This window comes from Veillonella sp. S13053-19, assembly GCF_002959835.1.
GTDB lineage: Bacteria > Bacillota > Negativicutes > Veillonellales > Veillonellaceae > Veillonella > Veillonella rogosae.
Map to the genome: position 1 here is coordinate 57,672 of NZ_PPDA01000009.1, position 165,893 is coordinate 223,564.

Here is a 165,893-nt window from a genome sequence, read left to right on the forward strand (position 1 = left end):
CGCGATTTCCATTGGTGCCGTGGGTCCTGCTTTGAAAGCATACCTCGAAAACCACAAAGAAGTTAGTGCTGATGAAGCTCATAAATTAGAGCATGAAATCGAAGCAAGCGTTATTATGAACACTGCATTCAAATACTTCATCGTATTCATCGTAATGCATGGTTGCATCTCCTTCTTCGGTCAACATTTCATTCATGAAATTCACCACTTCTTCTTCTAAGATTTGGTAACAAAAAAAGAACAGCTCCGAAATGAGCTGTTCTTTTTTAATATTCACTTTTAAAATCTTAGTAGTGTTTACGTTCTACTTCCCATTTAGTGAAAGTACCAGTATCTGCATCGATTTCGAAGTCATATTCATAACCATTATAATGAATTTCGCCTTCATACTCTAACCGACCATGATCATAGTCACGATTAAACTCAGTTACATTTGCAATAGTTGCGCCTGGAACACGAGCCAATGCACTTTGTACTGCTTCATCAGAGCTAATAGCCCCTACAGATGTGAATGTTGCTGTACCAACAACAGCTACTGCTACCAATACTAAAGTTTTTACAAATTTGTTCATACTAAACTCCTATATACGATAAAAGATAAACGATACATTACATTGATATTTTTAGATTTAATCTATGTCTTTATTTTAATCTATAAAATCAGATGTATCAAACCCAAAGTTTTGATATCACATTCTATAGAGATTTGCCTAATTCTATGCAACTACGTTTTCATACACAAAAAAGTTTAATATATAATTTTATAATTCTTGTAAATCACTTTATTAGGTTATACTCTAATTATTAGAAAAAACTTTTACAAAAAAATCTATAGAATTTATATATCAATCGTGTTACAATACTTCTTGTTAAATAGAAAAAATTAAATGCAGTCTGCGAAGTGCGATTCGCAGACTTTTTTATTCCCTATTTTAAGTACAGGAGGTTTCTATGACACAAGAAAGTTCTACCAAGGTTTCCTTTATCATGGTAGTTTTTCTCGGTCTATTGACGGCAATCACACCGCTCGCAACAGACCTTTATTTGCCAGCATTACCAATTATGCCTGGTGAACTCAATACAACAGCATCTAATATTCAAATGACCATAGGTGTTATGACCTTTGGCGTTGCTTTAGGTCAATTATTTGGTGGCCCTATAAGTGACACAATGGGCCGTAAAATGCCACTTGTTGTAGGTAACTTACTATGCGTTATTTCTAGTATTATTTGCGCCTATGCACCTAGCATCGAAATACTATTACTAGGCCGATTTCTACAAGGATTAACCGGATCTGTAGGCGTAGTTATATCTAAAGCTATCGCTCGAGACTTTGCATCCGGTCAAGAACTGACTAAACTATTTGCTTTACTCATGATGGTCAATGGTCTCGCACCTGTAATTGCACCTTTAGTAGGTGGCCAACTACTTCTCTTCACCACATGGCGCGTTATTTTTATCATCTTAGCCGTGTTCTCTGCTATTCTATTGCTAGGTTCTCTTCTTTTCTGTGAAAGCTTACCAAAGGAAAAACGCGTTACTGGCGGCCTTGCTACGGCTACAAAGAACTACTTTACACTGATCAAAGATAAACGTTTCCTAGGACAATCTTTAATTCAATTCTTTGCTTTCGGCGCTTTCTTTTCCTATATCTCAGGTTCATCCTTTGTATACCAAAATATTTTCCAACTTTCAGCTCAGGAATTTAGTTACCTTTTTGGTATCAATAGCTGCGGCATTATCTTGGCCAGTGCCATTAGCGGACGAGTAAGCAATGTCGTAACATCTCGCCAAATACTTACATTCAGTCTATGGCAACTGACTATCGGCTCTTTACTATTCTTAGTAGCCATGATTTTTGAATGGTCTCTCATTCCTGTAACAACAATTTTATTCTTTACTGCATGTACAGTATCCCTATTCGGTTCCGCCTCATTCTCTATGGCTATGACTAAATACGGCAAAATGGCAGGCAGCGCCTCTGCCATACTAGGCTTTGCAAGCATGTTTGCGGCAGGTATTGTATCACCAATCGTTGGGCTTGGTGGAGAACATACGGGCATACCCATGGGGATTACAATGCTAGTATGTGCAGTGCTTTCCTTATTGTGTTTATATGGTTTAGTTGATAAAGAATAGTGCCCGCCGTATTGCAATAGTTAATACAATGTTATAGCCCTTATATTTCTCAGTCGTAATGGGGCCCAATTACAATTGAATAAATTTAAGTATAAAAACAGCACCACCTTTTTCTTGCTCAGTACGTCACTACGTTCCGTAAAATCGCTGCGAAAAAGGTGGTGCTATTTTTATTAACATTTTCTATGAAGGCGTCCCATTACGACTTAAGAGCATCAACCAAAGCAATAAACTATATATATTACACATTAAAATATCGACTTGGCACTATTCTTTCCCTTCCGAAAATATAAAGCACAATAACGGAAAGCACCTACACAACTGATTGTAGGAAAAAGAGATGTACCATAGGCACATCTCCTCCCTCTACCGTCTCCATTAAGTGTATTGCTAATTTTTTATAAATAATGAGATAACAAACTCGATGGAGCTATTAGACCTATAGTAGATTGGATTACTTACATTTTATAATGGGACAGCTTCATAACCGAGTGTATATAGAAAAGAACACAACCCTCCCCCTCCCATTTCCGTTAGGTGTATTGCGAATTTTTTTATAAATAATGAGATAACAAACTCGATGGAGCTATCAGGTATATAGTAGATTGGATTACTTACATTTTATAATGGGACATCTTCATATCAGGTGTATATAGAAAAGAATACAGCCCTCTCTGCAGCGATTTTACGGAACGTAGTGACGTACTGAGCCAAGAGAGGGCTGTATTTTTTCTATACCAATAATATGCAATTGTAATCGGGCCCCATTATAAAAATGTAAGGCACCTTATAACTTATTTACAATAGCTCCATCGAGTTACGCAGCTATTAGTTTAGCAAAAATTCGCAATACACTAACTACTTATTCAAACATTGTCGATAGTAGTAGTTTCAATCTATTTGCTTGGTTTACTGCACTGGAGCCAGGATCGTAGTCGATGGCAGCAATGCGCACGTCTGGGTAGGCAGCAGATAGGGTTTTAACCATACCTTTACCTGTTACATGGTTTGGCAAGCAGCCGAATGGTTGCAAGCATACGATTTGTTTGGCCCCTTTTTCGATGAGGTCAATCATATCACCTGTGAGGAACCAGCCTTCACCACATTGGTTACCAAGACCGATGAATTGTGCTGCTTCTTTTGCTACCTCTGTCATACGTTGTAGTGGGTCAAAGTTTTTAGACGCCGCTACTGCTTTAGCGTATGGCAAGCGGTATAGTTCAAGGGCTTCACGAGCCAGTGTACCAAAGAAGCCAGATAGCCATGTACCATCAAGGTGTTTAGCACGGTATGTACTATCCATTGCGCAGTACAAGAAGAAGTCTAATAGGCCAGATGTAACAACTTCGCCACCTTCTTTTTCAATGAGTTCATTGATATGGTTATTAGCACTCGGATGGAACTTAACGTAAATTTCCCCTACGACGCCAACGCGAGGTTTTTGTATATCTTTATTAACTGGCAAGTTATCAAAGTCATGAATGATTTCTTTGATGTACTTATTGTACTGACGAAGGCTTGCAGATGTAATGTTTTGCTGTAATTTTTTAATCCAGTAATCACATAATGCATCCGTAGAGCCTGGGTTAGTTTCGTATGGACGTGTAGCCAATACACATTGCATGAGGGCATCACCGTAAACAACGGCTTGGATCATACGATGTAAGAAACCTTTTGTCAATTTGAAGCCTGGTTGACGTTCCATGTCGCTCGCATTGAGGGATAGGATTGGTACTTGCTTCATACCGGCATCGATTAAAGCCTTACGCAAGTAACCGATGTAGTTTGTAGCACGACAACCACCACCTGTTTGGGAGATGATAACAGCCGTTTTATTGATATCATATTTACCAGATAATAGAGCAGACATGAGCTGACCTACAACGATAATCGCTGGGTAACATGCATCATTATTGATGTATTTTAAGCCCACTTCAATGTCGTCACGCGTTGGAGCTGGCAACATTTCAAAGTCATAGCCTTCATTTTTGAGGACTGGATCTAAGAGACTAAAATGCAATGGTGACATTTGTGGCACCAAGATTTTATAAGTCTTACGCATTTCCTCAGTGAACACAACGCGATTATAATCGTACGTTGGTAATTGCTCTTCCACCACTTCTGGGGCTTCTGGGTTATGATGACGACGCAAGCTACGTTCCATTACGGATTGCAAGGAACGCAAACGAATCGTTACTGCCCCAAGGTTTGTACCTTCATCAATTTTGAGTAAGGTATGAATTTTATGGTTTGCTGAAAGTATATCTTTTACTTGATCCGCTACGATAGAGTCAAGGCCACAACCGAAGGAGTTAAGTTCAACGATTTGGAAGCCTTCTGTTCTGCTTACGAATTCAGCAGCACGGTATAAACGACTATGGTAGGACCATTGGTCTACAACTCGCAAATGCTTGATATCATTACCGAGAGGTGCTACACCATCTTCAGTAAGAACAGCCATCCCTAGAGATGTAATGAGCTCAGGAATACCGTGATTAATACCGGAGTCTAAATGATATGGACGACCAGCTAAAACGATGGTTGGAATTTGTTCTGCTACGAGGCGAGAAACAGTTTTCTTCGTCGTTTCACGGTAAGAGGCTTTACAATTTTCTTGCTCTTCCCAAGCGAGGTCTACTGCCTTAGCAATATCTTTCTTCTTGAGATCCAAGAAGTCCAATGCTTTCACAAGGGCAGGAACAAGAGATTTTTTATCAGCCAACGGCAAGAATGGCGCGTGGAATGGAGTATCCCCCAGAACCTCCTGCATGTTGTTTTTGATAAGTTCTGGATAGGAAATAACCATTGGACAATGGTAGTTATTGTCGCGGCTAAATTCCTTAGGACCATGTTGCACACAAGGGTACCAAACAAAGTCTACCTGTGCATTCGCAAGGTCACGAATATGACCATGTACGGCTTTTGCTGGGTAGCAAGCTGTATCAGATGGAATCGTATCAATAGCCTTATTGTATTGTTCCTTTGTAGTGTAATCGGAAAGGATTACTTCATAGCCAAGTGTATTAAAGAATGTAAACCAGAATGGGAAATCCTCATACATGTTGAGGACGCGCGGAATACCTACGCGCATTTTACCTTCGAACTCTGGAATATTTTTCTTCAAGTAATAATCAAAGTATCGGCGTAATTTTACATCCACCAAGTTAGGAACTGCTTTGCGTTCCTCTTGAATCATACCGCCCGCACCGCGGTCACAACGATTGCCCGTTACGTAAGTACGACCATCAGAGAAAGCATTGATGGTAAGCATACAGTTATTGGAGCAAAGTCCGCAATTGCGCATTGTCGTAGCAACTTGTAAGGAATTAAGCCCTTCGCTATCTAACAATGTACTATTACCCTTTTGCAACTCTTCAGCTGTTTCAGCAGCAAGAAGAGCCATACCGTATGCGCCCATCAAGCCAGATACGTCAGGACGAATTACTTCTACGCCCATCAATTTTTCGAAGGCGCGCAAAACGGATTCATTGTAGAATGTACCGCCTTGTACAACGATATGATCACCCAATTCTTTAGGATCTTTTACCTTAAGAACCTTGTAAAGGGCATTTTTAATTACAGAATAAGCAAGGCCTGCTGCAATATCTTGTACCGTAGCACCTTCTTTTTGAGCTTGCTTAACCTTAGAGTTCATGAATACGGTACAACGAGAACCCAAGTCGATTGGCAAGGATGCCAATAAACCTTCCTTCGCGAATTGATCGATTGGAATGCGTAGACCGGATGCGAATGTATCGATGAAGGAGCCGCAACCAGAGGAGCATGCTTCGTTCAATACGATATCTTCGATGTAGCCATCGCGAACCTTACAGCATTTCATATCTTGACCGCCGATGTCCAAGATAAAGGATACATCAGGGCAGAAGTAGCGAGCCGCACGATAGTGAGCCATTGTTTCTACTTCACCGATATCGATGCCGAGGGCCCGTTTAAGAAAGGCTTCGCCATAGCCAGTTACGCCAGAGTGCGCAATATACGCACCTTTAGGCAATAATGTGTAAATTTGCTCGATAATTTCACGAGATTTTTCTAATGGTTTACCATGGTTAGGACCATAGTGAGAGAAGATAATTTCCTTATTGCTGTTAATGAGTACTACTTTTAGCGTAGTAGAGCCAGCATCAATACCAAGGTAACAAGGACCTTGAGCATCCTCGATATTTGCCTTTGGCGTTACCGCCTTAGCATGACGAGCTCGGAATTCTTCTAATTCTTGTTCATTTTTAAATAGCGGATCTACACGGTCTGTAGCTTCCATAGGAATACCGATAAGAGCACCGATTTCCTTTGTCAATTGACCAACCGTAATCTCACGGCATTCATCTTTCATCAATGCCGCCCCTAAAGCGATGAATAATTCACCATTCTCAGGGATAATGCGTTGAGACTCTTCCAGCTCTAATGTGTCACAGAAGCATTGGCGTAATTCGGACAAGAATGTCAACGGGCCGCCAAGAAATGCCACATTACCTTCGATTTTGTGGCCGCATGCGAGGCCTGCAATCGTTTGGTTTACGATAGCTTGGAATACGGATTTAGCAATATTTTCATGAGATGCACCTTGATTTAACAAGGCTTGAACGTCGGTTTTTGCAAACACGCCACAACGTGCTGCAATCGGATAAATTGTATCAGAATTCATAGCCAATTGGTTGAGACCAGATGCATCAGTTTGCAACAAGGTCGCCATTTGGTCGATGAAAGCGCCTGTACCACCAGCACACGAACCATTCATACGGTGTTCTGCAGTTTGACCTAAGTAAGTAACCTTCGCATCCTCACCACCTAGTTCGATGATAACATCTGTTTCTGGATAGAGCGCTTTTACAGCTCGCGTTTCAGCGATAACCTCTTGTACGAATGGAATGCGCACTTTGTCGGCCATCGCCATACCACCAGAACCAGTGATACATACATGAACTAGATCATCTTCATGGCCCGCTTGAGCCTCTTGGAGCAAGGTATATACTGTGTCCAAAATGTTCGCATAATGGCGTACGTATTTCTTATACAAATAATTATCGTGTTCGTCTAATAGTACAACTTTAACCGTTGTAGACCCCACGTCAATACCCATGCGTAGCATGTGCTGCATAAATACCTCTCTTTTTAACAACCGTATGACCACCTAGGCGATCATACTCGTTTTTGTGAAAGTAGCACATCATAAAATACCAAATACGATGTACTAAACATCTAACTTGTAAAACTCAAAATTAGATGAGGATATTATACTTTCACGAAAATATCTAAATTTTTAAATATCCTACTTATATTATACAACAAAAGCAGTTAAAATCTAAGCTTTCCATATTCCAAAGAGTTATAGAGAATATACCTAAATTTGAATTGCAACGTCATATTTCCTATAGGATATAAAAAGTATTATAACACTTTACTATGAAAAAAGATGTATCTAGCAGTACTTAAATAAACTGATAACAGTCATATAAAAATAAGAAAAGAGCCTTCAATAAAATCATTAAAGACTCTTTTCAAAATATTATGTTACTATCGGTGTTATATGGATTTACAGCACCTTTTTATACAAGCTAACCAGATCATCATGGTTGGCTGGATATGGATTAAATCTGTAACACATATCCTCTAGTGCTCTATCTGCCATGAGATTAAGTTTCGCTTCAGATGTAGCTTTGTCTACGCCAAACTCAGTAAGTGTCATCGGGCACTCTAAGGTGCGTTGTAATTTTACAATCGCCTCTAACAGAGCTCCTAGCTTATCTCCATCGGATGCTTTATGCGATGCAAAGCCCAATTTAGCAGATAGATGAGCATATTTCTTAGCTACTTCTTGATTGCGAGAGCAATTAAATCCAATTACATACGGCAAGAGCATACTATTAGCTAGACCATGAGGCACATGGAATTGTCCTCCCAACTGATGAGCCATAGCATGAACGATACCTAAGCCAGCCTTGTTAAAGGAAAGACCTGCAAGGCATGATGCTTCGTGCATAGACATGCGGTCTTGCTCTGTTGCTGTTGGCTTATGACATCTTGGTAAGTATTCAAAGACAAGCTCAATCGCCTGTTGTGCCAATGCATCGGTAAAATTATTAGCAGCAGTCGCTACATAGGCTTCTAGAGCATGAACGAGTACATCCATACCACTAAAAGCAGTAACACTTGGTGGAGATGTTTTTACAAATAACGGTGTTAATAAAGCCTCATCTGGTAATACCGCATCATCCACAAGAGGATACTTAATTTGTGTTTCGCTGTCTGTAAGAACAGCAAAGGATGTCACTTCAGAGCCGGTTCCACTTGTAGTAGGAACGGCGATGAAGGATTTGATATCCATATGCTTTAGCTTACGACCAAAATAAGCTATACCTTTGCTCATATCGATGCAGGATCCCCCACCAATGGCAATGATAACGGTCGGTTTGATACCTTCCATAAATTCAATGCCCTTTACTACATGCGTTATGGGCGGATCAGGCACCACATCAGTGTAGATAGTTACTTTATTTTTACTATCCATTAAGCCCATCACATACGTAAGGCTTGGAGAATCTTTTAAAAATGGATCACATATGATGAGGATGGATTCATTATTAAATTCTGTAAGACGATTCAACGAATCTGGCCCTGCATAAATTTGGGTTGGAAAAGTCCATTGATTCATATGCTCACCACCTATCGAATATTGAATCCTGTTGTTAAGCAACATCTACGACGGCGTGCAAAGCAGCGCGCTGATGTAGTAGATTCCCCAGTAGGTGTAGCAATTGTAAAGGTTGTCGTACCTTCACCACTAAAACCAAGTCCAGCATAGGATGGACCATTCTTAACAAAAATAGATGTTTTCATCTTACGAGCCATCCGATTGAGGCGTTCCATATTCAAAGAATGCATGGTTGCCGTATGATGTAAGCCCGCTTCTAACATCAAGCATACATCGAGACCTTCATCAAAGCTATCTACCGTCACAACCGGTAGAATAGGCATTAACATTTCGATCACTGCAAATGGATGGTCTTTTGGAGCTCGCAAGATAATCAAGCGTGGATCACCATTATACGGAATATGAGCCGCATCAAGGATAACACTCGCATTTTTACCTACAAACTGTTTATTTGGCGTCCCATTTGGCAAGACTGTTAAGTCTACCAAGCGTTGAATATCTTGTTGATTATCAATGAGGACACATCCTGCTTTCACCATTTCTTGAACTAACTGTGGCTCAATTTGGCGCATAGCAACAACGCTCTTTTCGGCAATACAAAGGATGTTATTATCAAGGCTAGCACCGAGAACGATATCTTGGGCTGCTTTCTTAATGTCTGCCGTTTCATCTACAAAGGCTGGTGGATTACCAGCACCAGCACCGATAACCTTTTTACCACTTTGAAGTGCTTGTTTTACAACCCCAGGACCACCAGTAACAACTAATAAGCTCACATCTGGGTGTAGCATCATCTCTTGAGCAGACTCAATAGATGGCTCACGTAGTGTAACAATAAGGTTTTCAATACCAATCGATTTGACAATCACTTGGTTGAGTTCACTAACAAGCTCTCGACTCAGATGCTTGGCGCCTGGATGAACACTAAAGAATACGGCATTTCCTGCTGCTAGCATACCGATTGTATTACATATTAACGTTTCTGCTGGATTTGTACTCGGTGTAATAGCACCGATGACACCATAAGCAGACAATTCATATAATGTCATGCCGTTGTCACCAGTTTCACACTCCGTAACGAGATCTTCTACACCCGGTGTTTTATCGAGTGTAAGATTTAATTTCAATACTTTATCTGCAACACGGCCCATTCCTGTTTCTTCCACAGTTTTTTGAGCCAATTCTTGTACTCGTGGGCGCATAGCAGCACGAATATCTGCTATTACCTTTTCACGAGTTGCCAAGGTGCAATCTTCAAAGCGCGCTTGCGCTTCTTTTGCTGCTCGAATAGCCTCATCCACCGTGTCAAACACACCCGGTGCTACTTGACCTCTAGATACTTGTTTAACTGGTTGTGATGAGGCTGCTTCTTGCTTTTGCCCCTGTAATACATCTATAACCATGGAGCGGATCATTTCTTTCAACTGTGTATTGTTTTCCATCATGAACCTCCATATAGGTTGCATTGCTGATGCAATGACCATGTCAACTAACGGTGTACACAATCAAGGATACATTCATGATGTGACACAATAACTAGGTTTAACTCTGGCACCAGCTATTTCCTATACAATTATTTTTCAAAACTATCAATAATACCCACAATAGCGCAATCTACTGCGGTGCCTTTATCATCTTCGAAAATATGCCGTGCCGATGAGCCTCGAGTTAGAAGCACATATTCACCTTCACCAGCACATACTGTATCGACGGCGATTTCTATGCGCCCCGTCAACTCTTGTTCTCCATCGAGAATGTCCACCATCATCAGTTTCATTCCCTTTAGAGATTCATGCTTTTGAGTAGATACGATACTACCCACTACTTTACCGACTTGCATACTTCTCGTTCCCTTCAATTATTGTGATACCTAAGCGCTCTATCTCTTCGCGAGCGGCCATGGTAAACCGTTGTCCCCTATATATGACGATAATAGACTGACTTTCACAAGATCTAACAAAAGAGGCTGTTATCCATCCTTGTGAGGAAGCATATACAGGATGTCCAAATTTATCTAGAAATTTGATGGGCCAGTCTAGAATGACTGATGGATTCATCAACGAGGTCACCGGAACTGCTAGTCGTATTGTTACCTCGCAGTCATAGGCCAATGCACGGTGCAAACAGGCTATCCAAGGCACCAATGTATCGCTCATTAACTCTCGTATATGACCATAATCTATACCAGCAAAAGAAATGAGTTGGTTCTGCAACAATATATGTTCATCATAACTAGTGTTCTCCGTGACCATAAAGGTTGCAGTGGATGTCATGCGCTTTTCTAGGCGTTCTAGCACCAGTTTAACTAATGCATCCATATTAATGCTCACTTCCCATGGCAATCCCTAAGGGCGTTACAAATTCTGGATATAGTGGCTTATCTACAGGTAATCCTATATATTGGCTGAAAGTTTTTGTAAACTCCTCAAAATTAGAAGCACCACCTACGACAACAATAGGAGTCCCTTTTTCATAGCCACCCTCTTGCAACGCGCGCTTAGAAATAGCTGCCATTTTTTCAACTACGGGCCGTATCGTTGCATATACATCGCGTTTGTTTGCTTCATTCCGTTTATAAGCCTCTGCCTCAGGAATAGAGATACCATAAGCCCCGCTAATAACGAGGTTCATATGGGTGCCCCCTGTCGGCTCATCTACGGTATATACAACGCGGCCATCCTTCAAAATGCTTATGCCTGTAGTACCACCACCGACGTCGATAACAACGCCATCGGTAATGCCTAGCACATTAGCAGCAGCGGTAGGTTCGTCTAAAATACAAGTTACTTCAAAACCGGCGCTTTCTAGAACGTGACCTACTACATCTTTATTCTTGCCTATCGTCCCAGGTGGTACAGCTGCCGCGGCATATACAAGTTCTGTGCCTAAGGCTGCTTCTGCCTTAGCTTTTAAAGCACGCGTTATTGTAACAGCGCCTACATAGTCAACTACAAGACCGTCTCGAATGGACTCATTGTATTCAAAGGCGCCATATATGGGTTTGCCTTTATCATTTACTACGGATAGGACAATAGATGATGTGCCAAGGTCAATGCCTACACGCAAATTCTTTTGATTATGAGAGCTCACTTGTTTAGACTCTACAAGATCAGAGAACTCTTGCAAGGTATTATTTGCCTTTTTCAAACCTTTCATCATATCACCTACTTTACTGTACAATTCTCGCCATCACTGTACCTTGTACATTGGCAGCATTTGCCTCATCTGTATCAATGTGTAGTTCTAGGACAAAACCAGGTACGGCCCGAACGATGACATCACCAAACACAGTGGTGCGTTCTGGCGTTTGAAGTTCAACATTAACGCTATCGCCATCGTTTACATTAAGCCGTTTTGCATCATCAGGCGACATATGAATATGTCGTTTTGCAGCGATACAAATAGGTTTCGTGATCTCTCCGTTTTCAGTACATAGAGTAATTTCTACGGCTGATTCTAAATGACCAGATAGCACAATAGGAGGTTTTATACCCAATACACGAGCATCGGTCAGAGATACCTCCACTTGTGACTGTTTTCTAAGGGGCCCCAAAACGCGCACATTTTGAATTACCCCTTTTGGTCCCACTAAGGTAACAGTTTGTTCTGAAGCAAACTCTCCTGTTTGCTTTAAGTCACTTTTCTTAGTAATAGCCTGATTCGGAAATAATACATCCCAGTCCGCCTGACATAGATGGACATGTCTATTGCTAACACCTACGGGAATGGACGATTCGAACATGGCTTCGATCACTTCTCGTACAATAGCACGAATCTGTTCCCGATCCATAAGCTATTATCCTTTCTTAGGTAAGATTAATTCTACGTCGCTATGAGGGCGTGGAATTACATGAGTAGATACTACTTCGCCTACTTTTTGTGCTGCTGCACAGCCTGCATCAACCGCTGCTTTTACAGCGCCAACATCACCGCGAACCATTACAGTTACAAGACCGGAACCAATTTTTTCAGTACCTTCTAATGTAACGTTAGCTGCTTTTACCATTGCGTCAGCCGCTTCAATTGCGCCTACTAAACCTTTTGTTTCTACCATGCCTAATGCGTTATTCATGATAATCTCCTTTATTGCCTCTTACCTTTATATTATTTCTTTTTAGTGCTTTTTTTCGGTGTAGCTTTTTTCGTTACTGCCTTCTTGGAATCCTTCGGATCAACAATGGTAGAAACGATTTCATTCAACACCTTTACAGCTTTTTCATCGAGAGAAGACTTCTTTTCTTCATTCTCGGCTTTACCATTTTCCTTAGAACCATGTTTAACATCGTCGTTACCGTCTTTGTTAGGTTCTTCTTTAACTACTTCTTTTACTGACTCTATTTCAACAGATAGCTTAGCTGGCTGTTCTTTAAAGTCATCATTGAAAGCTTCTACAAGGCCTTCTGCTGGGCGAGGAATTACCTTATGCGCTACATATAGATTCATTCCCGTAGTGATAGCAACGCCTGTTTGAACGGCTGCATCTACAGCGGCTACATCGCCTGCTACTTTAACAGTCATCCACCCAGAGCCTTTAGCCTTTTCAATGCCTACTAGCCTTACATTGGCAGCCTTAACCATTGCATCTGATGCGGTAATAGCCCCCAATAACCCAGCCACCTCAAGCAATCCTAGCGACTCTTTCACCATGCCACCTCCCGTCTAATACTTGGATGATTCGCTCTCTGGATTCATGCATTCCTATAATGCTAGCTACGTTGCATATCTACTAACATTTGACGAATCAAATCTTTTAACTCTGGCTCTTGAGGCTCTGATTTTAGATCTGCTTTTGGTTCTTCTTTTGGTTGAACTTGAGCAGGTTCCTCTTTGAGCATTCCTACTTCATCCATTATGTCCATAATGATAGCCCGTAACATTTGTTCATTTAGTTCTGCCATTATGAATCCTCCTATTCACATTGTGAAAGTATCATCTATTGCGACGTGATAATGATATGTAATGAATGTATGACTCTTTGAACTAACATTCATTAAATAATGTAAGCATTACCTTTATTCTTAGGTCTTTCTCCCATAGTTTCTAGTAATGCTAAACCCACATCACGTGCTACTTTTACAGCTTGTTTAACAGCGCCAGAATCACCACTGATTTGTAAAATAACTTCGTTACTCATAGCTGAACTCGATGGAGAACGATAGCCTACCACATCTACATTAGCTGATTTAACAGCTGCATCGGCCATAACTACACCGATAGCGGCTGGAGCACCAACGATTAAGCCAAAAGCTTTACCTTCTGGAGTCCCGATGGCAGTTACTAAGGCATCGCCTGCACGAGCTGTATATTGAACTTCCACATGACCTGCTTCATTCATATATACTTCCCCGAAAGTACGTTCTAATTCACGTAATGCTACCTCTACAGAACGTCTTACATCGGATACGTCATCGCCACCGAATATAATGAGGGAACCAGAACCGGCGCCACCTTTCATATCTCTGGCGAATTCAATGCTAACAATCTCTGTATTCGTTGCTTTTACAGCTTCATCAGCGGCCATGATTTGCGGCCCTGCACCTGTACGTGAGCCTAAGATACCGATAGATCGATATGACTTAGTGACCTTCATAGCTTCCAATACTTGACTGTCTACATTGGCAATAACGAGACCTACTGTATCACCTGTAGTAGTGCTACCTACGTGTTCAGTAATTACAGATGTTTGTAGTTGAGCTGCATTAGAGGTACGTACAGCTGACGAGCTACTACTAGAAGATACCTTACTTGCAGCACCAGCAGTTATATTTCCTAAATTAGCGCCGTCAATACGCATCAATACGCGTTTTAAAATCTCATCTACCATACTTTTAGTATCGGTCATAGTTATTCACCCTTTGTTGGTAAAATACCTTCCACATCTCTATGTGGTCTTGGAATTACATGAGTAGAGATAACAACACCTACGCGTTCTGCAGCGGCTGCACCTGCATCTACGGCAGCTTTTACAGCACCTACATCACCGCGAACCATAACAGTAACGAGACCAGAGCCAATTTTTTCATTGCCCACTAGTTCCACATTAGCTGCTTTAAGCATTGCATCAGCTGCTTCAATAGCGCCTACTAGGCCCTTAGTTTCCACCATACCTAATGCTTCTTGTGTCATCTGTTTTCTCTCCTTTTACAAAACATAGTACAAAGATTACAAATTTATTTTTCTAATAATTCAACCATAGTCCCTATATTCATAAAGGCAAAATGTGCAGTTTTAAGTAGTTGTACCATCAGTACAGCTCCTGTACCTTCACCCAATGCCATTTGACCATGGATGGGAACCTCATCAAGACGTATATTTGCATACGCTAATGCTGCGGCCATTCCTACTTCACGAGAATAATGAGAAGGAATGCCATACAATGGCGCATCACCATTCATTTGAGTGGCACAAGCCATCGCTACCGCTGTAATATACCCATCAATAACGAATGGGATATGTAAATCTGTACAAGCTACCATCGCACCTGTAATTGCGGCTATATCAAAGCCACCAACGCGACTAATAACATCCTTTGGTGTATTGAGATGCCCTTTATGATGAGCGAGTGCAGTCCGTACAAACTCACGTTTTTGATTCATATACGCTTCGTCATCGGGACCAGATCCAGGTCCTACAGTTATGCGTGGGTCTAATTTTGTGAGCCCGCTTAACACGGCTGCTGATGTGGTAGTATTACCAACGCCCATTTCACCGAAGGAAAATAGATTAATTCCTGATTCCGCATAATACACAACGCGGTTGTAACCAGCTTGGTATGCTAAATCAAATTCTTCGCCGCTCATAGCGGCACCATGTAAAATATTTTTCGTACCTTGACTAACTTTTCGGTCTATACCGATGCCTTTAGGACACGCAATACCAACGTCTACCACTTCGTAAGGAATATGGTTAAAGATACAGTAATTGGCAACTGCACTTTTACCATCAATCATATTTTGAGATTGTTTACGAGTGATTTCATAGTTATAACCGATTAGTCCGTCTACGGAAATTCCATTATCTGCAGAAAAGATAATATGTTGTACATGAATCTCAGGCCGAATTTCTTGCCAAGCGAGACACATTTTTTTGAAATATCGCTCCCATAGACCTAAGCTTTTTGGAATGATCGCCTTATTTAAAATAAATTGGTTGAGTTGTTCTTCAAAACCTCTGTCCATGGAAAAACCTTCTTTCAACTAACTATATATGTAGTCACATAAACGGTCCAACGATGCTTGATCGTGAACGGATATTTCAAAAATCTTATTCGCTCCCGCTAGCTTGAGATTTCGGCGAGGCGCCTCCACATCTTTTCCCGTATCAACCTTTGATACAACACCGATAACCTCACGATTTAAAGAGTTTCCAAAGCTTGGTGGGAATATAGTTGTTTCATCGCCAGCAGGAATCATGAAAATCACTATATCCGCATCATAGGCGTGCAAGATAATTCCTCGATAGTAATTAGGATTTTCCATATATTCCCCTGGGGTATCAATAAAATTCCCTACTCGAGTTATGGCTTGTGTCTTGTGATACGTTGCAGAGCCATGAGTAATCGTATCTGCCAATGTGGTCTTACCACATCCGCTGCGCCCTACGAGAAGGATGCGTTTTTCTTTCTGTTCGGTACTCATAATTACCCTTTCATTAGGATCTTGTTAAATCCGTTGGGAAGAATCCTAATATGCGTTGCAATCCTTCAATAACACTTTGCAATGCTGATTCAACAGCAGATACATCACCTGTTATGAGAAGTGCCCCCGAAAATCTGTCGATGAAACCAATTTCTATATCACCAGACTTGCTTGCAATATCGGCTGCAATAATGGTCCCTTCGCCAGGTGTTATGGTAAGAATCCCAATGGCATTACGCCCTTTTTCTTCAAGCCCCATTTTTCTAAATAAATCAGGCTTAGGATTGGCAATAACATGGGCTATCGTAACCTGCTTTCCGGGTACAAATTCTTGAATGATGCGCTGTTTAGCATCAATTACCTCTTGAAAGGCCATATAATCTCCTCCTAATACAAAATGTATAGTTTATATAGTGACACGGACCATCCATAGGAGTCTCTCAATATAGATTCCCTTAAGGTGCCACCAATTTGAAGAATACTACTGCTAATCCTGCCCCAATCAATGGTCCCACAAATGGAACCCAAGCATATTGCCAGTTAGCCGTTCCCTTGTTAGGAATTGGCAAAATAGTATATGCCAAGCGAGGACCGAAGTCACGAGCTGGGTTTAACGCATACCCTGTAGTTGCACCAAAGGACATACCAATAGATGCTATGAGGATGCCTATAACCACTGGAGCTAAGCCATCTACCATCTTGCCTAAACAAAGGATGGCTAGAATGAGCATAAACGTAGCAATAATTTCAGAAATCAAATTGCAAGGTTTATGATCAATAGCTGGACCAGTTGCAAAAATACCTACGCAGTTACCTTCATCAGGACCTGTTTCCTTGAAGTGCGGATAATAGAATACAGCTGCAATAGTAGCACCTACAAAAGCGCCTGCAATTTGAGCGATAGACATTGGAATCACTTGTTCCCATGGGAAGATACCTGCTACAGCGAGAGCAAAGGTAACGGCAGGGTTCAAATGACCAGGTCCACCTAGTGTAATACCTATATACACACCAAAGGTTACAGCAAAGGCCCATCCAAAAATAATGTGTAACCAGTTAGTACCAAAAATACCAACGATGGTTTTCTTTAATAAAATCGATGCATTTGTACTGTTACCAAATGCGAGTAAAACGGCAGTACCAACAAACTCACTGATATACATTTGTGTTACGTCCATTGTTTTCACCTCATTGATTTAACAAAGATTGTAATGCATGAGATGCAATGTCCATATCTTCCGCCACAGTGCCACCGCTAATGCCGAAACCACCGACAATTTCACCGTCGATGATAATCGGATAACCTCCACCAAAGGTACAGATTTTACGATTTACCATGGATTCAATGTTGAATAGATCGCCATCAGGCTGTGCACTTTGATGTACTTCGTGAGTTGCCGCTTTTAGAGCCACTGCTGTATACGCCTTTGCCTGTGCGATATCGTTGCTGATGAGCAATGCATCTGACATACGATGGAAATACATTAATACACCTTTTGCATCCACAATGGATACAACGATAGGTACACCTATGGACTGAGCATAGTCCATGGCTGCTTGTGAAAGTTTTGTCATAATTTCTTCTAGCTTTGTTCTAGTTGCCATATAACTAACTCCATTTTCAGTATTATGCCCCATATGCCATAAGCTCCGTTTCGTTTCCGCCAGTACTTCAGCATGACTGTTCTTAACACGTTCTGCTACGCGCTCTACAATTGTTTCTACAAATTGCACATAGTCTTCCATGCGAGCCATGATATAAAGAGCATCAGATAATCGATTTATAAATTTTCGAACCTCATCGCGAATTGGTTCTACTTCACCTAAACTAATGAGTAATCGTTCCCCTCGACGACAGATAGTACGCGCCACATGAAGCTCTGCAGCAGATAAATAATTACCGCTTAATATAAAGCTATGTTGTTGTGGTAATCGCTTCGTATAGTCATCGATCATACGTTCCAAGTCGCTAATATCTTGTTGTGAAATCAAGTTGCTACTTTCACTAAGATGTTCTACATGAGGCGTTGCTACCTCCGCACATAAGCGGAATAGCTGATGTTGTAATGTGTGAAGCACATGTTTATTCTCCTGTGAGACGACTAATTTCTCACACACACTAACCTGTGCATTTAATTCATCAAAGGTTCCATATGTGTCCACACGAAGTGAATTCTTAGGTACTCTAGTGCCATCAAAGAGAGCCGTTGTACCTGCATCACCGGTTTTCGTATAAATAGCCATATGCACCACCTCTCAAGTTGTTGTATTTAAAAGGCCACTTCCAATCGTTCATCAGAAACGAAAGGATTTCCTTTTACAAGGCGAGCTGCATTGACACCTAAGGTGCGTAAGCTATCTGGATATTGACTGTAACCACTTAGTCGGTAGATAAATTGATGAGCTGGTATGTTTTTATAGGTCAATACAATAGCCTGTTCATCAACGCCTATACCTACAGATAAAGCGGAATTACGAGATGCTAGATCAGCCAATGCCATATGCGTACCACTGTGGGACTCAATGACAACTGGTAGCCCTTCCTCTTCAATACCATGTAGAACGGGTTTTAGTACATCCTCACTAATATGCTGTGTAGCATACAGCAATATGGTTGGCTTGCTGATGATACTTTGGTCCATCATAGGCCTCCCTTCTGTGCATAGGATAATACCAAGCCTGTTGCTACCGCATTACGTGCACCTTCAACGCCTCTAATATTACCTCGACCGGCTACTAATGCATATTGTGAAAGTGCATCGGTGACGAGTTGAGGAATCTCAAAGTCTAATGCAGAACCACCTACGATAACTACGAATGGTATATCTCGCACATTATGAGTAGGACTAACAGATGCTAAAGCACGGAGAGAGTTTGTTACAAACACCCGTTTCTTTGCTGTTTGACGAACACGTTTAATCGTTTCTAGTGGAATATCTCGCTCTACAGGAACGAGCCCATCAGGCGTAACGATAACAACGCGTCCAAACAATGCTGCCGGAAGTGGTTCATTAAAGAACTGCACCGTTCCGTCTTCGTGACGAATGTGATATACACTGAGTACTTGAGCCAATGGATCTCGCTTAATGGCCTCTGCAATATGCATATCCTCTAACCCAAGTTCGGAGTTGATGAGCATTGTTACCATGTTTCCCGCCCCAGCTAGATGAATAGCCTTAATTTTTCCTTCTTGATTGATGATAGATGCATCAGTAGAGCCCGCACCTAAGTCGAGTATAGCCATTGGTTTTGTAGTCCCTGGCGTTGTCAACGCGCCTAAGATAGCTGATTCAGCCTCTTCACCGCCGATTTCAACAGGAACACCCAATTCCTTTTCTACCTGCTTTGCAATGATTTCCATTTGTAGATGATCTGACTTAACCATAGAGGCAATGCCTACAGCCTGTTCCATAGAGAACTCACCTGCAAGGCCACCTTTCACATTAATAGGAACAGCCACATCTACAGCTAGTAAATCTTGAATATATACGTCTTGCGGTGATTTATTCGTCAATTGCGCCATTGTGAGGCGAACCTTTTCAAGCATGCCACCAACATTCGTACCTGCTTCCCCGCTGATATCCTCGATAGGATGAACGGATTCAAGGGTTTCCATGATTCGCTCCGCCCCTGCTGATACGTCAACAGATACAGTTCTACCGTTACCCATTACTATAATGGAACCAGCTGGTATCACCCGTTCTTTAACATCCCCTGCAGGTGTTTTGATAACTACAGCAGAACGGTTCCCGATGAGGGCTCTCGCAATAGGTACAATGTTCTTTGTTTCCTCTGGTGAAAGCTCAAATACAGTGGCAATACCATAAGGATTAGATAATTGTGATACTACTTGCCCAGGCTCTACAACCTCTACGGCGGAAAGCATCCCCATTGGGATTTTGTCGATATACGCAACCTCGTCTACGATAGGAATTTTATGATCTAATCGATTATTGACGAGTACACCATCATCGGCTTGAAGGATAGCAGCTCGAATATCATAGCCTCTTTTACAGTACGCATTGATAAGCTGTGCTACCAATTCAAAGTCGATAATCTTTGGAGCTACCACAATGTATGGTTGACCTTGCGGCTTATCGATTAATTGCTCAATAGGAACGGTATACCCTACACCAAGGCCTAACCCGCCCGGTGTTTTAGGGTTGTGCCCTATCATGGTAGATTCCGTAATGATGGTTTCCGTAATGGTCTCCATAGCTACATCACCGATAACTGGTGTAGCCTCATTAATACGAACTAAGTCAATATCTCGTAGTGTAAGATTAGCAGACCTGATTAGCGACTTGAGGGCATCCATGAGGCCTACGATATTTTCGCGAGTCCCTTTAATGCCTGTAGTACTAGCGATAGCAGAGGATAGGAACTTTACCTCACCATTGCTATGCACTTCAGCCAAGGCCGCTTCTGTTGTCGAGTTTCCAATATCGATGCCAACAATTCGTTTCATAATGACATCTCCTATAGGTTAATTATCACCTTTCAGTTTTTTACGACGTTCGTAGTTTTCTGCTGCTTCTCGTACAAAGTTTGCACAAATAGGAGCACCTAAGCCATCAAGCTCGCTAGCAATATCCAACAGTTCTTGTTTAGAAGAACGATATGGGCGAAGCGCATTGTACATTTCAAGTAAGCGTTTATCGCTAACTTTTGTCATTTCTGCAGCACGAGAGAAATTAAGTTCAATTTGATCGCGACCACCAGCCTTAGCGATTTGACCTTGGGCTTTCAAAATAGATGGAGAAATTTTCAAATCATCCATTGTAATGTGACCTGCCATAACATTTTCCATCGTAATATGGCTCAAGTCACGGCCTTGACCAAGATCAATCCATTCTGGATGTTTTTTAGCAATCGGATAATCTTCGATTGTAACTACTCTATCTACTGTGTTAGTTGTAGATGGTGTATGAGGCGTTGAATACTGTGTTGTACTGCCTTTCGCCCCTTCTATTTCAGATACGATCTGCCTAATTAAGGCTTCTAATTCGTTAGCCATAGTAAACCTCCTTATACAGTGACACGAACTTCATCAGCTGGCTTACCTTTTACTACATGCTTAGTTTCCTTGATGTGAAGTAACGCGGACAATGCTTGGTATTTTGGACGAGCCATTTGATCGTTCAATGTTGGTACTGGTGTTGGGGATTCGCCCTTAGCGTATTTAGCAGCATTTTTACCGATAGCGCGGTATGTTTCAGCTGTTAATAGCGGTGCTTGAGGGAATAATTCCAAATTTGAAAGTGGTTGTAAGTCTCGTTGGTGAATCAAGGTTGTACCTTTAGATTGAATGCCGATACATACACCGGATCCAGAAATAGAATCACCTTCAACGGCTACAGCCGCTACGTCAGAGGAACGGTATACGCGAATTACACGAGCTTTTAAACCTTCTTCTTCGATACCAGCTACTAATTGGCGAATTACCTCTTGATGCGGTACACCAACGATAGTTTGTCGTTGACTACGGCCAAAGGCAGGGCCAACAGCAATAACCACTTCATCTGCGCTTGTACCAGGTTGTGCAGGGCCACCAGTTTGGAGCCAGCTATCGTCACCAGTTGGATCTTCATGTCTAGGAGCCGCACTTGGTGTTGTGCTTTTACCAGCACTAGCCTTGAATTGTGGTGCTTCATGAACACCACCCATTTCTTGTAAAACGTCTAGGATAATAGAACGTAATACATCTCTGTTAATTTCAGCCATCATGACACCTCCTTATATATCCCGTGGATCAATGGCGTTTGGAATATCTTTAATGCGTTCCCAATCTTCACCTTCCACACGATAACCTGTGCCAACACCTTGATAGTCATTTCTATTGTTAATCGCGGAGATAACATTGAAATCACGGTCAAAGATGGCCGATGTTTGTAAGTAATCGCCGGAGATTTTTTGTTTTAATAGATTCAAAATACTTTGTGCTACATCAGGATGACCTTCTTTAGCTAAGCCTTTTACAAAGTCAATACCTGTAACACCGCGATTCAACAAATCTTGAGCCGCTTTAATATCTGCAACCTTGTCACGAGGAGGCATATCTTTAGAGCCATTTGCATAGGTAGCAGCCTCTACCTCTTGATCTGTAATTGGAGGCAAGCCCAATGCTTTGAACAAGGCTTGAAGTGCACGAGCCGCTTTATTACGAACCGCTACTACTTCTTCTTCACGAGCAGGAATAAGACCGCCATTTACTTTTAGGTCACGTTGGATAACTGTCCAGTCATCATAGTCTTCTGCATCCCAGTTAGAACCAGCAAACATATTGTCATAGTTTGGTGTAGAGCTATAACCAGAGCAAATGAAGTCAGTACCAGGTGCAAATTGCATCAATGTACGAGCTGTTCTACGCAAATCAGAATGACTGAAAGTTTGGTCATTACTAGATGCACATTCAAGGTCGAGCATAGCTGCTACAAGGTTTTCTGCTAATACAGCGCGGATACCAGAAGGTACAGCGGCTGGAATACCGATACAGCTTACAGAACCATTTTGGATACCTTGTACGCCAGCGCCTTTTGTGATGTATAGGCAACGGATTTCAAGGTATAACATAGATTTACCTTCTGCTTGGCCCATTTGTACTTCAGAACCTGTACCAGAGGTGAAGCGCATTTTAAGACCACGAGATGCATAAGCAGATGCGAGGAATCCTTTAGACCAAGGTGTATCATCACCATCGGTAAATACGTCTTCTGTACCATATACGGAAATTGTTTCTGCATATGCTGTGAAGCCACGCATGCCAAGTTCTAATTCTGTCGCTTCTTCCAAGGAGCATTGTGTCAATACACCTGGTCGACCACATTGAGAGCCTACGAGTAAGCTAATCGCATTAAGTGGTGCGTAACGAGCAACGGCTACTGTTGTTTCTTCTTCTGCAAACCCACGAAGTGCACCTTCCGCAGCATCGGCTGCGATTTGCACTGGATTATCGTTTACGTTCGTTACATGGGCTTGGTTAGCCATTGTACGACGAGCACGCATTTTTTGCATACATTGCATCATTTCAACAACGTTCATAGAAGAAACAACTTCCAACATTTTCGCTGGAGTAATAGATTTACAAATCTTAACGATTTCTTCACGAGGTACTGATGGTGTAAGCATCATATTAGCAATCTCTTTTGAGTCCATTGCCATCGCTTGTTGAGCACCATCGAGAACGATACCGTAGTTTGCAATAAATGTATCGATAAGATCAAAGTCTTCGCGGCGTTTACCATCGAGTTCAACGATGCGACCACCTTCGATTTTAAGGCTAGGCTTTGGATCTTGAGGAGATTCCATGGCTATAAAACCTTCCTCTACCCATTCCTTTACATAACCATCCTGATTGACAGGACGTTGACTTAAAACTTCGAAACGTTTTGATTTCATAGGGCATACCATCCTTTCAGATTAGATATAGGAAGGGGCTCCGTTCACTGGTTCGTCACCCATCGTAGCTAGCAATTTTTTACCTACTTCACGAGCAGAGATAACCGCTTGTCGTACAGCCCCAGAATCGCCAGAAATCTGTAAAATAACTTCGTTAGAATTGCTTGTGCCTGCAGAAGGAGATGCATAACCAATTACATCAACGTTAGCAGATTTAACAGCTACATCGGCCATCACTACACCAATAGCTGCAGGAGCACCTACAATAAGGCCAAATGCTTTACCTTCAGGAGCACCAAATGCTGCATTTACTGCATGACTAGCGCGTGCTGTATATTGCAATTCAAGATGACCAGCATCATTTGCGTAAACATCGCCAAAGGTGCGTTCCACTTCAGCCAATGCCACTTCAATAGCGCGTTTTACATCGGATACATCATCACCACCAAAGATGATAAGAGAACCGTGACCTGCGCCACCTTTAGTATCACGAGGTAATTCAATGCTAACGATTTCAGTATTTGTCGCTTTTACTGCTTCGTCAGCTGCCATAATATGAGGACCTGCACCAGTACGTGCACCTAAAATACCGATAGAACGATATTTTTTCTTCAATTGCATCGCATCTAATACTTGTTGATCTACATTAGCAATTACGAGACCTATAGTATCACCAGTTTTGCTAGTCCCTACAAATTCAGTTAATCCACATGTTGTTACCATAATACCCTCCATACGTGTAATGAAAGTATCTTTGTACAGGAATGTATGTTGCTGTATGTTATGCTATATCTCCTGATATTGTTTTAAGTCGCCTTATATCGCTTTTTATCATTTCATTTATTCTTCATATATATGCAACGATATTCCCTGTACACCATATAATTTTATAGAGCATGCATTGCTATTCAGTCACTGTCCATTGGGCTCAATCCTTTCTAAATATATGTAATATAAGGGTTTTTCTATCTTTATTATAAAAATTCTGTAATACAACTTTTTTTTGTGTATTTGTAAAATGCGATTTTTCTATTACAAAAATGCTACAATCCTGTTATACTTATACATATAAAAGCAAGTAATAACTTATTTTTATATGTATATGAAATTTATGTGGTGTATCACTTTTCTCTTTTCTTAGGTTTAGAGCCTGCCCTTTAGATTGAGAGCAAATAGATCTTATTTTGGCAGTATGCTTACTAGACCTCTTAGCACATTTGTGATTGGAGGTTTCACTATGATTTGTACTCGGGAAGATACTAAACTTATCAACGAAATCATGCGAGATTTCACAAACATAACAAAAATTGCGGCCATTTTCGTCAATAATCGCGGAAAAGTATTATCTCAAGAATACAATTTCTCCCCCTTCTGCAAGGTAGTAAGACGAAACCCAACCTACGCCAAGCGATGCAATCAATGCGACTTATATGGTGGCCTAGATGCTACAAAAGAACTATCCTCCTGTCCGTATCGCTGTCATATGGGGCTCATAGATTTCTCCGTACCCATTATGAAAGATGGTGCCATCTTAGGTTTCATCATGGCAGGACAAACAAAAACAGAGGACACAACTATTAAGCCGATTTTACCTACCCAAACTGATTGGCATTCTGACACCAAGCTTCGCGCCTTATATCGGACCTTGCCTGTTTTGACTGCAGAACAAATTTACAGTGCTACAAAGGTGTTGAGGATCTTGGTAGAACATTACTTCCCATTTAACGATGCCATCGCCGAGGAAATGCCTTATGAACAATTGCCAGACTTTGTAGAGTCGGAACGACCTATTAATCGTCCAGAAATCCGAAAAGCTATGCTATACATAGAAAAAAATTTGAGCAAACGCGTGTCGCTCAGGAGGATTTCGGAGCATATTCATTTAAGCGAGTCTTACTTCTCTAAAATCTTTAAAGATGATACAGGCCTATCGGTAGTGCAGTATATAACACTATTGCGCATACAAGAAGCTAAAAAGCTATTGGTATATTCTCAACTGACGGTTAATCAGATTAGTAAAACATTGGGCTATAACAGAACAAGCTACTTCTGTAAAATATTCAAGCTAGCTACCACCGAAACACCACATTCGTACAGAAAAAAATATGCAAAACCAATTGATGCGTAATATGCTAAATATTAGCAGTTTAACTATGCAATAAAAAATAGAGTGATGAGATCCTAGATATAGGACTTCATCACTCTATTTTTATTTAGAAATACTAAATTTGAGAGGAGGAGTTCAGACAACTATTATAAAAACACCAATGCTACATAATAGACTTATAAATACTAATTATATCTTCTAGTGTTGGATCTTTTGGATTGCCTGGTGTACAAGCATCCGCCATTGCGGACTTAGCTAAAAATTCTAAATCCTCTTCTTTAACACCAACATCCTTAAGATGTTTAGGAATATTAACATCATCAGCTAGTTGTTGAATTGCCACAATAGCAGCATTATCAGCTTCCGCTTTACTCATTTGCTCTAGATTTTGAACACCAAATGCTCTAGCAATTTCCTTATACTTATTACCGGTAGCACTAGCATTATACTTTAATACAGCAGTCAACATCATTGCACAAGCTTTGCCATGTGGAACATCATAAATTGCACTAAGTGGATGAGCCATTGAATGTACAATCCCTAATCCAACATTAGAGAACCCCATACCTGCAATATACTGTGCCAAAGACATTTCTTCTCTAGCATCATAATCACCGTCTACAGATTTACGTAAAGACTTTGCAATTAATTCGATAGCTTTGATGTGTAGCATATCGGTTAATTCCCATGCACCTTTAGTAATATACCCTTCTATTGCATGAACTAAGGCATCCATACCTGTTGATGCACAAAGACCTTTCGGCATAGACGCAGACATATCTGGATCAACAATCGCAACTACAGGAATATCATGTGGGTCAACACAAACAAATTTACGCTTTTTCTCAACATCAGTAATAACGTAGTTAATAGTAACTTCAGCAGCCGTACCCGCTGTAGTACTAACTGCAATAATAGGTAGTGACTTATTTTTAGTTTCAGCTAAACCCTCTAGACTTCTAACATCAGAGAATTCTGGATTAGTCATTATAATACCAATAGCTTTACTAGCATCAATGATACTACCTCCGCCAACAGCTACAATAGCTTGAGCACCAAATCTTTTACATACATCAACACCATTTTTAATATTTTCAATGGTTGGGTTTGGTTTAATATCTGTATATACTTCAAAATTAACGTCCGCATCACGAAGCAAATCTGTAACCTTCGTAGCAACACCAAATTCAAGAAGATCTTTATCAGTCGTAACTAAAATCTTTTGAAAATGTCGTGATTGAAGTTCATTTACAATCTCTTTAATCGCTCCTTTACCAAAATATGAAGTTTCATTGAGAATTATACGTTTACTCATATTATCATCTCCTAGGAATCATTTTCTCCAAAGTCTTTTGGCTACCATATCTAAATCAGATTTTACGGAATCTGTCAGCTTTGAAATAGGAACTCTACAATTTTCTTTAATTGAGCATCCCATCTCACTCAAAGCCCATTTCATAAGTGGGTTAAACGGAGTATACGCTTCATAGAATAAAGCATATGTGTCAATCTTTCGCTGAATTTCTACAATTTGATTAAAATTACCTTCATTCAAAGCAACAACTAAATCATGACACAATTTAGGATATACATTAGATAATGCACCAATGCATCCAGCACCACCGGAGATAACTACAGGAACACAGTTAGTATCATAACCAGTATACACAGCAAAGTTCGGATATAATGGTAAAATTTCATTAATATATTTCTGACTATGACGAGAAACTGGATGTGTATCTTTAATACCAATTAAATTTTTATGTTTTTCTAATAGTCGTAATACGGTATTAACAGATATATCATATCCTGTGCGATCTTGATAATTATAGAGATAAACATTACCAGAAATATGTCCTAAGATATCATCAAAATAGTTGAACACATCCTCTTGGCTACATGCACTATAATATGGTCCTACAATAATAACTGCATCAGCTCCCTGCTCCAGAGCAAAATTAGATAGGTTGATAGTTTCCAATCTATTCATACGCCCTGTACCAGCTATTACAATACCACGATGATTAATATATTGAACTGCATCTGATATTAATTGCTCGGCTTCATTATAATTTAAGGCATAAAATTCGCCTGCACTTCCGCCTACTAAAATTCCATCAATGCCACCTTCAAGCACATGATCATACAGTGAATGCATATCATCATAATTAATAGTGCTATCATCATTAAAAGATGTTAATATTGGACAAAAATATTTGCTCTTCATATACAATACTCCCCTCTATTTATTTAAATCATACACTAAATCCATATCTGCCCACCATTCGCTTTTTAATGCACCATCAATGCGTTTTTGGCATGGGTCAGTTTCTTTCCACCAACGATTTGTTTCTGGATCTTGTGCCATTTTTGCCATATCATACTCAAAATCATCACCACAATATTCCATTACAGAAAATAGTAAGTCATCACGATTCCAAATCTTATATTTAGTAATACCACATTCTCTAATCATTTTATTTACACTCGAGAATGGATTAGCATGCAACTTTTTATAATATTCTGCTTTTTCTGGACGTAGTTTTATAACGGATGCAAAAAGTTGTGGGCGATTAATTTTATATAATTTCTTAGCATTTTTACTAAAGATATCTAAATCATCATTGAAATACTCACGCACACAGTTTAAATGATCTTCAAATGATGAATACAAATTAACTACAGGATAGTTGGATGCATACATTAGTCTTGAATGATCAAAGGTTCCAGAAATAAAGTCTAAAAGATTTTTTACGAATACCTTATTATCAGTCGGGAATCCCGAAACCTTACAGTATACATTAGGTAGTGATGCTAATTTTGTCATTGCCTTTTTATAGCTATCATCTAAAGTACTAACATTACCACAATGATTAATTACTACTTTAGCCTCTGGAACTTGCTTAATCGAGTTATATAAGTCTTCTAATTCATCTACTCGATTACAACTTTCAAATAATAAATCTTGTTTAGCTAGTACTTCCAAACCTTGAATAAAGCTTCGTTCTAAACATCTCCCTCGAGGAGAGCTATCTATATGAAGTGGTTCTCTGACACCAACAATACCGATTGGTAATCGCATATGCTCACATAAATGACGAGCTCTCATTACACGAGCCAGAATATATGGGCTTTTCAATTTAAAGATATAGTCATCTTCTTGAATTGCGTTATCACAATCTACCTCTACGTACACACCACCTTTAAAATTGAAATCATACTGCCCATAAGCCTTTACAATATCATCCATCGAAAAGCTTCGTTTTATAATCCCTGCGCAAGAATTCAGCCAAGGAAGATTTAATATATTTAAATCCCAAATATGAAAATGACTATCTACAATTTCAAGCATCATATGTCTCCTTTAACGTAACTATCCGTCGAATAGGATAAACATTTAATTATCCCTCAAAGTAACTTAGTCTCGTTTCATTACTTTTGGGCAACTCCCAAAAAATCCATACCAAGCAACAAATAAGAAACATGGTATTAATAATAAGAACGATGTTTCAATATTATGATAATCTGCAACTAGGCCCATAAAATATGGCATGATTGCACCACCAACAATAGTCATAATTAGTACACTAGAGGCTGTCTTAACCAATGCATCTGGTATATCTGTAATAGAAAGCGCAAAAATAGTTGGGAAACTAATTGACATAAAGAAGAAAGATGCAATTAGAGTAAATACAGAAACGCTACCAGTCAAGATATTTAGTAATATCATAATGCATACATTAATAAGGGAATAAATACCTAGGACACAGCCTGGTCTAAACTTCTTTAATAAAGGAGTTGTAACAACACGACCAACCATAAATGCAACTAAAGCAATACTAAAGAAGAATGCAGCTTGAGAGTCAGTTACTTCTGACCAATGATCTACACTATAATTAATAAAGAAGGCACCTGCACCGACTTGTGCTGCAACGTACAGAAACTGAGCTAACGCACCCGATCTGAAATGACGGTAACTAAAAAGTTTCGCATAACTCACTTCATTATCTGCTAGTGAATCTGTGGAGCCAGAAACCTCAGAACCTTCTGGTAATTTGTTAAATACAAAAAGTAATAACATAACAATAATAATTGCAGCAATTCCAACATATACCATCTGTACACTACGCATATTATCGGCAACATCACCACCATGAGTGACTGATAAAAATAATGCACCACCAATAATCGGTCCTAAAAATTGACCTACACCATTAAAAATCTGTGCAATATTAATACGGAATGCAGCATCCTTGTCATCACCTAGTTTTGTGATATAAGGATTGGCATTTGTTTCTAAGCTACCTAGTCCACAAGCAAGAATGAAAAACGCACCAAGGAACATATTGAAACTATATGCATTACTAGCAGGAATTATTAATAGTGCCCCAATCGCATAGAGCGCCAGCCCCATAATAATACCGCCTTTAAATCCAAATTTTCTTGCTACTAAAGCAGCTGGTGTTGCTATTACAAAATAGCCCCCAAAATATGCAGCCTGTAATAACCCAGAGGTTGCTTTAGTAATACCTAATTGATTCTGAAAGTTTTTATTCATTACATCAATTAAGCCGTAACTAACACCCCACATGAAGAATAGAATAGTAACTAACCAAAATGCTAATTTAATATTACTAGCACTTACTTTTATAGTTTTATCTGTAGCCATAATACTACCTCCTACAGCTGAGTAATTTAGCTCAATGCTCTATCTAAATGTACATAACCACCATCAACAAAAATCCATTGACCTGTAGTATGTGAAGATAAGGAGGAAATCACAAATACTGCAGTATTTGCAATCTCTTCAATTGTTGTAAAACGTCTCTCAAATGGAATCTTATCTGTAATAACTTTTTTTCTTTCTTCTGGATTATCAAAAGTCTTGATCCAGTTCGCATATAATGGTGTCCAACATTCACTTACAACAATCGCGTTACTTCTAACACCATAAGGTAAAAAGGCCGCTGCCCATTCACGAGTCAAACCTAAAATAGCACCTTTTGCTGCAGCATAGGCACTTGTTTTACCTTGCCCAGTCAATGCTGTTTTAGAGCCTATATTCAAAACACAACCTTTTGACTCTTTTAAATATGGTAAAGCACAACGAACTAATTCATAGTAATGTGTCAAATTTCCATGTAAACTCTTTTCAAAGTCTTGCCAAGTTGTATCTTCGATAGATTTATTGTCATTAGCACCAGCATTATTAACGACAGCATAAATGCCACCATACTTTTGTGCCACGGAATCAACAATAGATTTAATCTTGTCTGCTTCATTTAAATCAATTTGGATAAAATCATATTTATCTGTAATCTTCTCCATCTTAGCTACAAACTCATTTGTCAAAGGAGATCTTGCTAAAATTACAGGTATTGCGCCCTCTGCAGCTAAGCTAAGAGAAATTCCACTACCAATACCACTGCCACCACCAGTAACCAAAACAACTTTACCTTTTAATTGCAAATCCATGATACTTACCTCCTAAAGATAATTAATTTGATAAATTTATACTGTTGTTGCTAATCGCCAAATAGAAAAATCATTTTGTTCATTTAATTCTGCTTTTGTTTCTCTTCCATTGCCTACTTCTACAATAAAATCTATTATTTCTTCACCCATTTCTTGTATTGTTTTATCTCCACTAACAACAACCCCAGCATCCAAGTCAATTGAGTCATTCATATTTACGTAGGTATCTGTATTAGAAGATACTTTTATTGTAGGAACTATTGGACTACCTGTTGGGGTACCTCGGCCAGTAGTAAAGACTACAATATTACATCCGCCAGCCGCCATACCACTTAATTGCTCAATATCATTTCCTGGTGTATTCATAAAAGTTAAGCCAGTGGCAGTAATTGGTTTTGCATAGTCAATTACGGAATTTACAGATGTATTCCCAGCCTTATAAATACAACCTAGAGATTTTTCTTCTATACTACTTAATCCACCTTCTATATTTCCTGGACTAGGATTTGCCCCCCTAATATCCGCATGTGAATCAATGACAGTTTGTTCAAAACCTTTTATAGTATCTAAAATTTGTTTTTTTACGTCAGAATTAATAGCTCGTTCTGCTAATATATGTTCAGCTCCGATTAATTCAGTAGTTTCTGCTAGGACAACCTTTCCTCCATGACCAACAACGATATCGGAAGCGGCACCTAAACTTGGATTAGCACTCAGTCCGGAAAAACTATCACTACCTCCACACTCTGTGCCTAATACAATATCTGCAAGACAACCTTCACTCCTTTCCACGAGCAAAGCTTCGTCTAACATATTTTTAACAATTGTTACACCTTTTTTTACACTCTCAGTAACACCACCACTTTCTTGTATATTAAAGTATTCAACCTTTTTATAAGGAGTATATTTTTTTATTTGTTCTGCTATAGATTTAGCTTGAACAACCTCACAACCTAACCCGACTACTAATACACTATAAACATTTGGATTTGTACCTGAACCAACTAATACATCTTGTGTTTGACTAGCATCATAACTTAGTTCACTACAACCATGTTGATGATTAAAAAAAACTACTTTTGAGTCAGGTCTCATTTCAACAGAACCATATTTAATCTCATTCGCAATTCGTTCAACTACTTTATTGGCACAATGAACGCTGGGAATAATCAAAACATGATTTCTTAAACCAAAACTACCATCAGGTCGTCTAAACCCCGATAAAACATAATTTTTTTTATTATTTAGTATTACATGATCTCTAATCCCATTTTGACTAATTTCTTTTGTTTCTGAATCTATATCACCTCTACCTCTTTCTCCATCTATATTATGAATATGTACCCATTCTCCAGGCTTAATATTTCGATTTGCAAGGCCTATATGCGCACCATATTTTATAATTGGCTGCCCTTTTAAAATCTCTTCTGTAGCAAATTTATGTCCTTTAGAAATATTTTCTTTTATAACTACCCCTAAAGCTTTATCTCCTTTATTCAGAGTAGTTAGTGCTGTTCCTACATTATCAGAGTTATTCACATGAATGGCATTCATATTAACGTCTCCTTAAAATTATTAAACTTACATAATTTATTAAGATTTTACATCCTTTATTAACCTTATAATATCCCTGTCGTTCGTAAATGTCAATATTATTCGTATATACGAACAAATAATTATAAATAAAAAAAATAACATTTCAAAAATAATCATATTTGAAATGCTATCTCGTCTATTTTAAGACCACTATTATTAAATTTTATTCTATATATAGATTCTATTATCTATTCAAATTTTAAGAAAAAAAAGATATTATAAATATTAAGAACCTGATTATTTATAAAAAGGAATCACCGATGATATGAATAAGAAACTACATAATCCAACACTACGAGTTATAGAGGTAATTGAAACTGTTGCTGAAAGTCAGTCTGGCCTTAGTTTATCTCAAATATCAAGCAAAATTAACTGCCCTAAAAGCACATTAATGCCAATTTTAAAAACATTATGTGAAAGAAATTATCTATTATTTTCTGAAGAAACACTACTTTATACTATGGGAAAAGAAATCTTATTTCTTAGTAGTATGTATGAGTCAACTAACACTAGTTTAGATCTAATACAAGAACAGATGAAACGATTATCTACAGTATGTAATGAAACCTGTCATTTAGGCATTCTAACTGGTAATGAAATAATGTATTTACTTAAAATCTCTACAAACAACCCAATACAATTAATATCTTCTGTCGGCAAAAGATTACCAGCTTACGCTACAGCTCTTGGTAAGGCATTATTATTTGATAAAAGTCTAAGCGAATTAGAAGAACTATTTCCTGAGCCATTTCAATCATTTACATCTCAGACTCTAAAGTCTCCTATAGATCTTTATAATAATATTCATAATGACAGCAATTTCGCTTCTGAAAATGAAGAGATTACTAATCATGCTTGCTGCATAGCCCTACCAATACGGGAAAACGGAAAAATAGTTGCCGCTCTTAGCGTTAGTTTTTTAACATTCACAACATCACCTGAAAAGGTACTAAAAATAAAAAAAGAATTATTAAAATCAGCGTCAATTATAGAAAGAATAATTAAAAATAAAGGTTTTTCTTATTAATCTAAGCATATATAAAAAGGCGTAACACCGATGTGTTACGCCTTTTTTCATATCTATAGAGTTTGTCATGAGAAGGTATTTTCAGATACATATGTTATTAACGATGGATTAGAACGCTGGGATGATGGCCCCTTTGTAGTGTTCTTCAATGAATTTCTTAACTTCTGGAGATTGTAATGCTTTAGCTAATTTTTGGATAGCTGGTTTGTTTTCATCACCAGGGTTAACGGAAAGAAGATTTGCATATGGAGAGTCAGCTTTTTCTACGAATAAGCCATCTTTTGTAGGGTTAAGACCTGCTGGCAATGCATAGTTAGCATTGATGACAGCTGCATCCAAGTCTTGGATGGAACGAGGAATTTGAGCTGCTTCTAACTCAGTAATTTGGATGTTTTTAGGGTTGCTAGTCACATCAAATGGAGTATTAGTCAAACCAGTTGGGTCTTTCAACGTTACAAGACCTGCACTTTGCAACAAGAGAAGTGCACGAGCACTGTTTGTTGGATCGGAAGGAATTGCTACTTTTGCGCCATTTGGCAAGTCTTTCAAATCTTTAATTTTTTGAGAGTAAATCGCCAATGGTTCAATGTGAACTGGTGCAAAGCTTACGAAGTTTGTACCATGATCTTTATTGAAGTTATTTTGGTAAGGCACATTAGCGAAGAAGTTTGCATCTACTTCTTTACTAGACAATGCCATGTTTGGTTGGATATAATCTGTAAACTCAATAACTTGAAGATCTACACCTTCTTTAGCCAATAATGGCTTAATTTGATTCAAAATTTCAGCATGAGGTACTGGGTTTGCTGCTACTTTTAATACCTCTGCTTTAGAACTACCAGCACCGCTGGAGCTTGCGTTGTTTGTGGAAGAACCACAACCACTAATTAATAAGGACGCGCCCAGTACGGCCGTCGCTGCTAATGCTAACCATTTTTTCATGTAATCCTCCTATCTACGATGAAAGCCTACATCTCTGACGTGGACTCATACGTATACAACATTCGTAGATATTTTAAAAGCTATATATTCTTATCACCTATCTACACTTGGTTATTCAATAATTTCGATGTAGTAAGTATAACAATTTAATTCCTACTCGTATAATAGATTTTATATATCAATTAATATAACCTTAATCTATAGCAAGATAAGAGTAATTACATTTAGCTATGCCAAGTACATAAAAACGGTACTAAGATGATTCCCCGTACTACTAGGTAATATACCTAATAGGTACAATCAAACTTAGTACCGTTATAAATATCGCTCTATATAATAAACAATCTAATCAAAATCAAAAGATTCAATTATAAAGTTGACGTTGTTTGCTCCACAGAAATAGTTACAGGTGCTGATAATTTAGCCTCTAACCAAGCTTTTATTCGTTCCAAATCTGCATCAGATACAGTGGACGTGGTATGGATAATCACCATATAGCGATTCGCTTTAGGCTGTTCTAAATTATCTATCAAAGGCATGCCTTCCACTCTGCTTACAAACGGGAATAACGCCTTTGCTTCAGCTTCTGTCGTTTTCATAGTATTTATAGTTTCACTTACTAATTGATAAGTCGGCTGATACAGATTACTCAAGTTTGTATATTTTTCATGATCCTCCGAGGCTTTATTCAAGCTCGTCTTATCCACAGCAGATTTTTTCTCATCTACACTATTAACAAATCGCACTGTATAAGGCTGCAAATACTCGTCTTTCTGTAATTTATCATCCAACTGGGATCGTTCCTCTGAAGTCACAGGAGCTCCTACAACTACTATATCTACTAGCTTATTCACTCGGTCCAATGAATAATCAATCACTAGTCGACGCCCATCTTGATTAATATTGTTCTTAATAAACTGCTCTATATGATTTGACTCAGAATACTTGATGGTCATATCGTAGCCTGCATAAATGCTTGGTAGAGCCATAATAAGACCAATCACAAGAAATATTAACTGATTACGACGATTAACCTCTTCTGCTTGCTTATGGGATGGCAAACTATATACACCTTTTAAAACAATAAAAGATGCAAAGAAGATGAAAAATGCATTTATAAAGAATAGATAACCAGCCCCAAAGAAATAGTCCCAATTCCCAGTAGCCAGTCCATATCCTGCCGTACACAGTGGTGGCATAAGTGCAGTCGCAATCGCTACACCTGGTATAACATTATCTAAGGCCTTACGCGTTTGACCAATAATCCCAGCTAACCCACCAAATATAGCAATGAATACATCAAAAATATTCGGTTCTGTACGCGCTAATAGTTCAGATGTAACTGTCTGAACGGGGGAAATATAAAAATATAAAGCAGATGCCAAAACAGCAATCGTAATCTGTAAGGATAATCTTAAAATAGCACTTTTCACAACTGTAAAATTAAGCGTAGCGAAGCCAAAGCCAGTTGCTAGAATCGGTCCCATCAACGGTGATATAAGCATAGCACCAATAATAACGGCTGTACTATTCATATTCAACCCAATAGAGGCAATAAATATGGAGAGGATCAGGATAACCAAAGCAGGACCCTTAACCTTAGCCCCACCTATCAACCTTTTAGCAATAGTTGCATCATCTGCTCGTTCAAAATGTATATCAAAGTATTTATTTAGTTCCATTCTTCTACCTCATAATTTCATCAAATCTGCAAAGGTCCCCACATTTACAAACATGTACTGTGTGGTTTTTAACATTTGAACCATCAAGATAGCTCCCGTTCCCTCTCCCATCGACATTTGGGCTTGAATAGGAACCATGTCTTGTGTAATACCTACCTCAGCTAAAGCCAGCTCTGTCCCTTTTTCTCGGGAGTGATGTGACGGTAATGCATAGTCTGTAATGCACTCGTTCATATGTACTGCACAAGCTGCCGCTACAGCGGTAATAAAGCCATCAATGACAAAGGGCTGCTTAAAATCAACACAAGCTAGCATAGCTCCAAGAATAGCAGCAATATCAAAGCCACCTACATGGGCTACAATTCTACGAACTCTGTCAGGTTCACTTTCAGCAACAATACAATCTTTATGTGTAACTAATACAGCACGGACAAAGTCAAGCTTACGCTTCATCAAATCTGGTTTGTCAGGCCAAGAACCGGGTCCTACTGTTTCAGTTGGATCTGCACCAGTTAATGCAGATAACACACAAGCAGAGGTTGTCGTATTCCCGAGCCCCATTTCACCAAAGGAAAAGAGATTTATCCCTTTTGCCACATAATGTTCAACTCGTTCATATCCAGCTTGAAAGGCACGATTAAATTCATCCTCAGTCATAGCAGGGTGATTCAAAATATTCTTTGTCCCTTTCGCTACTTTGCAATCCACACCGATGCCGTCATCTGAGGCAATGCCTACATCCACAACCTCATAAGGAATATTGTTAAAATTACAAAATTGTGTTGCCGATGAACGACCTAAGAGCATATTACGGGATTGTTTCTGCGTTACCTCGTAATTATACCCTACATAGCCTTCCATATTACAACCATTATCGGCGGAGAATATGATATGCTGTGGTCGGATTTCACCATCAATCTCGCCCCAAGCCGTACAAATCTTGCGGAAATAAACCTCCCACAATCCTAGACCACCAGGGATCAGGCATTTCGGTTGCAGAAATCTATTTAATTGTTCCTCTATAGGTAATACTGACTTATCTTTCATTCTAATCTCTAGTCCGCACATAATATGCGACTAGCCTTCTATTAATTCGATATTATTCTATATGAAAGTATAACACAAAATACATATCTAGTAATATGAGGTTTGTTAGCTTTCACTATAGAAATAAATTTATGGCAAACTAAAAAGGCTACCCTATACAGGATAACCTTTCATTTGAGTTATATAATTAAGTTTCTTCTTAAGTATAACTAGTTACTAAAATTAAGCACCTTGGAATTGAGGCATATCGTCGCCACTGGAGTCGTCCAATTTGCCTTGAAGGTCATGGTCAACCATAGCACATACAGATGCGTCAGACCATACGTTTTCAGCTGTTTCAATCATGTCGATAATTGTATAAATTGGCAAGATGATACCAAGCAAGCCAATTGGAGCACCGATGGAGCTCATCAAGGACAATGTTAAGAAGTAACAGCCCATTGGAACGCCTGCATTACCAATGGCAGCAAGAACAGCAATGAACAACCAAGCAATCATTGTGCCCATAGTTAATTCAATACCTGCATTTTGCATTACGAACAAGGATGTTACAAGGATGAAAGCTGCACAACCATTCATGTTGATTGTTGTACAAATTGGCAATACGAAACGAGCCACTGCAGGGTGAGCTTTCAAATTATCCTCAGCAGATGCCAATGTTACAGGCAATGTTGCAGCAGAAGATTTAGTGAACAACGCAACAGCTACAGCTGGGGACATTTTACGGAATACATCCACAGGGTTTAAGCCACGGAACAACAAGAACAATGGAATTACAATAAAGAATTGGATCAAGTTACCACCGATAACAACAGCAGTATATTTACCTAAAGCACCAACGATGACGCCCGCTTCGATTTGAGCAGATAATTGACCTGCGAAAGCAAGGATGCCGATTGGCAATACATAAAGTAATGCTTTAATCAATGTAAACAGTAATTCTTGTAAGCCGAACAATACTTTCAATACTGCTTCGCGACCTTCTGTGCGAGGCATAAATGCAAATGCTAAACCAACGGAAGCAGAGATAAACATAACAGATAATACGTTACCTTCCAAATATGGTTTCATAATATTGTTAGGAATAACGGATAAGAAGTGATCGTAATATGTTACATGACCTAGTTTTTCAGGTACTTGCGCTGCACCAGCACCAATTACATCAAGTGGTAAGTTACCTGGCGCAATCCATAGGAATAAGCCAAGACCCACAGCTGCTGCACAAATAGTAGTAAGCAATGTGTAAACTACAGCATGTCCAAAGATACGACCGGTATCTTTTTTAGCACCTAGCATAGATAATGTAGTAATTACTGCTAAGGATACTGTTGGAATCGCAATGAATTGGAATAAACGTGTAAACACAGCGGCAATAAAGTTAAAAAGCTCATTTAAAGCCGGAATATGTTGCCATCCCAAGATAGCACCAATGATAAGTGCACCCATCCAAAGAATAAACTGACGCAATTTGCCTTGACCACGGCTTTTTAAGGTAATCTCTTGCGCTAAAGCATCAACATTTTTGTTTTCTTGTTCTGCCATAAAAACACCTCTCTAAAAACTAAACTACATGAGACCATAAAAGAAATAATCCCAGCCCTAGGGCTGGGATTATAGGTACATCCTAGTCTCTTATAAAATCACATTATAAAGATATGATTTAACACTGTCAAACCAATTTATTTTGATATACAGATTAATATATTCAATTAATAAGCCACTTTAACTCATAAAATCAAAGTAGATAAATACTAATGATACATATCTATATCTACAGTAATCATTCGAGTTCGCTCTGGATTAAACATAAAGTAAATGACTCTAGGCTGGTCTTGATCAAAGTTATGATAAACAACATATACTACATATTTATCGGCCGATATCCGAGTACTATAATAATAATCTTCGTTAAGATCATCACCGATACTTTGTGTACCATCAATTAACCAGGGAAATAATTTCCAATTTTGTCGTCGAATGGTAATAATCTCATAATAATTGCTTACTTCATTAACTAATACATTTTTATCTTTTGGATATGTAAACGAATTAAGTACTTCAACTGTAGTATCTTTGTCCCTGCCATTTATAAACGAATACCAAGCATTAGATTTAACAGTTTCCTCATATCGTGAGATTGTTGTTTTATTACCATCTAATACTAAACTTCTTTGACTCCCACCCATTCCAATTACTTCAGCAGAAGAAATCACTTGCAAACTTTCCGGCAAAGACTTAGGTGTTTGTAATGGAGGCGGAATATACCCCGCCTTAGATGAAGGCCATGTGGAGTGCCATCGTTGTGTATCATAATGGGATATCCCTACAGCAGAAAATGCCAAAGTAACAGCTAATGCAGGAAGCATACATAGAAAAAAGATTACATAAAAATATGTTAAAAATCTTTTTCTTATAGTTCTCTCATCATCAATTACTCCACATTTTTCAAATAATAATACAATCGTAGCTACTAACAAAATCAGATAATATAACCCCGAATATGATATCTCATCCGAGAATAAAAATGTTAGTACCCAAAGAGTTATAAAGAACCATATACTCTTTCTATAAGGAGCGCCAAAAAATAATTTCTTTAGATACATTAAACACTGTCGCATTTATGTTCTCCACAACAATACCTATTCAAATTACTTAGATTGATAAAACACTGCCCGTGTCCCATCATTACTAATCAAAAGTTCCACAAAATGTGGTCTTTTTGTATTCCCATCATCTACAAATACATATAATCTATGATTTCGAGTAGAATTATATGTATCCTTAACTACTGTTTTTGTCTCTTTTCGAGGTGCAAAGCGCAACCACTCTATAAAGTCCCGTTGCGGCAAAATTAAAGGTTCTTCATCTATACTTTCTATAATGTTATAGCTATTTGGGTGAGATATAAAACGCTTTTTCTCCCCAGTATCTAAATCACGCAATACACCATCCGCATCAATTTGCGCTGTATAGGTAGCATTTCGCTTAGCTATCATTTCATACTGTGAGATAACTTTAGGGTCTCCCTCTAATACAGTATATCTCGTAGGATATGCATTTGCCCAAGCTAAGCTATCCCCAGATGCAGATGCTCTGAGAATCCCTTCTGGAAGCTCTTTTGGCCGCTTTAAGCCTTCCGGCAATTCCTTATCATTAGGCCAACCTCGTCTCCAATCCATAGTCCCAAACGCAAAATCATCAGTTTGATCATGAGTCGTTTGAGTATCATACTTAAACCAATCGGCTACGAGCCAAGATATACTAAGGGTTATAACAATATACAAAGCACAAGCCAATAGGCTATGTGTTTTTTCAGATATGGACTGTTTCTTAAAGCGCCTATATTGAAGTAACACACTCAACACTATGGCTATGCCAAAAACAATGTATGTAATTGGGGCTATGTTAAATAGCACTACTACAATTACAAACAACACGCATAGCAGAACTGTTAGTAGGCCATAAAATCCTTGGAACAAAACTCTCTCCTATTATGACAATGCTTAAAACATCTTTTTATACAACGCTTCTATATCTTTACGACTGATTTCAGCTACTGTATTTGCAATATTCCCTGTAGCTACAACGTATACATTATCTACAAGCCACGGAATGTCTTTTTTCGTAAAGCCTAGTTCTGTAAGGTTTGTAGTAAGGTCCAGGTCATGTACGATAAAACGTAACGCTTCACCTAATTCAGAGCCATCTCCATGGTTGAATATACGAGCCAAGGCGTCAAATTTATCAGGGTTCGCACTCCATGTATATTCCACTGCCACAGGTTCAATAACGGCAAGGCCTACGCCATGTGTAATATCTTTAAGACCACTGGCAGGGTGTTCCATACCATGTGCTAGTGTTACACCAGCTGTATTGATAACCATGCCCCCAATGGTGCTTGCTAATGTAACAGCTTCCCAAGCCTTTGTGAGTTGTTTTTCGCTTAGCACTTCAGGTTTACCGTTGGCAACGGCTTTCACATGTTTATATAGAGGCACCAGATATTGTGCTAATAATGTAACTGCATAATAGGATAATGCATCAGTAAAAGGTTGTGCCGTTTTAGATGTGTAAGCCTCAATATTATGGCATAGTGCATCAAAACCAACAGATGCCAACACATGAGGTGGCATGGTGCCCATCACACCGGGATCTACGATAGAAACCTTAGGCACGATGGCGTTACAGCGCAAGGATTTCTTATCCCCTGTTTCAGGATTAGTAAGCACGCCAAAGCCATTACCTTCAGAGCCTGTACCACATGTCGTTGGAATGACAACGAGAGGTAATGCATTGTCACTTGTTTTACGGTTGAAGATATAGTCGTTAATATCTCCTTCGTTAACCGCCATGAAGGCTATCCCCTTTGCACAGTCCATAATGGACCCACCGCCAATGGCGATAACTACGTCACAGCTTTCAGATTTAGCCAAGGTAGCACCCTCTACAGCAGTCGTCGTTAATGGATTGGCATCAACTTGATCAAATAATACATGGTCAATATGAGCCGCCTCTAATTTCGCTACCACACGGTCATACAAACCAGATTTCTTCGCACTAGTGCGACCTGTTACGATGAGGGCTTTCTTGCCATAGGGCGCAACAAAATCAGCAACGCTATCTACTTTATTCCAGCCAAATTGGATGTTTACAGGTAAAAAATAAGAGAATTCCATGTGACAACCTCGTTTCTCTGAAAACTACTTCTTAGTGCTATTGTAATGTATATTTAAGGGCATGTAAAACCTCATAGGACTTTCACTAGAAAACAGGTATACTAATAATAAGAGGGGATATTTATATTTATAGAGGGAGAGACATCTATGAAATTTGCCATTAAACATTTATGGTCTTCGCTGCGGGACCTAGCAACGCAGTCGCCAATATTACTGGCATTAATTGCCATATTTTCATGTACACCGTTGTATATTGAACAAGATAGGTTTGCCGAAATCGACATTAAGCTATACTCACTGTATTTCTTTATCGTTATATTACAAAGCTATATAACAAGAGCCCGAAAGTTTTCCATAGTATATACCTTAGTAAGTATCGGAATCAGCGTTGGCCTTTATATGATTCACGAAACGTACGGGTATGTGCGGGGCATTGAGCTGGCTACGGAAAATATATCGTACCTATGGCTATACTCCATGATTGCCTTGTATTTCACCTCGTCTGGTGAACATTACATCGGTGAAATCATTAACCGCATCAAACGGATTGGCATCACCCTTGTTACGTCTACGCTATACAACATTGTTATCATCATGAGTTTATGGTTCTTCTTCATCATCATAGACCAACCTTTCGACGTTGAAGAAACCATTTTTAAGGTGCTCGCATCCATTAATATATTCATTTGTCTATCTATGGTATGTTCTTACAAAGAAGATCCAGAGGGCCCCGCAGAACCAAGTAAATTCTTTACCGTTGTGTTCGGCATTATCTTGCCCAAGGCGTCCATTATTACAGGCATTCTAGCTAATATCTATTTAGTCTTGATTCTGTTGGGGCTTCGCGATGACACCCGGTTCTTCTACACATACTATCCGTATGTAGCTATTTTCTACCTATTCTACTTGGCTAGCTTTAGATCTAGTGAAAGTAGCAAAACGCAGCAAATCCTGTGCTTCCTGTTCATTACGCTCACAACATTGTGCTTAGCCCTTATCGGTAAGCGTGTAATTAATGAACCAATTCTCTGGCTCAATACGATTTACGTAAGTGCATTCAATCTAATTTTCTTAGCACACAATGTATATTCTCTTGTGAAGGGTTTAAAACCTTCTGTCCATACCACCGTTATGGCTCTTGCATTAGGTGCTGTTCTCTTGACGCCATTCATAGGCTATACAACGTATCGTGAATTTGTGACCTATACTAAAGTTGATGGCGAATGGCATGCAAACCTACCAATAGCAGCTACCTTTGATCCTAACTTCACAGATTACGGCACACCATATGTACCTGTGGACGATTTAAAACTGCCAGATACAAACCCAGTAAACGGCAGACGCGTCGAGTATATCAATTTTGATGCTTTGTCTGCACCAAAGGTTATTTCTATTGCAGGCTACGACAAATACATTGAAAATATCGAATTAATAGTCTATGAAAGAGACCTTAAGGAATATCAAGTAGAATCGGCTAACTTCGACTCTATTTCCTTCAAATTCCTTAACCATGGCCTTGATCTAGAAGTATCTTTACCAAATGGTGTGACAGAGGTGCATCATATTTATGATAAGTTCCTTACCGTCGATAAAACAGCTATCGATCCTGTCATTATAGAAGGCACTGGATACAAGCTATTGATTACATCGTACTTCATAAACCAATTCGATACACGTAAACTTAAATTTAATGTACTATATAATTAAAACTATAAAAGCAGTACCTCACTACGAGGTACTGCTTTTTTCTTAACTGAGTTTATCCTTAGTTCCTATTACATAAAACTCATAAGACTTTCACCTAAGAACAGGTATACTACTGATAAAAAAGATATTTATAGAGGTGGAAAATCTATGAAATTTGCAATTAAACATGTGATGGCTTCACTGCGAGATTTGGCAACGCAGCACCCTATATTACTGGCATTAATCACCATATTCTCGTGTACGCCGCTATACATTTCTCACCCTTGGTTTGCTCACATGAACCTATTAATGTATATGCAGTTTTTTTACATCGTTATATTACAAACCTATATAACACGAAACCAAAAATTATCCATTTTATATACCTTAGCAAGCATCGGCATCAGCACATGGCTCTATATTGTTCACGAAACTTTTCATGAGGTACAAGGCATTAGACTAGCCGTAGAAAATATATCTTACCTATGGTTATATACAATGATTGCATTATATTTCACATCTACAGGAAAACACTACATCGGGGAAATTATAAACCGCCTTAAACGGATTTTTATCACCTGTATTGCTTCTACGCTATATAATGTTGTCATCATCATAAGCCTATGGTTCTTCTACATCATCATCAACGAACCATTTGACTTCACCCACTTGATTTTCAAAATACTAGCATCTATAAACGCTTTTATTTGTATGACTATGGTCTGCACGTATAAAGAGGATCCTGCAGGACCACCTGAGCCTAGTTCATTTTTCACAATTGTATTTGGCGTTATTTTACCAAAAGCATCCATCATAACAGGGGTTCTTGCTACTATTTATTTATTACTAATATTATTAGGCTTCCGCTTAGACACACGTTTTCTTTACACATACTATCCGTATGTGACTCTATTCTACTTATTCTATTTGGCTAGTTTTAGATCTAGTGAAAGCAATCGAACACAACGGATATTGTGTATCTTGTTTATTACCCTCACTACCATTTGTTTAGCGCTCATAGGAAAGCGTTTAATCAATGATCCTGTATTGTGGCTCAATACAATCTATGTAGGTGCATTCAATCTAATCTTCTTGATATACAATGTGTACTCTCTTGTTAAACGATTAACACCATCTGTACACACTACCGTCATGGCTCTCGCACTAGGCGCCGTTCTATTTATGCCAGTTGTGGGCTATACAACATATAGAGATTTAGCTACCTACACTAAAGTAGATGGTCAATGGCAGGTACGACTTCCTATAGTAGAAACTTTTAACTCATATGGCCTAACTTATAGAACATCTTATGAATATCCATATATTGAAGATACAGAAAATACGGTAGATAATAAAGATACTGAAAAAACACCGGCTATCACTCCAGCAAATACAAAACAACTGGAGAGTATTCATTTTGAGGCTAAGGAGTTACCAAAGGCTATTTCGGTAACAGGTTACAATAATTATATTCCTAATATTTACTTACAAGTGACTGATACGAATATTGTGGAACATCAAAGGCCTTCTGCAAAATTCAACGACATCTCTTTCCAATTAATCAACGATGGTCTTGATTTAGAGGTATCTATGCCAAACGGAGTAACCGAGGTACACCATTTATATGATACCTTCCGTAAGGTAGGTGACAGTAAAACTATTGATCCTGTTGTCATTGATGGTACGGGATATAGACTCTTTATAGCATCCTACGTTGTAAGTGAATTCAGCTTACGCAGTGTTATATTCCATGTACTTTATATCTAATATAACATTAGTATAAGCAACATAACAAAAAACCATATCGTATTATAAGATTATAAAAGCAGTACCCCACAGAGGGTACTGCTTTTATTCATTAGCCAAGCTTTGTAAGAATATCTTTTGCAAAGTCTTGTGCCGCTTTAAAATCATCTTCATTTGGGTGTACCGCAGCTTGTTTATGACGTGCATCGCGGTCGGCGGATTGACCGTGACTATGTCCCTTAGGGAACATTTTATACATCATTTCGATGACCTTAGGGTCTACCTTGCCTTGGCAGATGAATGTTCCTACAGGTTCTACACCATCGGGCAAACACTTTGCAGCATTGACCAGACTTTCCTTTGCATGTGCCATGTGTGGTGGCACACCAGCCGTGGCAAACAAGGCTACATGAGGGTTATGTAATGTACCGAGTACATCACGAGCTTCTTTATTGGCCGTTCCTTTATCTACCCAAAATCCTGCAAATACAAGATCATAGGATGCTATATCGGAAGGCAATTCTTTCATAGATACACAGGATGTACCTACTGGTAATACGCTAGCAATAGCCTCAGCTACTAGTTTCGTATTTCCCGTAAGGGATGAATATATAACAATAGACTTCATGTCTTACCTCCTATTTATATATCTATTATAGGATATGTAAGGTAGTCTTTTAATAAAATAAATCACAATATTATATGTAAGGAGGTTATATTTACTGTCACGTACTATTTTACTATTCTTAAAAGAGATACAGCATTCAAAATCATCATATATGCATCCCATATAGTACTTTCTAGTATTTATAACTATATCGATAATTTTAAGCATACTATATTCAAAAATTCCTAAATGTCAATATTGAATGTATAGAATTTTTTCGCTATAATCGTAACATAATGTATAAGCTCAATAAGAAAACTACCATATATTGTAGTTTTCTTATTTTTCTGATTAGATTTAACTTAAAGATATTTTATACTTTTCAGTCTAATCTTATATATGCTTAGATTAACAGTTTTATTACTTTTAAGACTCAAGGGGAACAGTAATGGAGATTATGATTAAGAAACGGGATGGCCATTTCGAGCCGTTGTCCGTTGAAAAAACGAAACGTATGATTGCCTTCGCATGTTTGGGGTTAGATTCTTGTGATCCACTAGAATTGGAAATGGATGCGAAGTTACAATTCGTTGATGGCATGACTACTAAAGAGATTCAAAAAACTTTAGTACAAACAGCTATCGAAAAGGTTATCTCTAAAAAAGACGATGGCTTCGGCAACCAAGTTAACAAAATGAACCAAGATTGGCAATTCGTAGCGGCTCGTCTATTCTTGTTCGACCTCTATAAAGAAGCTGCTATCACTCGCCGCTATAAAGCATTCGGCTATGGCAACTTCCCAAATCTTGTACACATGCTTGTAGAAGAGAAAAAATACGCTGACTTCTTCGTTACAGAATATACTGCTGACGAATTACAAGAGTTAGGCGACTACATCAAACCTAAACGAGACTATCTCTTCAACTATGAAGGTCTTAAATTGTTAGCTGACCGTTACTTGGTAAAAGGTTTCAACAAAGAAATCTACGAATTACCGCAAGAACGTTTCATGGCTATCGCTATGCACTTAGCATTAGTAGAAGGCAAAAACAAAGTAGAATACGCTAAAAAATTCTACGACTTGATGAGCCAATTAAAAATGACAACTGCTACACCTACATTGGCAAATGCGGGCACACCATTCCATCAATTGTCCTCTTGCTTCATCTCTGGTGTAGATGATAATTTATGGTCCATTTACGACGTAAACAGCAAGTTCTCTCGCGTATCTAAACACGGTGGTGCTCTTGGTATCTACCTTGGCAAGGTTCGTGCATTGAACTCCGATATCCGCGGTTTCAAAAACTCCTCTGGCGGTGTTATTCCTTGGATCCGCTTGTACAATGATACTGCAGTTGCAGTAGACCAATTGGGTAAACGTAAAGGCGGCGCGACAGTAACTCTCGATATTTGGCACAAAGACTTCTACGAATTCGTAGAGCTTCGTACAAACAATGGTGACGACCGTCGTAAAGCACATGATATCTTCCCTGCTATCTCCGTTCCAAACATCTTCATGGAACGTATGATTGCTCGTGAAAACTTCACCCTTTTCGACCCTCATGAAATCTTAGCTGTAAAAGGCTATGCCTTAGAGGACTACTTCGATACAGAAGACGAAAAAGAGTTTACAAAACGCTATATCGAATGTGAACAAGATCCTAACTTACACGGCATCGAAGTTCCGGCGCTAGACATGATGAAAAAAATCATGCGCTCCGCAGTTGAAACTGGTACACCGTTCATCTTCTTCCGCGATACTGTAAACGCTGCAAACCCTAACAAACATGCAGGTATGATTTACGCATCCAACTTGTGCCACGAAATCGCGCAAAATGTTGGCTTCACTAATCTTGCTGAAGAAATCATCAACGAAGATGGTACTATCACTACTAAAACAAATACAGGCGACATGGTTACATGTAACTTGAACTCCATCAGCCTTGGTCGTATTACTGACGAAGAATTGGAAGAAAACATTGCCCTTCAAATTCGCATGTTAGACAATGTTATTTCCATTAACCAAGCACCAGTACCAGAGTCTCGTATGACGTCTGATAAATACCGTGCTATCGGTCTTGGTACTTCTGGTTACCACCACTACCTCGTAAACCACGATATCCAATGGGAATCTGATGAGCACATTGAATTAGCGGATAAATTGTTCGAAAATATCGCTTACTATGCCATCAAAGCGTCCATGGAATTGGCTAAAGAAAAAGGTGCCTACCCTGCGTTCAAAGGTTCTGAATGGGAAACTGGTGCATACTTCACACGTCGTGGCTACACATCTGATCGTTGGAAACAATTGGCTGCAGACGTTGCAAAATACGGCATCCGCAATGGTTACTTGATGGCTGTAGCGCCTACTGGTTCTACTTCCAACATTGCAAACACAACGGCTGGTATCGACCCTATCTTCAAAAAGTTCTTCATCGAAGAAAAGAAAGGTTCTTTCACACCAAAAACTGCTCCAGATTTGAACAACAAAACATTCTGGCTCTACAAAGAGGCGCATACAATCGATCAACAATGGTCCATCAAAGCTTGTGGCGTACGTCAACGTCATATTGACCAAGCACAATCTTTCAACTTGTATATTACACCTCAAATGAAAGCGAAAGAAATTCTAGACCTTTACGTTGAGGCCTACAAACAAGGGATTAAAACAATCTACTACATCCGTAACCAATCCCTTGAAATGGATGAGTGCACTAGCTGCTCCTCCTAATACTAGATGTGTATATAAATCTGATGACGACCTATAGCAGTATAGGTCTCATCGTTGTATAAAGGAGTCCTACTATGGATAAAAAACTGATCTTCAACGAACATGGTGAACGTGGCACGCAAGCTATGATTGGTGGCAATACCACAAACCTTCGCGAATGGAACCGTATCAAATACGACTGGGCTAACCAAATGTACCGTACGATGCTCAACAACTTCTGGATTCCTGAAGAGATTTCCTTGAATGAAGACGTTAAGCAATTCCCATACTTAACAGATTACGAACGCCGTGCATTTGACAAAATCATTGCATTCTTGAACTTCCTTGATTCTATTCAATCTGAAAACTTGCCTAACTTGAGCCGCTATATTACAGCATCTGAAGTGGCGTCCTTATTGAATATCCAAGCATTCCAAGAGGAAATTCACGCCCAAAGTTATTCCTATATTTTGGACACTGTAACAAACCCTATTACACGTGACAAAATCTATGACGAATGGCGTACAGATAAAACATTGCTCGCTCGTAATCGCTTCATCGCCGATGCATACCAACGTTTCAGCGACGATCCTAGCGAAGCAAACCTTATTCATACAATTATTGCTAACTATATCTTAGAAGGTATCTACTTCTACTCTGGTTTTAGCTTCTTCTACACTTTGGCACGCCAAGGTAAAATGACAGCTACATCCACTATTTTCAAATATATCAACCGCGACGAAGTAACTCACCTTGTATTGTTCCAAAACATCATCCGCGAGTTACGTCGTGAACGTACTGACTTGTTCACACCTGAACTAGAAGCGAAAATTACGGACATGATTCGCCAAGGTGCAGAGAACGAAATCGCTTGGGGTCAATACATCACTGATGATAAAATCCTCGGTCTTAACAACGTTCTTATCGAACGCTATATCAAATACCTTGCAAATATCCGCTTAGAAGCAATCGGCTTACCTCATCTATATCCTGAAATCAAGGATAATCCAATGGAATGGATCGAAAGCTTCTCCAACTTGAATAGCACAAAAACTGACTTCTTCGAAGCAAAAGTTACAAACTATACAAAAGCAGCAGCATTTGATTTTGATGACTTAGAATAATAATACAAAAGATAAAAGAAAAAGTGATTCTCACGATGTGAGAATCACTTTTTTCTTTATAAAGGTTATTCGGTTAATAACTATTAACCAGCTGTATATGGGCTGAATCGACCAGCAAATAGGTAGGAACCCATTTTGCCGAGTTTAGCAGCAAAGATAGAAGCTACAATACCTAAAATAATCATAATCCATGCATTATCTGCATTTACGCCATCAGTAATAGCAATATAGGCTTGTACACAGGACAAGATGAAGTAAATGATTGTTAAGTAAATTTTCGCTTTTGGAATCTTAGACTTTCCTGTTTTGTAACGTAATATACTACCGATATAGCCAGAGATACCACCAATAATAACGAGGAGTGGTAGAATCATTGCTACTAATGTAATAGCAGAGAATAATACATCTGCAATAGATGGAATTACCAATGCGATAACAGGTACTAAGAAAGAAGCTGCTGTTGCTGCGATTGGGAAATGTACCGCAATTGGATGTAAATGAAGATCTAGCAATTTTTCGCGTTTAGGATCAATGCGCCGTGGCTTGTAATCCATCCAAACTGTTGGAGGGAAACCACATGTTGGACAAGGTTGATCTCTGTATTTAGCTTCTTCAATATATCCGCATACACGGCAAATTATCCATTCTGTACCTGGTTCAGGTGTTGGTTTAGCTGCGGTAGAACTTGTTGCTGCCATAGCTGCTTTTTGTTCTGCTGTCATTATTAAATCTCCTTACTTAAGAAATTCTATATAATTGAATAATAATTATTATTTATCTATATTATAGCACAACTCTCTAATTAAAAGTAAAATTTATATACTTATTTATAAATTAAATATATTGCTCTACTAATGCACCTATAGTCAAAGGCAGCGGCATTTGAATTTGATAACTTAGAATAATAACAAAAAGATACCCAATCCAAAACTTTGGATTGGGTATCTTTTTATCGCTTATATTTAGGAATTTCTTGATATTGTAGTACATTACCTTCTGTAATATCTAGTACACTTCGCCATATAGAACTTCATTTGCCTTAGAGGCAACTACATATTTTACAGCACCATAAGGAGTTTTTATAAAGTCCTTTTGAACTGCCGTATTTTTCTTATCAATAGAGCCGTTTGGTAAATAGAAGGTATCAGAGATAGTACGTGTCTTCATACCTGAATTCTGTCTCTTACTATCTTCTACCAGTCTAATTACATCCTCCAAAGTAAGGTCTGTTCTATTTTTGTAAGAAAGTGTTAAGTTTCTAATAGATCGGGCAGATTCCATCACGACTTCATCTTTAAATTCACCGATTAAGCCTTGATTATGAGGTATTATGATGGATGTAACCTCCATGCGGCGCTCTTTAGGTTCTACGCTCAGCTTAATTGTTTTTGTATCTAAATATAAATACATCCCTTTTTCATCAGCTAATAGCTTATACCGTTCAGGTTGGGATTGCACCTCAGCCAAGGAAACCGCATCGGCATATGTTGTCATACCTGCTACAAAAGCGAGGGCCAATGCAGCTACTTTTACAAATTTAAACATCTCTCGTCTCTCTAAACCAAATACTATCATATAAAAATATATATGAATTTCAAAAATAATCCCCAACACCACCCTCGTTTGTACAGTTGACACGTGGTAATACATTGTAAATTGTATCAATACATTTGTGCGCAAATAGGCCTACACTGTAGATTTTCATTCGCCCCATGAATGTATTCATAATAAGCTTGGTAAAAGCAAAGTTTTTGTGTCCACCCTGTTTCAAACTACCAACTATATTAGCTTTCAATCAATTCAGTTGTCCAGTTAGCAGACTGCAATAGATTGTCTAATAAACGAACTTGTTTAGCGATGTGATCAGCTTCTTTTTGGATATCTCTAACATTAACGGTCGGTATTAATTTAATCTCAGACCCTCTTGCGCGGAAATTAATACTACCTGCGCTATTCGCCAATGTTCTATAAGCACTGAGACGCAATGTAGCACTATCTTTTTCCGCAATGATTTCAGTAATAGAACGACCTTCTACAATAGTTTTACAATTCGTTAAATTAATATCAGCAATTAATTTTTGAAGTCTAGTTACACATTGATCTAATGCTTTTAAGAGCTCTTCAGGGCTCTCATTCGGTACTTCCCCTTCTTGTACTAAACTATTGGAAGTTAAACGAAGCTCTAAATCGCTGATTTTATAATTTAAATCAGCTCGTTCTTGTAATGCTTCTGCTAGTTTCATGAATTTTCACCTCACAACAAAAAATATATTAATTTGCTTATTAAACACTATGTACAATACATATATCCGCTAATTCTTATTATACAACGCAATTCAATGGCTTATAAAACCTTCCGCATCATCACGTGTGGGCAACCTTCATCTAGGTATTCCTCCCCTTCGGCCTTATAGCCAAGGGATTCGTAGAATGGTTTTGCCTGTACTTGTGCCGACAAAGAGCAGGTTTTAAATCCATCGCGGCGAATGCCGTTTTCTGCGGCCATCATAATCTTAGTACCTAGGTGTTGTCCACGATACAACTTACGTACCGCCATGCGACCAATATGGGCATCTCCAGCTACGTCACTTGGAAAATATCGACACGTACCTGCTGCTTTTCCATCTATCGATAAGAGAACAAATTTTGCAGTCTCATCGATTTCATCAAACTCGTCTTCAAAGCCCTGTTCTTTCATAAACACATCGATACGAATTTGTTTTATTTCATCAGTTATATGATCTAAGATTTGAATAATCATATCTCCTCCACAGCTATTCATATATCGCTATTTGTGTAAAATCATTTTTGTTATACTGTACCTAAGAGAGTCAATTGACGTGAGTTAGGTTCATCACCGAAAGGTGGTGATACTATGACAAAACATGAAATTACATATGTAGTTATCATAATTTTGTTATCCGTAGTTACTATCATTGCTTTAGTTAAATAAGGTAATGAAAACGCCTAACGTAATGAGGTGGCTAGACCTCTAACACGTTAGGCGCATCATTTTTACCCAAATTTTAGATGAGCCTAACGCTACCGACACGTTGATTGGCTCTCTTTATAAACTCATTATACTACAATTTAGTGATGAATAGCAAAAATCATTTTTATGCAAAAGGCCTTATTATATCTACTTTTCTAACAACTCACTAAACAAATTATTTTTAAAACTTCCATGAAATTTAATTTTAAGTATTGCATAATTTTATCATTTGGGTTTATACTATACCCAACATTTTAGAAAGGAGCAACCAAAGATGACTAACCAAATTAGCCTCGCTACAAAACAATACTTTTATTGGTTCTTTATCCAACGTACGGGTAAGGAACTATTTGTGGTGCGCTAATTAAGATTGAGTTATTATTAGTTGCTTAGAATAGTAAAAGGGCTACCCGTATTAGATTACGGGTGGCCCTTTTTTGTTTGCTATCCCGTATGGTAAGCCCTACTATTCACTGTAGTTACAAGGAGGAATTATCATGATTATTACATTGAAACAAAACGCAGCACAAACAGAGGTATCTCGTTTACGCAGTGAATTAGAGGCTCAAGGATTTGTTATTCATCCTGTAGAAGGCACGCGCTACAATATTTTAGGTCTTATCGGTGATACTGCATCTCTTGATGCGCGTCAAATCGAATCTCTTGATTTCGTAGATAAAGTAACTCGTATTCAAGAGCCATACAAAAAAGCAAATCGTAAATTCCATCCCGATGATTCTGTAATCAATGTAGGTGGTGTATTGATCGGTGGCGGTCACTTCGCAGTAATGGCTGGCCCTTGCTCCGTTGAAACACCTGAACAAGTAATTGAAACAGCAAAAGCTTGTAAAGAAGCTGGTGCTACCATCCTTCGTGGCGGCGCTTTCAAACCTCGTACTTCTCCATACTCCTTCCAAGGCATGGGTCCAGAAGGTTTGGAATTGTTAGAGCTTGCTAAAAAAGAAACAGGTCTTCCTATCGTTTCCGAAGTTATGGATATTTCCCAATTACAATACTTCGATAACGTAGATATGCTTCAAATCGGCGCTCGTAACATGCAAAACTTCACACTGTTAAAAGAAGTAGGTAAATTAAATAAGCCAGTTCTTTTAAAACGTGGTTTATCTGCTACATACGAAGAATGGTTGATGGCTGCTGAGTACATCATGTCCGAAGGCAATGAACAAGTTGTATTATGCGAACGCGGTATCCGCACATTCGAAACTAAAACTCGCAATACCTTAGATGTAACAGCCATCCCTATGATGCACGAATTATCTCACTTACCAATCATCATGGACCCTAGCCACGCAGCAGGTATGAGCCGCATGGTTCGTCCACTTTCTCTTGCATCTGTAGGCGGCGGTGCAGACGGCCTTATGATCGAAGTTCACAACGATCCTTCCAAAGCATTATGCGATGGCCCTCAAGCATTACGTCCAGATCAATTCACTAGCCTTATGAAAGAAATTATCGCATTGCGCCAAGCATTGGTTGAATGCACTAAATAATCTTAAATACCACACAAATAAGCTAGTATCCGTTATAATAGATACTAGCTTATTCTTTTAAGAAAGGAATCGTTATGACTCGCATCCATATTAATGCGTCCACACCGTATGACGTTGTCATCGAGGAAGGCGCTTTACAACGCATCACCGATTATATTAAACCGTTAAAACCAAATTGCCGTGTTATCATCGTCAGCGACAGCAATGTAGCGCCGCACTATTTGGATTCTGTGAAAGCTAATATGGAACATGCCGGTTATACTGTTTGTGATTATGTATTTCCTGCTGGTGAAAGCTCAAAAAACGCTCATCAACTCATCGATTTAGTAGAGTACATGGCGGCTCAATCGTTAACCCGTAAAGACCTCCTCATTGCTCTTGGCGGTGGTGTTGTAGGTGATATGGCAGGCTTTGCAGCAGCTACATACCTACGTGGTATAGACTATGTACAGGTCCCTACCTCTCTATTAGCTGCCGTAGACTCCTCTGTAGGTGGTAAAACAGCGGTTAATCTCGAAGCGGGTAAAAACCTTTGGGGTGCTTTCAAACAACCTATCCTCGTCCTCTGTGATCCAACGACACTCAATACATTGCCAGACATGGAATGGAAAAATGGATGTGGCGAGATTATCAAATACGGATTCCTCGATGTACCAGGTTTATTAACCCAACTCGAACATAAACCATTAATTAAGCATCGCGGTAGCGTTAGTGGCGTAATTGCCCGTTGTGTACAAGCTAAAGCAGATATCGTTGAGCAAGATGAACGCGAATCTGGTGTTCGCGCCCTCTTAAATCTAGGTCATACCTTTGGTCACGGCATCGAAAAGGCAAGCCAATTTGAAGTACATCATGGTTACGCCGTAGCGATTGGCATGGTCCTCATGGCGCAAGGTGCGGTAAAACATGGAGAATTAGATGCCGAGGCATTAGAAAAATTAAAAGCCCTCATCGAAGCACACGATTTGCCAACTACGACGACTATAACGAAAGAAGAAATTTTAGCCGCTGCTAAGCACGATAAAAAAAGTGAAGGAGCAACCATTAAAATTGTAGTTCCTACTAGCTATGGCCACAGCGAACTCAAGGTGGTAACACACGAAGAGCTTGCAACCTATTTAGACTAAGGAGATTTATATGCATTCTGTAACGAACGCCATCCCTACAGGGACTATCGCGTCCATCCCGGCAAAGGCCCATGCACATCGTACATTGATTTGTGCAGCCCTTGCTACCTCTCCATCTACCATATTACTGAGTCGTACCTCTAAGGATATCGATGCAACGATGGACTCCTTGCGAGGCTTAGGTGCTCACGTAGTATATGAAAATAAAGTTGTTACCGTTACACCAGGCCCCGCTCCTGCAAAGGGCAATGTAGTACCTCACGAATCAGGAACTACATTACGCCTTTTATTACCTGTAGCAGCATCCATCTGTAACGATGTAGACGTAGATGCTAAAGGTCGTTTGCCAGATCGTCCTCTAGAACCTATGCTCGGCGAAATGAAAGCGCACGGCGTAACGTTTTCCCAAGATAAACCTCCATTCACTATGACAGGTCGTCTCCAAGGGGGCAATTTCTCCATGGTAGGCGATGTGAGCAGTCAATTCTTCTCTGGATTATTGTTGGCAGCCCCTCAAATCGGCTTATCTACTATTACCTCTACTACGCCACTACAATCTAGCGATTATGTAACACTAACTACTGAAACAATGCGAGATTTTGGTGTCGAAGTAGAACACACCTTACCAGACACTGATATTAATGAGGCTTTCACAGTCCCATTTGGTGCGTCCTTCATAGGTCGTGATAATTACCAAATCGAAGGCGACTGGTCTAACGCAGCAATCTGGATGGTGGCAGCCGGTATGACAGGCAAACCAATTACGATTACAGGCATGAACAAAAACTCTGTACAAGCGGACCGCCGCATCATGCAAGTTATGATTGATGCTGGTTGTGATGTTGTCTGGGATGGTATGAATGTGACGGTCACGGGTCGCGCTTCCAAACCAATTCATGCAGACCTTGAGCAAATGCCTGATATGTTGCCTGTTATGGCAGCCCTTGCTTGCTCTATTTCTGGTGAAAGCGCCTTTGTTAAGGGTGCTCGCCTACGCTTGAAAGAATCTGATCGCCTCGTAGCCGTTGCTAATCTCGTAAGAGACTTAGGTGGCACAGTTCGTGAAGAAGGCGATGACCTATACATCATCGGTAGTGGTATACTTAAAGGTGGACAAGGTGATTGCGTAAATGACCATCGCCTCGTTATGGCAGGCACATTGATGGCCCTCATCAGTGAAACCCCTGTAATACTAAAAGATAGCGAAGCTATCACAAAATCCTATCCAGACTTTTTTGAGGACTGGAACTTACTAGGTGGTAATGCACAACCGGTATAGATTTCCAATCTTATCAGATGTGCTTCAATAAATAGCAATTAGTAATACGTACTATATAGTAGGAGTTAATATAATGGCATCTAATTTCGGTAAAACCATACAAGTATCTACCTTTGGCGCCTCTCACGGCTATGCCATTGGCGGTATCGTAGAAGGCTTACCTTGTGGACATACCATCGACATCGATGAACTAAGAGCCTTCATGAAGCGCCGTGCGCCAGGTCAAAATCAATTACAAACGCAACGTAAGGAAGCCGATGTGCCTGAGTTTTTAGCTGGTATGGTGGACGGTATGCTCAGTGGTTCCCCATTGGCATTTATGATTCGCAATACATCGCAACACTCTAGCGATTACAATAACTTACGCGACATCCCTCGCCCATCTCATGCGGACTTCACGGCTCGCATGCGCTACGGTGACAAGGTAGATATGCGCGGTGGTGGCCACTTCTCAGCACGTTTGACAGCACCTCTTTGCGTAGCTGGTGGTATTGCAATCCAGTTATTACGTGAAAAAGGAATCGAAATCCACGGCCATTTAAAACAAGTGGGAACGATCCAAGATGCTCCTATCGATATGGTTCATCCAGATATGAAAGCATTAGCTAGTATCGCCACAGAACCAATCGCTATGCTCGATGCAGATAAACGGGCTGAAGTGGAAAAACTTGTAATGCAGCTTAAAAAGGACGGTGACTCTACGGGCGGTATCGTTGAAGTCGTTGCTACTGGTCTACCAATTGGATTAGGGAATCCAAACTTTGATGGCATTGAAAACCGATTAGCTCGCGTTATCTTTGGCGTACCAGCCATTAAAGGCATATCCTTCGGCGGTGGCTTTGACATGTGCTCTCGTCTAGGCTCCGAAGTAAACGATGCTTTCACCATGAACGGTGACAAGATTACAACAACTACCAATAATAGTGGTGGTATCCAAGGCGGTATTACTAATGGTTTACCGCTCGTTATGCAAGTAGGCATCAAGCCAACACCATCCATTTATAAAGAACAACAGTCTGTGTCACTTTCACAAAAAGAGGACACATTACTCACCATTAAAGGTCGTCACGACCCATGCGTAGCGCTTCGTGCAGTGCCTGTAATCGAAGCCGTTACAGCCCTCGTCATTCTTGATTTCTTAGGAGATATTGACCATGAACTTAGATGAAGTACGCGTTAAGATTAACGACATAAACGACCAAATGCTCGCCCTCTTCAAAGAGCGCATGGAACTCTCCAAGGACGTTGCGGCGGCAAAAAAAGAAATGAATAAAGCCATTTATGATGCAAAACGGGAACGGGATATTCTCGACAAAGTAACGAGAGATGCAGGCCCTGATCTCGATCTATATGCGCGCCGTTTCTTCGAAGCATTATTTAGCTTGAGCCGTACCTATCAGTCTGAACAATTATTCCAAGACAACGAATTCACTATAAAAATGAAAAAAGCCATTGAGCAATCTCCTACCTTGCCGCCTCAACGGGGCAGCGTAGCTTGTGCTGGTGTATTCGGTAGCAATGCTCAAATGGCGTGCGATAAATTATTGCCCCTCAGCCAAATTCACTACGTAACGGGCTTCCGTGCCGTATTTGATGCGGTGGAATCCGGCGAATGTCAATTTGGTGTATTACCTATCGAAAACAGCTCCAATGGTTCTGTAAAAGAAGTATATGACCTCTTAGAAGAGCGCAAATGCTATATTGTACGCGGTACACGCCTTTGGATTTCTCACGATCTACTCGTGAAGAAGGGCACGAAACTTGAAGATATTCATACTATTATCTCTCATCCTCAAGCATTGGGCCAATGTAGTCACTTCCTAGATACATTAGAGGGCGTAGAATTACGTTCCTTCGATAATACGGCTCGTGCAGCACAAATGGTAGCAGCTAGTGATGATCCAGGTGTCGCAGCTATTGCAGCACCTCAATGTGCAGACTTGTACAACTTGTCACCATTGATGCGCAATATCCAAAATAGCGATAACAACTATACGCGCTTTATCTGCATCAGCAAGGACTTCCATGTGTACCCAGGGGCCAATAAAATCTCTGTAGTAACCACAGCAAGCCATGCTCCAGGTGGTCTTGGTACATTGCTTACCAAATTTGCTAACATCGGCGTAAACCTTACAAAGCTCGAATCCCGCCCTATCGTAGGCCATAACTTTGAGTTCTTGTTCTACCTCGATTTAGAAGCATCCTTAGCGGATCCAAAGGTATTATCCGTTCTAGCAGAACTTCATACATCACAAGATAAGTTCCGCTTACTCGGCAACTACCCTGAAAACTAATATATTCATCTGTACTAGTACCTATAAGGGCATATATAGTACAATGAATATAGTTATAAAACTTCAATGGCTAATAGGTACCAGCCTATTAGCCATTCTATGTATATTGACCTAGGAGGTCCTATGAAATTTGGTTTACTTGGCCGTACGTTGGGCCATAGCTTTTCCCCTCGCATTCATAGTGCGTTAGGGAATACAAATTACGAATTATTTGAAAGAGAACCAAGCCAATTGCAAGAGTTCTTTGATGACCAAAAATTACAAGGCATCAATATTACCTTCCCTTACAAGGTAAATGCCCTTGAAGCTTGTGATGTAGTTGACCCTCGTGCGCAGCGCATCGGTTGTGTGAATACAATGGTCCGCAAAGACGGTAAATGGCATGGCTATAATACAGACTATGATGGCTTTGTATTTACACTACAACATGCTGGTATCGATGTATCTGGCAAGGAATGTATCATCCTTGGCGATGGCGCTTCCTCTGCTACCGTTCACGTAGCACTCGAGGACTTAGGGGCAAAGAGTATCACTCATTTGTCTCGTAAAACGGCTCCGTTCTATAACGATGCACCTAATTACTACGAAACAGCGCAGATTATTATCAACTGCACACCTATCGGTATGTATCCTCACAATCCGGCTAGCCTCATCGATCTAATGCAGTTCTCCAAGCTAGAAGGTGTTGTCGACCTTATCTATAATCCACGCCGCACGATTCTATTACTACAAGCTGAAATGATGGATGTTCCTCACTGTGATGGCCTGCCATTCCTTGTGGCACAAGGCGTTGAGGCGGCTAACCATTTCCAAGGTGAAAGCTTTGGCACCAAAGAAATCGAGCAAATCTTACGGGATATGCGCCGTGAAAAGGAGAATATCATTCTCATCGGCATGCCTGGTGTAGGTAAAACAACAGTTGGTAAAGCCCTTGGGGAAGAAATGGGCCGTACCTGCGTTGATGTAGATCAAGAACTAGAAAAAGAAATCGGTGACATTTCCACCTATATTACGGAACAAGGGGAACCAGCATTCCGTGAAAAAGAAGCGGAAATGATTGCAAAACTCGGTACTCAAACAGGACTTGTGATCTCCACTGGTGGTGGCTGTGTAACAGTACCTAAAAACTATGCACACCTACGCCAAAATGGTCGCATTTACCAATTAACACAACCAGTAGAAAACCTATCTACCTCTGGTCGTGTTCTCTCTAGTGGCGGTATCGAGCGCTTACGCGAACTAGAAGCAACGCGTACACCAATGTATGAAAGCTTTGCGCAATGCATCGTAGAACATAATCGCAATGCGCCAGAAACAGTAGCGGCAATCCTAGAAGACTTTGAAGCAAACTTATTGTAAGAGTTTATATATCATATTTGTAAAATACTTTACAGATACATCGGTAAGAGTATCTATATCTGAATTGGTAAAATCCTCAACAGATTTATAAGTAATTATATTTACATCTGTATTTCTAGATAAAACTAAAACTCATATCATGAAATAATGATATAAGGGTTATAGGACAAAACGTGTTGGTTTTATAGGGGATGGAGCCAGTAAATTACTGCTTCCATCGCCATTTTAAGTTCTTTTGATAAACTTAGAGGGTGGACAAAATGTGTTGGTAAAAAGTCCCAAACCCCTTGATTTTACTGGCTTCAATAAGGTTATATCTTCTTAGAAAATCGTGTTCTAAGTGGAGGGAATAATCATGCTGGTAAGATGTATAAATTGTGGATTTTCTTGTCAAAAATATGGGAAAACTAAAGCTGGATCACAACGATGGCATTGTAAGCAGTGTAACATCACCTTTACACAAACTATTGATAATACTACTAAATGTTTTCATCGATTTCTAAATTGGTTATTTAGTAAAGAAACACAACAGGACATGCCTGGGCAGGGCCGTACATTTCGTAGACAGATAGCTGATTTCTGGCAAATATGGCCTATGCCGCCCAAAATTGAAACCTCGAGAGATGTGGTATTCGTTGATGGTATTTACTTAGCTAAAAAAGCTTGTATTTTGATCTGTTATGATGGTGAATATGTATTAGGGTGGTATTTATGTAGGTCAGAACAGTCTCGCTCATGGCAAGCTCTTATGCAGCGAATAGCGACACCCATTGTGGTCGTTTCTGATGGTGGACCTGGTCTTAGAAAAGCATTAAAAAAAGTTTGGCGTACCGCCAAGCTTCAACGTTGTATTGTTCATGCCGTATGGCAAGTGCATCGCTACACTACTAGACGACCTAAGACGTTAGCAGGCATTATGTTAAAAGATTTAGCAAGCGATTTATATAGTGTAAAAACACAGGAAGATGCACAAATATGGATTCAACGATTATTTAATTGGAGAGTGACTTTTAAAGAGTTTCTAAGTGAAATGACACGTGATAGTAATGATAATTTAAGAGCTACGCATGAACGCTTATTAAAAGCCTATAACTCTCTAGTGGTGTTAATTAATACAGAGACAATGTTTCGATATTTAGATGAAACATTGGTGTTAGATAAAGAATGTCCGAGGACTAATAACCCTATTGAAGGTGGGGTAAACGCACAACTCAGACGTTTATTGCGGTACCATCGAGGGATGTCTGTAGAAAAACGCATAAAAGCGGTCTTTTGGTGGTGTTATTTACACTCACCAAGACCGCTTCCTGCAAAAGAAATACTTAAGGTAATGCCAACTGATGCGAGTATTTCTAAAATATATAGATCTATGAATGAAAGAGCCCAACTTCAAGGCATAATTCCAACTTGGGGGGATGCCATTTCTTGGGGTGATTTGCATAACTATGACAAATTATCTTTCAATGATTGGGATTAAAGTACCAACACGTTTTGTCCTATAACCCTGATATAAACTGAAAAGCAGTAGCTATCCTAAAGATAACTACTGCTTTTTTATATGTCCTATGTATTATATATATTTGTAAAATCTACCATCTGCAATTACAATGTAATTACAAATAAAATTCAAAAAAGTTACCCGCCTATTAATATAAAATCGATACAGTATTCATATCATAGCAGTCACAACCGAAAGAACGTTAGGAGAGATATTATGAAAACCGTAAACCTACAGGTCCGCATCAACGAAGAGCTAAAACAAGAAGTATCTAGCATATTAAAAGCACAAGGTCTATCATATACATCCATGCTTGACGCACTATTTCGTCAAATCATTAAAGAACGTCGCATTCCGTTTGCCATTGCATTACCGACGGCACCTACAGACGAAACACCTACACCAAGTACGCTCAACAACGGCACCTACGAACAACCCCGAACTACATTAAAAGCATCAGATACTATCAGTATATATAGATCAGCAATCTCAACAGAAGTGGAAATATCCTTCGACACAATCGATAAAACAGGTGTTCTTAACATCCGCATTAACCCAAAAGTAAAAACACTTACTACAGCAATTTTAAAAGAAATGGGATTAACTATATCTCAAACTATAACACTTGTGTCTAAGCAAATACAATTCGCTAAAGATATTCCTCCAACTATACATCGTCCCGAATGGGTTGATGCGATAAATAATAACTTATGGACTGAAGAGGATTTAAACGCTAGAGTCCAGACTGGACTTAATCAGGCTGAAAATGGGCTTGGTGAATCTGCAGAAAAAGTCTTTAATGAACTTCTTAAAGATTTATAAGTAATGAATACATTACAGGAGATACAAAACATATAAAAAAGTCGGCTTTCGCCGACTGTTTTAATGCACTTTTATGCGTTTGTGTTGTTGTTCATCGAAGACGCCATCTACGTCGAGGGTATCGAGGATGCGCTTTAGTTCATGCACATCGATTTGACCTGGTGCCGACGCTTTTCCAGCGGAGGCAAAGGTCATAGCATTACCAAATAATGCACCTGCTGCGCGTGTAACAGTCCCCAATGGCCCCATGGCCATCGTGATGATTGGATCAGACGGATACAAGGCTTTAACTTCAGCCGTTGCCTCAAGGAGGGTTAATACATCCCCTGTTGTATGAGGCATAACGGCCATCTTTGGTACATCCGCCAAGAATTTTTTCATTTGAATGAGACGATTTACAATAACCTCGTGGCTTGGTGTACCATGGAAATCATGATTACTCATAACTATCGTTACACCATGCACCTTGGCAAACTCTATCGTTTTAAGCATTCTATCTTGATCGAAGAATAACTCAATATCGATAGCATCTACTAATCCAGTCGGAATAAGACGCTCTAGCATTGTGAAATAATCTTTGGTAGAAATAGACTTCTCACCGCCCTCACCTTTTGTACGCCAAGTAAATAACAAGGCACGGCCTTTCAACTGAGGTTTGATGAGCATTAACAGTTCAATAATAGAGTCAATGGAGTGGGCCCGCTCGTAATAGTCAATGCGCAGCTCCACAACGTGACACGGCGTATTACATGCAACCGCAGTGGCATCTAAAATTTCTTTCATGGTTGTGCCCACAATAGGAACACATATCTTTGTACCCTTATCACCGAGTACAGTATGACCGATACGGACCATAATAACTCCTTTCCGTCCCACACGGTGAGACAAATGACTTACCTTAAACTTAACTATATACCAATATTTTTGTAAAAGCAATCAATCTGCCCATATTGGATTGCTATTCACTAAAAACGTATGAAAGCCTGTTATTATGCACTAAAACAGTATTCTTAGATTAACGATTAACATCACTTTTTGTTATGTCCAAAACTTTAGGACTAATAAAATATGATTATATTATATGAACCTTACAAAACTAGTTATACAAAAAAAGATACCTTGCTCAACTGCTGTAATAGTTAAGTAAGGTATCTTTTTAATTTTAATCATGTTGCACGGATATTCTTCGAGCTTGAAAGCCCATATAAACTAATAGCAAGCCTGTAATGCTAAATACATAGGATATACCAATGTAGGTGGATACTATACTTGCAAATACAGGGCCTACCATAGACCCAAATTGTTGCGCCGTCGTTGTCATACCAAACATGCGCCCTCTAAAGCTTGGATCTGTATTCAGTGTGACAGCAGCACTCAAAGATGGATTAATACCTACAATACAGGAGCCAATAAGTACTTGTAGTACGCCAAACCACCAAATACCAACAGGTAAGCTTTGCAATAAGAGGACAACACCACTGCCTAACATACAGTAGGAAATCGTTTTAAAGTAACCTCTTCGTTCTCCAATACGTACCCAAATATTGGTCGTTAAAGAACCTGCTAATCCACCGATACTGAGGATGGTACCAGAAATAATCGCAGCCCCCTCCATTGTGCCTTGCATATCCCCTACATAAAGCGCCAAAATAGGCTGTAGCATCATAATGGCACATTGCATAAAGAAGAAAATCCACAATAGCCGTACTAATACTGGCTGTTGTTGGACTGCTTTAAAGTCCTCACGCAGGGATGTAGATTTTGTAGGGTGAGTAGCTTGCTCTTTTTCATCAGCACCTACAGTATGTAATTTTGGTTCTTTTACAAAGAATAATACCGCTAAGGTAGCGATAAGTACAACAATACCAGACACATAAAATACAGGACGCATGCCTACGATACTTTCAATGGCACCACCTAAAAATGGACCAACCACATTGCCTAAAATTAGGCCTGTTTGGAAAATACCAAGAGCGCGGCCTACCTGTTTCTCATCGACGCTGAGGGACACCATGGTCATAGCCGCAGGATAAAATCCATTGGCAAAGCCCACAAAGGCACGGCCTAGCAATAGTTCATACTCATTACTAACCATGCCAATAAGAACATAGGAAACGGCAATAGCAAAGCCAGCTCGTAAGGCCATCCGTTTCTTGCCCTTATTATCCGCAATTTTACCCCATATGGGCGCCATAATGCCAGCGATGAGGAAGGTAATGCCAAAGACAAGGCCAGACCAAAGGGCTACATCATCCTTTGGTACACCTAATTCCAATAGATAGATAGGCAAGAAAGGAATAATCATGGTGTAGCATATAGCAAGCACAGTCATACTAGCCGTAATAATCCATACATTACGCATGCCACCTCGAGCATCATATTCAGTTGTACTCATATTGACCTCCTCCCCATATAATCGTATAGCTATATAACTTGTTTAGCTCATCAAAGGTATCAAGCTCATCAAGCAACCGAGCTTATTTACTCAAAAATTAATACAGATATAAAGAAGAGCCGCATACGAAACGCGACTCTTTCAATACATTACCTAACAGATAGCCATATTAATAGGTACTAACTAGTACTAATACTAGTAATACTAGTATTACTAGCACTTATACTGAAACCTCTAAATTAGGCTATCATTTATTCCGTTGGGAATTTGTGATCCATTACGTCTTGCAAGGAAACTCGTTCCATTACATGACGGAATTCTGCTTGTAAGTGTTGCCATAAAGGTGCCGTCAAGCAGTCATTAAACATCGGACATGGCTCTACATCGTCTTCTAAGCAAGATACGAGAGCAATGGAGTCCTCTGCAGCATATAAAATTTCATATACATTGTATTCAGATGGAGATTTTACCAAACGATATCCACCGTATTTGCCACGTCCACTTTTAACGAGGCCAGCGGAGGATAGACGAGATACAATCCCCTCTAAGTATTTATCGGAAAATCCTTGGCGTTCTGCAATCTCACGAATTGGTACATTTTTTTCTACCCCGTGCTCTGCAATATCCGCCAATATCCGTAAGGCATAACGCCCTTTTGTAGATATTTTCATAAGTTAACCTCTAAGTCATTCATAATATATTTATAGTATATCACAAATTCATACAAAAAATGGTGGGAAATATGATACACTATACATATATCGAAATATTTTATTTGGGTATTTTTTTAATTTCATATAGGAGGATGTTATCTAATGTTAGATAAACTATTTCAACTCAGTGAACGCGGTACAACTGTTAAAACCGAAATTTTAGCTGGTATTACTACGTTTATCACGATGGCGTACATCCTATTCTTGGCGCCAAACATTCTTAGTCTTGCAGGCATGGATAAAGATGCAGTCCTCATCGCTACCGCCTTAGGTGGCGGCCTTGTAACGATTGCTATGGGTTTATTCGTAAACTATCCGATTGCTCTCGCTCCTGGGGTTGGCCTCTTAGCCTTTTATTCCTTTACCGTAGTTCTCGGCATGGGCGTAACATGGCAAACGGCATTAGGTGCGGTATTCATTTCAGGTCTCGTATTCCTCGTATTAACACTTACATCGATACGACAAATGATTGTTGAAGGCATCCCCGCCTCTATGAAGGTTGCCATTACCGTTGGTATCGGCCTCTTCATCGCTATCATCGGCTTAAAGTTATCCGGCTTAATGGCTATCTCCATTAGTTTGTCTCCAAACTCCTTAGGTCAAGTTGTGCAAACGCACGGTAATTTAGTGCCCCCTGCGTCCGAATCGCTCTTAACGCTTGGTAATTTGCACAGTGGCGAAACATTGTTAGCACTATTCAGCCTCATCTTTACAGCTCTATTGATGGCTCGTAAAATTCAAGGTTCTCTCTTGATTGGTGTGGCAGTAACAACAATTCTTTCCTATGCTACTGGCCTTTCCACAATGCCTGAGAACTTCACTGTATTAGCAGTTCCTGATTTCTCTAAAGCAGCATTCCTTCAACTAGATATTCCTGGTGCACTCCATATGGGCTTAATCACGATTATCTTCTCCTTCACCTTCGTAGAATTGTTCGACTCCATGGGTACTTTGATTGGTACTGCTACAGAGGCGAAAATTGCAGATCCTAAATCTGGTAAATTCCCAGGTCTTGGTAAAGCGATGACTGTCGATGCTATCGGCGTTAGTGCTGGCGCATTGCTCGGTACTTCTACGATTACTGCCTTTGTTGAAAGTGCAGCAGGTGTAGGTGCTGGTGGCCGTACAGGCTTAACGGCGGTCACAACAGGCGTATTATTCTTAATTTGCTTGTTCTTGGCTCCTATCGTATCCTTGGTGCCAAACGCAGCAACATCACCTGTTCTTATCATCGTTGGTGCCCTCATGTTAGGTGCTATCAGAAATATCGACTTCGATGATTGGACAGAAGGCTTCCCCGCATACCTTGTTATCGTTTTGATGCCATTCACATATAGCATCGCTAACGGTATCTCTGCAGGTCTCGTTGCATACCCTCTACTCAAGATCATTTCTGGTCGTGCCAAAGAGGTTAACTGGATTATGTACGTATTGGCGGTACTCGTTATCATCCGTTACGTATTCTTCTAATTAACGTATACTCATAATCAAGCTATTAATGAAAGTAACATTTGATTGCTATAATCACTAATACGCTAAGAACTAAATGTATATAAATTACATATACTAAAAGAACCTATCTCCAAAGATATTAGTAATATATCTAGGAGATAGGTTCTTTTTATTATGTACTATTTTCGATAAATGCTAATGCCCTATGATATCAAAAATTGTACTATACATTCTTATTGCTATTTAGTATTAACGAATTGTTTTTACACCAATTAAGTCTGTACGACTTGGATCGATATCTTTTAACGGCACTACATGATCTCTATAAAAATCTGCTTCAGATGCTTTCACAGGCACTTGGAAGAACAAGAAATACGCCATATTATCCTTGTACCACGTAACACTGCGTACTAAGCCCTTATCTACATCCCCTGTATAGTGAACCTCCCCTATTGGAGTAGAGTCGCTCCAATGTACGTCATGATACTCCATTGGGATATATTCTTCAGGCCGTACAGTATCCATAGAGTAGCTCATGCGGAAGACCATCGTATGAGTTACCCAACGGCCACTGCGTTCTTGATACTCTTCACCTTGCTTCCAATATACAGTTTCTAATACATCATTGTCATAAAAATGTGTAGCATAGTATGTATAGCCAAACGGTAAATAACTTGGTACAGATACGTCATAGGACATCTTATGAGATGCATTAATTACACCGCTAGGTAGACCGATGGTTTTGCTAGTAAGTATAGGCCACACAGAATTCGTATGTGTACGCAATGGCAACCCAATCGTTTCATAAGGAGGCCAATCTATTTCAACCTTTTGTTTAACAGGTTCTTCAATATGTTGCTCATCATTGCGGTCACCACGTAGTCGAGTATCATCAGCGGCTACATTACTCACGGGACCTACAGAGTCTACAATTTTGCTTACAAAGCTTTGATTTCTTAAAGAAGCAAAGTAGAGCATATAAACTTTATTATCTTTTTCCCAGTAAGCAATTTTAATAGAGTCTTTACTAGGACTTAACGTATGTACAGCGGTCCCATTAGGGGTAGTAAAGCTAACTGCATCCTTAGCATTATACTTTGTCTTTTCTAATATAGGCGTTACCACTGTATCGATAGCCCAACCCATACGATATACAATATCTGTATTAGAGAAGGTTAGCTTCGGACCAAATTCTCCATCACGGCCCGTTTCTGTATAAACGATTTCTAATACGTCATGGTCCTTGGCTTTTACATCACGTACTGCATAATCTTTAGGCATATAAGACGGAACTTGTATAGGATAGCCAAATTCCTGCGCGGTACTCTCAATATTAGTTTTAACTAAATCATAATCATCAACTTGATCATACCAACGATAACGATCAGCGAGTCTTTTATTATCATCGATGAGCTCTTTATTATCTACATCTCGTTCAACAGGGACGGTATTACCATTTTTATCAATTAATGGGTATGTAGCACTAACTGGCTGTACGCCAAAGGTGCTTACTGTAGTAGCCATCGCGGCACATAAAACAGCAGATGTTATTATTTTCTTCATATTCTCTCCTCTTTAAGCGGGTTACATACGTTTCCCCTTTATTCCAAGTAAGTCACTACGTGAGCTATCTACATTTTTACAGGCTCCACATGTTCCTTATAGAATTCAGCATCAACTGATTTCACAGATTCTAAGAACAATAAGGAATATGCCATACCGTCTTTTGTCCACGTAATGCTGCGAATTAGTTGTGCTGCTGGATCCCCGGTGTATAAGACTTCGCCAGATTCACCTTGTTCAGACCATTCAAAGTCCTTATACTCAGTAGGAACATACGGTACATCTTTTACATCTTCCACTGAATAGCCCATTCTATAAACGAAAATACTACCAGAGTTTCTCTTCCCAACTCGATATGTTTGGGAATTTTTTATAAAATATACAACCTCTAATACATCATTTTTGTCTTGCCGCACTGTATAGATTTCATAACCATAAGGGATATAACTAGGTACCTCAGCCTCATATGGAAGCTTCTTTGCTGCCTCTAATAGCTTTCCGTTAAAAGTATGCGCCTTTTTTGTATTCTCTATAGGCCAATCATGAAAGTGCCACTGTAAACTATCAGTTCTAGGCTCTACATTTTTAAAGTTATGTCCGAGCTTAAGTGTTTTAGTGGATCCAGCCTGATCTATAGTATCAGGAGTATCTACCGTTTCTGCTGTGGCCATTCCTACAGATAATAACCCAGCAGCAATAACAGCTAAAAGGGACTTATACATTATTTTTCTCATATTTTTTCCTCTTTATAAGCGATTACAAATTCTACCGCTATTACACAATATATTGTTCTAGATACAATTTGTATAACATCAGTTTATCTGCTAAGGAATCATTCGTTCTTTATTATATTCATCAATTGTTTTGTTTGAAATCTTCGTAACCGGATAGTTTCCTAATAATTCATAACGTGAGCTATCTATATTTGTTACAGGTACCACATGTTCCTTATAGAATTCAGCATCAACTGCTTTCACAGGTTCTAAGAAGAATAAGGAGTACGCCATGCCACCTTCCGTCCACGTAATGCTACGGATCAATTGTACTCCTGGCTTACCTGTATAATACACCTTGCCAGATTCGCCTTGTTCAGACCACTCATAGTCCTTATACTCTGCAGGAATATACGCTGTATCTCTTACGGTATCCACGGAATAGCCCATTCGATAGGCCATAACATTAGTAATAAATTTATTCCCAGCCTGATAGATAGGTGCACCTTTTTTGTAATATACAACCTCTAGCACATCATTTCGATCAAGACGTGCTGTATAAAGCTGATATCCAAAAGGTATATAACTAGGTGCCTCAGCCTCATACGGTAATTTCTGAGTAACCTCTGCTATCCCCTTAAAGTTACGAGCACTGTCTTGAGTCATTATAGGCCAGCCTACTAATTGCATTCTTGGTATTTGTATAATTAGAGAAGCATTATTCATGTTTGGCGTAACATTGTTAGACTTAGATGCGGCCTCAGAATGATTAATCGATACAGACTGATCAACAGTATCTGCGGATACATAGCTTATAGATACTAAACCAACAGCTATAGCAGCTAAAATGGATTTACATATTAATTTTTTCATATTCTCTCCTCATTAAGCGATTATACGCTTTATATAATGATATATTTCTTTATATATATCAAAAATCCCATTATTATTCTGTTGCTCGTGCTACTTCATAAAACCTTTATAAAATCTATCCTGTAAGTAAGTTCTCCTAATAAAAGAGCTATATTATATTTTTGCAAAAAAATCCTACTGAACGCTATATCATAATAGAGTTCAATAGGATTGTTGTATCATTATTTAGTTAATGGCGGCATAATAGCATCTTGTTCAAGTTGTCTTCGTCTTTTAGCCGAATAGTCAACAACTTTAATTTGAACTACACCTACAGAGTTTACCATAGCTTCTGTAAAAGTAAACTCACGACCTGTCTGATGTTTCATCAATACTTGTAAGCCATGAGACTTTTCATCAATAGCCTCTAAATAGGTAGCCTCTCCACGACCCATCACACTAGAGTATACCGAGCTATATTTACATGGTATATCTCCACCTGAAACGAGTGCTTCATCGCTACCATCAATTTCAATAAATACATGTGGATTCGCTTGAATCAAACTAAACTTCTTTCCCTCATAATGGCCATGTACATAGATATAAAGTACCTCATCTATAAATTCATATCCAAAATGTAAGGGCACCACGTAAGGGTAATCACCATCCATCAGACCTAGATGAATGATACGAGTGCTACTTAAAATACCTTTAATTTCATCTATATTGGTAACCATGCGATCTTGTCGTCTCATAATAGCCTCCACCGTTTTACGTAAAATATACTCTATGTATCATTATAGCAAATTTTAGAAACCTTTTAAGCTAAGTATTCTCTTAAAATGAATAATTTATCTTTTATTCGTATATTAATAATACTATTTTTTCTATATGTCCACTGTGTAAATACATTTGACTTTTTACAATAGATACTGTATTATAAGAAAATAGTTTTATAGATTCTATAGATTATAGAGGCTATGGTTATCCATGGCTTTTTATATTTGTAGATAGTTTGTAGAAAAGAGGTCTTTACTATGTCTGATACGCATCAGTTAAAACGAGGTCTTAAGAACCGGCACGTACAATTGCTCGCCATTGGCGGTGCCATTGGTACAGGCTTGTTCTTAGGCTCCGGTCGAGCCATTCACTTGGCCGGTCCATCCATTATTTTCGCCTACCTTATTACAGGTATTATCTGCTTCTTCATCATGAGAGCATTAGGCGAATTGTTATTATCCAACTTGAATCACCACTCCTTTATCGATTTCGTCGAGGATTATTTAGGTGATCGAGCTGCCTTTATCACAGGATGGACATACTGGTTCTGTTGGCTTTCACTAGCCATGGCAGACTTGACGGCCGTAGGCCTCTATATGCAGTACTGGATACCGTGGCTACCCCAATGGATTCCAGCCTTGATTGTCCTTGTCGCCTTACTATTAATGAATTTAACAGCTGTAAAATATTTCGGCGAAATGGAGTTCTGGTTTGCCTTGATTAAGGTAATTGCCATTATCTCCCTCATTATTATCGGTATCATCATGATTTTCACAGGCTTTACTACTGATGCGGGTGTCGCCGCCTTTAGTAATATGTGGAACTATGGAGGATGGTTCCCGAACGGAACGATGGGCTTTATCTTATCATTCCAAATGGTTGTATTTGCTTTCACAGGCATCGAGCTCGTTGGTCTGACAGCAGGTGAAACGGAAGATCCTGAAAAGGTTATTCCTATGGCCATCAACAATATTCCATTGCGTATTATTTTATTCTATGTGGGCTCTTTGGCCATCATCATGAGCATTTACCCTTGGACGGCCGTTAACCCATCTGCTAGCCCATTTGTAGCCGTATTTACCGCTGTTGGTATCGCCGCCGCTGCAGGCATTGTAAACTTCGTGGTACTCACCTCTGCTGCATCCGCTACTAACTCGGGTATCTTTAGTACAGGCCGTATGATTTATGCCCTTGCTAAACGCGGTCACGCACCTAGCTCTATGCGTCGCTTAACGCACAGCAGCGTACCGTACCAAGCAACGATTTTCTCTGCAGCCGTATTATTGATTACGGTTGTACTTAACTACGTAATGCCTGAAGCAGTATTCGTTATGATTACATCTATCTCTACCTTCTGCTTCATCTTTATTTGGGCCATGATGGTTATTTGTCACCTCAAATATCGCAAGAAAAACCCTGAGTTAGCGGCACAATCTAAATTCAAAATGCCACTATATCCAGTAATGAATTACGTGATTCTCGGCTTCTTCGTTTTCGTTCTAGCTATTCTAGCGCTAAACGAAGATACGCGAATCGCCCTCTTGTTCACACCAATTTGGTTCGTTATCCTTTGGGCCTTCTACTCCATGCTTAACACGGACGATGAAGATGCTCTTGGAGAAGAACTGATCGAGATGGCTGGCGTAAAAGAAATTTACAAAAAACCGAAAAAAGACGACTCTGATGACTACGTAATCTAATAAAAGTCGATTACATAAGCTAATAAAAGATGTCTACGTAACACAACAAAGAGCCCGTGCATAGCACGGGCTCTTCTTTTACTTCATAGTAGGGAAGTTTTGTTGTTCATATTGTTGTTGATACGCCGGAAGATTGCTTGTATCTTCATCGTAGTTAAAGATCGTTTTGCTGCGATATCCACCTTGCGTAATGATGATATCGATAGAGGACGGTACCTCTTGACCAGTGCGCTCTAAATGGTTAACTAGTTCTTGTAAAGCTTCAGCTTGACGCAAAGAACCAGTCATGTATTTACCTTTAGATAAACCTGTGTTTCTAATCACTTGACCATTATGTACTTGGCCTCTAATATCTACATAATAGAAACGTACAGCTGCCTTATCTCCCGTAGGCACTGCTTTAACATAAATAGTTTTCCAGTTCTTTTTAACCATAGCTTTAGTAGCGTCTGCTAATTTATTAGACAAACGTTGTGTTTCTTTATTAGTGGCTTTGGATACACCATTTACCTGTTGAATTTCATCATTCATCGGCATTTCGATAGGTGCTACAATGGGTTCTTGTTGTACCTTTTTCGCATCTGCAGGTTGAACTGCCAACACACCAACGGCTGCCATTACAGCTAACGTTGTAAGAGCAAATTTCTTCATTATATCTCTCCTCAGATAGGACTCCCCAAACAAATTATATTTTACACAATACATTATACGCATTAGGCTATTTAATATCAAGCCTATCTTATTTTTCAGGACCATTATTCTTAATTATTTGATTCCAATGTTCAAATCTTGCAATATTATAACTCATATCCATATATTTAATATTAAAAGATGTAATAGATTTAAGATCGTTATAAAGCTCCATCTCATCAGTATTGGTATTCCAGAATACCATCATATTTTCATATACAGGTATACCATAATACTGTTCAGCTTTTAAAAATTCAAATGGTAAATTCATGTTAGGCTTCGCGTAGATAAGAGGACTAACAGTAAGCAAATAGGTATCTCCTACCTTACCATTCATGTATAAATCTCTAGGAATTAAAGAGTCTGATATTACTTTATCTTTTTGAATACCATGTTTACTAACATTTTTATTTTGAACAGAAATTGAGTCTGTATTCACTATTTTACTAGCAGATAAATCGGGGCTTAAGATATATTTCGTATTCCCATCAGAAGCTATAATTTTACCATCTATATAGTCTAGTGAAGCGGAGAATTTATCGAATTTATACCCGATAACATTAGTGCTTAAAGATGTATCATTAATCTTAAAAATTAAAAGTTGATATAACTTCATATCAGAAATAGCATCATTAGAACGTGCAAGGAGATATAATTCATTATTAACGATAAGAGAGTCAAAAATATAACAGTTATATGCTTTCATGATAGGCAATACATCAACTACATAAGATTCAGAGTAATTACTTGCATTTATAACGGTTAGGCTTGCATTAGGATTACGATTAAGATCAACTGTAATATCTTTCTCTAGAATTATCCCTTGTTTCGGCAAAATACGTATCTCATTTCTCGTACCACTAAAGTGCAAAGCACACAAAACAAGAATAAGAAAAATAATAAAACTTACAATATAATGTTTCTTTATCCATCGCAACATAGAACCACCTCTCTCTTACTTATAGTATAGCTAACTTTATAGTCTAATAAAAGAAAAAGACTTTTACCAATTTTTGACCAGATATTCTATCAATCATCGGTAAAAGTCTTTTATCTTATAACATAACTATATTTTTTGAACTAGTTACTAAAGTCAGTATCTACAATAGCAAATTGTGTATATTCAGGGCAGCGTTTTTGCATTTCTGCTTTAATTTTTTCTAATGTACCATGCGGATCTTCTTCGTCAAAGTCAAAGATAATATCGTAGTAAATAACTTTCTTTTCTTCTTGTACGTAGAACGCATGTACTTGTACTACATGTGTATATAGACTTACAACTTGATCGAGAGCTTGTCTTATTTCAAGCACTTCTAAACTTGGTTGGTTTTCAGCATATACGCCAACGGTCATAGCAATACCAAATTTTTTATAAAGATGAACGGCGATACTTTTTGTTAGTGGATGAATATCTGCCATAGTCATCGTATCTGGCACTGTAATATGAACAGATCCAATTGTCTCACCAGGACCATAGCTATTTAATACTAAATCATATACACCGCCCACATTTGGATGTTGAGCGATAGTTTCTTTAATTTCACGAACTAAGTTATCATCTGCACGAACGCCAAGCAAGTGATTATACATTTCTTTTAAAATGTCATAAGCAGCTTTCAAAATTAAAACAGAGATAGCGGCACCTACATAACCTTGAATATCAAAGTCAAAGAAGAATACTAAAGCTGCAGATACTAATGTAGCAAAGGTAATTACCGCATCAAAGAGGGCATCGATACCAGATGCTACAAGTGCATCGGATTTATATTTCTCACCTTGTGCCTTAATATAACGGCCCATCACTACTTTCACAACAATAGCAACGGCGATAATCGCCAAGCTCGGAATATCAAAGGTAGATACCTCAGGGTGAAGAATTTTTTCAATAGATTCCTTGAGGGATCCAATGCCTGCACCAAGAATGATGAAAGCAATGGCCATGGTAGTCATATATTCGATACGACCATGACCAAATGGATGCTCCTTATCAGCACCCTTAGCTGCTAATTTTGTACCAACAATGGTCAATACAGAGGACAAAACGTCTGTTAAATTATTTACCGCATCAAGGATGATAGCGATAGAGTTAGACGCAAGGCCTACAATCATTTTAAAAATAACGAGAACGACGTTACCTATAATACCTTTTATACTAGCAAGCGTAATCCCCCGATTACGTGCTGCACTATTTTCTTGCAAAATCATATTAAACTACACCTCTTACATTCAATTAACTAAGCTATAAATCGAAGCCTATCGATTTATTTACATTCCTATTATAGCTTATCGATTATCATTTGTCATTATATTTTTTGAAAAATTTTTATAAAATCGTTGATTTTACTGAGTTATCAATGATTCTCATTTCTCAATTAGAATATTTGATGTATTGTGACTTCACAATCTATAGTATAGATCCATTGTTAACAAACTACTATCTAATTATTAATACGTAATATATATTACGCACTTTTTGATACTTACCTAGTGATAAGTAAAAAAGTAATTAGAAGTAATTATGCGGTAACCATAATACGCTCGCCTGTGCGTATGTGTGTAAATACAACCTTTTGGGCACGCAATTGGAGCGGCTGCCCCGTTGGTTGTGCGCCATATAAGGTATCCCCTACGAGAGGGTGACCTATATTGCTGAAAGCCACACGAATTTGATGTGTTTTTCCTGTGTACAAACGAACTAAAACCTCTGTATATCCACATTCTTGGGAGTTATACACAGATTTGTCCACATTTTGACCACTTTTATCCACATCTGGTAGTTCTATATCCACATTTTTTGATGCCATATCCACAGAATTTTTGGACTTATTCACAGACTTATCCACAGGCTGTGATTGATGTCTACATAGGACGGAATAATCTGTACGAGTCTCTTTTCCATTAGGATTTACTTCGTAATGAATCCCATCAGCACTGCGTTCCATAGATAATACCAAGGAATCCTCATCAGCTTCTACAATACCTTCCACAGTAGCCATATACCACTTTTCAAAGGTATTATCATCCATTTGCTGTTGATAAAGACTTTGAGCTAAGCCACTTTTAGCAATCACAATACAGCCCGTCGTATCTCTATCTAAGCGGTTCAAGAAACGTACCTTTCGCTTAATGCCATGTTCTTTAAAGTAAAAGGCCACACTATTGGCAAGGGATACTTGGTCTTTAGAGTTTACCGTCACACCAGCCGGTTTATCCACAATGAGGAGATCATCATCTTCATATAAGATATGTAGATTCATTTCAATTGGTTCGTGATCTATTTTTTCCTTCGCCATGGCAATCCAAATCTCGTCACCTTCGGAGATAACATCCTTTGGCGTCGCCTTATGTCCGTTGATGTGGATTAGTTTTTCCTCAAATAACTTTACTAAGGATTTACGAGGATATTTTATATCTAGTACTGCACCTAATGTAATATCCTGTTTTTCACTACCTGCAGCGTCTATATCTGCGGCAGTTACGGTCCACAAAATATCATCGGGACGGTGTGTTTTTCTCGCCATTAGTATCTCCTTTCTACGAGCTCATTGTCTCGTGGCATATAGTTCAGTAGCGAGCTTGGTTGAACCGCTCGACCACGTATATTCGTTTGTTCAAAGGTAATGGTCAGCTCTTGCTTAGGGCGCGTTATGGCCACATAGAACAAGCGCTTTTCTTCGTCTTCACGGCCTTCTACAATGGCAAAAGGACTTGGGAAGGTACCTTCGTTGAGGCCTGCTAGGAATACATGGTCAAACTCGCTCCCCTTTGCTTGATGGATGGTAATGATAGGAATGCGATCTTCATTTCGTACCTGTTGAGCTGGCTCACCTGCGGTAAGGGCCGCCATCTGCAAGATTTGATTTAATCGAGCTAACCCAGCCGGGCCTTCATAGGCAGCATCTAATTTTTCCATAATGCGATACAAATCGCGTATATGCTCTACCTTCGCCGCTTCCCCATGGGATTTATAGTACTCTAGAACCCCCATTTGATTCATAATGTACGCCAATAACTTCGTTGGCAATTCCGTATAGGCCTTTCTACGTAATGTTGCCATTTGGGACGCAATATTGGTAAAAGCAGCCTTATACTTGTTAATTGCCACCATACGCCCAGTCGTTGTAGGCACGATATTTTCTTTTACTGCATAGATTAAAAGCTGTGCTGTGGCCAAGATATCGTCCATCGCATTGTGCGTAGGCTCATGATTGATAGGAAACTCTGATGCTAGGAAGCCCAGTTTATGATTTGGCAAATTAGGATAGAAGCGACGGTAAATATCGAGTGTATCGTAGATAGCCTTGAATTCTGGATTACCTAAATTATGGCGTGCCAATTCATTCGTAAAGATGGTTACGTCATAATTTACATTGTGGCCTACGATAATGGCATTCTTGGAGAATTCCTTAAAGGCTTGTAGCACTATAGCTGGCTCTTCGCCGTGTTCCTGTAAATACGCATCAGAGAAGCCGTGTACCTCTTCGGATTGTCCTACAGGTACGCCGGGGTTGATAAAGCGTTCAAAGGTTTCTAGGACCTGCCCATTTTCATCGATGCAGATGGCCGCAATTTGAATGATACGATCCTGGGACGTATCGGTACCGGTACTTTCTACGTCATACACCACAACCTCATGATGTTCTAAACCACTGACGAGCTTCGCATAAGGCTCTGCTTCAAAGATAGGCATATCCATAAAGTCCGTCAATTTTAAGCCCACTTGTCGCGTCTCAGGGCTTTCAATAGCTGCGATACGAGCGTCACCGATACCAGCAACATAGCGTTTTATAATGCGCTTAGCGCTAACGGAGTCATTCGGGTTCATAAGCAATTTAAAGTAGGCCATAACGTCTTTGATTTCTTGGCGCCTAAAGAATTTAAACTCATCAATAATCATAAAGTGACGGCGTTCGTCTTCAGGTTTTTCATTGTTGAGGCGTTCAAAGGAGTCGCTCAGCCGTTGCGCCTTTTTATTATCCCGCACTAAAACGCCAATATTAGCATCCTTTGGCAAGGCGCAGATAGCTTCATAGATATACCTGCCCTCAAGATAGCTATTTTTACAGCCTTTAATGAGAACAGGCTTCCCCTTTCTTTCACTATTGGCGCGAGGCAATTCAGTATATATAGAGCCTACCAGATCAGGGAACATATTCTGCAATGTTTTAAAAGCCATCGTAAAGAGCGTCCAGTTAGAACGGTAGTTTTCGTAAAAAATGATTTTTAAAGGCTTAAAGTCCGCATCAAACTGCTTGAGCAAACGAAATGGATCGGACCCACGCCATTCGTATATAGTTTGGAAATAATCCCCACATAATAGGACGTGATTACCTTCCCAAAGCATTTCAAGTACCTTGTACTCTAGTACGCCTGTGTCTTGCATTTCATCTACAGAGATATAGTTGTAACGGCTACGCCAACGCTCACGAACTACGGGATCTTGGAATAGACGATGAACACCACAGATGAGGTCCGTGAAATCTAGACCATGTACAGAGGCTAAACTTTCATCATAGGCGGCAATCCATTCGTGCCCATGGTTCAAGAAGTCATGAAGTTCACTATAAAGAACATTCCCAAAGCTAGAAAACTGCTGCTCAATTGCGGCACGTTGTTCCTTCTGCAAACGCTCAATAGTTCGTCTATAATCGCCTACGAGATCATCAGAATAGAACCCATATAAGGAGCGATATTCTTTCACCATACCGATGATGTTGGCAAAGGACATTTCTCGCAATTTACCTGGACGATACGGTTCAGACAATTCCTTGCAATCCTCTTCATCAAAGATAGTTACATCCGTATACAAGGTTTCATTGCGCTTCCCCTCTTGTTGGAGTACGAAAAAGCAAAAGCTGTGGAATGTACTAACCTCCACAGCCTTTGCAGGACTGCCTACGAGCGATTGAATGCGGTCTTTCATCTCGTTTGCCGCCTTGTTCGTAAAGGTCATGCACAAGATATTCTCCGCCTTCGCATAGCCGCCCTCGATGAGGTGAGCCACTCGATAAGCAAGTGTATTCGTTTTTCCCGTCCCAGCGGACGCTAACAAGAGGATATTCTGTTCAACTTCATCAATAACGCGTTGTTGTTCACGATTGATAAGCATGATAGCCTCCTATTTTAAAAAGCCGTACCATCCGGCAGCAATGAGCATTGGAATAGGGCCTAGAATTGCAGTTAAAGCCCATACGCCCAAACCAATATCCATAGGAATATTGAGGATATGAACGCATACTAAATACGTCAAAATACCAGTTACTGCATTCATAAATACTCGTTTAAGAGTAAAAAAGGCTACTTTGAAAGCAATGTAGGCTACAGCAACGGATACAACCGCCGAAATAATCGGTGATGCTAATAAAGCTTCCATATTATCCTTTCATTTCTTGGCGGTTCACTACGGCACCGCCTAACGTTAATTCATCGGCATATTCGATATCGCCACCCACAGGAACACCGCGGGCAATGCGCGTTACCTTAATACCACTTGGGCTTAATAAACGTGCCAAATAGAGAGCTGTCGCCTCCCCTTCTACGTCTGGGTCAGTAGCGAGGATAACCTCTTGTACGACACCATCCCGAAGGCGGGCAATCAATTCTTTTACGCGAATATCGTCAGCACCGATGCCCTCCATAGGAGACAAGGCACCTTCCAATACGTGATATAAACCCTTATAGTCACCACTGCGCTCGATAGCAATGACATCGCGAGATGTTTCAACAACCATAATCGTCGTTTGATCGCGGTTCGGATTGCTACAGAATTCACAAGGGTCTTGAGCTGATAAGTTAAAGCAAATAGAACAGTGACGCGTAGCCCCCTTCGCTTCTACGATGGTTTCCACGAGACGGTCTACCTCTTCCTTCGGCATTTCTACCAAATGATAGGCCAAGCGTCTAGCTGACTTGGAGCCGATACCCGGCAAGCGGCGCAACTGCTCTACGAGCCGTTCTAAAGCATTTGTCATTTAGAATAAACCTGTTGGCAAGTTAAGACCACCAGTTACTTTGCCCATTTCTTGAGCCAAGAGGTCGTCTACTTTTTTACTAGCTTCGTTTACAGCCGCCATCACTAAATCTTCTAACATTTCTACGTCTTCAGGATCAACTGCAGTTGGGTTCAATTTCAAAGACTCGATGATTTTTTCACCGTTCATCACAACTGTTACAGCACCGCCACCAACGGAAGCCTCTACTGTACGAGTTTTCAATTCTTCTTGCATTTTTTTCATATCTGCTTGCATTTTTTGAACTTTTTTCATCATGCCAGCCATATTGCCCATACCTTTACCAAACATTGTAATTCCTCCTTTTAGGACCTGTGTCCTATACTAATATTCTAATTGATTTATTCTTCGATGACCTCGACGATGATGTCGTGGTCTTCAGATAGTTTTTCTAATGTTTCTGCCAAGAGAGGATTATTTCGCTCCTCTTCCGTCATATTTGCTGGGTCCCATGCATATTCACGAGCCACCATCACACTATCGATAGGTGCGACCTCAATAGGTGCTTGTGAAAGCATAGTATTACTATCACTTTGCGGGGTTCCCTGTTGCGGTTCGCCCCCATCAGACTTTGGGACAGCTTCCACCTCAATATGTGCACCGCTATCCATAGGGCGTTCTAAGACTTCCCCATCTTCACTGATAACAGTGACGCTATCTAATGGGTGTGGTGGTATATCATCTAAAGATGATACGTAAGATTCCTCCATATCCTCTACAGGCACATCATCAAAGGAATGAACTGGAATATCATCACCAGTTGTGGCACTTACAGCAGCACCGCCCATCTTCTTTGCTAAGAAGGCTAACGCTGCGGCCTTTGCCGCATCTACCGCTCCGGAATCAGGCTTACTTGATTGCTCATCATTAGTTAAATCCATTTGTGTCGGCTGTGCCCCAGATGTTGTATGTACATCCACCATTGGCTCTTGTGGACGTTGTGGCGCTTTTACTTGACGCTGCGTCGTACTGCCAGAGGCCTTTTTATAATCTTTATAGACCTGTGTGAGGGCATCAACGATTTCTACATGTACCGGATAGCCCAGTGTATAGGTGAAAGCATCTGCTGCTTCTGCCAAGTTTACTTCGTTGGTCATTACATTGAGGTGCAATGTATTTTTAAAGGCCATAACAGCCTTGCTTTGGTCTACGTATACAAGTTGACCTTGGCCAATTACGGTAGAGGTCATATTGCGATTGCTGTCTTTCAAGTATTTAATGACATTGGACTGTACATTGCGATACTCTTGAGCCGACAAGATTTGATCACTAATAATAGCTTGCGTACTAATACCTTTTTTACCACGACCTTTAGCTTGATTTCTAGCAGGTCGTTCTGGTGCACTGCTTGTACTTGGTGGCGCCATACCAATACCGCCCATTGGAGGCGGAGCCATACCTACTCCATTCATAGGAGGCGGTGTACTACCTGGTGTACCCATAAGTGGAGGTGTCATGCCTACACTCGCAGGCGGTGGTGTCATCCCCACTCCACTTGGGAGCGGCACAGTACCAACAGTACTATTTTGAGTACTACTCATGGAAGCATTCTGTACAGCAGCATTATCTACAGGGACAAAGCTATTGGCATAACCACCTGGCGGTCCAAAGGAATTAGCAGCGTAAGCAGGTGTAGTTGCAACAGCTGGGCCTCGTTGTTCTAATTGAGCCATGCGGTTCAATAAATCGTTTCGTTCAGATCGTTCTGAAGACTCTAATGCATACACACGGTCTTCTAAGCTTTCATCAACAGAGCTTAATTTAGCACAAAGTACTAAAAGGCCCATTTCAATGATAGTTCGTGGATTATCCACCTGTTTTGCATCATTCATGATGGATTGAGCACTGCGCACATATTGATTAAGCTCATTAAAATCGATGCTTTCAGCTTGAGCAAAAAACTCATCCTTAAAGGCATCATATACCTTGAGCTCGTCCGCATCAGTTGCGACCTTACCAACTAATAAGGCCCGCACGTGCTGAATGAGGGCTTCCATAATCTGCGTCGCATCACGACCTTCTGCTAAGGCATCGTGGATATAGGACAGTAATTTAGGTCCATCCCCGTTGCGTAGCGCATCTAGGAAATGAATAATCCATTCCTTGCTGACAAGGCCGATAAGTTCTTCTACTACTTGCGGCGTAATAGACCCAGTTGCCATACCGGCACATTGGTCTAAGATACTCAACGCATCGCGCAAACCGCCGTCCGCATGAACAGCGATGAGCTGTGTTGCTGCAGGATCTAAGCCAAAGCCTTCCTTTTCCGCTACATAGGATAAACGCTGGGCAATATCATCAGACGTAATTCGTCTGAAGGTATAGCGCTGACAACGAGATACGATAGTAACAGGCAATTTTTCAATTTCTGTGGTAGCGAAGATAAACATAACGTGAGCTGGTGGCTCTTCGATAGTTTTTAAAAGCGCATTCCAAGCCTCAGTCGTAAGCATGTGGGCTTCGTCGATGATGAACACCTTTTTACGGCCTTCAACCGGCATGAATTTGACGCTTTCACGAAGGGCACGCACCTCATCGATACCACGATTGGATGCAGCGTCGATTTCAAGAACATCCATGGACTGGCCACTCAAAATCGATTTACAAGCGCTACACTCGTTACAAGGATGATCCGTTGGCCCATGCTCGCAGTTGATAGCGCGCGCGAAAATCTTGGCCATACTCGTCTTACCAGTCCCTCGCGGACCAGCAAACAAATACGCATGAGCCACCTTATCCTCGCGGATAGCACGCATCAGCGTATCCGACACCTGATGCTGACCAACCACATCGGTAAACGTCTGCGGACGGTACTTACGATATAACGCAATATATGCCATTGGAACACCCCCTTTTCCGAAAATTACAATACTTTATTATACCATATTCATGAAATTCTGACTTCCTTAATAAAGTGCCATGCATTCTAAATTAGACATAAAAAAAGCGGCCCCTCAGGCCGCCTTGCAATATTCGATCACGACAGCCCCCGGGTTCCCCGTGGCACATGAAGGTTACCGCTTAGTGCTGCTACCTCTCAGTCCTGACACGATTCACAGGCCCCCATTGCACGGGCCCGAGAACTGCCATGATCCAATATTGCAATACAAATATTATACATGAAAATGCCTCTATAGTCAAAGCTATAGAGGCATTTCATATGTCTTATCTAAAGGATATTCAGTTAGATGAGAAATTATTTTGCATATTTTTCTTTGAATGCAGCTAATTGTGCTTCTTCCAAGGATAAACCTTGTTCTTTATAGCGTTCAATAGCAGCATGCATTTCTTCATATGCTACTGGTACAACTTTTGTGAATCTATTTACAAAGTTATTCCAGTTTTCTAGGATATGACGGCCTTTAGCGGAATTCGTATGCAATACGTGTTGTTCTACTAATGCTTTAATGCGTTTAAGATCATCTTCAGTGTTAGCAGGACGTAATTCTACGAGACCTGTATTGACATAGCGTTCATCACAATCGAGGATATACGCATAGCCACCGGACATACCTGCTGCGAAGTTACGGCCGATTTTACCGAGTACAAGAACTTCGCCACCTGTCATGTATTCACAACCATGATCGCCTACACCTTCAACAACAGCAGTAATACCACTATTACGAACGGCGAAACGTTCACCAGCTACACCGTTGATGTAGGATGTACCAGAAGTAGCGCCATAGAAGGCAACGTTACCGATAAGGATATTTTCGTCAGCTTCAAAGATAGAATCTTTAGGAGGATATACAGTGATAGTACCTCCGGACAAACCTTTACCGAGGTAATCGTTCGCATCCCCTTCGAGTTCTAAAGTCATGCCTTTAGGGATGAAAGCACCGAAGGATTGGCCTGCAGAGCCTTCAAAGTTCAACTTGATTGTGTTATCTGGCAAGCCGCTTTCACCATAACGACGAGTCACCTCAGAGCCAACCAAAGTACCTACAACACGGTTAATGTTTGTAATAGCCAATTTAGCGCGAATAGGTTTTTGATCCTCAATAGCAGGACGACACATACGCAAGAGCTTGGACATATCCAATGTGCGTTCCAATTCGTGATCTTGGTCAACAGTATGCATGTGACCTACAGAGGAGTCGATGTATGGACGGAACAAAACGCGTTTAAGGTCAACGCGAGACAATTTGAAATTATCATCTTGAGATTTTTGACGAACGAGGTCGATACGGCCAACGAGTTCAGCTACAGAGCGAATACCTAAGCGAGCCATGATTTCGCGCAACTCACGAGCGATAAAAATCATCAAGTTTTCTACGTACTCAGGTTTACCTGTAAAGCGCGCACGCAGTTTTTCATCTTGTGTAGCTACGCCATAAGGACATGTGTTAAGGTTACATACACGAGCCATTTTACAGCCTACTGCAACGAGTGGCAATGTACCGAAGCCGAACAGCTCAGCACCTAGCATAGCTGCTACTGCTACGTCGAAACCGGTCATCAACTTGGAGTCTACTTCTAATTGAACGCGGTCACGCAATCTGTTGAGCATCAATGTTTGATGCGTTTCGGACAAACCTAATTCCCAAGGTACACCAGCGTGTTTTACAGACGTACGGCCTGCCGCACCTGTACCACCGTCGTAACCAGAGATCAAGATATTGTCTGCTTTTGCTTTCGCAACGCCAGCAGCGATAGTACCAACGCCCGCTTCAGATGTTAATTTAACTGAAATACGTGCATCTTTATTGACGCATTTCAAATCGTAAATCAACTCAGCCAAATCTTCGATGGAGTAAATATCGTGATGCGGTGGTGGAGATACGAGCTCAACCCCAGGAGTCGAGTGACGTGCTTTGGCAATTTCAGGGTACACCTTTTTACCTGGCAATTGACCACCTTCACCTGGTTTAGCACCTTGAGCACATTTAATTTGTAATTCTTTTGCGTGGATAAGGTAGTTCGCAGTTACACCAAAACGACCAGAAGCGATCTGTTTTACTTCGGAGTTTAGGCTGTCGCCGTTTGGCAATGGTTTGAAGCGAGCTACATCTTCGCCGCCCTCACCAGAGTTAGATGTAGAGCCAAGGCGATTCATAGCGATAGCAATCGCTTCATGCGCCTCTTTACTGATGGCACCATAACTCATAGCGCCCGCTTTAAAGCGTTTTACGATAGATTCTTCAGCTTCAACCTCTTCAATAGGAATTCCGCCGCCTACTGGGTAGTTCAATTCCATCAAGGAACGCAATGTAACATGGTAATCATTGCGAATTGCTTTAGAATACTCTTTATATTTAGCATAGTCGCCATTGATAAGGGATTCTTGTAACAAATCAATCGTCTTAGGGTTAAACAAATGCTCTTCCCCATCTTTTACAGGACCATACCAACCGCCTGGTTCGAGTACAGTTTCGTCGGATTTGAAAGCACGTTCATAACGAGCTAATGCTTCGTGTGCTACACCACCAAGACCGATACCACCGATACGTGTTGGCGTATTTACGAAGAACTTGTTGATGAAGTTAGTATTCAAGCCCAAAGCTTCAAAGATTTGTGCGCCATGGTAGGAGCGAACTGTGGAAATCCCCATTTTGGACATAACCTTCATGATGCCGCCTACAGCTGCTTTGATGTAGTTCTTTTCAGCTTCTTCAACCGTAATATCGCCAAGGCGTTTACGAGCTTGTAAATCGCGTACTGTTTCAAGTGCTAAGTATGGGTTGATAGCTGTTACACCATAACCAATTAATGTACAGAAGTGATGAACTTCGCGTGGCTCACCAGATTCGAGAATAAGACCGATTTCTGTGCGCAACACTTTATTGATCAAGTGATTATGAACAGCCGCTACAGCCAACAATGCTGGAATTGGTGCATGATTTTCATCGACGCCACGGTCGGATAAAATCAATACATTTTGTTCTGTACGTGCTGCCTCTTCTGCTTTTTCACATAATTCATTTAACGCATCACGCAAGCCTTCAGCGCCCTTAGTTGGATCGAAGAGGATTGGCAATGTAACGGATTTCATGCGACGGCAGTCAAGAGCCTTGATGGACGCCAATTCTTGATTTGTAAGAATTGGTGTACGCATAGATAACGCATAAGTACCAGCTTTATTAGGATCTGTTAAGTTACCAGAATTACCAAGCATAACGCGCGTAGATGTAACCATTTCTTCCCGAATGGAATCGATTGGAGGATTTGTTACTTGGGCGAACATTTGCTTGAAGTAGCTATATAACAATTGTGGTTTATCGGACAAGATAGCAAGTGGAGCATCGGCACCCATAGCGCCTACAGGATCTTTACCATCCTTTGCCATAGGTACAATCATACGTACAAGATCTTCTTGAGTATAACCAAAGGCTTGTTGCTTTTTGAACAAATCGTCTACTTTTGGAATGTCACTTTCATCGGCTTGCGTAATTTCAGACAAGTGAATAACGTGCTCTTTTACCCATTCATCATACGGCAATTCAGTAGCAACGCGTTGCTTGATTTCCTCGTCAGAGATAATACGTTGTTCCTCTGTATCGATGAGCAGCATTTTGCCTGGTTCTAGACGACCTTTAGCGCGAATATTTTCAGCGTTTTCGTTAACTACACCCACTTCGGAAGCCATGATAACGCGATCATCCGTTGTTACATAGTAACGAGCAGGACGCAAACCATTACGGTCAAGTACGCCACCGATAACAGTACCATCAGTGAAGCCCATAGCAGCAGGGCCATCCCATGGTTCCATCATGAAGCTATTGAACTCATAGAAGTCATGTTTTTCTTGACTCATGAGATTATTGCGTTCCCAAGGTTCAGGAATCATCATCATAATCGCATGAGGCAAGGAACGACCTGTCATGTGCAAGAATTCCAAAGTGTTGTCGAACATAGCGGAGTCAGAACCGCTGTCATCTACTACAGGGAATACCTTTTTAATATCTGGGAATAATGGAGATTCTGCTTTACCTTCACGAGCATTGATCCAGTTTACATTACCGCGGATAGTGTTGATTTCACCATTATGCACTAAGAAACGGTTAGGATGCGCCCGAGCCCAGCTTGGGAATGTATTCGTACTGAAACGGGAGTGGACCATTGCCAACGCAGATGTAAAGTCAAGGTCGCTCAAATCAAGGTAAAAGTCACGCAATTGACCAGGTGTTAACATACCTTTATATACGATTGTCTTAGAAGACAAAGATGCGATATAAAAGTCGCTAGATAATTCCTTGCTCAACGGAATAATGCGTTTTTCAGCCAATTTACGGATGATGTACAATTTACGTTCAAATTCTTTATTATTCGTTACATCTGGACCTTTACCGATGAGGATTTGAATCATCCAAGGGCGAATGGCAGCCGCCTCTTGACCAACCTTTGTACCATCAACTGGTACTTCACGCCAGCCGAGAACAACTTGGCCCTCTTCGCGAACAACCTCTTCAAAAATGCGTTTTTGCTCGTTACGGAGACTTTCATATTTATGGGCAAAGACCATACCTACGCCGTAATCACCAGCGGAAGGCAAGTTAATGCCAAGCACTTCGCATTCGCGCTTAAAGAACTCATGTGGAATTTGTACCAAAATACCGGCACCATCCCCTGTGTCCTTATCGGCGCCTGCACCACCACGGTGCTCAAGACGCTCTAAAATACGCAAACCGTCATCGATAATATCATGGGATTTTTTACCCTTAATATTAACGACAAAGCCCATGCCGCACGCATCTTTTTCAAATTGACTGCTGTACATACCATTGGCTTCGAGTCTAGCTTGATCTAGACGTTGTTGCTCAATTGTGCTCTGATTCATATCCATAACATGCACTCCTTCATATCACTTGATCATCCCAAGCGCTGCGGCATCGTTCCGTTCGGGCTTGGTGAAAGTATAACTGACAAACTATTTCATGATAAAATCATAAACTTTATAGTCTATAGAATTTTATGTCTATGCATAGTATACACCTGTCCTCTGTGAATTGAAAATATAAAAAAAACATAGTCTATGCTTTTGATGCATAGACTATGCGTTTTTATCACTATTGTTTTTTGTATACACGAATACACAATCATCAATTGAGCTTTTTTTGTTTTACGTGGCACGCTCTATGTCCACATCTAACGATTGAGCTTTCTTTATTTTACGTGGCATGCTCTATGACCACATCATCATGTAGATTATAGTTGATATACCTTATAAAAGCAATTACTATTTTTCACGACCAAAGTCGTCTCCTACTTTACAGGTTACCGTCATAGCCTCGTCCTTACCATAGGGTACAAAGGTGAGTTCTGACGCATGTAAGCATTGACGTGTATAAGGTTTGTTACGTGTGCCATACATAGCATCGCCAACGATAGGATGTCCGATGTGCTCCATGTGTACACGAATTTGATGAGTTCGGCCTGTGAGCAATTTAAATCGCAATAAAGTATAATCCCCATCATGACTAAGAACGGTATATTCCGTTTGTGCCGGTTGACCAAATTCATCGATGACACGGCGATTATCAAATACGGGATCTACACCAATAGGCGCGTCGACAACACCATCTGAGTCAATGCGACCTTCTACACGGCCAGTATAAATGCGATCGATACGACCAGCTTGTAGTTCATCTGTGTAGTACTGCTGCGCTTCCTTAGTTTTGCCAAAGAGAATGCAACCCGATGTGTCGCGGTCAAGGCGATGCACAGGGCGCACCTTATGAACTACGCCCTTTTTCGCATAATAACCTGCCACATAGTTGCTCAATGTACAAGACTTTGTTTGGCCTGCTGGATGAACGAGCATAAAAGGATCCTTATTAACCACCAAGGTATGAGCATCTTCGTAGAGAACGGTAATAGGACCCTTTTCTACATCTACGCCATAATCCTTATCCTGTGGCAGTTCCAATGTTAAGACATCACCTTTTTTGAGGGACCGCTGAGAATGGGCTACACGGCTATTTACTTTTACCCGTTTCTTACGGAACATCATTTGAATATCTCGAGAGGATAGAGAAAACCGTTCCTTTACATATTTAGAGACTGTTAATTCTGTCGGTTCTTTTACCGTATACGTTTTCCAGCTCATATTACCACCACTCGTTAATATATGTTTTTTGTTCAGGATAGAGAATATCGAAATAATCTAACCATTCTTCCCCGACTGAAAGTTTACCTTCAAAAGCAAGATCCCGTGCTGTTAATGTGCCCATCAAAAGTTGGCTCAAAGCGCCCACTTCAACAGTAAGATCTACTTCACCTTCAAGCGTATCAGATACTTTCTTAACAGTTGGCGTTAATGCACCGCCGTATTGTACTTCGTAGCGACCTTCATTCCATGCACAAAGACTATCTTTAACGCCAACGGTCAAAGTAATAGGCATCATCAATGCCTCTGGATTTACAGGAATCGCTTCAAGAGCCGCTTTCACATCAACAATACGGCTCATCATATACGGCATTGTGGCATGTCCGCTTTTACCATCTGGATAGAAGCGATAGTATGTATCGTGAAGGCCTTCATTCCAACGGATAGAAGTGCCTTGAGAGCGATGATTGTAGAAGTAATTGAGCAATGCCCGTTGTGCACGTCGTGTAGTATACACCAATTCAGAAACAGGGATTTCAGGCTGGCCTAAACGATATACAGCATACCCTTCGATAATACTTTCATCATTGCGCACAACAGCAATGTTTACACCTTCTGCAAAGAAGCTACCCAGTAAGCGTTTCCATTCCTTTTCACCGCGCTCTGCATAACCAGATAAACGCGCTGTATACGCTTTATATACCGGATCTAGCAATGTCCATTGGTCTACGCTATTAAGTAAGCCAAAGCTCAAAGATTTATCCGTCATAGGGCGCAAGTCTTCAAGAGACATAGTGTTCACCCATTGATGAGCATAGAGTTCCCAACCATATTGTTGGTAAAAAGCTGCTTTAGAGGGCATCAAAATCGTCATGGCTTGACCGCGCTTACGAAGTTCCTCTAATGTAGCAGTCAACAACGCACCACCTACACCACCACGGCGTGCCGCCGGATGTGTGGCAACACCTACCATATAACTTGTAGGTAGTACAGCACCGCGTACATTAAGATTATATTGACGCAAATGAACGGTACTTAACAACTGGTCTTGTTCTAGACCAACCATTGTATGTTCTGGTTCATAGCAATTTGTAAAATAATATTGGAAGAATGGATCTTCCTTAGGTTCAAAGCAGTATGCCCATAGATTTTCCACATGTGGCGTATCTTGAGCCGTTGCAATTCTAAATTCCATAATTATGTCCTCGTTATATCATAAAGGCCTCTATCTGTCGCATCGCCATGATGATACGCAATTTACATACAAATAGATAGGCTAACACTTCTATTATAACAAAATGAGCTATGAAGCACATCGACTTCATAGCTCAGATTTTTATTTACCGCCTGTCGCATTATCTGCTTCGTTAGCATATACTGCGTCATATTTTTCAGCAAAGTGATCTGGGTTGTAAGATTCCTTTGCTTGACGAAGGCCAGGCAATCCCATATCTTCTTCACGGTTGATGAATTCGACTTCGCTAAATTCATGACGAATGAATTCATTGTTAATCGCTTGGTACAAACCGCGAATATCTGGATTTGCTTTTTCAATATGAATCAAAGCAATTCTATCATTTAAGATTTCACCAATACTGAAAGCTTCCACACGGCCAAACAATTTAATGGCGCCGCCTTTAAGACCTAGTGCTTCCCAGTTATCGAACAACAAATTGATTGCTACTAATTCGTCTTCGATACCTTCTTCGTGGTGAGTTTCCACCCAAGATGCTGCTGTTTCGCGACATAATGGAATGATATCTTCCGTAATTGGCAAGTACTCATAGTTAGAATATTGCATGCGGAATTGGTTCAAATGGTTTTTCTTTTGACGGAATTTCTTACCGGACAAATTGATAAGATCTTCAGACTTGTAAATGTATTCGTAGTTATCGCGGTCAGGGGTGAACTCATAGCGACCAGGACAAAGGTCTTCCATACGCTCTTTAACAGCTTTGCTAACACCTTTAAAACGGAATGGCAATTTATTTTCTACGAACCATTCTTTAGCGCGCAATAAACCATCAAGGAACTTTGCATCTTTACCAGCAAACGGAGGCAATAGGAATGGTTCACGCTTACCGCCACCTTGAATGTACAACACGCCATTTTCTTCAGCCCAACGGATGCCGTACGGATCTTGCCACATGAACAATGTAGTGAAACAGTTATCAGATGCTTCATAATGATGTTGTTCAAAATACTTATCGATTAATGGTTTGTCTCTTAATTCAAAACGTTTAAATTCTAAAATAATAATCCCTCCTATCAGATTCCTCTTACGAGGTTGCTTTCACAGTGTGTGAAAGTTTTCTTGCCATCATGCATTCAACATATATTAAAACTTTAGTATAGAACCTTACGGTTCGTAATTACAATTTTACAGATTCGCCTAACACAAAGGTTCCATCAGTTGTGATAACCTTGTCACCTGCGTTTAGACCAGAAATAATAGCTACATCATTACCTTCTGTAATGCCTACCTCTACCACGCGTACGTCCACTGTATTATTTTCAGTCAAAACATAGACATATTTGCCGTCAGAATTTTCACGAACCGCCTTAGACGGTACGGTCAACATTTTTGCTTTCACATTAGATTCTATAACGAGTGTATAGAATTCGCCAGCCTTAATGAGGCCTTTGTCATTGTTGAAAGTTGCTTTCACCAATACGCTAGGCACAGTTTCAGGTTGCGTAATATCTACATAAGTTAATTCACCCGGTAATTCTTGTTCAGCCACCTTGAGGAGCACTTTCATGCCATTTTTTGCCTCCGGTGTGCCGAGTTTCATCGCCGCATCACGAGGGATGCTGAGAGATGCTACCATCGGTGTGGTTTGTTGTATCATCATAAACGGACGATCTGCAATCGCCATTTGACGGTCTTCGTTATAGATAGCCGTCACCGTACCTGCTATAGGAGCTACAATTGTGGATGCAGCCATTTGTGCCGATACTTGAGCGATTTGTGCCTCGATAGCTGCTACATTAGCGCCACCGCCACCACCGCCAGTTGTTACTGTCGTAGTTTGTGGTTGAGATCGTTCCACAATGCGATCATATTCTTTTTGTGTAATCATGCCCGCTTCACGCATTTTCTGTGCTTGTGCTAATTGAGCACTATCTACGGACGCCGCCGTCGTAGTCGTCACAGATGTCGCATATGATTGCGACTGAGCTTGCGCTAACTGACCTTGTAAGGATGCCAGCTGTTGTTGTAAAGCCGCCGTATCTACAGTTGCCAAGGTTTGGCCTTGCTGTACTTGGTCGCCTACTTTCACAGCATATACGACCTGCCCTGTTAAGGTCGGCGTTACTGTCGCCTTGTTAAGGGCTGTTACATTGGCGTCATTATGTATCTGCAACGGCATATCCTTGTATGTTACGTCAGTAACGGATACGGTTTTCGGACCGCAACCGGCAATGGCCAGCACCATTATCATAACACTAAGCATAGCAATTACAGAACATAAACGATTGATTTTCATTCTGTCACTTCCTATCATATTGATTTTTATCAATACCTTAGTATATCATAAAATCAATTAGAATTGTATGAAAGCTAATTTCTTTAATTTATGGATATAACGGAGGTTCTCATGGAAGAACGGATGGACTTTAGAATATTAAACAACGGCAGCTTTATTCCTTCTATCGGTTATGGCACTTATAAAACAGGCTCCGAAGGAGAAACGGAGCAAGCCGTTGCTAATGCGCTTGGCGTAGGTTACCGCTTGCTCGATACAGCCGCTTACTACGGCAACGAAGAAGCAGTTGGCAGAGGTATCAAAGCATCTGGCGTTAATCGTACAGATATCATTATTACTACAAAAATTTGGCACACCGATGCAGGCTATGATAATACGATGCGCGCTGTTGAAAGCTCTCTAAAAAAATTAGACACTAATTATATCGACATCATGCTCGTACATCAACCCCTTGGCGACTACTACGGTTCTTGGCGCGCCATGGAAGAGTTATACGATCAAAATGTATTGCGTGGTCTAGGTCTCTCTAACTTCTACGAAGATCGCCTCATCGACTTGCTATACCACTGTAATGTAAAACCTGTGGTGAACCAAATCGAGTGCCACCCGTTTAACCAACGTCAGTCCTTATTACAATTAATGCGTAAACATCAAGTAGTAGGCATGGCGTGGTCACCATTTACTCGTGATCGCCAACCGATTTTCGACCACCCAATCATTAAAAGTTTGGCCGAAAAATACGGTGTCACAAAACACCAAATCATCTTACGTTGGCATATCCAACGAGGCATCATTCCATTGCCAAAGGCAAATACCGTAAGCCATATGGAAGCTAACTTTGATGTATTCGACTTCAAGCTTACTAACATCGACATGGACGTTATGGAATTATTAGATCAACAAGACTTCTTGGAAGATCACCACACCGCACCAGGTCTAGAAAGATTATTACAACTAAGATAAAAAAGAAAACCACTTATATCTTCTCCCTTCTTTTAGGAATAGATATAAGTGGTTTATTTATTTTAGGGTTATAGGACAAAACGTGTTGGTTTTATAGGGGATGGAGCCAGTAAATTACTGCTTCCATCGCCATTTTAAGTTCTTTTGATAAACTTAGAGGGTGGACAAAATGTGTTGGTAAAAAGTCCCAAACCCCTTGATTTTACTGGCTTCAATAAGGTTATATCTTCTTAGAAAATCGTGTTCTAAGTGGAGGGAATAATCATGCTGGTAAGATGTATAAATTGTGGATTTTCTTGTCAAAAATATGGGAAAACTAAAGCTGGATCACAACGATGGCATTGTAAGCAGTGTAACATCACCTTTACACAAACTATTGATAATACTACTAAATGTTTTCATCGATTTCTAAATTGGTTATTTAGTAAAGAAACACAACAGGACATGCCTGGGCAGGGCCGTACATTTCGTAGACAGATAGCTGATTTCTGGCAAATATGGCCTATGCCGCCCAAAATTGAAACCTCGAGAGATGTGGTATTCGTTGATGGTATTTACTTAGCTAAAAAAGCTTGTATTTTGATCTGTTATGATGGTGAATATGTATTAGGGTGGTATTTATGTAGGTCAGAACAGTCTCGCTCATGGCAAGCTCTTATGCAGCGAATAGCGACACCCATTGTGGTCGTTTCTGATGGTGGACCTGGTCTTAGAAAAGCATTAAAAAAAGTTTGGCGTACCGCCAAGCTTCAACGTTGTATTGTTCATGCCGTATGGCAAGTGCATCGCTACACTACTAGACGACCTAAGACGTTAGCAGGCATTATGTTAAAAGATTTAGCAAGCGATTTATATAGTGTAAAAACACAGGAAGATGCACAAATATGGATTCAACGATTATTTAATTGGAGAGTGACTTTTAAAGAGTTTCTAAGTGAAATGACACGTGATAGTAATGATAATTTAAGAGCTACGCATGAACGCTTATTAAAAGCCTATAACTCTCTAGTGGTGTTAATTAATACAGAGACAATGTTTCGATATTTAGATGAAACATTGGTGTTAGATAAAGAATGTCCGAGGACTAATAACCCTATTGAAGGTGGGGTAAACGCACAACTCAGACGTTTATTGCGGTACCATCGAGGGATGTCTGTAGAAAAACGCATAAAAGCGGTCTTTTGGTGGTGTTATTTACACTCACCAAGACCGCTTCCTGCAAAAGAAATACTTAAGGTAATGCCAACTGATGCGAGTATTTCTAAAATATATAGATCTATGAATGAAAGAGCCCAACTTCAAGGCATAATTCCAACTTGGGGGGATGCCATTTCTTGGGGTGATTTGCATAACTATGACAAATTATCTTTCAATGATTGGGATTAAAGTACCAACACGTTTTGTCCTATAACCCTTATTTTATTGTACTTTATTCTATTTAGGTACATTAAATACGGCTTGTATAAGTATCATGTACACTACTGTGCCCGCCCCAATAGACATGAACATATTTCGCTTCCATAGGTGCATGCCAACGGTTACTAATAAAGCAATAAGTTCTGGAATGCCATAAGGATAAGAAAGCACAATTGTATCTTTAAAGGTATATACAACAAGCATACCCATAACAGCTGCCGGCAAGGCCTTACCTAAATACTGTACAAAATCTGGTGCCTTTTTACCAGGTGGAAAAATAAGAAAAGCGGAAAAACGTGTAAGTAATGTAGCTGCTACGACAATAGCAACGGTAATGACCATTTCAAAACTAGTCAAGATGTACACCTCCCCACTTATACGCAATATAACATACTATGAGCATACACCCCATAGAGGCAAGCATAAACAAGGATTTTCCCGTCAACAGAAGCATGGCTAGGGCTACAACGGCTCCAACAGCACCAAAACCTCGAATATTATTACTCTTAGCATTAAATAACATTTCAAGGAATATAACAATAAATAAGCCCGGTAATACAAAACCAATACCACGCAAATCTACAGATGCTAATAAATCACCAAACAATCCCCCTACAAAGGTACTCACCACCCAAAAGGTATAATTAAGCCACGATACATGGAAGTAGAACCATTTTTCATCCACATCATCGGGCAACTTCGTAGATATATTAATTGCAAAGCTTTCGTCACACATCCAGGCAACGGTAGGAAACCATTTCCACCCCATATTCACATATCTCTGTAATGCAGATAAACCATAGAAAAAATGGCGCCCATTAACAAATAAGGTCAGCATAAAAGCATTTACAGGATCAAAGCCTGCCATCAGTAGCCCAATAGTTACGAACTCCATAGAGCCTGCAAAAATTGTACTAGCCAAAACAGGGGCAGTCCACCAAGGTAATCCCTGACTGGTAGCATACAAGCCAAACCCTAATCCAAGGAAGAAGAAGCTGAGCCCCATAGGAATCATTATAGGAAGCGCAAAAGAAAAGGCACTTCGATGTTTTATTTCATTCAAGGATTTTCTCCTTTCGAAATCATACATTATATATTATGTAAACGATAGTCAAAACTAATCTTAGTCCTCCTCTAGACGATAAAACTAATCTGAACAATAATAAAAGACACCATATGGTGTCTTTTATATAAGCTATTATATTATACATTGTATATAATTAGTGTCAAATTTTGATGGCTTTAACCAAATGTATTATAAAGCGCGCGTTAAAATTTCACGAGCTACTTCTGGTGTTACATCGCCTTTTTCACCAAGTCGAGTCATACCATGATCTTCTAATTGTTTCACAATTTTATCAACTGCTTCTTCGCCTAGACCATAGTCTTTCAAATGTGTAGATACGCCAAGGGACTCGAAGAATTCACGCGTTTTAGCGATAGCCTTATCTGCTTTTTCTTCTGTTGTGCCCTCTGTAATATGCCATACACGTGTAGCATATTGTGCCAATTTTTCAAGCTTGTCTGCTTTTTTCACTTCTAACAATGCAGGCAATACGATAGCTAATGTAATCCCATGGTCAAGATGGTACGCCGCAGTTAACTCATGACCGATAAGATGTGTTGCCCAGTCTTGTGGCACACCTGCACCAATCAAGCCGTTTAATGCCAAGGTAGAAGCCCACACGTGATTAGCACGAATATCGTAGTTTTCTGGGTTCTCTACCGTTTCTTTGCCGATTTCAATCATAGTTTTCAAGATACCTTCGCTGAAACGGTCTTGAATACGGCCCTCTACAGGATATGTTAAATATTGCTCTGTAGTATGCACAAAGGTATCAATAACGCCATTCTTAACTTGTTTTTCAGGCAATGTGAAAGTCAATGTTGGATCAAGCATGGAGAACTTAGGGAATACTAAGCTACTGAATACAGGGAATTTACCGTCACCATAAGTAATAACTGCACCATTGTTCATTTCAGAACCTGTGGCAGGTAATGTCATAACTGTACCAAACGGTAATGGATTTGGTACCATTTCCACTGGAACCTCTGGCACACCAGCTTTCATAACTTCAACGACAGGACCATCATAAGTAGCGCCCATAACGATAAGTTTTGTAGCATCTACTACAGAACCGCCGCCTACAGCGAGAACGAAAGCTACACCATGTTCTTTAATGAAAGCTACCGCACGTTCACACGTTTCAAGAGATGGGTTTGGCTCAATACCTCCGAATTGTTCTACCTTGCGGTTACCAAGGGCCTTCACAATACGATCAATAAGACCACTGCGCACTGCAGAGCCACCACCGTAAGTAATGAGCACCTTTGCATCCTTTGGTACCAATGCATCTAATTCAGCTAAACGATCTTTGCCAAATACGATATGGGTTGGATTATAAAAATCAAAGTTAAACATGGTAGCCTCCTATATAGACCTAGATCCACAGTTAAATTAATTGTAATACTTATATTAAATTGTAATGCGTATATTAAACTGTAACATTTAAATTAAGTTGCATAAAATTTATTAATTATATTATACCATTTTTCGAGATTTTTAGATATGCTAAGGTATATAACTTTAATCTATAGCTAACTCATATGTATTTCTCTATATACAAAATCCAACTCACATGATAGGATATTTACATTACATATGTTGTAGAAAGGGATGTTATTATGAAATTCAAAAAATTTATTGCCCCTCTCCTCGTTGGTGTACTTGCATTCGCCATCGCTGGTTGCGGCAACAATACTAATCAAGCAGGCCAAACGCCTAAAGAAGTAAAAATCGGTGCTACTGCAGGACCTCATGCTCAAGTAGCTGAAGCAGTTGCCAAAGAGGCTAAAAAACAAGGTATCGACCTTAAAGTAGTAGAGTTCTCCGATTATGTAACACCAGATAAAGCTCTCGCTGATGGTGACATTCAATTAAATGCGTATCAACACGTACCATTCATGGAAAACTTTAACAAACAAAACGGTTCCAAATTAGTAGCTATTGGCAAAACTATTTTGATGCCAATGGGTTTATACAGTAACTCTGTACGCAGTGCGGCTGACGTTCCAGAAGGCTCCATCGTAGCGATTCCTAATGACCCAACTAATGGTGGTCGTGGTCTTGCACTACTTGCTAAAGCAGGTCTTATTACTTTGAAAGATGGCGTTGGCTTCAAAGCAACTGTAGCAGATATTACATCTAACCCTAAAAATCTTCAAATTCAAGAATTAGAAGCAGCTCAATTACCTCGTAGCCTAGATGACGTTGTAGTAGCAGCGATTCCTATGAACTACGTTCAAAGCGCTGGTCTTAACGTAGAGAAACAAGGTTTCTTCTTAGAACCTAAAGATGAGCCTTTAGCGGTTATGATCCTTGCTGTTCGTGAACAAGACAAAGACAACGAAACATACAAAAAAATTGCAGACATCTACAAATCTGATGCCATCAAACAATTCATCAATGATACTTTCAAAGGTACCATTACATCTGCAAACTAAAATAAGAACCGACCTCTATCAAACTAGAGGCCGGTTTTTTTATTTATAATGCCAAAAAGCGATACCCTAATCAATTTAGAGTATCGCTTTTATTTTATTCTTCCGTATCGAAGGTAACATCTAGGGGTTGACGTTCCACGATGTTGCGATAACGAACACGCGGATAGCCCATCAAGATGGCACCAGCGATAATCTTATCTTCTGGTACACCTAAAAGCTCCAACAATGGTTCGTATTCTGCTTCGCCTGCATGTTCAAAGAAGCCTGCCCAACAAGTACCAAGACCTAAAGTTGGTGCATAAAGCTCTGCATAAGACAAGCAAGAGTGCCCGCTATCATGAGTGCGATGAATATCTTTTTTAGAACCGATCGCCACGACGAGAGCTGGCGCATCGCGCAAGATGTATTCCTTGCCTTTATCTACTTCCGCTTGAGCAGCACGAGCATACAGACGCATGATAGGTGCTGTTTTTGCAGCTAAGTGCATCCACTCAAGAACGAGATCAGCAATGTGACGCAATTTTTGTTTGTCACGTACTACGATATACGAAATACCTTGTGTATTAGTTGCTGTTGGAGCCATTCTTGCAACGTTTAACACTTTGCGAATGAGCTCAGCAGGAACTGGTTTATTTTGATAGTTACGAATAGAGCGACGACTGCGTAAAAACAACTCAGCTTGCTCTGGCGTTAACTTAGGCTCCTGTGTAATATCGATTTGCTCCTTACGCGGTGTCAAGTCGCTGTCGAGAGCAAGTGTGGGACATACGGAAATACAATGCCCACAGGAGATACAGCCTCCCTTGCCAGTTATAGGCCCATCATCGGACATCACCAGCAACCCGGTCGGACAGTCAGCTACGCAAAGGCCGCATCGTGTACAGACTTCTGTATTGACGGTAAATAACATCTGATAAATCCTCCAAAAACTACTATAAAGGTTATTATAACACAATTAATCAAGGGTTATCTAGGCGACCTACTCTTTTGAAAATCAGCCAACCTATTTTGATGGGCCCCGTTACATTTCGACAACCTAGTAAAAAAAGTACCAATATACTTGCTTGCTCCGTTCTTCGCAAAGTCGCTGCACAAGTATATTGGTACTTTTTTATTATTATATTTTTAAAGACGTCCCATCAAAATAGGGCTACATACTTTAAGTATATAATACCTAGATAACCCGATTGATTTATATAAAAAGACTTTATAGTAGTGGCGCCACGCCCTCCATTTGGGAGAAACTAGCCTGCGGCTAGTCTTTATAGTATTAGCGTCACACCCCACAAAAGCAGATTGAGTAAATATCTGATGCAGCTTGTGATGGGGAATCAGCAATATATGCTGGGCTATTAGTCGCTTGCTATGGGACTGGTTAACAGCAGGTGTTATAATAATAAAACTAGGTATTTCTGCAGCGACTTTACGAAGGACGGAGCAAGGAGATACCTAGTTTTATTTTTAATTAAGTTGTCGTGATGAAACGGGGCCCCATAGCAAACGACTTAACTACAGCTTATATGGTGGGGCCCCATCACAAGCGGAGAACACATTTACTCAAATGCTTTTATAAGTTCCATGTATTCCCCTTTGTGTGTCAGTCTCCAGGTCCCAAAGTCAGGTTCTGGAGCTTCGTTTAGTTTATTTGCTAGTGCTTCCATAAATTCAGGGATTTTTGTAGCCACGATATGTCCGGCCATTTTGCCGAAGTTTTCGGAGCCCATGTGTTCTGATCCACCATCAACTAGCATAAAGGATGTGGTAGGCTTTTTATCTACTAGTTTAACAGAGCCGTGGAATCCAATTTCACCAATTTGGTGTGTACCACAGGAGTGCGGACAGCCAGAGATGTGTAAACGAGGGAGTTTTCTAGTGTCTACGCCCTTCGCTTCAAGGTGTGTAAAGATTGCTTTTAATAGACCATTCGAGTCTTGAATCCCGATTTGGCACACCGTAGAACCTACACAGGATACGGAACGACGGAATTCATTCATAGCACTATCGTCTGTCAAGTCTGCAATCTTACGTGCTTCATCAGCAGTGAGATTGATGAAATACAGTGATTGATCAGGTGCAATACGAGCTTCAACTTGGTCTAATGTCACTGCATAATCAAGAGCAGATAAGAGATGTTCAACGTTTGCATCGCCACCGACTGGATGGTATTCCACATAGTAAAGGCCTTCTTGTTTTTGCCGGTAAATACGATGGTTCACCACAGAGTCGTCGCGTTTACCCCTTTTTGTAATTTCATAGGCGTAATCAGCAGGATTTATCGTTAGCTGTTCTACCTCTTTTACCATAGCCAAGGTTTCTTCATAGGTTTTGATGAAAGCTTCGGCTCCCCCCATTTCAGCCGGCATGTAACGTGTACGAGCTTTGCCACGGTTCTTGAAATTACCGTGATTAGCAAATACCATAAGCATAGCTTTCACATAATACAATACATCCTCAGGTTGCACATCGTGAGCCACAGGAATACCCATGCGAGGGTTTGGTCCTAGTCCACCACAAGCATAGACATCAAAGGTATTATATTTTGTTAAATTAAACCCAAGATCTTTAAACGTAGTGTGTGGCGTACTGTCAAAACCATTGTCGATAGCCATTTTAAATTTACGTGGGAGCTTGATATAAAACATTTGCTCCATGAGGAACTCGCTAATAGCCGCCGCATAAGGTGTAATATCTAGGGTTTCTCGAGGATCAATGCCCCTTAGAATACTGGCCACTACATTAGGGTTATCACCACCAGCACCACGATTATATATACCATGTTCATGACACTCTTTAAAAAGATTTAGTATTGTATCACCATCAAGACCATGCATTTGTAAACATTGACCAGTCGTAAAGTGCACATGCTGTAAATTGTATTTACGAATTGATTCCGCCAAAAACTGCATATGCTCACGCGTCATGCGGCCTCCATTAAAACGCCAACGGCTCATACTAGAGTTAGCACCCCGTTCCGCGTAGCTACCATACGCACCAGATTCACCTTTATAATCAGCGATAGACATTGCTTTTTTATAAAACTTATGCGTCATATCTTCAAACTTTGGATAATCTGCAATTAATCGATCTTTCAACTCTTGTGTAATCATATTATTACCCTCTTGGCTTATATCTATTAAGCATAATTCATAACTTTGTAAGGGTTAGTATACCATACACGAATAGGTATGTTTATAGCTAAGCTCACAAATCTAAATACCGAATATTAATACCATAGTTTACAATCTGTAATAATTATTACTTTTAAATAAAAATCTCGGTAAAAGAAAGATCAAGTATTCCCACAAAAAATGAACTAATATCTCATATTAAGTACTTTTACCATAATCACCTACACTGAAATAATTATCCCTAGTGCATTAAAGACAAAAAAAGAACAGCCCGAAAGCTGTTCTTTTATATTAAGTTCTGAAATTATAGTAACGGTACTAGATTAACTAGTTCAGGTCATATCCTACACTTGAGGATTATACGCGACCTTCGTTAGGGTTATCATAAGCCTCTTTATCGATAGTGCCCATGATTTTATCTACTACGAGAGCATTTGTTAAGGAACCAGATACGTTCAAGCATGTACGGCCCATATCGATCAATGGATCGATAGCAAGGATCGGACTGATAGATGTGAAGTACGCACCAAGACCTGTACCACTAAGGGATACGGATGCAGCCATTGTAGCTGTACCAGGAACACCTGCGATACCAACGGAACCGATGGCGATAACGATAACACTCATGATGTACATAGTCATATCGAATGGAATATTCGCTACATTAGAAATGTACACTACAACAAGTGCTGGGAATACGCCGGCACAACCTTGCATGCCTGCAGTAGTACCGAAGGATGCTACTGTATTAGCAGTTGTTGCATTTACGCCAAGACGTTTTGTCAATGTTTCAACCGTCAACGGCAACACGCCCATAGAGGAACGGGATGTGAAAGCCAACAATAATGGAGCTTTTGCTTTCTTGAAGTATGTAATAGGGTTGTAACCGAAGCTAGCAATCAAGATAGCTTGAACAACGAACATAATCAAGATACCAACGTAAAGTAATACTACGAATAATCCCATATCAAGGATAGCTTGTAGGCCACGAGTTGCCAATGTGGAAGCTAACAATGCAACTACGCCGTATGGCATAAGGCCAATGATGAAGTCTGCGACCCAAGAGATCAATTGGTGAAGCTCATCAAACAGTTTAGTGAAAATCTCCATGGAGTTTGTGCCAGTTTGTTTTAATAGACGCGCTACGCTACCTAAGATAATAGCGAATACTACGATACCAATAACATTTGTTTCAGCAGCCGCTTGAATTGGGTTGCTTGGAATCAAAGCACGGAATGTATCAACCATCGGTTTAATTTCACGAATCTTTTTACCGGATTCAACGATATCAAAGCCTTGACCTAAACCAAAGGCATTACCTAAGATAAGGCCGACCACAGCAGCAACTGCTACCATGCCAAGGTTTGTAGAAACCATTGCCACTACTAACTTTTTAAGATTAGCACCTGCTTCCATGTGCAAAATAACGTGTACAATGGAGATAAAAACGATAGGAATAACAAGCATGCGGATTAAGTCGATGAAGCCGCCCCCTACTAGGGAGAACCACTTCGTACTTTCCTTGATGTAAACAACTTTAGATGGATCATCAGGGAAGCCTGCAATAACTTGAATTGCTACACCAAGTACGGCACCGACAATAGTACCAATAATAACGAGATTACCGAAGGATGTGCCCTTGCGTTGCAACACAAAAATACCAATTAACGCAAGTACAAACACTGCGATAATACCAATACTTAGTGGATTGCTTAACATGAGGTAATCTGTAAAGAATGGAATATTCATAATACACCTCTTTAATTCATATCACAATAATAGGTTATGAATTTAGTATAGCATATATCGAAAAAAATACAAGTACAATATTCGTGATTTTATAATAAAATATATTTTTATTTTGCAATATAATATACAGACATATAAAAGGCGACCTTCCAAGGAAGATCGCCTTTATTGTATCTAGTTATTATATTATCTATTAACTAAGATATATGTAACGCGGATAGGACCATGCGCACCATCTACAGTTACGAGCTCGATATCAGCCGTACGAGACGGACCGGAAATCAAGCAAATATTTGTAGGGAATTTGGACGGATCGTTGTGGTAACGTTCAGCTAAATGTTCCATAGTTTGTGTCATACGTGGGTTGATTGTATCAGTATATAATACAGCAACATGAGTTTCTGGCAACAAGCTGATTGCACGACCAGACTCTTCACAAGAGGCTTGTACTACAGTAGCTGTTTCAGCAATACCACAGAATGGGAATGTAATACCGATATCAGCATTAGCTGTGTTAGAAATATTTTCTTCACGACCTTTAGCTGGGTCCCATTGGAAGTACGTACGAACACCACCATTAGAAGCTGCGTCTTTTTCGAATAATTCTTTTAATTTATATTCTTCAACCTCAGAAGTGCTTGGGAAAATTACCTTACCATTACCACGTTCTTCGATAACAGCCATAATAGTTTCACCTAATTTATCAGGTGTAGTATCTACGAATTTTGTACCTACGCGTTCACATTGTTCTTTGAACATAGTGATAACTTGTTCGCGAGATAATTCTTTGAACATAGTTTCTTGAGGACCATGGCTATAATCAAAAGCCGGTACAGATGTAGGCACTTGATCACGGCCTAATGCACGAGATAAACGTGCAACAAATTGATTACGTTTAACTTCATCCATTATTTTTTCTCCTTTTTCTTGTTCTTTTCATGTTCAGCATATAAATCACGGAATTTCTTGAACTTCAATGTACCCATTTCTTTGGATTTAGTCCAGCCATTCATTACTGGAACAGCTTGAGTCCATGTAGGCATATTGCCTTCTTTGTTACTAATTAAGTTCATACCGATAGCGCCAGCTTTTGTACCAAGATCGAACAATGTGGAGTTGCCGAACATCTTAGCAGCTGCTGTGAAGATAGCTTCTTCAGCTTTTGGACGAGTTTTTTCGATGTCAGCCATAATGTGACGGTGTTCCATCAACAACTCATGCAATGGAATAGCTACTGGACAGTTTTCTGTACATGCGCCGCACAATGTAGAAGCGTATGGAAGGTCGCCTGCTACATCGTAACCTTTGAACAATGGTGTCAATACAGCACCCATTGGACCTGGATATACAGAGCCATAACCGTGACCAGAAACGTGACGGTATACAGGGCAGATATTCATACATGCACCACAACGGATACAACGAAGCATTTCTTGGAATGTACCACCCAAGATACCGGAACGACCGTTGTCGATGATGATGATATGAGTTTCTTCAGGACCATCAGCTTCACCAGCGCGAGCAGGACCAGTCATCATGGAGAAGTAGTTGGAAATTTTAGCACCTACTGCAGAGCGGTTCAACATTTCCATCATAACGTCAAGAGCTTTGAAGTTAGGAACGATACGCTCAGTACCTAAGAAGATTAATTGAGTCTTAGGAATGGAGCTTGCCATACGACCGTTACCTTCGTTGGAAACGATAGTACAAGTACCGGACTCAGCTACCGCAAAGTTACAACCGTTAACACCTACGTCAGCTTTCAAGAAGCGCTCACGTACATAACCACGTACGAAGTGAGTCATTTCTGTAGGGTTTTCAGTACCTGTGTAACCTAATTTTTCAGCGAAGATTTCGCGGATTTTGTTACGTTCAAAGTGAAGACCTGGTACTACGATGTGAGATGGTGGGCTTACTGCAGTTTGCAAAATAAATTCAGCCAAGTCAGTTTCGTTTACTTCGATACCAGCTTCTTCTAATACTTCGTTCAAACCAATTTCTTCAGTTAAGATAGTTTTGGATTTTACGATCATTTTTGCTTCGCGTTGACGAAGGATATCTAAAGCGATTTGAGTCGCTTCTTTATCGTCGAATGCAAAGTGAACTTTAGAACCAGCTTTTTCAGCGTTTTCAGCAAATTGGTTTACATAGTAATCCAAATGATTAAGTACGTGATCGCGAATTTCAGCTGCTTCAGCACGGAAATCTAACCATTCAGGAACATCCGCAACTACTGTATTACGTTTATCATAAAACACGTCTTGTGCTTTTTTGATGGCTGCTACTTTGAAATCGTCAGCCAAACATTCTTGTATACGTGTTTTATAGGGGCGATTGTCATATATAAGTGCCATGTCGTCTCCTCCTTAACGGCAGTTTAAGATTTCAGCAATATGCATTACTTTGATACGGCGATCGATTACGCCTTCTTTATGAAGACGATCAAGCATACCAGCGATGTTCATCAAGCACGCTTGGTCAGAACCGGAAATAACGTTAGCACCTGTGCTAGCAATTTCCAATGCTTTTTCGCGTGTCATAACTTCACTAATTTCAGGGTTTTTAACGGAGAAAGTACCGCCGAAACCACAGCAACGGTCTGCACGTGGTAATTCGATCAAGTTGATATCTTTAACGTTTTTAAGGAGTTTGAAAGGAGGCTCTTTAATGCCCATCAAACGAGTTACGTGGCAAGATGTGTGATATGTAACGGAGTCGTTGAAACGAGCGCCTACATCTTCTACACCTAATACGTCAGTAATGAATTGAGTGAACTCGTAAATTTTGCCGCTCAATCGTTCTGCACGTGCCAACCACTCAGGTTGATCTTTCAAGAAATGATGATATTCATCACGGATTGCAAATGCGCAAGAGCCGGACATGCTGACTACATATTCAGCGTTCTCGAAGCATTCGATTGTGTTCTTAATAGCGTCCATAGCCGCTTCATTGTAACCAGAGTTAGTGAACATTTGGCCACAACATACTTGTTTCTTAGGAACTACGAGCTCGCAGCCTAATCTTTCAAGTACTTCTACACCAGCCATGCCCACATGTGGGTAGAACATGTCAATCAAACACTGTTGGAAAAGATGAATTTTCATATTATCGTCCTCGTCTTTTCTAGTACTTAACCTAATAAAAAATTTTGATATGTATGCGTTATGGCAAGAATTCTAATGAAAGTTTTTCAATAATTTTCTGCCCGAAACATTACTTATGCCTTCAAATAAATATTCAAAAGCTTTATCGATATAATTATAAATTAATCCTATAGAAAATGTCCAAAGGATTGCTATATTCGTATGTACCCTTTTATTTCTTATATCGTTATGACTTTTTGTAATAATAAACATTGTTTTTTATCACATTCATTATTTTATTTATCAATTTTTCTTGTAAAAGCTATATAAAACCTAGATTTTGCGAATGTTTATCATTTTGCATTTTCAAAGGTCAAAAAACCTTATTTTTACCGTAATTCATCGTATTTTTACATAAATAGCAGTAGAATTTCAAATTCATGTAAATTTTATCCTTATATATTACATTTTCTTATAGTAGTGTATAAATTTAAAAAGTGTTATAATTTATTTTATATAAGTATAGTTTGAAAGGAGCCTTTTTCAATGAAACTAAATAAATTATCTTTGTCCTTGGCAATCACATTGGCCCTTGGTTCCACATTCGGCATGGCTCACGCTGAAACAACCGCGGCACATACAAAAGCAAAAACAACAACAGTAACAAATACACAAGCTAAAGCAACACCTGCGAAAGCTACAACTGCTAAAACAACTGCAAAAGCAGATACTAAGGTAGAAACTAAAGCTACAGAAGCTAAACCAGCTACAGCTGAAAAAGCTACTGAAGCAAAAGCAGAAGCTAAACCAGCAGCAAAAACAACAGAAACTAAAACAACAACTAAAGCTAAAGAAACATTGCCAGCAGGCGTGTACACAGATACTAAAGACAACTGGGCACGCGATGCGATCCAAGCGATGTCTCAAGCTGGTTACCTTTCCGGTTACTCTGACAATACTTTCAAACCTAGCGCTCAAATCACACGTGAACAAGCAGCTGCTATTTATGGTAAAGTGTTGCAACACAACTTAAACGAACAAGAATTAGCTGATATCGTAACTAAAGAATCCGCTACTTCCTACTCTGACGTAGAAGCAGATCGTTGGTCTAACTCCGCTATCAAATTGGTAAGCGCTGCAGGTGTTATGCAAGGCACATCTAAAACAGCTTTCACACCTAGCAAAACTATGAACCGTGAGGAGTTTGTTGCCTCCGCAGCTAGCTTAGCTAAAAAATTAAATATTACAACTCCTGTGAAAACAGAAAAAGTAACGTTTAAAGATGAAGATAGCATTTCTTTAGATTATGTAGCAGATATTAACTACATGGCAGAACGTGGTATCGTAGCATCTGGCGCAACAGAAAACTTTAATCCTAAACAACCTGTAACAAGAGCACAAGCGGCTACAATTTTGAACCGCATGCTTAACGGTGCTGGCCTTGCTACACCAAAACACGCTGCACCTGAAGCTAAAGCTGAAACAGCTGTAAAAGAAGATGCTAAAAAAGTAGAAAAAGCAGTTGAAAAAGATGCATCTAAAGTAAGTAAAGATGCAAAAAAAGATGTAGCTAAACTAGATAAAGACGCTAAAAAAGATGCTGCAAAAGCTGATAAAGCGGTAAAAGAAGATGCTAAGAAAGCAGAAAAAACTGCTAAAACTGATGCTAAAAAAGTAGAAAAAGACGTAAAACACAATAAAAATGAAGCAGTAGCTCAAAAAACTGAACCTACGCGCACAGTTCGCCCTGTTCGTCGCAGTACGTTAAAAGCACTTGATCAAAAACAACAATCCTCCTTGGAAGATAAAGTATTCGTAGAGTTAAATAAAACTTACAAAACTCCAGAAGCTTTCCAAGATTATGGTGTAATGTACTGGCGTGACAACCAATTACACGTAGCGTTGAAAACAGATAGCGATATTTCCACAGTAAAAGCTAACCTTGCTTCCCGTGGCGATTCCACTGTTAATAACTACGTTGTAGTTGAACCATCCCAATACAGCCAAACTGAATACGATGCAATCGATGCGAACTTCCGCAACTACTACAGCAAAAACGAAAAAGCTGGTACAATCTTAGCTACATTCCCTGATGTAGAAAACAACCAACTTTACGCTGTAGTATCCACTGCATCTAAAGATACTCAACAAGGAATCTCTAAATTATTCGGTTCCAAAGTAAAAATGACAGTAAAACGCTAATCGGCGTTACACTTAACCAGCCAAGGCAGCGTATACTCGATAGTATTACGCTGCTTTGTTGTATATCACTATGCATGTCCCTATTGACTATATTACGATGAGTATAGATTTTTATGCTGGTGAAAGTTTATATTCTACGGCTATCGAGCGTTAGCCTTTACCAAGATTAGGAAGGATTTTATGTACAAGAATACCCCTTACGCATTACATGCCCTCGTTTTAGGCACATTATTAGCTGCCACAGGCCTTGGTTTTGCCTCTGCCAATACAACAACTACGACTAATGCTCCTACAACTACAATTGAATCTACTAAAGCTGAATCTACTTTACAAGCCCCTACAGTTGGCTCCGCTAAAGCAGATACCTCTAATGTAGACGTTGATAAAGCAGAATCCTCTATAAAGGCAACACCTGTAGTTGTAAACAAATCTATTGGTACTCCGCAAGATATCCAAAAGATTCGCGCCCACATTTTTACAGATGTACCTAGCGATTTTTGGGCTGCAAACTCCATTAGTACTGTAACTAAAGCAAATCTAATGAAAGGTTACTCTGACGGCACATTCCGACCTAATCAACCTATGACACGTGAAGAAGTAGCAGCACTCTTCAACAACATTACTGATGATGGGACGGCAGCATTCTTATCTAGCAAATTTAAAGATATTACATCTGACCGTTGGTCTGCTCTTGCTATCGAGTCCGTAGCTCGCAAAAATATCATTAGCGGCTATGGTGACGAAACATATAAACCTGAAAAATATATGTCTCGTCAAGAATTTGCTGTAGTAGCAGATAACTACCTTCACTACTTAGGCTATACTACAGAGGATCCAACAGCCCTCGATAATATTGCTTACGGAGACCAAAAATTCGTAGCCCCTTGGGCTCAAGACGCAGTTCGTGAACTTGCATCTCTTGGTTTCACACTCTACACGCCAGGCACATTATTCAATCCTGAAAAATATATAACACGTGCAGAGGCTGCCGAGATTGCGTACCGCATGACACAAACGGAACAATCCCTTGCGTTCCACAACACATTGTTCAAACAACAAGTAGAAAATAAAACAGCTAAGATCATCAGCAAAGCTTTAAACTATGACAACGACTTCACAAAATTCCGTCAAGATGGTGCCCTCTTCTGGGAAGCAGGTCAATTACATGCGTCCTTAACAGATCAAAAGAAAGCTGACCTCGTTACTAACGCTATCGCACAAGCTCACGATCCACAGTTAGATAGAGCTGTAGTTGTATCCAAAGGTAAACTGACACAAGAACAACTAGAGGATTATCAATCCGATGCAATCTCCCTGTACCAAGAGAAGGAACCGCAAGGAAAAATTCTTTCCATCGCACCGAATACTGATACAAGTGCCCTTCTTATTACAGTTGATTCCATTCAAAAACCAACGCTAAAAGCATTCAAAAAGAAATTTGGTGAGAAAGTGTTCTTACAACTACCACCAGAACCACTTACAAACACAAATGGAGCAATTCAATTCCCATTGCCTCCACGGGTAAATTATTACAACGACAAACAATAATATAAGAAACCTTAAAAAGCCGTGTTTACACGGCTTTTTATTATGCTTCTAGGAATATATAAGACTAAGCTTACTAACTAATTTCTCTAAGTTTCCAATAAACTCTACTTATCAAGTAATCTATGCTAATTAGTTTAATCTAATTAGAACTTATATAAATTGTATGCAAAAAAAGAACCGCCCCAATGGGAGCGGTTCTTTTCACAATTAAACAGCTGTTACTATACACACAATCGAATTCACACGGCTCGATTATTATTTTGTTACATCATTTTGGCGGTCACGTAAGTTACCAACTGGTACATATACAGTGCCTGAACTGTGGATTGTATCCACGTCTTGTTGCAAGATCATTACAACGGAATAATCATCAGTTGTGTAGAACTCAGTCGGCATTTTGTCGATATTTACATCGCCGCCTAGTTTATCTTTCACTTCTTGATTATTATTAATAGCATTCACTAACTCTTTTTTGTTAAGACCACCGAGGTCATACAAGGATAATTGACGACCTGTTGTAGTATTAAACGTGAAGCCTTTTACATAGTTCACACCATTTGCATCGCGATCACGCATTGTGTATGTGTGAATCAATACGCTGAGAATGCCATTTTTATCTGTTTTAACATCGTAGTACATCACTACATTTGTTTTATCAGCTTCTTTAGCATTTAATTTCTCTACGTCATTTTGTACTTTAGCAACATATTTTTTAATAGTTGTATTGATTGCTTTTTCTACAGTTGGGCTAACGGATTTAACCTCTGGGAATACTAAGTCTAAATGATCTGTAGTGGATTCCACAGGAGATACTGCTACCTCTTTGCGGTCCATATAACGGTCCGCATTAGGTGATACCACCTCAACTGCATTGCGGTCAACTTTAGATACTACAGAGCGCAACACACGATTTTGCTCTGGAGTCGCAGTGCTAGAGATACGGTGTGTCAAATCATTACGGCTTACTTTATTCGTATCAGCTTGAGCCGCTTGCACTGTTGCAGTATCTTTAGTTACAGGAATTGCTTCGCTTGCTGCGAAGGATACTACTGGCAATGCAGCAGCCATCATGATGAGTACAGACTGTTTTAATTTCATTGTTTAACCTCTTATTGTTCTTGTTCGGCTTTCATAGCTAAAGCTTCTTCTTTATTGAATTTGTGTGTTACAACACGACGAACAAGGTAGAGACCAGAGAATGCAAATGCAAGCAATCCTAACCATTGTGCTGTGCTTTCAAAATCAGGACCTACTAATTCAAGTGGAGATTCACCGCCACCAGTTGTAACAGACAATACAATAATAACAGCTATGATTACACCAATCAAGCTTTCACCAACAATCAAACCAGAAGCGAAGAGAACGCCACGGCGGTTAGATTGTTCAACATCGTACTCAGCGAGTTCGCCAGCACGCATTTTAGCACGAGCTACTAGGTAACGGCCTACGAAGTAGCTAATGAAGGAACCTACGATGAGAGGCACTTCCAATGTTGGTGGTAAGTAGATACCCATACCAACTGCCAATGGAGGCAATGTTAAGGAAGCTGTTGTGCCTTTAAGAATCAAGTTAACGATGATTGCTACTACGCCAACACCAACGCCGATCAAGATGTAGTCCCATTCCATACTGGAGTTGAAGATACCTTGAGCGATTGTAGTCATCAAAGTTGCTTGAGGAGCGGATAATGCAGCATTAGGATCCATTTCAGCACGTGGTAACGCACCTGTGAAGCCATATGCTTGGTAAAGCAAGTTAAGAACTGGAGCAATTGCTACTGCACCGGCTACGGAACCAAGTAACAACGCAATTTGTTGACGCCAAGGTGTTGCACCAACGAGTTGACCAGTTTTCAAGTCTTGCAAGTTATCGTTAGAAATAGATGCAATTGCGATAACTACGGATGTCATGAAGATAGCCATAGCTGTAGCGAATTGAACACCTGCTTGTGTAGCGAACAAGTTATTTTCAGAAGCGATGAAGTACACCACTAAGGAAGAAATAATAGTCGCTAAGATACCGATACCGGAAATTGGAGATGCAGATGTACCGATAAGGCCTGCCATGTAACCACAAGCTGCAGCTACGAAGAAGCCGATTAATAAAGCTACTAAGATGCCTACTACAACAAGAGTCCACATTAAGCCAGCACTAATAGGTACTGCAGAAACGAATTCCCAGAATGTGAATACTAAACCAATAAGAATAACTGCGAACACGCCTAAAACGGATTTTGTGCTCATATCTGTATCCATGCGATGCAATTCGCGTTCAGAGGAACTGCTGTTCATGGATTGTACAGAAATTTTCATACCTTCGATAATAGGTTTGATCAAAGTAATCAAAGTCCAAATCGCTGCGATACCGATAGCACCAGCACCGATGAAACGAACTTTAGATTTCCAGATGCCCATTGCGAACTTAGCAGTAGCGCCACCATCTGGAGCAAACATGTTAGTGAAGTAAGGTACGAAGCCAGCCCACGCGATGAGTACACCAACGAGGATAGCGATACCAGACGCGATACCGATAAGGTAACCAGCACCTAACAACGCTGTAGAGAAGCCCAATGGAATTTGAGTAATACCTTTGCTACCTACAGGAAGCCAGAAGCTCATGCTATCGCCAAGCACTTTAAAGCCATTTGCACAAAGGCTGATAAGACCAGCTACAAAACCACCGGATAAGATGTCGCCCATACCAGAGCTAGATTGAGGGCCTTGATCACCATTGTGAGAGCCCACTTTCAAAATTTCTGCTGCTGCACGGCCTTCTGGATATGGTAGATCACTATTTACTACCATGGCACGACGCAATGGAATAGTGAATAACACACCTAGAGAACCACCGCATGCGCAGAGCAAGAATGTTTGCCAGAACGGGAAACCGTTCCAATACCCAAGCATGAGTAGACCTGGCAAGATAAAGATAATTGCGGACAAAGTACCGGCTGCTGAAGCCTGTGTTTGTACCATGTTGTTTTCAAGAACGTTAGAATCCTTGAAGAAACGTAAAATTGCCATTGAAATAATGGCTGCCGGAATGGATGACGAGAATGTCAAACCAACCTTCAAACCGAGGTATACGTTAGATGCTGTAAAAATTACAGTAATCAATGCACCAAGTAGCATCCCACGTATTGTCAGTTCCGGCAGATGAAGGTCATGGCTCATAAAGTCATGTTTCATAAGTACTTACCTCCTCTGTGAAACTAGAGCTTAAAACAATATAATAAGCTACTTCCATTTTAACGTGTTAAAGCGATGATTTCAATATATATGCGATATTTATAATGTATACATGTAAATAGATATAATTTATGCCCCTTATATGCATAAATCGCATATATAACTCCTTTCTATATGAAAATAGAAATCATTCTCTTTTATTCTGTACAAATATACAGGATTCTATATAATTAAATTACCGACATTAAGGTCGGCATGGCTTTTAAGGAGGTTGTAATTATGGAAACAAGAATTGAATATGATTCAATGGGACCAGTCGAAGTCGACGCTAGACGAATTTACGGACCTCAAACGCAACGCTCGTTCAATAATTTCAAGATCGGTGACCACCGCATCCCTATTGAACAAATCAAAGCGCTTGCGCTTGTCAAAAAAGCATGTGCTTTAACCAATGCAAAATGTGGCGCAGTAACTGAGGAAAAAGCGAAACTCATCGCTCAAGTAGTAGATGAGATCGTAGACGGTAAATGGGATGATGAATTCCCATTGACAGTATTCCAAACAGGTTCTGGCACACAAACTAACATGAATGTGAACGAGGTAATCGCTCACCGGGCTAAACAGTTAGATGAAAGCAACCCGCTTCATCCTAACGACGATGTAAACCGCGGCCAAAGTACAAACGATACATTCCCTACGGCAATGCATATCTGCGCGTACTTTGAAATTACAAAACGCGTAATTCCTGCATTGGACGGCCTTATCCAATCCTTTGAAAGATTGCAAGAAAAAGGAAAAGGCTTGCAAAAAGTTGGTCGTACACATCTACAAGATGCGACGTTCATCATGGTGGACCAAGAAATCAGCGCCTTTGTGGACGGCTTAAAAACTGCCAAAGCAATGCTCGTTCAAAACGCTGACCACCTACTCGACGTAGCCCTCGGTGGCACTGCTGTAGGTACTGGTGTAAACACACCTAAAGGCTATCTAGACGTTATGGAAACTGTATTGCCAGAGGTAACAGGTGCTCCATTCCGCGTGAAGAACAACAAATTCCAAGGGCTCGCCCTTAAAGATGCATTCATGATGGCTCACGGTGCACTCAATACGTTGGCGACTACATTATTCAAAATCGCTAATGACGTGCGTTTTTTAGGCTCTGGCCCTCGCTGTGGCTATGGCGAATGGCATCTTCCTGAAAACGAACCGGGCTCCTCCATCATGCCAGGCAAGGTAAATCCTACACAATGCGAAGCCTTGACCATGGTATGTGCCCAAGTATTCGGTCACAATACGACTATGACCCTCTGTGCAGGTAGCGGTGCGTTCCAATTGAACGTGTACATGCCTATCATGATCTATGATTTTGTTGAAAGCTGTCGCCTCCTCTCAGACGCTATGAACTCGTTCACAACACACTGCATCGACGGCGTAGAATTTGTACCTGAAAAACTCAACTTCTTCGTAGAACAATCCCTCATGATCGCCACATCCTTAACACCATACATCGGCTACGACAAGAGCGCTAAGGTCGTAAAAGAAGCGTACAAACGCGGTTGCTCTATCAAGGAAATTATTTTGGAAGAAAAACTTATGACTGAAGACGAATTTGCTGAAGCAGTTCGCATGAAATAAAATCTCTCTCATCTCTATGACATATATGTAACATCCTCTCATACCTCAAATGAACGGAATAAAAAACGCTACGGCAATGCCGTAGCGTTTTTTCTCTACAGGGGCTCATCCATATATAATTAATATTTGAGCGATGTAAAATGTATCAATATATTAACAAATCAAGATTAAATGTCAAAACTATTAGTACCCACATAAGCAATAAATAAATAGCTTGTCTAAAATATTGTTTCCTCACCTCAATATATTCACTGCGTTTCATCATCCCAGTAGTGTATGATCTGTATTCTAATAAATGGTTATGTATATTAAAAGCTAATAAAGCATCTAATAATATAACCCCTGACAAAACTCTTTCTATAATCGTAAACGTAGAATAAGTATCATCTAAAACAAATACGAGTAAAACAAAACCTAACGAGATCCATATATTAAAAAGACTCAACAAATTATACCAATCATAATCACGCCCCAATTCAATAGCCACAAGACCACATTTACGTAAAACTGCTAGAAAGAGTTTTAAAAAAGCATATAGAAAAAAAATCATAATTATCAAGGTTAATATGGGTTGTTTTAAAACTATATCCTCAACACTTGTTAATAAAAACATTTGTTATACAAACACCTCTCTATTAAACTCTATATTAGCTTATTAACTTTCAACAAAATTAGAGCAGACATTATGTAAGCAAAAACAAAAAGAACTACATACATCTGTTTTTTTCTAGCCCATTCATAATAGCGACTACGAGGTGGCTGTTTTAATAATACAGCTAACACAAAAACAGGCTGCAAGAACCACACTAATACAATTGGTACAGCGATGTAATCTAAGAAATAAAACATGCTAAACAACATAAACGGATATGTAATAATTGCCGACCAGGAAAGAACTTTCATAAAGCCATAATCAGAATTAGCAATTAAAGATACTAATAATGGTGAAAGCTTTTTCCTTAATAAGATTTTATAGATAAGCCAATATAAAGCAATCCACGAAAAAAGGATAGCTTCTAATACTAATGGTAAATGAATATGCACAAATGCTAACTCCTTTTACGTCTTAAATAGTTATAAATATAGTTCCATACTACATAGAACAAAAGTATTATGACATATGCGATTACAAAGAAATAAAAATCTAGTTCATCTTCAATTAACTCTGGATTTGTGACAAGACTATATGGAATACATATAAGTAACAAAAGTATCAAGCCTCGTACAAAATAATTATAGATTTTTAAAAACATATACTCACTCCAACCATAAAAGCTATATTTTCATAACATAATTAAAACTTTAGCTCTAATATCTCATAAGTTTTATAGCTATTAATACCATAAAAAATACAATTAGAAAAACATATGTCATATTGAATAGATTATTAATCTCCTTAACTCCATTTTTCTTAAATGCTTGTATTAATAGCTTTACTTGTTTACGACTTAATATATATAAAACTATGTGCAATACTATCCCCGCTAGTATTGCTGCTTTTAGATTTCCTTCGTATCCACCAGTTATCATTGCGCTAATAAGAGCTATATCCATAAGAATAATTGGAATGGTACATATAATAACTCTATAGATAAAAAATTTACTATACATTAATCTACACCTACAAAATAGCCCTACCATATCAAATGCTTCAATCTAATCAATCATTCAGTTACATATCATCCACAATAATATAGCTGTTATGAAATATAAATAATACCGAAAAACCTTTGCATTAGAATAGCTTTTTGAGGATTTAAGTTTAAATGTTGCAATGATCTCAACAATAACTAAGATACCCATATTTACATAGAGTAAACTAAGATAATCAACTAAATCGGGAATAAAAAATGTCTGCACCATAAGAAATAGACTGACTGGAATCCCTAAACCTAAGAAAAGACCATATAGATTAGGGAATTTCAACTCCATATTACTTTTTAAAATATAGAGTCTAAACAACCTATATAAATAATAAGCCAAAAGACCTACAGGTAATCCGATTTTATAAATAGACAACGGAATCATTTATTAATACACTCTCTTCTTTAAGCAACACAACTAAAAATTTTAACTCTAATATATCACAATTATTATATAAGTTCATATAATAAAAAGAGGTATTGTATTTTCATATACAATACCTCTTTTAGTTTGTACCCTATGTTTTTTCTAATATTTCACAAGGTTTATTGTCATTAACAGGATCAAAGATATGATAAAAACTAGCTGTTTCGTACTTAATAATTCATAGGTCTTGTCAAATGTATCATTCTCGAATGCTTGTATTATCAATTCTTCTTGTTTACTGAGTTCCAGGTATACATCTAAATGGCATCCAATGGCCACAAGTATTGCTATTTTAAGATATCCTTTATATATATCCGCAGTCATGGCGTGAATTAGAGAGATATCAAATAGCATAAGCACAACAATACATATAAGGATTTTATGGATAAAGGATATATTATACATGATTGTATCCCTATAATGAGCTCACCTTTTATTCTAAAGAGCTCACCTTTACTTCTAAGCTACTCCGTCAAAGAATGTAATGACTGTAATTTCTCGTGGGCAGTTAATACGGATTGGGAACCAGTGGCCTGTGCCGTTATTGACGTAGCACACGCTTTGTTCTTCAACGTAGCGGCCTTTTGTATATGGAGTGCCCGTTGGCACTACAGGAACGCCCATAAATACGATTTGACCGCCATGTGTATGACCAGAAAGGGTCAACGGGATCTTCTGTTCAATGGCTTCTTCAAAGAATTCAGGGTGATGAGCCAATAGGATAACAAAGGCGTAGTCTGGAATACCAGATAAAGCTTTAGCGATCATAGCTTCACGGCTATCTTTTTGTCGGCTGTTATCGTATGTAACACCTGCGAGATATACAGGTTGTTTGCCACCCATAATTTGAATATTACTATTCAAGAGGATATTCATTGGTGTATTTCGCTTGAAAGAATCAATCACTTTATTTACATCGTGATGGTACTCGTGATTGCCTAAGATGAAATCTACACCGTCAGGAATTTGTTTTGCGAAGGTCGTCAGTCTTTCACAGACCTCAGGCAACCATGCTAGTTTATCGATGAGATCCCCTGTGATAACGACACGATTAGGCTTTTGTAAAAGCGCCAATTTTAGGATTTCATCAAAGTCGTCTAAGTCGATGCTAGCCCCTACGTGAACGTCACTAAGTTGAACGATTTTATAGTCTTTTAGCCCTGGAGGCAAGTTCGTATAACCAAATTTTTCATTCGTAACTACTATCTCCTGTTGACCAGCAAAGGCAGCATAACTAGAGCCACCAATTGTGGCCAACGGCACTACGGTTGCAGCAGTTCTAAAGAAGGCACGGCGGCCCGTTCTGTTTTCCTCCAGCGTTTTGCTCCAAATCTTATTAACCGCCCAGTATAACAAACCGAGGACGATAAAGATGGGAATCGCCAAGAATAAGCCAAAGAGGAAACCGTAGCTTTCAGTACGGAACATATTCATCAGCGGATAGTATAACGTGCCGTATAGATCTACTTGGTGTAACAAGTAGTATCGGATGGATGCAAACCACGCGCTGATTAAGATGATATAGCCTACCCAAGCAGGCCATTTCTTTTTAGGCTTCCACAAGTTGAGGAATAGAGCCCAAAAGCCCACCAAACCTAATACTAGGATGGTGCCAAAAATTATATTAAATAGCATTCTCATTCATTGCTCCTACAAATTATTTTGCCATCTCCGTCAATTTACCATGAGGACCTGCCCAAGCATAGTCGGCGAACGCGTCGCGCTTGATGAGCATCCAGTCCTTCGGCAATTGATTTTGGATGGCTCCAATTGTTATATTTTTAGCATCTCCTACGTACGTCAAATCGCCGCGGAATGCTTTCATAAACCATTTTCTATGAGAGAAAATATGTGTTATTTCTTTTACTAATACAGGTTGTAAAGCTAGTTCAAAACCTAGGTCTTTAACTAATGATTCAAGGCCTCGTTCACCTTCGTCAAAGGCAGATACCATTTCCACCGAAGGGAATTCCCACATGGACCGTAACAACCCACGATTCGGGCGTTTGTGCAATAGATAATAGTCTTCGTATTGCAAGATACCTACGAATAGAGGTACCTCTACTACCTTCGTTTTCTTGATACGCACAGGTAATTTGTCTGTATCCTTATGTTGGTATGCTTCACACATATTTACAATAGGGCATTCTCCACAGCGCGGAGTTTTTGGAATGCACACAGCAGAGCCAAAATCCATTAAGGCTTGGTTAAAATCGCCAGGTCGATCATGAGGTAATGTTTCCTCTACAATAGTAGTTATGGCCTTCTTACCTTTAGTGCTCAAAATATCATCAAAGATGCGATATAAACGAGCGTAAATGCGCAGCACATTGCCATCTACAGCTACCTCTGGTTCGTTGTACGCCATGGATAGCACAGCTCCAGCTGTATAAGATCCTACGCCCTTCAAGGACTCCATAGTCTTGCGGTCACGGGGCACAATACCACCGTAGTTTTCCACGACGTCCTTTACGCCAAGGCGCAAGTTACGAGCACGGCTATAGTAACCAAGCCCCTGCCAAGCGTGAACCACCTCATCCTCAGAGGCCTTTGCTAGTTCCTCCAAGGTTGGAAATAAACGCATCCAATTGTCATAATAGGGCTTCATCGCCTCAATGCGCGTCTGCTGGCTCATCACCTCAGACACCCAAATCTTATAAGGGTCTCCACAATCGCGCCACGGCAATTCCCGTTTATGCACATCATACCACGCCAACAGCTGTGGCACCCACTTAGGGTTCTTTTTATCAGTCATATTACCTCAAAATATTATAAACTTAGGACTCTAGTACCACCTTCATGACTACAGGCATATTGCATACATATTGCAGCCAATACGGTGTACTTATCCGTTAATATACAGATCAATGCGCGCCAAGTGTTCGCTTTCAAGAACAGTATCCACAGTGGTTAGTTCCATCTTATCTACCGTACTGTTGTCTCGGTCAAACACGATAGGACCTTTTAACTTCTTGCCTTCTAGCAGCATTGGCAACCATTGGCGGTCACCATCCCACATGTGCTCATAGGGAATTTCATCGATCGTTAGCCAATGAGGTTCCATTTCGTCTGTTTCCTCTACATTGCCTGTGAAAGTACGCAAAAAGTACACATAACCTACATGGGTTAAGCTTTCATCAAAAGGAAATTGAAAATCAAAGGCAGCCACACATTCTAAATCTTCGGGGCAACCATGAAGGCCAGATTCCTCAAATAATTCGCGAATAGCACAGTGGCGGAAACTTTCACCAGCCTCGAGTTTACCGCCAAAGCCATTATATTTATCAGCCCCAAAACCACGTTTCTTACGACCTAGTAATATACGATTTTGTTCATCAATAGGAAATACGAGCGTAGTCGGTTTCATAGGGCCTCCTTAATCGTTAAAATAACACTATATTATTATACCATTATTTCGTGTGCGAATGCGCTAGTTGTGGTATCATTAAGAGGATAGATTTTCGTGCATGGAAGGAGGCACATAATGAACAAACCACTTAGATTTAATATTGAATTAGGGCGCACAAAACCCGTCAATATTCGCGATGAACAAGTGCGTTGCCCCTTCTGTGACCGTTCAAAGTTAACGGACATCCTCGATACATCAGGCCATATTATTTGGCTTATGAACAAATACCCTGTGCTAGAAAAAACTTGGCCTACGGTTATCATCGAAACGGAAACCGATGAAGGCGAGTTTTCTACCTTACCTGCTGACGAAGCAGCACACATTCTGCAATTCGGCCTCGATAAGTGGCGTGAAACTCGGCAGCGCAAGGAGTTTAAATCCGTACTATTCTTTAAAAACCATGGCTATATGTCTGGCGGCTCCATTCGCCATCCACACAGCCAAATCATCGGTCTAGAAAATTACGATTACCACAAGGATATTACGGCTCAAAACATGGAAGGCTGGCTCTTACACGAGGATCAGCATGTACGCATTACCTTGTCTACTCATCCCATAATTGGGTTCTTTGAGTACAACATTCGGTTCAAACCAGATACGCCAGTTCGTCCTGTAGCCATTCGATTACAACAAGTTTTGCGCTATGTGTTGCACACCCTTTCTAACCTTAGCCAGTCCTACAATTATTTCTTTTATAATCTCGAGGACGGCTATGACTACATCAAGGTGGTGGCTCGTTATGTAACGACTCCTCTCTACGTGGGCTACAAAATTCCACAAACCTGTGACGAAGAACGGGCTGCTAAAATCATGCGCGATATTGCACCTTATTTACAGGCTACTAAATAGTTATAAGCTACTAGTTAGGTCTCACATTACTATATTGTGAACATATATAATATTAATCGCATATAATTTTGAACATCTATGATTTTAACCATAGATAATTGAAAGGATTTTTATGAAAGTATTTGCCATCGGCGATCTCCATCTATCTGGCAATCCTCCGACGAAGCCGATGGATATTTTTGGTCCCCACTGGGATAATCATTGGGCCCGCATCAAAGAGCATTGGGCTAACAATGTAACAGATGATGACATCGTCTTTCTCGTAGGCGATATGAGCTGGGCACTCCGCCTCGACGAAGCAGCTTGCGATTTACAAGAAATCGCATCCATGCCCGGTAAAAAATATATGATTCGCGGTAACCACGACTATTGGTGGGCATCAGCAAACAAGATGCGCAACCTCATGGGTGACGCTATTACCTTTTTACAAGGTCATGGCACAGCAGAGCTCATTCAAACAGAAGAAGGCCCTCGCATCATCGCTTTTGGTGGAACCCGCGCCTACCTCTGCCCTGGTGATTCCCATTTCTCACCGGAAACAGACCAATCTATTTACGAAAGAGAATTGATGCGCACCGAAGCAGCATTACAAGAAATGGATGCGGCTGTGCAAACACTCCTAGAAAAACTCACTGCTGAAGCAAAGGTTAATGCAACAGTTTCTGATAAGACCTATCTATCAGCAATAGATATACACAACATAGCAGTAACAAAACTGTTATTGTTGCACTACCCTCCATTTAACGAGTCCAATGCCCCTTCCGGCTTTACAGACCTTATGGAGCAATACAAAGTAGATACTTGTATCTTTGGTCATTTACACGATCAAATTTCCTTTAAGCGTATTCCAAAGGAATTTGGCTCCACTAAACTAGAGCTAGTATCTGCAGACTATCTAGACTTTACACTAAAACAAATCATGTAAGGAGAGACTATGAGTCGCATTCATAAAGAGCATTTACAAGCGGGCTACATCTTTGGTGATACTATTAACCAAGAATATATTTACTTGCCCTCTGGTGAGGTAGGCACAGACCATCCTTTGGCGGTCCTCGAAACGCCGACAAAGCGCGAAGATATCACCTTGGACGAAGCGGTCCACATGATTGATACGCTTACGCTAAAACGCTGTAGCCACCCTACACTGGGGAAAAAATCATTTTAATAATATAATGACGGGTTATAGGACAAAACGTGTTGGTTTTATAGGGGATGGAGCCAGTAAATTACTGCTTCCATCGCCATTTTAAGTTCTTTTGATAAACTTAGAGGGTGGACAAAATGTGTTGGTAAAAAGTCCCAAACCCCTTGATTTTACTGGCTTCAATAAGGTTATATCTTCTTAGAAAATCGTGTTCTAAGTGGAGGGAATAATCATGCTGGTAAGATGTATAAATTGTGGATTTTCTTGTCAAAAATATGGGAAAACTAAAGCTGGATCACAACGATGGCATTGTAAGCAGTGTAACATCACCTTTACACAAACTATTGATAATACTACTAAATGTTTTCATCGATTTCTAAATTGGTTATTTAGTAAAGAAACACAACAGGACATGCCTGGGCAGGGCCGTACATTTCGTAGACAGATAGCTGATTTCTGGCAAATATGGCCTATGCCGCCCAAAATTGAAACCTCGAGAGATGTGGTATTCGTTGATGGTATTTACTTAGCTAAAAAAGCTTGTATTTTGATCTGTTATGATGGTGAATATGTATTAGGGTGGTATTTATGTAGGTCAGAACAGTCTCGCTCATGGCAAGCTCTTATGCAGCGAATAGCGACACCCATTGTGGTCGTTTCTGATGGTGGACCTGGTCTTAGAAAAGCATTAAAAAAAGTTTGGCGTACCGCCAAGCTTCAACGTTGTATTGTTCATGCCGTATGGCAAGTGCATCGCTACACTACTAGACGACCTAAGACGTTAGCAGGCATTATGTTAAAAGATTTAGCAAGCGATTTATATAGTGTAAAAACACAGGAAGATGCACAAATATGGATTCAACGATTATTTAATTGGAGAGTGACTTTTAAAGAGTTTCTAAGTGAAATGACACGTGATAGTAATGATAATTTAAGAGCTACGCATGAACGCTTATTAAAAGCCTATAACTCTCTAGTGGTGTTAATTAATACAGAGACAATGTTTCGATATTTAGATGAAACATTGGTGTTAGATAAAGAATGTCCGAGGACTAATAACCCTATTGAAGGTGGGGTAAACGCACAACTCAGACGTTTATTGCGGTACCATCGAGGGATGTCTGTAGAAAAACGCATAAAAGCGGTCTTTTGGTGGTGTTATTTACACTCACCAAGACCGCTTCCTGCAAAAGAAATACTTAAGGTAATGCCAACTGATGCGAGTATTTCTAAAATATATAGATCTATGAATGAAAGAGCCCAACTTCAAGGCATAATTCCAACTTGGGGGGATGCCATTTCTTGGGGTGATTTGCATAACTATGACAAATTATCTTTCAATGATTGGGATTAAAGTACCAACACGTTTTGTCCTATAACCCATAATGACACTAACAAATTAAGCGGGTAGATATCTACCCGCTTTTTGTATAGATTTATACAATTTTTAGATGTTCCATAAAAGGATTATCCTAAGAAACCACCATGGCCCATTCGAATACAATCTTCTTTTGTGATTTCATCGTCTGCAACGAGACGTGGCACGATTTCGTCAAAGGCAGTTGGTTTGCTGAACAATACGCCCCCTGGAACGCCAAGAATTGGTGTACCGTCCGCACAGTACGCAATGCAAACCATGGATCCTGGCAATACAGGCAAACCATAAGTTACTACGCGATCTGCATAGCGTTTAATGGCACCCGGTGTTAAATCGTCAGGATCAACGCTCATGCCGCCTGTACAGAAGATAATGTCGGCACCAGCTGCTTTTACCTTGTCGATAGCCGCCACGATATCGTCTGTATTGTCCGTTACGATTTCATGAGCCACTTTTGTGACCCCAAATTCTGCGCAACGTTCTTCAATAATAGGGGTGAAAGCATCTTTAATGCGACCTTCAAATACTTCGGAGCCAGTAGTAACGATGCCCATTGTTTTGCGCACGAATGGTTTTACATGAAGTAAAGGCTCCCCATTAGCAATTTTCTTAGCATCCTCTACTTGTTGTTCCTCTAATAATAAAGGAATACAACGCATGCCTGCTAATTTATCGCCTGCTTTCACAGGTGTATTATTAAATCTCGTTACAATAGTAAGCTCACCAATGCTGTTGATAGCATGTAAGCGTTCCACATCGACCTTGAATAAGCCATCTACGTCTGCAATGGCTTCGATTTTACCTTGTGCCATTGGGCCTTCGTGCATGTTTTCGCCACCTGCCATACGATACAAAGCGCGGGCTACGTCCTCTTCGTGCAAGAAGCCTTCATCTTCAGGTTCCATAACGAAGATATGCTCTTTGCCAAGGTCTAATAATTTAGGAATATCCTCTTCTGTAATAACATGACCACGGCGGAAGGGCGTATCTTTCACCTCGCCGATAACGATGCGAACTAAATCGTGTAATAATGCATGCCCTACGGCATCTTGTGTTCTAATAGATTTCATAATATGTCCCTCTATAATCTGGAATTCTATCTAAATCTCTTACTAAACAATCATATAAAAATCGATGTATTTACGCTGTAACTCAAGTCACCTTATTCGCCTAGATTAGATAGCACAGAATATACGCGCCAATAATACACCAAGCCAGCAAAGAATTAATCCGCCTACAACTTGTAGAACGCCATAGAATAAGGCTTGTACATAGGACTCAGCCATCATAAGTTGCAGCATTTCAAAGGCAAAGGTAGAAAATGTAGTGAAAGCTCCAAGGCCACCAACAACGAGCAAGAATCTGGCCCATTGTGGTAAATCTGGCTTTTGCATGTAGAGGCCTAACACGAGGCCAATGATGAGACAACCGATAAGGTTTACTACGACCGTACCATACGGAAAGGAGCTGACCTTTGTCATCACCCATTCGCCAAGAGCCATGCGGCATAAAGCTCCGATAGCTCCACCGAGGGCAACGGCTATGTATTTTTCCATAAAGCCTCCTCTATTTATAACAACATACTACCTGCTTTGGTTACAGCACTAAAGCATATAGGTAGTAAGACTTTCACAATTCGTGTAATTATCTGTAATAACCGATAATTATCTAGTTTTCTATATTAGTCAATCGCCAACAGTCTCAGTATACTATATTTAGAGAGTCGGGAAAAGGAAGGAGTCCCTATGAACCCCTCAACAGCACCATTGACCGAACTGCGGATTAATGCGTACGAAGATCCATTTTTACAACATCAATACGTATGTTTAGGCCATAAAATCGCCAATATCCGCGTATCTCTAAATATGTCTCAATATGAGTTAGCCCACCACATTGGCATCAGCCGCAGTTATTTAAGCAAACTAGAGTGTGGCACGGGTATTTCTGGCATGTCCTTAGAGATTTTATTTAAAATCGCTCAAGCTTTTCAAATCGACGTAGCACAACTAGTGCGGCTGCGCATCGTTGACTATAAAAACTGCAATGCGCACCTAACATCTCATTATAAAAGGTTAGAATTTCTAAACCATACCAAAAAACAAACCGTTAACCACTTACGCAAAAAAACTCAAGTTAATTAGTTATCTTAGATTAACTAGTTAACTAAATCAACTAAAAAAGCTCCGCTATGAGCGGAGCCTTTTATGTCATTATGCCTATGAGCACGTTAGACATTATACTTCATTAAGTTTTTTGTGTTGCACTTCAGCATTTGCTTTTTTGAAGATAAATGCATTGTTGATGTGCTGACGCATAGCCGCCTCTGCGGCTGCTTCGTCATGACGTTCGATAGCATCTACGATTTGATCATGTTCATCATCGCAATCATGTGTACGAACCGCATTGAAGGAGCTGATGTACATGTCTCGATTAACGCGTTCACGGAAGCTTGCCAAGTAGTCTACAATGCGTTCATTACCAGAGTAATGTGCGATCATTGTGTGGAAACGGCTGTTAACCTCAACGCGTTCTGTAGCATCTTCTATTTCATGCATTTCTTTACAAATATCTCGCAATTCTTTAATTTGTTCGTCTGTAGCATGACGTGCACATAGTCTTGAACCAAGACCTTCCATTACTTCGCGCACTTGATATAATGCAATGATTTCCTCTGGAGTGTCTGCTTTTACAGTAACACCTTTCCAAGGAACGATAACTACGAGGTTATCTTTAGCCAATTTACGGAATGCTTCACGTACAGGTGTAGCACTCACTTGTAACTGTTCTGCAATTTTTACTTCGTTTAGCTTTTCTTGAGGCATCAATTCGCCTGTTAAAATCGCTGTTTTTAATGTTAAATATACTTGTTCGCTAAGTGGCAATCTTTCAATAGAGTCCACTGCGGACAAATTGTATCTATCTTTAGAATCTTGTCTTCCCATAACTATCTCCCAAAACTTAATACTCGTCCTATCTTTCACACTTTCAAAGAACGGCTAAAATGAGTATAATAATATATTATACGACATATTTTTATAGAATATGTCGCACACAATATTTAATACAGTGTATACAAAATAATTATAAAACTCATATCTAAAACTGTCAATCTAGCAATCTAACAATAGATACTAGCTATATCTTATTTTTGAAAGTAAGGAAGTACACTATGAGCCGTTGTTTGGTTATCATCAATCCTGTATCAGGGGGCGGGGCGGCACGCCGGTATGCCCTCGACTTACAATGGAAATTGAGCACCTTATTCGAAACGATTGAGGTCAAATTCACCACCGGTGAAGGCGATGCAACACGTTTTGCTAAAGATGCTTGCGAACGCGGGTTCGATGCAGTATTTTGCATGGGTGGTGATGGTACTGTTAACGAAACTGTTAATGGCATTGCTCAAGGGGGATTCAAATCTACCTTTGGCTTTATCCCAGTTGGTACTGTTAACGATATGTCTCGTGCACTTGGGATTCACCAAAATCCAGCACAAGCGATCAAACGCATCGACATCAATGAAACGAGAACAATTGATATAGGCCGCTGCAACGACAAATATTTCTGTAATAATATCGCAGCAGGTGTTATCCCTAAAGTAGTAGAAGAGGTTACGCCAAAAGAGAAAAGCATACTTGGCCCTCTCGCCTACTTCTTGCGTGCAGGCCAAGCGTTATTTACTACTAAAGACTATACATACCGCATCAAAACTGAGAACGATGATTTTATCTGTAAATCTCCGCTCGTTTTAGCATTGCTTACCAATGTAGTATCTAGTTTTGAACGGTTTATGCCTGAAGCCTCGGTAGATGACGGCTACATGCGTATCATCATCTTCAAAGAATACTTTATTCTCGATATTCTCAGCGTAATACCGCTCATCATTAGTGGTGCCATTTATAACTCTCGGTATACAACTACCTTAACTGTGAGTAAAGCATCCATCGAGCTCTTATCTAATGTTGACGATTTAGCAACCAATATGGATGGCGATCCAGGTCCATCTATGCCCGTAGATATCGAAGTATTACCACGGGTACTAAAAGTATTTGCCCCATCCAAACATAAAAAGAAAAAAGCTTTGAATTTGCCTAAACTACCGCATATAGACCTGTAAGACGCAATCTTGATAATTGATTTTAGTTATATATATACAGTTAACACAAAAGTTATACATACAGTTAACACAAAAGCTCCCTATCCAAGGATAGAGGGTTATAGGACAAAACGTGTTGGTTTTATAGGGGATGGAGCCAGTAAATTACTGCTTCCATCGCCATTTTAAGTTCTTTTGATAAACTTAGAGGGTGGACAAAATGTGTTGGTAAAAAGTCCCAAACCCCTTGATTTTACTGGCTTCAATAAGGTTATATCTTCTTAGAAAATCGTGTTCTAAGTGGAGGGAATAATCATGCTGGTAAGATGTATAAATTGTGGATTTTCTTGTCAAAAATATGGGAAAACTAAAGCTGGATCACAACGATGGCATTGTAAGCAGTGTAACATCACCTTTACACAAACTATTGATAATACTACTAAATGTTTTCATCGATTTCTAAATTGGTTATTTAGTAAAGAAACACAACAGGACATGCCTGGGCAGGGCCGTACATTTCGTAGACAGATAGCTGATTTCTGGCAAATATGGCCTATGCCGCCCAAAATTGAAACCTCGAGAGATGTGGTATTCGTTGATGGTATTTACTTAGCTAAAAAAGCTTGTATTTTGATCTGTTATGATGGTGAATATGTATTAGGGTGGTATTTATGTAGGTCAGAACAGTCTCGCTCATGGCAAGCTCTTATGCAGCGAATAGCGACACCCATTGTGGTCGTTTCTGATGGTGGACCTGGTCTTAGAAAAGCATTAAAAAAAGTTTGGCGTACCGCCAAGCTTCAACGTTGTATTGTTCATGCCGTATGGCAAGTGCATCGCTACACTACTAGACGACCTAAGACGTTAGCAGGCATTATGTTAAAAGATTTAGCAAGCGATTTATATAGTGTAAAAACACAGGAAGATGCACAAATATGGATTCAACGATTATTTAATTGGAGAGTGACTTTTAAAGAGTTTCTAAGTGAAATGACACGTGATAGTAATGATAATTTAAGAGCTACGCATGAACGCTTATTAAAAGCCTATAACTCTCTAGTGGTGTTAATTAATACAGAGACAATGTTTCGATATTTAGATGAAACATTGGTGTTAGATAAAGAATGTCCGAGGACTAATAACCCTATTGAAGGTGGGGTAAACGCACAACTCAGACGTTTATTGCGGTACCATCGAGGGATGTCTGTAGAAAAACGCATAAAAGCGGTCTTTTGGTGGTGTTATTTACACTCACCAAGACCGCTTCCTGCAAAAGAAATACTTAAGGTAATGCCAACTGATGCGAGTATTTCTAAAATATATAGATCTATGAATGAAAGAGCCCAACTTCAAGGCATAATTCCAACTTGGGGGGATGCCATTTCTTGGGGTGATTTGCATAACTATGACAAATTATCTTTCAATGATTGGGATTAAAGTACCAACACGTTTTGTCCTATAACCCAGGATAGAGAGCTTTTTATATTTGATAGACCTTATATTTGCTGGACTATAGGGCTACATCTGTATAGATTTATACAGTACGCATCAGCCTGATGCCAATCTTACGATTGTTATAGACTAATCTATAATGATTGCATCGTGCAAGCGGAAGCTATAGATATAACATGCTTTCACAGGCATTCCCGTCAATCGCTGTAAGGCCTCTTTATAGAGGTCCATTTGTATTTTATAGCGCTTGATGAGGTCTTCCCCAGATTTGACGCGGTCCGTCTTGTAATCTACGAGAACCCATTCACCGTTCTCTTCAAAGGCAGTATCGATAATACCTTGGAGGAATAGATTCTCCCCATCCTCTAAGGTGTTATATACGCGTTTTCCTTCAAAAAGCATACTGAACGGCAATTCACGTTCTATGCGATTCGCATTGATAAGACGCTTCCCAAGGTCGGAACTAAAGAATTTATATAAACTTGTATCGCTTAATAAATTTCGTTCTTCCTCTGTGAAAGTCCCTTTTTTCACGAGTGCATCTAGCTCTTTCGTTAAAGAAGCTTGGGTATACTTCGCAAGCGGTAGCCACTGCATGGCCTCATGCATCAAGGTACCCCATTGAGCCCCTGTCAACACATCCTCTTCGGACTGTAATGCTTGCGGCTTGCGGCCGAATACAGAATTAGCTAAATCATCAGCGGAAACTGTAATAGTTGGTACAGCAGCATTACTTGTAGCGTCACGATCAGCATTACGAACATCTAGCTTAATAGCTTGACCTAAGATTGCATCTGAAACGGCTCGTTTAGCCCCTGTATCTACCGTTACAATCGGTTCGTTCAAGGTATCAATAGTGCCTGCTTCAATTTCACGTTCTTGGAATCGTCGTTTCAATTCACTGACGGAAATCTTAGCCGTGCGTCGCGTAGCATCGCTATACGGATAACTATAGTTGAACCGGTCTTCGATTTCCTGTGGCAATTCCACAGAGTTAACAGCTTTCAACTCACGCACCTTATTGATGGTAGTTTCATCGATATCCGCTTTATAATCGAGATCACCATAGAGAGAACCATCGTGGATTTCGACCTTGATGCGACATTTTTTATCTGGTAAGTCAAAATAGGTCGGCCCTTCGTACTCAATGGCTACACGCAATGGGTTACCACCGTCTAAATGACGGGTAAAGCCCATAATTAACCATTCTAGATACGTATTAGCTTGGGTGATAATATCCGTCGGCAACTGTTGCCCTTCTACAGCGGCAACATTGTTAATGAGCTCACCTAGGCTAGATAGTTTACCTGCAGAATTCTTGAACCCCTTCACAAAGCCCGTCATGAATAGCTTATCTCTAGCCCGTGTTAAGGCTACGTAAAGAATACGCTGTTCCTCTGCTTTGAGAGCTGCTTCTTTGACGTCTTTCACGTAGAACCACGGCATGGTTGGGAAAGACACCCGAATATCCGGGAAGTATCCCTTTAAGCCAAGACCTGTATTTTTATCGATGAGGAGCTCTGAGCGAAGGTCCATCATATTGAACCGTTTTTGAACGCCAGATAAGAACACCACAGGGAATTCAAGGCCCTTACTCTTATGGATGGTCATGAGGCGTACCACATTGTCCGCTTCACTTACCACATTAGCTAGTGGCATATCTTGGTTGCTATCGCGCAAGCTTTCAACAAATCGCAAGAATCTAAAGAGTCCACGGAAGCCAGAGGCCTCATAGTCCTTTGCTCTGTCGTATAAGGCAAGCACATTCGCACGGCGCACAAGACCATTTGGCATGGCACCTACATAGTTTACATAATCTTGGGATTCGTAAATATCCCATAACAAATCGGTTACACCGTGACGGCGGGACAAGGTGCGCCACCGATCCATATGCCCAATAAAAGCTAATAAGCGCTCATCTTGAGCTGCTTCTGCATAGGCGGGCATGAGAGACCACAAAGAGCCCTCACCAGATAGGCGCAAAGCCCCTAGTTCGTTTGCATCAAGACCTACGAGACCAGAGTGCAACACTGCTGCCATCGGCAAGTCTTGTTCCGGATTATCTATGATAGATAGCAACGCTAGTAAAAGTTGAATTTCCTGTGCTTCAAAGTAGCCATCCCGTTCGTTTACCACCGCAGGGATACCCGCTTGGCGCATGGCCTCTACTGCACGAGTCCCCCAGCCAGCCAAGGATCTACGCAAAATAGCAAAGTCTCGCCATTCGATTTGACGGAACGTACCATCTGGATTTTGCACCTTCTTCTTGGCCCCGTGGATTTCCTTAATCTTTTGGATGATGAAATCGAGCTCCCGCTCGTTATTTTCAGGGTCGTCCCCTTCGTCCTCGTCGCTTTCACTAGCACTGAGGGTGTCCTTACTCACATCGAGAAGCTGCAACTCCACGTCTCCTCCAACCCAATCTTCTGGCGCATCCTCTACAATACGGCCAGGAATGAGGGATTCAGCCTCAGTATAATTAAGCTCTGCCGCCTCTTCCGTCATGATCTGGTAGAACAAGAAGTTCGTTGCGGCCAAGATATTTTCGTGAGATCGGAAGTTCTTTGCTAGGTCGATGCGACGCTCCACCGCATCAGTGCCGCCGTAGGTATTGTATTTCTCCATAAAGAGAGAACTGTCCGCCATACGGAAGCTGTAAATGGCTTGCTTCACGTCCCCTACGTAGAACCGATTATCGACGCGAGAAATCAAGTTGATAATCGTCTCTTGCACGCCGTTCGTATCTTGGTATTCGTCGACCATGATTTCTTTGAAAGTATCTTGGAGCTCCTTCGCTACATCGGACGGCTGAGGATCATCCTCTGTGCCCGGCTCAACGAGAAGGGCCAAGCATAAATGCTCCAAATCACTAAAATCCATGATGCCTTGCTCTTGTTTCATATCTCGATACGCTTGGTGGAACGCAATGGTTAGCTCTACAAGCCCTTCGATGATTGGATATTGCGCCTTGAACTGCTCTTGCAAGGTAGCTTCAGGCACGGTAAACACAGCAGCTTGCATGGCTTTAAGATCATCTTTATTTTGGGAACCTAAAGATTTAAACTCTGCTACCAATATAGGATCAAAGGCTTGTGCCTCTTTTGAGCCCATGCGGAACTGGTCCTTAATAAAGGTATCCATATGCTTACAAGCTTCCCCCATGTCGTCCCATGTTTGAGCATTTGAAAGCATACCTAGTGCGGCTAGTTGGTTATCGTATATGTTCTGCCATTTATGAGGCCCCATTGGATCGAGCAAGATTTGTTCCATCCGCTCTAAACGCTCACGAATGTGGTCGATAACAGCTACATGTTTATCCCACATATATTGGCCCCACAGCGTATCGCTTGGGCTTATAGTCATAGCCTCTTTATAAGGCTCTAAGGCTTTACGTAACCATCCATCAGGATTGGCAAGGGACATGGCGTAGTTATATAGAGACATAATCTTTGCCGTTAAGCCTGCATCCGATTTATCATCACTGAAGAAGTCCGCCAATTCATAAATATTATAAAGGCCTTCTTCATAGGATTTAGTTAATAAATCGGCTAATACCTCTTGTTGTAAGAGCGCCATTTCTGCTTCGTTGCCAATGCGAGCCGTTGGATTAATATCTAGCTTGTAGAAATAAGAACGAATCACCCATTGGCAGAAGGAGTGCAACGTAGAAATATGAGCAGACGGCAAGAGATTGAGCTGTCGTTCCAGGCGCTCTTGCATAGCCTCGTCATCAGTAGATTCCATGGCTTTTGCCAAGGCAAGTCCAATGCGGGCACTCATCTCTTGAGCAGCCGCCTTTGTAAAGGTTACAACCATGAGCTCTTGTACGGTTAAGGGATTATCCATATCTTTAAGACGGGTAATAATGCGCTCTACGAGAACTGCCGTTTTACCTGAGCCGGCCGCAGCTGCCACAAGCAAGGTTTGATTATCTAAGGACGAGTCCTTCGGCGCTATGATGGCAGACTCCTGCTCTGGCGTCCATTTAACACCCATGGTTTTCACCTCCTTCGTTACTATTATTTCTATCGTTACTATTATTTCCGTTACTACTGTTATTTATGTCGTTTAGAGCCTCTTTCATCCGTTCTAATGCATCATCTTCAGATAAGCCGGACAGATAATTATACTTATTACGGCTAGAGTCAAAACGGCATACAGTACGATAGTCACAATATGTACATGGTCTAAAGCCATTTAATTGATATGGCTTAATAGGGAACTGGCCTTCCCCAATATTACGGCCCGTTTCAGCCATTACGTGGTTTGTATAACGGCACATTACGTCAAATTCACCAGGATTCTTAACCTTGCGCAAATCTCTACTAGAAATAGTTTGATCCTTTTTCGTAGCGATTGGTACATAAGGTCCTCGTTTAGAGCCATAGGACAAAAATTTATTATCTATATGGGTCAACAACTCGATATCATCAGAGAAGTATCCACTGTTTTGCCATGCATTGCTTTCTTTCGCAAGTGATATGGCATCCTCATAGGATATAGGCGCATCAGCAGGAATTTTAGGGTTCTTCACATAGGAATACACCACAGCCGCAGGAGCTATCGATTCGCCCTTCGTTTTACCATAAGCAGATTCTAAGGCCAATAGATAGGTCATGAGCTGCAATTTAAGGCCATAGTATACATCTTGCGCCGTTACGTGTGCGCCGCCCGATTTGTAGTCAATAACCATACCATAAGTTTGACCATCTCGGGTATATTCATCGATGCGGTCAATTTGACCAATGAGGCGCAAATAACGATCTTCTCCAAGGGGCACGCGAATCGGATCCCAGCCGCCTTGACGGCCAAAATCTTGCTCTAAGTACTTCGTATCAAAATCACTGCGCTTCGACCACTCCACGAGGCGGTCTACCGTTACATGTAATGTTCTTTGTACACGCTGCTCGATAGCTTTTTGGTAGGCATCGCTGGTTTCCTCGCCACCTTGATTCTCTTGTAAAATCTCTTCCGCTACCGTACGGCATAAGTTATGTTGGTCCTCTTCGTTAAGGTCACGCCATTGTTTATTGTTATCTAATAGATAATTACCTAAACGCTCTAAGTTAGCATGGAGGAATGTACCAATTTCAGGCGCCCCAAAGGAGCGTACACGACGCGGTTCTAGTTTCAAACCATATTGAGCATAGAACTTGAACGGACACTGCTGATATCTCTCTAGGCGCGTCACAGAACCAGACATATATCCTTTAGATAGGAACAATCCATTCACTAAATCCTTCGTAATGACAGGCACATCATTATTATCTCGAATACCACGAGATACCTCACCTAAACGAGGACGATAGGTATCGCTTTCACGAGCCCAGTTATACAGCCCCCACCACAATGGATTGACCTCATGACCACTAAAGAGGGCGCCCCAGCGCTCAGACAATAGGGACAAACTCTGTAAAGGTCGCCATACATAATCCGCCTCAGTATCAGGCGCAATAGAGAGTGGAATATCTACCGCCTTATCTACATAACCAAGGGATTCTAATCGTTTCACCACGAGGGATGGCTCAAGGCCGGTTCCATCTTCGCCAGAGCTTGCATAGGACAGCGTCAAGGAATGGGCTGCTCGCGTCATAGCTAGGTATAATAGGAAATTTTCGTTGAAAGCCTTCGGCAAAGCCCCTTCAGCCAACGTGATCCCAGCCTTCGCCAACTCTTGACGTTCCTTATCCTTAATAAGCCCTTCATCGCCCATGCTTTGTGGGAATACACCTTGGTTGAGGCCCATGACGAATACCTTAGGCCACCATTGGCTGTAACCACGTTCAATGGTGGTGATTACCACATGGTCCAAGGACGGTGGAATCATGGAATAATTTACATCGCTCAAGCCTTCTTCGAGGAGTAGCATCATCTCATCTAAAGTCAACACTTCATCCTTCATGACCATAGTGATTTCGTCTATGAAAGAAATAACAGCATTGTACATCTGTTCATGGCTAGCTTTAGACTCTTGATCGCCCACCGTTTCTGCGTCCTTCGCCCATTCATAAAGGCGCTGTGGCACTTGCAATGTTTCTAAGAGACCATAAAGCTGTTCACCCCATTCTGCCCCCCTATGTCCTTCGCTATGAGCGGCAAAGTCAAACCACGGGGATAGGATATCCATAATAGTTTGTCGTGCTTTATTAACACGTGCTCTACGAGGTGCATCAGCGTGACTTTCTTCATCTTGCCCCTCATGAAAGCCTCGTAAATACGGCCAGCTTTCACGTTCCCATTTATAATGGTCAATACCAAACTCGAGCACATAGTTCTCCAATTCATCTACGGCCTCACGGCTGAGTGGCATCAAGTCTGTTTTAAGCAAGAGAAACATACTATCTCGGCTATAACTGTGGCGCACGATATCAAAGAGAGCCGTCAACAATTCACCTAATGGATGATTTTTCATAGGCCGCTGGCGGTCTATAAAATGCGGAATACCATACCGACCGAAGACCTTTTCTAAGGTATCCCCATACGTTTCCGACTCGCGAAGCATGATACATACATCGCGGTAACGTGCCTCTGGAGAGGATTCTACGTAGGCTAAAATACGGCGAGCCACTGCATCAGCTTCCCGTTCTCGGTTGTAACCACGAATGAGCGGAACAGTAGCATCTGTAGAATTCTGCTTACTAGGACTAGTAAAGTAATTAGCTTCTAATTCTTGTACGATTTGAGGGCCCCGTTTCCCGTCAAAACCAATCCAATTAATACTAGAACCATAACGAGCCACTAAGGTGTCATAAATCTCTAAAGGACGGCTGAAAAGATGTTCCCCTCGACGAGCCATATGTAAGCTCTTCGGAGCCGTTGGCAAGTCGATGGTAATAACTGCTTCCTTAGCCAAATCAAACAAGGTATAGATCAACTCGTAGTGAGTCGGTGTAAACCAATGGAACCCATCAATAAAGACGTGGCTATTTTCCATCAGTGGAGATTGAGGCAAAGCCTCAACGATTTCCATGATAGGATCGATGTCGCGCTCCCCATGACGACTGATTTCCTCTTCATAGGCAGCCATACAAATGGAAAGTTCGCGCAATTTCTTTTGTAATACTTTATTTTTAACAGACTCCGCCCCACGTTCAAGGTCATCAGGACCGACGCGGAATGCGCGAAACTCAGAAAAGAGCTGTTGCAATACAGAAGAAAACTCAGGGCGTTTAGTAGCCTGTTCTAATAAACCTAGCTCCTTTTGTTTTCGCTTCATTACAAGGCGCAACAACATAGACCGGCCAAAGCTAGATAAGCTTGATTGACCGGCCCCTTTGGAGCCTATGGATTGATATACTTGGTACCCCAAACGACCAAAGCCTACGACACGGACCGTAGTAAAGCCTTTTTCAGGCATAAATTCAGCAAGTTCCCGCTCCACCCGATAGGTGGCTGGTTCAGGAACGAGTAAGATTATGGGTTCCCCTGGACAATCGGTCATCACTTGACGTATCCGTTCATATACGGCACGCGTCTTGCCTGATCCTGCTCGTCCATAATAGACGCTAATATTCATGAGACCTCCCTAGTGAAACTTTCACCATCTCAGTTTATATAATTTATATAATCAGCAAATTTCATCTTATTTATATATTTCTCGGTCTTAGGTCTAGCCTAAAACTATTTTTTTCGATATAATATGTTACTGTACTAAGTATTATTATATAGTAATATGACATTCTGTGCTTAATTCTGGGGTAAATTTAAGCTAATTGTACAATATTTGACTCATCTGATTATATTTGTTTATAATTAAGAAAAAAATTTATATTTTATTTACAATTAACAGAATTTCATATATAATACATGTTAGTATTTGTGTTATTTGTAAAAATCATGTATTTAGGAGTGAATTATTATGAACAAAAAACATTTAGCAGCTGCTTTCGCAGTATTCGCAGCTACAACTATGTCCTTCTCCGCTTTCGCTGCATCCATCGATGCTAATGCACGCGCTTACGAACGCGCTGCAGCAGAGCAATATACTTACGCAGCACCTCAAGCGGCTACACCAGCTTACCAATCTGGCTATGTAACAAGTGCACCACGCCCTGGTTACACACCATTGCCAGCGGTTCCTTACACAGCAGGTGACATGGCTCAACAAATGCCTGTATCTAAAGAATTGGGCGATCCAATCTTCGTAGCACCTCAAACAACTGCTGTAGGTCTTCAAATCATGGACCCTATCGCACCTAGCTACCAACCTGTATACCAAGAAACGGTAACTTCTGTAACAGCTAATGGCAACGGCAGTGCATACGTTTCCCGTTACAAAACTAACCAATTGAACGCTTTCGACTTATTGTTGAACGGCAAAACTTATACATATGACTTGCCTGCATACACTAATGGCTACCAAGTGAAAACTGCTAGCACTTACAACCGTGCTGGTGCCGGTGTTGCGAATGTATTCTCTACAAACGTAATCACTGAAGCAGTTGTAAACAACAACTCTTTGCGTATCACTGTTAACATGACGCAACCAACAGCTGTAGCAGCTGCTAAATTGCGTTCCATGCAACAAACTGGTCAAGTAGCAGGTGGTGAAGTAGCTGCATTGTTCGCTTACAATGAAAGCTATGACGGTGTTAAACAAGCTGCTCATTACGACGTATTCAACAACGGCGGCCGTTACATCATCGTTAAATCCGGCGCTGTAACTGTACCAAACGGTGCACAACACCCTTACGCAACTGCATTGTTCGCAGTAACTGAAGACACTGTAGCTGCTGTAACAGTATCTGGCAACACTGCTGATGCTTACGACTTAGTAAAAGGCACTGCATACGCAATCGCTCAATCTGCTAAGGTTGGCAACGCACGTCGCTAATTTTAATTACTAATTCGTTACGAATTTAATTATACTTGTGAAAGCTATAAGCTTTCATGAAAAAAGACTATAAATCACTAAATCCCCTAATGAGGTAGCTCATTAGGGGACTTTTTATAATCTTGTGAATACTTCTAATGCTTTATAAGCCATTAAGCGATAGCCTAGCTCGTTAGGATGTACCTCTCCAGCAAAGACGATTTGTCCAATTTGATCCGCTTCAAACAAGGTCGTATAGAAGTCTATGACCTTAATATCATGTGCCTCTGCGTATGCTTTTAGCTGTTCATTAACCTCTCGTACGACGAGGTCTAAGCCATCCATATCGCTGTCGATTTGAGTTTCTAAACCAATAATACCCTGTCCCTTTGTGCTGGCTAATTCAATGGCTTTCACCAAAGTCTTGAATACATAGGCACTATCTCGACCTTGTAAGATATCGTTGGTACCACACATTAAGAAGATATGTCTCGTTGGATCATTTACAGTGGTAAGCGCCCAATTTTCAATATTATAAATCATGGCTTGTACAGAGCACCCATCCTCCCCATAATTCATAAATTTTACGCCCTCAATGGATGCATCACAGATTTCAACCCATCCACGTCCATAAGGCACATCGTAGCCACGCGTAATGCTGTCGCCAAAACAGATGATTTCCATATTCATCCCTCCTGTAACTATGCATTAATCATATAATAAAAGAACATTATACACAATATACATATTATAGAATTTTATATGCACACTTCATGGAATTACACCTACGACTATGGTATACTATTTCCACATAAGAGAGGTCAATGATGAGAAAACTATATCCCTTTTTAGTGATTGCTCTGGCTAGTCTTCAAACAGCTAGTGCTATTTCACAATACGAATTAGAAAACAAACCTACCCAATTTCAAGTTGCTTATAATAGCCCTGTTGAGACTGTGTATATCGACTTGAGCACCATCAATCTAGTACAAGCAGGACCGACGTATAATACATTACATGCTCGCACTATTAGTCTGTATAAGCAACAAAACATTATTGCAGACTATATGACTAATTATACATACCATCGAGGTAACACATCTAAAGATATTTACCTTATGGACTGGCATGTAACGCCTGCTAAATTCTACCAAGTAAATGGTGCCCCTATCGGAATGGCAGACAATCACCGGTCCGTTTTATCTACAGGTGCTCGCGTAGCTCCGAAAGGCTCTGCCGTCGCTGAAATAGGTCAGTTTATCTTGCACAATGCCTTAGAAATGGAGCGAATCACATATACCTTCACAAACCCTTATGTGCCACCACGCCCATATAAACCGATGAACACCCCTGCTCCTACTGCGGAGAAACCATTATTTGGTGTTCAACCACCTGAAGGTGTATATAAGCCACTGAACCAACTAGAATCGCCATATGCGTATCATCAACCGCGCTTAGCGCCATCTAAGTTGGGTGTATATGGACCAGTTCCTCCTCCGCCTCCAACAGGACCACGCCCTGATTGGGCTCTTGATATACAAAATCAAGATTTACCGGATCCGAACATACCTATGAGTCAATGGGGCCCACAACCAGATTATAATGCGCCACCTAGACCATAGGGACGTAGCCCTACTCCAACTATATCCCCTAGGATATGAGTTTATACTACGATTACATCAGCTAGGCTTCCATTAACGGGAAGCTTGCTCAACAGAATACAAGACTGCAAAAAAGGACCCATACGGGTCCTTTTGTTGTTATAGTATTTATATTGTTATGTGTCTATATCCATATATATTATTATGTATCTATATCCATCCTAATCAGATACTTTTACATTATTTAAGACGAATGAAGAACAATGCACATGCACCGATTATAGGCGCAATAGCGATGGACATTAAGGACATTTGATAGCTGCCCGTCATAACGAGGACATTGCCCAAGAGTAGTGGTGCCAAGAGTGCACCGATTTGATTAAACAAGTTTACAAAGCCCGCTGTAGTGCCTCGTAAATGAGGTGCTGCCGATTGAACTACAAGAGCATTAGTCAACGCACTATGCATGAAGGCACCAATGCCGAGGATAGGACCGGTTACAAAGAGCATATTTGGATTTGCCGTGCTTGCAAATAAGATTAAAGCTGGCGCAAACAAGAACATAACGAGCGCCGCTAAATGGTTCTTCTTAATTGGCAAAATATCAGATAAAATACCGATAGTTGGTTTCGCAATTAGCGCAGCCGTACCGAACACGCTCATGACTTGGCCTGCATAGATAGCAGTTACGCCTAATTGTTTAACCATGTACAAGTTCGCCCATTGCGTTACGCCCCAAGTCGTACCTGTTGCAAAGAAGCCCGCAATGGCCAAACAACGAATGTTGCGGTTGGAAATGATGTGCTTCAAGTTTTCTACTAAAGACGTTTGGCCTACGCCAAGCTTAGCAGCCGCTGCAGAAGCCTCGGCTTCTCGTTGTGCTAGGATTTCTGCACTCGGCTTACGCACCGTGAAGTAACATAATACAAGTACTGCCAATGGCAAGATAGCTGTAGCAAGGAATGCCGTTTGCCAACCGTAATGTGTAGCTACATATGGAGCGTAAAGGTTTACCGTAGTAATACCAAAGGAAGTACAACTCATGAAGATACCTACGGCCGCACCGCGTTGGTTAGGACCGAAGTGATCGCCGATAGCGCTCAAGCAAGAAGCTTGTACAGGACCAGACATAACGCCTAACAAGAAGCGCAAGCCCCAAGCCATGTTATAGTCTGTAATGGTACTCATCAAAGCCGTTACAGCAGCCATACCAATCAAACTAAACAAGATAGTACGTCTATAACCGATTTTATCGGCTAAAATACCGCCTGGCAGTACCGTTAAAGCATAACCAAAGTAAAAGGCCGAAATATGTTGAGCCCCCATCTTGGCTGTAAAATGCAATGCCTCATTGAGGATAGGCATAACAGATGCCCAAGACAAGCGCATAACAAAGCTCAACAAGAACGTGAGCCATACACTAAGGAGAATTAAAATCTGAGTTCGTGAGAAACTAAGTCGATTCATACGAGCTCCTTTCTACAGAATAAAAACATATAAAACTATCATACTATAAATAGAAATATTTTTACAAATACAAAGCATGACGGGTAACACAAAAGAACCCTCTATCAATTTGATAAAGGGTTCTATATATTACTATTCAAGGAACGGGCTCCAATTGCCTTACCAAGTATATTAATATCTAAAATTGAAATGTCCGTCAAATATCCTATACCGCATCAATAAGCACAATACATATAAATATATATTCGCACGCACATGTATAAAAGGAAATATTATATAAATTGTGGTGAGCAGTACGGTCTTACAACTTTTTCTAGAAAACGAACCAACTCCGTTTCACGGTCGGTATATTGGTTTTGCCGGCTGAACGACCAATTCGCATCCTTGTAAACCCGCTCATCCTTTTTCAGGCGATCTCAAAGAAGGCTTTGCGCTCGTCTGAAAATATCGAATCTTACTTTTTGCTTTTTTTCTTAGGATTTAATTCTTCTTTACGTTGCTTATAAAATTGCCAATATTTTTTGTCTTCCATAGAGAAAGGTGTGTAACGTAGCTCATTATAAGTTAGGTCAAAATATTTATAGGCATTTTCCATATCACCTAGTTCGTAATAGATAATACCTGCCCATAGAAATGTACTGCCATCAGGAACTGTTTTTCGCGCCTCTAATGCAATATTTATCCATTCAAGTGCCTTAGAATAATCCTTTAACTCTTTAAATCTGCCAGAAATTTCAGAACATAGCCCACTAGTTGGGGTTACGAATTGAGTAGCAGGTTTTGGAATTAAATCCCAAGCCCTCATTAACTTATCAATCCTTTCCTGAAGAGTTTTAGCTTGTCTCGACTCACATATAATATTATTAATTTCACTATTTAACTCAGGATTAATATCAGATAAATACATGGTTTTCCTTTCATTTATAATTCTTCATTAACAACTTTTGAGTAACTTTCCATTTTTAGGCTTACGGGATTTCTTATAACGTTCTTTGCTCTTTGCCCCACGGGAATAGTTGCCTAGCCCATATTCCAATCGATAATTATTAGAATCAAGCATCCATTTCCGTACTGTATGAGATTTAGCTCCATAATAACAACCGCAACGATTCCAATAGGAAACAGCATCTTCAGGATTATGTCCCATATATGCATTCTTTAAAGAGTATTTATTACCATCTATACCTTTGAAAACTGCATCCTCAGGAATCTGTAAGGTCGTCTAAAAAATGGAAACCGCGTGCGTACAATTCCACGCACATATACCATCAGAATTGAAGGTTTGTGTGGGGCTACAGTTTGCTGGTTTTTAACTATATTTCAACAATTTTTCTTCATGTAATGCTTGAATTTGTTTCAAAATAATCTCGTTCATTTGTTTTTCTAATAAATCATTAGTAGAGTTGCAGATAATTTTAACAACAGAAGCAGCAGATAATAGTCCTAACCTCATAAAGTATTCAAGTTCAAGATCATCATCTTCAATTGATTCCTTAACATTTTCCATTCCTTCTTCAACAAAATATAGCGATAGGTGTCGTGCAAAATAATTATCTAATCCTTCTTGAGCACCTTTTTGGCTTTTATACTCGGTTACAGACTTTAGTAATTCAAAAGATTGCTTTTTCTGATCGCTAGAAATAATAGGAGACTCATTCAAAAGACCGAGTATATATTCTACATCTCCCCATATTTCAAAATCCTCTTCAAATTTTACTTGCAAAATAGCAGGAATAATGATTTTGAAAGGTTCATATATCTTATTGACAAATAAACTACTAATTAAGTCGGTAAGCGCTTCTCTACTCTTGGAATTATTAAAAGAAAATTTCTTTTGAAGAATAGCAATCTTCTTTTTTTGATTTTTTGTAACACAAAATTCAGCAATTTTATTAAAGTCTATATTCATAGTTTTAAGGTCTCCATATATTGATTAGATTATCTTAAATTTTACTCGAACACCATCACATAAATGCGATAATGCTGCTTTTATAGATGAACCCGCTCGTCCTTTTTCAGACGACCTCAAAGAAGATAGTGAGGTCGTCTGAAAAGCGGAAACTGCGTGTGTACAATTCCACGCACACATAACATCAGAATTAAAGGTTTGTGTGGGGTACGGCTTGTTTTAATTATTAAACTGGAATCATTCTGCTAAAGCAATCATATAGATTTTTACCAATTAAATAGATATTTTGGAATTTTACTTCTTCAGGCATTTGTACACCAAATTCATCAAAATAATCTTCTTCATCCCATTCATTTTCATGATCCCAATAGAAAATTTGCCCAATTCTTTCTCCTTGAGTACATAGACAAATCAAATCACCAAATTCATTACTTGATATTGGTAGAAAATTATCTGGTATTCTATTTTTGTATTTTTCAAGCCTTTCACTAATTTGGGAGTTTTTTTGATAGTTTATATTTTCACCATAAAAAAAACCTAAATCACCACCATTCCATTCGATATTACCACCCACAGGAATATCGTCATCAGGATAACAATATTCAGGTAAATCACTATATGGGGTTAACTTAAATTCTTTTATAAATCCTGTCTCTCCACCAAATAATTCAAGATAATCCAAATAATCTGAAAATTCTTCTTTAGTAATATCTAAAAATTTAGACATTGATTTTCTAGATGTAGGAATCAGTGGTTCAAATGTAAACCTTTGAACTCCACCCATTTTCTCAACTAAACTCTTAATTTTCATTTTCATTACTTCTTTCAGTTATAATTTGTCAAATAATCAACATTTCTTCTTAGGTTGTTTATTACGCATAGTACATGTATGTATTCCACATATACGTTACATTAAAAGTGAAAATTTCATGTAGACTAAGAATTGCTTAAATCAGGGAGGATAATAGGTTTGTAACTAAGTACTTTATCAGCTATTTCCTCGGAGCTCATGTTTGTCCAAAATATATAATCTGATATATTTGGATCTGTGACCAATTTTTCTAATTTTTCAAAAAATACAGCTTCATCCTCTTCTGAACCTTCAAAATTTCTTAACTGATCAATCAGTTTGATTAAATATAATCTATCCACCATAATGCTATCCTCTTCCAAAATGGTATTTCTGGTCTAGTATCTCTTTATGAAAGCTACGCTTACTATATATACACGACGCTACACCAGTTTATCAATCATCAGGATTTTCTTCTAAATAATTTAAAAACTCCTCAAATGAGTTCGCAATAATAATTGAATTTTTTTAAAATTAGCTTCTCTTGATATATTTTCACTCCATACGTCCCTTACATAATAAATAATTTGCCAACTATTTTTTTCTAAACAGAGGTAATTTCCTCCCCAATCAAAAGCAAAAGGAATCAGGTTTTTAGGTAACTCATTAAGTTTCCATTCATTTATTGCTCTTCCTTCCAATGTAAAATCTGGATCATCCTCAAACTGCTTAAAATATTTCATTGGAATGAAGTCGCGAATTTCAATATAGTCATAATCAATATTATCATTGACAAAACAAGAAAGATTGGGAGTACCACCATTCCATTTGAAGTAATGTGACTTGAATGAAGCTGGAAAAGATACTTCTAAATTCTTTTCAACCTCATTGAAATCATATTCAGATAAATTTTTCTCACAATCATAAAAACTAAGCATAACAACCTCCTTTAACAATTTAACAAGCAGCAGTTTTTCTCTTCTCCCTTCTCTTTTGGAGCAGTTTTCTTACCTCAATATTATTTTTATAAATTTTGATTAGATTTCCCCTCTCATCATGTTCATAAACAAAATCTATTACTTTATTATCATTAATAAAAAAAATAAGATTCAAAGTTCGTTATATTTTAATGGTAAGCATAAAGATTCCATAAAGCTTTTAGCTTTTTCAGAAACAAAAACTCCTAACTTATCCCCTGCACCATGATAAAAATCCGATTCATTATCAATAGCATAATCCCATTCTTGAGGAGATTTTTTATGAAAACTAATAAAATCATTAGCTTTTATCCACCACAAATTTGGCATTTTGTCTGCAATTGATTGATTGTGCCTACCTTTCTCAATTACATCATCAATGGAGTAATATTTTTCAAAATAATCTTCTGAAAGATTTTTCCAATCACACTTAATAATTTTATTTTTGACTGCAAGAATTGGAGTAAATCCAGTTAGTCCTGAAGTAAATAAAGAATCTTTAATTTTCTGGGAAACTATCAAGCTTCTATTCGATACATAGGCCTCTGGTACATCAGGACCTAGTCGATCAATATATATTTCAGGGCTAGGAACATTTCTAGTTTTTTTAGAGGCATGTCCTTCCCATAAAATATAAGCAAAATCGCCGTAAATATCAGTTTTTTCAGAAAGTGAGGAAAGATCGCTATAAACTTCAAATAATTTCATAATTATTACCTTTCACAAAAATCTTTATTTCTTACATTTCCTCTAGTTTTTCTTTCATCAAGTTTTCTAACCAGTCTTCAAATTTTTCAAATTCAGTATCCTCTTCCCATTCTTCAGGAGGAATATCAGGGAAAAAAACACCAAAATTTTCATTTTCTTTTGTTAAAAGGAAACCAGCTTGCTCGCCAGTTCTTGGAATGGAAATAGTAATTAAGATATTAGGGAATAAATTACAATCAGTTCCTTCAAAAACTTGTTGTGACCAATCATAAAGCTCGTTAGGAGATAAAAAATCGAATCCAGGTAATAACTCATCTTGAAACAAAGTACAAGATCCTACTGTTAGAAGAAATTCTCTATATATTTTAGGGAATTTGACTTTATATTTTTCTTCAAAACCATTTATCTCATCTAAAGAAACATCATATCTTTTTTTAAAAATAAAATTTGATTTTCCATAATTAATTAAGTTTCCATTACTAGATTTGATTAAATCTTGTATATCTACAAGAATTTTTTTGAAATTATCCATAAATTAATATCCTTCATTCAATTTTTATATCTATTATCTAGGAACAATATAGTTAATTATTCCTGTTGGAGTGCTATATGGCAAATGTGTTCGTAGGGCAGACCCAGTACCGTGTATAGTTCCAGTATGAGTGTGTTTCACAGGAGTTAGATTCCACCATGTATTTGAACCACCATTTTTAAGTAGAATTATATGATGAGGAGTGACCACTTATTAACATCATCCATAATGTCATCATATGGAACAATTCTTTTAGGCTTCTTATTCCGTTTTTTCTTCAAACCTAATGGAGATCAAACCAAGCATTTGTATTAGAAGTAAAACTATACAAATTGCTCCCACCTAATAGTAAGATAGAATCCTGATTCACAAACCGCCCGGCCGCGGGCCCGTAATACCGCATCAGATTGTAATGCAGTTCAGTCCAGTCGCTTCATTATAATACTGGTTCTGCAATCTGAACGGCTGATGCGCGTTCTGATAAACACGCTCGTTCTTTTTCAGACGACCTTGAGTTTTGGGGTCATCTGATTTGAAAACTGCACCCTCAGGAATCTGTAAGGCCGTCTGAAAAGCGGAAACCGCATTCGTACCGCCCACACCCTACGTTGGGATTAGAAATTTTGTGCAGGCTACGGCTTGCTTACTATCAAGAAAAGTTAATTATTCCACAGTTTCAGCAGCTTCTTTTAACCAAAATTGGATTGATTCGATAGGATTTAATTTTTTCGCACGAATAGTATTTGTATAATCGGGTGGTAATACTTCAACATTAATCATTATTTCTGAACGAGCTTGATTTAAGGAGAATATTCCCTTCATATCACACCGATGAAGTGCTTCCTCCATCACATTAATCCGGAAATTGAATTCTTTTTCATATTCCACTTCTGTTTTTAATGAGTGAATATCAATACGATCTAAGAAAGCTTGGTTTACTTGATGGAAATATTGTGAACCAAACTCTAAGTAAGGACTATCTATCGAAGACCATTTAAAATCTGCAATATCGTAAACATCCCAATTTTGAGCAATGCTTTGTTTTTTTAATGCTTCATATGACCAAGCACTCACAAAAGGAGCCAGTGCCTCACCTGTGGTACTTAACACAAAGAAGTAAAAAGTTTCATTTGTCAATTTGAATAAATCTATAGCCGCCTGACTTGTTGCCTCTTCGATTGTAGCAACTAACTTTTCAAATATATCATCAGAATAATTCATCCTGCTACCTCCTTAAGTATTACATTTTTTAATCTATCTCGTACCTTTTCATGAAATTTTCTATTATGCATTTCATTATGAGGGCGAGGATGACCAGCAGCTTGGCCTGACATAACTGGCCGACCTTCCAATACTATTTTTCTACCAAGCTGTTGTGAGTTTGCTCTAGTACTACCGAGATTACCATCGCCTAAAGGACCTTTTTTAGCAAGTCTCAAAACATCCACCCAAGTCTACACATTAGGCGCAAACTGATACAGATTGTCTCCACCCAACAACCCAATCGGATCCTGATTTACAAACCGCCCGGCCTCAGGCTCGTAATAGCCGTACCATAACAGATTGCCGTGGATATCAGTCATCACGCGCGGTATGCCGACTTGGTCGCAGTGGAAGTAGTGGGTTTGTTGGTCGCTTTTGCCCTTGGCATTGGTGTGGTTGTGTACCTATGTCAAGGGTTCGTAGCTGTCTTAATTTAGGCGTCTGGTTTTGCCTAAGGCGTCTGAAAAACAGAAACCGCGTGCGTGCGTACCGCACACACCCTATATCGGGATTGGAGGTTTTGTGCGGGCTACGGCTTGCTTATTCAAAATCTATAACATCTCCTTGTGAGAGAATTTCATCGAAATTGTCTGCTATTTTCCCGATACTTCCATCATCTAGCCAATACTCCCATATTGAGAAATCATCTTCCAAATCAAAATACACGCACGCTCCATCAGCTAAAGAGCCAAACAGCAAACCTCTTTTTACTCGTTCTGAGTCAATATATCCATTTGAGTCATGCCTTTCTACAATATTAGGCATCTGTTGTTTCTCTTTATTTATCTCTACTAGGTATTTTAAATAGCACCATTGAGGAAAGCCATTTAAGTTATCAAACAACGATTCTTCATTAAACAGATTAATTTGATAGTTGTTGAATTCAATCTCCATAAATAATTGAAATTTATTAATAGTATTTTTATACGAAATCGGAAGTACGATTTTCAACTTATTTTCTATATTTGATAACTGATTCATAGCAACTCCTTAACGTCTATTTACAATATGATGGTTTCTTACAACTTCCAACATGATCTTGTGCACGCTTTTTCCAATATGCTTCACGAAAACTGTCATATGCTTGAGCTTGGGTTTTATTTCTACGGAAACTTTCTGTAATGAAAAAATGTAATTGTTTACTAATTTTCTGATGTATTTGCTGATTTATTTCTAGTAAAGAACCGGGGTCTTTTCCAGATATATGGTGCAGTTGAATTTCTCTACCATTATGACCTCGTGGAGCCTGACCTTTCCACATTTTACAAATATTTGAGTTGGTAAAACAAAAGCTTTCGGGTCTTGATAGACAGTCCTACCTTGATAAGTAACAGGCTTTTTACTTTTTAGCATATTACGCATGAGCTTAGTCATCCAGACGGCACTCAATCCCAATGTATCTGACCAATTTTGCGTATTGAAAGCAAACAGATAAAAGTTTTTCCGCCCTCAAGTCCAATCGGATCCTGATTCACAAACCGACCAGCATCAGGCTCATAATACCTGAAGAAGTTGTAATGCAGTCCCGTTTCATGGTCGGCATATTGGTTTTGCAGCCGGAAGGCTGGTATGCGCTATCCGCTCCTCTTTCAGACGATCCCAGCCGGTGTATTCGCTGAACCGCAAGAAGTTGCCGTCCTTATCGCTCATCTCTCTTGGAATGCCAATTGGTCGCAGTGGAAGTAGTGGGGTTGTTGACAGTACGCAACAACACCCCTTTGTGGCCGGGTAGGACGGATTCGTCGCCGGTGGTGCGGTTGATCTTACTGGCTTTAAAGACGAAGGCAGACTTGCGGTTGAGGCGGACGTCAAGAAACTATTTAAATTTTTCTAATAATTTTTTTCTCAATTCCGCAAATTCATCCGATAAATTATTTTTAAGTTCAGTATAAATTTCATCATCGATTTTACTTTGAGTGAATAGTGTCTTTTCAATATAAGGGATAACTTTTTTAGAACTAATTGAAATTAAAAATGCAATAATTTCATTGTAAATATAAGATTTTTCATTAAATTGGCTTAGTTTATCTATTAGTAAATTTTCAATTGATTCTGATTTATAATGTTTTCCTTTTAATCCATACAATACCCATGAAATAATTTTGTGATGCTTGCTGTTTAAATTTTTTATAAGATATTCTTTTATATAATTTCTTTTTGGGAAATATGCGGAGCTAAATGCAGTAGAAATAATTATAGAATATCTATTCATATTCCAAATAGAACTAATATTATTTTCCACAGTACGAAATTCTTCTTCTCCTAGATTATATTTTCTAAATAGATGTCCTAAGGAAGATATTGCAGATGATTTTACTTTAATACTTTTGTCATTTTGAATAGAGTGAATTAATATGGAGAAAATCTCTTTCAATTCCGTGGTGCTAAGTTCTTCTTGCATTTGTCCCAAGATAAAATTTGCAATTTCTCTATGTTTACTATATCGACTTGTTAAGAGAATATTTCTGATTATATCAATAATCTCTTTATACTGAAAAAATTGTAGTCTTTTTGCTGCTTCATATTGAATAATAGAATTAGAATGTAGTAGTTTTTCTAATAAGTCATTGATTGATAGATCTTTACATTCTAAAAAAGCGTCAAAACTTGAAATTCTATCATTTACCATATTATTTTTTCCTGTTACACTTATCTTTCGAATGCCAAGCCTTTAGGGTCGTTCCATCTTTGTACGTTCAGTGCAAACTGATATAAATTTTTCCCCCATCAATCCAATCGGAACTTGATTCACAAACCGACCTGCCTCAGGCTCGTAATAACGCATCAGGTTGTAATGCAGCCCGGTTTCTTCATCATAATACTGGTTTTGCAGTCTAAACGGTTGATGCGCATTCTTGTAAACCCGCTCATCATTTTCAGACGACCCAAGGCGGTGCATTCTCCGTACCACAGAAGATTGCCGTGGATGTCGGTCATCTCTTTCGGAATGCCGATTTGGTCGGTGTGGAAGTAGTGAGATTGTTGTCGGTTTTCTCCGTCTTCGTTGATGTGGTTTTGATAGGCGAAACCGCATACGTACCGCACGTACCCTACGTCAAGACTGAAGATTTTGTGCGGGCTACGGCTTGCTAATAATTAAACATTCCTTTTTTTACTAATAGAAAGTCTTCTAAAGAAGATGATATTTTTTCTAAGGAGTCTTCACTCATTACTCCCATGCCGACAGCAAAAATATTTTGATTTTTATTATCCATCAGAATGGCAACCCCGCCACCATTATCTCCAATCATAAGAAAATTCGGCAAATATTCTTTTACTTCATAGTCAATATTCCTTTGTTGGATATCCTCGGCTTCCAAAAGGGTTATCTCATCTCCAAATAATCCATTACTTAGTTCTAAAAATTGAAGATATGAAGGATATAAAATATGCCACTCTGAAGGTAACATTTTTATAGCTTGGCTAGTAGCAGGATTATTTAAAGTATATAAGGCTTCTAATTCATGTCTATTCATTTTAAAGTGCTCCTAGTTCTCTGAAATACTTGTAACTTTGACTTAGTTCTCGTTTAATTTGCTTGGCATTCTTTGGAAAGGCGCCGTCCAAACGGGTCGTAGGAGTAGTCGATGGTGCAACTATCAGATTGCCGTTAATCTAATTGTTTAAGGCCCTCTGCAAAACAACTTTCAGACGGTCGTTATCCTAACTAATGTTTCACTATCACTAGCGATATTTTTTTCTTGGGTCTTTAAAAGTTCCTATAAACTTCAGATCATTGTAAAGTTTACCTGGATTTTCCTCATAAAATTTTGCATTAGAATAGTAATATAATGAATTACCTTCATTTATTCCTTTCTCTTTTGCTACTTTCACAATATCCTTTATAACTTTATTGGAGTGTGCCCCAACTTCTTCTGCTAACACTTCAACTGGCACAATTTCTCCATTATCTGTCTGGAATGCCACAAAATAATCGGAATCAATAAATGAAACTCCAAAATCTGCAAAAGCTGGACAATGAGAATCTGAGTCCTCCATTCCATCTGTATATTCATTAAACTCATCAGGTGTTTTAAAAGATGTCCCCATCCACACAGAAATCATATCTTTAGTTGTTTCAATCATATAATACCTCATAATTCAAAATGTTATATATCTTATTAATCCCAATAAAAGTCTGAATTATTTAATTCCTTCCACTCTTCCAAAGAATAAAGAAAAGGCAAAGAAAAGTTTTCCAATATTTTTTCTTTTAAATTTTCTGACACCATAAATGCTCCTGAATAATTATAATTGGAAGACAATAAAATATCCTTATCTGAATTAGTATATGCCTCCAGTGAAAAATCATCTTCATCTAATGCTAAATCTGGGTAAACAATTTCATCCTCAATTTCCCAATCAACTATTCTTACTAAATAATAGACTTCGTTCGTCAATAACTCACCTTTTGTATTGACAATAATTGCTTTACTCATTCCAAAATCATGATCAAACCCATATTTTTTTATAAATTCCAAAAAACGTGCTGACATGATAAAGAAATCATTATATGGAAGAAAATCAAAAGTAACACCTCTTGCTTTCTTTAAGCAGATATAAACCTTTTCAGGCATTGGAGGAATTTCTTGTCCCTTTACGAACCAACTCCATGGAAAGTCAAAATCAGGATGCGTTTTTTTAGGGTTGAATTCCTCTGATATACCTAGGACTCCACTACTTACTCGTGGCAACCCCATTTTTTCTGCTTTATCCATGCTTTGCAGAGCATATCCCCACACTAATAACTTTTTCATAATATCCTCCTAATCTAATCGTTTTGGTGAGTTGGTAGATGAACATCCTCCAACAGATATGGACTTGCTCAACCGTTAGTCCAACTATCTCTACCTAAACCTTTGCCTTTCATGCTGAAACTATTAAAAAATATTTTGTTTTCTTTCCAAACTGCCTGTGGAATTAAATGGTGTGTCTGCCAAGAAGAAGCTGGACGGAATATTCCCTGAGTATTATAAGTGTCGGTAACGACGATATGGTCTTTGCGGTAGTCGAACGTCCATTCTTCACCTAGGTAGTTGCTGCTTTTGAGCACTTTGCCGTCGGTATCGTAACGGTCTTATTCGTAGCAAGACACCAGTCTGTCGGGCTGGCTGTGTTCGACCATGATGTGGTTTCCCCAAAGTTATGCAGTACCGTAGATAGAAAGATGCGTCCATTACTACGATAATAAGCGTCATAGCTAATTGTTAAACACCATATTTCTCTTAGAAATTTTTTTACATTATCAGGTAACTCCTCTAAATAGTGGGGTAGAGAATCTAAAATAATTTCTCTATTCTCATACCAGCCTGAAGCAATCATTTTCTTAAAAAAATCTGAGTGTATTTCGTATGGTTTTTTCATAAATACTTCTTATTATTTTACTGTAGTATTTTAGAATGAAATATTCAGCCTTATTGACGCCTGTTTGGAGTCATAGATGAACAAAAGGGAATTCCATGCCAATTCAGGGCCTTTAAATTCGAGTACTGGAGCACTTTTTAGTACACAATATGATTTTAAAGGAGGATATAAATTAAGAAAATTTTGAATAATTTTTGATTCTAAGATGTTTTTAGTTAAATAAAAATAGTCATTAAATAAGATATCAATTTCCTTTTTGTATAGGTCGATAAATATTTTTCCTTCTTCTCCAAGGTAATAAATATTTTCTTGAAATAAATAAATACCTTCTTGTATATTTTTAAAATTTATTAATTTAGTTTTTTCTTTAATGTCTTTAATATCATTAAAGTTTAAGAAGAGATTATTGATGACAATGTTTTTTTGTTGTATAAATAATTTAATTTGATTCATATGTAATTTTACCTCCTGAAAGATCGAAGTTTGCCAGTACTTGTTAAAATTCCCAGGGGCAAAAGCCATACCTGCCGGCCCATGTGGATACAGTGTAAACAATATTGTCCCTTTTTCTAGGACAACATTTTTCCAATTATCCACACCTGGATAGTCCTTACTTCTTGCCAGCCAGCCGCTTCACCGGCAGGATCTTGTCCTGCACATGGATCATTACATGTTCCAGGCGATTTTTAGAACTTAACCCTAATGGGTCAGCCCACATTTGACTGTTTTGTAAAGCCCAATAGAGGTTACTACCACCAGCCAATCCAATCGGATCTTGGTTGATAAATCTTCCACATTCTGGCTCATAATACCTGAAAAAGTTATAGTGCAGCCCCATCTCACGGTCGGCGTACTGGTTTTGCAGGCGGAAGGGTTGGTATGCGCTATCCGTTACCTTGGTTTCCTCTTTCAGACGCCCCATGCGGTGTAGTTACCAAACCAGATTACCTTCGCTATTGGTCATCTCACGCGGGATGCCGATTTGGTAGCAGTGGAAGTAATGGATTTGTTGTCGGCTTTCGCTGTCTTCGCTGATGTGGTTTAGACAGGCGAAACCGCCTTCGTGCGTACCACAATGCTCTACGTCGGGATTGGAGGTTTCGTACGGGCTACAGCTTGCTATTTTGAATGAGTTATTTTTTCTACTCTCCCATCTTTTTTAGAAATAACTATATGGAAATTACCACCTAGTGCTTGTGGAGGGGCTCCATTAATGATCCAGACATCTTTCTCTTCAATAATACGGTATGGTTTTTGATTTATTGAAACGGTATTTCCATATACGTTTTTTATGTATATTTCAGCAAGCTCAAGAGCCATATTTTCTGAACTGACTAACATATTGCTCTCCTTTTTGTCTAAAAAATCTTTTGCAAAAGCTGAAGTAAAACAAAGAAATACTAATATAATAAAGAGACAGATTTTGTTCATCATTCTTTCCTTAATACCAAAATTTAAAAATCGATTGTGCTTGTGTAGGTAATGCATTATCTATATATTGATTAAATGAGAAATTTTTAAAAAACGAATGTTTCAGACGGCCTTGATGCTGATCAATAATCGGATTATTAAAGAACCAATATTTCAGACAGTCTCAAAGAACGGATTGAGACTGTCTGAAAAGCAAAAAACGCGTGCGTTCACACAGCACACAACCTACTTCGAGACTGAAGATTTTGTGCGGGCTACGGCTTGCTTTAATTATTAAACTGGAATCATTCTGCTAAAGCAATCATATAGATTTTTACCAATTAAATAGATATTTTGGAATTTTACTTCTTCAGGCATTTGTACCCCAAATTCATCAAAATAATCTTCTTCATCCCATTCATTTTCGTGATCCCAATAGAAAATTTGCCCAATTCTTTCTCCTTGAGTACATAGACAAATCAAATCACCAAATTCATTACTTGATATTGGTAGAAAATTATCTGGTATTCTATTTTTGTATTTTTCAAGCCTTTCACTAATTTGGGAGTTTTTTTGGTAGTTTATATTTTCACCATAAAAAAACCTAAATCACCACCACTCCATTCGATATTACCACCTACAGGAATATCGTCATCAGGATAACAATATTCAGGCAAATCACTATATGGGGTTAACTTAAATTCTTTTATAAATCCTGTCTCTCCACCAAATAATTCAAGGTAATCCAAATAATCTGAAAATTCTTCTCTAGTAATATCTAAAAATTTAGACATTGATTTTCTAGATGTAGGAAACAGTGGTTCAAATGTAAACCTTTGAACTCCACCCATTTTCTCAACTAAACTTTTAATTTTCATTTTCATTACTCCGTTCAGTTATAATTTTGTCAAATAATCAACATTTCTTCTTAGGTTGTTTATTACGCATAGTACATATATGTATTCCACATATACGTTACATTAAAAGTGAAAATTTCATGTAGACTAAGAATTGCTTAAATCAGGGAGGATAATAGGTTTGTAACTAAGTACTTTATCAGCTATTTCCTCGGAGCTCATGTCTGTCCAATATATATAATCTGATATATTTGGATCTGTGACCAAATTTACTAATTTTTCAAGGAGCACCTCTTCATCCTCTTCTGATCCTTCAAAATTTCTTAACTGATCAATCAATTTGATTAAATATAATCTATCCAACATAATGCTATCCTCTTCCATAAAGATTATCCCCACCCAACAGCCCAATCGAGTCCTGATTCACAAACCGCCTGACCGTCCTGACCATATTTGTAGACGGTTTTGGCCTAGATTGTTAAAGAACCAATATTTCAGACGACTTCGAAAAAGAATTGAGGTCGTCTGAAAAACAGAAACTGTGTGCGAACCACATACACCCTACATTAGGACTGAAGGTTTTGTGCGGGCTACGACTTGCTTAATAAATTTATTAAATATTCCAATTAAAAATACTTAAATGGATAAACATTAAACAAATTATTACTTATACTATTTACTGAATATATAAACTCAGTTTTTATATTATCCGTAAGTGTCTCTCCTTCATCTAATAGGTGCTCTAAATCTCTGTATAACAAAGCCAACTGGATAAATTGTGAGAAATCTATCCCTAAATTTGTAAATCCAGATCTGGTATACTCTCCAGCATCATGATTATAATGGAAAATGGTATTATCTATTTTATTTAAAAACCATCCATCTCCCTGTCCTGCTTGTCCAATACTCCAAAAACACCTTGATATTTCGGGATAATTACACTCTAGGTATCTATTTTCATTTAAAGCCTCTTCATAATTAAAAAGAGAAATATCAGGTATTATTTCTACTTCCTGATACTTAGCAATAAATAACAAATAGTTATTATCCAGCTTAGGAAGTTTATCTAACTTTTTAATTTCTACTTTACGCTTAATACATATATTGAAAAAATCCTCGGGCAATAATTTTAATTTGAACATAAATGTATACTCCATAAATCACAAACCATGTATCGGATTGATCGGCCGGTCGCCACCCACCGCACCTTTGAAGGCCGGGAAGTTATAAATAAAGTTGGATAGTACTTGTTATTTTTTTTTGTGTTTCGACACTAATTTCCTGGTTAAAATTTTGGATTAATTTTAAAAAATCAATAATTAATTTGATTTGAGTAGTGTTAAATATCGCACTTTGGTTTCTTAGGGCAATATATAAAAAGTCAACAACGTAACCATATAAATGAAATTTAGACAAATTAGAAAAAATATATTTTAAACAGCAAGGAGTAAAATATAATAAAGCCTTATTAGTAAAAGCTTGCCACTCTAGTGATTCAAGTATTGAGAGAAAATCATCGTATGTTATCTCAATCCAAGTTTTAGTAGATAGTTGCATTATAGAAAATATATAAGAGTTATCACTATCATCAAAACTTATGATGTTATTTTTATCAACTTTGAAAACTGGAAAAGTAGGCCCAATTTTTTCCTCCAGATAATTTCTTTCTTGTATATATTTTACCTCCGTTAGAAAGTTTTCAAATTCACAACATAGTCCTAAGTCTTTGATAAACTTGGAAATATAATCTAAAAAATCATGAATTATATTGATTTCATTTTTGGTTAAAGATTGTAGTAAATTAAATAGTTCACTTACTTCTCCTTGGGATATGTTGGAATAATAACTAAATAATTCTATGAAACAATCATTATCTATACTAGGATTTTCTATCGAGCTTAGTAAAAGTGTATTTAAATGTAAAGCAATTTCATTTTGTTGTTTATCTGACATTTGATTTTTAATTAATAAAATTAGATCGTTTTTTTTCATGTCTTACTTTCTACATTTTAAGGTATAGCACCATTTGATTGATTTATAATCTATTTTTTATTTACGTTTTCTAAAATTATTTAATAGTTTTACTATCTTCTCTTTATTTTCGCTGGATGAGTTAATTGCAATTCTAACAGCATTTTCTCCAAATTCATTTTGTATATTTTTATCAGATCCATTATCAAGGAGTACTTTCACCATTTCTATATTTCCAAACATGCATGCATAATGTAGGGGAGTATATCCTAAGTCCCCTTTAAGATCGATCAATGCCCCATTTTGAAGAAATACAAGAGCATCATTTAAAGAATTATTTCTAGCTGCAATATGTAAAACTGTATCATCCATGCCCCCTACTTGATTTATATCTTTAATAGTGTCACCCAAAAAATCAGGATGTGTCTCATATTTTTTTAAAATACATAATAATTCTTTTTCCATTAATTATACCCATATTCCTGCATCAGATACGACTGCTAAAGTAAGTGCAACTCCCCAGCCCACCCTTTTTTGAGGAGCTGCATCCGTTGGCTCCAAAACTGCGGCATCTGTACCTAATCCAGTTAATACAGCACCCGTTACGTTTAAGCCAAATAAATCAATCCAAATTTGAGTATTAAAAGCGAATTGATAAAGATTATTCCCACCCTTTAATTTGATCGGATCCTGATTCACAAACCGACCTACATCAGGCTCATAATACCTGGAGAAGTTGTAATGCAGCGACCTTATTACGGTTTTGTTGGCTCGCCAATAATATGATTCAATTACTTATAATTTCTCAATAAATTCATTATCTCTTTAGACTTTTTTTTATCATGATATTCTTCCGTTGCATAATGCTTTGCATCATATCCGAACTCATTTTTTATATTTGTTTTAGCACCATTCTCTAAAAGAATTTTAATAATATCAATATTTCCGTGAAGGCAAGCATTTTGAATAGGAGTAAAATTTAATTCGCCTTGTTGATTGATATTAGCACCATTTTCTATTAGTAAGATAACATCTTTTTTAGCTTGAGAATTAACGGCTAAATTTAATAATGTTTCTCCCATAGAACCTAAGTCATGTACTGAAGTGATTGGATTACTACTAAAAAAACTAGGGTAGTCTTGGTATTTCAAAAAAAGTTTTGTTAAAAGATTATTCATATTTACTCTCCAAACAATTCTATCTAGAACATTCAGCTTTTGCTTTTTCTTTTAAAACATTTAATCTGTTTTTCCAATCATTTATTTACTTTTTTATTTGCTTTGTTAAATATTTGTCGTAAACGAGAGTTGTAGTGCAGCCCCGTCTTACGGTCGGCATATTGGTTTTGCCGTCTGAACGACTGATTCGCATCCTTATAAACCCGCTCGTCCTTTTTCAGAAGACCCCAGCCGGTATAGTTGAAGCAAGTGAGGAGAGCATAGGGAAAAGGTCGTCTGAAAATTGATTTCAGATAACCTTGATATTAAGCGGAACTCGACCTAACCTACGACTACTGTTTGTTAAGAGGTATTTATCGTCCTTGACCAAGAATTTCTTCTCCAATTAGTGAATCTAACTCTATCCATGCATCTTCAAGTTGACTAACAATAGAAGATTTATTTTTATTTGGATCGTCTTTTAGATTGAGATACCAAATATGTGTTAATTTTGGTATTTCATATAAATAAGACGCTAGTCTTTTTTCAATTAGATTATGATTATGAGTATAATGCTTTATTTCATTCAAAATTTTTAATAATTCTTGGTAGTCCTTTACATCAAATTCAAGATCCATTCTGACCTTATCAATAAAACTATTATTTTCAAGTTTTTCTAATAATTCTTTCATGGTAACCACCTTTAAGTTATACAAAGGCAAAGGATTGCTTCTGCTGGAATAGTTTATTTATTTTTAAAGTTAAGCGTTCAGTCCGATAGAAATAGATAACACATCTTCCTCATTGTCGAGTAGAGATATATCGACAACTTTATCTATTTTATTACTAAATAATTTTAAACAATAAAAATTAGGTTTGTTTATTAATTCTAGCCAATTGCTAATATTTTTTATTTTGATAATAAACAAGGGGAATAACTCTATTGGTATTTCCGCCGAATCATGTATTCCTCCATAAAAGTATACATAAGCAATATCATTTTCCTCTGGTGCAAAAAAATTTAATATTTCATTTTTTATCGATAAACTAAAATTTTCTTTTGATAATTCTATATTTCTATAGGGGGTAAAAGTACGATTTATTATTTCACATGAGAGTGGATATGGAATAATTTTTTCAGAATCTGAAATTAAATTATTCAAAAAATGAATTTCTTTCATTTTTTTCATTAAATGATTCTGTTTTAAAGTAAAGATCTTATTTTCTAAAGTTGTCATGATACTATTTCCTATGTTGTACGGTTACATTATCTTTGTAGTACTTCCAAGAAAATGTACCATTCCCATTATTTCTTTTTGACTAAGATTTCCATCCATTTTGGCAGTAGCTACATGCCAGTGTGGAGAAGGGTATTTTGCAATCGGAAGGGTTTGTGAGCAGAAGACAATAACAGAAACAGCGTGTGTACTGCACACGCTTCTATGTTGTGATTGAAGGTTTTGTGCAGACTATGGTTTGCTTTTTAATATTCCTCCAGTATTTCTATCAATTTCTGTAATTTCATTAGAAGAATGTAGAGAAAGATAATTATTTTTTTCTACAAAGTCTATAAAATCTATAGAATCAAAGTGCCAATATATCCAAATAATATTTCCATTATGAGATAGATAAATTAGTTTAATTTCATCAGTAATGTAAATTTGATTATCAAAAAAATATAATTGAATTTCGTATTCTGCTTCATAAATTAAAGAAAAAGCTTTTTTCGAACATGAAAAAAAATATACTTTGAATTTATCTATAATAAAAAAATTACCATCTTCTAGTTGTATTAGATTGTAATTAAAGTCAATAGGTGAGTATGTAAATATACAACCTTCTATCTCCCATAATAACTTTAAATCATCTTGAATTTCAATTTTAATCTTATTAGATAATAGCTTCATGATAAGTTTCCTTTATCAACGGACTTTTGGTTATGTTTAAAATATCCTAATGTATATTCAATTTTCTTTGCAGATATTTTAAACTTGAACCAGCCTAATATATCAATCCAAATCATAACGTTTGGATTGGATGTATAAAAATACTCATCTCCAAGTAACCCAATCGGATCCTGATTCACAAACCGACCCGTATCAGGTGAATAATACCTGAATAGGTTGTAATTCAGCCCCGTCTCGCGGTCGCAATACTGGTTTTGCAATCGGAAGGGTTGGTGAGCATTTCCGGATGTGTTGGTTTCGTTCTTCAGTTTGCCCCAGCCGTAATACAGGTAGTTGATTTGTCTGCTGCCGGACAAACCGTTTCGGGCGTTCTCTTCTCTAGACGGCACTTTCCATTGGTACTGACCGTTTTCGTTGTAGTCGAAGCCGGTAAGGATGACACATAAGAAAAGATCGTCTGAAAATTTTCACACAACCTTTTTAGGCTGTTGGTTCTAGACCCAACCTACGCTTGCTAGAAACATTTACAGTTATTTGGATTTTGATTAGCTTTATATAGTTTGAAGGATTTAAAATCAGCAAATTATAAAAGAATTCAGATTTAAAATGAATGTATTTAAATCTCTCTTCCATAACTTAATGCTCTTAGAAAAGTATAATGATATAGCTGGCTCTTCAGATAAAAAACATGCATAACTTTTTTCGATTGGTAAAACTTCCAAGTCATCCATTCCTTCAAAAGCTAGAGTACAAGTTTTGTTTGGTTGGTATCTATGACGAATAGTCCAATATTCTGATATATCTAAATCATTTCCTTCTGATTCTTTCAAAACAATCCAGTTATGGTTATGTAATTGGTCTCTTAAATCTTCAATATGATATTTCATAGTATATTTTCCTCTAGTTATACTACATCCGGGTCGTAGGCGTAGCAGCGGTTAAGTACGGTACAAAAAAGATCGTCTAAAAATATCGAATCTTACTTTTTGGTTTTTTTCTTAGGATTTAATTCTTCTTTACGTTGCTTATAAAATTGCCAATATTTTTTGTCTTCCATAGAGAAAGGTGTGTAACGTAGCTCATTATAAGTTAGGTCAAAATATTTATAGGCATTTTCCATATCACCTAGTTCGTAATAGATAATACCTGCCCATAAAAATGTACTGCCATCAGGAACTGTTTTTCGCGCCTCAAGCGCAATAAGTATCCACTCAAGAGCTTTGGGATAATCACCTAATTTTTTATAGCTTCCTGAAATACCACAGGCGATTGCCGAAGTAGGCTCAACGAATTGAGTGGCTGGTTTAGGTAAAAGTTCCCATGCTTGATTCAGAATATCAATGCGTTCCTCCGGCGTAGTAGCATCATTTGAGTTACATACAAAATCATTGATTTGTTTGTTTAATTCATAGTTTACTTGATCTAAATACATAATTTCTCCTTCTTATGTGCATTCTTTAAAGAGTATTTATTACCATGTTGGTCCGGTTGTGTACCTGTGCCAAGGGTTCGTAGGAATCCGGGTCGGTGTAGAGATAGGTATATCTGCCGTCCGGGTGGACTTCCTGCAAGAGGTGGCTGCCGTCCCAAACGAATCCGATTTCCTCTTCAAGGCCGTCTGAAACTTCTTCGTTTTTCAGACGCCTTTTGCCTATCCTTCTGCCCAAGGCGTCGTAGGTGTAGGTCCAAGTCTCTTTCGTACCGTCTTTTTTGAAGATTTCCGCCATAACCAGTTGGTCGTGCAGATCGTAGAAGTAGTTCTGTACTTCGCCGTCGGCCAATTCGCGGTGGGTCAGGTTGCCTGCTTTGTCGTAGGCGTAGCTGCGGTTGACGGCATAGACCGATGTTACTGCATTTTTAGCTGTTTCGGTCTGCGTCAACTCGTTAATTGCGGCAATTTGCCTTTTCAGACGGCCTAAGGGATCGAGTTCGTAACGGCTGGCGAGTTTACCCTGTGTGCGGTAGATTTCGCGGTGCAGCTTGTCGCGTTCGATGTCGGAGATGACTTCGTCGTCGAGGCTGATTTGGTGCAGGTGGCCGCTGCCGTAATACAGGTAGTTGATCTGTCTGCCGTCGGGCAGGACGGTGGCGGTACAGTTGCCGTTGAAGTCGTAGTGGTAGCGGACGGTTTCGGTAACGGGCAGATACAGCATATCGTACTGCGCATCGCGCCAGTCGGTTTCAGACGACCTTTGGCATTTGTTGGGTCTTGACCTAGCCTACGTTTGCTGAATAAGGAACTCTTCAAACTGAGTTGGCAAAGAGGGATGAATATCATGTAAATCAATAATTATAATTGAAATTAAGTCATCAATATCTCCTCCTTCTTTTGCAATTTCTTCCTTTTCGTAATCGTACATAGTATAGATAATAAGATTTAAAAAAAATCTAAAACCTTCTGAGCTTGAATCAAATAATTTCCATGCTTGGATACGTTTACTTATTAATGAATTTAATGATATAGAGCTGTTATAATAATTTTCACTTGCTAATAAAAAACTTAATGATATATCGGTATTTTTATTGTTTAAAAATATTTTTTCTTTAATGTTAATCTGTGAATTATTATCATAAAATTTTTTTAGGAAATCTCTTAGCTTATTAATTAGAAAATTTTCATTTTTCTGGTTTTTTTCTAAAAACTCGGAAATATTATTCATAATTTCATTTATATCATACATGACTATTTTTTACCTTTCATTCTTAAGAATTTTAATACCCATGCACAACTACTACACGGTGCTTTAAGTGTACCATCAGCAAGATCATAAGCTTCTGATGTTCCGTTTTTAACGATTTTTCTTAAATCAGAAATTGTCCGAGCATCTGCATCTTCTGCAATTCTGCTAAGAGCATCAGCTTCCCCACATTTGCAATGAAAAGGAGACCTTCTTCGGGCAGGAACTTTATCATAAGCTTCTTGTACGACAGGATGTATTTTTCCTCTTTTACCTTTTACTTTTGTGCTAAATCCTTCAGCAATAATTCCAGATATTGTTTTTATAATAGCCTTAACCCCTTTTTTTGATAGTCCTAATGGATCAATCCATCCCAACGCATTCATCGCAAACTGATAAAAGTTTGTCCCTCCCATCAATCCAATCGGATCTTGGTTAATAAATCTTCCACATTCTGGCTCATAATACCTGAAGAAGTTGTAATGCAGCCCCGTCTCACGGTCAGCATACTGGTTCTGCAGGCGGAAGGGGTGGTATGCGCTATCCGTTACCTTGGTTTCCTCTTTCAGACAATCTTACTGGAACATTAGGTCTCAACTCACCCTAGGACGACTATTTGAATTTCTGTTTAATTAGAATGAATTAATATTCAAGACCTAATTAAATTTATTTATCAAAAGCGGTTGGATCAAAAACAGAGATATATTTTATATTCATTTTGATAGCTTCTTCGAACGGAGGGTCATCTTCAGAAACTTCCAGTGCAATTCCTTCAATAATTTTTGAAAAAAAAGCTTCTTCACATTCATCGTAATAGAAACCTAAATTAGAATTTAAGATATCATTAATAGGTATTCCTATTTTAATAGTTCTGAATTTGCCTTGATATCCTTCTAATGCAGAAATTTTATAAATTTCTCCTGAAGTAATATCTACGTTAATTTCAATTGGAATATCAGTAAATATATATCTGCATGAATAAACATTAGTTTGAAAAAATTTTAATTTTCCATTTAACATATTTTTATTAATAATACTGGAGTAATTTTTAATATTGTCTTTTAATCTGATTCCCCCTAAACTCTTCGCGGGGATTATTTCATCATAAATATTCATTATCAACCTTTCGTATTATTCTGAAGGAAATCTTTGTGTTCCACCTTTACCAGAAGATATTTTCCAATAAGGTGCTCCTTCATAATGCCTAGGGCTCCCTGGGTGGTATTGAATGTAACGAATAGTAAATTTATTACCTCGTGAATTTAATTCTCTTAATGTAAATCTTTTATTGCCTCCACGAGTTTTACGCATTACATCTTGCTGTATAGTTTTTTTATTTGAGGATCAAATTTGTTGTGAACCATCAAAATTTGTATCTAACCCATCTATATATTTCTCAAAATCAAGGTGATATAGTTTTTTTAAATTTCTAATCCAGATAACAAATTCAAAGAAAATATTAATATTTGTATCTGTTATTTCAAATATCCCGTTGTCTTGGTGAGATTCTTGGATAGCTGAGATAATTCTTTTAAATATTTCTTTATTTTCCCTAATTTCATCAATAGGTAATGTTTGCAATCTATCAATAAAAAATAATTCATCCTCAATACTTAAAATAGAGGGTAAGTTTTCTAGTTTTTCTAATAATTCTTTCATGGTAAACACCTTTAAGTTATACAAAGCAAAGGATAGCTTCTGCTGGAATAGTTCATTTATTTTTAAAGTTAAGCGTTCAGTCCAATAGAAACAGATAACACATCTTCCTCTTTGTCGAGTAGAGATATATCTATAACTTTATCTATTTTATTACTAAAGAATTTTAAACAATAAAAATTAGGTTTGTTTATTAATTCTAGCCAATTGCTAATATTTTTTATTTTGATAATAAACAAGGGGAATAATTCTATTGGTATTTCAGCCGAATCATGTATTCCTCCATAAAAGTATACATAAGCAATATCATTTTCCTCTGGTGCAAAAAAATTTAATATTTCATTTTTTATCGATAAACTAAAATTTTCTTTTGATAATTCTATATTTCTATAGGGGGTAAAAGTACGATTTATTATTTCACATGAGAGTGGATATGGAATAATTTTTTCAGAATCTGAAATTAA

Annotated in this window: 164 protein-coding genes, 1 other RNA gene and 2 pseudogenes (1 of these 167 only partly in view); 33 read left to right on the plus strand and 134 right to left on the minus strand. The window is 39.2% G+C overall.

The features are described 5' to 3' along the window. Nucleotides 1-220: the end of an L-lactate permease gene (locus VEHSUH06_RS05665; protein ID WP_105098096.1), read on the plus strand. Its footprint begins 1,418 nt before the window's first position; 220 of the gene's 1,638 nt are visible here — the last part of the coding sequence; the start codon falls outside the window, past its left edge; the stop codon is at nucleotides 218-220. A gap of 67 nt (nucleotides 221-287) precedes the next feature. Here VEHSUH06_RS05665 and VEHSUH06_RS05670 read toward each other — a convergent pair whose 3' ends face one another. Continuing rightward, nucleotides 288-572, minus strand: coding sequence for a PepSY domain-containing protein (locus VEHSUH06_RS05670; protein ID WP_105098097.1), 285 nt, complete (start codon nucleotides 570-572; stop codon nucleotides 288-290). Between the two features lie 379 nt (nucleotides 573-951). On the opposite strand from VEHSUH06_RS05670, the gene VEHSUH06_RS05675 reads away from it, so the two are divergent. Then, entirely contained in the window at nucleotides 952-2,139 is a 1,188-nt protein-coding gene (locus tag VEHSUH06_RS05675; RefSeq protein WP_105098098.1) for a multidrug effflux MFS transporter, read from the plus strand. An 862-nt stretch (nucleotides 2,140-3,001) separates the two neighbouring features. Here the strand turns inward: VEHSUH06_RS05675 and VEHSUH06_RS05680 are convergent. The 23 genes from VEHSUH06_RS05680 to pduB (VEHSUH06_RS05790) all read right to left on the minus strand — a co-directional run bounded on the left by VEHSUH06_RS05680 (nucleotide 3,002) and on the right by pduB (VEHSUH06_RS05790) (nucleotide 24,567). Continuing rightward, complete coding sequence (locus VEHSUH06_RS05680; RefSeq protein ID WP_105098099.1) at nucleotides 3,002-7,255, minus strand: acyl-CoA dehydratase activase-related protein; 4,254 nt, start codon at nucleotides 7,253-7,255, stop codon at nucleotides 3,002-3,004. 435 nt (nucleotides 7,256-7,690) lie between these two features. Further along, entirely contained in the window at nucleotides 7,691-8,809 is a 1,119-nt protein-coding gene (locus tag VEHSUH06_RS05685) for a 1-propanol dehydrogenase PduQ (RefSeq protein ID WP_105098100.1), read from the minus strand. Between the two features lie 11 nt (nucleotides 8,810-8,820). Next, nucleotides 8,821-10,254: an aldehyde dehydrogenase family protein gene (locus VEHSUH06_RS05690; protein ID WP_233187885.1), complete on the minus strand. Its 1,434-nt coding sequence runs from the start codon at nucleotides 10,252-10,254 to the stop codon at nucleotides 8,821-8,823. A gap of 128 nt (nucleotides 10,255-10,382) precedes the next feature. Next, the gene (locus VEHSUH06_RS05695; RefSeq protein WP_024066335.1) at nucleotides 10,383-10,649 is read right to left on the minus strand and encodes a EutN/CcmL family microcompartment protein; all 267 of its coding nucleotides are present in this window, start codon (nucleotides 10,647-10,649) and stop codon (nucleotides 10,383-10,385) included. Next, nucleotides 10,636-11,139, minus strand: a complete 504-nt coding sequence (gene pduM / locus VEHSUH06_RS05700; protein WP_233187886.1) for a PduM family microcompartment protein — start codon at nucleotides 11,137-11,139, stop codon at nucleotides 10,636-10,638. The genes VEHSUH06_RS05695 and pduM overlap by 14 nt, the downstream gene beginning before the upstream one ends. Then, nucleotides 11,129-11,968, minus strand: coding sequence for an ethanolamine utilization protein EutJ (eutJ, locus tag VEHSUH06_RS05705; RefSeq protein ID WP_233187887.1), 840 nt, complete (start codon nucleotides 11,966-11,968; stop codon nucleotides 11,129-11,131). Before eutJ ends, pduM begins: the two co-directional genes overlap by 11 nt. A gap of 10 nt (nucleotides 11,969-11,978) precedes the next feature. Beyond that, nucleotides 11,979-12,599, minus strand: coding sequence for a phosphate propanoyltransferase (gene pduL / locus VEHSUH06_RS05710; protein WP_105098104.1), 621 nt, complete (start codon nucleotides 12,597-12,599; stop codon nucleotides 11,979-11,981). A 6-nt stretch (nucleotides 12,600-12,605) separates the two neighbouring features. Then, nucleotides 12,606-12,881 (minus strand): propanediol utilization microcompartment protein PduA, encoded by a 276-nt coding sequence (pduA, locus tag VEHSUH06_RS05715; RefSeq protein ID WP_005385294.1) that lies wholly within the window; start codon nucleotides 12,879-12,881, stop codon nucleotides 12,606-12,608. A 32-nt stretch (nucleotides 12,882-12,913) separates the two neighbouring features. After that, complete coding sequence (locus VEHSUH06_RS10920) at nucleotides 12,914-13,456, minus strand: BMC domain-containing protein (protein ID WP_199179739.1); 543 nt, start codon at nucleotides 13,454-13,456, stop codon at nucleotides 12,914-12,916. Nucleotides 13,457-13,515: 59 nt separating this feature from the next. After that, nucleotides 13,516-13,707: a hypothetical protein gene (locus tag VEHSUH06_RS05725; protein ID WP_105098105.1), complete on the minus strand. Its 192-nt coding sequence runs from the start codon at nucleotides 13,705-13,707 to the stop codon at nucleotides 13,516-13,518. 92 nt (nucleotides 13,708-13,799) lie between these two features. Further along, nucleotides 13,800-14,651, minus strand: a complete 852-nt coding sequence (pduB, locus tag VEHSUH06_RS05730; RefSeq protein ID WP_105098106.1) for a propanediol utilization microcompartment protein PduB — start codon at nucleotides 14,649-14,651, stop codon at nucleotides 13,800-13,802. Between the two features lie 2 nt (nucleotides 14,652-14,653). After that, on the minus strand, nucleotides 14,654-14,935 hold the full coding sequence (gene pduA / locus VEHSUH06_RS05735) for a propanediol utilization microcompartment protein PduA (RefSeq protein WP_059364808.1): 282 nt from the start codon (nucleotides 14,933-14,935) through the stop codon (nucleotides 14,654-14,656). A gap of 44 nt (nucleotides 14,936-14,979) precedes the next feature. Next, on the minus strand, nucleotides 14,980-15,987 hold the full coding sequence (locus VEHSUH06_RS05740) for a nicotinate-nucleotide--dimethylbenzimidazole phosphoribosyltransferase (protein WP_105098107.1): 1,008 nt from the start codon (nucleotides 15,985-15,987) through the stop codon (nucleotides 14,980-14,982). A gap of 18 nt (nucleotides 15,988-16,005) precedes the next feature. Then, entirely contained in the window at nucleotides 16,006-16,446 is a 441-nt protein-coding gene (locus tag VEHSUH06_RS05745) for a EutP/PduV family microcompartment system protein (protein WP_105098108.1), read from the minus strand. A gap of 13 nt (nucleotides 16,447-16,459) precedes the next feature. After that, on the minus strand, nucleotides 16,460-16,822 hold the full coding sequence (eutS, locus tag VEHSUH06_RS05750; protein WP_008602338.1) for an ethanolamine utilization microcompartment protein EutS: 363 nt from the start codon (nucleotides 16,820-16,822) through the stop codon (nucleotides 16,460-16,462). Between the two features lie 79 nt (nucleotides 16,823-16,901). After that, nucleotides 16,902-17,624, minus strand: a complete 723-nt coding sequence (locus VEHSUH06_RS05755; protein WP_105098109.1) for an MIP/aquaporin family protein — start codon at nucleotides 17,622-17,624, stop codon at nucleotides 16,902-16,904. Nucleotides 17,625-17,634: 10 nt separating this feature from the next. Next, nucleotides 17,635-18,690 carry a cob(I)yrinic acid a,c-diamide adenosyltransferase gene (locus VEHSUH06_RS05760; protein WP_105098110.1) on the minus strand — a complete coding sequence of 352 codons (1,056 nt, stop codon included), beginning with the start codon at nucleotides 18,688-18,690 and terminating at the stop codon, nucleotides 17,635-17,637. 26 nt (nucleotides 18,691-18,716) lie between these two features. Next, a complete protein-coding gene (locus VEHSUH06_RS05765) occupies nucleotides 18,717-19,091 on the minus strand; it encodes a glycerol dehydratase reactivase beta/small subunit family protein (protein ID WP_105098111.1) in 375 nt (124 codons plus the stop codon). Beyond that, entirely contained in the window at nucleotides 19,088-20,914 is a 1,827-nt protein-coding gene (locus VEHSUH06_RS05770) for a diol dehydratase reactivase subunit alpha (RefSeq protein ID WP_105098112.1), read from the minus strand. Before VEHSUH06_RS05770 ends, VEHSUH06_RS05765 begins: the two co-directional genes overlap by 4 nt. An 18-nt stretch (nucleotides 20,915-20,932) precedes the next feature. After that, nucleotides 20,933-21,463: a diol dehydratase small subunit gene (locus VEHSUH06_RS05775; RefSeq protein WP_105098113.1), complete on the minus strand. Its 531-nt coding sequence runs from the start codon at nucleotides 21,461-21,463 to the stop codon at nucleotides 20,933-20,935. An 11-nt stretch (nucleotides 21,464-21,474) separates the two neighbouring features. Beyond that, nucleotides 21,475-22,173 (minus strand): propanediol/glycerol family dehydratase medium subunit, encoded by a 699-nt coding sequence (locus VEHSUH06_RS05780; RefSeq protein ID WP_009352508.1) that lies wholly within the window; start codon nucleotides 22,171-22,173, stop codon nucleotides 21,475-21,477. 9 nt (nucleotides 22,174-22,182) lie between these two features. After that, nucleotides 22,183-23,844 carry a propanediol/glycerol family dehydratase large subunit gene (locus VEHSUH06_RS05785; RefSeq protein ID WP_009352238.1) on the minus strand — a complete coding sequence of 554 codons (1,662 nt, stop codon included), beginning with the start codon at nucleotides 23,842-23,844 and terminating at the stop codon, nucleotides 22,183-22,185. Between the two features lie 21 nt (nucleotides 23,845-23,865). Continuing rightward, entirely contained in the window at nucleotides 23,866-24,567 is a 702-nt protein-coding gene (pduB, locus tag VEHSUH06_RS05790) for a propanediol utilization microcompartment protein PduB (RefSeq protein WP_105098114.1), read from the minus strand. A gap of 514 nt (nucleotides 24,568-25,081) precedes the next feature. On the opposite strand from pduB (VEHSUH06_RS05790), the gene VEHSUH06_RS05795 reads away from it, so the two are divergent. Next, on the plus strand, nucleotides 25,082-25,972 hold the full coding sequence (locus VEHSUH06_RS05795) for a PocR ligand-binding domain-containing protein (protein ID WP_105098115.1): 891 nt from the start codon (nucleotides 25,082-25,084) through the stop codon (nucleotides 25,970-25,972). Between the two features lie 142 nt (nucleotides 25,973-26,114). On the opposite strand, the gene fucO is transcribed toward VEHSUH06_RS05795, so the two are convergent. The 6 genes from fucO to VEHSUH06_RS05825 all read right to left on the minus strand — a co-directional run bounded on the left by fucO (nucleotide 26,115) and on the right by VEHSUH06_RS05825 (nucleotide 32,980). Then, a complete protein-coding gene (fucO, locus tag VEHSUH06_RS05800; RefSeq protein ID WP_105098116.1) occupies nucleotides 26,115-27,266 on the minus strand; it encodes a lactaldehyde reductase in 1,152 nt (383 codons plus the stop codon). An 18-nt stretch (nucleotides 27,267-27,284) separates the two neighbouring features. After that, nucleotides 27,285-28,178 carry a dihydrodipicolinate synthase family protein gene (locus VEHSUH06_RS05805; protein ID WP_105098117.1) on the minus strand — a complete coding sequence of 298 codons (894 nt, stop codon included), beginning with the start codon at nucleotides 28,176-28,178 and terminating at the stop codon, nucleotides 27,285-27,287. Nucleotides 28,179-28,193: 15 nt separating this feature from the next. After that, a complete protein-coding gene (locus VEHSUH06_RS05810) occupies nucleotides 28,194-29,201 on the minus strand; it encodes an L-rhamnose mutarotase (RefSeq protein WP_233187888.1) in 1,008 nt (335 codons plus the stop codon). A 168-nt stretch (nucleotides 29,202-29,369) separates the two neighbouring features. Next, nucleotides 29,370-30,620, minus strand: coding sequence for an L-fucose:H+ symporter permease (fucP, locus tag VEHSUH06_RS05815; RefSeq protein ID WP_105098119.1), 1,251 nt, complete (start codon nucleotides 30,618-30,620; stop codon nucleotides 29,370-29,372). 26 nt (nucleotides 30,621-30,646) lie between these two features. Further along, nucleotides 30,647-31,426 (minus strand): SDR family oxidoreductase, encoded by a 780-nt coding sequence (locus VEHSUH06_RS05820; protein ID WP_105098120.1) that lies wholly within the window; start codon nucleotides 31,424-31,426, stop codon nucleotides 30,647-30,649. A 36-nt stretch (nucleotides 31,427-31,462) separates the two neighbouring features. Next, nucleotides 31,463-32,980: a UxaA family hydrolase gene (locus VEHSUH06_RS05825; protein ID WP_105098121.1), complete on the minus strand. Its 1,518-nt coding sequence runs from the start codon at nucleotides 32,978-32,980 to the stop codon at nucleotides 31,463-31,465. Between the two features lie 307 nt (nucleotides 32,981-33,287). On the opposite strand from VEHSUH06_RS05825, the gene VEHSUH06_RS05830 reads away from it, so the two are divergent. Continuing rightward, the gene (locus VEHSUH06_RS05830) at nucleotides 33,288-34,049 is read left to right on the plus strand and encodes an IclR family transcriptional regulator (protein WP_105098122.1); all 762 of its coding nucleotides are present in this window, start codon (nucleotides 33,288-33,290) and stop codon (nucleotides 34,047-34,049) included. A 108-nt stretch (nucleotides 34,050-34,157) separates the two neighbouring features. Here the strand turns inward: VEHSUH06_RS05830 and VEHSUH06_RS05835 are convergent, their stop codons facing one another. The 7 genes from VEHSUH06_RS05835 to VEHSUH06_RS05865 form a co-directional block, all read right to left on the minus strand. Continuing rightward, nucleotides 34,158-34,991 (minus strand): MetQ/NlpA family ABC transporter substrate-binding protein, encoded by an 834-nt coding sequence (locus VEHSUH06_RS05835; protein WP_105098123.1) that lies wholly within the window; start codon nucleotides 34,989-34,991, stop codon nucleotides 34,158-34,160. A gap of 368 nt (nucleotides 34,992-35,359) precedes the next feature. Next, nucleotides 35,360-36,673 carry a DUF389 domain-containing protein gene (locus VEHSUH06_RS05840; protein ID WP_105098124.1) on the minus strand — a complete coding sequence of 438 codons (1,314 nt, stop codon included), beginning with the start codon at nucleotides 36,671-36,673 and terminating at the stop codon, nucleotides 35,360-35,362. A 9-nt stretch (nucleotides 36,674-36,682) separates the two neighbouring features. Then, a complete protein-coding gene (locus VEHSUH06_RS05845; RefSeq protein WP_105098125.1) occupies nucleotides 36,683-37,720 on the minus strand; it encodes a nicotinate-nucleotide--dimethylbenzimidazole phosphoribosyltransferase in 1,038 nt (345 codons plus the stop codon). Nucleotides 37,721-37,942: 222 nt separating this feature from the next. Beyond that, complete coding sequence (locus VEHSUH06_RS05850) at nucleotides 37,943-39,262, minus strand: dicarboxylate/amino acid:cation symporter (RefSeq protein WP_105098126.1); 1,320 nt, start codon at nucleotides 39,260-39,262, stop codon at nucleotides 37,943-37,945. 209 nt (nucleotides 39,263-39,471) lie between these two features. After that, nucleotides 39,472-40,338 (minus strand): hypothetical protein, encoded by an 867-nt coding sequence (locus tag VEHSUH06_RS05855; RefSeq protein ID WP_105098127.1) that lies wholly within the window; start codon nucleotides 40,336-40,338, stop codon nucleotides 39,472-39,474. Nucleotides 40,339-40,368: 30 nt separating this feature from the next. Then, nucleotides 40,369-41,004: a hypothetical protein gene (locus VEHSUH06_RS05860; protein WP_233187890.1), complete on the minus strand. Its 636-nt coding sequence runs from the start codon at nucleotides 41,002-41,004 to the stop codon at nucleotides 40,369-40,371. Nucleotides 41,005-41,223: 219 nt separating this feature from the next. After that, a complete protein-coding gene (locus VEHSUH06_RS05865; RefSeq protein ID WP_105098129.1) occupies nucleotides 41,224-42,396 on the minus strand; it encodes an iron-containing alcohol dehydrogenase in 1,173 nt (390 codons plus the stop codon). Between the two features lie 147 nt (nucleotides 42,397-42,543). Between VEHSUH06_RS05865 and VEHSUH06_RS05870 the strand changes: the two genes are divergently transcribed. Next, a complete protein-coding gene (locus tag VEHSUH06_RS05870; RefSeq protein WP_105098130.1) occupies nucleotides 42,544-44,103 on the plus strand; it encodes a hypothetical protein in 1,560 nt (519 codons plus the stop codon). Nucleotides 44,104-44,250: 147 nt separating this feature from the next. Then, nucleotides 44,251-45,849, plus strand: coding sequence for a hypothetical protein (locus VEHSUH06_RS05875; protein ID WP_105098131.1), 1,599 nt, complete (start codon nucleotides 44,251-44,253; stop codon nucleotides 45,847-45,849). Nucleotides 45,850-45,940: 91 nt separating this feature from the next. Here VEHSUH06_RS05875 and VEHSUH06_RS05880 read toward each other — a convergent pair whose 3' ends face one another. Further along, a complete protein-coding gene (locus VEHSUH06_RS05880; RefSeq protein ID WP_105098132.1) occupies nucleotides 45,941-46,456 on the minus strand; it encodes a flavodoxin family protein in 516 nt (171 codons plus the stop codon). Between the two features lie 427 nt (nucleotides 46,457-46,883). Here VEHSUH06_RS05880 and VEHSUH06_RS05885 point away from each other — a divergent pair, with 427 nt between their 5' ends. Both VEHSUH06_RS05885 and VEHSUH06_RS05890 read left to right on the plus strand, forming a co-directional pair. Then, nucleotides 46,884-49,166, plus strand: coding sequence for a ribonucleoside-diphosphate reductase subunit alpha (locus VEHSUH06_RS05885; protein ID WP_105098133.1), 2,283 nt, complete (start codon nucleotides 46,884-46,886; stop codon nucleotides 49,164-49,166). A gap of 74 nt (nucleotides 49,167-49,240) precedes the next feature. Beyond that, a complete protein-coding gene (locus tag VEHSUH06_RS05890) occupies nucleotides 49,241-50,269 on the plus strand; it encodes a ribonucleotide-diphosphate reductase subunit beta (RefSeq protein ID WP_105098134.1) in 1,029 nt (342 codons plus the stop codon). Nucleotides 50,270-50,352: 83 nt separating this feature from the next. On the opposite strand, the gene VEHSUH06_RS05895 is transcribed toward VEHSUH06_RS05890, so the two are convergent. The 4 genes from VEHSUH06_RS05895 to VEHSUH06_RS05915 form a co-directional block, all read right to left on the minus strand. Next, complete coding sequence (locus VEHSUH06_RS05895) at nucleotides 50,353-50,991, minus strand: hypothetical protein (RefSeq protein WP_105098135.1); 639 nt, start codon at nucleotides 50,989-50,991, stop codon at nucleotides 50,353-50,355. Between the two features lie 283 nt (nucleotides 50,992-51,274). Further along, nucleotides 51,275-51,814 carry a hypothetical protein gene (locus tag VEHSUH06_RS05900; RefSeq protein ID WP_105098136.1) on the minus strand — a complete coding sequence of 180 codons (540 nt, stop codon included), beginning with the start codon at nucleotides 51,812-51,814 and terminating at the stop codon, nucleotides 51,275-51,277. 239 nt (nucleotides 51,815-52,053) lie between these two features. After that, nucleotides 52,054-52,512 (minus strand): DIP1984 family protein, encoded by a 459-nt coding sequence (locus tag VEHSUH06_RS05910; protein ID WP_105098138.1) that lies wholly within the window; start codon nucleotides 52,510-52,512, stop codon nucleotides 52,054-52,056. Between the two features lie 101 nt (nucleotides 52,513-52,613). Then, nucleotides 52,614-53,030 carry a GNAT family N-acetyltransferase gene (locus tag VEHSUH06_RS05915; RefSeq protein ID WP_105098139.1) on the minus strand — a complete coding sequence of 139 codons (417 nt, stop codon included), beginning with the start codon at nucleotides 53,028-53,030 and terminating at the stop codon, nucleotides 52,614-52,616. A gap of 728 nt (nucleotides 53,031-53,758) precedes the next feature. Here VEHSUH06_RS05915 and aroF point away from each other — a divergent pair. The 8 genes from aroF (at nucleotide 53,759) to VEHSUH06_RS05955 (ending at nucleotide 63,151) form a co-directional block, all read left to right on the plus strand. Beyond that, nucleotides 53,759-54,772: a 3-deoxy-7-phosphoheptulonate synthase gene (gene aroF / locus VEHSUH06_RS05920; protein ID WP_009352378.1), complete on the plus strand. Its 1,014-nt coding sequence runs from the start codon at nucleotides 53,759-53,761 to the stop codon at nucleotides 54,770-54,772. Between the two features lie 74 nt (nucleotides 54,773-54,846). After that, on the plus strand, nucleotides 54,847-55,899 hold the full coding sequence (gene aroB, locus VEHSUH06_RS05925) for a 3-dehydroquinate synthase (RefSeq protein ID WP_105098140.1): 1,053 nt from the start codon (nucleotides 54,847-54,849) through the stop codon (nucleotides 55,897-55,899). Between the two features lie 10 nt (nucleotides 55,900-55,909). Next, a complete protein-coding gene (aroA, locus tag VEHSUH06_RS05930; RefSeq protein WP_105098141.1) occupies nucleotides 55,910-57,178 on the plus strand; it encodes a 3-phosphoshikimate 1-carboxyvinyltransferase in 1,269 nt (422 codons plus the stop codon). A gap of 73 nt (nucleotides 57,179-57,251) precedes the next feature. Continuing rightward, entirely contained in the window at nucleotides 57,252-58,346 is a 1,095-nt protein-coding gene (aroC, locus tag VEHSUH06_RS05935; protein ID WP_105098142.1) for a chorismate synthase, read from the plus strand. Then, nucleotides 58,333-59,472 carry a bifunctional chorismate mutase/prephenate dehydratase gene (locus VEHSUH06_RS05940; protein WP_009352476.1) on the plus strand — a complete coding sequence of 380 codons (1,140 nt, stop codon included), beginning with the start codon at nucleotides 58,333-58,335 and terminating at the stop codon, nucleotides 59,470-59,472. Before aroC ends, VEHSUH06_RS05940 begins: the two co-directional genes overlap by 14 nt. Nucleotides 59,473-59,595: 123 nt before the next feature. Next, a complete protein-coding gene (locus VEHSUH06_RS05945; RefSeq protein WP_105098143.1) occupies nucleotides 59,596-60,831 on the plus strand; it encodes a shikimate kinase in 1,236 nt (411 codons plus the stop codon). Between the two features lie 355 nt (nucleotides 60,832-61,186). Beyond that, entirely contained in the window at nucleotides 61,187-62,308 is a 1,122-nt protein-coding gene (locus VEHSUH06_RS05950) for an IS256-like element ISVat2 family transposase (RefSeq protein WP_105097717.1), read from the plus strand. A 237-nt stretch (nucleotides 62,309-62,545) separates the two neighbouring features. Continuing rightward, a complete protein-coding gene (locus tag VEHSUH06_RS05955) occupies nucleotides 62,546-63,151 on the plus strand; it encodes a type II toxin-antitoxin system RelB/DinJ family antitoxin (RefSeq protein WP_105098144.1) in 606 nt (201 codons plus the stop codon). 60 nt (nucleotides 63,152-63,211) lie between these two features. On the opposite strand, the gene aroD is transcribed toward VEHSUH06_RS05955, so the two are convergent. The 3 genes from aroD to VEHSUH06_RS05970 form a co-directional block, all read right to left on the minus strand. Next, entirely contained in the window at nucleotides 63,212-64,006 is a 795-nt protein-coding gene (aroD, locus tag VEHSUH06_RS05960; RefSeq protein ID WP_105098145.1) for a type I 3-dehydroquinate dehydratase, read from the minus strand. Nucleotides 64,007-64,313: 307 nt separating this feature from the next. After that, a complete protein-coding gene (locus tag VEHSUH06_RS05965) occupies nucleotides 64,314-65,546 on the minus strand; it encodes an MFS transporter (RefSeq protein WP_105098146.1) in 1,233 nt (410 codons plus the stop codon). A gap of 251 nt (nucleotides 65,547-65,797) precedes the next feature. Next, on the minus strand, nucleotides 65,798-66,217 hold the full coding sequence (locus VEHSUH06_RS05970; RefSeq protein ID WP_105098147.1) for an Rrf2 family transcriptional regulator: 420 nt from the start codon (nucleotides 66,215-66,217) through the stop codon (nucleotides 65,798-65,800). A gap of 144 nt (nucleotides 66,218-66,361) precedes the next feature. Here VEHSUH06_RS05970 and VEHSUH06_RS05975 point away from each other — a divergent pair, with 144 nt between their 5' ends. Continuing rightward, a complete protein-coding gene (locus VEHSUH06_RS05975; RefSeq protein ID WP_105098148.1) occupies nucleotides 66,362-67,729 on the plus strand; it encodes an NCS2 family permease in 1,368 nt (455 codons plus the stop codon). 231 nt (nucleotides 67,730-67,960) lie between these two features. On the opposite strand, the gene VEHSUH06_RS05980 is transcribed toward VEHSUH06_RS05975, so the two are convergent. The 4 genes from VEHSUH06_RS05980 to VEHSUH06_RS05995 all read right to left on the minus strand — a co-directional run bounded on the left by VEHSUH06_RS05980 (nucleotide 67,961) and on the right by VEHSUH06_RS05995 (nucleotide 71,594). After that, a complete protein-coding gene (locus tag VEHSUH06_RS05980; RefSeq protein ID WP_105098149.1) occupies nucleotides 67,961-69,274 on the minus strand; it encodes a hypothetical protein in 1,314 nt (437 codons plus the stop codon). 68 nt (nucleotides 69,275-69,342) lie between these two features. After that, a complete protein-coding gene (locus VEHSUH06_RS05985; protein WP_233187892.1) occupies nucleotides 69,343-70,008 on the minus strand; it encodes a hypothetical protein in 666 nt (221 codons plus the stop codon). 90 nt (nucleotides 70,009-70,098) lie between these two features. After that, nucleotides 70,099-70,860, minus strand: a complete 762-nt coding sequence (locus tag VEHSUH06_RS05990; RefSeq protein WP_105098150.1) for a hypothetical protein — start codon at nucleotides 70,858-70,860, stop codon at nucleotides 70,099-70,101. A gap of 221 nt (nucleotides 70,861-71,081) precedes the next feature. Next, complete coding sequence (locus VEHSUH06_RS05995; protein ID WP_105098151.1) at nucleotides 71,082-71,594, minus strand: pyridoxamine 5'-phosphate oxidase family protein; 513 nt, start codon at nucleotides 71,592-71,594, stop codon at nucleotides 71,082-71,084. 282 nt (nucleotides 71,595-71,876) lie between these two features. Between VEHSUH06_RS05995 and VEHSUH06_RS06000 the strand changes: the two genes are divergently transcribed. Next, a complete protein-coding gene (locus VEHSUH06_RS06000; RefSeq protein ID WP_105098152.1) occupies nucleotides 71,877-73,319 on the plus strand; it encodes an amino acid permease in 1,443 nt (480 codons plus the stop codon). A gap of 78 nt (nucleotides 73,320-73,397) precedes the next feature. On the opposite strand, the gene VEHSUH06_RS06005 is transcribed toward VEHSUH06_RS06000, so the two are convergent. The 15 genes from VEHSUH06_RS06005 to VEHSUH06_RS06075 form a co-directional block, all read right to left on the minus strand. After that, on the minus strand, nucleotides 73,398-73,970 hold the full coding sequence (locus VEHSUH06_RS06005; protein ID WP_105098153.1) for an immunity protein YezG family protein: 573 nt from the start codon (nucleotides 73,968-73,970) through the stop codon (nucleotides 73,398-73,400). 88 nt (nucleotides 73,971-74,058) lie between these two features. Next, nucleotides 74,059-74,949, minus strand: a complete 891-nt coding sequence (locus VEHSUH06_RS06010; protein WP_105098154.1) for a hypothetical protein — start codon at nucleotides 74,947-74,949, stop codon at nucleotides 74,059-74,061. A 140-nt stretch (nucleotides 74,950-75,089) separates the two neighbouring features. Beyond that, nucleotides 75,090-76,214 (minus strand): cation diffusion facilitator family transporter, encoded by a 1,125-nt coding sequence (locus VEHSUH06_RS06015; RefSeq protein WP_105098155.1) that lies wholly within the window; start codon nucleotides 76,212-76,214, stop codon nucleotides 75,090-75,092. Nucleotides 76,215-76,525: 311 nt separating this feature from the next. Then, nucleotides 76,526-77,530 carry an RluA family pseudouridine synthase gene (locus VEHSUH06_RS06020; RefSeq protein ID WP_105098156.1) on the minus strand — a complete coding sequence of 335 codons (1,005 nt, stop codon included), beginning with the start codon at nucleotides 77,528-77,530 and terminating at the stop codon, nucleotides 76,526-76,528. Next, nucleotides 77,530-80,118 (minus strand): 3'-5' exonuclease, encoded by a 2,589-nt coding sequence (locus VEHSUH06_RS06025; RefSeq protein ID WP_105098157.1) that lies wholly within the window; start codon nucleotides 80,116-80,118, stop codon nucleotides 77,530-77,532. Before VEHSUH06_RS06025 ends, VEHSUH06_RS06020 begins: the two co-directional genes overlap by 1 nt. Nucleotides 80,119-80,127: 9 nt before the next feature. After that, nucleotides 80,128-80,382 carry a hypothetical protein gene (locus VEHSUH06_RS06030; RefSeq protein ID WP_105081680.1) on the minus strand — a complete coding sequence of 85 codons (255 nt, stop codon included), beginning with the start codon at nucleotides 80,380-80,382 and terminating at the stop codon, nucleotides 80,128-80,130. A gap of 1 nt (nucleotide 80,383) precedes the next feature. Next, entirely contained in the window at nucleotides 80,384-80,980 is a 597-nt protein-coding gene (recR, locus tag VEHSUH06_RS06035) for a recombination mediator RecR (RefSeq protein WP_004694915.1), read from the minus strand. Beyond that, complete coding sequence (locus tag VEHSUH06_RS06040) at nucleotides 80,981-81,310, minus strand: YbaB/EbfC family nucleoid-associated protein (protein WP_008602262.1); 330 nt, start codon at nucleotides 81,308-81,310, stop codon at nucleotides 80,981-80,983. A gap of 50 nt (nucleotides 81,311-81,360) precedes the next feature. After that, nucleotides 81,361-83,859 (minus strand): DNA polymerase III subunit gamma/tau, encoded by a 2,499-nt coding sequence (gene dnaX, locus VEHSUH06_RS06045; protein WP_105098158.1) that lies wholly within the window; start codon nucleotides 83,857-83,859, stop codon nucleotides 81,361-81,363. A gap of 143 nt (nucleotides 83,860-84,002) precedes the next feature. Continuing rightward, nucleotides 84,003-84,102: signal recognition particle sRNA small type (gene ffs, locus VEHSUH06_RS06050), an RNA gene on the minus strand. A 113-nt stretch (nucleotides 84,103-84,215) separates the two neighbouring features. Then, nucleotides 84,216-88,802, minus strand: a complete 4,587-nt coding sequence (gene gltB / locus VEHSUH06_RS06055; protein ID WP_105098159.1) for a glutamate synthase large subunit — start codon at nucleotides 88,800-88,802, stop codon at nucleotides 84,216-84,218. Between the two features lie 393 nt (nucleotides 88,803-89,195). Continuing rightward, entirely contained in the window at nucleotides 89,196-90,065 is an 870-nt protein-coding gene (locus VEHSUH06_RS06060; RefSeq protein WP_105098160.1) for an RluA family pseudouridine synthase, read from the minus strand. 1 nt (nucleotide 90,066) lies between these two features. Further along, nucleotides 90,067-91,260, minus strand: a complete 1,194-nt coding sequence (gene eis / locus VEHSUH06_RS06065; protein ID WP_105098161.1) for an enhanced intracellular survival protein Eis — start codon at nucleotides 91,258-91,260, stop codon at nucleotides 90,067-90,069. A 141-nt stretch (nucleotides 91,261-91,401) separates the two neighbouring features. Then, a complete protein-coding gene (locus VEHSUH06_RS06070) occupies nucleotides 91,402-92,337 on the minus strand; it encodes a DUF2156 domain-containing protein (RefSeq protein ID WP_199179762.1) in 936 nt (311 codons plus the stop codon). 100 nt (nucleotides 92,338-92,437) lie between these two features. Then, nucleotides 92,438-93,556 carry an efflux RND transporter periplasmic adaptor subunit gene (locus VEHSUH06_RS06075; RefSeq protein WP_105098163.1) on the minus strand — a complete coding sequence of 373 codons (1,119 nt, stop codon included), beginning with the start codon at nucleotides 93,554-93,556 and terminating at the stop codon, nucleotides 92,438-92,440. A 111-nt stretch (nucleotides 93,557-93,667) separates the two neighbouring features. Here VEHSUH06_RS06075 and VEHSUH06_RS06080 point away from each other — a divergent pair, with 111 nt between their 5' ends. Further along, a complete protein-coding gene (locus tag VEHSUH06_RS06080; RefSeq protein WP_105098164.1) occupies nucleotides 93,668-94,519 on the plus strand; it encodes an aldo/keto reductase in 852 nt (283 codons plus the stop codon). 264 nt (nucleotides 94,520-94,783) lie between these two features. After that, entirely contained in the window at nucleotides 94,784-95,905 is a 1,122-nt protein-coding gene (locus tag VEHSUH06_RS06085; RefSeq protein ID WP_105097717.1) for an IS256-like element ISVat2 family transposase, read from the plus strand. 48 nt (nucleotides 95,906-95,953) lie between these two features. On the opposite strand, the gene VEHSUH06_RS06090 is transcribed toward VEHSUH06_RS06085, so the two are convergent. The 3 genes from VEHSUH06_RS06090 to VEHSUH06_RS06100 all read right to left on the minus strand — a co-directional run bounded on the left by VEHSUH06_RS06090 (nucleotide 95,954) and on the right by VEHSUH06_RS06100 (nucleotide 98,357). Then, on the minus strand, nucleotides 95,954-96,292 hold the full coding sequence (locus tag VEHSUH06_RS06090; RefSeq protein ID WP_105093651.1) for a branched-chain amino acid transporter permease: 339 nt from the start codon (nucleotides 96,290-96,292) through the stop codon (nucleotides 95,954-95,956). Next, the gene (locus VEHSUH06_RS06095; RefSeq protein ID WP_105098231.1) at nucleotides 96,285-96,950 is read right to left on the minus strand and encodes an AzlC family ABC transporter permease; all 666 of its coding nucleotides are present in this window, start codon (nucleotides 96,948-96,950) and stop codon (nucleotides 96,285-96,287) included. The genes VEHSUH06_RS06090 and VEHSUH06_RS06095 overlap by 8 nt, the downstream gene beginning before the upstream one ends. Nucleotides 96,951-97,190: 240 nt before the next feature. Next, nucleotides 97,191-98,357, minus strand: a complete 1,167-nt coding sequence (locus VEHSUH06_RS06100; RefSeq protein WP_105098165.1) for an iron-containing alcohol dehydrogenase — start codon at nucleotides 98,355-98,357, stop codon at nucleotides 97,191-97,193. Nucleotides 98,358-98,620: 263 nt separating this feature from the next. Here VEHSUH06_RS06100 and VEHSUH06_RS06105 point away from each other — a divergent pair, with 263 nt between their 5' ends. After that, complete coding sequence (locus tag VEHSUH06_RS06105) at nucleotides 98,621-99,439, plus strand: MetQ/NlpA family ABC transporter substrate-binding protein (RefSeq protein WP_009352377.1); 819 nt, start codon at nucleotides 98,621-98,623, stop codon at nucleotides 99,437-99,439. Nucleotides 99,440-99,533: 94 nt separating this feature from the next. On the opposite strand, the gene VEHSUH06_RS06110 is transcribed toward VEHSUH06_RS06105, so the two are convergent. From VEHSUH06_RS06110 to VEHSUH06_RS06135, 6 genes are all read right to left on the minus strand, one after another. After that, nucleotides 99,534-100,349, minus strand: coding sequence for a nitroreductase family protein (locus tag VEHSUH06_RS06110; protein ID WP_105098166.1), 816 nt, complete (start codon nucleotides 100,347-100,349; stop codon nucleotides 99,534-99,536). Between the two features lie 643 nt (nucleotides 100,350-100,992). Continuing rightward, nucleotides 100,993-102,546 (minus strand): nitrite/sulfite reductase, encoded by a 1,554-nt coding sequence (locus VEHSUH06_RS06115; RefSeq protein ID WP_105098167.1) that lies wholly within the window; start codon nucleotides 102,544-102,546, stop codon nucleotides 100,993-100,995. A 378-nt stretch (nucleotides 102,547-102,924) separates the two neighbouring features. Then, on the minus strand, nucleotides 102,925-104,316 hold the full coding sequence (locus tag VEHSUH06_RS06120; protein ID WP_105098168.1) for a cation:dicarboxylate symporter family transporter: 1,392 nt from the start codon (nucleotides 104,314-104,316) through the stop codon (nucleotides 102,925-102,927). 186 nt (nucleotides 104,317-104,502) lie between these two features. Beyond that, nucleotides 104,503-105,225, minus strand: coding sequence for a lactate utilization protein C (locus VEHSUH06_RS06125; RefSeq protein WP_105098169.1), 723 nt, complete (start codon nucleotides 105,223-105,225; stop codon nucleotides 104,503-104,505). Then, nucleotides 105,225-106,670, minus strand: a complete 1,446-nt coding sequence (locus VEHSUH06_RS06130) for a LutB/LldF family L-lactate oxidation iron-sulfur protein (protein ID WP_105098170.1) — start codon at nucleotides 106,668-106,670, stop codon at nucleotides 105,225-105,227. Before VEHSUH06_RS06130 ends, VEHSUH06_RS06125 begins: the two co-directional genes overlap by 1 nt. Nucleotides 106,671-106,682: 12 nt before the next feature. Beyond that, entirely contained in the window at nucleotides 106,683-107,420 is a 738-nt protein-coding gene (locus VEHSUH06_RS06135) for a (Fe-S)-binding protein (RefSeq protein ID WP_105098171.1), read from the minus strand. 525 nt (nucleotides 107,421-107,945) lie between these two features. Here VEHSUH06_RS06135 and VEHSUH06_RS06140 point away from each other — a divergent pair. Together VEHSUH06_RS06140 and VEHSUH06_RS06145 are read left to right on the plus strand one after the other, a co-directional pair. Beyond that, nucleotides 107,946-109,601, plus strand: coding sequence for an S-layer homology domain-containing protein (locus VEHSUH06_RS06140; protein WP_105098172.1), 1,656 nt, complete (start codon nucleotides 107,946-107,948; stop codon nucleotides 109,599-109,601). A gap of 180 nt (nucleotides 109,602-109,781) precedes the next feature. Beyond that, a complete protein-coding gene (locus VEHSUH06_RS06145) occupies nucleotides 109,782-111,149 on the plus strand; it encodes an S-layer homology domain-containing protein (RefSeq protein WP_105098173.1) in 1,368 nt (455 codons plus the stop codon). A gap of 255 nt (nucleotides 111,150-111,404) precedes the next feature. Here the strand turns inward: VEHSUH06_RS06145 and VEHSUH06_RS06150 are convergent, their stop codons facing one another. Together VEHSUH06_RS06150 and VEHSUH06_RS06155 are read right to left on the minus strand one after the other, a co-directional pair. Next, on the minus strand, nucleotides 111,405-112,247 hold the full coding sequence (locus VEHSUH06_RS06150; protein ID WP_105098174.1) for a hypothetical protein: 843 nt from the start codon (nucleotides 112,245-112,247) through the stop codon (nucleotides 111,405-111,407). A gap of 11 nt (nucleotides 112,248-112,258) precedes the next feature. Beyond that, nucleotides 112,259-114,337, minus strand: coding sequence for an OPT family oligopeptide transporter (locus tag VEHSUH06_RS06155; protein WP_105098175.1), 2,079 nt, complete (start codon nucleotides 114,335-114,337; stop codon nucleotides 112,259-112,261). 279 nt (nucleotides 114,338-114,616) lie between these two features. On the opposite strand from VEHSUH06_RS06155, the gene VEHSUH06_RS06160 reads away from it, so the two are divergent. Next, nucleotides 114,617-115,972 (plus strand): lyase family protein, encoded by a 1,356-nt coding sequence (locus tag VEHSUH06_RS06160; protein WP_105098176.1) that lies wholly within the window; start codon nucleotides 114,617-114,619, stop codon nucleotides 115,970-115,972. Nucleotides 115,973-116,117: 145 nt separating this feature from the next. Here VEHSUH06_RS06160 and VEHSUH06_RS06165 read toward each other — a convergent pair whose 3' ends face one another. The 5 genes from VEHSUH06_RS06165 to VEHSUH06_RS06205 all read right to left on the minus strand — a co-directional run bounded on the left by VEHSUH06_RS06165 (nucleotide 116,118) and on the right by VEHSUH06_RS06205 (nucleotide 121,409). Then, entirely contained in the window at nucleotides 116,118-116,585 is a 468-nt protein-coding gene (locus VEHSUH06_RS06165) for a hypothetical protein (protein ID WP_105098177.1), read from the minus strand. Between the two features lie 29 nt (nucleotides 116,586-116,614). Continuing rightward, a complete protein-coding gene (locus VEHSUH06_RS06170) occupies nucleotides 116,615-117,016 on the minus strand; it encodes a hypothetical protein (RefSeq protein WP_105098178.1) in 402 nt (133 codons plus the stop codon). A gap of 1,485 nt (nucleotides 117,017-118,501) precedes the next feature. Further along, on the minus strand, nucleotides 118,502-119,683 hold the full coding sequence (locus VEHSUH06_RS06195) for a metallophosphoesterase (RefSeq protein ID WP_105098183.1): 1,182 nt from the start codon (nucleotides 119,681-119,683) through the stop codon (nucleotides 118,502-118,504). Nucleotides 119,684-119,699: 16 nt separating this feature from the next. Next, nucleotides 119,700-120,797 (minus strand): A/G-specific adenine glycosylase, encoded by a 1,098-nt coding sequence (gene mutY / locus VEHSUH06_RS06200; RefSeq protein WP_105098184.1) that lies wholly within the window; start codon nucleotides 120,795-120,797, stop codon nucleotides 119,700-119,702. Between the two features lie 90 nt (nucleotides 120,798-120,887). Then, nucleotides 120,888-121,409 (minus strand): 8-oxo-dGTP diphosphatase, encoded by a 522-nt coding sequence (locus VEHSUH06_RS06205; protein WP_009352447.1) that lies wholly within the window; start codon nucleotides 121,407-121,409, stop codon nucleotides 120,888-120,890. A 117-nt stretch (nucleotides 121,410-121,526) separates the two neighbouring features. On the opposite strand from VEHSUH06_RS06205, the gene VEHSUH06_RS06210 reads away from it, so the two are divergent. From VEHSUH06_RS06210 to VEHSUH06_RS06225, 4 genes are all read left to right on the plus strand, one after another. Further along, on the plus strand, nucleotides 121,527-122,300 hold the full coding sequence (locus VEHSUH06_RS06210) for a DUF4931 domain-containing protein (RefSeq protein ID WP_105098185.1): 774 nt from the start codon (nucleotides 121,527-121,529) through the stop codon (nucleotides 122,298-122,300). A gap of 112 nt (nucleotides 122,301-122,412) precedes the next feature. Beyond that, complete coding sequence (locus VEHSUH06_RS06215) at nucleotides 122,413-123,225, plus strand: metallophosphoesterase (RefSeq protein ID WP_105098186.1); 813 nt, start codon at nucleotides 122,413-122,415, stop codon at nucleotides 123,223-123,225. 9 nt (nucleotides 123,226-123,234) lie between these two features. After that, nucleotides 123,235-123,465, plus strand: a complete 231-nt coding sequence (locus VEHSUH06_RS06220) for a hypothetical protein (RefSeq protein ID WP_005385164.1) — start codon at nucleotides 123,235-123,237, stop codon at nucleotides 123,463-123,465. Between the two features lie 211 nt (nucleotides 123,466-123,676). Beyond that, nucleotides 123,677-124,798 carry an IS256-like element ISVat2 family transposase gene (locus VEHSUH06_RS06225; protein ID WP_105097717.1) on the plus strand — a complete coding sequence of 374 codons (1,122 nt, stop codon included), beginning with the start codon at nucleotides 123,677-123,679 and terminating at the stop codon, nucleotides 124,796-124,798. 113 nt (nucleotides 124,799-124,911) lie between these two features. Here the strand turns inward: VEHSUH06_RS06225 and VEHSUH06_RS06230 are convergent, their stop codons facing one another. Next, nucleotides 124,912-125,892 carry a molybdopterin-binding protein gene (locus VEHSUH06_RS06230; protein WP_105098187.1) on the minus strand — a complete coding sequence of 327 codons (981 nt, stop codon included), beginning with the start codon at nucleotides 125,890-125,892 and terminating at the stop codon, nucleotides 124,912-124,914. A gap of 105 nt (nucleotides 125,893-125,997) precedes the next feature. After that, nucleotides 125,998-126,378: a fluoride efflux transporter CrcB gene (gene crcB / locus VEHSUH06_RS06235; protein WP_105098188.1), complete on the minus strand. Its 381-nt coding sequence runs from the start codon at nucleotides 126,376-126,378 to the stop codon at nucleotides 125,998-126,000. Between the two features lie 189 nt (nucleotides 126,379-126,567). Between crcB and VEHSUH06_RS06240 the strand changes: the two genes are divergently transcribed. Next, nucleotides 126,568-126,963, plus strand: coding sequence for a helix-turn-helix domain-containing protein (locus VEHSUH06_RS06240; protein WP_105098189.1), 396 nt, complete (start codon nucleotides 126,568-126,570; stop codon nucleotides 126,961-126,963). 93 nt (nucleotides 126,964-127,056) lie between these two features. Here the strand turns inward: VEHSUH06_RS06240 and VEHSUH06_RS06245 are convergent, their stop codons facing one another. Continuing rightward, complete coding sequence (locus tag VEHSUH06_RS06245; protein WP_105098190.1) at nucleotides 127,057-127,764, minus strand: GntR family transcriptional regulator; 708 nt, start codon at nucleotides 127,762-127,764, stop codon at nucleotides 127,057-127,059. 227 nt (nucleotides 127,765-127,991) lie between these two features. Between VEHSUH06_RS06245 and VEHSUH06_RS06250 the strand changes: the two genes are divergently transcribed. Both VEHSUH06_RS06250 and VEHSUH06_RS06255 read left to right on the plus strand, forming a co-directional pair. Further along, complete coding sequence (locus VEHSUH06_RS06250; protein ID WP_105098191.1) at nucleotides 127,992-128,939, plus strand: diacylglycerol kinase family protein; 948 nt, start codon at nucleotides 127,992-127,994, stop codon at nucleotides 128,937-128,939. 294 nt (nucleotides 128,940-129,233) lie between these two features. Next, complete coding sequence (locus VEHSUH06_RS06255; RefSeq protein WP_105097717.1) at nucleotides 129,234-130,355, plus strand: IS256-like element ISVat2 family transposase; 1,122 nt, start codon at nucleotides 129,234-129,236, stop codon at nucleotides 130,353-130,355. A gap of 144 nt (nucleotides 130,356-130,499) precedes the next feature. On the opposite strand, the gene addA is transcribed toward VEHSUH06_RS06255, so the two are convergent. Next, the gene (addA, locus tag VEHSUH06_RS06260) at nucleotides 130,500-134,366 is read right to left on the minus strand and encodes a helicase-exonuclease AddAB subunit AddA (RefSeq protein ID WP_105098192.1); all 3,867 of its coding nucleotides are present in this window, start codon (nucleotides 134,364-134,366) and stop codon (nucleotides 130,500-130,502) included. Beyond that, nucleotides 134,356-137,886, minus strand: a complete 3,531-nt coding sequence (locus VEHSUH06_RS06265) for a PD-(D/E)XK nuclease family protein (protein ID WP_105098193.1) — start codon at nucleotides 137,884-137,886, stop codon at nucleotides 134,356-134,358. Before VEHSUH06_RS06265 ends, addA begins: the two co-directional genes overlap by 11 nt. A gap of 342 nt (nucleotides 137,887-138,228) precedes the next feature. On the opposite strand from VEHSUH06_RS06265, the gene VEHSUH06_RS06270 reads away from it, so the two are divergent. Then, a complete protein-coding gene (locus VEHSUH06_RS06270; RefSeq protein WP_105098194.1) occupies nucleotides 138,229-139,203 on the plus strand; it encodes a hypothetical protein in 975 nt (324 codons plus the stop codon). Between the two features lie 114 nt (nucleotides 139,204-139,317). Here VEHSUH06_RS06270 and VEHSUH06_RS06275 read toward each other — a convergent pair whose 3' ends face one another. Then, complete coding sequence (locus VEHSUH06_RS06275; RefSeq protein WP_105098195.1) at nucleotides 139,318-139,866, minus strand: GDSL-type esterase/lipase family protein; 549 nt, start codon at nucleotides 139,864-139,866, stop codon at nucleotides 139,318-139,320. A gap of 140 nt (nucleotides 139,867-140,006) precedes the next feature. Here VEHSUH06_RS06275 and VEHSUH06_RS06280 point away from each other — a divergent pair, with 140 nt between their 5' ends. Continuing rightward, complete coding sequence (locus VEHSUH06_RS06280; RefSeq protein ID WP_233187894.1) at nucleotides 140,007-140,804, plus strand: hypothetical protein; 798 nt, start codon at nucleotides 140,007-140,009, stop codon at nucleotides 140,802-140,804. A 219-nt stretch (nucleotides 140,805-141,023) separates the two neighbouring features. Here VEHSUH06_RS06280 and VEHSUH06_RS06285 read toward each other — a convergent pair whose 3' ends face one another. The 48 genes and pseudogenes from VEHSUH06_RS06285 to VEHSUH06_RS06510 form a co-directional block, all read right to left on the minus strand. Continuing rightward, nucleotides 141,024-142,250, minus strand: a complete 1,227-nt coding sequence (locus VEHSUH06_RS06285; RefSeq protein WP_105098197.1) for an MFS transporter — start codon at nucleotides 142,248-142,250, stop codon at nucleotides 141,024-141,026. 454 nt (nucleotides 142,251-142,704) lie between these two features. Further along, nucleotides 142,705-143,157 (minus strand): hypothetical protein, encoded by a 453-nt coding sequence (locus tag VEHSUH06_RS06290; protein ID WP_105098198.1) that lies wholly within the window; start codon nucleotides 143,155-143,157, stop codon nucleotides 142,705-142,707. A gap of 27 nt (nucleotides 143,158-143,184) precedes the next feature. Beyond that, on the minus strand, nucleotides 143,185-143,460 hold the full coding sequence (locus VEHSUH06_RS06295; RefSeq protein ID WP_363302804.1) for a GH-E family nuclease: 276 nt from the start codon (nucleotides 143,458-143,460) through the stop codon (nucleotides 143,185-143,187). 99 nt (nucleotides 143,461-143,559) lie between these two features. Further along, complete coding sequence (locus tag VEHSUH06_RS06300; RefSeq protein ID WP_105098199.1) at nucleotides 143,560-144,159, minus strand: DUF6707 family protein; 600 nt, start codon at nucleotides 144,157-144,159, stop codon at nucleotides 143,560-143,562. A gap of 226 nt (nucleotides 144,160-144,385) precedes the next feature. Then, on the minus strand, nucleotides 144,386-144,970 hold the full coding sequence (locus tag VEHSUH06_RS06305) for an SMI1/KNR4 family protein (RefSeq protein WP_105098200.1): 585 nt from the start codon (nucleotides 144,968-144,970) through the stop codon (nucleotides 144,386-144,388). 125 nt (nucleotides 144,971-145,095) lie between these two features. After that, on the minus strand, nucleotides 145,096-145,314 hold the full coding sequence (locus VEHSUH06_RS06310; protein WP_105098201.1) for a hypothetical protein: 219 nt from the start codon (nucleotides 145,312-145,314) through the stop codon (nucleotides 145,096-145,098). A gap of 120 nt (nucleotides 145,315-145,434) precedes the next feature. Beyond that, nucleotides 145,435-145,887 carry an SMI1/KNR4 family protein gene (locus VEHSUH06_RS06315; protein WP_199179741.1) on the minus strand — a complete coding sequence of 151 codons (453 nt, stop codon included), beginning with the start codon at nucleotides 145,885-145,887 and terminating at the stop codon, nucleotides 145,435-145,437. 171 nt (nucleotides 145,888-146,058) lie between these two features. After that, nucleotides 146,059-146,634 carry a hypothetical protein gene (locus tag VEHSUH06_RS06320; RefSeq protein WP_105098202.1) on the minus strand — a complete coding sequence of 192 codons (576 nt, stop codon included), beginning with the start codon at nucleotides 146,632-146,634 and terminating at the stop codon, nucleotides 146,059-146,061. Nucleotides 146,635-146,665: 31 nt separating this feature from the next. Then, nucleotides 146,666-147,166 carry an SMI1/KNR4 family protein gene (locus tag VEHSUH06_RS06325; protein WP_105098203.1) on the minus strand — a complete coding sequence of 167 codons (501 nt, stop codon included), beginning with the start codon at nucleotides 147,164-147,166 and terminating at the stop codon, nucleotides 146,666-146,668. A 283-nt stretch (nucleotides 147,167-147,449) separates the two neighbouring features. Continuing rightward, a complete protein-coding gene (locus VEHSUH06_RS10935) occupies nucleotides 147,450-147,584 on the minus strand; it encodes an RHS repeat-associated core domain-containing protein (RefSeq protein ID WP_370397696.1) in 135 nt (44 codons plus the stop codon). A 245-nt stretch (nucleotides 147,585-147,829) separates the two neighbouring features. Continuing rightward, entirely contained in the window at nucleotides 147,830-148,387 is a 558-nt protein-coding gene (locus VEHSUH06_RS06335; RefSeq protein WP_105098204.1) for a DUF4303 domain-containing protein, read from the minus strand. Then, entirely contained in the window at nucleotides 148,384-148,605 is a 222-nt protein-coding gene (locus VEHSUH06_RS06340; protein WP_105098205.1) for a hypothetical protein, read from the minus strand. The genes VEHSUH06_RS06335 and VEHSUH06_RS06340 overlap by 4 nt, the downstream gene beginning before the upstream one ends. A gap of 15 nt (nucleotides 148,606-148,620) precedes the next feature. Then, a pseudogene (locus tag VEHSUH06_RS10940) lies at nucleotides 148,621-148,776 on the minus strand (RHS repeat-associated core domain-containing protein); the annotation flags it as partial. A gap of 193 nt (nucleotides 148,777-148,969) precedes the next feature. Then, nucleotides 148,970-149,410 carry an SMI1/KNR4 family protein gene (locus VEHSUH06_RS06350; RefSeq protein WP_105098206.1) on the minus strand — a complete coding sequence of 147 codons (441 nt, stop codon included), beginning with the start codon at nucleotides 149,408-149,410 and terminating at the stop codon, nucleotides 148,970-148,972. Nucleotides 149,411-149,426: 16 nt separating this feature from the next. Further along, on the minus strand, nucleotides 149,427-149,690 hold the full coding sequence (locus VEHSUH06_RS10945) for an HNH/ENDO VII family nuclease (protein WP_105098207.1): 264 nt from the start codon (nucleotides 149,688-149,690) through the stop codon (nucleotides 149,427-149,429). Nucleotides 149,691-149,814: 124 nt separating this feature from the next. Beyond that, a complete protein-coding gene (locus VEHSUH06_RS10950; RefSeq protein ID WP_199179763.1) occupies nucleotides 149,815-150,000 on the minus strand; it encodes an RHS repeat-associated core domain-containing protein in 186 nt (61 codons plus the stop codon). Nucleotides 150,001-150,245: 245 nt separating this feature from the next. Next, on the minus strand, nucleotides 150,246-151,058 hold the full coding sequence (locus VEHSUH06_RS06365; protein ID WP_105098208.1) for a hypothetical protein: 813 nt from the start codon (nucleotides 151,056-151,058) through the stop codon (nucleotides 150,246-150,248). 42 nt (nucleotides 151,059-151,100) lie between these two features. Then, complete coding sequence (locus VEHSUH06_RS10955) at nucleotides 151,101-151,328, minus strand: RHS repeat-associated core domain-containing protein (RefSeq protein ID WP_199179746.1); 228 nt, start codon at nucleotides 151,326-151,328, stop codon at nucleotides 151,101-151,103. Beyond that, nucleotides 151,328-151,474, minus strand: a pseudogene (locus VEHSUH06_RS10960) (RHS domain-containing protein); the annotation flags it as partial. The pseudogene VEHSUH06_RS10960 and the gene VEHSUH06_RS10955, both read right to left, overlap by 1 nt. 44 nt (nucleotides 151,475-151,518) lie before the next feature. Beyond that, a complete protein-coding gene (locus tag VEHSUH06_RS06375) occupies nucleotides 151,519-151,905 on the minus strand; it encodes an SMI1/KNR4 family protein (protein ID WP_105098209.1) in 387 nt (128 codons plus the stop codon). A gap of 208 nt (nucleotides 151,906-152,113) precedes the next feature. Beyond that, a complete protein-coding gene (locus VEHSUH06_RS06380; protein ID WP_105098210.1) occupies nucleotides 152,114-152,515 on the minus strand; it encodes an immunity 22 family protein in 402 nt (133 codons plus the stop codon). A 35-nt stretch (nucleotides 152,516-152,550) separates the two neighbouring features. Continuing rightward, complete coding sequence (locus VEHSUH06_RS06385; protein WP_105098211.1) at nucleotides 152,551-153,186, minus strand: Imm43 family immunity protein; 636 nt, start codon at nucleotides 153,184-153,186, stop codon at nucleotides 152,551-152,553. 271 nt (nucleotides 153,187-153,457) lie between these two features. Beyond that, nucleotides 153,458-153,793 (minus strand): hypothetical protein, encoded by a 336-nt coding sequence (locus VEHSUH06_RS10770; protein ID WP_199179748.1) that lies wholly within the window; start codon nucleotides 153,791-153,793, stop codon nucleotides 153,458-153,460. A 30-nt stretch (nucleotides 153,794-153,823) separates the two neighbouring features. After that, a complete protein-coding gene (locus VEHSUH06_RS06405) occupies nucleotides 153,824-154,246 on the minus strand; it encodes a hypothetical protein (protein WP_146251402.1) in 423 nt (140 codons plus the stop codon). 157 nt (nucleotides 154,247-154,403) lie between these two features. After that, complete coding sequence (locus tag VEHSUH06_RS06410; RefSeq protein WP_199179750.1) at nucleotides 154,404-154,715, minus strand: RHS repeat-associated core domain-containing protein; 312 nt, start codon at nucleotides 154,713-154,715, stop codon at nucleotides 154,404-154,406. Nucleotides 154,716-154,724: 9 nt separating this feature from the next. Next, complete coding sequence (locus VEHSUH06_RS10965; RefSeq protein ID WP_199179764.1) at nucleotides 154,725-154,916, minus strand: RHS domain-containing protein; 192 nt, start codon at nucleotides 154,914-154,916, stop codon at nucleotides 154,725-154,727. Beyond that, nucleotides 154,913-155,134 carry an NTF2 fold immunity protein gene (locus VEHSUH06_RS06415; RefSeq protein WP_199179752.1) on the minus strand — a complete coding sequence of 74 codons (222 nt, stop codon included), beginning with the start codon at nucleotides 155,132-155,134 and terminating at the stop codon, nucleotides 154,913-154,915. Before VEHSUH06_RS06415 ends, VEHSUH06_RS10965 begins: the two co-directional genes overlap by 4 nt. Before the next feature lie 363 nt (nucleotides 155,135-155,497). After that, nucleotides 155,498-155,788, minus strand: a complete 291-nt coding sequence (locus VEHSUH06_RS10970) for an SMI1/KNR4 family protein (protein ID WP_199179765.1) — start codon at nucleotides 155,786-155,788, stop codon at nucleotides 155,498-155,500. Beyond that, nucleotides 155,785-156,081: a hypothetical protein gene (locus tag VEHSUH06_RS10785; RefSeq protein WP_199179753.1), complete on the minus strand. Its 297-nt coding sequence runs from the start codon at nucleotides 156,079-156,081 to the stop codon at nucleotides 155,785-155,787. Before VEHSUH06_RS10785 ends, VEHSUH06_RS10970 begins: the two co-directional genes overlap by 4 nt. Nucleotides 156,082-156,207: 126 nt before the next feature. Beyond that, nucleotides 156,208-156,444: a hypothetical protein gene (locus VEHSUH06_RS06425; protein WP_233187895.1), complete on the minus strand. Its 237-nt coding sequence runs from the start codon at nucleotides 156,442-156,444 to the stop codon at nucleotides 156,208-156,210. 242 nt (nucleotides 156,445-156,686) lie between these two features. Next, entirely contained in the window at nucleotides 156,687-157,202 is a 516-nt protein-coding gene (locus tag VEHSUH06_RS06430; protein ID WP_105098215.1) for an SMI1/KNR4 family protein, read from the minus strand. Nucleotides 157,203-157,284: 82 nt separating this feature from the next. Next, nucleotides 157,285-158,052, minus strand: coding sequence for a hypothetical protein (locus VEHSUH06_RS06435; RefSeq protein ID WP_105098216.1), 768 nt, complete (start codon nucleotides 158,050-158,052; stop codon nucleotides 157,285-157,287). A 57-nt stretch (nucleotides 158,053-158,109) separates the two neighbouring features. Further along, the gene (locus VEHSUH06_RS06440; protein WP_105098217.1) at nucleotides 158,110-158,496 is read right to left on the minus strand and encodes an ankyrin repeat domain-containing protein; all 387 of its coding nucleotides are present in this window, start codon (nucleotides 158,494-158,496) and stop codon (nucleotides 158,110-158,112) included. 3 nt (nucleotides 158,497-158,499) lie between these two features. Further along, nucleotides 158,500-158,823: an RHS repeat-associated core domain-containing protein gene (locus VEHSUH06_RS06445; RefSeq protein ID WP_199179766.1), complete on the minus strand. Its 324-nt coding sequence runs from the start codon at nucleotides 158,821-158,823 to the stop codon at nucleotides 158,500-158,502. Next, complete coding sequence (locus VEHSUH06_RS06450; protein WP_054747028.1) at nucleotides 158,823-159,209, minus strand: ankyrin repeat domain-containing protein; 387 nt, start codon at nucleotides 159,207-159,209, stop codon at nucleotides 158,823-158,825. Before VEHSUH06_RS06450 ends, VEHSUH06_RS06445 begins: the two co-directional genes overlap by 1 nt. Nucleotides 159,210-159,562: 353 nt before the next feature. Further along, complete coding sequence (locus tag VEHSUH06_RS06455; RefSeq protein ID WP_105098219.1) at nucleotides 159,563-159,880, minus strand: hypothetical protein; 318 nt, start codon at nucleotides 159,878-159,880, stop codon at nucleotides 159,563-159,565. A gap of 69 nt (nucleotides 159,881-159,949) precedes the next feature. Next, nucleotides 159,950-160,426, minus strand: a complete 477-nt coding sequence (locus VEHSUH06_RS06460) for a hypothetical protein (protein ID WP_105098220.1) — start codon at nucleotides 160,424-160,426, stop codon at nucleotides 159,950-159,952. A 231-nt stretch (nucleotides 160,427-160,657) separates the two neighbouring features. Beyond that, nucleotides 160,658-161,095, minus strand: coding sequence for a hypothetical protein (locus tag VEHSUH06_RS06465; RefSeq protein ID WP_105098221.1), 438 nt, complete (start codon nucleotides 161,093-161,095; stop codon nucleotides 160,658-160,660). Then, nucleotides 161,092-161,484: an RHS repeat-associated core domain-containing protein gene (locus VEHSUH06_RS10975; RefSeq protein WP_105098222.1), complete on the minus strand. Its 393-nt coding sequence runs from the start codon at nucleotides 161,482-161,484 to the stop codon at nucleotides 161,092-161,094. Before VEHSUH06_RS10975 ends, VEHSUH06_RS06465 begins: the two co-directional genes overlap by 4 nt. 186 nt (nucleotides 161,485-161,670) lie before the next feature. Continuing rightward, nucleotides 161,671-161,982, minus strand: coding sequence for a hypothetical protein (locus tag VEHSUH06_RS06475; protein WP_050774472.1), 312 nt, complete (start codon nucleotides 161,980-161,982; stop codon nucleotides 161,671-161,673). A gap of 92 nt (nucleotides 161,983-162,074) precedes the next feature. Next, nucleotides 162,075-162,527, minus strand: a complete 453-nt coding sequence (locus tag VEHSUH06_RS06480; RefSeq protein ID WP_105098223.1) for a tetratricopeptide repeat protein — start codon at nucleotides 162,525-162,527, stop codon at nucleotides 162,075-162,077. Nucleotides 162,528-162,552: 25 nt separating this feature from the next. Continuing rightward, complete coding sequence (locus tag VEHSUH06_RS06485) at nucleotides 162,553-163,248, minus strand: RHS repeat domain-containing protein (protein WP_199179755.1); 696 nt, start codon at nucleotides 163,246-163,248, stop codon at nucleotides 162,553-162,555. A gap of 66 nt (nucleotides 163,249-163,314) precedes the next feature. Beyond that, nucleotides 163,315-163,755: a hypothetical protein gene (locus VEHSUH06_RS06490; RefSeq protein WP_146251403.1), complete on the minus strand. Its 441-nt coding sequence runs from the start codon at nucleotides 163,753-163,755 to the stop codon at nucleotides 163,315-163,317. Between the two features lie 23 nt (nucleotides 163,756-163,778). After that, nucleotides 163,779-164,342 carry an RHS repeat-associated core domain-containing protein gene (locus VEHSUH06_RS10790; protein WP_255404225.1) on the minus strand — a complete coding sequence of 188 codons (564 nt, stop codon included), beginning with the start codon at nucleotides 164,340-164,342 and terminating at the stop codon, nucleotides 163,779-163,781. Nucleotides 164,343-164,439: 97 nt separating this feature from the next. Continuing rightward, nucleotides 164,440-164,889 carry a hypothetical protein gene (locus tag VEHSUH06_RS06500; protein ID WP_105098226.1) on the minus strand — a complete coding sequence of 150 codons (450 nt, stop codon included), beginning with the start codon at nucleotides 164,887-164,889 and terminating at the stop codon, nucleotides 164,440-164,442. A gap of 15 nt (nucleotides 164,890-164,904) precedes the next feature. Then, nucleotides 164,905-165,084 (minus strand): hypothetical protein, encoded by a 180-nt coding sequence (locus VEHSUH06_RS10845; RefSeq protein WP_233187897.1) that lies wholly within the window; start codon nucleotides 165,082-165,084, stop codon nucleotides 164,905-164,907. A gap of 33 nt (nucleotides 165,085-165,117) precedes the next feature. Continuing rightward, nucleotides 165,118-165,432, minus strand: a complete 315-nt coding sequence (locus tag VEHSUH06_RS06505; RefSeq protein WP_199179759.1) for a hypothetical protein — start codon at nucleotides 165,430-165,432, stop codon at nucleotides 165,118-165,120. A 68-nt stretch (nucleotides 165,433-165,500) separates the two neighbouring features. After that, nucleotides 165,501-165,893, minus strand: a 393-nt coding sequence (locus VEHSUH06_RS06510) for a hypothetical protein (protein WP_105098227.1), incomplete at its 5' end; no start/stop codon positions are given.

What these genes read in the sequence shown, in the direction of transcription:
- VEHSUH06_RS05670 (WP_105098097.1), bottom strand. Translation starts at nt 572, where the DNA reads ATGAACAAATTTGTAAAAACTTTAGTATTGGTAGCAGTAGCTGTTGTT.
- VEHSUH06_RS05675 (WP_105098098.1), top strand. Translation starts at nt 952, where the DNA reads ATGACACAAGAAAGTTCTACCAAGGTTTCCTTTATCATGGTAGTTTTT.
- VEHSUH06_RS05680 (WP_105098099.1), bottom strand. Translation starts at nt 7,255, where the DNA reads ATGCAGCACATGCTACGCATGGGTATTGACGTGGGGTCTACAACGGTT.
- VEHSUH06_RS05685 (WP_105098100.1), bottom strand. Translation starts at nt 8,809, where the DNA reads ATGAATCAATGGACTTTTCCAACCCAAATTTATGCAGGGCCAGATTCG.
- VEHSUH06_RS05690 (WP_233187885.1), bottom strand. Translation starts at nt 10,254, where the DNA reads ATGATGGAAAACAATACACAGTTGAAAGAAATGATCCGCTCCATGGTT.
- VEHSUH06_RS05695 (WP_024066335.1), bottom strand. Translation starts at nt 10,649, where the DNA reads ATGCAAGTCGGTAAAGTAGTGGGTAGTATCGTATCTACTCAAAAGCAT.
- eutJ (WP_233187887.1), bottom strand. Translation starts at nt 11,968, where the DNA reads ATGATGAAAGGTTTGAAAAAGGCAAATAATACCTTGCAAGAGTTCTCT.
- pduL (WP_105098104.1), bottom strand. Translation starts at nt 12,599, where the DNA reads ATGGATCGGGAACAGATTCGTGCTATTGTACGAGAAGTGATCGAAGCC.
- pduA (WP_005385294.1), bottom strand. Translation starts at nt 12,881, where the DNA reads ATGAATAACGCATTAGGCATGGTAGAAACAAAAGGTTTAGTAGGCGCA.
- VEHSUH06_RS10920 (WP_199179739.1), bottom strand. Translation starts at nt 13,456, where the DNA reads ATGGTGAAAGAGTCGCTAGGATTGCTTGAGGTGGCTGGGTTATTGGGG.
- VEHSUH06_RS05725 (WP_105098105.1), bottom strand. Translation starts at nt 13,707, where the DNA reads ATGGCAGAACTAAATGAACAAATGTTACGGGCTATCATTATGGACATA.
- pduB (WP_105098106.1), bottom strand. Translation starts at nt 14,651, where the DNA reads ATGACCGATACTAAAAGTATGGTAGATGAGATTTTAAAACGCGTATTG.
- pduA (WP_059364808.1), bottom strand. Translation starts at nt 14,935, where the DNA reads ATGACACAAGAAGCATTAGGTATGGTGGAAACTAAGGGCCTAGTAGGC.
- VEHSUH06_RS05740 (WP_105098107.1), bottom strand. Translation starts at nt 15,987, where the DNA reads ATGGACAGAGGTTTTGAAGAACAACTCAACCAATTTATTTTAAATAAG.
- VEHSUH06_RS05745 (WP_105098108.1), bottom strand. Translation starts at nt 16,446, where the DNA reads ATGAGTACCGAACAGAAAGAAAAACGCATCCTTCTCGTAGGGCGCAGC.
- eutS (WP_008602338.1), bottom strand. Translation starts at nt 16,822, where the DNA reads ATGGCCTTTCAAGAGGTAATTGATGCTAAACAGCGCATCATTCAAGAA.
- VEHSUH06_RS05755 (WP_105098109.1), bottom strand. Translation starts at nt 17,624, where the DNA reads ATGGACGTAACACAAATGTATATCAGTGAGTTTGTTGGTACTGCCGTT.
- VEHSUH06_RS05760 (WP_105098110.1), bottom strand. Translation starts at nt 18,690, where the DNA reads ATGGCTATTTATACGAAAACCGGTGATGCAGGTACAACGGCTCTCTTT.
- VEHSUH06_RS05765 (WP_105098111.1), bottom strand. Translation starts at nt 19,091, where the DNA reads ATGATGGACCAAAGTATCATCAGCAAGCCAACCATATTGCTGTATGCT.
- VEHSUH06_RS05770 (WP_105098112.1), bottom strand. Translation starts at nt 20,914, where the DNA reads ATGAAACGAATTGTTGGCATCGATATTGGAAACTCGACAACAGAAGCG.
- VEHSUH06_RS05775 (WP_105098113.1), bottom strand. Translation starts at nt 21,463, where the DNA reads ATGGCTAACGAATTAGAAGCCTTAATTAGGCAGATCGTATCTGAAATA.
- VEHSUH06_RS05780 (WP_009352508.1), bottom strand. Translation starts at nt 22,173, where the DNA reads ATGATGGCTGAAATTAACAGAGATGTATTACGTTCTATTATCCTAGAC.
- VEHSUH06_RS05785 (WP_009352238.1), bottom strand. Translation starts at nt 23,844, where the DNA reads ATGAAATCAAAACGTTTCGAAGTTTTAAGTCAACGTCCTGTCAATCAG.
- pduB (WP_105098114.1), bottom strand. Translation starts at nt 24,567, where the DNA reads ATGGTAACAACATGTGGATTAACTGAATTTGTAGGGACTAGCAAAACT.
- VEHSUH06_RS05795 (WP_105098115.1), top strand. Translation starts at nt 25,082, where the DNA reads ATGATTTGTACTCGGGAAGATACTAAACTTATCAACGAAATCATGCGA.
- fucO (WP_105098116.1), bottom strand. Translation starts at nt 27,266, where the DNA reads ATGAGTAAACGTATAATTCTCAATGAAACTTCATATTTTGGTAAAGGA.
- VEHSUH06_RS05805 (WP_105098117.1), bottom strand. Translation starts at nt 28,178, where the DNA reads ATGAAGAGCAAATATTTTTGTCCAATATTAACATCTTTTAATGATGAT.
- VEHSUH06_RS05810 (WP_233187888.1), bottom strand. Translation starts at nt 29,201, where the DNA reads ATGGATGATATTGTAAAGGCTTATGGGCAGTATGATTTCAATTTTAAA.
- fucP (WP_105098119.1), bottom strand. Translation starts at nt 30,620, where the DNA reads ATGGCTACAGATAAAACTATAAAAGTAAGTGCTAGTAATATTAAATTA.
- VEHSUH06_RS05820 (WP_105098120.1), bottom strand. Translation starts at nt 31,426, where the DNA reads ATGGATTTGCAATTAAAAGGTAAAGTTGTTTTGGTTACTGGTGGTGGC.
- VEHSUH06_RS05825 (WP_105098121.1), bottom strand. Translation starts at nt 32,980, where the DNA reads ATGAATGCCATTCATGTGAATAACTCTGATAATGTAGGAACAGCACTA.
- VEHSUH06_RS05830 (WP_105098122.1), top strand. Translation starts at nt 33,288, where the DNA reads ATGAATAAGAAACTACATAATCCAACACTACGAGTTATAGAGGTAATT.
- VEHSUH06_RS05835 (WP_105098123.1), bottom strand. Translation starts at nt 34,991, where the DNA reads ATGAAAAAATGGTTAGCATTAGCAGCGACGGCCGTACTGGGCGCGTCC.
- VEHSUH06_RS05840 (WP_105098124.1), bottom strand. Translation starts at nt 36,673, where the DNA reads ATGGAACTAAATAAATACTTTGATATACATTTTGAACGAGCAGATGAT.
- VEHSUH06_RS05845 (WP_105098125.1), bottom strand. Translation starts at nt 37,720, where the DNA reads ATGAAAGATAAGTCAGTATTACCTATAGAGGAACAATTAAATAGATTT.
- VEHSUH06_RS05850 (WP_105098126.1), bottom strand. Translation starts at nt 39,262, where the DNA reads ATGGCAGAACAAGAAAACAAAAATGTTGATGCTTTAGCGCAAGAGATT.
- VEHSUH06_RS05855 (WP_105098127.1), bottom strand. Translation starts at nt 40,338, where the DNA reads ATGCGACAGTGTTTAATGTATCTAAAGAAATTATTTTTTGGCGCTCCT.
- VEHSUH06_RS05865 (WP_105098129.1), bottom strand. Translation starts at nt 42,396, where the DNA reads ATGGAATTCTCTTATTTTTTACCTGTAAACATCCAATTTGGCTGGAAT.
- VEHSUH06_RS05870 (WP_105098130.1), top strand. Translation starts at nt 42,544, where the DNA reads ATGAAATTTGCCATTAAACATTTATGGTCTTCGCTGCGGGACCTAGCA.
- VEHSUH06_RS05875 (WP_105098131.1), top strand. Translation starts at nt 44,251, where the DNA reads ATGAAATTTGCAATTAAACATGTGATGGCTTCACTGCGAGATTTGGCA.
- VEHSUH06_RS05880 (WP_105098132.1), bottom strand. Translation starts at nt 46,456, where the DNA reads ATGAAGTCTATTGTTATATATTCATCCCTTACGGGAAATACGAAACTA.
- VEHSUH06_RS05885 (WP_105098133.1), top strand. Translation starts at nt 46,884, where the DNA reads ATGGAGATTATGATTAAGAAACGGGATGGCCATTTCGAGCCGTTGTCC.
- VEHSUH06_RS05890 (WP_105098134.1), top strand. Translation starts at nt 49,241, where the DNA reads ATGGATAAAAAACTGATCTTCAACGAACATGGTGAACGTGGCACGCAA.
- VEHSUH06_RS05895 (WP_105098135.1), bottom strand. Translation starts at nt 50,991, where the DNA reads ATGACAGCAGAACAAAAAGCAGCTATGGCAGCAACAAGTTCTACCGCA.
- VEHSUH06_RS05900 (WP_105098136.1), bottom strand. Translation starts at nt 51,814, where the DNA reads ATGTTTAAATTTGTAAAAGTAGCTGCATTGGCCCTCGCTTTTGTAGCA.
- VEHSUH06_RS05910 (WP_105098138.1), bottom strand. Translation starts at nt 52,512, where the DNA reads ATGAAACTAGCAGAAGCATTACAAGAACGAGCTGATTTAAATTATAAA.
- VEHSUH06_RS05915 (WP_105098139.1), bottom strand. Translation starts at nt 53,030, where the DNA reads ATGATTATTCAAATCTTAGATCATATAACTGATGAAATAAAACAAATT.
- aroF (WP_009352378.1), top strand. Translation starts at nt 53,759, where the DNA reads ATGATTATTACATTGAAACAAAACGCAGCACAAACAGAGGTATCTCGT.
- aroB (WP_105098140.1), top strand. Translation starts at nt 54,847, where the DNA reads ATGACTCGCATCCATATTAATGCGTCCACACCGTATGACGTTGTCATC.
- aroA (WP_105098141.1), top strand. Translation starts at nt 55,910, where the DNA reads ATGCATTCTGTAACGAACGCCATCCCTACAGGGACTATCGCGTCCATC.
- aroC (WP_105098142.1), top strand. Translation starts at nt 57,252, where the DNA reads ATGGCATCTAATTTCGGTAAAACCATACAAGTATCTACCTTTGGCGCC.
- VEHSUH06_RS05940 (WP_009352476.1), top strand. Translation starts at nt 58,333, where the DNA reads ATGAACTTAGATGAAGTACGCGTTAAGATTAACGACATAAACGACCAA.
- VEHSUH06_RS05945 (WP_105098143.1), top strand. Translation starts at nt 59,596, where the DNA reads ATGAAATTTGGTTTACTTGGCCGTACGTTGGGCCATAGCTTTTCCCCT.
- VEHSUH06_RS05950 (WP_105097717.1), top strand. Translation starts at nt 61,187, where the DNA reads ATGCTGGTAAGATGTATAAATTGTGGATTTTCTTGTCAAAAATATGGG.
- VEHSUH06_RS05955 (WP_105098144.1), top strand. Translation starts at nt 62,546, where the DNA reads ATGAAAACCGTAAACCTACAGGTCCGCATCAACGAAGAGCTAAAACAA.
- aroD (WP_105098145.1), bottom strand. Translation starts at nt 64,006, where the DNA reads ATGGTCCGTATCGGTCATACTGTACTCGGTGATAAGGGTACAAAGATA.
- VEHSUH06_RS05965 (WP_105098146.1), bottom strand. Translation starts at nt 65,546, where the DNA reads ATGAGTACAACTGAATATGATGCTCGAGGTGGCATGCGTAATGTATGG.
- VEHSUH06_RS05970 (WP_105098147.1), bottom strand. Translation starts at nt 66,217, where the DNA reads ATGAAAATATCTACAAAAGGGCGTTATGCCTTACGGATATTGGCGGAT.
- VEHSUH06_RS05975 (WP_105098148.1), top strand. Translation starts at nt 66,362, where the DNA reads ATGTTAGATAAACTATTTCAACTCAGTGAACGCGGTACAACTGTTAAA.
- VEHSUH06_RS05980 (WP_105098149.1), bottom strand. Translation starts at nt 69,274, where the DNA reads ATGAAGAAAATAATAACATCTGCTGTTTTATGTGCCGCGATGGCTACT.
- VEHSUH06_RS05985 (WP_233187892.1), bottom strand. Translation starts at nt 70,008, where the DNA reads ATGAGAAAAATAATGTATAAGTCCCTTTTAGCTGTTATTGCTGCTGGG.
- VEHSUH06_RS05990 (WP_105098150.1), bottom strand. Translation starts at nt 70,860, where the DNA reads ATGAAAAAATTAATATGTAAATCCATTTTAGCTGCTATAGCTGTTGGT.
- VEHSUH06_RS05995 (WP_105098151.1), bottom strand. Translation starts at nt 71,594, where the DNA reads ATGAGACGACAAGATCGCATGGTTACCAATATAGATGAAATTAAAGGT.
- VEHSUH06_RS06000 (WP_105098152.1), top strand. Translation starts at nt 71,877, where the DNA reads ATGTCTGATACGCATCAGTTAAAACGAGGTCTTAAGAACCGGCACGTA.
- VEHSUH06_RS06005 (WP_105098153.1), bottom strand. Translation starts at nt 73,970, where the DNA reads ATGAAGAAATTTGCTCTTACAACGTTAGCTGTAATGGCAGCCGTTGGT.
- VEHSUH06_RS06010 (WP_105098154.1), bottom strand. Translation starts at nt 74,949, where the DNA reads ATGTTGCGATGGATAAAGAAACATTATATTGTAAGTTTTATTATTTTT.
- VEHSUH06_RS06015 (WP_105098155.1), bottom strand. Translation starts at nt 76,214, where the DNA reads ATGATTTTGCAAGAAAATAGTGCAGCACGTAATCGGGGGATTACGCTT.
- VEHSUH06_RS06020 (WP_105098156.1), bottom strand. Translation starts at nt 77,530, where the DNA reads ATGGCGAGAAAAACACACCGTCCCGATGATATTTTGTGGACCGTAACT.
- VEHSUH06_RS06025 (WP_105098157.1), bottom strand. Translation starts at nt 80,118, where the DNA reads ATGCTTATCAATCGTGAACAACAACGCGTTATTGATGAAGTTGAACAG.
- VEHSUH06_RS06030 (WP_105081680.1), bottom strand. Translation starts at nt 80,382, where the DNA reads ATGGAAGCTTTATTAGCATCACCGATTATTTCGGCGGTTGTATCCGTT.
- recR (WP_004694915.1), bottom strand. Translation starts at nt 80,980, where the DNA reads ATGACAAATGCTTTAGAACGGCTCGTAGAGCAGTTGCGCCGCTTGCCG.
- VEHSUH06_RS06040 (WP_008602262.1), bottom strand. Translation starts at nt 81,310, where the DNA reads ATGTTTGGTAAAGGTATGGGCAATATGGCTGGCATGATGAAAAAAGTT.
- dnaX (WP_105098158.1), bottom strand. Translation starts at nt 83,859, where the DNA reads ATGGCATATATTGCGTTATATCGTAAGTACCGTCCGCAGACGTTTACC.
- gltB (WP_105098159.1), bottom strand. Translation starts at nt 88,802, where the DNA reads ATGGATATGAATCAGAGCACAATTGAGCAACAACGTCTAGATCAAGCT.
- VEHSUH06_RS06060 (WP_105098160.1), bottom strand. Translation starts at nt 90,065, where the DNA reads ATGAGCTGGAAAACGTATACGGTAAAAGAACCGACAGAATTAACAGTC.
- eis (WP_105098161.1), bottom strand. Translation starts at nt 91,260, where the DNA reads ATGGAATTTAGAATTGCAACGGCTCAAGATACGCCACATGTGGAAAAT.
- VEHSUH06_RS06075 (WP_105098163.1), bottom strand. Translation starts at nt 93,556, where the DNA reads ATGAAAATCAATCGTTTATGTTCTGTAATTGCTATGCTTAGTGTTATG.
- VEHSUH06_RS06080 (WP_105098164.1), top strand. Translation starts at nt 93,668, where the DNA reads ATGGAAGAACGGATGGACTTTAGAATATTAAACAACGGCAGCTTTATT.
- VEHSUH06_RS06085 (WP_105097717.1), top strand. Translation starts at nt 94,784, where the DNA reads ATGCTGGTAAGATGTATAAATTGTGGATTTTCTTGTCAAAAATATGGG.
- VEHSUH06_RS06095 (WP_105098231.1), bottom strand. Translation starts at nt 96,950, where the DNA reads ATGATTCCTATGGGGCTCAGCTTCTTCTTCCTTGGATTAGGGTTTGGC.
- VEHSUH06_RS06100 (WP_105098165.1), bottom strand. Translation starts at nt 98,357, where the DNA reads ATGTTTAACTTTGATTTTTATAATCCAACCCATATCGTATTTGGCAAA.
- VEHSUH06_RS06105 (WP_009352377.1), top strand. Translation starts at nt 98,621, where the DNA reads ATGAAATTCAAAAAATTTATTGCCCCTCTCCTCGTTGGTGTACTTGCA.
- VEHSUH06_RS06110 (WP_105098166.1), bottom strand. Translation starts at nt 100,349, where the DNA reads ATGTTATTTACCGTCAATACAGAAGTCTGTACACGATGCGGCCTTTGC.
- VEHSUH06_RS06115 (WP_105098167.1), bottom strand. Translation starts at nt 102,546, where the DNA reads ATGATTACACAAGAGTTGAAAGATCGATTAATTGCAGATTATCCAAAG.
- VEHSUH06_RS06120 (WP_105098168.1), bottom strand. Translation starts at nt 104,316, where the DNA reads ATGAATATTCCATTCTTTACAGATTACCTCATGTTAAGCAATCCACTA.
- VEHSUH06_RS06125 (WP_105098169.1), bottom strand. Translation starts at nt 105,225, where the DNA reads ATGGATGAAGTTAAACGTAATCAATTTGTTGCACGTTTATCTCGTGCA.
- VEHSUH06_RS06130 (WP_105098170.1), bottom strand. Translation starts at nt 106,670, where the DNA reads ATGGCACTTATATATGACAATCGCCCCTATAAAACACGTATACAAGAA.
- VEHSUH06_RS06135 (WP_105098171.1), bottom strand. Translation starts at nt 107,420, where the DNA reads ATGAAAATTCATCTTTTCCAACAGTGTTTGATTGACATGTTCTACCCA.
- VEHSUH06_RS06140 (WP_105098172.1), top strand. Translation starts at nt 107,946, where the DNA reads ATGAAACTAAATAAATTATCTTTGTCCTTGGCAATCACATTGGCCCTT.
- VEHSUH06_RS06145 (WP_105098173.1), top strand. Translation starts at nt 109,782, where the DNA reads ATGTACAAGAATACCCCTTACGCATTACATGCCCTCGTTTTAGGCACA.
- VEHSUH06_RS06150 (WP_105098174.1), bottom strand. Translation starts at nt 112,247, where the DNA reads ATGAAATTAAAACAGTCTGTACTCATCATGATGGCTGCTGCATTGCCA.
- VEHSUH06_RS06155 (WP_105098175.1), bottom strand. Translation starts at nt 114,337, where the DNA reads ATGAAACATGACTTTATGAGCCATGACCTTCATCTGCCGGAACTGACA.
- VEHSUH06_RS06160 (WP_105098176.1), top strand. Translation starts at nt 114,617, where the DNA reads ATGGAAACAAGAATTGAATATGATTCAATGGGACCAGTCGAAGTCGAC.
- VEHSUH06_RS06165 (WP_105098177.1), bottom strand. Translation starts at nt 116,585, where the DNA reads ATGTTTTTATTAACAAGTGTTGAGGATATAGTTTTAAAACAACCCATA.
- VEHSUH06_RS06195 (WP_105098183.1), bottom strand. Translation starts at nt 119,683, where the DNA reads ATGAGAATGCTATTTAATATAATTTTTGGCACCATCCTAGTATTAGGT.
- mutY (WP_105098184.1), bottom strand. Translation starts at nt 120,797, where the DNA reads ATGACTGATAAAAAGAACCCTAAGTGGGTGCCACAGCTGTTGGCGTGG.
- VEHSUH06_RS06205 (WP_009352447.1), bottom strand. Translation starts at nt 121,409, where the DNA reads ATGAAACCGACTACGCTCGTATTTCCTATTGATGAACAAAATCGTATA.
- VEHSUH06_RS06210 (WP_105098185.1), top strand. Translation starts at nt 121,527, where the DNA reads ATGAACAAACCACTTAGATTTAATATTGAATTAGGGCGCACAAAACCC.
- VEHSUH06_RS06215 (WP_105098186.1), top strand. Translation starts at nt 122,413, where the DNA reads ATGAAAGTATTTGCCATCGGCGATCTCCATCTATCTGGCAATCCTCCG.
- VEHSUH06_RS06220 (WP_005385164.1), top strand. Translation starts at nt 123,235, where the DNA reads ATGAGTCGCATTCATAAAGAGCATTTACAAGCGGGCTACATCTTTGGT.
- VEHSUH06_RS06225 (WP_105097717.1), top strand. Translation starts at nt 123,677, where the DNA reads ATGCTGGTAAGATGTATAAATTGTGGATTTTCTTGTCAAAAATATGGG.
- VEHSUH06_RS06230 (WP_105098187.1), bottom strand. Translation starts at nt 125,892, where the DNA reads ATGAAATCTATTAGAACACAAGATGCCGTAGGGCATGCATTATTACAC.
- crcB (WP_105098188.1), bottom strand. Translation starts at nt 126,378, where the DNA reads ATGGAAAAATACATAGCCGTTGCCCTCGGTGGAGCTATCGGAGCTTTA.
- VEHSUH06_RS06240 (WP_105098189.1), top strand. Translation starts at nt 126,568, where the DNA reads ATGAACCCCTCAACAGCACCATTGACCGAACTGCGGATTAATGCGTAC.
- VEHSUH06_RS06245 (WP_105098190.1), bottom strand. Translation starts at nt 127,764, where the DNA reads ATGGGAAGACAAGATTCTAAAGATAGATACAATTTGTCCGCAGTGGAC.
- VEHSUH06_RS06250 (WP_105098191.1), top strand. Translation starts at nt 127,992, where the DNA reads ATGAGCCGTTGTTTGGTTATCATCAATCCTGTATCAGGGGGCGGGGCG.
- VEHSUH06_RS06255 (WP_105097717.1), top strand. Translation starts at nt 129,234, where the DNA reads ATGCTGGTAAGATGTATAAATTGTGGATTTTCTTGTCAAAAATATGGG.
- addA (WP_105098192.1), bottom strand. Translation starts at nt 134,366, where the DNA reads ATGGGTGTTAAATGGACGCCAGAGCAGGAGTCTGCCATCATAGCGCCG.
- VEHSUH06_RS06265 (WP_105098193.1), bottom strand. Translation starts at nt 137,886, where the DNA reads ATGAATATTAGCGTCTATTATGGACGAGCAGGATCAGGCAAGACGCGT.
- VEHSUH06_RS06270 (WP_105098194.1), top strand. Translation starts at nt 138,229, where the DNA reads ATGAACAAAAAACATTTAGCAGCTGCTTTCGCAGTATTCGCAGCTACA.
- VEHSUH06_RS06275 (WP_105098195.1), bottom strand. Translation starts at nt 139,866, where the DNA reads ATGGAAATCATCTGTTTTGGCGACAGCATTACGCGTGGCTACGATGTG.
- VEHSUH06_RS06280 (WP_233187894.1), top strand. Translation starts at nt 140,007, where the DNA reads ATGATGAGAAAACTATATCCCTTTTTAGTGATTGCTCTGGCTAGTCTT.
- VEHSUH06_RS06285 (WP_105098197.1), bottom strand. Translation starts at nt 142,250, where the DNA reads ATGAATCGACTTAGTTTCTCACGAACTCAGATTTTAATTCTCCTTAGT.
- VEHSUH06_RS06290 (WP_105098198.1), bottom strand. Translation starts at nt 143,157, where the DNA reads ATGTATTTATCTGATATTAATCCTGAGTTAAATAGTGAAATTAATAAT.
- VEHSUH06_RS06300 (WP_105098199.1), bottom strand. Translation starts at nt 144,159, where the DNA reads ATGAATATAGACTTTAATAAAATTGCTGAATTTTGTGTTACAAAAAAT.
- VEHSUH06_RS06305 (WP_105098200.1), bottom strand. Translation starts at nt 144,970, where the DNA reads ATGAAAATTAAGAGTTTAGTTGAGAAAATGGGTGGAGTTCAAAGGTTT.
- VEHSUH06_RS06310 (WP_105098201.1), bottom strand. Translation starts at nt 145,314, where the DNA reads ATGGTGGATAGATTATATTTAATCAAACTGATTGATCAGTTAAGAAAT.
- VEHSUH06_RS06315 (WP_199179741.1), bottom strand. Translation starts at nt 145,887, where the DNA reads ATGCTTAGTTTTTATGATTGTGAGAAAAATTTATCTGAATATGATTTC.
- VEHSUH06_RS06320 (WP_105098202.1), bottom strand. Translation starts at nt 146,634, where the DNA reads ATGAAATTATTTGAAGTTTATAGCGATCTTTCCTCACTTTCTGAAAAA.
- VEHSUH06_RS06325 (WP_105098203.1), bottom strand. Translation starts at nt 147,166, where the DNA reads ATGGATAATTTCAAAAAAATTCTTGTAGATATACAAGATTTAATCAAA.
- VEHSUH06_RS06335 (WP_105098204.1), bottom strand. Translation starts at nt 148,387, where the DNA reads ATGAATTATTCTGATGATATATTTGAAAAGTTAGTTGCTACAATCGAA.
- VEHSUH06_RS06350 (WP_105098206.1), bottom strand. Translation starts at nt 149,410, where the DNA reads ATGAATCAGTTATCAAATATAGAAAATAAGTTGAAAATCGTACTTCCG.
- VEHSUH06_RS10945 (WP_105098207.1), bottom strand. Translation starts at nt 149,690, where the DNA reads ATGTGGAAAGGTCAGGCTCCACGAGGTCATAATGGTAGAGAAATTCAA.
- VEHSUH06_RS06365 (WP_105098208.1), bottom strand. Translation starts at nt 151,058, where the DNA reads ATGGTAAATGATAGAATTTCAAGTTTTGACGCTTTTTTAGAATGTAAA.
- VEHSUH06_RS10955 (WP_199179746.1), bottom strand. Translation starts at nt 151,328, where the DNA reads ATGCACCGCCTTGGGTCGTCTGAAAATGATGAGCGGGTTTACAAGAAT.
- VEHSUH06_RS06375 (WP_105098209.1), bottom strand. Translation starts at nt 151,905, where the DNA reads ATGAATAGACATGAATTAGAAGCCTTATATACTTTAAATAATCCTGCT.
- VEHSUH06_RS06380 (WP_105098210.1), bottom strand. Translation starts at nt 152,515, where the DNA reads ATGATTGAAACAACTAAAGATATGATTTCTGTGTGGATGGGGACATCT.
- VEHSUH06_RS06385 (WP_105098211.1), bottom strand. Translation starts at nt 153,186, where the DNA reads ATGAAAAAGTTATTAGTGTGGGGATATGCTCTGCAAAGCATGGATAAA.
- VEHSUH06_RS10770 (WP_199179748.1), bottom strand. Translation starts at nt 153,793, where the DNA reads ATGAAAAAACCATACGAAATACACTCAGATTTTTTTAAGAAAATGATT.
- VEHSUH06_RS06405 (WP_146251402.1), bottom strand. Translation starts at nt 154,246, where the DNA reads ATGAATCAAATTAAATTATTTATACAACAAAAAAACATTGTCATCAAT.
- VEHSUH06_RS06410 (WP_199179750.1), bottom strand. Translation starts at nt 154,715, where the DNA reads ATGGGGCGTCTGAAAGAGGAAACCAAGGTAACGGATAGCGCATACCAA.
- VEHSUH06_RS06415 (WP_199179752.1), bottom strand. Translation starts at nt 155,134, where the DNA reads ATGTTAGTCAGTTCAGAAAATATGGCTCTTGAGCTTGCTGAAATATAC.
- VEHSUH06_RS10785 (WP_199179753.1), bottom strand. Translation starts at nt 156,081, where the DNA reads ATGAAAATTAAAAGTTTAGTTGAGAAAATGGGTGGAGTTCAAAGGTTT.
- VEHSUH06_RS06425 (WP_233187895.1), bottom strand. Translation starts at nt 156,444, where the DNA reads ATGGAAGAGGATAGCATTATGTTGGATAGATTATATTTAATCAAATTG.
- VEHSUH06_RS06430 (WP_105098215.1), bottom strand. Translation starts at nt 157,202, where the DNA reads ATGTTCAAATTAAAATTATTGCCCGAGGATTTTTTCAATATATGTATT.
- VEHSUH06_RS06435 (WP_105098216.1), bottom strand. Translation starts at nt 158,052, where the DNA reads ATGAAAAAAAACGATCTAATTTTATTAATTAAAAATCAAATGTCAGAT.
- VEHSUH06_RS06440 (WP_105098217.1), bottom strand. Translation starts at nt 158,496, where the DNA reads ATGGAAAAAGAATTATTATGTATTTTAAAAAAATATGAGACACATCCT.
- VEHSUH06_RS06450 (WP_054747028.1), bottom strand. Translation starts at nt 159,209, where the DNA reads ATGAATAATCTTTTAACAAAACTTTTTTTGAAATACCAAGACTACCCT.
- VEHSUH06_RS06455 (WP_105098219.1), bottom strand. Translation starts at nt 159,880, where the DNA reads ATGAAAGAATTATTAGAAAAACTTGAAAATAATAGTTTTATTGATAAG.
- VEHSUH06_RS06460 (WP_105098220.1), bottom strand. Translation starts at nt 160,426, where the DNA reads ATGACAACTTTAGAAAATAAGATCTTTACTTTAAAACAGAATCATTTA.
- VEHSUH06_RS06465 (WP_105098221.1), bottom strand. Translation starts at nt 161,095, where the DNA reads ATGAAGCTATTATCTAATAAGATTAAAATTGAAATTCAAGATGATTTA.
- VEHSUH06_RS06475 (WP_050774472.1), bottom strand. Translation starts at nt 161,982, where the DNA reads ATGAAATATCATATTGAAGATTTAAGAGACCAATTACATAACCATAAC.
- VEHSUH06_RS06480 (WP_105098223.1), bottom strand. Translation starts at nt 162,527, where the DNA reads ATGTATTTAGATCAAGTAAACTATGAATTAAACAAACAAATCAATGAT.
- VEHSUH06_RS06485 (WP_199179755.1), bottom strand. Translation starts at nt 163,248, where the DNA reads ATGCTGTATCTGCCCGTTACCGAAACCGTCCGCTACCACTACGACTTC.
- VEHSUH06_RS06490 (WP_146251403.1), bottom strand. Translation starts at nt 163,755, where the DNA reads ATGAATAATATTTCCGAGTTTTTAGAAAAAAACCAGAAAAATGAAAAT.
- VEHSUH06_RS06500 (WP_105098226.1), bottom strand. Translation starts at nt 164,889, where the DNA reads ATGAATATTTATGATGAAATAATCCCCGCGAAGAGTTTAGGGGGAATC.
- VEHSUH06_RS10845 (WP_233187897.1), bottom strand. Translation starts at nt 165,084, where the DNA reads ATGCGTAAAACTCGTGGAGGCAATAAAAGATTTACATTAAGAGAATTA.
- VEHSUH06_RS06505 (WP_199179759.1), bottom strand. Translation starts at nt 165,432, where the DNA reads ATGAAAGAATTATTAGAAAAACTAGAAAACTTACCCTCTATTTTAAGT.